The organism is Frateuria hangzhouensis (assembly GCF_026410505.1).
Classification (GTDB): Bacteria; Pseudomonadota; Gammaproteobacteria; order Xanthomonadales; family Rhodanobacteraceae; genus Frateuria_A; species Frateuria_A hangzhouensis.
Window position 1 is genome coordinate 1 of the sequence record NZ_JAPMIU010000005.1, and the last position, 224197, is coordinate 224197.

The 224197-nt window shown below is 68.1% G+C and carries 215 protein-coding genes, 2 tRNA genes, 1 pseudogene and 2 riboswitches (1 of these 220 cut by a window edge); of the genes and pseudogenes, 113 read left to right on the forward strand and 105 right to left on the reverse strand.

Annotation, left to right across the window (positions count from 1 at the left end):
• Positions 1-353: 353 nt before the first annotated feature.
• Positions 354-944 carry a hypothetical protein gene (locus tag OSC30_RS06620; protein ID WP_267171063.1) on the reverse strand — a complete coding sequence of 197 codons (591 nt, stop codon included), beginning with the start codon at positions 942-944 and terminating at the stop codon, positions 354-356.
• A gap of 694 nt (positions 945-1638) precedes the next feature.
• Here OSC30_RS06620 and OSC30_RS06625 point away from each other — a divergent pair.
• On the forward strand, positions 1639-2361 hold the full coding sequence (locus tag OSC30_RS06625; RefSeq protein WP_267171064.1) for an rRNA pseudouridine synthase: 723 nt from the start codon (positions 1639-1641) through the stop codon (positions 2359-2361).
• A 12-nt stretch (positions 2362-2373) separates the two neighbouring features.
• Here OSC30_RS06625 and OSC30_RS06630 read toward each other — a convergent pair whose 3' ends face one another.
• The gene (locus OSC30_RS06630) at positions 2374-2844 is read right to left on the reverse strand and encodes a YehS family protein (protein WP_267171065.1); all 471 of its coding nucleotides are present in this window, start codon (positions 2842-2844) and stop codon (positions 2374-2376) included.
• A 166-nt stretch (positions 2845-3010) separates the two neighbouring features.
• Positions 3011-4333: a glycosyltransferase gene (locus OSC30_RS06635; protein WP_267171066.1), complete on the reverse strand. Its 1323-nt coding sequence runs from the start codon at positions 4331-4333 to the stop codon at positions 3011-3013.
• 141 nt (positions 4334-4474) lie between these two features.
• Here OSC30_RS06635 and OSC30_RS06640 point away from each other — a divergent pair, with 141 nt between their 5' ends.
• Positions 4475-4957, forward strand: a complete 483-nt coding sequence (locus OSC30_RS06640; protein WP_267171067.1) for a pyridoxamine 5'-phosphate oxidase family protein — start codon at positions 4475-4477, stop codon at positions 4955-4957.
• Here the strand turns inward: OSC30_RS06640 and OSC30_RS06645 are convergent.
• The 4 genes from OSC30_RS06645 to OSC30_RS06660 form a co-directional block, all read right to left on the reverse strand.
• Positions 4890-5879 carry an IS110 family transposase gene (locus OSC30_RS06645; protein WP_267171068.1) on the reverse strand — a complete coding sequence of 330 codons (990 nt, stop codon included), beginning with the start codon at positions 5877-5879 and terminating at the stop codon, positions 4890-4892. The two genes, OSC30_RS06640 and OSC30_RS06645, sit on opposite strands and share 68 nt — an antisense overlap.
• 84 nt (positions 5880-5963) lie before the next feature.
• Entirely contained in the window at positions 5964-6665 is a 702-nt protein-coding gene (locus OSC30_RS06650; protein ID WP_267171069.1) for a transposase, read from the reverse strand.
• Positions 6666-6873: 208 nt separating this feature from the next.
• Complete coding sequence (locus OSC30_RS06655) at positions 6874-7776, reverse strand: hypothetical protein (protein ID WP_267171070.1); 903 nt, start codon at positions 7774-7776, stop codon at positions 6874-6876.
• A 741-nt stretch (positions 7777-8517) separates the two neighbouring features.
• Positions 8518-9219, reverse strand: coding sequence for a transposase (locus OSC30_RS06660; protein ID WP_267171071.1), 702 nt, complete (start codon positions 9217-9219; stop codon positions 8518-8520).
• Positions 9220-9469: 250 nt separating this feature from the next.
• Here OSC30_RS06660 and dcm point away from each other — a divergent pair, with 250 nt between their 5' ends.
• Positions 9470-10747, forward strand: coding sequence for a DNA (cytosine-5-)-methyltransferase (gene dcm, locus OSC30_RS06665; RefSeq protein ID WP_323374199.1), 1278 nt, complete (start codon positions 9470-9472; stop codon positions 10745-10747).
• 6 nt (positions 10748-10753) lie between these two features.
• Positions 10754-11158 carry a very short patch repair endonuclease gene (locus OSC30_RS06670; protein ID WP_267171072.1) on the forward strand — a complete coding sequence of 135 codons (405 nt, stop codon included), beginning with the start codon at positions 10754-10756 and terminating at the stop codon, positions 11156-11158.
• Between the two features lie 40 nt (positions 11159-11198).
• On the opposite strand, the gene OSC30_RS06675 is transcribed toward OSC30_RS06670, so the two are convergent.
• Complete coding sequence (locus OSC30_RS06675; protein WP_267171073.1) at positions 11199-11951, reverse strand: HNH endonuclease; 753 nt, start codon at positions 11949-11951, stop codon at positions 11199-11201.
• 422 nt (positions 11952-12373) lie between these two features.
• Here OSC30_RS06675 and OSC30_RS06680 point away from each other — a divergent pair, with 422 nt between their 5' ends.
• Positions 12374-13687, forward strand: coding sequence for an MvaI/BcnI family restriction endonuclease (locus tag OSC30_RS06680; protein ID WP_267171074.1), 1314 nt, complete (start codon positions 12374-12376; stop codon positions 13685-13687).
• Between the two features lie 847 nt (positions 13688-14534).
• Here OSC30_RS06680 and OSC30_RS06685 read toward each other — a convergent pair.
• From OSC30_RS06685 to OSC30_RS06710, 6 genes are all read right to left on the reverse strand, one after another.
• Entirely contained in the window at positions 14535-15392 is an 858-nt protein-coding gene (locus OSC30_RS06685) for a thymidylate synthase (RefSeq protein ID WP_267171075.1), read from the reverse strand.
• 8 nt (positions 15393-15400) lie between these two features.
• Positions 15401-16225: a dCTP deaminase domain-containing protein gene (locus tag OSC30_RS06690; RefSeq protein WP_267171076.1), complete on the reverse strand. Its 825-nt coding sequence runs from the start codon at positions 16223-16225 to the stop codon at positions 15401-15403.
• 47 nt (positions 16226-16272) lie between these two features.
• Positions 16273-19995 (reverse strand): methylmalonyl-CoA mutase family protein, encoded by a 3723-nt coding sequence (locus OSC30_RS06695; RefSeq protein ID WP_267171077.1) that lies wholly within the window; start codon positions 19993-19995, stop codon positions 16273-16275.
• 254 nt (positions 19996-20249) lie between these two features.
• Positions 20250-20558 (reverse strand): EF-hand domain-containing protein, encoded by a 309-nt coding sequence (locus tag OSC30_RS06700; protein WP_267171078.1) that lies wholly within the window; start codon positions 20556-20558, stop codon positions 20250-20252.
• A gap of 120 nt (positions 20559-20678) precedes the next feature.
• Positions 20679-21602 carry an alpha/beta hydrolase gene (locus tag OSC30_RS06705; protein WP_267171079.1) on the reverse strand — a complete coding sequence of 308 codons (924 nt, stop codon included), beginning with the start codon at positions 21600-21602 and terminating at the stop codon, positions 20679-20681.
• An 11-nt stretch (positions 21603-21613) separates the two neighbouring features.
• Positions 21614-22216: a TetR/AcrR family transcriptional regulator gene (locus tag OSC30_RS06710; protein WP_267171080.1), complete on the reverse strand. Its 603-nt coding sequence runs from the start codon at positions 22214-22216 to the stop codon at positions 21614-21616.
• 279 nt (positions 22217-22495) lie between these two features.
• Here OSC30_RS06710 and OSC30_RS06715 point away from each other — a divergent pair, with 279 nt between their 5' ends.
• The 4 genes from OSC30_RS06715 to OSC30_RS06730 all read left to right on the forward strand — a co-directional run bounded on the left by OSC30_RS06715 (position 22496) and on the right by OSC30_RS06730 (position 26629).
• Positions 22496-23293 carry a M48 family metallopeptidase gene (locus tag OSC30_RS06715; protein ID WP_267171081.1) on the forward strand — a complete coding sequence of 266 codons (798 nt, stop codon included), beginning with the start codon at positions 22496-22498 and terminating at the stop codon, positions 23291-23293.
• 279 nt (positions 23294-23572) lie between these two features.
• A complete protein-coding gene (locus OSC30_RS06720) occupies positions 23573-23905 on the forward strand; it encodes a hypothetical protein (RefSeq protein ID WP_267171082.1) in 333 nt (110 codons plus the stop codon).
• A gap of 228 nt (positions 23906-24133) precedes the next feature.
• Entirely contained in the window at positions 24134-25237 is a 1104-nt protein-coding gene (locus OSC30_RS06725) for a Glu/Leu/Phe/Val dehydrogenase dimerization domain-containing protein (protein ID WP_267171083.1), read from the forward strand.
• A 234-nt stretch (positions 25238-25471) separates the two neighbouring features.
• Entirely contained in the window at positions 25472-26629 is a 1158-nt protein-coding gene (locus tag OSC30_RS06730) for an isovaleryl-CoA dehydrogenase (RefSeq protein WP_267171084.1), read from the forward strand.
• 73 nt (positions 26630-26702) lie between these two features.
• Here OSC30_RS06730 and OSC30_RS06735 read toward each other — a convergent pair whose 3' ends face one another.
• The gene (locus OSC30_RS06735) at positions 26703-29537 is read right to left on the reverse strand and encodes a S8 family serine peptidase (protein WP_267171085.1); all 2835 of its coding nucleotides are present in this window, start codon (positions 29535-29537) and stop codon (positions 26703-26705) included.
• Positions 29538-29749: 212 nt separating this feature from the next.
• Here OSC30_RS06735 and OSC30_RS06740 point away from each other — a divergent pair, with 212 nt between their 5' ends.
• The 3 genes from OSC30_RS06740 to OSC30_RS06750 all read left to right on the forward strand — a co-directional run bounded on the left by OSC30_RS06740 (position 29750) and on the right by OSC30_RS06750 (position 33547).
• A complete protein-coding gene (locus tag OSC30_RS06740) occupies positions 29750-30928 on the forward strand; it encodes a thiolase family protein (RefSeq protein WP_267171086.1) in 1179 nt (392 codons plus the stop codon).
• A gap of 235 nt (positions 30929-31163) precedes the next feature.
• Positions 31164-31577, forward strand: a complete 414-nt coding sequence (locus tag OSC30_RS06745) for a hypothetical protein (protein ID WP_267171087.1) — start codon at positions 31164-31166, stop codon at positions 31575-31577.
• A 362-nt stretch (positions 31578-31939) separates the two neighbouring features.
• On the forward strand, positions 31940-33547 hold the full coding sequence (locus OSC30_RS06750) for a carboxyl transferase domain-containing protein (RefSeq protein WP_267171088.1): 1608 nt from the start codon (positions 31940-31942) through the stop codon (positions 33545-33547).
• A 144-nt stretch (positions 33548-33691) separates the two neighbouring features.
• On the opposite strand, the gene OSC30_RS06755 is transcribed toward OSC30_RS06750, so the two are convergent.
• The 3 genes from OSC30_RS06755 to OSC30_RS06765 are packed head-to-tail and all read right to left on the reverse strand — an operon-like array spanning position 33692 to position 36077.
• Entirely contained in the window at positions 33692-33991 is a 300-nt protein-coding gene (locus tag OSC30_RS06755; protein WP_267171089.1) for a DUF6587 family protein, read from the reverse strand.
• Positions 33988-35838: a ferrous iron transport protein B gene (feoB, locus tag OSC30_RS06760; RefSeq protein WP_267171090.1), complete on the reverse strand. Its 1851-nt coding sequence runs from the start codon at positions 35836-35838 to the stop codon at positions 33988-33990. Before feoB ends, OSC30_RS06755 begins: the two co-directional genes overlap by 4 nt.
• A complete protein-coding gene (locus tag OSC30_RS06765) occupies positions 35835-36077 on the reverse strand; it encodes a FeoA family protein (protein ID WP_267171091.1) in 243 nt (80 codons plus the stop codon). Before OSC30_RS06765 ends, feoB begins: the two co-directional genes overlap by 4 nt.
• Before the next feature lie 154 nt (positions 36078-36231).
• Between OSC30_RS06765 and OSC30_RS06770 the strand changes: the two genes are divergently transcribed.
• Complete coding sequence (locus OSC30_RS06770; RefSeq protein ID WP_267171092.1) at positions 36232-37020, forward strand: enoyl-CoA hydratase/isomerase family protein; 789 nt, start codon at positions 36232-36234, stop codon at positions 37018-37020.
• 212 nt (positions 37021-37232) lie between these two features.
• On the opposite strand, the gene OSC30_RS06775 is transcribed toward OSC30_RS06770, so the two are convergent.
• The 5 genes from OSC30_RS06775 to OSC30_RS06795 are packed head-to-tail and all read right to left on the reverse strand — an operon-like array spanning position 37233 to position 41953.
• Positions 37233-37835: a response regulator transcription factor gene (locus OSC30_RS06775; RefSeq protein WP_267171093.1), complete on the reverse strand. Its 603-nt coding sequence runs from the start codon at positions 37833-37835 to the stop codon at positions 37233-37235.
• Positions 37832-39013 carry a sensor histidine kinase gene (locus tag OSC30_RS06780; RefSeq protein ID WP_267171094.1) on the reverse strand — a complete coding sequence of 394 codons (1182 nt, stop codon included), beginning with the start codon at positions 39011-39013 and terminating at the stop codon, positions 37832-37834. The genes OSC30_RS06775 and OSC30_RS06780 overlap by 4 nt, the downstream gene beginning before the upstream one ends.
• The gene (locus OSC30_RS06785; protein ID WP_267171095.1) at positions 39013-40197 is read right to left on the reverse strand and encodes a sensor histidine kinase; all 1185 of its coding nucleotides are present in this window, start codon (positions 40195-40197) and stop codon (positions 39013-39015) included. Before OSC30_RS06785 ends, OSC30_RS06780 begins: the two co-directional genes overlap by 1 nt.
• 39 nt (positions 40198-40236) lie before the next feature.
• Positions 40237-41025: an ABC transporter permease gene (locus OSC30_RS06790; RefSeq protein WP_267171096.1), complete on the reverse strand. Its 789-nt coding sequence runs from the start codon at positions 41023-41025 to the stop codon at positions 40237-40239.
• Position 41026: 1 nt separating this feature from the next.
• Positions 41027-41953 (reverse strand): ABC transporter ATP-binding protein, encoded by a 927-nt coding sequence (locus OSC30_RS06795; protein ID WP_267171097.1) that lies wholly within the window; start codon positions 41951-41953, stop codon positions 41027-41029.
• A 265-nt stretch (positions 41954-42218) separates the two neighbouring features.
• Here OSC30_RS06795 and OSC30_RS06800 point away from each other — a divergent pair, with 265 nt between their 5' ends.
• Entirely contained in the window at positions 42219-43715 is a 1497-nt protein-coding gene (locus OSC30_RS06800; RefSeq protein WP_267171098.1) for an aminotransferase class III-fold pyridoxal phosphate-dependent enzyme, read from the forward strand.
• Between the two features lie 158 nt (positions 43716-43873).
• The gene (gene upp, locus OSC30_RS06805) at positions 43874-44512 is read left to right on the forward strand and encodes a uracil phosphoribosyltransferase (RefSeq protein ID WP_267171099.1); all 639 of its coding nucleotides are present in this window, start codon (positions 43874-43876) and stop codon (positions 44510-44512) included.
• A 214-nt stretch (positions 44513-44726) separates the two neighbouring features.
• Here the strand turns inward: upp and OSC30_RS06810 are convergent.
• From OSC30_RS06810 to OSC30_RS06820, 3 genes and pseudogenes are all read right to left on the reverse strand, one after another.
• Positions 44727-44869: pseudogene (locus OSC30_RS06810) on the reverse strand (prolyl aminopeptidase); the annotation flags it as partial.
• A 119-nt stretch (positions 44870-44988) separates the two neighbouring features.
• Positions 44989-45945 (reverse strand): prolyl aminopeptidase, encoded by a 957-nt coding sequence (pip, locus tag OSC30_RS06815; RefSeq protein WP_267171100.1) that lies wholly within the window; start codon positions 45943-45945, stop codon positions 44989-44991.
• Positions 45946-46011: 66 nt separating this feature from the next.
• Positions 46012-47397, reverse strand: a complete 1386-nt coding sequence (locus OSC30_RS06820) for an FAD-binding oxidoreductase (protein WP_267171101.1) — start codon at positions 47395-47397, stop codon at positions 46012-46014.
• Positions 47398-47518: 121 nt separating this feature from the next.
• Between OSC30_RS06820 and serA the strand changes: the two genes are divergently transcribed.
• Positions 47519-48751 (forward strand): phosphoglycerate dehydrogenase, encoded by a 1233-nt coding sequence (gene serA / locus OSC30_RS06825; protein WP_267171102.1) that lies wholly within the window; start codon positions 47519-47521, stop codon positions 48749-48751.
• A 211-nt stretch (positions 48752-48962) separates the two neighbouring features.
• On the opposite strand, the gene OSC30_RS06830 is transcribed toward serA, so the two are convergent.
• From OSC30_RS06830 to rpmI, 7 genes are all read right to left on the reverse strand, one after another.
• Positions 48963-49039 (reverse strand) — tRNA-Pro (locus OSC30_RS06830).
• A gap of 67 nt (positions 49040-49106) precedes the next feature.
• Entirely contained in the window at positions 49107-49463 is a 357-nt protein-coding gene (locus OSC30_RS06835; protein ID WP_231349364.1) for a MerR family transcriptional regulator, read from the reverse strand.
• Positions 49444-49743 carry an integration host factor subunit alpha gene (gene ihfA, locus OSC30_RS06840; RefSeq protein WP_091333672.1) on the reverse strand — a complete coding sequence of 100 codons (300 nt, stop codon included), beginning with the start codon at positions 49741-49743 and terminating at the stop codon, positions 49444-49446. The genes OSC30_RS06835 and ihfA overlap by 20 nt, the downstream gene beginning before the upstream one ends.
• Before the next feature lies 1 nt (position 49744).
• Positions 49745-52123, reverse strand: a complete 2379-nt coding sequence (pheT, locus tag OSC30_RS06845; RefSeq protein ID WP_267171103.1) for a phenylalanine--tRNA ligase subunit beta — start codon at positions 52121-52123, stop codon at positions 49745-49747.
• A 22-nt stretch (positions 52124-52145) separates the two neighbouring features.
• The gene (gene pheS / locus OSC30_RS06850; RefSeq protein ID WP_267171104.1) at positions 52146-53141 is read right to left on the reverse strand and encodes a phenylalanine--tRNA ligase subunit alpha; all 996 of its coding nucleotides are present in this window, start codon (positions 53139-53141) and stop codon (positions 52146-52148) included.
• A 264-nt stretch (positions 53142-53405) separates the two neighbouring features.
• Positions 53406-53765 (reverse strand): 50S ribosomal protein L20, encoded by a 360-nt coding sequence (gene rplT, locus OSC30_RS06855; RefSeq protein WP_091333679.1) that lies wholly within the window; start codon positions 53763-53765, stop codon positions 53406-53408.
• 15 nt (positions 53766-53780) lie between these two features.
• The gene (gene rpmI, locus OSC30_RS06860) at positions 53781-53978 is read right to left on the reverse strand and encodes a 50S ribosomal protein L35 (protein WP_026635107.1); all 198 of its coding nucleotides are present in this window, start codon (positions 53976-53978) and stop codon (positions 53781-53783) included.
• Between the two features lie 238 nt (positions 53979-54216).
• Between rpmI and OSC30_RS06865 the strand changes: the two genes are divergently transcribed.
• The 3 genes from OSC30_RS06865 to OSC30_RS06875 all read left to right on the forward strand — a co-directional run bounded on the left by OSC30_RS06865 (position 54217) and on the right by OSC30_RS06875 (position 56456).
• On the forward strand, positions 54217-55119 hold the full coding sequence (locus tag OSC30_RS06865; protein WP_267171105.1) for a hydroxymethylglutaryl-CoA lyase: 903 nt from the start codon (positions 54217-54219) through the stop codon (positions 55117-55119).
• A gap of 267 nt (positions 55120-55386) precedes the next feature.
• Positions 55387-55875: a GNAT family N-acetyltransferase gene (locus OSC30_RS06870; protein WP_267171106.1), complete on the forward strand. Its 489-nt coding sequence runs from the start codon at positions 55387-55389 to the stop codon at positions 55873-55875.
• A 2-nt stretch (positions 55876-55877) separates the two neighbouring features.
• Complete coding sequence (locus tag OSC30_RS06875; RefSeq protein WP_267171107.1) at positions 55878-56456, forward strand: GNAT family N-acetyltransferase; 579 nt, start codon at positions 55878-55880, stop codon at positions 56454-56456.
• 87 nt (positions 56457-56543) lie between these two features.
• Here OSC30_RS06875 and OSC30_RS06880 read toward each other — a convergent pair whose 3' ends face one another.
• Complete coding sequence (locus OSC30_RS06880; RefSeq protein WP_267171108.1) at positions 56544-57338, reverse strand: thymidylate synthase; 795 nt, start codon at positions 57336-57338, stop codon at positions 56544-56546.
• A gap of 121 nt (positions 57339-57459) precedes the next feature.
• On the opposite strand from OSC30_RS06880, the gene OSC30_RS06885 reads away from it, so the two are divergent.
• Positions 57460-58470: a TIGR00266 family protein gene (locus OSC30_RS06885; RefSeq protein ID WP_267171109.1), complete on the forward strand. Its 1011-nt coding sequence runs from the start codon at positions 57460-57462 to the stop codon at positions 58468-58470.
• Between the two features lie 81 nt (positions 58471-58551).
• Here the strand turns inward: OSC30_RS06885 and lgt are convergent, their stop codons facing one another.
• Positions 58552-59430, reverse strand: a complete 879-nt coding sequence (gene lgt / locus OSC30_RS06890; protein WP_267171110.1) for a prolipoprotein diacylglyceryl transferase — start codon at positions 59428-59430, stop codon at positions 58552-58554.
• 187 nt (positions 59431-59617) lie between these two features.
• On the opposite strand from lgt, the gene OSC30_RS06895 reads away from it, so the two are divergent.
• Positions 59618-61564, forward strand: coding sequence for an alpha/beta hydrolase family protein (locus OSC30_RS06895; RefSeq protein WP_267171111.1), 1947 nt, complete (start codon positions 59618-59620; stop codon positions 61562-61564).
• A 58-nt stretch (positions 61565-61622) separates the two neighbouring features.
• On the opposite strand, the gene OSC30_RS06900 is transcribed toward OSC30_RS06895, so the two are convergent.
• The 5 genes from OSC30_RS06900 to OSC30_RS06920 form a co-directional block, all read right to left on the reverse strand.
• Positions 61623-62126: a TPM domain-containing protein gene (locus tag OSC30_RS06900; protein ID WP_267171112.1), complete on the reverse strand. Its 504-nt coding sequence runs from the start codon at positions 62124-62126 to the stop codon at positions 61623-61625.
• Positions 62127-63026 carry a TPM domain-containing protein gene (locus OSC30_RS06905; protein ID WP_267171113.1) on the reverse strand — a complete coding sequence of 300 codons (900 nt, stop codon included), beginning with the start codon at positions 63024-63026 and terminating at the stop codon, positions 62127-62129.
• Between the two features lies 1 nt (position 63027).
• A complete protein-coding gene (locus tag OSC30_RS06910) occupies positions 63028-63651 on the reverse strand; it encodes a LemA family protein (RefSeq protein ID WP_267171114.1) in 624 nt (207 codons plus the stop codon).
• 132 nt (positions 63652-63783) lie between these two features.
• Positions 63784-64170, reverse strand: a complete 387-nt coding sequence (locus OSC30_RS06915) for a diacylglycerol kinase (RefSeq protein WP_267171115.1) — start codon at positions 64168-64170, stop codon at positions 63784-63786.
• A gap of 6 nt (positions 64171-64176) precedes the next feature.
• Complete coding sequence (locus OSC30_RS06920) at positions 64177-64308, reverse strand: hypothetical protein (RefSeq protein WP_267171116.1); 132 nt, start codon at positions 64306-64308, stop codon at positions 64177-64179.
• 118 nt (positions 64309-64426) lie between these two features.
• Between OSC30_RS06920 and OSC30_RS06925 the strand changes: the two genes are divergently transcribed.
• The 6 genes from OSC30_RS06925 to OSC30_RS06950 all read left to right on the forward strand — a co-directional run bounded on the left by OSC30_RS06925 (position 64427) and on the right by OSC30_RS06950 (position 72044).
• Positions 64427-65983 carry a peptide MFS transporter gene (locus tag OSC30_RS06925; protein WP_267171117.1) on the forward strand — a complete coding sequence of 519 codons (1557 nt, stop codon included), beginning with the start codon at positions 64427-64429 and terminating at the stop codon, positions 65981-65983.
• A 44-nt stretch (positions 65984-66027) separates the two neighbouring features.
• On the forward strand, positions 66028-67296 hold the full coding sequence (locus tag OSC30_RS06930; protein WP_267171118.1) for an ATP-binding protein: 1269 nt from the start codon (positions 66028-66030) through the stop codon (positions 67294-67296).
• Between the two features lie 94 nt (positions 67297-67390).
• Complete coding sequence (locus OSC30_RS06935) at positions 67391-67972, forward strand: response regulator transcription factor (RefSeq protein WP_267171119.1); 582 nt, start codon at positions 67391-67393, stop codon at positions 67970-67972.
• A gap of 179 nt (positions 67973-68151) precedes the next feature.
• Positions 68152-70407, forward strand: coding sequence for a TonB-dependent receptor (locus OSC30_RS06940; RefSeq protein WP_323374200.1), 2256 nt, complete (start codon positions 68152-68154; stop codon positions 70405-70407).
• Positions 70408-70416: 9 nt separating this feature from the next.
• Entirely contained in the window at positions 70417-71583 is a 1167-nt protein-coding gene (locus tag OSC30_RS06945) for a sialidase family protein (protein WP_267171120.1), read from the forward strand.
• On the forward strand, positions 71580-72044 hold the full coding sequence (locus OSC30_RS06950) for a thioredoxin domain-containing protein (protein WP_267171121.1): 465 nt from the start codon (positions 71580-71582) through the stop codon (positions 72042-72044). The genes OSC30_RS06945 and OSC30_RS06950 overlap by 4 nt, the downstream gene beginning before the upstream one ends.
• A gap of 99 nt (positions 72045-72143) precedes the next feature.
• Here the strand turns inward: OSC30_RS06950 and OSC30_RS06955 are convergent.
• The 6 genes from OSC30_RS06955 to OSC30_RS06980 form a co-directional block, all read right to left on the reverse strand.
• A tRNA-Ser gene (locus OSC30_RS06955) sits at positions 72144-72236 on the reverse strand.
• Between the two features lie 70 nt (positions 72237-72306).
• Entirely contained in the window at positions 72307-72513 is a 207-nt protein-coding gene (gene csrA / locus OSC30_RS06960) for a carbon storage regulator CsrA (RefSeq protein WP_267171122.1), read from the reverse strand.
• 270 nt (positions 72514-72783) lie between these two features.
• The gene (alaS, locus tag OSC30_RS06965) at positions 72784-75411 is read right to left on the reverse strand and encodes an alanine--tRNA ligase (RefSeq protein WP_267171123.1); all 2628 of its coding nucleotides are present in this window, start codon (positions 75409-75411) and stop codon (positions 72784-72786) included.
• 55 nt (positions 75412-75466) lie between these two features.
• Positions 75467-75985 (reverse strand): regulatory protein RecX, encoded by a 519-nt coding sequence (locus OSC30_RS06970; RefSeq protein ID WP_267171124.1) that lies wholly within the window; start codon positions 75983-75985, stop codon positions 75467-75469.
• 87 nt (positions 75986-76072) lie between these two features.
• Positions 76073-77104 (reverse strand): recombinase RecA, encoded by a 1032-nt coding sequence (gene recA / locus OSC30_RS06975; protein WP_267171125.1) that lies wholly within the window; start codon positions 77102-77104, stop codon positions 76073-76075.
• Positions 77105-77234: 130 nt separating this feature from the next.
• Positions 77235-77735 (reverse strand): CinA family protein, encoded by a 501-nt coding sequence (locus OSC30_RS06980; RefSeq protein ID WP_425474736.1) that lies wholly within the window; start codon positions 77733-77735, stop codon positions 77235-77237.
• A gap of 196 nt (positions 77736-77931) precedes the next feature.
• On the opposite strand from OSC30_RS06980, the gene mutS reads away from it, so the two are divergent.
• Positions 77932-80562 carry a DNA mismatch repair protein MutS gene (mutS, locus tag OSC30_RS06985; RefSeq protein WP_267171127.1) on the forward strand — a complete coding sequence of 877 codons (2631 nt, stop codon included), beginning with the start codon at positions 77932-77934 and terminating at the stop codon, positions 80560-80562.
• Between the two features lie 180 nt (positions 80563-80742).
• Here the strand turns inward: mutS and OSC30_RS06990 are convergent, their stop codons facing one another.
• Positions 80743-81939, reverse strand: coding sequence for a trans-sulfuration enzyme family protein (locus tag OSC30_RS06990; RefSeq protein ID WP_267171128.1), 1197 nt, complete (start codon positions 81937-81939; stop codon positions 80743-80745).
• 93 nt (positions 81940-82032) lie between these two features.
• On the opposite strand from OSC30_RS06990, the gene OSC30_RS06995 reads away from it, so the two are divergent.
• On the forward strand, positions 82033-82506 hold the full coding sequence (locus tag OSC30_RS06995; RefSeq protein WP_267171129.1) for an Lrp/AsnC family transcriptional regulator: 474 nt from the start codon (positions 82033-82035) through the stop codon (positions 82504-82506).
• Between the two features lie 4 nt (positions 82507-82510).
• Here OSC30_RS06995 and OSC30_RS07000 read toward each other — a convergent pair whose 3' ends face one another.
• The 4 genes from OSC30_RS07000 to OSC30_RS07015 all read right to left on the reverse strand — a co-directional run bounded on the left by OSC30_RS07000 (position 82511) and on the right by OSC30_RS07015 (position 88940).
• Entirely contained in the window at positions 82511-82918 is a 408-nt protein-coding gene (locus OSC30_RS07000; protein ID WP_267171130.1) for an RNA-binding S4 domain-containing protein, read from the reverse strand.
• 40 nt (positions 82919-82958) lie between these two features.
• Positions 82959-83861 carry an AEC family transporter gene (locus OSC30_RS07005; RefSeq protein ID WP_267171131.1) on the reverse strand — a complete coding sequence of 301 codons (903 nt, stop codon included), beginning with the start codon at positions 83859-83861 and terminating at the stop codon, positions 82959-82961.
• Between the two features lie 327 nt (positions 83862-84188).
• On the reverse strand, positions 84189-88034 hold the full coding sequence (locus OSC30_RS07010; protein ID WP_267171132.1) for an autotransporter domain-containing protein: 3846 nt from the start codon (positions 88032-88034) through the stop codon (positions 84189-84191).
• Positions 88035-88133: 99 nt separating this feature from the next.
• On the reverse strand, positions 88134-88940 hold the full coding sequence (locus tag OSC30_RS07015; RefSeq protein WP_267171133.1) for a sulfotransferase family protein: 807 nt from the start codon (positions 88938-88940) through the stop codon (positions 88134-88136).
• Between the two features lie 276 nt (positions 88941-89216).
• On the opposite strand from OSC30_RS07015, the gene OSC30_RS07020 reads away from it, so the two are divergent.
• The 4 genes from OSC30_RS07020 to OSC30_RS07035 all read left to right on the forward strand — a co-directional run bounded on the left by OSC30_RS07020 (position 89217) and on the right by OSC30_RS07035 (position 94039).
• Positions 89217-90344 (forward strand): phosphotransferase enzyme family protein, encoded by a 1128-nt coding sequence (locus OSC30_RS07020; RefSeq protein WP_267171314.1) that lies wholly within the window; start codon positions 89217-89219, stop codon positions 90342-90344.
• A gap of 303 nt (positions 90345-90647) precedes the next feature.
• Positions 90648-90745: riboswitch (TPP riboswitch) on the forward strand.
• A gap of 63 nt (positions 90746-90808) precedes the next feature.
• Positions 90809-92974: a TonB-dependent siderophore receptor gene (locus OSC30_RS07025; RefSeq protein ID WP_267171134.1), complete on the forward strand. Its 2166-nt coding sequence runs from the start codon at positions 90809-90811 to the stop codon at positions 92972-92974.
• On the forward strand, positions 92974-93558 hold the full coding sequence (gene pnuC / locus OSC30_RS07030) for a nicotinamide riboside transporter PnuC (RefSeq protein WP_267171135.1): 585 nt from the start codon (positions 92974-92976) through the stop codon (positions 93556-93558). Before OSC30_RS07025 ends, pnuC begins: the two co-directional genes overlap by 1 nt.
• A 40-nt stretch (positions 93559-93598) precedes the next feature.
• Positions 93599-94039: a nuclear transport factor 2 family protein gene (locus OSC30_RS07035; RefSeq protein WP_267171136.1), complete on the forward strand. Its 441-nt coding sequence runs from the start codon at positions 93599-93601 to the stop codon at positions 94037-94039.
• 28 nt (positions 94040-94067) lie between these two features.
• On the opposite strand, the gene OSC30_RS07040 is transcribed toward OSC30_RS07035, so the two are convergent.
• Together OSC30_RS07040 and OSC30_RS07045 are read right to left on the reverse strand one after the other, a co-directional pair.
• Complete coding sequence (locus tag OSC30_RS07040; protein ID WP_267171137.1) at positions 94068-94937, reverse strand: CPBP family intramembrane glutamic endopeptidase; 870 nt, start codon at positions 94935-94937, stop codon at positions 94068-94070.
• Positions 94938-95243: 306 nt separating this feature from the next.
• Positions 95244-95705: a metallophosphoesterase family protein gene (locus OSC30_RS07045; RefSeq protein ID WP_267171315.1), complete on the reverse strand. Its 462-nt coding sequence runs from the start codon at positions 95703-95705 to the stop codon at positions 95244-95246.
• A gap of 302 nt (positions 95706-96007) precedes the next feature.
• On the opposite strand from OSC30_RS07045, the gene OSC30_RS07050 reads away from it, so the two are divergent.
• The 3 genes from OSC30_RS07050 to OSC30_RS07060 all read left to right on the forward strand — a co-directional run bounded on the left by OSC30_RS07050 (position 96008) and on the right by OSC30_RS07060 (position 97709).
• The gene (locus OSC30_RS07050; protein ID WP_267171138.1) at positions 96008-96160 is read left to right on the forward strand and encodes a hypothetical protein; all 153 of its coding nucleotides are present in this window, start codon (positions 96008-96010) and stop codon (positions 96158-96160) included.
• A gap of 65 nt (positions 96161-96225) precedes the next feature.
• Entirely contained in the window at positions 96226-97164 is a 939-nt protein-coding gene (locus OSC30_RS07055; RefSeq protein WP_267171139.1) for an oxygenase MpaB family protein, read from the forward strand.
• A gap of 80 nt (positions 97165-97244) precedes the next feature.
• Positions 97245-97709 carry a hypothetical protein gene (locus OSC30_RS07060; RefSeq protein ID WP_267171140.1) on the forward strand — a complete coding sequence of 155 codons (465 nt, stop codon included), beginning with the start codon at positions 97245-97247 and terminating at the stop codon, positions 97707-97709.
• A gap of 210 nt (positions 97710-97919) precedes the next feature.
• Here the strand turns inward: OSC30_RS07060 and htpG are convergent, their stop codons facing one another.
• Together htpG and htpX are read right to left on the reverse strand one after the other, a co-directional pair.
• The gene (gene htpG, locus OSC30_RS07065) at positions 97920-99788 is read right to left on the reverse strand and encodes a molecular chaperone HtpG (protein ID WP_267171141.1); all 1869 of its coding nucleotides are present in this window, start codon (positions 99786-99788) and stop codon (positions 97920-97922) included.
• A 151-nt stretch (positions 99789-99939) separates the two neighbouring features.
• Complete coding sequence (gene htpX, locus OSC30_RS07070) at positions 99940-100833, reverse strand: protease HtpX (protein ID WP_267171142.1); 894 nt, start codon at positions 100831-100833, stop codon at positions 99940-99942.
• 163 nt (positions 100834-100996) lie between these two features.
• Between htpX and gluQRS the strand changes: the two genes are divergently transcribed.
• Complete coding sequence (gluQRS, locus tag OSC30_RS07075) at positions 100997-101857, forward strand: tRNA glutamyl-Q(34) synthetase GluQRS (RefSeq protein WP_267171143.1); 861 nt, start codon at positions 100997-100999, stop codon at positions 101855-101857.
• A gap of 163 nt (positions 101858-102020) precedes the next feature.
• Positions 102021-102761, forward strand: a complete 741-nt coding sequence (gene phbB, locus OSC30_RS07080; protein ID WP_267171144.1) for an acetoacetyl-CoA reductase — start codon at positions 102021-102023, stop codon at positions 102759-102761.
• A 102-nt stretch (positions 102762-102863) separates the two neighbouring features.
• On the opposite strand, the gene OSC30_RS07085 is transcribed toward phbB, so the two are convergent.
• Positions 102864-103649 carry a tRNA threonylcarbamoyladenosine dehydratase gene (locus OSC30_RS07085; RefSeq protein ID WP_267171145.1) on the reverse strand — a complete coding sequence of 262 codons (786 nt, stop codon included), beginning with the start codon at positions 103647-103649 and terminating at the stop codon, positions 102864-102866.
• A gap of 137 nt (positions 103650-103786) precedes the next feature.
• Here OSC30_RS07085 and OSC30_RS07090 point away from each other — a divergent pair, with 137 nt between their 5' ends.
• From OSC30_RS07090 to OSC30_RS07100, 3 genes are all read left to right on the forward strand, one after another.
• Positions 103787-104182, forward strand: coding sequence for a cytochrome c (locus OSC30_RS07090; RefSeq protein ID WP_267171146.1), 396 nt, complete (start codon positions 103787-103789; stop codon positions 104180-104182).
• 106 nt (positions 104183-104288) lie between these two features.
• Positions 104289-105572 carry a sensor histidine kinase gene (locus tag OSC30_RS07095; RefSeq protein ID WP_267171147.1) on the forward strand — a complete coding sequence of 428 codons (1284 nt, stop codon included), beginning with the start codon at positions 104289-104291 and terminating at the stop codon, positions 105570-105572.
• Positions 105569-106585 (forward strand): response regulator, encoded by a 1017-nt coding sequence (locus OSC30_RS07100; protein WP_267171148.1) that lies wholly within the window; start codon positions 105569-105571, stop codon positions 106583-106585. Before OSC30_RS07095 ends, OSC30_RS07100 begins: the two co-directional genes overlap by 4 nt.
• A gap of 92 nt (positions 106586-106677) precedes the next feature.
• On the opposite strand, the gene OSC30_RS07105 is transcribed toward OSC30_RS07100, so the two are convergent.
• The 7 genes from OSC30_RS07105 to OSC30_RS07135 all read right to left on the reverse strand — a co-directional run bounded on the left by OSC30_RS07105 (position 106678) and on the right by OSC30_RS07135 (position 111238).
• Entirely contained in the window at positions 106678-106980 is a 303-nt protein-coding gene (locus OSC30_RS07105) for an Mpo1-like protein (protein WP_267171149.1), read from the reverse strand.
• Between the two features lie 164 nt (positions 106981-107144).
• Complete coding sequence (locus OSC30_RS07110) at positions 107145-108020, reverse strand: pirin family protein (protein WP_267171150.1); 876 nt, start codon at positions 108018-108020, stop codon at positions 107145-107147.
• A 19-nt stretch (positions 108021-108039) separates the two neighbouring features.
• Entirely contained in the window at positions 108040-109113 is a 1074-nt protein-coding gene (locus tag OSC30_RS07115; protein WP_267171151.1) for an NADH:flavin oxidoreductase/NADH oxidase, read from the reverse strand.
• A gap of 177 nt (positions 109114-109290) precedes the next feature.
• Positions 109291-110148: an alpha/beta hydrolase family protein gene (locus OSC30_RS07120; protein WP_267171152.1), complete on the reverse strand. Its 858-nt coding sequence runs from the start codon at positions 110146-110148 to the stop codon at positions 109291-109293.
• A gap of 97 nt (positions 110149-110245) precedes the next feature.
• The gene (locus OSC30_RS07125; RefSeq protein WP_091333775.1) at positions 110246-110455 is read right to left on the reverse strand and encodes a cold-shock protein; all 210 of its coding nucleotides are present in this window, start codon (positions 110453-110455) and stop codon (positions 110246-110248) included.
• A 259-nt stretch (positions 110456-110714) separates the two neighbouring features.
• On the reverse strand, positions 110715-110924 hold the full coding sequence (locus OSC30_RS07130) for a cold-shock protein (protein WP_267171153.1): 210 nt from the start codon (positions 110922-110924) through the stop codon (positions 110715-110717).
• 11 nt (positions 110925-110935) lie between these two features.
• Positions 110936-111238 (reverse strand): hypothetical protein, encoded by a 303-nt coding sequence (locus OSC30_RS07135; RefSeq protein ID WP_267171154.1) that lies wholly within the window; start codon positions 111236-111238, stop codon positions 110936-110938.
• Here OSC30_RS07135 and OSC30_RS07140 point away from each other — a divergent pair.
• Positions 111237-111722 (forward strand): hypothetical protein, encoded by a 486-nt coding sequence (locus OSC30_RS07140; protein ID WP_267171155.1) that lies wholly within the window; start codon positions 111237-111239, stop codon positions 111720-111722. The genes OSC30_RS07135 and OSC30_RS07140 overlap by 2 nt on opposite strands.
• 24 nt (positions 111723-111746) lie before the next feature.
• On the opposite strand, the gene OSC30_RS07145 is transcribed toward OSC30_RS07140, so the two are convergent.
• The gene (locus OSC30_RS07145) at positions 111747-113030 is read right to left on the reverse strand and encodes a winged helix-turn-helix domain-containing protein (RefSeq protein ID WP_267171156.1); all 1284 of its coding nucleotides are present in this window, start codon (positions 113028-113030) and stop codon (positions 111747-111749) included.
• Between the two features lie 119 nt (positions 113031-113149).
• Between OSC30_RS07145 and OSC30_RS07150 the strand changes: the two genes are divergently transcribed.
• Entirely contained in the window at positions 113150-113737 is a 588-nt protein-coding gene (locus OSC30_RS07150) for a hypothetical protein (protein ID WP_267171157.1), read from the forward strand.
• Positions 113738-113856: 119 nt separating this feature from the next.
• Positions 113857-114945 carry a phospholipase A gene (locus OSC30_RS07155; RefSeq protein ID WP_267171158.1) on the forward strand — a complete coding sequence of 363 codons (1089 nt, stop codon included), beginning with the start codon at positions 113857-113859 and terminating at the stop codon, positions 114943-114945.
• A 55-nt stretch (positions 114946-115000) separates the two neighbouring features.
• On the opposite strand, the gene OSC30_RS07160 is transcribed toward OSC30_RS07155, so the two are convergent.
• A complete protein-coding gene (locus OSC30_RS07160; protein WP_267171159.1) occupies positions 115001-115483 on the reverse strand; it encodes an FKBP-type peptidyl-prolyl cis-trans isomerase in 483 nt (160 codons plus the stop codon).
• A 100-nt stretch (positions 115484-115583) separates the two neighbouring features.
• Between OSC30_RS07160 and dacB the strand changes: the two genes are divergently transcribed.
• Positions 115584-117110, forward strand: coding sequence for a D-alanyl-D-alanine carboxypeptidase/D-alanyl-D-alanine endopeptidase (dacB, locus tag OSC30_RS07165; RefSeq protein ID WP_267171160.1), 1527 nt, complete (start codon positions 115584-115586; stop codon positions 117108-117110).
• 99 nt (positions 117111-117209) lie between these two features.
• Here the strand turns inward: dacB and OSC30_RS07170 are convergent, their stop codons facing one another.
• Positions 117210-117701 (reverse strand): glutathione peroxidase, encoded by a 492-nt coding sequence (locus tag OSC30_RS07170; RefSeq protein WP_267171161.1) that lies wholly within the window; start codon positions 117699-117701, stop codon positions 117210-117212.
• Positions 117702-117803: 102 nt separating this feature from the next.
• Between OSC30_RS07170 and OSC30_RS07175 the strand changes: the two genes are divergently transcribed.
• On the forward strand, positions 117804-117926 hold the full coding sequence (locus OSC30_RS07175) for a hypothetical protein (protein ID WP_267171162.1): 123 nt from the start codon (positions 117804-117806) through the stop codon (positions 117924-117926).
• Positions 117927-118109: 183 nt separating this feature from the next.
• Here OSC30_RS07175 and pncB read toward each other — a convergent pair whose 3' ends face one another.
• The 7 genes from pncB to OSC30_RS07210 form a co-directional block, all read right to left on the reverse strand.
• A complete protein-coding gene (pncB, locus tag OSC30_RS07180) occupies positions 118110-119291 on the reverse strand; it encodes a nicotinate phosphoribosyltransferase (RefSeq protein ID WP_267171163.1) in 1182 nt (393 codons plus the stop codon).
• A gap of 108 nt (positions 119292-119399) precedes the next feature.
• Positions 119400-120476 (reverse strand): aminopeptidase, encoded by a 1077-nt coding sequence (locus tag OSC30_RS07185; RefSeq protein ID WP_267171164.1) that lies wholly within the window; start codon positions 120474-120476, stop codon positions 119400-119402.
• Positions 120477-120565: 89 nt separating this feature from the next.
• The gene (locus OSC30_RS07190) at positions 120566-120994 is read right to left on the reverse strand and encodes a hypothetical protein (protein ID WP_267171165.1); all 429 of its coding nucleotides are present in this window, start codon (positions 120992-120994) and stop codon (positions 120566-120568) included.
• A 115-nt stretch (positions 120995-121109) separates the two neighbouring features.
• Entirely contained in the window at positions 121110-121967 is an 858-nt protein-coding gene (locus tag OSC30_RS07195; RefSeq protein ID WP_267171166.1) for a histone H1-like repetitive region-containing protein, read from the reverse strand.
• A 142-nt stretch (positions 121968-122109) separates the two neighbouring features.
• The gene (locus OSC30_RS07200) at positions 122110-122910 is read right to left on the reverse strand and encodes a metallophosphoesterase family protein (protein WP_267171167.1); all 801 of its coding nucleotides are present in this window, start codon (positions 122908-122910) and stop codon (positions 122110-122112) included.
• Positions 122907-123842 carry a diacylglycerol/lipid kinase family protein gene (locus tag OSC30_RS07205; RefSeq protein ID WP_267171168.1) on the reverse strand — a complete coding sequence of 312 codons (936 nt, stop codon included), beginning with the start codon at positions 123840-123842 and terminating at the stop codon, positions 122907-122909. The genes OSC30_RS07200 and OSC30_RS07205 overlap by 4 nt, the downstream gene beginning before the upstream one ends.
• A gap of 7 nt (positions 123843-123849) precedes the next feature.
• Positions 123850-124455, reverse strand: a complete 606-nt coding sequence (locus OSC30_RS07210) for a rhomboid family intramembrane serine protease (RefSeq protein ID WP_267171316.1) — start codon at positions 124453-124455, stop codon at positions 123850-123852.
• Positions 124456-124588: 133 nt separating this feature from the next.
• Here OSC30_RS07210 and OSC30_RS07215 point away from each other — a divergent pair, with 133 nt between their 5' ends.
• Together OSC30_RS07215 and OSC30_RS07220 are read left to right on the forward strand one after the other, a co-directional pair.
• Positions 124589-125470, forward strand: a complete 882-nt coding sequence (locus OSC30_RS07215) for a PhzF family phenazine biosynthesis protein (RefSeq protein ID WP_267171169.1) — start codon at positions 124589-124591, stop codon at positions 125468-125470.
• Positions 125467-125934 (forward strand): YaiI/YqxD family protein, encoded by a 468-nt coding sequence (locus tag OSC30_RS07220; protein WP_267171170.1) that lies wholly within the window; start codon positions 125467-125469, stop codon positions 125932-125934. Before OSC30_RS07215 ends, OSC30_RS07220 begins: the two co-directional genes overlap by 4 nt.
• Positions 125935-126009: 75 nt before the next feature.
• Here the strand turns inward: OSC30_RS07220 and OSC30_RS07225 are convergent, their stop codons facing one another.
• Entirely contained in the window at positions 126010-126885 is an 876-nt protein-coding gene (locus OSC30_RS07225; protein WP_267171171.1) for an NAD(P)-dependent oxidoreductase, read from the reverse strand.
• A 148-nt stretch (positions 126886-127033) separates the two neighbouring features.
• Positions 127034-128209 (reverse strand): BaiN/RdsA family NAD(P)/FAD-dependent oxidoreductase, encoded by a 1176-nt coding sequence (locus OSC30_RS07230; protein ID WP_267171172.1) that lies wholly within the window; start codon positions 128207-128209, stop codon positions 127034-127036.
• Between the two features lie 186 nt (positions 128210-128395).
• On the opposite strand from OSC30_RS07230, the gene OSC30_RS07235 reads away from it, so the two are divergent.
• Complete coding sequence (locus tag OSC30_RS07235; protein ID WP_267171173.1) at positions 128396-128878, forward strand: YajQ family cyclic di-GMP-binding protein; 483 nt, start codon at positions 128396-128398, stop codon at positions 128876-128878.
• A gap of 99 nt (positions 128879-128977) precedes the next feature.
• On the opposite strand, the gene OSC30_RS07240 is transcribed toward OSC30_RS07235, so the two are convergent.
• Positions 128978-129253 (reverse strand): GNAT family N-acetyltransferase, encoded by a 276-nt coding sequence (locus OSC30_RS07240; protein WP_267171174.1) that lies wholly within the window; start codon positions 129251-129253, stop codon positions 128978-128980.
• A gap of 151 nt (positions 129254-129404) precedes the next feature.
• Between OSC30_RS07240 and OSC30_RS07245 the strand changes: the two genes are divergently transcribed.
• On the forward strand, positions 129405-129830 hold the full coding sequence (locus tag OSC30_RS07245) for an OsmC family protein (protein ID WP_267171175.1): 426 nt from the start codon (positions 129405-129407) through the stop codon (positions 129828-129830).
• Between the two features lie 92 nt (positions 129831-129922).
• On the opposite strand, the gene OSC30_RS07250 is transcribed toward OSC30_RS07245, so the two are convergent.
• Entirely contained in the window at positions 129923-131119 is a 1197-nt protein-coding gene (locus OSC30_RS07250; protein ID WP_267171176.1) for a GGDEF domain-containing protein, read from the reverse strand.
• A gap of 177 nt (positions 131120-131296) precedes the next feature.
• On the opposite strand from OSC30_RS07250, the gene OSC30_RS07255 reads away from it, so the two are divergent.
• The 4 genes from OSC30_RS07255 (at position 131297) to OSC30_RS07270 (ending at position 137507) form a co-directional block, all read left to right on the forward strand.
• Positions 131297-133171, forward strand: coding sequence for a 3'-5' exonuclease (locus OSC30_RS07255; protein WP_267171177.1), 1875 nt, complete (start codon positions 131297-131299; stop codon positions 133169-133171).
• Positions 133172-133481: 310 nt separating this feature from the next.
• Positions 133482-134972: a S10 family peptidase gene (locus OSC30_RS07260; RefSeq protein ID WP_267171178.1), complete on the forward strand. Its 1491-nt coding sequence runs from the start codon at positions 133482-133484 to the stop codon at positions 134970-134972.
• Between the two features lie 56 nt (positions 134973-135028).
• Positions 135029-136108 (forward strand): aromatic ring-hydroxylating oxygenase subunit alpha, encoded by a 1080-nt coding sequence (locus OSC30_RS07265; RefSeq protein WP_267171179.1) that lies wholly within the window; start codon positions 135029-135031, stop codon positions 136106-136108.
• Positions 136109-136226: 118 nt separating this feature from the next.
• A complete protein-coding gene (locus OSC30_RS07270) occupies positions 136227-137507 on the forward strand; it encodes an amino acid permease (protein ID WP_267171180.1) in 1281 nt (426 codons plus the stop codon).
• A gap of 11 nt (positions 137508-137518) precedes the next feature.
• Here OSC30_RS07270 and OSC30_RS07275 read toward each other — a convergent pair whose 3' ends face one another.
• Positions 137519-138409, reverse strand: a complete 891-nt coding sequence (locus tag OSC30_RS07275) for a LysR substrate-binding domain-containing protein (protein WP_267171181.1) — start codon at positions 138407-138409, stop codon at positions 137519-137521.
• A gap of 95 nt (positions 138410-138504) precedes the next feature.
• On the opposite strand from OSC30_RS07275, the gene OSC30_RS07280 reads away from it, so the two are divergent.
• The 3 genes from OSC30_RS07280 to OSC30_RS07290 all read left to right on the forward strand — a co-directional run bounded on the left by OSC30_RS07280 (position 138505) and on the right by OSC30_RS07290 (position 140861).
• Complete coding sequence (locus OSC30_RS07280) at positions 138505-139089, forward strand: LysE family transporter (RefSeq protein ID WP_267171182.1); 585 nt, start codon at positions 138505-138507, stop codon at positions 139087-139089.
• 15 nt (positions 139090-139104) lie between these two features.
• On the forward strand, positions 139105-139704 hold the full coding sequence (locus OSC30_RS07285) for an NADPH-dependent FMN reductase (protein WP_267171183.1): 600 nt from the start codon (positions 139105-139107) through the stop codon (positions 139702-139704).
• A 131-nt stretch (positions 139705-139835) separates the two neighbouring features.
• A complete protein-coding gene (locus tag OSC30_RS07290) occupies positions 139836-140861 on the forward strand; it encodes an acyltransferase family protein (protein ID WP_267171184.1) in 1026 nt (341 codons plus the stop codon).
• Here the strand turns inward: OSC30_RS07290 and OSC30_RS07295 are convergent.
• The 4 genes from OSC30_RS07295 to OSC30_RS07310 all read right to left on the reverse strand — a co-directional run bounded on the left by OSC30_RS07295 (position 140858) and on the right by OSC30_RS07310 (position 144656).
• Positions 140858-141355 (reverse strand): acyl-CoA thioesterase, encoded by a 498-nt coding sequence (locus OSC30_RS07295; RefSeq protein WP_267171185.1) that lies wholly within the window; start codon positions 141353-141355, stop codon positions 140858-140860. The two genes, OSC30_RS07290 and OSC30_RS07295, sit on opposite strands and share 4 nt — an antisense overlap.
• A 32-nt stretch (positions 141356-141387) precedes the next feature.
• Positions 141388-141882 carry a GNAT family N-acetyltransferase gene (locus tag OSC30_RS07300; protein ID WP_267171186.1) on the reverse strand — a complete coding sequence of 165 codons (495 nt, stop codon included), beginning with the start codon at positions 141880-141882 and terminating at the stop codon, positions 141388-141390.
• A gap of 75 nt (positions 141883-141957) precedes the next feature.
• Positions 141958-144141, reverse strand: coding sequence for a bifunctional 23S rRNA (guanine(2069)-N(7))-methyltransferase RlmK/23S rRNA (guanine(2445)-N(2))-methyltransferase RlmL (rlmKL, locus tag OSC30_RS07305; protein ID WP_267171187.1), 2184 nt, complete (start codon positions 144139-144141; stop codon positions 141958-141960).
• On the reverse strand, positions 144138-144656 hold the full coding sequence (locus OSC30_RS07310) for an alpha/beta fold hydrolase (RefSeq protein ID WP_267171188.1): 519 nt from the start codon (positions 144654-144656) through the stop codon (positions 144138-144140). Before OSC30_RS07310 ends, rlmKL begins: the two co-directional genes overlap by 4 nt.
• A gap of 67 nt (positions 144657-144723) precedes the next feature.
• On the opposite strand from OSC30_RS07310, the gene OSC30_RS07315 reads away from it, so the two are divergent.
• From OSC30_RS07315 to OSC30_RS07330, 4 genes are all read left to right on the forward strand, one after another.
• On the forward strand, positions 144724-145278 hold the full coding sequence (locus tag OSC30_RS07315) for an N-acetylmuramoyl-L-alanine amidase (protein ID WP_267171189.1): 555 nt from the start codon (positions 144724-144726) through the stop codon (positions 145276-145278).
• Between the two features lie 100 nt (positions 145279-145378).
• Positions 145379-146245 (forward strand): acyl-CoA thioesterase II, encoded by an 867-nt coding sequence (gene tesB, locus OSC30_RS07320; RefSeq protein WP_267171190.1) that lies wholly within the window; start codon positions 145379-145381, stop codon positions 146243-146245.
• Positions 146246-146359: 114 nt separating this feature from the next.
• Positions 146360-146752 (forward strand): hypothetical protein, encoded by a 393-nt coding sequence (locus OSC30_RS07325; RefSeq protein ID WP_267171191.1) that lies wholly within the window; start codon positions 146360-146362, stop codon positions 146750-146752.
• Positions 146753-146931: 179 nt separating this feature from the next.
• On the forward strand, positions 146932-147639 hold the full coding sequence (locus OSC30_RS07330) for an arginyltransferase (protein WP_267171192.1): 708 nt from the start codon (positions 146932-146934) through the stop codon (positions 147637-147639).
• A 69-nt stretch (positions 147640-147708) separates the two neighbouring features.
• On the opposite strand, the gene OSC30_RS07335 is transcribed toward OSC30_RS07330, so the two are convergent.
• Both OSC30_RS07335 and purT read right to left on the reverse strand, forming a co-directional pair.
• On the reverse strand, positions 147709-149244 hold the full coding sequence (locus OSC30_RS07335; RefSeq protein ID WP_267171193.1) for an FMN-binding glutamate synthase family protein: 1536 nt from the start codon (positions 149242-149244) through the stop codon (positions 147709-147711).
• A 184-nt stretch (positions 149245-149428) separates the two neighbouring features.
• Complete coding sequence (gene purT / locus OSC30_RS07340; RefSeq protein ID WP_267171194.1) at positions 149429-150610, reverse strand: formate-dependent phosphoribosylglycinamide formyltransferase; 1182 nt, start codon at positions 150608-150610, stop codon at positions 149429-149431.
• 178 nt (positions 150611-150788) lie between these two features.
• On the opposite strand from purT, the gene OSC30_RS07345 reads away from it, so the two are divergent.
• Both OSC30_RS07345 and OSC30_RS07350 read left to right on the forward strand, forming a co-directional pair.
• A complete protein-coding gene (locus tag OSC30_RS07345) occupies positions 150789-151655 on the forward strand; it encodes an SPFH domain-containing protein (protein ID WP_267171195.1) in 867 nt (288 codons plus the stop codon).
• A gap of 90 nt (positions 151656-151745) precedes the next feature.
• Positions 151746-151952 (forward strand): type II toxin-antitoxin system antitoxin, encoded by a 207-nt coding sequence (locus OSC30_RS07350; protein ID WP_267171196.1) that lies wholly within the window; start codon positions 151746-151748, stop codon positions 151950-151952.
• A gap of 58 nt (positions 151953-152010) precedes the next feature.
• Here the strand turns inward: OSC30_RS07350 and OSC30_RS07355 are convergent, their stop codons facing one another.
• Together OSC30_RS07355 and OSC30_RS07360 are read right to left on the reverse strand one after the other, a co-directional pair.
• Positions 152011-152415, reverse strand: a complete 405-nt coding sequence (locus tag OSC30_RS07355) for a hypothetical protein (protein ID WP_267171197.1) — start codon at positions 152413-152415, stop codon at positions 152011-152013.
• A 31-nt stretch (positions 152416-152446) separates the two neighbouring features.
• Complete coding sequence (locus OSC30_RS07360; RefSeq protein WP_267171198.1) at positions 152447-152842, reverse strand: DUF423 domain-containing protein; 396 nt, start codon at positions 152840-152842, stop codon at positions 152447-152449.
• Positions 152843-152912: 70 nt separating this feature from the next.
• Between OSC30_RS07360 and OSC30_RS07365 the strand changes: the two genes are divergently transcribed.
• Both OSC30_RS07365 and OSC30_RS07370 read left to right on the forward strand, forming a co-directional pair.
• The gene (locus OSC30_RS07365; RefSeq protein ID WP_267171199.1) at positions 152913-153512 is read left to right on the forward strand and encodes an SCO family protein; all 600 of its coding nucleotides are present in this window, start codon (positions 152913-152915) and stop codon (positions 153510-153512) included.
• Positions 153509-153952 carry a copper chaperone PCu(A)C gene (locus OSC30_RS07370; protein ID WP_267171200.1) on the forward strand — a complete coding sequence of 148 codons (444 nt, stop codon included), beginning with the start codon at positions 153509-153511 and terminating at the stop codon, positions 153950-153952. Before OSC30_RS07365 ends, OSC30_RS07370 begins: the two co-directional genes overlap by 4 nt.
• 87 nt (positions 153953-154039) lie before the next feature.
• Here the strand turns inward: OSC30_RS07370 and OSC30_RS07375 are convergent, their stop codons facing one another.
• The 7 genes from OSC30_RS07375 to OSC30_RS07405 all read right to left on the reverse strand — a co-directional run bounded on the left by OSC30_RS07375 (position 154040) and on the right by OSC30_RS07405 (position 162728).
• Positions 154040-154900: a cytochrome c oxidase assembly protein gene (locus tag OSC30_RS07375; protein WP_267171201.1), complete on the reverse strand. Its 861-nt coding sequence runs from the start codon at positions 154898-154900 to the stop codon at positions 154040-154042.
• A gap of 163 nt (positions 154901-155063) precedes the next feature.
• Positions 155064-156932, reverse strand: coding sequence for a Gldg family protein (locus tag OSC30_RS07380; protein WP_267171202.1), 1869 nt, complete (start codon positions 156930-156932; stop codon positions 155064-155066).
• 2 nt (positions 156933-156934) lie between these two features.
• Positions 156935-157669: an ABC transporter permease subunit gene (locus OSC30_RS07385; protein WP_267171203.1), complete on the reverse strand. Its 735-nt coding sequence runs from the start codon at positions 157667-157669 to the stop codon at positions 156935-156937.
• A 118-nt stretch (positions 157670-157787) separates the two neighbouring features.
• Positions 157788-158714: an ABC transporter ATP-binding protein gene (locus OSC30_RS07390; RefSeq protein WP_267171204.1), complete on the reverse strand. Its 927-nt coding sequence runs from the start codon at positions 158712-158714 to the stop codon at positions 157788-157790.
• 257 nt (positions 158715-158971) lie between these two features.
• Positions 158972-160375, reverse strand: coding sequence for an SRPBCC family protein (locus OSC30_RS07395; RefSeq protein WP_267171205.1), 1404 nt, complete (start codon positions 160373-160375; stop codon positions 158972-158974).
• Between the two features lie 381 nt (positions 160376-160756).
• A complete protein-coding gene (locus tag OSC30_RS07400) occupies positions 160757-161398 on the reverse strand; it encodes a response regulator (RefSeq protein WP_091333901.1) in 642 nt (213 codons plus the stop codon).
• A 100-nt stretch (positions 161399-161498) separates the two neighbouring features.
• Positions 161499-162728, reverse strand: coding sequence for a sensor histidine kinase (locus OSC30_RS07405; RefSeq protein ID WP_267171206.1), 1230 nt, complete (start codon positions 162726-162728; stop codon positions 161499-161501).
• Positions 162729-162929: 201 nt separating this feature from the next.
• Here OSC30_RS07405 and OSC30_RS07410 point away from each other — a divergent pair, with 201 nt between their 5' ends.
• From OSC30_RS07410 to OSC30_RS07430, 5 genes are all read left to right on the forward strand, one after another.
• The gene (locus OSC30_RS07410; RefSeq protein ID WP_267171207.1) at positions 162930-163565 is read left to right on the forward strand and encodes a GNAT family N-acetyltransferase; all 636 of its coding nucleotides are present in this window, start codon (positions 162930-162932) and stop codon (positions 163563-163565) included.
• Between the two features lie 20 nt (positions 163566-163585).
• On the forward strand, positions 163586-164347 hold the full coding sequence (minC, locus tag OSC30_RS07415) for a septum site-determining protein MinC (protein WP_425474735.1): 762 nt from the start codon (positions 163586-163588) through the stop codon (positions 164345-164347).
• 38 nt (positions 164348-164385) lie between these two features.
• Complete coding sequence (minD, locus tag OSC30_RS07420) at positions 164386-165201, forward strand: septum site-determining protein MinD (RefSeq protein ID WP_267171208.1); 816 nt, start codon at positions 164386-164388, stop codon at positions 165199-165201.
• 2 nt (positions 165202-165203) lie between these two features.
• Positions 165204-165470 carry a cell division topological specificity factor MinE gene (gene minE, locus OSC30_RS07425; RefSeq protein WP_267171209.1) on the forward strand — a complete coding sequence of 89 codons (267 nt, stop codon included), beginning with the start codon at positions 165204-165206 and terminating at the stop codon, positions 165468-165470.
• Positions 165471-165542: 72 nt separating this feature from the next.
• On the forward strand, positions 165543-166004 hold the full coding sequence (locus tag OSC30_RS07430; RefSeq protein WP_267171210.1) for a hypothetical protein: 462 nt from the start codon (positions 165543-165545) through the stop codon (positions 166002-166004).
• 122 nt (positions 166005-166126) lie between these two features.
• Here OSC30_RS07430 and chaB read toward each other — a convergent pair whose 3' ends face one another.
• The 4 genes from chaB to OSC30_RS07450 all read right to left on the reverse strand — a co-directional run bounded on the left by chaB (position 166127) and on the right by OSC30_RS07450 (position 170837).
• The gene (gene chaB / locus OSC30_RS07435; RefSeq protein WP_267171211.1) at positions 166127-166354 is read right to left on the reverse strand and encodes a putative cation transport regulator ChaB; all 228 of its coding nucleotides are present in this window, start codon (positions 166352-166354) and stop codon (positions 166127-166129) included.
• A gap of 84 nt (positions 166355-166438) precedes the next feature.
• Positions 166439-167053 (reverse strand): DNA-3-methyladenine glycosylase, encoded by a 615-nt coding sequence (locus OSC30_RS07440; protein ID WP_267171212.1) that lies wholly within the window; start codon positions 167051-167053, stop codon positions 166439-166441.
• A gap of 114 nt (positions 167054-167167) precedes the next feature.
• Entirely contained in the window at positions 167168-169414 is a 2247-nt protein-coding gene (locus OSC30_RS07445; protein ID WP_267171213.1) for a DUF5916 domain-containing protein, read from the reverse strand.
• 166 nt (positions 169415-169580) lie between these two features.
• Positions 169581-170837, reverse strand: a complete 1257-nt coding sequence (locus OSC30_RS07450; protein ID WP_267171214.1) for a multidrug effflux MFS transporter — start codon at positions 170835-170837, stop codon at positions 169581-169583.
• 266 nt (positions 170838-171103) lie between these two features.
• Positions 171104-171187, forward strand: a riboswitch (Fluoride riboswitch).
• Positions 171188-171257: 70 nt separating this feature from the next.
• Here OSC30_RS07450 and crcB point away from each other — a divergent pair.
• The 3 genes from crcB to cfa all read left to right on the forward strand — a co-directional run bounded on the left by crcB (position 171258) and on the right by cfa (position 173248).
• Positions 171258-171647, forward strand: a complete 390-nt coding sequence (gene crcB, locus OSC30_RS07455) for a fluoride efflux transporter CrcB (protein WP_267171215.1) — start codon at positions 171258-171260, stop codon at positions 171645-171647.
• Positions 171648-171744: 97 nt separating this feature from the next.
• Positions 171745-172080, forward strand: a complete 336-nt coding sequence (locus OSC30_RS07460) for a DUF190 domain-containing protein (RefSeq protein WP_267171216.1) — start codon at positions 171745-171747, stop codon at positions 172078-172080.
• Positions 172081-172114: 34 nt separating this feature from the next.
• Positions 172115-173248, forward strand: a complete 1134-nt coding sequence (gene cfa / locus OSC30_RS07465; RefSeq protein WP_267171318.1) for a cyclopropane fatty acyl phospholipid synthase — start codon at positions 172115-172117, stop codon at positions 173246-173248.
• Here the strand turns inward: cfa and OSC30_RS07470 are convergent.
• Positions 173245-174171 (reverse strand): LysR substrate-binding domain-containing protein, encoded by a 927-nt coding sequence (locus OSC30_RS07470; protein ID WP_267171217.1) that lies wholly within the window; start codon positions 174169-174171, stop codon positions 173245-173247. The genes cfa and OSC30_RS07470 overlap by 4 nt on opposite strands.
• A gap of 115 nt (positions 174172-174286) precedes the next feature.
• Here OSC30_RS07470 and OSC30_RS07475 point away from each other — a divergent pair, with 115 nt between their 5' ends.
• The 16 genes from OSC30_RS07475 (at position 174287) to OSC30_RS07550 (ending at position 190370) form a co-directional block, all read left to right on the forward strand.
• Complete coding sequence (locus OSC30_RS07475; RefSeq protein ID WP_267171218.1) at positions 174287-175039, forward strand: FMN-dependent NADH-azoreductase; 753 nt, start codon at positions 174287-174289, stop codon at positions 175037-175039.
• A gap of 154 nt (positions 175040-175193) precedes the next feature.
• The gene (locus OSC30_RS07480) at positions 175194-177551 is read left to right on the forward strand and encodes a winged helix-turn-helix domain-containing protein (protein ID WP_267171219.1); all 2358 of its coding nucleotides are present in this window, start codon (positions 175194-175196) and stop codon (positions 177549-177551) included.
• A 76-nt stretch (positions 177552-177627) separates the two neighbouring features.
• Positions 177628-178500 (forward strand): TraB/GumN family protein, encoded by an 873-nt coding sequence (locus OSC30_RS07485; protein WP_267171220.1) that lies wholly within the window; start codon positions 177628-177630, stop codon positions 178498-178500.
• A gap of 201 nt (positions 178501-178701) precedes the next feature.
• Positions 178702-179646 carry a hypothetical protein gene (locus tag OSC30_RS07490; RefSeq protein ID WP_267171221.1) on the forward strand — a complete coding sequence of 315 codons (945 nt, stop codon included), beginning with the start codon at positions 178702-178704 and terminating at the stop codon, positions 179644-179646.
• A gap of 143 nt (positions 179647-179789) precedes the next feature.
• Positions 179790-180431 carry a D-alanyl-D-alanine carboxypeptidase family protein gene (locus OSC30_RS07495; protein ID WP_267171222.1) on the forward strand — a complete coding sequence of 214 codons (642 nt, stop codon included), beginning with the start codon at positions 179790-179792 and terminating at the stop codon, positions 180429-180431.
• Positions 180432-180494: 63 nt separating this feature from the next.
• Positions 180495-180881 carry a hypothetical protein gene (locus tag OSC30_RS07500; RefSeq protein ID WP_267171223.1) on the forward strand — a complete coding sequence of 129 codons (387 nt, stop codon included), beginning with the start codon at positions 180495-180497 and terminating at the stop codon, positions 180879-180881.
• A gap of 49 nt (positions 180882-180930) precedes the next feature.
• Positions 180931-181320, forward strand: coding sequence for a hypothetical protein (locus OSC30_RS07505; protein WP_267171224.1), 390 nt, complete (start codon positions 180931-180933; stop codon positions 181318-181320).
• Between the two features lie 229 nt (positions 181321-181549).
• Entirely contained in the window at positions 181550-183790 is a 2241-nt protein-coding gene (gene parC / locus OSC30_RS07510) for a DNA topoisomerase IV subunit A (protein ID WP_267171225.1), read from the forward strand.
• Between the two features lie 268 nt (positions 183791-184058).
• Positions 184059-184475, forward strand: coding sequence for a hypothetical protein (locus tag OSC30_RS07515; protein WP_267171226.1), 417 nt, complete (start codon positions 184059-184061; stop codon positions 184473-184475).
• 138 nt (positions 184476-184613) lie between these two features.
• Positions 184614-185063, forward strand: a complete 450-nt coding sequence (locus tag OSC30_RS07520; protein ID WP_267171227.1) for a helix-turn-helix transcriptional regulator — start codon at positions 184614-184616, stop codon at positions 185061-185063.
• A 30-nt stretch (positions 185064-185093) separates the two neighbouring features.
• Positions 185094-185504, forward strand: a complete 411-nt coding sequence (locus tag OSC30_RS07525; protein ID WP_267171228.1) for a VOC family protein — start codon at positions 185094-185096, stop codon at positions 185502-185504.
• Positions 185505-185557: 53 nt separating this feature from the next.
• Entirely contained in the window at positions 185558-185968 is a 411-nt protein-coding gene (locus OSC30_RS07530; protein ID WP_267171229.1) for a DUF1801 domain-containing protein, read from the forward strand.
• A 391-nt stretch (positions 185969-186359) separates the two neighbouring features.
• Entirely contained in the window at positions 186360-186650 is a 291-nt protein-coding gene (gene lplB / locus OSC30_RS07535) for a lipoate-protein ligase small subunit (protein WP_267171230.1), read from the forward strand.
• Complete coding sequence (locus OSC30_RS07540; protein WP_267171231.1) at positions 186647-187423, forward strand: lipoate--protein ligase family protein; 777 nt, start codon at positions 186647-186649, stop codon at positions 187421-187423. The genes lplB and OSC30_RS07540 overlap by 4 nt, the downstream gene beginning before the upstream one ends.
• A gap of 146 nt (positions 187424-187569) precedes the next feature.
• Entirely contained in the window at positions 187570-188943 is a 1374-nt protein-coding gene (locus tag OSC30_RS07545; RefSeq protein ID WP_267171232.1) for a M16 family metallopeptidase, read from the forward strand.
• Between the two features lie 8 nt (positions 188944-188951).
• A complete protein-coding gene (locus OSC30_RS07550) occupies positions 188952-190370 on the forward strand; it encodes a M16 family metallopeptidase (protein ID WP_267171233.1) in 1419 nt (472 codons plus the stop codon).
• Between the two features lie 187 nt (positions 190371-190557).
• Here OSC30_RS07550 and OSC30_RS07555 read toward each other — a convergent pair whose 3' ends face one another.
• On the reverse strand, positions 190558-190713 hold the full coding sequence (locus tag OSC30_RS07555; protein WP_267171234.1) for an NUDIX hydrolase: 156 nt from the start codon (positions 190711-190713) through the stop codon (positions 190558-190560).
• Positions 190710-191204, reverse strand: a complete 495-nt coding sequence (locus OSC30_RS07560; RefSeq protein WP_267171235.1) for an NUDIX hydrolase — start codon at positions 191202-191204, stop codon at positions 190710-190712. The genes OSC30_RS07555 and OSC30_RS07560 overlap by 4 nt, the downstream gene beginning before the upstream one ends.
• A 100-nt stretch (positions 191205-191304) precedes the next feature.
• Between OSC30_RS07560 and OSC30_RS07565 the strand changes: the two genes are divergently transcribed.
• From OSC30_RS07565 to OSC30_RS07580, 4 genes are all read left to right on the forward strand, one after another.
• Positions 191305-192096: a phosphodiester glycosidase family protein gene (locus OSC30_RS07565; protein WP_267171236.1), complete on the forward strand. Its 792-nt coding sequence runs from the start codon at positions 191305-191307 to the stop codon at positions 192094-192096.
• The gene (locus OSC30_RS07570) at positions 192093-194510 is read left to right on the forward strand and encodes a penicillin acylase family protein (protein WP_267171237.1); all 2418 of its coding nucleotides are present in this window, start codon (positions 192093-192095) and stop codon (positions 194508-194510) included. The genes OSC30_RS07565 and OSC30_RS07570 overlap by 4 nt, the downstream gene beginning before the upstream one ends.
• 105 nt (positions 194511-194615) lie before the next feature.
• Positions 194616-195041, forward strand: coding sequence for a YciI family protein (locus tag OSC30_RS07575; protein ID WP_267171238.1), 426 nt, complete (start codon positions 194616-194618; stop codon positions 195039-195041).
• 120 nt (positions 195042-195161) lie between these two features.
• Positions 195162-196430 (forward strand): RNA polymerase sigma factor, encoded by a 1269-nt coding sequence (locus OSC30_RS07580; RefSeq protein WP_267171239.1) that lies wholly within the window; start codon positions 195162-195164, stop codon positions 196428-196430.
• Positions 196431-196508: 78 nt separating this feature from the next.
• Here the strand turns inward: OSC30_RS07580 and dapE are convergent, their stop codons facing one another.
• The 3 genes from dapE to dapD form a co-directional block, all read right to left on the reverse strand.
• A complete protein-coding gene (dapE, locus tag OSC30_RS07585) occupies positions 196509-197714 on the reverse strand; it encodes a succinyl-diaminopimelate desuccinylase (protein WP_267171240.1) in 1206 nt (401 codons plus the stop codon).
• Between the two features lie 111 nt (positions 197715-197825).
• Entirely contained in the window at positions 197826-198182 is a 357-nt protein-coding gene (locus tag OSC30_RS07590; protein WP_267171241.1) for a Spx/MgsR family RNA polymerase-binding regulatory protein, read from the reverse strand.
• A complete protein-coding gene (gene dapD / locus OSC30_RS07595) occupies positions 198179-199006 on the reverse strand; it encodes a 2,3,4,5-tetrahydropyridine-2,6-dicarboxylate N-succinyltransferase (RefSeq protein WP_267171242.1) in 828 nt (275 codons plus the stop codon). The genes OSC30_RS07590 and dapD overlap by 4 nt, the downstream gene beginning before the upstream one ends.
• Positions 199007-199159: 153 nt before the next feature.
• Here dapD and OSC30_RS07600 point away from each other — a divergent pair, with 153 nt between their 5' ends.
• Positions 199160-200275, forward strand: a complete 1116-nt coding sequence (locus OSC30_RS07600) for an HD-GYP domain-containing protein (RefSeq protein WP_267171243.1) — start codon at positions 199160-199162, stop codon at positions 200273-200275.
• Between the two features lie 237 nt (positions 200276-200512).
• On the opposite strand, the gene glnD is transcribed toward OSC30_RS07600, so the two are convergent.
• Positions 200513-203158, reverse strand: coding sequence for a [protein-PII] uridylyltransferase (glnD, locus tag OSC30_RS07605; RefSeq protein ID WP_267171244.1), 2646 nt, complete (start codon positions 203156-203158; stop codon positions 200513-200515).
• Between the two features lie 171 nt (positions 203159-203329).
• Positions 203330-204094 (reverse strand): type I methionyl aminopeptidase, encoded by a 765-nt coding sequence (gene map, locus OSC30_RS07610; RefSeq protein WP_267171245.1) that lies wholly within the window; start codon positions 204092-204094, stop codon positions 203330-203332.
• Positions 204095-204396: 302 nt separating this feature from the next.
• Here map and rpsB point away from each other — a divergent pair, with 302 nt between their 5' ends.
• From rpsB to dnaE, 19 genes are all read left to right on the forward strand, one after another.
• On the forward strand, positions 204397-205272 hold the full coding sequence (rpsB, locus tag OSC30_RS07615; protein ID WP_267171246.1) for a 30S ribosomal protein S2: 876 nt from the start codon (positions 204397-204399) through the stop codon (positions 205270-205272).
• Positions 205273-205335: 63 nt separating this feature from the next.
• Positions 205336-206220 (forward strand): translation elongation factor Ts, encoded by an 885-nt coding sequence (gene tsf, locus OSC30_RS07620; RefSeq protein ID WP_267171247.1) that lies wholly within the window; start codon positions 205336-205338, stop codon positions 206218-206220.
• A gap of 140 nt (positions 206221-206360) precedes the next feature.
• Positions 206361-206642: a PAS domain-containing protein gene (locus OSC30_RS07625; RefSeq protein WP_267171248.1), complete on the forward strand. Its 282-nt coding sequence runs from the start codon at positions 206361-206363 to the stop codon at positions 206640-206642.
• On the forward strand, positions 206639-207340 hold the full coding sequence (locus OSC30_RS07630) for a PAS domain-containing protein (protein ID WP_267171249.1): 702 nt from the start codon (positions 206639-206641) through the stop codon (positions 207338-207340). The genes OSC30_RS07625 and OSC30_RS07630 overlap by 4 nt, the downstream gene beginning before the upstream one ends.
• A complete protein-coding gene (locus OSC30_RS07635; RefSeq protein WP_267171250.1) occupies positions 207331-209502 on the forward strand; it encodes a hybrid sensor histidine kinase/response regulator in 2172 nt (723 codons plus the stop codon). The genes OSC30_RS07630 and OSC30_RS07635 overlap by 10 nt, the downstream gene beginning before the upstream one ends.
• Before the next feature lie 275 nt (positions 209503-209777).
• Positions 209778-210500 (forward strand): UMP kinase, encoded by a 723-nt coding sequence (pyrH, locus tag OSC30_RS07640; protein WP_267171251.1) that lies wholly within the window; start codon positions 209778-209780, stop codon positions 210498-210500.
• Between the two features lie 168 nt (positions 210501-210668).
• On the forward strand, positions 210669-211226 hold the full coding sequence (gene frr, locus OSC30_RS07645; protein WP_267171252.1) for a ribosome recycling factor: 558 nt from the start codon (positions 210669-210671) through the stop codon (positions 211224-211226).
• Between the two features lie 223 nt (positions 211227-211449).
• Complete coding sequence (gene uppS, locus OSC30_RS07650) at positions 211450-212166, forward strand: polyprenyl diphosphate synthase (protein ID WP_267171253.1); 717 nt, start codon at positions 211450-211452, stop codon at positions 212164-212166.
• Positions 212167-212191: 25 nt separating this feature from the next.
• A complete protein-coding gene (locus OSC30_RS07655) occupies positions 212192-213010 on the forward strand; it encodes a phosphatidate cytidylyltransferase (RefSeq protein ID WP_267171254.1) in 819 nt (272 codons plus the stop codon).
• A 145-nt stretch (positions 213011-213155) separates the two neighbouring features.
• Positions 213156-214331, forward strand: a complete 1176-nt coding sequence (locus OSC30_RS07660; protein ID WP_267171255.1) for a 1-deoxy-D-xylulose-5-phosphate reductoisomerase — start codon at positions 213156-213158, stop codon at positions 214329-214331.
• Positions 214332-214370: 39 nt separating this feature from the next.
• Positions 214371-215717 carry an RIP metalloprotease RseP gene (gene rseP, locus OSC30_RS07665; protein ID WP_267171256.1) on the forward strand — a complete coding sequence of 449 codons (1347 nt, stop codon included), beginning with the start codon at positions 214371-214373 and terminating at the stop codon, positions 215715-215717.
• Positions 215718-215870: 153 nt separating this feature from the next.
• Positions 215871-218267: an outer membrane protein assembly factor BamA gene (gene bamA, locus OSC30_RS07670; protein ID WP_267171257.1), complete on the forward strand. Its 2397-nt coding sequence runs from the start codon at positions 215871-215873 to the stop codon at positions 218265-218267.
• 213 nt (positions 218268-218480) lie between these two features.
• Positions 218481-219509 carry a UDP-3-O-(3-hydroxymyristoyl)glucosamine N-acyltransferase gene (gene lpxD, locus OSC30_RS07675; protein WP_267171258.1) on the forward strand — a complete coding sequence of 343 codons (1029 nt, stop codon included), beginning with the start codon at positions 218481-218483 and terminating at the stop codon, positions 219507-219509.
• Positions 219502-219975: a 3-hydroxyacyl-ACP dehydratase FabZ gene (gene fabZ, locus OSC30_RS07680; RefSeq protein WP_267171259.1), complete on the forward strand. Its 474-nt coding sequence runs from the start codon at positions 219502-219504 to the stop codon at positions 219973-219975. Before lpxD ends, fabZ begins: the two co-directional genes overlap by 8 nt.
• Positions 219972-220745 carry an acyl-ACP--UDP-N-acetylglucosamine O-acyltransferase gene (lpxA, locus tag OSC30_RS07685; RefSeq protein WP_267171260.1) on the forward strand — a complete coding sequence of 258 codons (774 nt, stop codon included), beginning with the start codon at positions 219972-219974 and terminating at the stop codon, positions 220743-220745. Before fabZ ends, lpxA begins: the two co-directional genes overlap by 4 nt.
• Positions 220746-220811: 66 nt before the next feature.
• Entirely contained in the window at positions 220812-222008 is a 1197-nt protein-coding gene (gene lpxB / locus OSC30_RS07690; protein WP_267171261.1) for a lipid-A-disaccharide synthase, read from the forward strand.
• Between the two features lie 253 nt (positions 222009-222261).
• A complete protein-coding gene (gene rnhB / locus OSC30_RS07695) occupies positions 222262-222846 on the forward strand; it encodes a ribonuclease HII (protein ID WP_267171319.1) in 585 nt (194 codons plus the stop codon).
• 185 nt (positions 222847-223031) lie between these two features.
• A complete protein-coding gene (locus tag OSC30_RS07700; protein WP_267171262.1) occupies positions 223032-223238 on the forward strand; it encodes a hypothetical protein in 207 nt (68 codons plus the stop codon).
• Between the two features lie 96 nt (positions 223239-223334).
• Positions 223335-224197, forward strand: the start of a protein-coding gene (gene dnaE / locus OSC30_RS07705; RefSeq protein ID WP_267171263.1) for a DNA polymerase III subunit alpha. Its footprint extends 2677 nt past the window's final position; only the first 863 of its 3540 coding nucleotides appear in the window; the start codon lies at positions 223335-223337; the stop codon falls past the right edge of the window.

The window sequence follows — 224197 nt, forward strand, 5'->3', positions numbered from 1 at the left end:
GGCGCATCGCCGCGATCAAACGCGGCGACGTGGAGCAGAAGATCCGACCCATAGCGCCCAGCAAACCGTGAATTGCATGCTGGACCGCTTGACTGCCGTGGGCGGCGGTTAATCAGACCATCCCTAGAGCACCCATCGCAATCACCAGGTCGCGCACCGATAACGCACAAGCGGAACCCCGCGAGGTTCCGCATCGACGTCCAGATCACAGCCCCGGCGCGCTACGGTGGTCAACCGGAGAAGGCCTGGGACGGGACGGCGTCCAGGACCCTTCGTCAACCTGCAAGCGGCCACTACATTCAGCGCGCAATCCGGGATCTGGCTCCGAAGGCGGCAACAGCCGCCTCACCTGTTCAGGCTTTATTCCGCAAGACCGCAACCTTCGCCATGAGTTCGCTTATGGCAACGATCGCCGTCGGCTTGCCGCCCAATGCATGGGCCCGGGTGAAATCGAAATCCTTGTACCCGTTGCTGGTTTGCACACGAATACGGCAGCTCCTGGCCGCCACCATCCGCTCCAGCACCGAGTACGGGATGACGACTTCGTTGGTGCCATACAGTCGATTGGAGCCTGCAGTTCCAGCAACCGATCCCGCGTGGCTCGCCGGCTGACCGGCCGAGTACTGTGAAATGTTGCCATCGATGTTTACGAAGAATGCGCGAGTGTCCAAGAAAACCAGGTTGCCGGCGGCACCGGCGTTCCAGCTCATGACAAGCGCGACATTGTCCGGCGTTGCGCTCGACCAACGGGCTCCGAGCTCCAGCGATTCCGTCCACATGCCATCCACATTGACAAGGGCGTTGGGTGACGCCTCGATGAGAGTGGCGTTGTCGAAGCCGGACGTACGTTCGGTGACGACGCCATGCCCTGTCAGGTGATCCAGCGTGCTACAGCCCGACATCGCCAACGCAACGGCCATCGCGAACAAAGGTTTCCTGGTCATACCCTGCATCTCCCTTTTTGATGATCAATGGCGACCCTGCGCAATGCCGACCGGTTCGCGCAGAAGTCGATCGTGCACAGCAGGATCACCCATTGCCGTGCCCGCAACGATCAGCGCGAATCCCGCCCTGCCGTCATCCCTTCAGCCGATCCACTGTCAGAGAATGTCCGTTGCTTTTTTCGGGTCGACCTATGAGAGGCTCCTGAACCGACGGCTTTGCTGTAGGAGCGCCCTTGGACGCGATCTGGATGGCGGGCGCGCCCGAGGGCGCTCCTGCAAGTGTGGGTATTCGAGGCTCCCTGTAGGAGCGCACCCAGTGCGCGACTGCCATGCGAATGGTCGCGCACAGGGTGCGCTGCTACAGAAAACTTCAAAACCAACGGCTGTAGAAGCGCCCTCGGGCGCGACCTGGATGGCGGTCGCGCCCAAGGGCGCTCCTACAAGTTCGGGTAATTCATGGCCGCACTGTGCAGCAAGGAAGTCCCGCCGCTGGAACCTGGGTCCTTGTGCTGCATGATGTCGAAATCGTCCTATCTGTCGGACGACGGTGGACGACATGGCGCACGTCAGGTTCTACGCTCGATCGACGATGGCGCCAATGGGGTGTCGGGAAGGTGCAACCTGGCTCGGGTTCTACTCCGTCCCCTTGCCTGCGATTGCTAGACTGGACGCCCTGATTTTCCGGCGCTGATCCATGTCCGATCCGGTTCGACTGTCGAGATACGTTGCCGACCTGGCCCGGTGTTCACGCATCGAGGCCGAGCAGTACATCAAAGGTGGCTATGTGTCGGTCGACGGGCGCGTGATCGAAGATCCGGCGCATCCGGTATCGACCGAAGTCGTTGCGCTCGATGCCGCGGCGCGCCTGGAAGCCGTGGAGCCGGCCACGATCCTGCTGCACAAGCCGGTCGGCTATGACGCGATCAAGGGCCGCAAGGCCGCGGCGGGACTGGTGCAGCCGGCAACACGATGGCCCGATGACTCTTCCGGCGTGCGCCTGCTCGAGCGCCACTTCCATCGCCTGGTGCCGCTGATGCCACTGGATACCGATGCCAGCGGCCTGATGGTGCTGACCCAGGACGGCCGCGTGCGGCGCCAGCTGACCGAAGACCGGGACGAGATCGAACAGGAGTTCGTGGTCGAGGTCAGCGGCCAGATCGTGCCCTACGGCCTGTTCAAGCTCAACCACGGCCTGCAATTCCGCGGCCGGCCGCTGCGGCCGTGCAAGGTCAGCTGGCAGAACGAGATCCGCCTGCGCTTCGCGCTCAAGGGCGTGCAGGAAGGGCAACTGCGTGACATGTGCTCGCAGGTTGGGCTGGACGTGGTGGCGATCCGGCGCATCCGCATCGGCAAGGTCCCGCTGGCCAAGATGCCTGTCGGCGCGTGGCGCTACCTGCCCGCCGGCGAACGCTTCTGAGTCGCCCGCGGCTCAGGAGCCGCGCACGCGCAACGTCAGGCCCTTGAGGAAATTGCGCAGCAGCTGATCGCCGCACGGGCGGTAGTTCTTGTGCCCGGGTTGCCGGAACAACGCCGACAGTTCCGGCTTGGACACCGGCAAGCCGGCCTCGGCGAACACCTCGTGCATGTCCACGTCCTTGAGCTCGAAGGCCACCCGCAGTTTCTTCAGCACCACGTTGTTGCTGACGCGCTTCTCCACCGGCCGCGGCGGCACGCTCTCGTCCCTGCCCCGTCGATGAACGATCAACCCGTCGAGGAAATGCGCGAGCACCTTGTCGTTGCAGGGCTTGTACCCAGGCTCGTCTTCCTTGAGCAGGAAGGCGCGTACGTCGTCCTTTTCGACCGCGAAGGACGAATCGGCCAGGCCGATGATGTCGGCCACCTTGTTGTCACTGAGGTCGAGCATGTAGCGGACGCTGCGCAGGATGTCGTTGTTGATCATTGATCGCCGGGCGGTTGGGGCAAGTTCGCAAGTTTACCGGTGACGAACAGCAAAGCAGGGTCACGCAAGCAGCACACCGGCTGGCGCGTGCAGGCCGGGCAAATGCACATGGGCTGCTTGCTGAGTCGCCACGGCACCCGATGAGCGTTCCTGCCCGCTCAACGAATCAGCCTTGCTTGCGCCCCAGCGCACAGAGGATGGTCGCGGCCGCCACGGTGGCGCCATCCTCGCGCGCTACCTGGCTGCCGATCTGTGCCGCCGCGCGCGCGTAGTCCGGCTGATCAAGCAGCGCACGCAGGTTGGCGGCGATCTCTTTGCCGCGCCAGCGCTGCCGCGACAGCTCCCGGCCGACCCCGAGCCGCACCACCCGTGCGGCGTTGTCGGGCTGGTCGACCAGATAAGGCGTGATCAGCTGCGGACGGCCGGCGCGCAAGGCCTGCGCGGTGGTGCCGATGCCACCGTGGTGGACGTTGACGGCCGCCCGCGGGAACAACGCCGAGTACGGCGCGTAGCCGGTGACGTGGATCGTCGCCGTGGCGTGCGCTGCCCAGCGGCGCGCCTGTTCGTCGTCCAGCACCAGCACCGCGCGCATCCCCAGCAGGTCGATGGCGGCGAGGCTTTCGCGAACGAAGTCTCCGGCGTCGTGGATGGCCGACGTGCCCTGTGTGAACACCACCGGCGCTGGCCCGGCTTCCAGGAACGCCTGCAAACCGGGCGACAGCCTGGCGGGACCGCCCTTTTCGCTGTCGTAGAAGGCAAAGCCGGCGATGGTCGTGTGCGGCGGATGGTCGGCCTGCGGCGGGCCCAGCAGCGGCGAATAGAGCCCGATCGCGCCGGCGCCGCCGAACTGGCCCTCGAACAACGGATGGGCGGCGGCTGGCGGCAGTCCGACCTGATGACGGAAGCGGTCGATCGGCCGCGCCCAGCCGCGCGAGACGCGCCGGCCCAGCCCGACGAATGCACGCGTCCAGGCCGGCCCCAACCGATAGATCCAGCGCGACAGTCGCGGCCAATCAGCCACCACCGGCGGGTCGGTCACCGAGGCGAAGAGCATCGGCTGCAGCACGATGCCGACCTGCGGCAGGCCGCGCTTTTCCGCGGCCAGCCGAGCGCCGTAGGCCACCGAATGGGTGACTACCAGGTCGGCGCCGGCGAGCGCGACCACGGCATCGTCATACGCCTCGCGCAGCGACGGCAGGATGATGCGCTGGAGCAGGAACTGCGGTCGCGCCGCCACCGCACGCGCCAGTTCCCGCGGCGCCATCGCCAACCGGTCGGCGACCGCCTCGACGTCCGGGCGCATCGGGAAAAAGCCAATGCCCTCGGCCTCCACCTTGTCGCGGTACACCTCGCCGGCAGCCAGCACGGGATCCGCGCCGCGCTCGCGCAAGGCCAGCGCGAGCGCCAGGAACGGATGGAGGTCACCGTGGGTGCCGAATGTCGCCAGCACGATCCGTGGTCGAGGCGTGTTCGAAGCGGGCGAATGCATCGGTCAAGTCTCCTGGATCGGTCTGCCGTCCGCGACTGGTTGCGGCGAATCCGCCGGCGTCATCGGCCAGGCGCGGCAGGCTCTACGCAGCGCTCATGGCCCGGAGACTACAAAGGCGTACCCACCCACGGAGCACCGATCATGGCCGACGCAGGCGAGCTGAAGCAGAAATTCTGGGACGCGATCAAGGACGATCGTACCGTGATGCTTGGGCTGGCCGGCGCCAGCACCCACCCGCGCCCGATGACCGCGATGATCGAGGGCGACGAGGGCGGCCCGATCTGGTTCTTCACCGGCACCGCGACCGAGCTGGGCGCAGCCGTCTCCGGACCGGCGCCTGCCCTGCTGACGCTCTCATCCAAGGGCCACGACGTCTTCGCGACGGTCCATGGCCAGCTCTCGCGCACCCACGACCGTGCCGTCATCGATCGCTTGTGGAACCCGTTTATCGCGGCTTGGTACGAAGGCGGCAAGGACGACCCCACGCTGGTGCTGCTGCGGTTCGACCCGGCCGATGCCGAGATCTGGCTGGAAGGCTCGAGCCTGGTCGCCGGCGTCAAGGCAGTGCTCGGCGTCGACCCGAAGCAGGACTACCAGGACAACGTCGGCCAGGTGCGACTCTAAAAGCAGCAAGCTCGCGGGCGGGGGCATCAGGTCCTCCGGGAACCTGACCTCCCGCCCTGCCCCAGCGCAACGCTTGTTGCGGTCGATGCGCGCAGGCATGCCGCCGGACAGCGCGGCAAGACAACCGCTTCAATCCCCGGCTTGCGCCCCAGGACGTCGCGCTCCGCGCAGCCGCTTGTTCGCCAACGCCAACAAGGTTGCGCCGCCGAGCGTGCGCCGGAAGGGGCTGTCTCCGTCGAGCAGCTCCCGCCTCGCCCACCAGGCAAGCGCCGCGTCCCGGGCCGTCCCCAGCAGAGGCTCGGCCGGCCCGGCGGATGCGCGCGCCGCCGCCGCAAACATGGCCCACGCCAGTATCGGCCCATTGGGTGGCTGGCCCCAGCACGCCATAGCGCGTGGTCGGGTCGGGAAAGAGCGCTTCAAGCTGAGGCCCGGTGATCTGCTTCAAGGCGTTGCCCGAGAGCACGCGGCCGGTGGCGCGGCTTACGCTGGATTGGATCGAAAGCATCAATCGCACCGCCTGTCGAACCAAGGCGAAGCGACGGCGCAGCAGGTCGCGGGCGGCCCGTTGCTCGCGTGGATAGATGTAGCCCGTGGGCAGGATGCCCAGGCGCATCAGCTCCGCCAGGTGCCTTGCATCGGATTGGTCGTTGCCGTGCTTGAGCCCGTCGTATTGAGGGACGGCCGCGGTGTTTACCAGGCAAGCGACGTGGCCATGATCCATCAGGCCGTCGACCAGCCAGTACCAGTTGTAGGTTGACTCCACTGCCACGCCCGCGAGTTCGTCCCTGAAGGGCGCCAGATCGGCCAGGATGGCAGCGAGGTCGTTGGGTCGCCGTCGATCAAGCAGATGCCGGCCGGACTGATCGATAACAGCAAGTACGCTGTTGGTGGAATGCAGATCGATAGCTGCGTAGAGTGACATCGCTGCCTCCTGCCGTTTGGCGACGCTCAGAACTGTGGTGGTCCCGAACGTACCGCCGAACGCGGGAGGCGGCGACATGAGTTTTCAGAGTGCACTTTCCGGATGCTTACGTGGCCGGCCGATCTTCGCCGGGCCGGCACGGCGCCCCAGCTGCGCTTCGATGGCTGCACGGAAACGGTCCGTGCCCAACGCGTGCTGCCGCTGCACGTGCAGGCGGATGGCGGCCAGGTCATCGTCGGCGATCGCCTGCCTGACCAGCTCACGGTAGGCCATGTGGCGGCAAGCTGCGTCGCGTCCCAGCGCAAGAAACATCGGGTGCGGCATAACCACCGGATCCGCCGTGCCGTGCGCATTGGCAGCGTAGCTCGACCAGCGGTAGCCACCGGGGTCGTCGACCATCCGGGCACGTACCGGGTTCAGCTCAATGTACCGGTAGCAATGCAACAGGTAGCTTTCGCGATCCACCAGGCAGGCCTTGTAGCTCCCTTCCCACAGCGTCCCGGTGCGATGATGTCGGTCGTTGACGTAACGCACGTACCGGCGCCCGAGCGCCTGCATGAGGGCTGCCACCTGCCCCGCCGCCGAAGGCGTCAGCAGCAGATGCACGTGGTTGGTCATCAGCACATAAGCATGCACGGCGCAATGCTGGCGCAGGGCAAGCTCCTTCAGCTCCTGCAGATAGCGCAGGAAGTCAGCCTCCTCGAAAAAACACGGCTGCCTGTCGTTGCCCCGCTGCACGACGTGCTGAGGGATACCTGGTAGATCGAGCCTTGGCTGGCGTGGCATGGGAGCGTCCCTGAGCGAGCACCCAAGGTTGCCTGATCGCTCCATGCCCCGGCTGTCAGCCAGGCCAGCCTCACCGTGTCGGGAAAGTGCACTCTGGCTCGGGTTTTGCGGCGGCGAAATGGTGACCCGGGTTTTCGACCCGGGTTTTCGGGTTTTCAGGCGGGAAAGCTTGGCGCCTATTGATCCCGGCGGCGAAATGGTGACCCACTTAGTTGGATGACGGTTGTGCTTCCGAATCGGTGTAATGTAACCCGATCTTGCGCAGTCCGTCCGCAAGTGCTTTTGTATTCCCGCCTTTTGGCCATCCGATAACGGTTTCAACCAATTGGCCGTCCTTAAGGAAATAAAAAGCAGGAGTCTCCCAGCTGGAGATCATAGGCCAATCTGATTGCGCAGATGCAAGTGCGATAGATTCAGAGGGATGATCTCTATTCCACGAGGAAATGGCGTCGACGTCCAGGCTGCGGCCTGGTGGTGCTATCCAAGTAGAGTGTTCGGCCAGAACCCGCGCTAGAGCCGGATGATCTTCGATATAGCGCACGGCATTCTGGGTGAAGTGGCATTCCGGGTGTGAGACAACCACAATTTGGCTGGAGCCGATTTTTACATTGTGCCAAGCTAGTGATTTACCATTCTCACTGACTAGCAAACTCGAAGGACGATCTTCAAGCTTGGCGCCGTCAATTTTCGGAATCTCCTCTAAAGAAAGGTCTGGGTGGGCGGCGCTAAATATTCTTGCCTTGTTAAATTGGCGAGTTTGCAAAAAAGCCTCATACAGGTCTCTACGATCGTGCGCAGTAGCCTTTCCTTCTCGTTCCAACGCAGAAACATCGGCTTCCATATCATCAACAAACTTTGGTTCGCCAGAGTAGTAGCCAACGAGGTCAGCTGCTTGAAATAGGGTGGCTACTTGCTCAGGGCTCAACTGGGACAATTTAGATTGCCAAGGTTTGATGAGCTCAGAATATTTATCTGAAAGTAACTGCACTCTTTCCATGGTTGTCGGGTAGTCTTTCAGGCTGATCGATTCTATTTGATGATATGAATTATCGAGCGTCGCATCTTTAGTAGTGTCCAAGTGAGCAAAAAAAATAAAAACGGCTAGCAGCATGACTATGCTCCAAAGGTGTGCCAGCAATGTCTCAGGGGCGAGCGGATGTACCGCTCGCCTCTTGGTCGTTAACTGATCAGCAATTACCGGTACAAATCCAGCTAAATCGTGGGGCGCAAGATGCTCTGTCCGCGCAGTAAAATCCGTCATAGTCTTTGATTAATGATGGGTATGCAGCATTTGAGGGCGACAGAATTAGCTTGTCAGCTTGATTGTACGCGCGTATACCCTTTAGCCTCGGAGTGAGACGCTCCACCCCAAACAAGCTAAGAATTGCATACGCTTGCGACGCGGACAGCCCCTCAAGAGGCGCGTAACTGAAGCCAGTAATGCCCTTTTTCGTTGAAGGTAAGGATGTCAATAAATGTACGCCGATTTACTGGTGAAAGAGCATCTAGTGCAGTAGATTTGCCCTGATTTGACGCCACAAAGTTATGCAGTTCCGCTAGAAAGCGGACTCGAGCCATTTGCAATGCGATCTCGCTGCGGACGCGAGCTTGGTCTTTGAGATGATTGGCATCTAACTGATGGGCTTGCTGAGCAGCCTGGGTTGGAGGTGGCAGCGGTGATGGCCATGGCCACGGCAAGCAAAAGCCTATTCATAATCTTCTCCTTTCAAAGAAAGTAGTCGGTAGCGCAGAGCAAATCCGCGCAGGTATCGACAGAAGTGTTCGTGCGTGAACTATACGTCTATGAAGCTGCCGAGGTGGCCTAGCCGGACAGGATTGTCCCAAAGCCGGATCAGAGTGCACTTTCCGCATTCTTCTTGGGGCGGCCGATCCTGGCCGGACCCGCACGGCGCCCCAGTTGCGCCTCGATGGCTGCACGGAAGCGGTCCGTACCCAACGCGTGCCGACGTTGCAGGTGCAGACGTATGGCCGTGAGATCGTCATCCGAAATGGCTTGCCTGACCAGTTCGCGATAGGCGTACTGCCGGGACTCCGCATCACGGCCCAGGGACAGAAAGTTCGGGTGCGGCGTGACCAGCGCGTCGTGCCTTCCATGCGCATTGGCGCCGTAGCTCGACCAGCGATAGCCATCGGGGTCCTCCACCATGCGGGCACGCACCGGGTTGAGCTCGATGTACCGGTAGCAATGCAACAGATAGCTCTCGCGGTCCACGGGACACGCCTTGTAGCGTCCCTCCCACAGCGTTCCGGTGCGATGGTGGCGATCGTTGATATAGCGCACGTACCTGCGCCCGAGCGCCTGCATCAGCGTCGCTACCTGGCCGGAACAGGTAGGCGTAAGCAGCAGATGCACGTGGTTGGTCATCAGCACGTAGGCATGCACGGCGCAATGCTTGCGCAAGGCGAGTTCCTTAAACTCCTGCAGGTAACGCAGGTAGTCGGCCTCCTCGAAGAAACAGGGTTGCCGATCGTTGCCTCGCTGCACGACGTGCTGAGGGATACCTGGCAGATCGAGCCTTGGCTGGCGTGGCATGGGGTAGTTCGCTAGGCGAGAGAGCCCAAAAGGCTGCGGCAACCCTTTGCGATTCGCTGTCGGCGCGGACAGCCGCTCATTGTCAGAAAAGTGCACTCTGGCTCGGGTTTTGTCGAAGAGCTATGCGCCTATTGACCCCGGCGGCGAAATGGTGACCCGGGTTTCCTTTGAGGCGCCCCCCCCCCCGGGCGGGTCATGTGGCGCGGCATGCTCGACTCCGTCGCACACTTTGAGAACGGAATAGGACACAATGTCCGCATTCCGTCCCGCCGAGCGCCTTGCCATGTCCGAAGACCGCAAGCTCCTTTCCGAAGTCCGCAGGCGCTACACACAGGAGCAACTCGCCCAGTTGCTGAACACCACGGCCCGAAACATCCGACGCTGGGAGGTAGGGGAAACCGACCCTCCGCCCTATCTGGCCGATGCCATCCGCCAGCGACTGCTGCCGCTAGCCGATCCCCATGAGCAGGAGGAGCATGACTTCCGGTTCATCGACCTGTTCGCCGGCATCGGCGGCATCCGCATGGCCTTCGAGGCCCACGGTGGCCGCTGCGTGTTCACCAGCGAATGGAACACTTACGCCCAGAAGACCTACCTGGCCAACTTCCCGGAGTCGGCCCACACCCTGGAAGGTGACATTACCAAGGTGGACGAGCGCGACATCCCCGACCATGACGTGCTGCTGGCGGGCTTCCCCTGCCAGCCCTTCAGTATTGCCGGGGTATCGAAGAAGAACGCCCTGGGTCGCGCCCACGGCTTTGCCGACGAAACCCAAGGCACCCTGTTCTTCGATGTGGCCCGCATTATTGCGGCCAAGCGGCCCGCGGCCTTCCTGCTCGAGAACGTCAAGAACCTCGTCAGCCACGACAAGGGCAACACTTTCCGGGTCATCAGGAAGGTGCTGGAGGAAGAGCTGGGCTACCACATTGCCTGTAAAGTGGTGGACGGCGCGCACTTCGTGCCCCAGCACCGCGAGCGCATTCTGATCGTGGGCTTCCGCGAGAAGACCGATTTCGGCTTTTCTGACCTTGTTCTGCCGGAACATAAGCCGACCATGAAGGAAATTCTGCATCCGCAGGACGGCAGCGAGAAACCAGAGGGACACTACACCACAGGCCCGAAGGCCAAGGTGGACGAGCGCTACACGCTCACACCCAAACTTTGGGCCTACCTGCAGGCCTATGCGGCAAAGCACCGCGCTGCAGGCAATGGCTTCGGCTTTGGCCTAGTCGGCCCGGACAGCGTGTCCCGCACGCTGTCGGCCCGCTACTACAAGGACGGCTCGGAGATCCTCGTGTCACAGGGGCCGCGTAAACGCCCGCGCCGGCTCACGCCGCGGGAGTGCGCCCGCCTGATGGGCTTCCCGGATGACTTCATTATTCCGGTCAGCGACACGCAGGCCTACAAGCAGTTCGGGAACAGTGTGGTCATGCCGGTGATGCGGGAAGTCGCCCGCGCCATGAAGCCGCGGATCATGGAGCTCATCGACCCGGAGCTGGCCAAGCAGAGATCCCTGCTGGTTGCCTGAGTACGCATGGACATCGTGGATCGGCCCACTCGCAGCCGGATGATGTCCGGCATCCGCGGCAAGAACACCATGCCGGAACTGACCGTGCGCAGCTTTCTGCACCGTGCAGGACTGCGCTTCCGCCTTCACGCCAAACTGCCCGGCAAACCCGACCTAGTGTTTCCCAAGTACCGCACGGTGGTCTTCGTGCACGGCTGCTTCTGGCACCGGCACGAGGATTGCCGATATGCCACGACACCAGCCAGCAATCCGGAATTTTGGCAGCACAAATTTGCGGCCAATGTCCGTCGCGACGCAAAGGTCAGGGAGCAACTGGCAGAGCTAGGCTGGCGCGCATTGGTAATCTGGGCTTGCCAGTTAAATGAGCCCCGCCTCCGAGCGCTCGCCATGGAAATCCGGCAGGGAAAGTAGCGACCCGATTCCTCCGAATGTGGCTACCCCGTTTTGACACTTAAACCGGAATCTTTGCAACGTGCTTTCTGAGCACTTGACGGAGTTCCAACCTGTTCTTAGCGAAGTGAAGTTCGCGGTGATGATGCGGACACAGTGCCGCAGCATTCACCAAACTGTCGTCTCCCTTCTCTGACAGCGGGGTTATGTGGTGCACTTCAAGGTACGAGGCTCCGTTGTCCTTAAGAAAGAGCACGCAGGTGCAGCCAGGCATCTCGCATTTTCCGCTTGCCCTGATCAAGGCACCCGCAGCCACAATTGGGCTTCGGATGAATTCGGTCCGATCAACCTTGCGGGTCTTCGGCTTCCCTTTCGCCTTTTTTGCCAGAGCCATAATCTTCTTGGCGGCCTCCTGCGCAGCTTTGGCTATGTCGGCTGCGGTGGGGGCTGACGGCTGCTTTCTGCCGGGGGCTATGGTGGAAACGACTTTCTCGATGAATAGACAAGCCCCAACGTTGCCAATCAAAACGTAATCGCCCTTCCTTAGCCACGACGCGATTTCATGGCCCATCCTTGGCTCCGGCGTTCGAGTCGCCCCCTTTCTGAGAGCATGATAGTAGGAGGCGCCGACTGATTTTTTGACCGGGTCCCCGAGCACCGTGATCTTGAATTCTTCGGCTGGCCGACTTTCCGACCCTGAAATACCCGAATCCTCGATCGCTGCCACCTGTTGCTTGTTCGGCACGTAGGCCTTCTTAGCGACGTCGGTCTTTGAAACCTTCTTTACACCGTAGTTATCGAAACTGATCGCCATACTTACCCCTTGGTCGTCCGCGAGGTACGCGGCGTAGGCGCGAGCCTCCCATGGCTGCGCCACGAACTCAAGATGGAGAACGGGGATGCGAACAATGGACGGAGCAATGGGGAGCTTTAATGGGTACGGAGGGAATTACAGACTCGCCCTCCAGACGGCCCCTGCCGCAGTCGTCTCGCTCCACCGGCTACGCGGGCGATCGCCTGGCAACACGCTCGCATGCATGCCACGTCGCCCACGCCTCCAGCTTGCAGGTGCCCCCCCCACGTCACCCAGCGCCGTGTCGATGGCTGCGCAATGGGACGGACGCAGCCATCAGCGACCTTGCTACCACGATAGCGACCCACACGCTACGCGCTGACGGCTTTGCAGTGATTCTTGCCGCAGGTAACCTCGTGCCAAGTGAGCACGCGAGCCTCCCTGTGGAATCTTTCCCCGACCTCTCCACACTTGTTTCCCGCTTCCGGCACCTCGGCGCGACCCGGGTCTTCTACAAATTGCTGAGCGAAAACGACAACAGCAAGCAACAGATTTACCTCGGCAGCAGCTTTGGCGTCCTGACGTATTTCCCGTACGGACCCGTTCGACCGGAGGCGGGGGCGAAGGACCCGACCTTCAAGGCGCCGCTCGAATTTTTCTGGGTTGGCCCAACGACCTCGGAAAGGGCTCCCAATGCACAGCTGATCCTCTACTCAGGCTATCCAGAAGTGAGGCTTTCCGGGTTCCTGCGTGGCTGTCGAACTGGCCCGAATGAGCACCTGCGCCCCATCCCGAAAGAACACCGACGCGGTGTCGATGGCCGCGTTCTCTTCTTCGGCATAACCACAAGCAATCAGACCCTTGCGTACTTGGCACCGACAGGATCGGCGCTCGCAGCCGAAGCCATTCTGGCTTCGCATTCCGAGACGGGGTTGTTCCAGGAACTCGCGATTGCCGGTCCAACAGCCGGGGACTCCAAGTCACTCCTGCTAGCGAGACTTCGCGAGATCCAGCAGCTCGGGGCGGTTCCATCTATGAGATTGAACAATGCAGGCGAGCGTATCCCGTACAAGGCGCGCAATGGTGGTGGCTACACGCTGGAAGCCCTGTTGGGCATCAAGCCCAACGGAGACGCCTCTCCTGACTATCTGGGATGGGAAGTAAAGGCGTTCGGCGGCAGTTACCTTACGCTCATCACACCGGAACCCGACGGGGGCTACTACGGTTCGGAAGGTGTCGGCGCGTTCGTGCGCCGGTATGGGCGCCACGTAGCTGAAAAGGACCAGATGTACTTCACGGGGCGTCACTATTACGACCGGCCCGATACGACGACGTCCATGACTCTAGGTCTCATAGGGTTTGACGCCGCCAAGGGCGTCATCACCGATGCGGGCGGCCGCATAGTACTCACTGATAGAAACGGCAGCGAGGCTGCAACATGGAGCTACAGCCAGTTACTTACCCACTGGAATCGCAAGCATGCGTCTGCTGCGTACGTGCCTTATACAAGCCAGCGCAGCAGCGAACCAACCTATCGCTACCAGAACCCGGTGCTGCTTGGCGAAAGGACCGACTTCGCCAAGTATCTCAGCGCCATAGCCAAAGGGTTCGTGGCCTTCGATCCTGGCTCGAAGGTCGATGGCCTCACAACCGCACGCCCGAAAGTGAAGGCACGGAGCCAGTTCAGGATTCCCCGGGAGCGTCTGCCGGTTCTATACGAGAGCTTCGAAGAGCTCGACCTGACCCAAGGGACCTAACGATATCGCGAGTGAACTAAATGCTGAGAGCTCTTGCGGGTAACGCGCCAGAAAAGTGCTCTGACCCGGGCGTTAGGAACTCCGGGGTATGGCTCCGAACCCCCGCTCTGAATGGTCGCGTTCCGCCGGCACCCGCGTTGCAAGGCAGGACCGCGCGCGCACCGAGCCACGAACGAGTGGGCCTTCGAGCCCGCGACTCTGTGCAGCGCCTCGCTCGCACCTGGACGGCCACCGTGAAAACCGACGAGTGTTTGGGCAGCAAAAGGGCCGCTACCGCGGCCCTAACCAGAACGGTGACTGGCGCGCTCCTGGCGCCGGATCGAACGCAACGGACAGCGGAGCCTCAAGCAACCGGGATACCCCTACCCCGCGCACGCGGGCGGGAGAACTCTGTGTCTATTGACCCCAGCGGCGAAATGGTGACCCCGTTCGTTCGGCCGGGCGTTTCTCGCTACTGGCTGCGCACCTGCACGTCTCGTGTCCTATTGGGCAACTACGCCTTTTTTCCTCCGTCGCCCAGCCAAGCGTTTCCGCTCACTGCAGCCAACGTACGGAGCCTTCTTAAGCCACACTCCGGCCTACGCAGCTGAAGCCAACACAGGTGGCTCTCTGGGTAATTCAAAGGCTACGGCTTTAACGACCAAAGCAGGAAAAAGCCACCGGCCACACACAAAAAACCAGCAAGCAAAGGTGCCAAAACAACAAGTCGCGAATCCGGCTTATGGCAAGCAACCTTCACGGAGAAAGCTAAACCACGCTTAATCATAAAAGCGCCAAGCCAAACAACGATCACGACTGCAGATAGATATGCAACCTTAAGTACAAGAGCTGCGTCCATAGCCTCTCTTTACGCCGCCAACCTAGGATTACGCGCCAAAAGGCGCAACGAATAAGCCTCGAAGTCCGTGATCTCTCCTTCTGACCACGAGCCACCGCGTCTCCATACGCGCTCAGCCTCAGCGAGCCGCAACAAGCTTTTTGCGTCTTGGATCGGCGGCATCTTTTCTTCAACCAATGCCAACGGGTCCAGCCGAGAGATCTTTCGGGCCATTTCGAAGTGGCGCTCGTAAATATGCATGGATGCCGCATAATGGTAGTAATTACCGAGCCGCAAACCAAGCTCGACCGCCATTAACTCTTGCAAAGTCGTAAACAAGAATACGTCGTAGGGGACACCCCAAATAACGTCGTTACTCCTCATGTTCACGAATGCATGCAGCGCCCCCTCTCTAGCAATGAATTGAATCGTATTCGTGCATGACAAGTCGCTTGTGGGTGCAGATACGTCTTTCTCCCGCCTCAACGAAAGAACCGCTCGACGCGTTGTCGGCTCACGCCGAAGGAGAGCCTTCACGTTCTCCCATTGAGAGGATTCCACATCCTGACCAAAGATCGTAGCACCGTAGCAACTTCCCCTTATTTGCCCTTCATCGGCGAAGTCTCTCCACTTAGGCGCATAAAACGCCAAAGGTTCAACGGAACGCTCACCCCGCAAGTTCCAAGCAAGCTCTGCGATGGCCAAGGAGGCACTCCATCGACGTCCTGGGATGATAGTTAGCCTTTGGCGGGGGTCTGTGACGACAAATGAGACACCCAATAACTCGCGTGTTAGAAGACCGCGAGGATCCACCTCAACGCCTTGAGTCATCACCGCGCGGCAAAGCTCAATTTGGACACGGCTGGAGGAACAGCAGCTGATGTTCATAGGCTCTCCTATTCCCGTGAGCGGGGATCGGCTTTCGGGCTCGATCCTATTGTTGCGGGGGTAGATCTCGCGGATTGAGATTTCAGCAGACCCTCGAGTGCGGACACCTTGGCTTCCAGGCGTCGCATCTCAGCCATGTCCACTGGTGGTTGTCCTTGGCTGCTGTGATCCGCCGCTGACAATACTCGAGTGACCACAGCACCACCAACCGTAACCAAGAGCGCGAAAAACGCCAGCGAAAAAGCGGCAATCGGTAAATACTTGAGGAAAGCATCACGGAGCCTTGCATTTTCCTTCTCCGATGCTCTTCCCACCAGCTGGTCGATGTTAAGGAAGTATTTCCCAAAATTATCCACCGCTCGCGAACAAACTTCACGCTGATACGAGCTATCTTCAAAGTTGAGCGAACGATTGTCTCGGACATACTCGCTTCGCTCCTCCATTGAGACTCGGTGGAACGTCAACCTGATAAATTTGTCTCCCTTGGAGAGGAGTCTTCGTTCGGCACTAAAATTCAAAATTGAGGTGGAAATCTTGCCTGACCACCCCGGATCAACCACGCCTATATTCAGCGTCAACAAGCCTTGATTGCATTTGCGAGTAAGCACATGCGCCAAGGCGCACACATCCAAAGGAAGTCGAACTTCTTCTTCTGAGACCAAGTGAGCAATACCCTGCGGCTCCAGCACAAGAGAGTCAACCTTCCTCCCTTTATGGTCCACTATCTCGCCAACTGTCATAACTTGGCCGACTTTCCAGAACTCTTTAACAGGAGTTGCCGGATGTCCTCCAAAGCAGGCGATTTTGGACCCATCGAAGCTTGGCTGAATCATAGCCTTACCTTCCCTGAGAAATTAGTTCGGTAACAAAAGCCGTCCGGCTACATATTCCTCCGATACTCCCCACCCACGTCGTACAACGCGTGACTGATCTGCCCCAGCGAGTTGTACTTCACCGCCTCGACCAACTGCTCGAACACATTCCGCCGCTCCCGAGCCGTCTGCTGCAACCGCTTCAAGCTCTCCGGCGCCAACCCATTCCGCGCCTCTCCGAACGCCCGCACGTTGGCAATCTGCTGCCCCTTCTCCTCCTCCGTGGAGCGAATGAGCTCGATCTCGGTGGCCACTTCTCCACCATGCTCCTTCGGCAGGAAGGTGTTCACGCCAATCAACGGCAGCGACCCATCGTGCTTCTTGTGCTCGTAGTACAGCGACTCTTCCTGGATCTTGCCGCGCTGGTACATGGTGTCCATCGCCCCAAGCACGCCACCACGCTCGCTGATCGCCTCGAACTCCTTGTACACCGCCTCTTCCACCAGGTCGGTCAGCTCCTCGACCACGTAGCTGCCCTGCCAGGGGTTCTCGTTGAAGTTGAGGCCCAGTTCCTTGTTGATGATCATCTGGATCGCCACGGCGCGGCGCACGCTTTCTTCGGTCGGCGTGGTGATGGCCTCGTCGTAGGCGTTGGTGTGCAGGCTGTTGCAGTTGTCGAACAGCGCGTAGAGCGCCTGCAGCGTGGTGCGGATGTCGTTGAACTGGATCTCCTGCGCGTGCAGTGAGCGGCCGGACGTCTGGATGTGGTACTTCATCATCTGGGAGCGGGGGCTGGCGCCGTAGCGCTCACGCATGGCGCGGGCCCAGATGCGGCGGGCGACGCGGCCGATGACGGTGTACTCCGGGTCCATGCCGTTGCTGAAGAAGAAGCTCAGGTTCGGCGCGAAGTCGTCGATGTGCATGCCCCGGGCGAGGTAGTACTCGACGATGGTGAAGCCGTTGGACAGGGTGAAGGCGAGCTGGCTGATCGGGTTCGCGCCGGCCTCGGCGATGTGGTAGCCGGAGATGGACACCGAGTAGAAGTTGCGGACCTTGTGCTCGACGAAGTACTGCTGGATGTCGCCCATCATGCGCAGGGCGAATTCGGTGGAAAAGATGCAGGTGTTCTGCGCCTGGTCTTCCTTGAGGATGTCGGCCTGCACGGTGCCGCGCACGGCCTGCAGGGTCTCCTGCTTGATGCGGGCGTAGGTCTCGGCGTCGACGAGCTGGTCGCCGGTGACGCCCAGCAGGCCTAGCCCTAAGCCATCATTGCCCTTGGGCAGCTCGCCGGAGTAGCGCGGGCGCTCGCGGCCTTCGTAGAGCTTGGCGATGGTCTTCTCGGCCTCGGCCCAGCGGGCGGCATCGGCCTTGAGATACTTCTCCACGTTCTGGTCGATCGCGGTGTTCATGAACATTGCGAGGATCATCGGCGCCGGGCCGTTGATGGTCATGGAGACCGAGGTGCTCGGCGCGGACAGGTCGAAGCCGGAGTAGAGCTTCTTCATGTCGTCCAGGGTGGCGATGTTGACGCCGGAGTTGCCGATCTTGCCGTAGATGTCCGGGCGCGGGGCCGGGTCTTCGCCGTACAGGGTGACTGAGTCGAACGCGGTGGACAGGCGCGTGGCGGCGCCGCCCTGGCTCAGGTAGTGGAAGCGGCGGTTGGTGCGCTCCGGGGTGCCCTCGCCGGCGAACATGCGGGTGGGGTCCTCGCCGGTGCGGCGGTACGGGTAGACGCCGCCGGTGTAGGGGTAGTGACCGGGGAGGTTTTCCTTGCCGAGGAAGAGGAGTTGGTCGCCCCAGTTGGTGGTTTTGGGTGGGGCGACTTTGGGGATCTTCTGGTGGCTGAGGGATTCGCGGTAGTTGTCGACGCGGATGGTCTTGCCGCGGACTTGGTATTCGTTGACGTCGGTGGTGACGGATTCGCGGAGCTTCGGCCAGTCGCGCAGGAGATGGGTCGACTCGGCGGAGAGTTCCTTGACGGCTTCGTTGTAGCGCTGGCGTAAGAGCAGCAGTGTGCGGTCTACGGCAGGCGCTTCGACTTCGCCCTGCGGGCTACGCTCAGCGCGAACGGTTCCATTGGAGGTTTGCGCAAGACCCGTACCCTCACCCTCGGTCCCTCTCCCGGAGGGAGAGGGATGCACAGCCTCGGCCTTGGAGGTTGAGGGAGGCAGAGCCTCGGCCTTGGGGGTTGAGGGGTGCAGGGCGTCGCGGGGGTAGAGGTCGAGCGGGCGCGGGAGCGCCTGGTCGCCCAGTTCCTTGAGCGATTCGTAGTAGTGCTGGGCTTTGCTGGCGGCTTCGGCCTGGCGGGCGATGGAGCTGTTGATGCCCCGGCCCTGCTCGGCGATTTCGGCGAGGTAGCGCACGCGGCTGCCGGGGATGAGGACGGTGGCGCGCGGTTCCTTGAGGCTGGTGTCGAGGTCGGGCTGGAAATTGCAGTTCGGGCTGCCGATGGCGTGGGGGGAAGAAATGGGGTCAGAGTCATTTTTCGACCCACGCCCCTCGCCTGTGCCACCGCCTTCGTTCGAAAAATGACTCTGACCCCATTTCTTCTCTCGCAGCAGGCGGCAGAGGTTCACGAACATCCAGGTCACGCCCGGGTCGTTGAACTGGCTGGCGATGGTCGGGTAGACCGGCACGTCCTCGTCCTTCAGGGCGAAGGCGGTGCGGTTGCGCTTCCACTGCTTGCGCACGTCGCGCAGGGCGTCTTCGGCGCCGCGCTTGTCGAACTTGTTGAGCACGATCAACTCGGCGAAGTCGATCATGTCGATCTTCTCGAGCTGGCTGGCCGCGCCGTAGTCGCTGGTCATCACGTAGAGCGGGAAGTCGACCAGGTCGACGATCTCCGAGTCGCTCTGGCCGATGCCGGCGGTTTCCACGATGACCAGGTCGTAGGGCTGGCTCTTCAGGAACGCGATGCAGTCCTTGAGCACCTCGTTGGTGGCCATGTGCTGGCGACGGGTGGCCATGGAGCGCATGTACACGCGGTGGGAGCGCAACGAGTTCATGCGGATGCGGTCGCCCAGCAGCGCGCCGCCGGAGCGGCGGCGGGTCGGGTCGACGGCGAGCACGGCGATGCGCATCTCGGGGAAGGCGTGCAGGAAGCGCAGCAGCAGTTCGTCCACCACGGACGACTTGCCGGCGCCGCCGGTGCCGGTGAGGCCCAGCACCGGGGTCTTGCGGCCGGCCAGGTCCCATTCCTTGCGCAGGTGGGCCAGGTCGGTCTCGCCGAGACGGGTTTCCTCGATGTCGGTGAGCATGTGGCCGACGGAGATTTCGTCGTCGATGTCGACGGTCGGCACGCCGGCGGGCTCGGCCTTCAGGCGCGCGGCCTGGGCGGCGCGGGTGCGGGTGATGACGTCCTCGATCATCTCGGTCAGGCCCATCTTCATCCCGTCGTTGGGGTGATAGATGCGCTCGACGCCGTAGGCCTGCAGTTCCTTGATTTCTTCCGGGGTGATGGTGCCGCCGCCACCGCCGAACACGCGGATGTGGCCGGCGCCGCGCTCGCGCAGCATGTCGACCATGTACTTGAAGTACTCGACGTGGCCACCCTGGTAGGAGGACAGCGCGATGGCGTCGGCGTCTTCCTGCAGCGCGGCGCGCACGACGTCTTCCACGGAGCGGTTGTGACCCAGGTGGACCACCTCGGCGCCCTGGCTCTGGATGATGCGGCGCATGATGTTGATCGCCGCGTCGTGGCCATCGAAGAGGCTGGCGGCAGTGACGAAACGCAGCGGGGCGGTTTCGGCCTGCGCGGCGGTGGCGGGGACGTGGCTGGCGGGGGAACTCATGGCGACTCCGACATCTCTTTGCTCTGAACCCTTCGATTCTAGTGGGTTCAGGGTTAAGCGTGCGGAGCGCGGGTGGCGGGGGTTCGACGGCAGTGCGTACCTACAGGGAGCCTCGAAAGTTTCCTGGAGACGCCGCATCACCCGACAGGCCACTGTGCGGAGAACCTGTAGGAGCCCAGTTGTGGGCGATCGGACGACCCAGAGCATCGCCCACAAGTGGGCTCCTACAAGGGTGCGGCGGGTCGGGTTGGTGACTACGAATCCTCGTCGTCACCGCCTGTACGGTCACTGCCGTGCAGGGAGGCCTGGGCCGCGGCGTACTCGCGCGAATCGAGCGTGCCGTCGTGGTTGGTGTCGTAGGTGGCCAGGCGGGTGCGCAGCAGCGACATGTCCGACGGGATCTCCGAACGTGTGAGGCGGCCGTCCTGGTTGGTGTCCAGGCTTTCGAACGAAGCGCCGGCATTGCCCTCGGTCTTGTCCTGCTGCGCGGTTGCCACGCCGGCGAGGCCGAACAGGGCAAACGCGAGTGCGAAGCCCTGGGATGTCGAGAGTCGGGTCTGCATGAGTGGTCTCCTTGCGCGAATGACGGAGTGGCGCGCCCGCGAACGCGCGCCGATCGACTCTGCACCGGACCGGGTGAAGCTCGACTAAAAAACCTCGGGAGGGTTCAGCAACCAGGCGGGTCAGGCCACGCCGAAGGGCAGGTTGGCCGATGCGACCACGCGCTCGCCAACGGTTTCGTCGCGGGCGAAGGCGAGCACGGCCTCGATGACGTGCGGCGCATCGAGCACGCGGTGGTGCCCGAGCCCCTGGGTGGTGAGCAGTCGCGCGCTGGGCCAGTGGCGGGCGTAGCGTTCGCCCTCCTCCCACGGCACGTCGGCGTCGTCCAGGTCGTGCACGATCAGGCCGGGCTGGCCCAGCGCGGGTACGTGGCGGTGCATCTGCAGGTCGTCGACGTTGAGGCCGGTGCGTTTGACCAGCCAGCCGTAGAACGGACGGCGCAGGTGTTCGCCCAGGCGCACGAAGCGGAAATAGCGGGTGGTGGCGGCGTCCATGTCGGCGGCCGGTGCGACCAGCACCAGTTTGCGGGCACGCCAGGCTTCGCCTTGGGCCAGAACGAGCGCGGCGCCGCCGAGCGAGTGGGCGATCGCCAGTTCGGCTTCACCGTAATGCCGCCCCACGGCGCGGACTGTGTCGGCGAACTCCGGCAGCGTGCAGTAATGGCCGCTGCTGAAACCATGGCCGGGCTGGTCGAAAGCCACTACCGCATAACCCAGCGCGCGCAGCCGCTCGATCCATGGCAAAAAGCGCAGGCCGAAGCTGGACCAGCCGTGCACCAGCAGCACGTAGGGTTGCGTGGCCGGATTGCCCCAGACGTAGGTGGCGATGAATTCACCGTTGAGGGCCAGCGTTTCCCGGCGCATCGACGGGTCGGGCGGGACGGCGCGCGCACGGGCACGGCTGCTGGCAAACGGCGTGGCGAACAGGCGCGCCGCGCGATCGGCGGTGCGCCGGGGCGCCAGCCGCCCGCCGAGGGCAAAGCTGGTGCGTACGGTGGCGAGCTTGAAGCGGGCGGCCAGCCCGGGGCGGCGCATCACGGTGGACATGGGCGGTTCCTCTACGATTGCCAGCTTCGCCACAGGCGCTCGAAGGCGGCCTGCGTGCGTTGGTGGGCCTGCTCGAAACCGAACAGGCCGGCGTCGTGGTGCAGGCCGAGCATCAGTGCGTAGATCTCGAACGCGAGCTGGCCGGCGTCCGCGCTCGCATTCAGGTGGCCTTCGGCGGCGGCCTGGGCGATCGCCTTTTCCAGCTCGTCGCGCCAGCCGCCCTGCTGCGCCACCACGGCGTCGTGCAGGGCGCCGTCGCGGCCGTCGTATTCGCCCGCGGCGGTCAGCAGAACGCAGCCGCTCTGGTGCTTGCGGCCCCATTCGCTCCACTGCGCGACGATCGCGCGCAAGCGCGGCAGCCCGCGCGGCACGGACAGCGCCGGCAGCAGCACGTTGGCCATGAAGCGGCGGCCGGCCGTCTCCAGCACGGCCAGTTGCAGGTCTTCGCGCGAGCCGAAGTGCGCGAACAGGCCGCTCTTGGACATGCCGACGTCGGCGGCGAGCGAGCCGATCGACAGGCTCTCCAGGCCGCCTACGCGGGCGCGTTCGTAGGCGTGGTCGAGGATGAGTTCGCGGGTGGCTTGGCCCTTGGCGGGTGCGGTGGCGGCGGTCATGAGCGGATAATAGCACGACCGTTCGTTCTTTTTGACAATCGTGGTGTGCCGTTGCCGGGCACGTTGTAGGAGCCCGCTTGCGGGCGATGCTCTTGTCGCGACGTGTGGAAAGAGCATCGCCCGCAAGCGGGCCCCTACAGGGGCGGTCGCGGGGCCGAGCGTGTTGTCGGGCCTACGAGTTTCTGCGGGACGTCGGGTGCGACACCGCTGGCGACTTCATCCGTCATAGCCGGGCGCTGCGGCTATGCTTGGCCGCTGCCCATTGCAAAGGAGATGTTCATGAAGTCCCGCATGCTGATCGCCGCAGCCCTTGTGTCGCTGCTCGCCGGGTGCACGACCTCGCCGACCGGCCGGTCGCAGTTGATGATGGTGTCCGATTCGCAGATGAGCGAGATGGGCCTGGCCTCGTTCAACCAGATGCGCCAGCAGGGCAAGTTCGCCAACGCGCCGAAGCAGCGCGCGTACGCCACCTGCGTATCCCATGCCCTGGTCTCGGTGCTGCCGCCGCCGTGGAACACGCAGCAATGGGAAGTGCAGATCATCGAGGACGACACGGCCAACGCCTTCGCCCTGCCCGGCGGGCGGATCGGCGTGAACCAGGGCATGTTCAAGGTGGCCAGCAACCAGGACCAGCTGGCCGTGGTGCTGGGCCATGAGCTGGCGCACGTAGTGGCACGCCATGGCGCCGAGCGCGTTTCGGACAACCTGGCCACGCAGGCGGCAGTGGCCGCCGGCACCATCTACGCCGGCACGCGCGGCGGCGACGCGGGTCAGGTTGCGGCGCTGCTGGGTGCGGGCGCGGAAGTGGGCATCCTGCTGCCGTTCTCGCGCACGCAGGAATCGGAAGCCGACACCCTGGGCCAGCGTTACATGGCCAAGGCGGGCTTCGATCCGCGCGCGGCGGTGACGCTGTGGGACAAGATGGAGAAGCAGGGCAGCGGCAGTACGCCGGCGTTCCTGTCCACCCATCCGGCGCCGGACAAGCGCTCGCAGGTGCTTGGCGGGCAGGCGAAGGAGTTGATGCCGACGTACCAGCAGGCACGGGCTGGCGGACAAACGCCGAACTGCAAACTCTGAGGCGCGCGCCCCGACAGGCAACCTGCTCGCTCCCCTGCTTGCAGGGGAGGGCCGGGGAGGGGCGCTTTTTCGCTCCGGACGAACAACCCCTCCCAACCTCCCCCTGCAAGCAGGGGGAGGAGCCAATCCGCGCGCCGTGGCGTGAGACAAGGCGGCTACTGGGCTAGCGTCATACGCCCCGTCCGCTGGCTGAACGCGCGTGAGCGGCCTGTCAACATACGGCCGCCCGCGCCGTTTTCCGGATGGCACGCCGCCGCTGCGGCGCTACCGGAGAAGCCGATGACCGCCATCACCCGTCCCCTTGCCCTGCTCGCCGGCCTTGGCCTGGCCGTGGGCGCCCTTGCCTATGCACCCCCCACGCAGGCCCGCACCCACGTGTCGCTGGGCGTGGTGGTCGGCGTGCCGCCTCCGCCGGTGCGCGTGGTCCACGTGCGGCCGCGACACGGCCATGTGTGGGCGCCGGGTTACTGGCGCTGGAGCCCGCGCGCCCATCGTCATGTATGGGTGGACGGCCACTGGATGCGCGCGCGCCGCGGCCACCACTACCGTCCGGCACGCTGGGTGCACGAGGGGCGGCATTGGCGTTTGCATCGCGGCCATTGGGACCGCTGAGCACGCCGGCCGGGCGCCGCGCGCGCCCGGCTTGCTGCGGCGCAGAAGCAGCCTGCCCCCCGAAGTACTAAACTAGCGGACTGAATCGACCGCCCCGGCCCTTGCCGGGGCTTTGACTTTCAAGCGTTTTCTGCCGCTTCCGGCGGTCCGCACTGGATCGGCCCGCCACACTTTCTGCGGGATGCCCCTCCCCCGGGCATCCGCCAAACTCGTGGAGTCATCGTTCCAATGATCTTTGAAACCATCGCCAAGACGGGTCACGAAGAAGTCGTCTTCTGCCACAACCAGGAAGCCGGCCTGAAGGCCATCATCGCGATCCACAACACGGTGCTGGGCCCTGCGCTCGGCGGCCTGCGCATGTGGCCGTACAAGACCGAGCAGGACGCGGTCAACGACGTGCTGCGCCTGTCGCGCGGCATGACCTACAAGAACGCCGTGGCCGGCCTGAACCTGGGCGGCGGCAAGGCGGTGATCATCGGTGACCCGTCGAAGGACAAGTCCGAGGCGCTGTTCCGTGCGTTCGGCCGCTTCGTCAATTCGCTCGGTGGGCGCTACATCACCGCCGAGGACGTCGGCATCGACGTCAACGACATGGAATACGTGTTCCGCGAGACCGAGTACGTGACCGGCGTGCACCAGGTGCACGGCGGTTCGGGCGATCCCTCGCCGTTCACTGCCTACGGCACGCTGCAGGGCCTGATGGCCGCGCTGAACTTCAAGCACGGCAACGAGGACGTGGGCAAGTACAGCTACGCCGTGCAGGGCGCCGGCCACGTGGGCTCGGAGTTCATCAAGCTGCTGCGCGAGCAGGGCGCCAAGGTGTTCGTCACCGACATCAACAAGGATGCGGTGCAGCGCTGCGTGGACGAGCTGGGTTGCGAGGCGGTGGGGCTGGACGAGATCTACGACGTCGACGCCGACGTGTACTCGCCGTGCGCGCTGGGCGGCACGGTCAACGAGCAGACCATCGACCGCATCAAGGCCAAGATCATCTGCGGCGCGGCCAACAACCAGCTGGCCACCGACGCGATCGGCGACGAGCTGAACAAGCGCGGCGTGCTGTACGCGCCGGACTACGCGGTCAACGCCGGCGGCGTGATGAACGTGTCGCTGGAGATCGACGGTTACAACCGTGAGCGCGCGATGCGCATGATGCGCACGATCTACTACAACCTGGGCCGGATCTTCGAGATCTCCAAGACGCAGAGCGTGCCGACCTACCGGGCGGCCGATCGCCTGGCCGAGGAGCGCATCGAGTCCATCGGCAAGATCAAGCTGCCGCACATGGGCAATGGCGGTACGCGCTTCCAGGGGCGCATGCGCGGGCAGTAAGCCTCCCGTTGCAGAACTGGAAAAAGCCGCCCTTGGGCGGCTTTTTCTTTGCTTTAGCCCCTCTCCCTCCGGGAGAGTGTTCGTTATCGCCGGAACATCCCGCTACGCCCGAACCCTCACCCGCCCTGCGGGCACCCTCTCCCGGAGGGAGAGGGATTCGGCGAGCTTGAGGCCTCATCGGCCGCCTCACATCTGTGCGCTAAAATCGAAATCCACACCCAAGGAGTCCCACGGATGCGCCCGTTCCCGCTCGGAGAAGACATCGACCTGCTGCGCGAAAGCGTTCACGCCTTCGCGGAGAAGGAGATCGCCCCGCGCGCCGACCGCATCGACCGCGAGAACGCCTTTCCGGAGGACCTCTGGCTGAAGTTCGGCGAGATGGGCCTGCTCGGCATGACCATCCCGACCGAGTACGGCGGCACCGGCATGGGCTTCCTGGCGCACATGGTGGCGATGGAGGAAATCTCCCGCGCCTCCGGTTCGGTCGGCCTCTCCTACGGCGCGCACTCCAACCTGTGCGTGCAGAACATCTTCCACAACGGCAACGAGGAGCAGCGCCGCAAGTACATCCCCAAGCTGTGCTCGGGCGAGTACGTGGGCGCGCTGGCGATGAGCGAGCCGGGCGCCGGCTCGGACGTGGTCGGCTCGATGAGCTGCAAGGCCGAGCTCAAGGGCGATGTGTGGGTGGCCAACGGCTCGAAGATGTGGATCACCAACGGCCCCGACGCCGACGTGCTGCTGGTCTACATGCGCACCGCGCCGCGCCCGGCCGGCAGCCGCTGCATGACCGCCTTCATCGTCGAGAAGGGCATGAAGGGTTTCTCCACGGCGCAGAAGCTGGACAAGCTCGGCATGCGTGGATCCAACACCTGCGAGCTGGTGTTCGACAACTGCGAGATCCCGGCCGAAAACATCGTCGGCGAGGTCAACGAAGGCGTGCGCGTGCTGATGAGCGGCCTGGACACCGAGCGCCTGGTGCTTTCCGGCGGCCCGCTGGGCCTGATGCAGGCGGCGCTGGATCTCACACTGCCCTACGTGCGCGAGCGCAAGCAGTTCAACGCGCCGATCGGCACCTTCGAGATCATGCAGGCCAAAGTCGCCGACATGTACACCGCGCTGCAGAGCTCGCGCGGCTTTGCCTACATGGTGGCGCAGCAGTTCGACAACGGGGTCAAGTCGCGCATCGATCCAGCCGCGTGCCTGCTCAATGCCTCGGTCAACGCGGTGCAGGTGGCGCTGGAGGCGATCCAGTCGCTCGGCGGCAACGGCTACATCAACGAGTTCCCGGCCGGCCGGTTGCTGCGCGACGCCAAGCTGTACGAGATCGGCGCCGGTACCAACGAGATCCGGCGCATGCTGATCGGGCGCGAGTTGTTCCACGGCAAGGCGTAAATGCCTTCGTAGGGTGGGCTTCAGCCCACCGCCACGCACCCGTAGGGTGGGCTGAAGCCCACCCTACGGTTCGCTAGAAGGACAAGCGGTACGCGAGCGTCGCCATGCTGCCTTGCTCGCGCTGGGCGAAGCGGTGGTCGACGCCGAACGACAAGCCCGCCCGCGGTGTCATCGCCCAGTCCAGCGTCATGCCGGCCACGCCGCCGTAGCGCGACAGGCCGATGCCGCCCAGCGGTGCCCACTGGTCGATGCCGGTGAAGCTCGCTTCGAACACCTCGCCGCGCACCGCAAACGCATGCTGCCAGGCCAGGTGGCCCTGCAGATCCAGGCTGCCGCCGCCGGCGAGGTTCCAGTGCCGTGCCGCGCGCAGGCCCAGCCCGGCTTGCCAGCGTTCGATCGTGCGCGCGTCGGTTTTCAGGCCGAAGCCCCAGGCGCCGGCCTCGTCGAACCCGCTGTTGCCGATGCGCGCGTATTGCAGGTTGGCGTAGGGCGTCAGCGTCAACCGCCCGAGCGTGGCGTGGTAGCCGCTCTCGCCGTAGGCGACCTCGTAGCGGCCGCGGCTGTCGCTGGCTACACCGGCGAACGCAGGGCCGAGTTGCAGATGACGGCGCATGGTTTCGCGGTAGTTGCCCATGCCCACGCGACCCATCAGGTAGCTGTTGCCGCGCACCAGGCCGCCGTAGAGCATGCCCTCGACCGCGTGGCTGCGACCCTGGTCGGCGCTTTCAGCCAGGCGGCCCAGGCCGCGCGACTGCGCCAGCGCGAAGCCGGCCACGCCGTTGCTGCCGATCCGCATGTCCTGCCCGACCAGCGTGCCGCTGAGATCCACGCCGACATCGGCGTAACCGTTGCGCACCATGCCGCCGTGGTAGCCCAGGTTCTGCGCCCAGCCGCCGGTCGCGTTGCTGTCGAGCAGGAGGTCGAAGCGGTCGGACAACGCGCGCGTGCCCGCGTCGATCGCCTCGAAGGTCATCGCCGCGCTGGCCGCGTGCAACTGGCCGGACAGGCTTTCCAGCGAACGCTCGGCGGCGGTCAGGGTCGGCGTGCGCTGCAGGCTGGCCGCGCCGGTCACGAAGCCGCTGGCCACCGCGGCGCTGCCGGCCGTCGCGCCGGTGCCGAGCCGCACGTTGAGCTGGTCGAACGCGCCCTGCACCCGCTCGGCCGCGCCGGATGAGGCGGCCGTGTAGCTCATGCCCGTCACCGCGGTGACGTTCACCTGCTGCACGTTCAACCAGGCGTTGTTGGCGTCGTACTCGAGCGTGGCGTCGAGAAATACATTGGCCGCCGTGTCCAGGCTGGCAAAGGTGCCGGTAAGGCCGCCGCCGGCGGTCAGCACGTCGGTGTGCGCGCTGATCACGTAGCCGTCCGTGACCCCGTTGACGTAGAGGCTGCCGCCGTTGAGCGTGGCGTGCCCGGTCACACCCAGGTGGGTGCCCAGTTCCACGCTGAGCCGGCCGGTGGCGCCTTGTACGTAGTCCCCCTGGATCAGGGTCATCTTCTTCTGGATGACCACGGTCCCGTTGTTTTCCAGGTAGCTGGGGCCAAAAACAAACGGAACGAGCGTGGCGCCAGCCGCGACCACCGCCGGCCCATCGATGCCATTGTCCGTTTTGAGCGTGCCTTCGGCGACGGTCGTCAGGCCGGTGTAGCGGGCGTGCCCGTGCAACACCAGCGTGCCGGTACCGGTCTTGGTAAGCCCGCCCGCGCCGCTGATCTCGTTGCCCCAGGTCGAGGTGATGTCGTCGAAATCGACCGTCACGTCGCCCCAGTCGAATTTCGCCGGGCCATTGACCGCCTTGCCGACGTTGAGCATGCCGTAGCCGAACACGCTATCGGGACCCGGCGTGCCCAGGTCGTCGGCAGTGCCCAGCAGCGTCTGGCGTACCAGGTCGTTGTTGAAATAGGGGTAGGCCTGCCACACCAGCGCCGCGGCGCCGGACACCTGCGGCGCGGCGAAGGAGGTGCCGCCGACGATCCAGTAGTCCTCTTTGGGGTTGCCGGTCGGGTAGTCCTTGTCCGTCACGATGACGTCGCCGGGCGCGGTCAGGCAATAGTCCTTCGCCTTGCCGCAAGCGTTGGAATAATCCGCCAGTTTGGTCTCGCCCGCATCGGCGCTGATGCTGTCGGCCGCCACCGCCACCAGCCAGCCGCGCTCCAGCTGCGGCGCCAGGTTGGGCAGTGCGGCGATGTCGCTGGGGTCGGCGGCCGCCTCGTTGCCGGCGGCGAAGACGACCAGCCCGTCGTGGTTGATCACGAAGTCGTCGTAGGCCTGGGCGAAGGCCTGGTTGATGCTGTCGTCGTCGGTATCCCAGTAGATGCCGCCCCAGGAATTGTTCTGGATGCGCACGCCGGCGGCGATCAGGTCCGGGTTGAGGTACTGGCCGAAGAAATCCGCGTCCGAAGCGCCCACTTCGTTGCCCTGGCCAGTGCCGTCGTCATCGGGTTCCTCGTCGGCGATGATCCGCGCGGAGACCAGCGTGGCGCCCGGCGCGATGCCGCCGGGGAAGTCCCCGACGGGCTCGCCCGCGGCGATCTGCGAGACCCAGGTGCCATGGCCGACCACGTCGTCGACGGCGGTGTCGTTCGCCTCGGGATCGAGGTAGATCAGTTCCTGGCTGACCCGGCCGGTGAGGCTGGGATGGTTGCGCATCACGCCGCTGTCGACGATGCCGATGGTGACGCCAGCGCCGGTGTAGCCCTGGTGGTGCGCCGCATAGGTGTGGGTCAGCGCCAGCTGCGAATCCAGCGGCGGTTGCGGGGTTGGCGCCGGCGGTGCCGTGGGCGTGCTCGGCGGCGGGCTGGGCCGCACGTTGCCGCCACCACCACCACCGCCACCGCAGGCGCTCAGGCCCAGCGCAACAAGAATCCCGAACGCCACGTCCCGACGGCGCAATACCTGCGTATGCATGCTCCTGCTCTCCCCACGCTGCCCCCGCGAGCCCCCCGCGCGATCGCGCGAACGCCTGCCCGCCACGGCAGCCAGTTTCCCACAACGACAAGCGCCTGAAGCGTGCACGATGCCGCGCGGGCCGCGGTTTGCCGCACTGCCGCATCGGCTGCGATAATGGGCAATCGTCCACGGCGCGCCGGGCGCGCCCCAAGCCTCGCGGAGAATTCCCCATGTCCGACGTCGTCATTGCCGGCGCCAAGCGCACCGCCATCGGCTCTTTCCTTGGCCAGTTCACCGGCGTGCCCACGCCCACGCTCGGCGCGGCCGCCATCCGTGCGGCGCTGGAGCAGTCCGGCGTGGCGCCGGCCGACGTCGGCGAGGTGATCATGGGCTGCGTGCTGCCGGCCAATCTCGGCCAGGCGCCGGCGCGCCAGGCCTCGCTCGCCGCCGGCCTGCCGGTCGCCACCGGTTGCACCACCATCAACAAGGTGTGCGGCTCGGGCATGAAGGCCATCATGCTGGCCCACGACCTGATCAAGGCCGGCTCGGCCGCCGTGGTCGTTGCCGGCGGCATGGAGTCGATGACCAATGCCCCGCACATGGTCGCCGCCCGCACCGGCATCCGCTACGGCGACGGCCAACTGGTCGACCACATGGCCCACGACGGCCTGACCAATCCCTATGACGGCAAGGCGATGGGCGTATTCGGCGAGCTGTGCGCCGACAAGTACCAGTTCAGCCGCGAGGAGCAGGACGCCTTTGCGATCGAGTCGGTCAAGCGCGCGCAGGCGGCGCAGGCCTCCGGCGCGTTCGCCGACGAGATCGTCCCGGTGACGGTCAAGGGTCGCAAGGGCGACACCGTGGTCGATACCGACGAGCAGCCCGGCCGCTCGGACATCAACAAGATCCCGACCCTGAAGCCCGCCTTCCGCAAGGAAAACGGCACCATCACCGCAGCCAGCTCTTCCAGCATTTCCGACGGCGCCGCCGCGGTGGTGCTGCTGTCGGCCGACGACGCCAAGGTGCGAGGGCTCACTCCGCTGGCGCGCATCGTGGCGCACGCGACCAACTCGCAGGAGCCGGAATGGTTCACCACCGCGCCGATCGGTGCGATCCAGAAGGTGCTGGACAAGGCCGGCTGGAAGGTCGACGACGTGGATCTGTTCGAGGTCAACGAGGCCTTCGCGGTGGTCGCCATGGCGCCGATGCGCGAGCTGGGCGTGCCGCACGACAAGCTCAACGTCAACGGCGGCGCGACCGCGCTCGGCCATCCGATCGGCGCCAGCGGCGCCCGCCTGGTGGTCACCCTGCTCAACGCCCTGAAGACCCGCGGCGGCAAGCGCGGCGTGGCGGCGCTGTGCATCGGTGGCGGCGAAGCGACCGCCATCGCGGTGGAACGACTCGATTAAACCGCACGGCGGGCTTCAGCCCGCCATGCGTGGCGAGAGTGGTGGGCTGAAGCCCACCCTACTCGCGAGGGATTGGCCGCCAATCGTCACCTTCTGTCGACGAAACGAATGAAAGCCTGTTAACTGCCTTTTTAATATGTACTGAAGGGCAGTTGGTAAAACATATGGCGCGTCTACGGCGAAAGCGCTATTAATACGCGGCCAAAACGGCATTCCACGGCAAAGGAGATCCACCATGAAGTTGACGCGTACCCTACTCGCCTCCGCGCTCGTCGCGCTGCTGGCGGCTTGCAGCAACGGCGCGCAGGATTCCGCGCAGGACGCCCAGCAGTCGGCCGACCAGGCTCAGCAGTCCGCTGACCAGGCTCAGCAGGCTGCGGCGCAGACCGGCACCCCGGCTGCCGACCAGGCCGCCCAGCAGGCCACCACCGCTGCCAACGCCGCCGGCATGGCTGCCGACCAGGCCCAGCAGGCCGCTACCGCGGCTTCGGCCGCCGCCCCGGCCAACAACGACATGTCCGACAACGCCATGTCGCAGGCCAAGGATGCCGCCGACAATGCGTCCGACCAGGCCGACAAGGCTGCCGACGCGGCCAAGGACGCTGCGGACAATGCCAAGGATGCCAACGACGACCAGAACGATCACTGATCCTTCAGTTCGTTCGATCGGAAAAACCGGCCGCTTGCGGCCGGTTTTTTTTAGCTTTCGGCTCGACGCCCATGGATCTTGGTCTCTAGGAGCGCACCTGTGCGCGACCGCCATGCCTGATCGGTACCACGCGGTCGCACAGGTGCGCCTCTACGAGCGAAACCGGCGAAAACCCTTTTCGACGATTGGCATACAGGGCAAAAACCCCGCCCGCTGGTACGCGCGTACAAGGGCGGTGAAAGCGCGAAGCGTGATCGGCGGTTATCATCCTTCGTTTGGCTGGCGCGGACATGGGTTCTGGCCGCGGCCACGGATGACAAACCGCCCGCGGGCGGCCAGACGCTGACGGTGAGTTTTCGCCCATGAGCATGATTGCCTCGCAGATCGATCCCCGTTCTCCCGATTTCCAGGCCTCCAGCGCCGCGTTGCGCGTGCAGGTCGACGACCTCAAGGCGCAACTTGCACGCACCGCCGAAGGCGGCGGCGCCAAGGCGCGCGACAAGCACGTCGCACGCGGCAAGTTGCTGCCGCGCGAGCGCATCCGCGCGCTGCTCGATCCCGGCTCGCCATTCCTGGAACTGTCGCCGCTGGCTGCGCACGGCATGTACGACGACGCCGCGCCGGCGGCCGGCATCATCACCGGCATCGGGCGCGTCAACGGCACCGAGGTGGTGGTGGTCGCCAACGATGCCACCGTCAAGGGCGGCACGTATTTCCCGATGACGGTGAAAAAGCACCTGCGCGCGCAGGAAGTGGCGCTGGAGAACCGCCTGCCCTGCATCTACCTGGTCGACTCCGGCGGCGCGTTCCTGCCGCTGCAGGACGAGGTGTTTCCGGACAAGGAGCATTTCGGCCGCATCTTCTACAACCAGGCGCGCATGTCGGCGCTCAACATCCCGCAGATCGCCGTGGTGATGGGTAGCTGCACCGCCGGCGGCGCCTACGTGCCGGCGATGAGCGACGAGACCATCATCGTGCGCGAGCAGGGCACCATCTTCCTGGGCGGCCCGCCGCTAGTGAAAGCGGCCACCGGCGAGGTGGTCGATGCCGAGACGCTGGGCGGCGCGGACGTCCATACGTCGATCTCCGGCGTGGCCGACCATTTCGCCGAGAACGACGCGCACGCGCTAGCCATCGCGCGCGACGTGGTGGCCAGCCTGAACCGTCGCAAGGACATGCCGCTGGCGCTCCAGCCTCCGGTCGAGCCCCGATACGCGGCCGAGGAACTGTACGGCGTGATCCCGCAGGACACGCGCCGGCCGTTCGACATCCGCGAGGTGATCGCGCGCATCGTCGACGGCTCGGAGTTCCACGAATTCAAGGCGCGCTACGGCAAGACCCTGGTAACCGGCTTCGCGCACATCCACGGCTACCCGGTGGGCATCATCGCCAACAACGGCATCCTGTTCGCCGAAAGCGCGCTCAAGGGCGCGCACTTCATCGAACTGTGCAACCAGCGCAACGTGCCGCTGGTGTTTTTGCAGAACATCACCGGCTTCATGGTCGGCAAGAAGTACGAGCAGGCCGGCATCGCCAAGGACGGCGCCAAGATGGTCACCGCCGTGGCCTGTTCGCACGTGCCCAAGTTCACCGTGGTGATCGGCGGCAGCTTCGGCGCCGGCAACTACGCCATGTGCGGTCGCGCCTACGGCGCGCGCTTCCTGTGGATGTGGCCCAACGCGCGCATCTCCGTGATGGGCGGCGAACAGGCCGCCAGCGTGCTCGCCACGGTCAAGCGCGACGGTCTGGAAGCCGCGGGCAAGGCGTGGAGCGCGGAGGACGAGGACGCCTTCAAGGCGCCGATCCGTGAGCAGTACGAACGCCAGGGCCATCCCTATTACGCCAGCGCGCGGCTGTGGGACGACGGCATCATCGATCCGGCCGACACCCGCCGCGTGCTGGGCCTGGCCATCTCCGCCTCGATGAACGCGCCGATCGAGCCGCAACGCTACGGCGTGTTCCGCATGTAACGTGGACAGCGGCGCTTAGGGAACATCGCCAGCAACCACGGTGCCCGGAGGGTGGGCTTCAGCCCACCAGCCCCTTCGCGGAGGTGCATGGTGGGCTGAAGCCCACCCTACGGCCCGCTAGGGACTGCTAGGCAATGGCGAGGCTCAGGGACGCGGACGGAATTTGAGCGGCACTGCGTCCGACATGGGCGACACCGGCGCGCAGCCGCCGCAGCTGTTGCAGCCATCGCCACTGCCGCAGCCCCCGCTCTTCGCCTCGGCCGGCTGCAGCCATCGCCCCAGGCGACGCACGATCGCGCCGCGGGCGGGACGATCCAGTGCGGCCGAGAGCCGCGACTGCATGCGCTTGGCCGTCTGCGGCAGCAGCTTGCGAAACGCCGCGAGCAGGCTCGCCAGCAACACCAGTGCAAGCACCACCGCCTGGATGATCGCGAACGTGGTCACGACAAGGCCCGCGCGATCTGGTAGGTGATCAGCGAGGCCAGGTAGGCCAGGCCGAACAGGTAGCCCGCGGTGATCGCCACGTTGCGCCAGGAGTTGGTCTCGCGGCGGATCACCGCCAGCGTGGACATGCACTGCGGCGCGAACACGTACCAGGCCAGCAGGCTGAGCGCGGTGGCCAGCGACCACTGGTCGGCGATCAGCGGCCCGAGCTGGCTGGCGACGGTATCGTCGCTGCCGGACATCGCGTACACGGTGCCCAGCGCCGACACGGCCACCTCGCGCGCCGCCAGCCCCGGCACCAGCGCGATGCAGATCTGCCAGTTGAAGCCGATCGGCGCGAACACGTAGTGCAGCGCGTGGCCCAGCCGCCCGGCCAGGCTGTAGTCGATCGCCGGCCCGGTGGCCCCCGGCGGCGGTCCCGGAAAGCTGGAAAGGAACCACAGCAGCACCGTGAGCGTCAGGATGATGCCGCCCACGCGCTTGAGGAAGATCTTGGTGCGTTCCCACAGGCCGAGCGCAATGTCGCGCACGTGTGGCATGCGGTACGAGGGCAGCTCCATCAGCAGCGCATGCTCGCTCTTGTCGCGGCGCATGCGCTTGATCACGAACGCCACGACGAGCGCACTGACGATGCCGGTCACGTACAGCGAGAACAGCACCACGCCCTGCAGGTTGAACAGTCCCCATACCGTGCGCTGCGGGATGAACGCCGCGATCAGCAGCGTGTACACCGGCAATCGTGCCGAGCAGGTCATCAGCGGCGCGACCAGGATCGTGGTCAGGCGATCGCGCGGGTCGGTGATGCTGCGCGTGGCCATGATGCCGGGGATCGCGCAGGCAAAGCTGGACAGCAGCGGGATGAAGGCGCGCCCGGTCAGGCCCGCCTTGAACATCAGTTTGTCCAGCAGGAACGCCGCGCGTGGCAGGTAGCCCGACTCCTCCAGGATCAGGATGAACAGGAACAGGATCAGGATCTGCGGCAGGAACACCAGCACGGCGCCGAGGCCCGCGAAGATGCCGTCATTGAGCAGGCTGTGCAGCGCGCTCTGTGGCGGCAGCGCGGAGGTCGCCCAGCCGCCCAGCGCGGTCACGCCCGCCTCGATCGCATCCATCATCGGCTGCGCCCAGGAGAACACCGCCTGGAAGATCAGGAACATCAGCACCGCCAGGATGCCGAGCCCGAACACCGGATGCAGCGCCCAGCGGTCGAGCGCGTCGTCCAGCGCGTCGGTGGCTCGGGGCATGCTCACCGTGGCGGCCATCAACGCGCGCACCTGCGCGTGCAGGTCGTTGCGGCTGTCCGCATCATCGGCCTGGGCGGGCGCGGCCAGCGGTATCTCGCCGTCGACGCGCTCGATCAGCGCCTTCGCGCCGCCGCGCCTGACCGCGATGGTTTCCACCACCGGCACGCCCAGCCGGCGCTGCAGCTCGGATACGTCGATCACGATGCCGCGGCGGCGCGCGGTATCCATCATGTTGAGCGCCAGCACCACCGGCCGGCCGAGGCGCTTGACCTCGAGCACGAAGCGCAGGTGCAGGCGCAGGTTGGTGGCGTCGGCCACGCAGACAATCAGGTCCGGCGCCGCCTCGCCGGGGTAGCGCCCTTCGCAGACGTCGCGGGTGATCTGCTCGTCCGGGCTGGCCGCATCGAAGCTGTAGGTACCGGGCAGGTCGAGCAATTGCAGCACGCGGCCGGACGGCGCCACGAAGCGGCCTTCCTTGCGCTCGACGGTGACGCCGGCGTAGTTGGCGACCTTCTGCCGCCCGCCGGTGAGCAGGTTGAACAGCGCCGTCTTGCCGCAGTTGGGATTGCCGACCAGCGCGATGCGCAGGCTGTCCGCGCTCATGCCGTCTCCGCCTTGACCGCTACCCGCGCCGCCTCGCTGCGCCGCAAGGCAAATCGCGTCGAGCCGATCTGGATCAGCAGCGGGTCGGCGCCCAGCGGCCCGCGGGCCACCACGCGCACCGGCTCGCCGTCGACGAAACCCAGGTCGCGCAGGCGTTGGGCGATCGGGTCGCCGGCGTGGGCATCGTCCACGCGGTCGACCACGGCGGGTGAACCCTTGGGCAAGTCGGAAAGGCGCACGGCTCGTCAAATCAAATAAGAATGGTTCGCATTATATAGGACCCGCCTGCCATGTAGGAGCCCACGGGTGGGCGATGCTTTTTGCACGGTTGGCGAAAGAGCATCGCCCACCAGTGGGCTCCTACAATGGGGGTCTTTCGCAAGGAGCCCGCGCATGTCCGCCATCCTCGTCACCGACCGCGGCGCCGTCCGCCAGATCGCGCTCAACCGCCCCGAGGTTCACAACGCCTTCGACGACGCGCTCATCGCCGAGCTCACCGCAGCGCTGGTCGAAGCCGGCCGCGACGACACGGTGCGTGCGCTGGTGCTCACCGGGACGGGTGCGAGCTTCTCAGCCGGCGCCGACCTCCACTGGATGCGTGGCATGACCGGCGCCAGTGAAGAGGAAAACCGCCAGGATTCCCTGCGCCTGGCCGCACTGGTGCGCACGCTGCAGTTCTGCCCCAAGCCGACCCTCGCGCGCGTCAACGGCGCGGCCTACGGCGGCGGCGTCGGCTTGATCGCCGCGTGCGACATCGCCATCGGCGCAGAGAACGCGAAGTTCGGGCTGACCGAAGTGAAGCTCGGCCTGGCGCCGGCGGTGATCTCCCCCTACGTGGTCGCGGCCATCGGCGTGCGCCAGGCGCGGCGGCTGTTTCTCACCGGCGAGATCTTCGATGCCGCCGAAGCGTGTCGCATCGGCCTGCTGCACCGGATCGTGCCGACCGATTCCTTGGACGAGGCGGTCGAATTCACCCTCAAGCTGCTGGCCAAGGCCGGCCCGCAGGCACAGCGCGAGGCCAAGCAACTGGCGCTGCGCATGGCGGGCATCGACGAGCAAGGCGCCGGGCGGATCGACAGCGAGAACGCCGAACTCATCGCGCGGTTGCGGGTATCGGCCGAAGGACAGGAAGGGCTGGGCGCATTCCTCGACAAACGCGCCCCGACCTGGATGCAGGCGTAGGGTGGGCTTCAGTCCACCTTCCAGATTTCCGGCAAGTGTGTTGGTGGGCTGAAGCCCACCCTACGTATCGCCGCCGGTTGTGGACTTGGCTAAGCCAGGATGGACCGGTGTGTTTCGAGAATCACACGATTGCCAGATGCCGGCGTAGGGTGGGCTTCAGCCCACCACCCACCTTTCCCGCATGTGCTGGTGCGCTGAAGCCCACCCTACGGTTACAGCCAGCCTTTTTGGCGGGCCAGGCGGAAGGCTTCGATGCGGTTGCCGGCGCCGAGTTTGCCGATGGCCTCGGACAGATAGTTGCGCACGGTGCCGTGGGAAAGGTTGAGCCGGGTGGCGATATCGCCGGCGGACATCCCCTCGCCGGCCAGGCGCAGTACCTGGCGCTCGCGGTCATTGAGCGGATCGGCCTCGGTCCAGGCTTCCAGCGCCAGTTGCGGATCGATCGCGCGGCCGCCGCGATGCACGGTGCGCAGCGCCTCGGCCAGGTTCTCGGCCGGCGCATCCTTGAGCAGGTAGCCGGACACGCCCGCGTCCAGCGCGCGGCGCAGGAAGCCGGGGCGGGCAAAGGTGGTCACGATGATCACCTTCATCGGCAGCTCGTGGCGCTGGATGCGCTGGGCCAGCTCCAGCCCGGTCAGCCCGGGCATCTCGATGTCGGTGACCAGCACGTCGGGCTTGAGCCGCTGCAGGTCGCGCCAGGCCGCCTCGCCGTCGGCGGAGGAACCGAGCACCTCGATGTCGCTTTCCAGGTTGAGCAGTGCGGACAGCGCGCCGCGCACCATCGCCTGGTCTTCGGCCAGCAGCACGCGGATCATGCGGCGCTCCCGACCGCCGGCAGCGCGGGCGCGGCGGTCGCCTCGACCGGCGCCTCGTCAGTGCGGGCCAGCGGCACGCGGATCGACAGCACCGTGCCGCGCCGCGGCGGCGACTCGATCGCCAGCGTGCCGCCGAGCGCACGCACGCGCTCGCGCATGCCGCTGACGCCGTTGCCGTGGGCGGACAGGCCGCCGCGTCCGTTGTCGCTGATATGCATCTGGAGCATGTCGTCCTCGATGGAAACGCTCACCGCGGCCCGGCTGGCACGCGCGTGGCGGTGGATGTTGGTGACCGCCTCGCGCAGCACCAGCGCGAGCGGTGCCTCGACGGCGCCGGGCAGTTCCGTTCCGGCGGGCACGTTGCCGTCGAGCGCCACGCCGCAGGCCTCCAGCATCAGCCGTGCCGAGGTCAGCTCCGCCACCAGGTCGCTGCGGCGCATGCCGGTCACCGCGGCGCGCACCTCGGTCAAGGCATGGCGGGCGACGCGCTCCACCTCTGCCATCTCGCACTGCGCGCGTGCCGGATCGTCCAGCGCCAGGCGTTTGGCCAGTTCGGACTTGAGCGCCACCAGCGATAGCGTGTGGCCGAGCAAGTCGTGCAGGTCGCGGCCGATCCGCTCGCGCTCGGCGAGGATGGCCAGCCGCCGCACCTCGGTCTGCGACAACCGCAGTTCGGCATCCTTGCGCGCGCTGTACATGTAGGCGACGTTGCCGAATCCGCCGAACAATCCCGACATGACCACCCACAGGGCGACGCTCGGTGGTTCGCCGGACAACCAGGCCTTGCCGAGCGCGAGCACGCCCATCAGCGCAACGCTTGCCAGCCAGCGCCGCCACGAAGCGGAGAACGCCGACACCACGGCGGCCAGCACTAGCAGGATGAAACCGAACGGGTTGTACACCCACGTCGCCAGTCCCACGGCGACCATGGCGGCGACGCACCACTCAACGCGCCGGCGCGGGCCCACGTAGACCCGCGAATACAGGTACACGAATACGGGCACCGCCAGCAGCGTGGGCAGCAGCCACGGCCCGACCTCGCGCTTCAGCGTCATCGGCCCCTGGAACAGGGCGACCAGCGCAAACAGCGACAGCCCGGCCTGCCAGCGCATGTACAGCGGCGAGCGCAGTTGCCCCAGCAGCGAATCGGGCCGCGGCGTGAACAGGCGCATCAGCATCACAGCCGCGCCTCCTGCGCCGACGCGGTCTGGTCAGGGTCGGGGCCCGCCACGGGCACGGCCCTGCGCCGATGCCCCGGCTCGGGCACTATTACCCGCAGGCGCGTGCCATGGCCATGCTGCGAATGGATCTGCAGGCGGCCGCCCAGGCCGCGCACACGCTCGCGGATGCCGGTCAGGCCGTTGCCTTCCTCGTCGATGCCGCCGCGGCCGTTGTCGGCCACGGTCAGACACACGCCGCCATCGATGGTCTCGAAGGTGATGCTGGCGCGACGGGCATGCGCATGCCTGGCGATGTTGGTGACCGCCTCGCGCAGCACCAGCGCCAGGTCACGCTCGATCTCGGCCGGCAGTGCAGGCGGCGGGCCATGATCGAGCCACACGCCCGAGGAGCCCAGCAACAGTTGCGCCGAGGCCAGCTCGGCGGCCAGGTCCGTGGCGCGGATGCCGGTGACCGCCGCGCGCACCTGCGCCAGCGCGTGGCGGGCCACGTTCTCGGCCTCGGCCACTTCGCGCCGCGCCGCCTCCGCGTCGCGGTCGAACAGCTTGCGCGACAGCTCCAGCTTGAGCGTGATCAGCGACAGGGTGTGGCCCAGCAGGTCGTGCAGGTCGCGGCCGATACGCTCGCGTTCGGCCGTGGCGGCCAGCCGGCGCACTTCGTCATGCGACAAACGCAGTTCGGTGTTCTTGCTCAGCGTGATGCGCCCGGCCAGCGCGCCGGCGCCGCTGCTGGAGCAGATCGCGACCATCAACAGGCTCACCCACCACGGCCAGCCGAGCGCGATCGTCTCGAGCACCAGCAACAGCTGGATCAGCGCGATCCGGCTGAGCGACGCGAGCAGCGAGCCGCGGTAAGGCACGTAGACGCAGGCGAATACGGCAAACGTCCAGGCGCTGGGGTTCCAGACCATCGACACGCCGGCCAGCAGCACCAGCAGCGCGACATAGGCGCCCATCTCCGCCGACGGCCGCACGTACACCAGCGCGAACAGCGCCAGGAAGATCGGGTAACCGACCAGCAGCGACCACCAGAAGCTCGGTTCCACATGCGTGAACACCGGCGCCAGGAACGCCCACCCCGACCACAGCACGTTGAGCGCCTGCAGCCGCGGGTTCTGCCCGGAACGGGCCATCATGCTGGCCATGGAATCGGGCGCGGGCTGCAGGAACAGCGGCAGTTTCATCGTTCCGTTCCGGAAGTCGCCGAGGCTCGCCATGCTACTTCACCCGTAGCGGCGCAACCGGCGCGTGGCCAGCACCAGGAAGGCCGCGGTGAAACCGAGCAGCACCAGCACGTGCGGCAGCAGGGCGTCCTGGCGCATGCCCACCGCGGCGAGTGCCAGGCGGTCCAGGTGGTAGCTCGGCCAGACCGGCGCGGCCTGCTGCAGCACCTTCGGCAGCATCGGCAGCGGGAACCACAGGCCGGAGAGGAACGACATCGGCAGATAGATCAGGTTGAGCAGGCCCGGCGCGCCCTGCCCCTTGATCAAGGTGCCGACGAACATGCCCAGAGCGCAGAACGGCAGCACGCCGAGCATGCCGGTGACCAGCAGCGCGCCGGCCTGGGCGGGCGTAAGCGTCACGTGCGCGATCTGCGACAGGCCGAGCAGCAGCAGCACGACGATGGCCGCGGCGGCCATCGCCATCAGCATCTTGCCAAGCAGATAGGCACCCGGCGGCATCGGCAGCGCGCGCTTGAGGGTAAGCAGGCCGCCATCGCGCTCGACCGCCAGCGAAACGCCGAAGCCGAACAGGCCCGGGCTCATCACGCCGAACGTGGCGTAGCTGGCCAGCAGGTAGCGTGTCGCGTCAGTGCCTTCGGCCCGTCCCATCAGCACGCCAAAGACCAGATAGAACATGCCGGGAAACAGCATGATCGGCAGCATGAAGCCCGGCGCACGCAGGTAGCGCAGACACTCGCTGCGCGCCTCGGCGAGATAGGCGCCGAACACGCGGCCCGGTGGCATGTCGCCGGTTCCGGCGGCCGCATCAAGGGAAAGCAGGGTATCCATGTCAGGCGGCCTCGCGCTGGTCGGTGGACGATGCCGCGGCATCGCGGGTGAGTTCGGTAAAGGCTTCGGCCAGTCCGGCGCGCTGTACTTCCAGTTCACGCAGCCAGGCGTCGCTCTGCAGCAGGCGCAGCACCACGACTTCGGCCTCGGCGGTGGTCAGCTGCAGGCGGCCGCCCTCGACGCGCACGTCCGCCACTTCGGGCCATTCGGCCACGGTTTCCGGCAGCAAGGTGCTGATGCAGCGGATGCGCCTGACGCCGACGCGGGCGCGCAGCTCGTCCACCGTGCCCTCGTGGATCGCGCGGCCGCGTGCCATCACGCAGACCCGCGTTGCCAGCGCTTCGGCTTCCTCCAGATAATGCGTGGTCAGCAGCACCGAGCAGCCCTCGCCGACCAGCTGGCGGATCGCCGTCCACAGCGCCTGGCGCGCCTCGATATCCATGCCCACGGTGGGCTCGTCCAGGAACAGCAGGCGCGGACGCCCGCACAGCGCCAGCGCGAACTGCACGCGCCGTTGCTGCCCGCCGGAAAGCTTGCCGTAGGGGCGGTCGAGCAGGTCGCTCACGGTGGCCAGCTCGGCGGTTTCCTGCAGCACGCGCGGGTTGGCGTAGTAGCTCGCCGTCAGCCGCAGCAATTCGCGCACGCGCAGGGTCGGCGGCAACGTCGCGTCCTGCAGCATCACCCCGATGTGGCGGCGCGCCTGGATGCGTTGCGGATCCTGGCCGAACAATTCGACCTGGCCGGCGTCGGCACGCTGCAGGCCCAGCAGCAGGCCGATCGCGGTGGACTTGCCCGCGCCGTTGGGACCGAGCAGGGCGAGCAGTTCGCCGGGGTGCAATGCAAGGTCCAGTCCATCGACCGCAGTCAACGCGCCGTAGCGCTTGACGGCGCCCTGCAGGCGCGCGACCGGGTTAGTTGACATCTCCATGGCTTGCCTCCTTGGTATGAATTAAACATTAGGCGCGGCAAGGCCTTGCGGACACTGGTCGACGTCAGCCGGCGGGCGTGACAGCCGTCATGCGGGGTTACGGCAAAGCCGGGGGCACGTTATCCTTGGGCTTATCCCCGGCCCGCCATACGCGCTTTTGACGTCATCAGACGGGCCGCACAACCGCATGCGCCGAAGCCGCGCGTGCCCGCAATCACCGCCAGCGGCGCCACCCCGGCGCCAGCCGGCTTCGAGGAGGACTGCCATGGGTGTGATCGATCAGCTGCGCGAGATGCGCGATTTCGGCGGCAAGCCGCGTACCGTTGGCCTGGACGACGCCAACATCGAGCGCATGGCAGCCAGCCAGCCCGAATTGGTGCAGGCGGTCGAGGAGGCGCTGGCGCGCCATCGCGAGTTGCGCGCGGAGCTTTCCGATTTCCTCAGGCTGGATGAGTCCGAGCAGTTGGCCCGGGCGCAGGCTGGCTACGTCAATTTCTACCCGGACGACGCGATCAACCCGTACCTCCCGGCCGCCGCGCGCGGCCCGTGGATCGTCACGCTGAAGGGCGCCGTGCTGCACGACAACGGCGGCTACGGCATGCTCGGCTTCGGCCACAACCAGCCGTCCATCCTCGAGGCGCTGTCGCGCCCGCAGGTGATGGCCAACGTGATGTCGCCGAGCGTTTCGCAGTTGCGCTTCACCCAGGCGATGGAGCAGGAGCTGGGCCGCAGCCGCGGCGGCAATCCGTACCATCACTACCTGTGCCTGAACTCCGGCTCCGAAGCGGTCGGCCTGGCCTGCCGCATCGCCGACGTCAACGCCAAGCTGATGACCGATACCGGCGCGCGCCACGCCAACCGCACGGTCAAGCGCCTGTCGGTCCGCGGCGCCTTCCACGGCCGCACCGACAAACCGGCGCTGTATTCCGATTCCACCCGCAAGGCCTACCAGCAGCACCTGGCCAGCTACCGCCACGAGGACACCCTGCTCACCGTCGCCCCGTACGACGTCGAGCAGCTCAAGGCCGCCTTTGCCGAGGCCGACAAGCACGGCTGGTTCATCGAGGCGATGTTCCTGGAGCCGGTGATGGGCGAAGGCGACCCGGGCCGCGCGGTGACGCCGGAGTTCTACAAGGCCGCCCGCGAGCTGACCGAGGCGCACGGCACGCTGCTGCTGGTCGATTCGATCCAGGCCGGCCTGCGCGCGCACGGCGTCCTGTCGATCATCGACTATCCCGGTTTCGAGAACCTGCCGGCGCCAGACATGGAGACCTTCTCCAAGGCGCTCAACGCGGGGCAGTACCCGCTGTCGGTGCTGGCCGTGAGCGACCGCACCGCCGCGCTGTACCGCAAGGGCATCTACGGCAACACCATGACCACCAACCCGCGCGCGCTGGACGTGGCGCTGGCCACGATGGCACTGCTCACCGACGAGGTGCGCACCAACATCCGCGCACGCGGCGAGGAGTTCGTGGCCAAGCTGGAGAAGCTCAAGGACGAACTGGGCGGCCTGATCACCAAGGTGCAGGGCACCGGCCTGCTGTTCTCCTGCGAGCTGGCACCGCAGTTCAAGTGCTACGGCGCCGATTCGACCGAGGAATACATGCGCGAGCACGGCGTAGGCGTGATCCACGGTGGCGCCAATTCGCTGCGCTTCACGCCGCACTTCAACGTGACCAGCGCGGAAGTGGACCTGGTCGTGGACAACGTGCGCCAGGCCCTGCTGAAGGGGCCGCGCAAGCAGACCGCCGAGGCGGCCTGAGCAAGCCCGGACCGAAGGGCGCGTCGGCAACGGCGCGCCCTTTTTCATGCCTGACGAACGCAGGCCCTTGTAGGAGCGCCCTTGGGCGCGACCGGGATGCGGATGGCTGCATTGCTCGCGCCCGCTCCGGCAAAAACGTTCAACTTGAGGAATCCGCCATGCCCGTCACCGAAGTCCGCCATCCGCTGATCCGCCACAAGCTCGGCCTGATGCGCCGAGCCGGCATCAGCACCAAGGAATTCCGCGAACTGGCCTCCGAAGTGGCCGCCCTGCTCACCTACGAGGCGACCAAGGATCTGCAGACGCTGGACGACACCATCGAGGGTTGGGCCGGCCCGGTGAAGGTCGAGCGCATCAAGGGCAAGAAGATCACCATCGTGCCGATCCTGCGCGCGGGCCTGGGGATGCTGCCGGGCGTGCTGGACCTGATCCCCTCGGCCAAGGTCAGCGTGGTCGGCGTGCAGCGCGACGAAGCCACGCTGGCGCCGGTGGCCTACTACGAGAAGCTGAGCGGCAGCCTGCACGCGCGCACGGCGCTGATCGTCGACCCGATGCTGGCCACCGCCGGCACTCTGGTGGCGACGGTGGACATGCTCAAGGCGGGCGGCTGCCGGCGGATCAAGGGGCTGTTCCTGGTCGCGGCGCCCGAGGGCCTGGCGCGCATCGAGGCGGCGCACCCTGACGTGGAGATCTACACCGCCTCGATCGATGAGCGGCTCAACGAGAAGGGCTACATCCTGCCGGGGCTCGGCGATGCCGGCGACAAGATCTTCGGCACCAGGCAACTGCCCGGTTGAGCATTTCGTAGGGTGGGCTTCAGCCCACCACCACGCTTGCCGGCGAAGTCCCCGGTGGGCTGAAGCCCACTCTACGTCGCTGCCGGCTGATTTCCGCCGGCCGCCTTTTGTAAGAGCCCACTCGTGGGCGATGCTTTTCGGCAGGCATCAGAACAGGAGCATCGCCCACAAGTGGGCTCCTACAGGGTCCGGTATTCGGCGTTAGCGCCTGGCTTTAACGCCTGAAGCGACCGGTGGCCTCGATGAGCTCGTGCGTTATCCCCGGCTCGAACGCCGAATGCCCGGCGTCCTGCACGATGCTTTCGGCCACGCACGGTGCAGATCCCACGCACTGCGCAGCTGGCAACGCATTTCGTAGGGTGGGCTTCAGCCCACCACCACGCTTGCCGGCGAAGTCCCCGGTGGGCTGAAGCCCACCCTACGTCGCTGCCGGCTGATTTCCGCCGGCCACCTTTTGTAGGAGCCGGGATTCGGCGTTAGCGCCTGAAGCGATCCGTCGCTTCGATCAGCTCGTGCGTGATCCCCGGCTCGAACGCCGAATGCCCGGCGTCCTGCACGATGTGCAGGTCTGCCTCCGGCCAGGCACGGTGTAGGTCCCACGCACTGCGCAGGGGGCAGACCACGTCGTAGCGGCCCTGCACGATCACGCTCGGGATCCTGCGGAGGCGATCGACGTTGCGCAGCAGTTGGTCGTCGTGCTCGAAAAAGCCGCCGTGGATGAAGTAGTGGCACTCGATCCGCGCGAAGGCCAGCGCGAACTCGTCCTCGCCGCTACTGGCGATGTAGCCCGGATCCTGATGCAGGAAGCTGGTGCCGGCCTCCCAGGTCGACCAGGCGCGCGCGGCGTCCACCCGCGTTTTCGGATCGGTGCTGGTGAGGCGGCGATGGTAGGCGCTCATCAGGTCGCCGCGCTCGGCTTCCGGAATCGCGGCAAGGTAGGTTTCCCAGGCGTCCGGGTACAGCGCGTCGCAGCCCTTCTGGTAGAACCACTCCAGCTCCCAGCGGCGCAGCATGAAGATGCCGCGCAGCACCAGTTCGGTGACCTTGTCCGGATGGGTCTGCGCATAGGCCAGCGCCAGGGTGGAGCCCCAGGAACCGCCGAACACCTGCCAGCTCGGGATGCCCAGGTGCTCGCGCAGCCGCTCGATGTCGGCGACCAGATCCCACGTGGTGTTGTCGGTAAGCTCGGCGTGCGGCGTGGAGCGCCCGCAGCCGCGCTGGTCAAACAGGATGATGCGGTAGGCCGCCGGGTCGAAGAAGCGACGGCAGCGGGGACTGGCGCCCGCGCCCGGCCCGCCGTGCAGGAACACCACCGGCTTGCCGTCGGGATTGCCGCTCTGTTCGTAGTAGATCGTGTGCAGCTCCGACACCGGCAGCATGCCGCTGTCGTAGGGCTCGATCTCCGGATACAGCTCGCGGCGTTCCTGGGTCATGCCTGGGTTCTCCATGCGGGGGAAGCGGCCAAGGCTAACATCCGCCGCGCCTACAGTGGACGTGCGCTAGTCGAACAGTTTGCCCGGGTTGAGGATGCCGTTGGGGTCGCACACCTGCCGCACCCCGCGCATCAGCGCGATCTCGGCCGCGCTGCGGGTGCTGCCCAGATAGGGCTTCTTGACCAGCCCGATGCCGTGCTCGGCCGAAATACTGCCGCCGTGGCGCTGCAACGCATCAGCGAGCAGGCGCGTGACCCGCTCGCAATGGGCGAGGAATTCGGCCTGCGCCATGTCCCCGGGCGGCAGCACGTTGATGTGCAGGTTGCCGTCGCCAATATGGCCGAACCAGACCACCTCCATGCGCGGGTACTCGCGCGCCAGCAGCGCCTGCATCTCGTGCAGGAACGCGGGCATCGCGCTGATCCGCAATGCGATGTCGTTCTTGTACGGCTTGCGCGGCGCCAGGCTCTCGGTGATGCCCTCGCGCAACCGCCACAACGCGGCCGCCTGCGCCTCGCTCTGGGCGATCACGCCGTCGCTGATCCAGCCCTCGCGCACGCCCTCCTCGAACGCCAGCAAGGCGGCCTGCTCGTCGCGGTCGTCCGGCGCGTCGTACTCGGCCACCACGTAGTACGGCTGGTTCGCGTCGAGCGCGCGCTTGGCCCCGTGCGCCAGCACGTGCCCGAGCGCCACGTCGGTGAAGAACTCGAAGGCCTGCAGTTTCAGTTGCGTGCGGAACAGCCCGAACACCTGCATCAGCGCGTCCATGTGCGGCAGCGCCAGCAACATCGTCTGCACCGGCGGCGGCGGGTCGGCCAGCTTCAGTTGCACACCGACCACCACGCCCAGCGTTCCTTCGGACCCGATCATCAACTGGCGCAGGTCGTAGCCGCTGGAGTTCTTGACCAGCCCGCGGTTGAGCTCCAGCAGCTCGCCGTTGCCGGCCACCACGGTCAGCCCGCCGATCCACTCGCGCGTGGTGCCGTAGCGGATCACCCGGATGCCGCCGGCATTGGTGGCGACGTTGCCGCCGATGGTGCAGGAGCCGCGCGCCGCAAAATCCACCGGATAAAGCAGCCCGTGCGAGCGCGCCGCCTCGTGCACCGCCTGCAGAGTGATGCCGGCCTCCACCTCGAGCAGGCGGTCGGTGGCGTCGAAGCCAAGCACGCGGTTCATCCGCTCCAGGCTGAGCACCAGCTCGCCACGCGCCGCCACCGCACCGCCGGACAGGCCGGTACGCCCCCCCGAGGGCACCAGCGAAACCTGGCGTTCGTTGGCCCAGCGCACGATGGTCTGCACCTCCGCGACGGTCGAGGGCAACGCCACCGCCAGCGGCGCCGGGCCCCAGCGGCGGGTCCAGTCGCGCCCGTAGTGGATCAGGTCGGCCAGTTCGGTGAGCAGGCGCAACCCGGGTGCGCGGGCGGTCAGGTCGTCGAGGCGGGATTCGGTCATGGCGGCTCCGGAAGAACGTGCAGCCTGCCAGAGGGTGGCCGGCACGGTCCAGTGTTGCAGCGCCGCAAAAGCCGGGGAGCTCTGGCATAGTTGGAGCCCGCTCCGCTTGGACTTGCGACCCATGAAGACCTCGTTCCCGAAGCAGGACATCCGCGTGCTCCTGCTCGAAGGCGTCAGCCGCAGCGCCGTGGAGACCTTCCGCCAAGCCGGTTACAGCCAGGTCGAGGCGCATCCCAAGGCGTTGCCGGAAGCCGAGCTGAAGGCGCGCCTGGCCGAGGCGCACATCGTCGGTATCCGTTCGCGCACGCAGCTCACGCCGGAGCTGCTGGAGCACGCGCGCCGGCTTATCGCGGTGGGGTGCTTCTGCATCGGCACCAACCAGGTGGACCTGGCTGCCGCGCGCCGGCTGGGCGTGCCGGTGTTCAACGCGCCCTACTCCAACACCCGCAGCGTGGCCGAACTGGTGGTGGCCGAGGCGATCATGCTGCTGCGCGGCATCCCGCAGAAGAACATGCAGTGCCACCGCGGCGGCTGGTCCAAGTCGGCCACGAGCAGCTACGAAGCGCGCGGCAAGGTGCTTGGCATCGTCGGCTATGGCCACATCGGCACGCAGGTCGGCGTGCTGGCCGAAAACCTCGGCATGCGCGTGCTGTTCCACGACATCGAGGCCAAGCTTTCGCTGGGCAACGCGCGCGCCGCGGCGAGCCTGGACGACCTGCTGGAAAGCGCCGACGTGGTGACCCTGCATGTGCCCGACACGCCCGCCACCCGATTGATGATCGGTGCGGAGCAGCTTTCGCGCATGCGGGAAGGATCGCTGCTGATCAACGCCTCGCGCGGCAGCGTGGTGGACATCGACGCGCTGGCCGCCGCGCTGTTCAAAGGCCACCTGGGCGGTGCCGCGGTAGACGTCTTTCCGTCCGAACCCAAAGGCAACGACGACGCCTTCGTCTCGCCGCTGGTCGGCATGGACAACGTGATCCTCACCCCGCACATCGGCGGCAGCACGCTGGAGGCGCAGGACAACATCGGCATCGAGGTGACCAGCAAGCTGGTGCGCTACAGCGACAACGGCTCGACGCTGTCGGCCGTCAACTTTCCCGAGGTGTCGCTGCCGGAGCATCCGCGCAGCCGCCGCCTGCTGCATATCCATCGCAACGTGCCGGGCACGCTCGCGCGCATCAACGAGCTGTTCTCCGCGGGGAACATCAACGTCGACGCGCAGTTCCTGCAGACGGATGCGGAGGTGGGTTACGTGGTGATCGACGTGGCCGCCGATGCGGCGCAGGCGCAGGCGTTGAAGGAACGGATGGCGGCGATTCCGGGGACGTTGCGGACGCGGGTGCTGTATTAGCTCGGCTTCCTGGATCGGGTAGGCATCCGCTCCGGAGGGAGAAGGATACGGGCGGCCGGCTCGCGGCAAGCGCTTCGACTTCCGCGCGTTGCACGCCTACGCTCAGCGCGAACGGTATGGGGGCTGCGACGCGGCGCCGGTGGCTACGCTTAGCGCGACGTTTGCCGCGGAAACAAAAACGGCGCCGAGGCGCCGTTTTCAGCTTCCGAATTGGTCGGGGCGGCCGGATTCGAACCGACGACCCTCTGCCCCCCAGGCAGATGCGCTACCAGGCTGCGCTACGCCCCGACGTGACTCGTGCGTTCGCCGCGTTCGCGGTGAACAGACGGCGAACTATAGCAGATACCTGGATGTTTCAGCGACGCAGCAGGGTCAGGATTTCCTCCAGTTCCATGCGCACCTGACGCACGATCTGGTGGGAAATGCTCGACTCCATGCGCGCCTGCGGGCCTTCCAGCCGCGCGCGGGCACCGGTGATGGTGAAACCTTCGTCGTACAACAGGCCGCGGATCTGGCGGATCATCAGCACGTCGTGGCGCTGGTAGTAACGACGGTTGCCGCGGCGCTTGACCGGATTGAGCGCGGGGAACTCCTGCTCCCAGTAACGCAGCACGTGCGGCTTCACCCCGCACAACTCGCTGACCTCACCGATGGTGAAGTAGCGCTTGGCCGGGATGGCGGGTAGCTCGGTGTTATTCCCTTGGTCCAGCATAGCTCTCGACTCGCACCTTGAGTTTCTGGCCCGGACGGAACGTCACCACGCGACGGGCGGAAATCGGAATCTCCTCGCCCGTCTTGGGGTTGCGACCCGGTCGCTGGTTCTTCTGACGCAGGTCGAAATTGCCGAAACCGGACAACTTCACCTGCTCGCCCCTTTCCAACGCTTCACGGACGACCTCGAAATAGGCATCCACGAATTCTTTCGCCTCACGCTTGTTGAGGCCTACCTCGAGGAACAGGCGCTCGGCCATCTCCGCCTTGGTCAGCGCCATCTCAACCTCGCAACCTTGCCTTGCATGTCGTTTCCAACGCAGCCACCGCATCACGCACGCAGCGGTCCGCGTCGTCGTCGGTAAGCGTGCGTGAAGCGTCCTGCAAAATCAAGCCCATAGCGAGACTCTTTCGGCCTGTCTCGACGCCCTTGCCGCTGTAGCGGTCAAACAGCTTGAGCTCCTTGAGCAGGTCGCCCAGGCTGCCGCGCACGGTCTGCTCGATCTGTGACCAGCGCACCTCTTCGGGCAGCTCGACAGCGATGTCGCGCCTTACGGAGGGGAAGCGGGGCACCGGCTTTGCGCGCGGCAGACGGCGCTCGAGCAGCGGCAGCAGGGCGATCTCCAGGACGTGCACGTCCGGCCCCAGGTCCAGCGCCTTGGCCAGCTGCGGGTGCAACGCGCCCAGGTAGCCAGCTGTCTCACCATCCCGCGCGACGCGAGCGCTGCGGCCCGGATGCAGCCACGAGGGCAGGCCGTCGGTGTGCAGCGACCAGTGTTCCGGCTCGCCACCCCAGGCCAGCAGTGCGTCCAGCTCGCCCTTGAGATCGAAGAAGTCGAACGGACGCGCGGGCTCGGCCCATTGCTCGGCACGCGCGCCACCGCAGGCAGCGATGGCCAGGCTGGGCGTCTCCTTCGGGGGATCGCCAGCCGCGAATACCCGGGCGACCTCGAACAGCCGCACCCGCTCCTGCTGGCGCGCGCGGTTGTGACGCAGCGCTTCGACCAGGCCGGGCAGCAGCGACGGGCGCATTACCGCCAGGTCGGCCGACAGCGGGTTGGCCAGCGGCACCAGGTTGTCCACATGGCCCCAGCGGGCGAGCAGTTCGGCGCTGACGAAGGACAGGTTCACGGCTTCGTAAAAATCGCGCGCGGCCAGCTGTTCACGCAGCGGCAGTTCGCCGATGCGCGCCTCCGGCTCGGCCGCCAGCGCCAGCGCGCCGGCGGGGGTGTGGGTCGGAATGCGGTCGTAGCCGTACACGCGGGCGACCTCTTCGATCAGGTCCTCCTCGCGCTCGATGTCGAAGCGACTGGACGGCGCGGTGACCTGCCAGCCATCGGCGTCGGTCTGCACGGTCATGCCCAGCGCGGTGAAGATGCGCGTGACCTCCTCGTCCGGCACGGCGATGCCCAGCACGCGAGCCAGGCGCGCGCGGCGCAGGGCGACCGTGGCGGGCCTGGGCAGGTCGGCCGGGTTTTCGGCGACCAGCACCGGACCGGCCTGGCCGCCGGCGATCGAGAGCAGCAGCTCGGTGGCACGCTCCAGTGCACGGCGCGGCAGTTCCGGGTCGACGCCACGCTCGAAGCGATGCGAGGCGTCGGTGTGCAGGCCGAGCTTGCGCGCGCGGCCCATGATGGCGGCCGGTGCAAAGTGCGCCGATTCCAGGAAGATGTTGCCGGTGGCGTCGGTCACGCGCGAGTCGTGGCCGCCCATGACGCCGGCCACGGCCAGGCCCCTGCGCTCGTCGGCGATCAGCACGAAGCCCTCGTCCAGCTTCGCCTCGGAACCGTCGAGCAGCTTCAGCGTCTCGCCGGCGCTCGCGTGGCGTACCACGATGTCGCCCTCGAGCGCGTCGTTGTCGAAGGCGTGCAGCGGCTGGCCAAGCTCCAGCATCACGTAGTTGGTGACGTCGACCACCGCGCTGATCGGGCGCAGGCCGGCGCGGCGCAGGCGCTCGGCCAGCCACAGCGGCGAGCGCGCCGACGCGTCGATGCCCTCGATGATGCGGCCGAGGTAGCGCGGTGCGTCCCTGCCCGCTTCCAGGCGGATGCCGCGGCGGGCGTCGGAAGTCACCGGCGCGGGGTCCTGCACCGGCACCAGCACGCGGCTGCCGAACAGCGCCGCCACGTCGTGCGCCAGGCCGACCAGGCCCAGGCAATCGGGGCGGTTCGGGGTGAGTTTCAGCTCGATGCTGGCATCGGGCAGGCCCAGGAACGCGGCCAGCGGCTGGCCGACCGGCGCGTCGGCCGGCAGTTCCATCAGGCCGGAAGCGTCGGCGTCGATGCCCAGTTCCCTGGCCGAGCACAACATGCCGGCCGATTCCACGCCGCGCAGCTTGGCCGCCTTGATCGTGATGCCACCCGGCAGGATGGCGCCGATCATCGCCAGTGGCGCCTTCAGGCCCACGCGCGCATTGGGCGCGCCGCAGACGATCTGCAGCGGCTCGCCCTGCCCGGCCGCGACCTTGCAGACCTGCAGCCGATCGGCCTCCGGATGCTTCTCGGCTGCCACGATCTCGCCCACCACCACACCGGCGAGGCCCTCGCCCAGCACGGTCAGCTCTTCCACTTCCAGTCCGGCCATGGTCAACGCATGGGCCAGTTCGGCGCGATCGGCCTGGATCTCGACCAGCTCGCGCAGCCAGTTCTCGGAGAATTTCATGGGTACTTGGTTCCTTGCCGGCTTACGCGAACTGCTTGAGGAAGCGCAGGTCGTTCTCGAAGAACGCGCGCAGGTCGGAAACGCCGTAGCGAAGCATGGCGAAGCGCTCGACGCCGAGGCCGAAGGCGAAGCCGGTGTAGCGCTCCGGGTCGATGCCGCAGTTCGCCAGCACGTTCGGGTGGACCATGCCGCAGCCGAGCACTTCCAGCCAGCGCGTGCTGCCGTCTTCGGCGTCCCAGCGGATGTCCACCTCGGCGGAGGGTTCGGTGAAGGGGAAATAGCTGGGGCGGAAGCGCATCTCGAAGTCGCGCTCGAAGAACGCGCGCACGAATTCGGCCAAGGTGCCCTTGAGGTCGGCGAAGCTGGAGGTCTCGTCGACCAGCAGGCCCTCGATCTGATGGAACATCGGCGAGTGGGTCTGGTCCGAATCGCTGCGGTAGACCTTGCCCGGCGCGATGATGCGGATCGGCGGCTGGCGGCCTTGCATCGAGCGGATCTGCACCGGCGAGGTGTGCGTGCGCAACAGGCGCCCGTCGCCGAAGTAGAAGGTGTCGTGCATGGCGCGCGCCGGATGGTGCGGCGGGAAGTTCAACGCCTCGAAGTTGTGCCAGTCGTCCTCGATCTCCGGGCCTTCGGCGCGCTGGTAGCCCAGGCGGGCGAAGATCGCGGCGATGCGCTCGAGCGCACGGGTGATCGGGTGTATGCCGCCGCGCTGGCCGTCGCGGCCCGGCAGGGTGATGTCGAGCTTCTCGGAGGCCAGGCGGCGGTCGAGCTCGGCCTGTTCCAGTGATTGCCTGCGGGAGGCAAGCGCATCAGCGAGGCGTTCCTTGACGCGGTTGACCTCGGCGCCGCGGGCTTTGCGTTCGTCGGGAGCGAGGGCGCCCAGCGACTTGAGCGCGGCGGTGACGATGCCGCTCTTGCCGAGCAGTCCCACGCGCAGGGTTTCGAGCGCGTCGAGCGAGGCGGCGGCATCTATGTCGGCCAGGGCCTGGGTTGCGCGGCTTTCCAGATCATCCATTGGTGCGAGTTCCTGGCTTCTAGCTCCCTCTCCCCTCCGGGGAGAGGGTTGGGGTGAGGGGCCGCCCTTGCGTTGGCGCCGCATCAAAGCGGCTTTGATGGAGTCCAAGGAAAGCCTTGTCCCTCACCTCAATCCTCTCCCCCGTCCTTAATTAAAGATGGGGGAGAGGAAGCGAACGCGAAAAGCAACGTTATTAAATAAAAACGGGGAGAAGGCGTCAGCCTTCTCCCCGCTTGATTTACAGCATAACGTCAGTAATGACGATCAAGCGGCCAGGCTGGCCTTCGCCTTTTCAGCGATGGCGCCAAACGCCTTGATGTCGTGCACGGCGATGTCCGCCAGCACCTTGCGGTCGATCGTGATGCCGGCCTTGGACAGGCCGTTGATCAGGCGGCTGTAGGACAGACCGAACTGACGCGCGGCGGCGTTGATACGCACGATCCACAGTGCGCGGAACTGGCGCTTGCGCTGCTTGCGACCGATGTACGCGTACTGGCCAGCCTTGATGACGGCCTGGTTCGCTACGCGGAAGACCTTGCGACGGGCGTTGTAGTAGCCCTTCGCGCGGCCAATGATCTTCTTGTGACGACGACGGGCAGTGACGCCACGCTTTACACGAGCCATGGTGTTCTCCTCGCCTTAGACGTACGGCAACATGCGCGCCACACCCTTGGTGTCGCACGCCTTGACGTGGTTGGTCGCGCGCAGGTTGCGCTTACGCTTGGTCGACTTCTTGGTCAGGATGTGCGACTTGAAGGCGTGACCGGCCTTGAACTTGCCCGACGCGGTCTTGCGAAAACGCTTCGCCGCCGCCCGGTTGGTCTTGATCTTGGGCATGGGAATGCTCCATGAGTGGGCTTGATTGCCCGGTTTCTGACTGATTCGGCGGTGGTCCCGAAGGCCACGCTTTCCATCCTGCCGACATCGGTTCACGACCCGTCCATGTGGGTCGAACCGGCGATTATACGGAGGAGTCCGGGGCAAAGCCAGCGTTGCCGACAGCCTTTCGTGCGAAGGGCCACCAGGGCTGCGGCCAACCGGCTAAAGTGACGGCCCCGCCCGATCCGGAGCCGCCATGGCCAACCCCGTCGATACCGTCCGCATCGTCGAAGTCGGCGCCCGCGACGGCCTGCAGAACGAGAAAACCCTGCTGCCGGCCGAGGTGAAGATCGCTCTGATCGACCGACTGTCCTCCACCGGCCTGACCACCATCGAGGCGACCAGCTTCGTCAGCCCCAGGTGGGTACCGCAGCTGGCCGACGCCTCCGAAGTGTTCGCCGGCATTCGCAAAGTGCCCGGCGTGCGCTACCCCGTGCTGGTACCCAACCTGCAGGGTTACGAGCGGGCGCGGGAGGCCGGCGCGAGCGAGATCGCCGTGTTCACCGCCGCCAGCGAAGCATTCAACCGCAAGAACATCAACGCGTCCATCGACGAATCGATCGAGCGCTTCGCGCCGGTGGTCGAGCGCGCCAAGGCCGACGGCGTGGCCGTGCGCGGCTACGTTTCCACCGTGCTCGGCTGTCCCTACCAGGGCGAAGTGCCGGTTGCGGACGTGGTGCGGGTCGCCGAGCGGCTGCATGCCCTGGGCTGCTACGAGATTTCGCTGGGCGACACCATCGGCGTGGGCACGCCGGCCAGGGCGCGCGCGATGCTGCGCGCGGTGGCGCAAGCCGTGCCGATGCAGGCGCTGGCGGTGCATTTCCATGACACCTACGGCCAGGCATTGGCGAACATACTGGCCTGCCTGGAGGAAGGCGTGCGCGTGGTCGACAGCGCGGTGTCCGGCACCGGCGGCTGCCCGTATGCCAAGGGTGCCACCGGCAACGTCGCCAGCGAGGACGTGGTGTACATGCTGCATGGCATGGGCATGCATACCGGCGTTGACCTGGATCTGCTGATCGCCACCGGCGCCTGGCTTTCGGCGCAGCTGCACAAAGAGACGGCCAGCCGCGTCACCCGCGCGCGCACCGCGGCCTGAAGAACTTGCAGGGGCCCACTCGTGGGCGGTTTTGTCGGCAACGGCAAAGGGCATCGCCCACGAGTACAGGGAACCTCGAAAAACCCCGAAAGCTTTCGACGCCCACTGTAGAGCCCACTTGTGGGCGATGCTTTTGGCGGTGGCGTAAGGGCATCGCCCACAACTGGGCTCCTGCAAAAAACGTCGCACGAATGGAGCTATTCGAGGCTCCCTACAGGGTCGCGGCTGGCTGGGTAGAATCGGCCGATCCCATTGACGATTACCCCCGTGACCACTTCCTACCTGATCCGCCCGATCCAGCTCGACGACAACGCGGCCATGGCCTCGGTCATCCGTACGGTCATGCCCGAATTCGGTGCCGACGGCCCCGGTTTCGCGATCCACGACGCCGAAGTCGACCACATGGCCGAAGCCTACGCGCGCCCGGGCTGCGCCTATTTCGTGATCGAGCGCGATGGCGTGGTGATCGGCGGCGCGGGCGTGGCGCCACTGGACGGCGGCGAGCCGGACGTGTGCGAGTTGCGCAAGATGTACTTCCTGCCGCAGTCGCGCGGCATCGGCGCGGGCGCCGCGATGATGCAGCGCTGCCTGGATACGGCACGCGTTCTGGGCTACCGCCGCTGCTACCTGGAAACTCTCACCGGCATGGAGGCGGCGCAGGCGCTCTACTTGCGCAGTGGCTTCCATCCCATCTGCGAGGCCATGGGCGGCACCGGCCACCACGGTTGCGACCGCTACTACCTGCGCGAGCTCTAGCCGTGATCCGCATCGCCGGCCCGGATGACGCCGCGGCGATCCATGCGATCTACGCCCCGTCGGTCACACACGGCGTAGCCACCTTCGAAACCACCCCGCCCGGCGTGGTGGCGATGCGCGATCGCATCGAGGCCCGCCTGGCGCACTACCCGTGGCTGGTGAGGGAAAGCGGCGGCGAGCTACTGGCTTACGCCTACGCCAGCCGCTTCCGCGAGCGCGCGGCCTACGACTGGATCGCCGAAACCTCGATCTACGTGCGCGAGGATGCGCAGCGCCGCGGCATCGCCCGGCACCTGTACGGCGTGCTGCTGGAGGCGATGCGGCTGCAGGGCATCAACCAGGCGGTTGGCGTGATCACCCTGCCCGGCGAGGCCAGCGTGCGGATACACGAGGCGATGGGCTTCGCGCCGGCCGGTGTGTGGCGGCAGAGCGGCTACAAGCTCGACCGCTGGTGGGACGTCGGGGTATGGCAGAAGACCTTGCAGACGCCAGCCGCGGTGCCGGCACGGGTGGTGCCGTTTGCGGCGTTACGCGAGTCCGACGAACTGCGGCGCCTGCTCGAAAACGCGCGCTCCTTGTAAGAGCCCACTTGTGGGCGATGCTTTTTCACGGCGCGGCCAAGAGCATCGCCCACAAGTGGGCTCCTACAAAAAGGCGTGGCGGGTTGGTTAGACGGCGACGGGCGCCTTGATCGCCGGGTGAGGCGCGTAGCCCTCCAGCGTGATGTCCTCGAAGCAAAAATCCTCCAGCGCCCGCACGTCCGGATTCAACACCACGCGCGGCGACGCTTTCGGCTCACGACCAAGCTGCAGCCGCGCCTGCTCCACATGGTTGTTGTACAGGTGCGCATCACCCAGCGTGTGCACGAAATCGCCTACGCCCAGGCCGCACACCTGCGCCACCATGTGGGTGAGCAGCGCGTAGCTGGCGATGTTGAAAGGCACGCCCAGGAAGATGTCGCCGGAACGCTGGTAGAGCTGGCAACTGAGCTTGCCGTCGGCGACGTAGAACTGGAACAGCGTGTGGCAGGGCATCAGCGCCATCTTCGGCAGCTCGCCCACGTTCCAGGCGCTGACGATCAGGCGCCTGGAATCGGGATTGCGGCGGATCTCCTCGACCACCCAGCGAAGCTGGTCGACGGCGCCGCCATCGGCCGTCGGCCAGGCGCGCCACTGCTTGCCGTAGACCGGGCCCAGGTTGCCCTCGGCGTCGGCCCACTCGTCCCAGATGCTGACGCCGTGTTCCTTCAGATAGGCGATGTTGGTGTCGCCGCGCAGGAACCAGATCAGCTCGTGCACGACCGACTTCCAGTGCACCTTCTTGGTGGTGACCAGCGGGAAGCCTTCGTTGAGATCGAAGCGCATCTGCCAGCCGAACACGCTTTTCGTGCCGGTGCCGGTGCGGTCGGTCTTTTCCGTGCCGTGGTGGAGGACGTGGTCGAGCAGGTCGAGGTAGGTGCGCATGGGGGGATTCTAGCGGGAGGGCGCGAGCCGGGGTCGCCTCGGCCAGCCGGTGACATCCGTCACTCCCCGCGCCACCCCGGACCGCCCTAGACTCGTGGCCTTTCCCCAAGGGATGGCCAACATGACGCAGTGGTATTTCAGCTACGGCAACAACGAACGCATCGGCCCGCTGGATGACGAGGCTGCCCGCGCGCAGGCGCGCAGCCGCCCCGATGGCTATTGCTGGAAGGAAGGCTTCGGCGAATGGCGGCCGATCCACAGCGTCTTCCAGCCGGCCAGCGACCTGGCGGTCGCGCCGCCGCCCGTCCCGGCCGGCCGCTACGGCAACGCCGACGAGGTCGACTACCGCATCGTCGGTGGCGACATGCAGTTCGTCGAGGTGGAACTCGATCCGGGCGAGAGCGCGATCGCCGAGGCCGGTTCGCTCATGTACAAAGAGTCGGCGGTGCAGATGGACACCGTGTTCGGCGACGGTTCCACCGCGGCCCAGGGCGGCAGCGGCCTGATGGGCAAGCTGCTCTCGGCGGGCAAGCGCGTGATCACCGGCGAAAGCCTGTTCACCACGGTGTTTACCCACACCGGCAACGGCAAGGCCAAGGTGGCCTTCGCCGCGCCCTACCCCGGCACGGTGATGGCGATGAAGCTGTCCGAGCACGGCGGGCGGCTGATCTGCCAGAAGGATTCGTTCCTGGCCGGCGCGCGCGGCGTGCAGTTGGGCATCTATTTCCAGCGCAAGATCCTCACCGGCCTGTTCGGCGGCGAGGGCTTCATCATGCAGAAGCTCGAGGGCGACGGCTGGGTGTTCGTGCACGCCGGCGGCACCGTGGTCGAGCGCGAGCTCAAGCCCGGCGAGCGGCTGGATGTGGACACCGGCTGCGTGGTTGCCTTCCACGACACGATAAACATGGACGTGCACACCGTCGGCGGCATCAAGAGCATGCTGTTCGGCGGCGAAGGCATGTTCCTGGCCTCGCTGACCGGCCCGGGCAAGGTGTGGTTGCAGTCGCTGCCGTTCTCGCGCATGGCTGGACGCATGCTGGCGGCGGCGCCGCAGGGCGGCGGCCAGCGCCGTGGCGAGGGTTCGGTGCTCGGTGGCCTGGGCGACCTGCTCGGCGGCGACCGCAACTTCTGATGGCTACGTAGGGTGGGCTTCAGTCCGCCGGCCGTCCGGCCGGAAAGCATGGTCGGCTGAAGCCCACCCTACGAGGCAGGTTCAATGCGCCGCCGGCACCAGCGTCGGTGCCCGGCGCGACAGCGCCACCAGCACCAGGCCAACCAGGATCAACGGCAGCGATTGCACCTGCCCCATCGTCAGCCAGCCCCAGGCCAGGTAACCGAGCTGCGGGTCGGGCACGCGCACGAATTCGATGGCGAAACGGAAGCAGCCGTACATCAGCGCGAACAGGCCCGATATCAGGTAGCGCGGGCGAGGCTTCATCGACACCAGCCATAGCACCGCGAACATCACCAGGCCTTCGAACGCCATCTCGTACAGCTGCGAGGGATGCCGCGGCAACCCACCGTACTGCGACAGCTGCTGCGCCAGCAGGGGCTGGTCGTGGGCCAGCTGCACGTCTTCCAGCTTCGCGTTGGGGAAGATCATCGCCCACGGCGCGTCGGTGGGCTTGCCCCACAGCTCGCCGTTGATGAAATTGCCCAGCCGCCCGAGCCCCAGGCCCAGCGGCACCAGCGGTGCCACGAAATCCATGGTGTCGAAGAAATGCAGCCGGTGGCGCCGCGACCACCACCAGGCCGCCGCCAGCACACCGAGCAGGCCGCCGTGGAAGCTCATGCCGCCGTCCCACACCTTGAACAGCGCCAGCGGCTCGGTCCAGATCCACTGCAGTCCGCCGGCGTAATAAAACAGCATGTACCAGATGCGCCCGCCCACGATGATGCCGAGCATGGCGTAGAAGGCCAGGTCGCTGAGCGCGTCGCGGCTCACCGGCAGCCGTCCCTGCTGGCGCCGCCGTTCGCCCAGCAGGCCCGCCGCCAGGAAACCCAGCAGGTACATCAGGCCGTACCAGTGCACCTGCACGGGACCGATGTGGAAGGCGACCGGGTCGAACTGGACGGTGAAAGGCTGGGTCATCGGTGGAAGACTGGCGGGCAAAGGCCAAGTGTAGCCGGCCACGACCGGAGCGGCGCGGAACCTTCCGGCGGGCGCCCCTCGCGACTAGAATCGGTGGCACGCGAAGCGGCATGGGGATGCCGCCTGGCCGGTCGCCGCGCTCCCGGCGGCCGGGTCCGTAACCAGGAGTTCAAGGGGGAAAGGGATGATGAATCGATACACGCGGGCCGCGCTGTGCGCGGCTGCGCTGCTGGCGCCCGCCATCGCCGCGGCGGTCGACCTGCTGCCGGTGGAAGACTTCGCGCGCCATCCGGCGCTGTCCATGCCGCGGCTCTCGCCGGACGGCAAGTACATCGCCATGCGCTGGGACGAGGGCAGTTCGCACGCGCTGGTGATCTACCGCGTCGAGGACATGTCCAAGCCCGCCAGCATGCTGCGGATGCCCAAGTACGAGTTGCCGGCGGGCATCACCTGGGTCAGCCCGACCCGGCTGGTGGTGGAAAAGGGCAAGGAAATGGGTTCGCTGGACATGCCGCAGCTCACCGGCGAGATCATCGCCACCGACGTGGACGGCAAGCACCAGGATTACCTGTACGGCTACGAGGTCAAGTACAGCTCGCGCGCCACCACGCGCGGCACCGACCGCGGCTGGGGTTTTGTCGACGGCCTGCCAGAGCGCGCCAACGGGCACTTCTACATGGCTGCGCGGCCGTGGGACAGCCCCGACCACAGCTATCTGTACGACGTCGACGCCAGCATCAACGCCCGCCACCTGGTCGGCGATATCAGCGAGGGCGACATGAGTTTCATGGTGGGCGCCGACGGCCAGGCGCATTACGCCTATGGCCGCAACGAGGACTACGACTACGTCGTCTACCACCGCCGGAACGATCGCTGGCAACGCCTGTCCCCGGATCAGATCGGCGGCTCGTTCGCCCCGATCTCCTCCGCCCCGGACCAGCAGCGCGTCTACGCCATGTACGACGCCAGCGGCGGCCCGCTGTCGCTGGTCGAGCAGGACGAACTGGGCAGCAACCGCAAAGTGCTCGCCGCCGCGGGTTTCGGCAGCATCGCCGGCATCGAATGGACGCCGCTGCCGCACCGGCCGTTCGCGACCATTCCCGATACCGGCCTGCCGCAGGTCAGCTACATCGACCCGAACCTGCCGGCCGCCAAGCTCCATCGCGCGCTCGCGATGAAGTTCCCCGGCCAGTACGTGCACTTCATCGACTACAGCGAAGACGGCGGGCAACTTTTGTTCAGCGTCTCGGGGGATCGCAACCCTGGCGAGTTCTTTTTGATCGACACGCACACCTTCAAGGTGCGCGGCCTGTTCAAGGCGGCGCCGTGGATCGACCCGTCGAAGATGGCCGAACGCCGCCCGCTGCGCTTCAAGGCCAGCGACGGTACCGAACTGGAAGCCATCCTTACCCTGCCCCCCGGCCGCGGCGAGACCAACCTGCCGATGGTGCTGCTGCCGCATGGCGGCCCGATCGGGGTGAGCGACGACTGGTTCTACGACGGCGACGCACAGTTCCTGGCCAATCGCGGCTACCTGGTGTTGCAGGTCAACTACCGCGGTTCGGGCGGGCGCGGTTCGGACTTCAAGGTAGCGGGCTACCTCAAGTGGGGTACGCGCATCCAGCAGGATCTGATCGACGGCGTCAAATGGGCCATCGACCAGCACTACGCCGACGCTTCCCGCGTGTGCGTCTACGGCGGCAGCTTCGGCGGCTACTCGGCGATGATGACGGTGATCCGCGCGCCGGGCATGTTCAAGTGCGCGGTGGGCTATGCCGGCGTTTACGACCTGAAGATGATGTACAAGAAGGGCGATATCCGCAGCCGCGAGAGCGGCCGCAGCTATCTCACCACGGTGATCGGCCGCAACGACGCGGAGCTGGACGCCAACTCGCCCGACAAGCTGGCCGGCCAGATCACCGTACCGGTGCTGCTGATCCACGGCGAGGACGACGAACGCGCGCCTTTTGCCCAGGCCAAGGCCATGCGCGCCGCGCTCGATGCCGCGCACAAGCCCTACGAATGGATGAGCAAGCCCGACGAAGGCCACGGCTTCTACGACGAGCAGAACCGTGTGGACCTCTACAACGCGCTGCAGGCGTTCCTGGAGAAGCACATCGGCAAGGGCGCCTGAAAACGCTCTGCGTCGCTCACTTCGTCATGGAAAAGGCCGCCCTTGGGCGGCCTTTTTTTCAGAGCAACACCGGCCGGTCGGGCAATTCGTCCGGGTTATCCCGATCGCCCGCCGGAAAATGCTCGCGCAACAGGCCGTGGATGGCGGCCAGGCCGGCCAGGCCGCCATCACGCCAGCGCCCGGCGGCGAAGTGGTCGCGCATGAGCGCACACACGGCGTCCCATTTCGCCTGATCCACGCGGTGCACGATGCCGCGGTCGGCCACGATCTCGATGCGCTGCTCCGACAGCAGCAGGTAGATCAGCACGCCGGAATTGTCTTCGGTATCCCACACGCGCAATTGCGCGAAGACCTCCTGTGCGCGTGTCCGGGCATCCACGCCGGCCAGCACGGCACGCACGGTCAGGCGCGATTCCACTGCAAAGCGCACTTCGCCCAGGTGATCGCGCTCGCCGGCCGTGACCGCGTCGGCCAACTCGTCAAGCAAGCCCGCGGGAAAGCGCTGGCGCAACTGGAACCAGCCGCCGAACACGTTGGCGAACAATCGCTGCATCGGCGTCATCTACCAGCTCCCCGAAGAACCGCCGCCGCCGAAGCTGCCGCCACCGCCGCTGAAGCCACCCCCGCCGCCGAACCCGCCGCCGCCGAAGCCACCACCTCCGAAACCGCCGCCACCGAAGCCACCCCAGCCACCCCAACCACCTCGGCCGATCGAGCGCCCGCCACCGCCGGGAAGCAGCATCAGCACGCCACCGATCACGCCGCCCACCACGGCCATACCCAGGCTGGCGGCAATCAGCCACAGCACGCCGCCGGTAATGCCGATGCCCAGCGGCGTGCGCACGAACAGATTGGCGCGTCCGAACAGGTTGCGCAGGAAAAAGGCGATGAACACGCCGACCAGCAGCGCCTGCTGGAAACCCAACCCACGGTGTTCTCGCGGCGCGCCCTGCACCGGCGGCGGCAGCGGCTCGCCGTCGATCAGCTGGGTCATGGCGCCGACCGCATCGAGGATGCCGCCGTAGTAGTCGCCCTCGCGGAACTTCGGCGCGATGTACTCCCGGATGATGCGCGCCGTGGCGGCATCGGGAATCGCGCCCTCCAGGCCATACCCGACCTCGATGCGCACGCGCCGGTCATCCTTGGCGACCAGCAGCAGCACACCATCGTCGGTGCCCTTGCGGCCGACCTTGTTCTGCTCGGCCACCGCCAGCGAGTAGCCCTCGATATCCTGCTCGCCGGTGCTGCCGACCATCAGCACCACCAGCTGCGCGCCCTTGCGCTTTTCCAGCGCGACCAGCTGGGCATCGAGCTGATCGACCTGCTGCGCGCTCATCGTGCCGGTCAGGTCGGTGACGTGGCGCTCGAGCGTGGGCACCCCGGCCGCCTGCGCGAAACACCCGGTCGCGACGAACAGCCATGCCAGCAGCAGCCACGCCAGCCGTGGCGGGCGATAGGTCATGTCAGTGCGCAGCCGAGGCGGACGGTGCCGGCGCCGCGGTGCCGAAGTCCACGGTCGGTGCGGTGGAAATCGCCTTCTCGTTCTCCACGCTGAAGTTCGGCTTCACGGTGTAGCCGAACATCTTGGCGGTGAGGTTGTTGGGGAAGGTGCGGATCATCGAGTTGTACTCCTGCACCGATTTGACGTAGCGGTTGCGCGCCACGGTGATGCGGTTCTCGGTGCCTTCCAGTTGCGCCTGCAGGTTCTGGAACAGGCCGTTGGCCTTGAGGTCCGGATACCGCTCGCTGACCACCATCAGTCGCGACAGCGCGCTGGACAGTTCGCCCTGCGCCTGCTGGAACTGCTTGAGCTTGGCCGCGTCGTCGATCATGTCGGGGGTGACCTGCACGCTGCCGACGCGGGCACGCGCCTTGGTGACCTCGGTCAGCACGCGCTCCTCGTGCTGGGCATAGCCCTTGACCGTGTTGACCAGGTTCGGCACCAGGTCGGCGCGACGCTGGTACTGGTTGAGCACTTCGGACCAGGACGCTTTTACCGCTTCGTCCTGGCGCTGGATGGCGTTGTAGCCGCAGCCGGTGAGCAGCACGGCCAGCAACGACAGCACGAACAGGCGAAGGGTCTTCATGGAGGCGCTCCGGAGGGGTGAGAACGCCAGCGTAGGGGCACGCTCCCGCCAGCGTCAACGACGCCCGATGCGTAGGGTGGGCTTCAGCCCACCGGTGTTCGGGCGGCAGGTGCCGGTGGGCTGAAGCCCACCCTACATGCCCAGGAGCGCCGGCAGGCGCGGGCCCACGATCAGCGCCCAGCTCAGCCCCATGAACACCAGCAGCACGAACACCGCCGCCGAACCCATGTCCTTGGCGCGGCCGGCCAATTCGTGGAACTCGGGGCTGACCTTGTCGACCACCGCCTCGATCGCCGAGTTGAGCAGTTCGGCCGACAGGATCAGGAACATCGGCAGCACCAGCGCCAGTTTCTCCAGCGTGCCATGCCCCAGGTACAGGCCCAGCGGGATCGCCACGAGCGCCAGGCAGACTTCGAAGCGGAACGAGGCCTCGTGCTTCCAGCCGGCGCGCAATCCCTTCATCGACCAGCGCAGGGCGTTCCAGAGCTGGCGCGGTCCGCGGAAACCCTCGGCAGCCATCGGCGCTCAGGCTTCCGTCTGCGGGAAAACCGCACTGGCGGGGCGCGGCGAAATCAGGGTCGTCGGCATGGCGGGTTCTGTGCGATCGATCGGCGGCAAGCGGGCCATGATGCCATAGCGGCCGTCGCGAAACGGCATGTCGCAGTGCAGCGTTACCCGTCAGTGGGATGGGTTACCCTCGACTGGTTGTAGCCCGGTTCAGGGTTGCAGAGCAGGCCGCGCCGCGGCAGTCAGTGTTCATCTGTTCGGAAATTTCATGGCAACCCAGAATCCAGCGGTATCGCAAACCCGGTCCTTCAGCACCGTCTTCCTGATCGAAATGTGGGAGCGCTTCGGCTTCTACGGCATGCAGGTGCTGATGGTCACCTACATGATGAAGAAGCTCGGCTTCGTCGATACCCACGCCAACCTGGTGTGGGGCGCCGCTGCCGCCCTGATCTATGCCACGCCGGCGATCGGCGGCTGGGTCGGCGACAAGCTCATCGGCACCCGCCGCACCATGCTCACCGGTGCGGTGGTCCTGGGCCTGGGCTATGCGCTGCTGTGGATTCCCACCAGCAACCCGTACCTGCTGTATTGCGCGCTGGGCGTGATCATCGTCGGCAACGGCTTCTTCAAGCCCAACGCCGGCAACCTGGTACGCAAGATCTACGAAGGCGACGACACCAAGATCGATAGCGCGTTCACCATCTACTACATGGCGGTGAACGTCGGCTCGATGATCTCCATGACGCTGACGCCGTGGGTGCGCGACTACGTGGGCGAGCGCTACGGCGACGCCTGGGGCTGGCACACCGCCTTCGGCATCTGCGCGATCGGCCTGCTGCTGGGCCTGGTCAATTACATGCTGATGAGCCGCACGCTGCGCCACATCGGCTCGGAGCCGGACCAGAAGCCGTTCAACCTCGCCCGCTTCGGCGCGGTGATGCTGGCGGCCACCGCGATGGTGTTCATCGCCGCCTTCATCCTGCAGAGCCAGACGGTGGCGCGCATCTGCGTGTATGCCGCGGGCGTGGTGATCCTGGGCATCTTCATCCACCTGATCCGTTCGAGCGAACGCAGCGAACGGGCCGGCCTGGTCGCCGCGCTGGTGCTGACGGTGCAGACGATCTTCTTCTTCATCTTCTACCAGCAGATGTCCACCTCGCTGAACCTGTTCGCGCAGAAGAACGTGAACCTGGACTTCAGCGTGTTTGGCATGCACCTGTTCACCTGGATTCCGGAGCAATACCAGAACCTCAACGCGATCTGGATCGTGCTGCTGAGCCCCGTGCTGGTGTTTGCCTACAACTCGCTGGGCCGTGCCGGCAAGGATCCGTCGGTCGCCGCCAAGTTCGCACTGGGCTTCGCCGCGGTCGCCGCCGGCTTCTTCGTCTACGGCATCGGCGCCCATTGGGCGGTGGCCGGCCAGGTGTCCTCGTGGACCATGGTCTGGGGTTATGGCCTGTACTCGCTGGGCGAGCTGCTGGTCTCGGGCCTGGGCCTGGCGATGATCGCCCGCTACGTGCCGGCGCGCATGGGCGGCTTCATGATGGGCGCCTACTACGTCGCCTCCGGCATCGCGCAGTACCTGGGCAGCGTGGTGGCCAACTTTGCGCACATCCCCGAAGGCCTGAACGATCCGCTGCAGTCGCTGCAGATCTACACCGGCCTGTTCACCAAGCTCGGCTGGGTCGGCCTGGGTTGCACGGCCATCGCCGTGGCAGTGCTGCCGCTGATGAAGAAGCTGTCCAACAGCCACGCCGAGCACGCCGCCAAGGCCGACCCGCTGCCGCCGGTACGCAGTGAGGAAGGCTGGGAACTGCCCGGCTGAGCCTCCATGGCGCCGCGGTAAACCGCGGCGCCATGGTTTTTGCCATGCCCCATAGGCACGCCAGCCGCCGGATAGGTCCTTTCGCGCTCACGCGCACGCTGGCCTGGCTGCGCCTGTGCGCGATTGCCGGACAAAGCGTGGCGGTGCTGGTCTGCGCGCTGTGGATGCACCTGGCCATCCCGCTGCTGCCGCTGCTGACCGGCATCGGCGCGCTGGCGGTGTTTGCCGTTTTCGCCGCCTGGCGGCTGGGCCAGCCGTGGCCGGTGCGCGAATGGGAAACCATCGGCCACGTGGCGGTCGACACGCTGGTGCTGGGCTACCTGCTCTACTTCACCGGCGGTGCCAGCAACCCGTTCGTCACCCTGCTGCTGGTACCCATCGCACTGACTGCCGCGGCCCTCTCGGTGCCGGCCGTGCTGGCGGTCGCCGCGCTGGCCGGCGTCGCCTACCTGCTGCTCCTCTACCACCACGTGCCCTTGCCGATGCCGATGCACGGTGGCGGCTTCCCGCTGCATGTGGCGGGCATGGGGGTGAACTTCCTGATCACCGCGGTCTTGCTGGGCTTTTTCATCAACCGGCTGGCGCGCGCGCTGCGCATGCAGCAGATGGAAGTGCAGCGGGTGCGCGAGCGCGCGTTGCGCGACGAGGGCATCCTGGCCATCGCCACCCAGGCCGCGGGTGCCGCGCACGAGCTCAACACGCCGCTGGCGACCATGCGCACGCTGCTGCCGGAACTGCGCCGCGAGCACGCGCAGGATGCGCTGCTGGAAGAGGACCTGGCGCTGCTGCAGGAGCAGGTGGACCGCTGCCGCACGATCCTGCGCGAGATGGTCGCCTTCGGCCAGGCGCAGCTGTCGCAGGAGGCCGAGCGGATGCCGTTGCAGGCGTTCGTCCACAGCTGCCTGGAGCGCTTCCAGTTGCTGCGCCCGGAAGCCGAACTGACACTCGACCTGCCCGACGCCACCGCACGGTTGGTGCTGCGCGTGCCGGCCGGCCTGCGCCATGCACTGATCAACCTGCTCAACAACGCCGCCGATGCGTCCGCATCGCGCGACTCGGACGTGGTTGAATTGCAGATCCGTTGCGGGCAGGGCTGGCTGGACCTGACCGTATGCGACCACGGCCCCGGTTTCGATGCCGCCGGCGAGCCGGGCACGCTGGGACGCAGCGGCAAACAGGGCGGCCTGGGTCTCGGCCTGGCGCTGGCCGAAGCCACCGCCGAGCGGCTCAACGGCGAGCTCACCACCGTCAACATCGGGCATGGTGCGCAGGTGCGCCTGCGCCTGCCGCTGGCCGTGATCGGCGCCGACTGAGCCCCCGTCCGCAGTCCATCGTCCGGCCGCGGAGCGTGCAAGCGCGGCGCGCTCGGGCAAGAATGTCCCTTCCGCCTTCGCCCCCACCACGCCCATGACCGATGCCAACGCTCCCCGCCCGCTGCTGATCGTCGACGACGACGCCACCTTCGTGCGCGTGCTTTCCCGCGCGTTGGGCTCGCGCGGCTTCGAGGCGATCGGCGCCACCCGTGCCGACGAGGCGCGCGTGCTCGCCCGCCGCCACCAGCCGCGCTACTGCGTGCTCGATCTCAAGCTGGGCGAGGAGAACGGCCTGAAGCTGATCTCCGAACTGCACGCGCTGGTGCCGGAGATGCGCATCCTGCTGCTGACCGGTTATGCCTCCATCGCCACTGCCGTCGAAGCGATCAAGCGCGGCGCGCACGACTACCTGGCCAAGCCGGTGGACGCCGATGCCGTGGTGCGCGCGCTGCTGGAAGGCGAAGGCCCCAGCGCCGGCGACGACGACGAGCCGCCGGAAGCCCCCGAAGCGCCGCTGGCCCTGCGCCGGCTGGAGTGGGAGCACATCCAGCGCGTGCTCACCGAGTGCGACGGCAACATTTCCGAAACCGCACGCCGGTTGGGCATGCACCGTCGCACCCTGCAGCGCAAGCTGAGCAAGCACCCGGTCCGCGAACGCCCCGACGCCGGCGAGTAACCGTAGGGAGGGCTTCAGCCCACCACCGGAACCGCGGGGCACGCCGATGGTGGGCTGAAGCCCTCCCTACGACAACCGCGCAACGGCGGGCTTTCCACACCCGCTGCGACAACGCGTCCTCTGGCCGTGCACATTGGCGCCGCTATGCTGCCAAGTCTCGACCCACGTCCAGAGTTACCGTGAAGCCCCGATCATCCGGCATCTGCGTACTCGTCCTGCTGGTCGGCCCCGGCCTGTTGCACGCCGCCGACGCGCCGCAGCAAACCACCACCCTGGCCCCGGTGACGGTGCACGCCAGCGACACCCACGTCACCGAGACGCCGGCGGTCACCGTCCATATCGACCGCGCGCAGCTGGGCCGGCAGAACGTGACCACCAGCGCCGACGCGTTGCGCTTCGCGCCCAACCTGCAGGTGCGCGCGCGCTACATCGGCGATCCCAACGCGATCATCAGCGGACGCAACGCCGGCACCCTGCAGAGCGCGCGCAGCCTGGTCTACTCCAACGGCCTGCTGCTCTCCAACCTGATGACCAACGGCTGGGACGGCGCGCCGCGCTGGGGCATGGTCACGCCCGAGGAGATCGGCGCGGTGGACGTGCTGTACGGCCCCTACTCCGCGCTCTACCCGGGCAACTCGATCGGCACCACGGTGCTCATTCACACGCGGTTGCCGCAGCGGCTCACCGCCGGCGCCAGCGTGCAGTTCATGCGCCAGGATTTCCGTGATGCCTACGGCGCCGGCGGCCACTACGAGGGGCGCCACGCGGCCGCCTCGCTGGGCAACCGGCAGGGCCGCTGGAGCTGGCTGCTCACGCTGGACCGGCTGGACAACCACGGCCAGCCGATGCAGTACGCCACGGCCAGGGCCGGCGGCGATGCCGATGCCGCGGTGTCGGTCGAAGGCGCCACCGCCGACCGTAATCCCGGCGGCACCCCGCGCCTTGTCTATGGCGCCAACAGCATCGAGCACACCGTACAGACCCAGGCCAAGCTCAAGCTCGGCGTGGATCTTACCGACCACGTCGCCGCGCTGTTCACCCTCGGCTGGTGGCACGACGACGCCGAGGACCGCACGCGCAGCTTCCTCCGCGACGGGGCCGGCCAGCCAGTTACCGCCGGCGCGATCAGCGCCGGCGGTACCATCTGGACGTTGCCGGCAAGTGGTCTGGCACCGACCGCGAGCGAGGACACCCATAGGCTCTATGGCGTGGAACTCAACGGCCACCTCGCCAACGCGTGGCGCTGGACCGCGGTCGCCAGCCACTACGAGTTCGCCCGTGCGCTGGCGCGCAGCGCCGATCTGCCACCGCCGGCCGGGTCGCTCGGCGGTGCGGGCAGCATCGCCGACAACGGCGGCTCCGGCTGGGACACGCTGGACCTGCGCAGTTCCGGCCCGCTGGGCGATACGCACATGCTCTATGCGGGCCTGCACGGCGATCGCTACGTACTCGACTCGCGCGTGCACGCCGCCGGCGACTGGCGCGGCAGCGCCGATGGCCCGCTCACCAGCGCCTTCGCCGGCCGCACGCAGACCCGCGCCGCCTATCTGCAGGATGTGTGGAGCTTTGCGCCGGAGTGGGCGCTGACCGTCGGCGCGCGCTGGGAGCAATGGCGCGCCTATGGCGGCCTTCGCACCGATGCCGCCACCACGCTGCGCTACGCCGATCGCCAGCGCAGCGACCTGTCGCCCAAGGCCGCGCTGGAGTGGGATTTCGCCCCCGACTGGCAGCTGCGCCTGGCCTACGGCAAGGCGGTGCGCTATCCCACCGTGGCCGAGCTGTTCCAGGGCTCGATCTCCGCCAACGCGATCGTCGGCAACGATCCCAACCTGCGGCCCGAGCGCGACAACTCGCTGGACCTCACCCTCAAGCGGCAGCTCGACCGCGGCCACTGGCGCATCTCGCTGTTCCAGGACCGCATTGCCGACGCGCTCTACACCCAGACCGACATCACCGTCACGCCCACCGTCACCAGCGTGCAAAACATCGACCTCACCCGCATCCGCGGCATCGAGGGCGAACTCGCGCTGACGGACCTGTGGACACCGGGCCTGGACCTCACCGCCAGCCTCGCGCTCAATGATGCAAAAACTCTGCGCGACCGCCGCTACCCCGCTGCCGAAGACAAGTGGTTCCCGCGCATTCCGCGCCTGCGCGCCAGCCTGTTCGTCGATTACCGCTTCGGTACGGGCTGGGACGCCTCGCTCGGCATCCGCCGCTCCGGCCGCCAGTACGGCGCGCTGGACAACAGCGACTTCGTCGACACCTACGGCGCCGTCAGTGCCTTCACGGTGGCCGATGCCAAACTGCGCTGGCGCTTCGCGCCGCAATGGACCGCGTCGCTGGGCGTGGACAACCTCACCAACGCGCGCTACTGGGTCTACCACCCCTACGCCGGCCGCACCTGGGTCGGCGAAGTGCGCTGGGATCTGTAAGGAACCGCCATGCGCCGATTGCTGCCCCTGCTGCTCTGCCTCGTCGCGCCGATGGCGCTGGCCCATCAGGGCATGGCGATGCCGACCGAAGCACCGCTCGGCGCCAGCGCGGCGTTCGACGCGCAGGGGCGGCTGTGGGTGGCGGATGCGGCCGACGGGCACGTGCGGCTGCGCCACTCGGATGACCTCGGCCACACGCTGAGCGCGCCGGTCGCGGTCAACCCGACGCCCGAGCCGATCTACGCCGAAGGCGAGAACCGGCCCAAGCTCGCCTTTGGCCCTCACGGGGAGCTCTACGTCAGCTGGTCGCAGCCGCGCGCCAAACCGTGGACCGGCTACGTGCGCTTCGCCCGCTCGCTCGACGGCGGTGCGCACTTCTCCGCGCCGGTCACCGTGCATCGCGACCGCGCGGAAATCACCCATCGTTTCGATGCCCTGGCCGTCGACGGCGAAGGGCGCGTGGTGCTGGCCTGGATCGACAAGCGCGACCAGGCGGCCGCCGAAGCCGCGGGCAAGCCCTACCTTGGCGCGGCCGTCTACTACACCTGGTCCGATGACCGCGGCGCGCACTTCCAGCCCGAACGGGCGCTGGCCCAGCACAGCTGCGAGTGCTGCCGCATTGCGCTGGCCGCCACGCCCGAAGGCCACGTCGCGGCGTTCTTCCGCGCCGTCTACGGCGACAACATCCGCGATCACGCCTACGCGCTGCTGCGCACCGACGGCGGCGCGGTGCAGGCGCAGCGCGCCACCTTCAGCGGCTGGCACATCGCCGGCTGCCCGCACCACGGTCCCGGCCTGGCGATCGCCGCCGACGGCACGCGCCACGCGGTCTGGTACGAGGCCAGCGGCAAACCGACGATCTGGTACGGCCAGCTTCAACCCGGCCACCGCGCCGCGCATGCACAGGCCATCGCCGGTCCGGGTGCAAGCCATGCCGACCTCGCCGTACACGGCGCCAAGGTGTGGGTCGCCTGGAATCAGGTCGACGCACGGGGCGAGGCGCTGATGCTGCGCCGCTCGGATGACGGCGGCCTGCATTTCGGTCCGGCGCGCAGGCTGGCCACGGCCAACGGCGCGGTCGCATCGCCCCAATTGCTGTTGCGCGAAGGCCGCGCCTACGTCGCCTGGAACACCGCGACGGGTTTCCGCCTGCTTGCCACCGAGGACACACCATGAAGCGCTGGCTCGCCATCCTCCTGCTGTTGCCGGCCATCGCCACCGCCGGCTCGCTGCAACCGCTGACCCCCACAGACGTCCCTGCCCTGCTCGCCCCGCCCGCGCACGGCGAGCGCCTGATCGCGCTGTGGGCGCTCGACTGCGCCTACTGCGAGCCCAACCTGCAGGCGCTCGCCCGGCTTCAGCAGGCGCATCCGCAGGCGATCGAGCTGGTCACCGTCGCCACCGACGACATGGGTCACCACGACGCCATCGAGAAGCGCCTGCGCGCCGCCGGCATGGCCGCCTGGCCTGCCCGTGCCTATGCCGAAGCGGCGCCCGAGCGGCTCAATTACCTGCTGGATCCTCAATGGGGCGGGGAAACGCCGCGCGTGCTGGTGATCCGCGCCGATAGCTCGCGGCAAGGCTTCAGTGGAGAGTTGACGGCGAAGCAGCTGCAAGCCCTCGCCCCGAAACCGTAGCCGTTCGTCGCGGGACGGCTCGGTGGGCTGAAGCCCACCCTGCGAGGAAAGCGCTGCCACAGATACGCAAAACGCCCCTCTCGGGGCGCTTTGCGTATCTGGCGGAGAGAGAGGGATTCGAACCCTCGATAAGGCTTTTGACCCTATACTCCCTTAGCAGGGGAGCCCCTTCAGCCTCTCGGGCATCTCTCCGGGAACATTCCGCACTTCTGCGGAGCCGGCAAGGATACCGACCGGCGCCGCAGAGGTAAAGCATTCGTGATCAGTGTTCGCCCGTTTCGCTGGTCGTGCCGCCACCGGACTCGTGCTCGCCCTTGATCCGCTGGTAGATCTCTTCGCGATGCACCGCCACGTTCTTCGGGGCGTTGATGCCGATGCGCACCTGATTGCCCTTCACGCCGAGAACGGTAACGGTCACCTCGTCACCGATCATCAGGGTTTCACCGACCCTGCGGGTCAGAATCAACATGTTGTATTACTCCATAAGCTGTTGGTCACAGGCCTGCTGCACGCTGGGCTTCACCCCTGAGCCCCGCTTGCAGACAGTTCGACGAAAGTCCGTCGAAGGCCCTACCGCCTTCCCCGGCTCACAGCCAAGGCACTCACCATGAATGCCCTTGCCTTGTGGCAACACTTGGGGTCAGTGCCGCCGACAGTCAACGGATACTAGCCGAGCGCGAGCGCCCGGCGCAACGCATTTGGCGGGCGATAAATGCCCGATTCACAAAGGCCCGCGGGCCTAAAGCTGCTCGCCGATCCAGGCCGGCAAAGCGTCCAGCAGTGCCGGCAATTGCGGGGTATCGAGACCACCGCCCTGGGCCATGTCGGGACGCCCGCCGCCCTTGCCTTCGATCTGCCTGGCAACGTGCGACACCACGTCACCGGCCTTGACCCGGCCGAGCGCCGCGCCATGTACACCGGCCACCAGTGACACGCGTCCGTCGGCCGCGCCGGCCAGCAGCACCACGCAGTCGCCCAGTTGCTGCTTGAGCTGGTCGATGCCCTCGCGCAGGGACTTGGCGTCGAAACCTTCCAGCCGCGCGGCCACGACCTTGATGCCGGCCACGTCGCGGGCCTGCCCGGCCAGGTCGGCGGTGGCGCTACCGGCGGCCTTGCTGCGCAGCGATTCCAGCTCGCGCTCGAGTTTCTTCTGGCGATCGAACAGCTGGCGCAGCTTCTCGACCACGTCCTCGCCGCTGCCGGAGAGCAGCTGGGATAGCTCGCCCAGGCGACGCTCCTCCTCGGCCACGTAGGCCAGCGCACCGGCGCCGCTCACCGCCTCGATGCGGCGCACGCCCGAGGCGACACCCGCTTCGCTGACGATCTTGAACAGGCCGATGTCGCCCGTGCGGCGCACGTGAGTGCCACCGCAGAGCTCGGTGGAGAACTCGCCCATCTTCAGCACGCGCACCTGGTCGCCGTATTTCTCGCCGAACAGGGCCATGGCGCCGAACGCGATCGCGTCGTCGTAGGCCATGTTGTGGATCTCGGCCGCGGTATTGCGGCGGACTTCCGCATTGACCAACGCCTCCACCGCGGCGAGCTCGTCGCGGCCGAGCGGCTTGAAGTGCGAGAAGTCGAAGCGCAGCCGTTCGGGTGCCACCAGCGAGCCCTTCTGCGCGACGTGTTGGCCCAGCACCTGGCGCAGTGCCGCGTGCAGCAAATGGGTGGCCGAGTGGTTGAGCACGGTGGCCTGGCGGCGCTCGACGTCGACCTTCGCCTCCAGCGTGTCGCCGCTGCGCAACGCCACGCCGTGCCAGCGGCCGGCATGACCGAAGAACACGCCACCCATCTTGAGCGTGTCGCTGACCTCGAAACGCCCGTCTGCGTGGCCGAGCACGCCGGTGTCGCCGACCTGGCCGCCGGACTCGGCGTAGAACGGCGTGCGGTCGAGGATCACCAGGCCTTGCTCGCCATCGTCCAGCGCGTCGACCTGCTTGCCCTCGCGCACGATACCGACGACCTTGCAGCCGGTCGCCTCGAGCGCGTCGTATCCGAGAAATACCGTCGGCGCCAGCCGGCTGGCCAGTTCCGCCGGCATCTGGCCCTTGGCCTCGAAACGGCCGGCCGCGCGGGCGCGCTCGCGCTGCTCGTTCATGGCCTGCTCGAAGCCGGCCATGTCGACCTCGAGGCCACGCTCGCGCGCGATGTCGGCGGTGAGGTCGACCGGGAAACCGTAGGTGTCGTACAGGCGGAACGCATCGACGCCGGGGATGGTGCCGCTGGCGCGGGTGGCCACCTCGTCGAACACGCGCATGCCGTGCTCGAGCGTTTCGCCGAAGCGCTGTTCCTCGGTACGCAGCGCATCCTCGATGAACGCCTGTTTGGCGGCCAGCTCGGGATAAGGCGCGCCCATTTCCTCGACCAGCGGCGCGACCATCTTCCAGAAAAAGTCGCCGCGCACGCCGAGCATCCAGCCATGGCGCAGCGCGCGGCGGATGATCCGGCGCAGCACGTAGCCACGACCTTCGTTGGAGGGCAGCACGCCATCGACGATCAGGAACGCGCACGCACGGATGTGGTCGGCGATCACGCGCAGTGATTTGTTGGAGAGATCCGCCGTGCCGGTCAGTTCGCCGGCCTTGCGGATCAGGTGCTCGAACAGGTCGATCTCGTAGTTCGAATGCGCGTGCTGCAGCACCGCGGCCAGGCGCTCCAGCCCCATGCCGGTGTCCACGCACGGCGCCGGCAGCGGCGAGAGCGTGCCGTCCGGCGCGCGGTCGAACTGCATGAACACCAGGTTCCAGATCTCGATGTAGCGGTCGCCGTCTTCGTCGGGCGAACCGGGCGGGCCGCCGGCCACGTCCGGGCCGTGATCGTAGAAGATTTCCGTGCACGGGCCGCAGGGGCCGGTGTCGGCCATTTGCCAGAAATTATCCGAGGCGAAGGGCGCGCCCTTGTTGTCGCCGATGCGCACGATGCGCTCGGCCGGCACCCCGATTTCCTTGTGCCAGATGCCGTAGGCCTCGTCGTCGGTCTGGTAGACGGTGACCCACAGCCGCTCGGCCGGCAGCTTGAACACGCCGGTCAGGAGCTCCCAGGCGTAGGCGATGGCGTCGCGCTTGAAGTAGTCGCCGAACGACCAGTTGCCGAGCATCTCGAAGAAGGTGTGGTGGCGCGCGGTATAGCCGACCTGGTCCAGGTCGTTGTGCTTGCCGCCGGCACGCAGGCAGCGCTGCACGTCGGCCGCGCGCGCGTACGGGAGCTTTTCGCTGCCCAGGAACACGTTCTTGAACTGCACCATGCCCGAGTTGGTGAACAGCAACGTCGGATCGTTGCCGGGCACCAGCGAGGCGGACGGCACGATGGCATGGTCCTTGGCGCGGAAGAATTCGAGGAAGGTCGAACGGATATCGGCGGTTTTCATGGGCGGCGGGGCAAGGCGGACAAAAAAGGCCACGCCGGCGGGCGCCGCCTTCGCATCAGTCGATGTCGTCGGCAGCGTCGTCCACTTCGGCGTGGGTAGCACGCCGTACTGTGGCGGCGGCAAAGCCGCGACGCAAGAGGAACTGCGCCCGGCGGGCGCGTTCGGCATGGTCGGCGGCACGCTTTGCGCCATAGCGGCGGCGCAGCTGGTCGACGGCGGAGGCCTCCCAATCGACCTCCGCCGCCTCCAGCAGTTCGCGGATGCGCTCGTCCGGCACGGCGTGGGTCTTCAGTTCTGCGCGGATGCGCTGCGGGCCGTAGCCCTGGGATGCACGGCTGCGCACGAGGACGCCGGCAAAACGGTCGTCGTCCTGGTAGTGCTGCTCGCCCAGACGATCGATGGCCGCGACGGATTCGTCGCCTTCGTAGCCGCTCTGGCGCAATTTGGTCTTGAGCTCGCGACGCGAGTGTTCGCGGCGGGCGAGCAGGCCCAGGGCCTTGTCGTAGGCGGTGCGCCTGGGTTTGTCGGGATTGTCCGGGCCGCGCTTCACGGCGCGCGATACCGCACGTTGCACGTAAAAGCCCTGTCCCTCCCCCCAACCCACTGCCCCGGCCGATGGCCAGGGCAGTGGACGCGGGAAGGTTCAGGCCTGGTCACGCGCTCAGGCTTCCTCGAGCGCCTCTTCGGCGGCGGCGGCCGGCTTGCTGCCGACCAGCAGGCGCGCGCGCAGTTGCTGGTCGATCTCGTTGGCGATGGCCGGGTTGTCGCGCAGGAACTGGCGCACGTTCTCCTTGCCCTGGCCGATGCGGTCGCCGTTGTAGCTGTACCAGGCGCCGGACTTGTCGATCAGGTTCTCCTTCACGCCCAGCTCGATGATCTCGCCCTCGCGCGAGGTGCCCTCGCCGTAGAGGATCTCGAACTCGGTCTGGCGGAACGGCGGGGCGACCTTGTTCTTGACCACCTTGACGCGGGTCTCCGAACCGATCACCTCGTCGCCCTTCTTGACCGCGCCGATACGGCGGATGTCCAGGCGCACCGAGGCGTAGAACTTCAGCGCGTTGCCGCCGGTGGTGGTTTCCGGGCTGCCGAACATCACGCCGATCTTCATGCGGATCTGGTTGATGAAGATCACCAGGCAGTTGGTCTTCTTGATGTTGGCGGTGAGCTTGCGCAGCGCCTGGCTCATCAGGCGCGCGTGCAGGCCGACGTGCGAATCGCCCATCTCGCCCTCGATTTCGGCCTTGGGCGTGAGTGCCGCCACCGAATCGACCACCACCATGTCCACCGCACCGGAGCGCACCAGCATGTCGGCGATTTCCAGCGCCTGCTCGCCGGTATCCGGCTGGCTGATCAGCAGGTCGGCCACGTTGACGCCGAGCTTCTCGGCGTAGGTCGGGTCGAGCGCGTGCTCGGCATCGACGAAGGCGGCGGTGCCGCCGCTCTTCTGGCAGCTGGCGATGGCCTGCAGGGTCAGCGTGGTCTTGCCCGAGGATTCCGGACCGTAGATCTCGACCACGCGGCCGCGCGGCAGGCCGCCGATGCCCAGCGCGATGTCCAGGCCCAGCGACCCGGTGGAAACCGTGTCGATGGCCTCGTTGCTGCGGTCGCCCAGGCGCATCACGGCACCCTTGCCGAACTGCTTTTCGATCTGGCCAAGGGCGGAGGCCAGCGCCTTGCGCTTGTTGTCGTCCATCGTGGGAATCCCGGGTGGTGTGGCTTGGAGTGAGCGCATCTTGCCCGGTCGGAATCTCACGGGCTGCGATGGTCTGCGGAGGCCCCAAGTATCCCACACCCGTCAAGTCCCGCCGCCGGGAAAAGGCGCGTCATTCCGTCAGCGCTTTCCGCACGCCGCTGAGCGCCGCGGCCACGCTGTGGCGGCGGATTGCCTCACGATCGCCGGCGAAATGGAACAATTGCGCGTGGGCATAGCCGCCGCGGCGCTTCCAGCCGATCCAGACCGTGCCGACCGGCTTGTCGGGCGTTCCGCCGCCGGGTCCGGCGATGCCGGTGACTGCCACGGCGACACCGGCGCCGTAGCGCGCCATGGCGCCGGAAACCATCTCCATCACGGTCTCCTCGCTGACCGCGCCAGCGTGCTCGAGCGTGCGCGGGTTGACGCCCAGCAGCGCCTCCTTGGCCTCGTAGCTGTAGACCACCACGCCGGCGTCGAACCACGCCGAACTGCCCGGCTGGTCGGTGAGCGCCTTGGCGATCCAGCCGCCGGTGCACGATTCGGCGGTGACCAGCATCAGGCGATGCTGCTGCAGGTCGGTGGCGACCTGGGCGGCCAGCGTGGAGAGCTCGGCATCGGTGGGAGCAGGCAGGGACACGGCGGACTTCCGGTAAGGCAAAGCGCCGTTCTACCGCCCGGAGGGCGCGGCGGCAAGAAACGTCCTGTGCTGCCGCGGGGAATGGGCGTGGCGACCTGTCGCAAACGTCCCGGTCGACGGATCGCCCCATGTAAACTCGGGCGCTTCCGGCGCGATCAACGCGGCCAGCGACGTCCGACGAATTTCCTGCATGAACCTCAACGATTCCGCCTCGCATACCCCCTTCATGCGCCAGTACCTGGCGCAAAAGGCCGAGCACCCGGACGTGCTGCTGTTCTTCCGGATGGGCGATTTCTACGAGCTGTTCTACGACGACGCCCGCAAGGCGGCGCGGCTACTCGACATCACCCTGACCCAGCGCGGCCAGTCGGCCGGCGCGCCGATCCCGATGGCCGGCGTGCCCTACCACGCGGCGGAGAATTACCTGGCGCGGCTGGTGAAACTCGGCGAGTCGGTCGCGATCTGCGAGCAGATCGGCGATCCGGCCACGTCCAAGGGGCCGGTCGAGCGCAAGGTGGTGCGCATCGTCACGCCCGGCACGGTGACCGATGCCGCGCTGCTGGAAGAGCGCCGCGACAACCTGCTGCTGTCGATCCACGCCGGCGCGCAGGGCGCGTTCGGCCTGGCCTGGGTGGACCTGAGTTCCGGCCGGTTCCTGCTCAGCGAGGTGGGCAGCGCCGAGGCGCTGGCCGCGGAGCTGGCGCGCCTGCAGCCGGCCGAGACGCTGATCGGCGAAGACGGCGCCTGGCCGAAGCTGGTCACCGCCCTGCCCGGGTTGCGCAAGCGGCCGCCGTGGCACTTCGATGCCGGTGCCGGCCGGCGCGAGCTCAACCGTTTCTTCGGCACGCGCGACCTTTCCGGCTTCGGCGTCGACGGCCTGCCGTTGGCGATCGCCGCGGCGGGCTGCCTGCTCGGCTACGTCGAGGAGACGCAGAAGAGCGCGCTGCCGCACCTGACCGGGATGGCGGTGGAGAACGCCGGCGAAACCATCGCGCTGGACGCGGCCACGCGGCGCAACCTGGAACTGGACACGCACCCCAGCGGCCGCATCGAACACACCCTGCTCGGCGTGCTGGACGAAACCGTGACACCGATGGGCGCGCGCCTGTTGCGCCGCTGGCTGAACCGCCCGCTGCGCGCGCGCGACACGCTGCGCCTGCGTCACCAGGCCATCGCCACGCTGATCGAGGCGCGCGCCTACGAGCCGCTGCGCGAGACGCTGCGCGGCATCGGCGACCTGGAGCGCATCCTGGCGCGCGTGGCGTTGTGCTCGGCGCGTCCCCGCGACCTTTCCACCCTGCGCGACGGCCTTGCCGCCGCGCCCGGTATTTGTGCGCTCATCCATGAGCGCGAGAATCAAAAAGCGGCCATCCATGGCCACACTCTTCAAATGGAGCCCGATCCGCTCCTTGCCCGCCTGGTCGAACGCATCGGCGACCATGCCGATACCGCCGCCCTGCTGCAGCGGGCGATCGTCGCGCAGCCGCCGGTGCTGCAGCGCGACGGCGGCGTCATCGCCGAAGGCTACGACGCCGAACTCGACGAACTGCGCCGCCTGTCCACCAACGCCGACCAGTTCCTGGTCGAGCTGGAGGAGCGCGAGAAAGCCGCCAGCGGCATCCCGACGCTGAAGGTCGGCTACAACCGCGTGCACGGCTACTACATCGAAATCACCAAGGCGCATGCGGAACGGGCGCCCACGCACTACACCCGCCGCCAGACCACCAAGAACGCCGAGCGCTACATCACCGAAGAGCTGAAGGCGTTCGAGGACAAGGTGCTCTCGGCGCGCGAGCGTTCGCTGATGCGCGAGCGTGCGCTCTACGACAGCCTGCTCGCCACGCTGATCGAGCGCCTGGCGCCGCTGAAGGACGCCGCCGCCGCCATCGCCGAGCTCGACGTGCTGGCGAACCTGGCCGGGCGCGCCGAGACGCTGGACTGGCGCGCGCCGGACCTTACCGACGCGCCGGGCATCTGCATCGAACGCGGCCGCCATCCGGTGGTGGAGAAAGTGCGCGAGGAGCCGTTCGAGCCCAACGACCTCGATCTGACCGACGCATCTCCCAACGGCAGCCGTCGCATGCTGGTGATCACCGGCCCGAACATGGGCGGCAAGAGCACCTACATGCGCCAGAACGCGCTGATCGTGCTGCTTGCCCATATCGGCAGCTACGTCCCCGCGGCGCGCGTCTGCATCGGCCCGGTCGACCGCATCTTCACCCGCATCGGCGCCGGCGACGACCTCTCGCGCGGCCAGTCCACCTTCATGGTGGAGATGAGCGAGACGGCCAACATCCTGCACAACGCCACCGAGCACAGCCTGGTCCTGATGGACGAGGTCGGCCGCGGCACCAGCACCTACGACGGCCTGGCGCTGGCCCGCGCCGCCGCTGTCCATCTGGCCACCGCCAGCCGTGCGTTCACGCTGTTCGCCACGCACTACTTCGAGTTGACCGAACTGGCCGGCGAATACGACGGTATCGCCAACGTGCACCTGGACGCGGTCGAATACGGCGAGCAACTGGTGTTCATGCACGCGGTCAAGGAAGGCCCCGCCAACCGCAGCTTCGGCCTGCAGGTGGCGGCGCTGGCCGGCCTGCCGCGCAGCGTGATCGCCGATGCGCGCCGCACGCTCGCCGAACTGGAGCGTGGCATGCACGGCCAGGCATCGCCCGGTCCCGCGCCCGCGCCCTCACCGCAGTTGGGGCTGTTCGCCGCGCAGCCCTCGGCGGTCGAGGAAGCGCTGCGAGCCATCGACCCCGATGCGATGACACCGCGCGAGGCGCTGGAGGCGCTCTACCGACTCAAGGCGATCGGATAACACGCTCCGCGCGCATCAGCCCACCGATAAACCTGTAGGAGCCCACTTGTGGGCGATGCTCTTGGCCAACCGATCGCCCACAAGTGGGCTCCACAAAGGACGGGCGCAGCCTGGCTTGAGTGTTGCGATACGCCAGCCCCAGTTCGCGATCAAGTCTCAGCAGGTGCGCCCATCCACACCTCAGGCCGCCTCCAACTCGCGCGCCACATCGAGCGCCCGGGCAAGATCTGCCCAGAGATCATCCACATGCTCGATGCCCACCGACAGCCGCAGCAGGCCCGGGGTGATGCCGCAGTCGGCCTGGGTGGCGGCGTCGACGACGCGGTGGGTGAGACCGGCCGGATGCTGGATCAGCGTATCGACCGAGCCCAGGCTCACCGCCGGCGTGGCCAGGCGCACCGACGCCATCACCGCCGCGGCCGCAGCGTGGCCGCCATGCACCTCGAAGGCCAGCAGGCTGCCAGGACCACGCATCTGTGTCCGGGCCAGATGTGCGTTGGCCACCGTACCCAGCCCCGGATAGCACGCCCGCGCCACCGCCGGATGCGCGGCCAGCTTTTCGGCGATCACCCGGGCATTGGCCTGCGCCTTGAGCACGCGCAGGCTCAGGGTCGGCAGGCCGCGGTGCAACAGGTAGGCGCCCAGCGGATGCAGCAACCCGCCGGTGGCCGCGCGCACCTGGCGCAGCGCGGCCGCCCACTCGCCGTCGCAGGCCACCACGCCGGCGATGACGTCGCCGTGGCCGCCGAGAAACTTGGTGGCGCTGTGCAGCACCAGCGCCGCGCCCAGCGAGGCCGGCTGTTGCAGCACCGGCGTGGCAAAGGTGGAGTCGACCAGCACTGGCACCTTGCCGGCGGCGCGTACCACGGCCGCGATGTCGACCAGGTCCAGTGTGGGGTTGGCCGGCGTCTCGATGATCACCAGCGCGGTATCCGCCTCGATCGATCCGGCCACGTCCTCCGGCCGCACCCAGCGCGTCGCGATGCCCAGCAAGCCCGAGGCCAGCAGATGGTCGGAGGTGCCGTACAACGGCCGCACCGCCAGCACGTGTTTGCCGCGCTGGCCGGCGGCGAGCAGGCAGGCCGACATCGCGGCCATGCCGGAGGCGAAGGCCACCGCATCGGTGGTGCCTTCCAGTTGCGCCAGGGCCTGCTCGAAGCGCGCCACGGTCGGGTTGTGCAGCCGCGCGTAGATCGGATTGGCCGCCCGCGCCGCCCCGCCGACCAGCGCGTCGAAGCTGGCGGTGCCTTCGGCCAGGTCGCGCACGGGATAAGTGGTGGAAAGATCCAGCGGCGGCGCGTGCACGCCCAGCTCGGCGAAGTCCTCGCGGCCGGCGTGGACGCCGAGCGTTTCCAGGTGCGCTTGCTTGTCGCTCACGGCCCTCTCCATTCGATGCATGGCGCGAAGGCTAGAATGACCATGGCACCGGCAACCGGCTTGCCGAATTCCGTTTCGCCAAAGGGCCTCTTCATGCAACTGGACCGAATCGACTTCGCCATCCTGCGCGAACTGCGGAAGAACGCCCGGCTGCCCAACAAGTCGCTCGCCGAGCGGGTCGGCGTGGCGCCCTCCACCGCATTGGAACGGGTACGCCGGCTGCGCGAGCAGGGCGCGATCTGTGGTTATCACGCCGAGGTGGCGCCGGCGGCGCTCGGCATCGGCCTGCAGGCGATGATCAGCGTGCGCCTGGCGCGCCACGCCCGCGCGGATCTCGACGCCTTCGGCAGCTACCTGTCGACGCTGCGCGAGGTACTCGCCTTCTACCACGTGGCCGGCGCCAACGATTACCTGCTGCACGTGGCCGTGCGCGACAGCGACCAACTGCGCGACTTCGCGCTGGACGCCTTCACCACCCGCACCGAGGTGGCGCACATCGAGACCAGCCTGATCTTCAGCTTCAGGCGCAACGTCGACCTGCCGGTCTATCGCGCGGCGGTGGAGTAATCCTTTAGCCCTGGTGCTCCTTGAACTGCTGGATCTGCCGCCGCGAGCGCTTGTCCGGCCGCGATGGCGGCCGCAACAACCCGGCCGCACCCAGCTTGCGCTGCGCCCGCGCAGCCTCGCGCGCGGCGAGGCTGGCCTCGGTCTCCTGGTAGAGCGCCTGCGCATCCGGCGCCGGACCACGGCGCTCGGACAACGCCAGCACGACCACTTCCAGGCGCTCCTCGCCGCGTCCGATCTGCAGCCGGTCGCCCACGTGCAGCGCCTTGGCCGGCTTGCAGCCGGTGCCGCTGACGTCGACCTTGCCGCCGTCGATCGCCTGCTTGGCCAGGCTGCGTGTCTTGAAGAAGCGCGCGGCCCACAGCCACACGTCGACACGCACGGCAGCGGCCTCGTTGTTCGGGGTGGAGGTCATGCCGCCATTGTAGAGGCCCGCCATCGCCGCCGGCGCCGATCTAAGGACCGAGCAGCACGCTGCCCAGCGGTATCGTGAGCAGCGACAGCACGATGCCGGCGCCGAGGATGGTGTTGGCCAGCGGCGGATCCAGCCCGTACTCGTCGGCCAGGATGGTCGCCGACACCATTGGTGCCATCGCCGCCTGCAGCACGCCCACGCTCAGCACCAACCCACCGACGCCCGTGGCGACGCCGAGCACCCAGCACGCCGCGGGCGCCAGCAACAGCTTCCAGCCCAGCCCCAGGCCGGCCGCCGCCAGCTGGCGCTCGCCCGGGTGGAACCTGAACTGCAATCCGACCGAGAAGAGCGCCAGCGGCGTCAGGGTCGCCCCCAACGGCGCGAACACAGCTTCGACGGCCGGCGGCCAGCCGCCCAGCACGCCCACGGCAATACCTACCAGCAGCGCCACGAACGCAGGGAAAGTGGCGATGCGCCGCACGATCATCGCCGGCTCCGGCTTGCGACCGGCGTAGAGGCAAGCGACCACGATGCCAAGCGATGCCAGTACCGGGAACGCGCCCAGCTGGTCCGCCACCACTGCCAGCGTCAGCCCCGGCTGACCGTACAGCGCCTGCATCAGCGGATAGCCCATGAACGAGGTATTGCCGAGCCCGCAGACCAGGATCAGCGCGCCGGTGCGCCCGCGCGACCAGCCCAGCCGGGGCCCCAGCCAGCCGAACACCAGCCACGCGCCGCCGAAAGTGAGCCACATCGCCGCGATCGGAAACCACAGTTTCGGATCGAAACGCAGCTTCGGGATCAACTCCAGCACCAGCGCCGGCAGCGCCACGTTGATCACCCACCAGTTCAATCCCGCGGCCAGCCCGGCCGGCGGGCGCGCCAGGCGCGCCACCAGCGCGCCCAACACCAGGCAGGTGAACAACAACAGCAGCGCGCTCATGCCAGGGCCGGTCAGGGAAAACGGAAGTCTAGCGGGCCGCAGTCACGACGGAGGTGGGGTTCCCCGCACGCGACCGCGCCCCATATGGCAGGAGCGCACCTGTCCGCGGCCGCGTGGCACCGATGGGACATGGCGGTCGCGTCCTGGTGCGCTCCTACAGGAGCCGGGATCATGGCTGCCGACGGGTCGAGCGCGACCCGCCCCGGTTCGTGGGCGACTGCGCATTGCCGGGGAGAATGACCGCCATGTTTCCGGTAGCGTGATCAACCAGAAAAAAAGCCCCGGATTGCTCCGGGGCTTTTTTCGTCCAGCACGTGCCTTGGTTTACTAGAACGTCACCTGGAAGCTGACCTTTACCGCGCTGTCGCGGCTGCCCGCGAGGACGCCGTCGTAGCCGGCACGCAGGCGGGTGTGGCGGGACAGGCCGAAGTCGAAGCCCGCCTGCACCACCGCCGCGTCGGTCGCCAGCGGCGCACCGCTGACCGTGAAGCGGCCACTGTCGGCGAAGCTCTGCTGCGCCACCGCCGTGCGGTCACCGTCCACGTGGCGCCATGCCAGCGTGCCGTAGATCACCGCCGCATCGCCGGAGAGCTGCCACTGCCCGTGCACGCCCGCCTTGGCGAAGGTCGCCTCGGTGGTTTCGCGTGCGCTGGTGAGCATTGCCGCACCGCCCTGCTCCTGCGCCTGGTCGGTCTGCACGGCCACGTGCGCCACGTTCACGAACGGCTGCACCTGGCCGCGCGTGAAGGCGATACGGTAGCCACCTTCCAGCCACGCCTGATGACTACGGCCGTGGTAATCGGCATGCAGCCTGGCCGGCAGTACGGCGGTAAGCTGGCGCGTGCTGGCGATATCGTGCCAGCTGCTGGCCAGGCCGCCCTCCGCGGTCCAGCCGCCCCACGCGGCGCCGGCGTACGCGCCCAGGTGCTTGCTGTGCACCGAGGTTTCGCTGCCCAGCGCATCCACGCGGGCCACATCCTGGCCCAGGCCGGCGCTGACGCCCACGCGCCACTGGTCGCCCAGCGGGGCGTCCACGCCCAGCAGCAGCCCGTGGCCGTCGCTGCGCACACGCGAGGCGTTGCCATCGCCCGGCACGTGGCCGGCGTGTTGCCAACCGGTGGCCCAGACCGCGCCCGCGCTCTCGCCGATCGCGCGCGCGTTGTCACGCGAGCCATCCGCGCGATGCAGGCGATCGCCCATCGCCTGGCGCACGAAGCGACTGTCGTCCAGCAACACCGTGCGCGTCGAGGCGAACGATTCGCCCGACCACTCCGCCATCGCCGCGCGCGCCGTGTCGGCGTCCTGCGTCAGCAGCGCGTCGTGCACCGTGCCGCTGCCGAGCGCGGTCAGCGCGCCGCCGACAGCGCACTGGTTGGTCGTGCTGGCCACCGCGCAGAAATCCACGTTGTTGCGCAGCAGCGTCATCGTGACGGTGCTGCCGAGGTAATCGACCGTCGGCGTGAGGAACGCCAGCGAGCTCTCGAACGCGGCGAACCGGCCCTCGATGCCACCCTTGGCCTTGATGATGGTGTAGGGCGAATCGAGGTTGTAGTGGCCGTCCTTCGCCAGGCTCAGCACCGTGCCGCCCTGCAGCACCAGTTTGCCGCCAACGACCAGCTGGTCGCTGTGGCCGGCTTCGTCGGTTTCCACCTCGTACACCGCGGTATCGCGGATCACCGCATCGCCGGTGGTGGTCAGCGTGCCGATCGAATGGCCCGGCGCCAGCGTGCCGGCCAGGTCCAGGCTGCCCAGCGTGCCGTTGCCGGACAGGCGCGCGGCCTGGTCCACCACCAACTGGCCGGCCAGCTTGCCGTCCACGGCCAGTTCGCCCGCGGCGACCGTCCAGCCTTGGGCGCCGGCGGCCGTGCCGCTCAAGGTCCAGGTGCCGCTGCCCGACTTGAGGAAACGGGCAAAGCCCTGGTATGGGGCCTTGCTGCCGACCGCACCGATCTGCCCTAGCGCGAAGCTGCCGCCGGTATCGCCGCCGAGGGCGAGCGTGTCGCCATCTTGGCCGGCGCCGCTGTGGCTGACCGCGTTGCCGACCAGCTTCGAGCCGGCCTGCACGACCAGCGTGTTGTGGCCACCGGAGAAATCCACCGCGTTGGCGCGTGCGCCGTAGCCGTCGTTGGCCAGGCCGCCGGCGATCGTGCCGGCATTGATCAACGTGGCACCGCCGGTAGCCACCACGCCCGCGCCGCCGGCGCCGGCCGGGCCGACAATAACTTCCTCGCCATCGGTCTCGCTGGCCGTTTCGCTGGCGGCCAGCAATAGCACCGGCGGCGCCGTGACGGTGGAGGCATAGCCGCCCGCACCACCGTCGCCACCGGTGATGGAGCCGGTGTTGGTCAAGGTGAACCCGGCGCCGCTGACGCCCGCGCCACCGGCGCCGCCGGCGGCCGCCGTCAGCACCGGCGCAGTGGTCGGGCCGTATTCGCCGTTGCCGCCACCGCCGTATTTGCCATACGCGGTCACGGTGCCGCCGTTGCCGCCATGGCCACCGGCGATGCTGCCGGCGTTGGTGAACGTGAAACCGGTGCCGCTGACGCCCGCGGCACCAGCGCCGCCAGCCGGGTTCGCCGGGCGGTAGTTCATATCCATTTCGTCGGCGTAGGGGCCGTAGCCGGCACCGCCCTTGCCGCCGTTGCCGCCATTGCCGCCGGCAACCGTGCCGCGGTTGTCGAAGGAGAACCCGGCGCCACTGACGCCCGCGCCCGCCGCACCGCCCATGCCCGCCGCGGTCGCGAGGGAGAAGCCTCCTTCGGGTATGCCCTCTTCGCTGCTGTACTTGCCGCCGTTGCCGCCGGCACCGCCGTTGCCGCCCGTGACGGTGCCGCGGTTGGATGCGCTGAAGCCGTTGCCCGATACGCCCGCCCCGCCGACGCCGCCATCGCCGCTGCCGCCGAAGTAACCAGCGGCACCCTGGCCACCGAAGCCGCCGCCGATGGTTCCACGATTGTCGAGCTGGAACTGGTTGCCGCTCACGCCGGCGCCGCCGGTTCCGGCCGTGCCGGCCAGCCAGCTTTCGGTCGAGGTGATGCCGCCGGTACCGCCGCGGATGGAGCCGGTGTTCGCCAGCGAGAACGCCTCGCCCGAGACGCCCGCGCCACCGACGCCACCAGCGCCGCCGTAGCCGCTCAGGCCGCCATAACCGCCGATGCCGCCCTGGAGGAAACCGCTGTTGGACACCGTGAAGCCGGCGCCGGTCACCGCCGCGCCGCCGGCACCGCCGGCGCCGCCGTAGTTGCCGATGATCGTGCCGCCCGATCCGCCATAGCCGCCCATGCCGCCATTGACCGTGCCGACGTTGTCCAGGGTGAAACCCTCGCCCTGGATGCCCGCGCCACCGATGCCGCCGCCCTGCGCGGCCCTACCCGTGACCTCGCCCTCGCTGCCCTCGATGCCCTCGACATCGAAACCGGCGCTGCCCTGGCTGCCGGCAATCACGCCGGCGTTGTCGATGGTGGCGGCGCCGGCGATCACGCCGGCGCCGCCACTGTAGGCACCCATCCAGCCGTAGCCCCCAACCACCTCGCTGCCGGCGTCCACGCTCAACGTGGTGCCGTCGCCCGCCGTCACGCCGGCGCCGCCGTCGGCCTCGACCCGGTTGGCGCCGTACACGAAGGCGGCCGCGCCATCGCCGCGGCCGAGCTGCAGCGTCCCGCTCACGAGATTCCAGGCCACGTCCTGCTGCGTGCCGGTCAGCGTCAGGATGCCGTCGCCGGCCCAGTTGAGCGTGCCCTCACCGTGGAAGTTGGCATTCAGCGTCACGTCCGACGGGGACGTGAACGTCACCTCGCAATCGAGCGAGGGAAGCGTGCCGGTTTCGGTGATGCTGCCGCCGCTGGCCAGTTGCAGGCTGATGACGCTCCCCGGCTGTGCGTTCGCCTGCGCGATCGCCCAGCTGAGGGAACCGGGCACGCCCGTGTCGCCGTTGTCGGTCGCCGACGTGACCACGAATGTCGGGCTGGCCGCCGATGCGGGCAGCGCCGCCACGCCCAGGCCCAGCGCGAGCGCGACCAGACAGGCGCGCGCCAGCGGGCTGCGGGCCGCCCCACGGGCCGCGCCGCTGGCCGGGGACGCGGACACACCGCCGCGCGGGCTGCTGGCAAGCTCGGTAGCGACCTGCAGGACGCCCAGCGCACGGTTCCAGACCAATCGGTACACCTTGTTCACTCGCTGCTCCTTGGATTTTCTTTGCCCGGAATCGCCGGTTCGGATGGGTCACGCGAGGACGACCGCCGCGGGGCGGCGTCCGTAAGAAAAAAGGGAAAATCAGACGATGCGCACGTCGCGCCGGTTCAGCTCGGGGTTGCGCCAGAACGCGTCGTTCTCGAAGCGCCGGAACACGTCCGGCGGCAGCACCGTGTCGCGCTGCACCGCGCCGACCCTGGGGCGTACGTCATGCAGGCCGGGCGTGCCGGCCTTGCGGTCGAATGCGCTGGCGTCATATTCGACGCGCTCGAAATCGTGTTCGAACACCGGCTCGCCGATGAAGTCGTACACCGCGGCCAGCGCCGCGCGCGGGTTGCCGACCAGGGTTTCGTACTGCAGCAGCATCAGGTTGCCCGCGTGCTCGCCGAAGAACGCCTCCTTCAGCGCGTTGTACGGATACCCGACCAGCCCCTCGCCGTTGGCCACGCCATCGGCGCGCGAGTAGACCGTGCCGCCGGTCGCGTAATGGAAGATCGACGACGGCTGGAACGCATTGCGCTGCACCAGCCGCTCGACACTGTCGATCACCCATGGCATGTCGCGCACGCAGGCGATCACCCGCGACTGCGGCAACATCGCGCGCAGTGCGCCCATGCGCGCGCACCAGGCCCGGTTGGTGTCGAACACCACCGGGTTCGACAGGTCGGCGTAGAAGTTCTCGACCACGCCGCGCAGCACGCGCTGGCGCTTGGCGTCGTCGATGAACACGGAGTACTCGTTGCGCCCGCTCATGTCCCCGAGCAACGCCGCGACCATGCCGGCGACCGGGCTGCTCATGCCCGCGTGGAAGCGCGGGTTCTGGCGCAGCAAAGCTGCAAGAAGGGTCGACCCCGAGCGCGGCAGGCCCGAGATGAAATGAAAACGCATGTTGTCCCCTGTCGCTAGACCGGCCCGGACGGCGGAGCCGCGGGGGACCGCGGAACGCCCGGACAGCCGTAAACTCACTGAGACGGGGCGTGCCGCTCCGACTCAGAAAATGTGATGTAGTTCACATTTCATTGACAGTGTAACGAGCCGGGCGAGCGCCTGCCAGAGGAATGCGTAGAAGACGGCAGATTCCGGTCATGTCCTCGCGGCGCCGCATGCCCGGGGGCGGCGACCGGGCCATAATGGATGGCTATCCGCATTGTGTTCCCGCCCTGGATGACCAGCTCTTGCCATCGTGTCCACGGCCTGGCCGACGAGGACGTATCGCCCGACTGGCCGCCGCTTGTGCCGCGGGAAGTGGGCGCCTTGCTGGCCGGCTATGCCCTGCGGCCGGGCGCGATCCGCTGGCACAGCCCGCGGCCGCTTTCGGCGGCCGCGCTCGTCGATACCGCGGGCGGCACCGTATTCGTCAAGCGCCACCATCGCAGCGTGCGCACGGCCGCCACGCTGGCCGAGGAGCATGCCTTCATGGCCTGGCTGCGCGAGGCGGGCCTTCCTGTTCCCGGCGTGCTTGCCGCCATTTCCGGCCACACCGCCATCGAGCGGGGCGAGTGGACCTACGAAGTGCATGCACCCGCCACCGGCATCGATCTCTATCGCGAGAGCGCTTCCTGGACACCGCTGCTCGATCGGGATCACGCGTACACGGCCGGCGCCATGCTCGCCCGCCTGCACGACGCGGCGGAAGGCTATGCCGCCGGCCAGCGCGGCACGCATCTGCTGGTGGCGCGCAGCGAGCTGATCGAGGCGGCCGATCCACTGGCGGCGATCGCGGCGCAATGCTCGCAGCGGCCGGGGCTGGCCCGCTACCTGGCGCAGCGCGACTGGCGCGCCGACATCGGCCCGATCCTGGCCCCCTTCCACGAGCGCGCGCAGGCGCGGCTGGCGGCACAGCCGGACTTGTGGACGCATGGCGACTGGCACGTCTCCAACCTGTGCTGGAGCGGCCGCGGGCCGCGGGCGGCCATCACCGCCGTGCTGGATTTCGGACTGGCGGCACGCACGTTCGCGCTGTTCGACCTGGCCACGGCGATCGAGCGCAACGCGGTGGCCTGGCTGGCGCTCGATGACGACGATGCCGCGCATCCGCAGGCCGCCCGTGCGCTGGTCGACGGCTATCGCAGTCAGCGCGCACTGACTGCAGCGGACGTCCATCTGCTGGCCGACCTGCTGCCGCTGGTGCACGTAGACTTCGCGTTGTCGGAAGTCGAGTACTTCACCGCGGTCACGCACTCGCCGGCCAACGCCGACGTGGCTTACCACACCTTCCTGCTCGGCCACGCCGCGTGGTTCGCCACGCCGCCGGGACGGATGCTGCTGGATGCCATCCGCGCGCTGGCCTGACGAAGGCCCTGCACGAGTGCTTCAGCTGGATGCCCGCGCCCCATGGGTGCGCGTCCACAACGGCGACTTGCGCATCGGTCGACTCCGCCCGCCGCCTGCGCTCACGGCGAACGGCTTGGGAACCTCGAAAAAAGCCCGAAAGCTTTCGACGCCCACTGTAGGAGCCCACTGGTGGGCGATGCCCTTACGCCTGATGGCACCGGCAGAAGCATCGCCCGCAAGTGAGCTCCTACGAAAACATCGCACGACGAGTCATTCGAGGTTCCCGCTTGGGCCGGACGTCCATTCCGTGTTTCAATAGTCGTCTTGAAGCGGGGGTGCCCGGCAAAACGCCGGGCTGAGAGAGTCCCTTGGAACCTGATCCGGTTTGTACCGGCGTAGGGAGCTTGATAAGCAGTCGCGCGTCCGTCCGGACGTGCGGCTGGCCGTCGCTTCGTTCGTGTCCCCTTGCCGACGAGTCGACGATGAATATTCCCCGCACGTCCCTGCTGCTCGCCCTTCTGTCCGCGCTGGCCCCCGCCACGCACGCCGCCGACCTGCCTGACGCCGGCCAGGCCAAGGAGCTCGCGCCCGTGCGCGTGGAGGGCCAGACCCATGACGACCGCCATGGCACCGCCCTCGACGCCTACGGCAATGCATCGCTGCACGACACGCCCGCGGCGGTCACGCTGGTCACGCGCAAGCAGCTGGACGACCGCCAGATCCGCACGCTGAGCGAGCTGGCGCGCGAGGACGCCTCGCTGGGCGACAATTACGCGCCGGTCGGCTACTACCAGAACATCGCCATCCGCGGCTATCCGCTGGACCTGGCCACCGGCCTGCGCCTGAACAACCTGGCCATCGCCGGCGAACAGCCGGTCGCGCTGGAGGACAAGCAGCGGGTGGAGGTGCTCAAGGGCTTGGCCGGGCTGCAGGCGGGCGTGATGGAGCCGGGCGGCGTGGTGAACTTCGTCAGCAAGCGCCCGGCCGACGTGCGCGAGGTGACGCTGGGCACCGATTCGCACGGCTCGCGCTACGGCGCGCTGGACCTCGGCGGCTGGCTCGGCCCGAACATCGGCTTGCGCGCCAACCTTGCCTGGGAGGACATCCATTCCTACGTCCGGCACGCCGACGGCCGGCGCAACTTCTACGCCCTGGCGGCCGACTGGCACATCACGCCGGATGCCACGCTGGAGCTGGACAGCGATTACCAGGCCAGCGCGCAGCGCTCGGTTTCCGGCTACCAGTTGCTCGGCGGCGACACGATTCCCAAACACGCCGATCCGACGCGCCTGCTCGGCTACCAGCCCTGGCAGCAGCCGGTTTCCATCCATGCGGCCAACACCGGCGCGCGCTTCAACTATGCGCTCAGCGAGGATTGGCGCCTGCGCCTGGCCGCCGGCCACAGCCGCAGCGTGATCGACGACAACGTCGCGTTCGCCTACGGCTGTTTCTACGCAACCGGGTGCGCCAGCGGCGAGGCGCCGGGCAATTTCTTCGCGCCCAACGGCGACTACGACATCTACGACTTCCGCAGCCCGGACGACACGCGCATCGACGACGAGGCGCGCGCCACGCTGGAAGGCCGCTTCGACACCGGCGCCGTCAGCCAGCAGCTGACCCTGGGCGCCAGCGCATTCCGCCGGCTCAACGACCAGCGCGCGGACGTCTACGACTACGTCGGCACCGGCAACATCGCCGACCTCGATCCGCCGCGGTTCGCCCCGTCGCCTAACCAGCCGGGTGCCTCGGTGCGCCGGCTCACCAGCTGGCAGCGATCGCTGTTCGCGCTCGACCGCCTGCATCTGGGAGAGCGGTGGCAGTTGCTGGCCGGCGCGCGCCTGGTGCGGCTGCACGAGCGCGCCTACGATGGCGACGGCACCCTCGAACGCGACACCCGCCTCAGCAGGACGCTGCCCCAGGCCGCCGTGTTGTGGCAGCCGGTCGATCCTCTCACTGCCTACATCAGCTACAGCGAGGGCCTCTCGCTGGGCAGGGAAGCGCCGTACTGGACCAGCAATGACAGCCAGATGCTGCCACCGCGCCTGTCGCGCCAGCTCGAGGCCGGCCTGAAGTACGCCACGGGCGGCGCGTTCGATCTGTCCGCCGCGCTGTTCCGCATCCGCCAGCCCTACCAGTTCGCGCGTCCGGACGACTCGGCCGCCGGCTTCACCTTCGTGCAGCAGGGCGAGCAGGTGCACACCGGGCTGGAGCTCGGCGCCCACGGCCGCGTCAGCGACAACCTCGGCATCACCGCCAGCGCTAGCCTGATCCGCGCCCGCGCGCAGGACACCGGCATCGACGCATACGAACGCCACCAGGTGGTCAACGTGCCGCGCCTGCGCGCCACCGTTCATGCCGAATACCGCCTGCCCTTCGCGCCGCAGCTCAGCCTGCTCGGCGGCTGGCGCTACGCCTCGGCCAACGCGGCCACGCCGGACGGCCGCGTGCGCGTCGATGCCTATCACGTGTTCGACGCCGGCCTGCGCTATGCCGCCACCGTCAACGGCCACGCACTCACCGCGCGCCTGTCGGTGGACAACCTGTTCGACCGCTTCTACTGGCGCGACACCGGCAGCGCGCTCGGCGACAGCTACCTGTTCCCCGGCGCGCCACGCCTGGCACGCCTGTCCGTGAGCATCGCCTTCTGATGGATGCGATCGAACTCTTCGGCGCCGTGCTGAGTGCGTGGGCGGTTTGGCTCACCGCGCGACGCCGACCGTGGTGCTGGCCGGTGGGCTTCGCCTCGGTGCTGGTCTACGGCTGGATCTTCGTGCACGCCCGGCTCTATTCGGACGCGCTGCTGCAGGGCGCTTTCGCCGTGCTGATCGTGTACGGCTGGCTGCGCTGGCTCAGGCACCTGGACAGCGACGGCCGCGTGCAGATCGCCCGGCTGCCCGTGCGCCTGCTCGCCGCGCACCTGCTGGTCGGCGCGACGGGCGCACTCGCGCTCGGCTACGCCATGCACCGCTTCACCGATGCCGCGCTGCCCTGGCTCGACGCCGGGCTCACCGCCTTCAGCCTGGTCGCGCAATGGTGGCAGGGGCGCCGCCACGTTGCCGCGTGGTGGCTGTGGATCGTGGTCGACGTAATCTACGTGGGCGAGTACGTCTACAAGGACCTGCTGATCACGGCCGTGCTCTATGCTGGCTTCGTGGTCCTGGCCGCCATCGGCCTGCGCGACTGGCGCCGGGCCGACCAGGCTCTGCCCGGCGCGCACCCGGCCACCGGGTGAGCGGGCCCTGTACCCCAAGGCTCACATTCAAGGACCGGTCATGACCCAACCCCTGCTGGCGATCCCCATGGCACTGGCGCTCACCCTGCTCCCCGCCCACGCCATGGCGGCCTGCGGCTCGACCACGCCCGCGAGCAGCCCGAGCGAGATCGTCCAGGCGCAGGTGGATGCCTACAACGCGCACGATGTGGAGGCCTTCGCCGCCTGCTACGCGGACGATGCCAGCATGACCGGCCTCTCCGGCAAGCGCCCGCCGGTCAAGGGCAAGGCCGCGATCAAGCAGGCTTATGCCGGCTTGATTGCCAGGCAGACCCAGGCGTTCCACGTTGAAATCCTCGATCGCACCGCGAGTGGCCCGATCGTGGTCGACCTGGAACGCCTGCACGGTCTTCCGCCCGGCAGGCAACTCCCCGACAGTTTCGCGATCTACGAAGTACGCGATGGCAAGATCGCCGCGGTGTGGTTCCCGCCGGCGAAGTGAATACCCGGTAACGCCGGGAGAGTTGAACTTACGCCCCCTGCGGTACGGTCACCGCCCCGCGCCGCAGCCAGAACGCCACGGCCACGACCACCATTACCAGTGGCAGCACGAATCCGAACTCGTCGATCGCGTATGGCGTGATGGCGCCACGCGCTGTGGTGATCGGGGTGAAAAAGGCCTGGATGAACAGGTTATGGCTTGCGTGCATCACCGCCGCGGTCCACAGGCTGCCCGAGCGCAACCGCAGCCAGGTCATGACCACGCTGCTGGAAAGCACCAGCACCACGAAGCACGGCATGGCGAACCACCAGGGCGTGCCGGCGTTGTAGTCGGCGAACAACAGGATCGGCAGGTGCCACGCCGCCCAGATCGCGCCCGTGACCAGCGCGCCGCCGGTGAAGCCCAGTCGCGCCACCAGCGCGGGCGCCAGGAAGCCGCGCCAGCCGATCTCCTCGCCCAGCGCGGTGGTCAGGCTGCGCGCCATCCCCACCGAGGCAAGTAGCACGAAGTACATCGTCGTGTTGAGCCAGGCCGGCGCATCACCCCAGCCGAGCGCCTTGCCGATGGCTTCCTCGAACTGCGTATTGCCGAAGCCGCCCAGACCCGTACTCCAGACGATCGCATACGCCACCGCGGCATAGCCCAGCGGCACCAGATACGCCACCCACTGCCAGCGCCAGGCCCCCCAGCGCCAGCCCAGCCTGCCCGGTCCCTCGCCGCGCAGGCGACAGGTCAGCAGTGCGGCGATGCCGGGGCACCACATCAGCCCGGTCACGTACATGCCTCTCGCCCCGCCAAGGTGGCCGGTGGCGATCACCAGTGCGTAGAACACGCTGCTCAGTCCGAACGCCAGCAACAGGAACAACCCGATGCCCGAGGATTTGCGTGTGTCGGCCATGGTCCCCTCCGCCCTGGTGGAAGGTCCATCCATAAGGCAGCCGCCGGACACGTGCAAGCCTGCCGGCGGCTTCATGAACAATGAGATCGCCAAGCCGTGCACCAAGGCAAACTTGCCGGGCCGCGACGCTGCGAAGCGGCCCGCACGCCGGGGACGGAATGCGGCGGCGAGGGTCTACCGCTTTCCCTGGCCGCGGGCCAGCGCTGCTGCAGGACTCTGGCCGCATGCAGCAACCTGATGACGTCGCGTGCCGCGACCGGAAAAAAAACTGTGCAAAAGGTCGGGGGTGCGCGACCGGGCAGTCACCTAGCCATCCAGCTCCACGATCCGCGGCATCACCTCGCGCCCATCGATGACCAGCTCGCCGACGCCGATCGGCAACTTGAACCTTCGCCGCCCGGCGCTGCCCGGGTTGACGTAGAGCACGCCCTCGCGCTCCTCCACCAGCGGTCTGTGCGAATGTCCCGAGACCACCACGTTCACGCCGGCCGCGGCCGGATCGATCGCCATCTCCTTGAGGTTGTGCAACACGTACAGCTGCACGTGGTCCAGTTCCAGTTGCGCCGTTTCAGGAAGGCCGGTCAACACCGCCTGGTGATCGTTGTTGCCGCGCACCGCGGTGACCGGTGCCAAGGTCGCCAGCGCTTCGAGGACCGCGACGTCACCAATGTCACCGGCGTGGATGATGCGTGCGCAGCCGCGCAGGAAATCCAGGGCAGCCGGCCGCAGCAGGCCATGGGTATCGGAGATCAGACCAACGCGAAGCATCGTGTTCGGCACCTCACGGATGGGCGGCCGCACGCCGACCGGCGAATGCAGGCCTGCACGGTAGCGCACCCGACGCGACCGTGCCGTCATGGCACTCCCGGCGGGAATGGAAGGCCAATCCGTCTTTTCGCGTCCGAATCTGTCCGCCGGATCTGTCCGGACATGGCGGCCGAGCGTCCGCGGACAGCCGTCCAAACCGGACCCGACCGGGGTGAAGCCGCATGGTATGGGGCTTTTAAACGTTGGCACGCGTTGTGCCATCCAATCCGCGAAAGCTTCCTTCAACCCCGCGGAGAACCACCATGAAACTCGAAACCGTCCTGCTGCACAGTCTCTTCGCCGCCTGCATGCTGCTTTGCCTCGCGGTGATGAGCGCCATGCTGATCCTGCCGACCCCCACGGCCGTGGCTGCCAGCCAGGCGCAAGCCGTCGCCAGCGCAAACACGGAAGGTTGAGTCGCTTCCACGCTTGCAACGAGCTTCCCCGTTCGATGGCGAACGGCGCAACCTATACTTGCGCCATGGCTTCGCCCCTGCAGCTGCTGCACCGTGCCACGCACGAACCGATCCGCCGCTGGGTACTGGGCGCCTTCCCGCGCGATCCCGGCGGCACGCTGGATTACGACCAGCCACACGCTGACCCGGGGCTGTTCGGGCCCGACAGCGTGACCTGGCGCATCCACGCCGACTTCCCCGGCATGCTCGCCGGCGGCCTGGCCGCGCTGATGATGCAAACGCTGCACCCGCTGGCCCTGGCCGGCGTCTGGGACCACTCCAACTTCCGCGGCGACCTGGTCGGCCGGCTGCGCCGCACCACCACCTTCGTCGGCGCCACCACCTACGCTCCGCGTGCAGCCGCCGAGGGCCTGATCGAACGCGTGCGCCGGATCCACGCGCATGTGCATGGCATGGGCGAAGACGGAACGCCCTACAGCGCGGACGACCCGGCGCTGCTGACCTGGGTGCACGTCACCGAGGCGCACAGCTTCCTTGCCGGCTACCGCCGCTTCGCCCACCGCGACGTGCCCCGCGCCATCGCCGACCGCTACTACGACGAAGTGCGCCGCATCGCAGAGGCGCTCGGCGCACGCGACGTGCCGGCCTCGGAAGCGGACGTGGCCGATTATTTCGCCCGCGTCCAGCCGCAACTGGCCTACACCGACCGCTCGCGCGAAGTGCTGCGCATCCTCGCCGGCGTGCGCCTGCCCGTCCCGCTCGCCGGCCTCTCCCGCGACGTCTTCCTCAACGCCGGCATCGCGTTGCTGCCGGGATGGGCGAGCGACCTGCTGCGTCAAACGCCGCGGCAACGCCAACAGGCGCGCCTGGCTGCGCGCGTGCTGTGGTCGATGGCACCGGCGTTCCGTGCGGCGCTGACCGATGGCGTGGTCAGCCGCGCGGGCCGGCGGGTCGGCATGGCGCCAGAGGCGATGCGACGCTGGCCAAGCGAGACGACACTCTGATCGCGAACCCCGGACTCATGTCGGCTCGGATACTCGGCGCGGTCCATTTGATGGCAGCCATTGCGCCCCGGTAGGATCGGTTGTTCGTCTTTCCACCTTCGACGCTGGGCACGTTTGGTCTTGGCCCACGCCTGGCCGGCGGAGGCAACGCCCGCATCTTCCATCACGCCGGAGCGAATGACAGCTACAAGGCCTACATCGAGGGACGCCTGGACAGCGGCGACGGCTTGGTCGTCATCACCAACGGCAGGAACGGCGACGTGCTGGGAGATGAAATCCGCAACGCCGTGTCCGATGCGCTCGGATGGACTGGCGACTGGTCGGTCAAAACCAGCGCGGTCGCAGCCGTGGAACTGTTTCGACCGGTTCGCCGGCAATTACAGCCGGCGAACCGACCAAAGTCCGCAGCTGTTGGGAATCCTCGATGCCGATCTGGAGATCCAGCACCTATCCGTGAAAGCAACGCCCCGCGGGCTGGAGTTGCACGCGAACGGAAAGCACAATTCGCTGGAACCCGTAAGCAGCAATCGATTCGTGGTACCTGACGCGTACGTTCCCGGCCGGGACTCTTCAGGTCGCATTCGATCGCGGAGCTACGTGCGAGGTAAACAGCCTGAGGATCATCGCAGGCAGCGGTGTTGCGATGTTCGACAAGCAGCGCACGCGCGACTGAAAAACGGTTGGCCAGCGCGGCGGTGAGGACGGGAAAAAGGCCGCCGGATCGCGATCTTTTTCCCGATTCACGGCGTGCGAGGCTAGCCCAGCAACACCCGATTCATGCGTTGCACGAAGGCGGCCGGGTCCGGCAGTTGTGCGCCGGCGGCGATTTCGGCCTGATCCAGCAGAAGCATCGCCACGTCCTTCGCCTTGCCCTCGTCGGCTTCCGTTTCCACGCGCTGCACCAGCGGGTGTTGCGGGTTGACCTCGAGCGTGGGCTTGGACTCGGGCATGTCGTGGCCGGCCTCGCGCAGCAGCCGGGCCAGGTGCGGGGCCATCTCGTAGTCGGAGAGGGCCAGGCAGGAGGGACTGTCAGTGAGGCGGGCGGAGACCTTGACGTCGCCGACGCGGTCGCCGAGCAGGTCCTTGAGCTTCTTGAGCAGGGGTTCGGCGGCCTTGGTGGCTTCTTCCTGTTTCTGCTTGTCGGCTTCGTCGAGCGGGACGTCGCCCTTGGCGACGCTCTTCAGCGGCTTGCCGTCGTACTCGTTAAGGCTGCCGAGCATCCATTCGTCGATGCGGTCGGACATCAGCAGAACTTCGAGGTCCTTGGCCTTGAACGCTTCCAGCTGCGGGCTGCCGGCGGCGGCTTTGTGGCTGTCCGCGGTGATGTACCAGATCGCGTCCTGGCCGGCTTTCATGCGGCCGATGTAGTCGTCGAAGCCAGTCATCTGGCCGGCGTCCTCGCCCCTGGTGGAGGCGAAGCGAAGCAGCTTGGCGATACGCTCGCGGTTGTTGGCGTCTTCGCTGATGCCTTCCTTGAGCGTGTTGCCGAAGGCCTTGTAGAAGGTGGCGAACTTCTCCGGTTCGTCGCGGGCCAGCTTCTCGATCAGGTCGAGCACGCGCTTGACGCAGGCGGCCTTGATCCGCTCGAGCTGGCGGTTGTGCTGCAGGATCTCGCGGCTGACGTTGAGTGGCAGGTCGTCGGCATCGACCACGCCGCGCACGAAGCGCAGGTAGTTGGGCAGCAGTTCCTCGGCCGCGTCCATGATGAAGACGCGCTTGATGTAGAGCTTCAGGCCCTTGCGCTCGTCGCGGCCGCCCATCATCAGGTCGAACGGCGGCTGCGAGGGGAGATAGAGCAGCGTGGTGAAGCTCTGGCTGCCTTCGACTCGATTGTGCGTCCAGGCCAGCGCGTCGTTGAAGTCATGGCCGAGGGATTTGTAGAAGCTCTGGTAGTCCTCGTCGCTGATCTCGCTCTTCGGCTTGGTCCACAGGGCGCCGGCGTCGTTGACGGTTTCCCACCCGTCGGTGGGCTTGCCCTCGGCTTCCTTGGGCATGCGGATCGGGAAGGCAACGTGGTCGGAGTACTTGCGGATCAGCGAAGCCAGTTGCCAGCGCTTGAGGAACTCGTCCTCGTCGGCTTTCAGGTGCAGGATCACGGTGGTGCCGCGCCCGCCGAGTTCGACCTGCTCGAGCGAGTACTCGCCCTTGCCGTCGCTTTCCCACTTGACGCCCTCTTCCCCCGCCGCGCCGGCGCGGCGGGTGAGCACGGTGACCTTGTCGGCCACCACGAAGGCAGAGTAGAAGCCCACGCCGAACTGGCCGATCAGGCGCGCGTCGGCCTTCTGCTCGCCGCTCATCGCTTCGAGGAAGCGCTTGGTGCCGGAGCTGGCGATGGTGCCGATGTTCGCCACCACCTCGTCGCGGTTCATGCCAATGCCGTTGTCACGCACGGTGACGGTGCGGGCCTGCTCGTCCCAGCTCACGTCGATGTGCAGCTCGCCTTCGCCGGCCAGCAGCTCGGGGTGGGCGATCGACTCGAAGCGCAGCTTGTCGCAGGCGTCGGAGGCATTGGAAACGAGCTCGCGCAGGAAGATTTCCTTGTGCGAGTAGAGCGAGTGGGTGACCAGGTTCAGGACCTGGGCGACTTCGGCTTCGAATTTGCGGGTTTCGGTGGATGCGGTCATTGCAGTGCTGCTTCCAGTAGGTCGTGTGTCGAATCCCTCTCCCGCCGGGAGAGGGTGCCCGAAGGGCGGGTGAGGGTCCGGGCGGAGCGCGACGTCCGGCACGCCCGAACCCTCTCCCCAACCCCTCTCCCGACGGGAGAGGGGCTAAAGATCAGGCGCGTGCCGCCTGCAGCGCGGCGATGCGCTCGTCCAGCGGCGGATGGCTCATGAACAGGCGCTGCAGGCCGGCGGCCATGTGGCCGGAGATGCCGAAGGCGGCCATCGTCTTGGGCAGCGTGGTTTCGCCATGGTCGCCCTTGAGCCGCTGCAGGGCGGAGATCATCGCGCCGCGGCCGGCGAACTTCGCACCCGCGCGGTCGGCGCGGAATTCGCGCCAGCGCGAGAAGGCGGCCACGATCATCGAGGCGAACAGGCCGAACACCACCTGCAGCACCATCACCGTGACGAAGTAGCCGATGCCGATGCCGCCACGGTTGTCGCGGCCGCCGGAGAGCCAGCTGTCCACCACGCTGCCGACCACGCGCGCGGCCAGGATCACCAGCGTGTTGAGCACGCCCTGGATCAACGTCAGGGTCACCATGTCGCCGTTGGCGATGTGGCCTACCTCGTGGCCGAGCACGGCCGAAACCTGCTCGCGGTCCATCTGTTGCAACAGGCCCGAGCTGACCGCCACCAGCGAGCTGTTTTTGGTCATGCCGGTGGCGAAGGCGTTCATCTCCGGACCGTCGTAGATCGCCACCTCGGGCATGCCGATGCCGGCGTTCTGGGCGTGGCGGCGCACGGTATCGACCAGCCAGCGCTCGGCTTCGGTGCCCGGCTGCTCGATCACGCGGGCGCCGGTGGAGTATTTGGCGATGGTCTTGGACATCGCCAGCGAAATGAACGCGCCGCCCATGCCGAACACGGCGGCGAACACCAGCATGCCGGTCATGCCGCCGTAGCCACGGGCGGCGGCCCACTGGTCGATGCCGAACAGCCGGCAGACGATGCTCAGCAGGAGGAGGACGGCAATGTTGGTGGCAAGGAAAAGGACGATTCGACGCACGGCTGTCTCGTATGGCAGTCATGAAGGGAAAAAGCGGCTCACGCCGCAGCCTCAGACTCGGGGCGGCACGCAATAGTTTCAAGAGGCGTGCCGATGGCCGGCCGGCGGCCCGTCGCTGTTGCGCACAGGTGAACCTGCGCCGCGTCGTCCTAGAATTGCCGACATGACCTACCGCGGCCGCTTCGCCCCCTCCCCCACCGGTCTGCTGCACTTCGGCTCGCTGGTGGCCGCGGTGGGCAGCTGGCTGTGCGCGCGCCATGCCGGCGGGCAGTGGTTGCTGCGGGTGGATGACATCGACCCGCCGCGCGAGGTACCGGGTTCGGCCGGGGCGATCCTTGCGGCATTGCCGGCGTTCGGGCTGGTGGCCGATGCGCCCGCCCTGTTCCAGTCCCAGCGGCAGGCGGCCTACGATGCCGCGTTCGAGCGACTGCGTGCGGCGGATCGGGTGTTCCCCTGCTGGTGCAGCCGCGCGCAACTGGTCGAGGCCGGCGGCATCCACCGCCAGGGGCACTGCATCACGCCGCCGGACCCGGCGCGGCCGCCGGCCTGGCGCCTGCGCGTGCCGGACGTCACCGTCGCCTTCGACGACGCCCTGCAGGGGCCGCAGCGACAGGACCTGGCCGAGGCGGGCGATTTCGTGGTCCGCCGCGTCGAGGGGCTCTATGCCTACCACCTCGCCTGCGTGGTCGACGATGCCTTCCAGGGCATCACCGAGGTCGTGCGCGGAAACGACCTGCTCGACGCCACCCCGCGGCAGATCTGGCTGCAGCGCTGCCTGGGCCTGTCCACGCCGGCATACCGCCACCTCCCGCTGGCGCTGGATGGGCACGGCCGCAAATTGTCCAAGTCCGGACAGGCCCATCCGGTGGATCCGGCCGACCCGATGACTGCGCTGCGCCGGGCGCTGGCGTTCCTGGACGTCCAGACGTCCGCGGTGGCGGACTCCCCGGCAGCACTGCTGGATGCCGCGCTCGAACGCTTCGACCCGGCTCGCCTCCCGCACCTGGCTGCCCGGACGCTCTAGGAACGCCCGCGGAGACCACGCCGCCGCCCCACGGCGACACGTACTCCACGCGTACATGCCGGTCGCGCTCGAACGCCCTGCTGCACGGCAGCAACCGTCACGAAGTTGGGGTATACATGGCAGGCGCGCCAGCATCGGCGCGATCCTCATCGGGAACCCGGCAATGAACCCACGCACCGCACTGGTCACCGGCGGCACGGGCGGCATCGGCAGCGCGATCGTCCGCAACCTGGCGCGCCAGGGACACAAGGTCGCCACCAACTACCGCGACGCGACCAAGGCCGAGGCCTGGCGGGCCTCGATGGCGGCCGAGGGCATCGAGGTATGCATGGTACCGGGCGACGTGGCCGACCCGGTTTCCGCCGAGGCGATGGTGCGGGCGGTGGAGCAGCAGTGCGGCACGGTGGAAATCCTTGTCAACAACGCCGGCATCACCCGCGACACCACCTTCCACAAGATGGATTACCAGCAGTGGACCGAGGTGGTGAACACCAATCTGAACGCCTGCTTCAACGTCACCCGCCCGGTGATCGAAGGCATGCGCACGCGCCGCTGGGGCCGCATCGTGCAGATCAGCTCGATCAACGGCCAGAAGGGCCAGTATGGCCAGGCCAACTACGCCGCGGCCAAGGCGGGCATGCACGGTTTCACCATTTCGCTGGCGCAGGAGAACGCGAAGTTCGGCGTCACCGTGAACACCGTCTCGCCCGGTTACGTGGCCACCGACATGGTGATGGCGGTGCCCGAGGAGGTGCGCGAGAAGATCGTGGCGCAGATCCCGATCGGGCGGCTGGGCAAGCCGGAGGAGATCGCGCATGCCGTGGCGTTCCTGACCGCCGACGAGGCGAGCTGGATCACCGGCGCGAACCTGGCGATCAACGGTGGGCATTACATGGGGTGGTAGCGCATCGGAATCCTGCTTTCGAGCAGGTTCCCACGAACCCCGACCCCTCACCTCGATCCTCTCCCCGGCGGGAAGAGGAAGACAAGCGGCCGATCGGCTGCATCACTTCTCCAGCAGCTTTTCCATCACCTTGCCCACCGCCGCGAACGCAAACGCGCCGGTGATGTGCGTGGCCGCGCCCAGTCCGCCGCCGCAGGCGAGGTTGAGCGAGTCGCCGTCGGGCGGGCGCAACCCGCACACGCTGCCGTCCGGCTGCGGGTACTGCACGTTCTGCAGCGAATAGACGGCCGACACGCCGAAATAGCGATCCGGGTTACGCGGAAAGTTGAAGTCCTGCCGGAGCTTCTTGCGGATCAGGCTGAACATCGCGTCGTGCTCGGTCCGCGAAAGGTCGCGCACGCGGACCTGCGTGGGGTCGGTGCGCCCACCGGCCGAACCCACGGTGACCATCGGCAGCTTGCGCCGGCGGCACCAGGCGATCGCCTCGAGCTTGACGCGAAACGCATCGCAAGCGTCCAGCACCACGTCGTAACCGCGGTCGAGCAGTTCGTCCAGCGTTTGGGGGGTGAGGAAGCGCTCGATCGCCTCCAGCCGGATGCGCGGGTTGATCGCGTGCGCGCGCTCGGCCATCACGCCGACCTTGGGCTTGCCCCAGTGGCCGTCCAGCGCATGTAACTGCCGGTTGGTATTGGATACGCACACTTCGTCCGCGTCGATCAGGGTCAGCCGGCCCACCCCGCTGCGCGCCAGCGCCTCGACCGCCCACGAACCGACCCCGCCGATGCCGATCACGCAGACGTGGCCATGCATCAACCGTTCGATGGTGCCGCGTCCGTACAGGCGCTCGACGCCCTCGAAGCGCTCGACCGGATAGTGCGGGCCGCTCATGCGGCCTGCCCGTTGACGGGATGAATGCTGCCTGCCATCGCGTGCCGAATCCTACGCGGAAAAGACCATTTTACGGCTACGAAAGCCGCGAGCGCTTCGGTATTCTGGCCTTCACTCTCCAGCAAGGGCGGTTTCCCATGAATGCACGCTCCGCACTCCTGATTCTGCTCGGCCTGGTCATCGGCATCCTCGGCACCGTGTTCGCAATGAAGGCGCTGGGCAACCGCAACCCGATGCCACACGCGGTGATGACCGTGATGGGTCACCACATGGGCGCGCTGGGCCAGGCGGTCAAGAGCGGGCAATGCGACGCCGCGCAGATCAACGATCACCTGCTGCGCCTGCAGTCGACCTCCGGGGACATCGCCGCGGCCTTCCCCAGCGCGGAGCAGGATTTCCTCGATCACGCCGGCCGTTTGCGCAACGCCCTGCAGGACGCCGTGCAGGCGCACCCGACCGATTGCGCCGCGCTGGCCAAGGTGACCAAGCCGGTGGGCGATTCCTGCAAGTCCTGTCACCAGCAATACCGCTGAGGCGCTACCCCAGCGGCCGGATGCCATGCTGACCTCAGGGACGAACCACGCGCCACGCAGCCGCCGATCGCGGATGGTACAGTGGCGCCGGCGGCTGGACAGCGCCATGTTCACCCGCGCCCGCTACTCGCAACCGATGATGCCGGTGATGTGCCTGCTCGGCGGATTGTTCATGCCGCTGTACTGGTACCTCTGGACCTACGCGCTGCCGCAGCCGTACAGCAACCTGGCGCTGCACGTAGCCGGCTGCGTGGTGCTGCTGCCGCTGGCGCTGCAGCGCTGGTGGCCGCGTCCCTGCAAGCCGTGGCTGCCGCTGTACTGGTACGCGGCCACCACCTTCGCGCTGCCGTTCTTCTTCGGCTACCTGATGCTGCGCAACGGCGCGACCATCGCCTGGATGGGCGCGCACCTGTTCTCGATCTTCATCACCATGATGCTGTTCGACCTGGCCAGCTTCGCGCTGATCTGCAGCCTGGGCAGCGGTCTGGCCGCGCTGGCCTTCCAGTTCGGGCCGCACGAGGCCTGGCCGTGGCAGGCCTTGCTGCAATACGCGCCGGTGCTGGCGCTGGCGCTGGTCCTGGGCCCGCTGGCCAGCCTGTCGCAGAAATTCGCCGACCAGGCCAAGGTCAAGGCGCTGATCGGCGCTTCCAACAACATCGCGCACGAGCTGCGCACGCCGCTGGGCTCGGTGCAACTGGCCGGGCGCGCGATCGGCCGCTACTTGCCCAACCTGCTGGAGAGCCACCGCCTGGCCGAACGCTCGGGGCTGCCGGTGGCGGCCCTGCGCGGTCCGCACCTGCAGGCGCTGCAGCGGGGAATCACCGTGATCGAGCATGAGGTCAGCCACGCGCACACGGTGATCGACATGCTGCTCATGGCCGCCAAGCCGATGGGCACGCTGCAACTGGAGCCGCTGCATGCGCGCGCCTGCGTGGCGCAGGCGCTGGCGCGCTATCCGTATGCCTCGCGCGCCGAACGCGAGCGCGTCCAGCTGTTGTGCGACCCCGTCGACTTCGTGGTGCGAGGATCGGAAACGCTGCTCACCCACGTGCTGTTCAACCTCTTGCGCAACGCGCTGTTCCACACCGGACGCGCCGGCAAGGGCATCATCCAGGTGAGCCTGCACAGCGACGCCGGCGGACACTGCATCCGCGTGCACGACACCGGCCCCGGCATTCCACCGGACGTGCTGCCGCGCATCTTCAATCGCTTCTACTCCCACAGCGAGGGCCGCGACGGCACCGGTTTGGGCATCGGCCTGGCCTTCTCGCAAAGCGCGATCGAGCGCATGGGCGGCCGGATCAGCTGCCGCTCGCAATGGGGCCAGTACACCGAGTTCCAGGTATCGTTTCCGCCACACGTGCCATCAGGACAGGGACTTTCGGCATGAGCATCGACTTCCACGGCGACATCCTGCCGTTCCATTTCCCCACCACCACGCTGCTGGTGGACGACCACGAGAAATACCTCGACAGCATGCCCCTGCTGCTCGATCCGACGCTGCGGCTGCGCAGCTACAGCTCGCCGCGCCAGGCGCTGGCCGAGCTGGGCAGCCACGGCATCCGCGCGGTGCCGGGCGGTGGCTGGATGTACCACTGGAAGGACCGTTCCTCGCAGACGCGCGAACTGGTCGCGCTGGACATCGACTCGATCCATCGGGTGATGTTCGACCCGGAACGCTTCGCCGAAGTGTCCGTGGTGGTGGTCGACCTGACCATGCCGGAAATGGACGGCATCGCCTTCTGCCGCGAGCTGGCCAACCCGCACATCGGCAAGATCCTGCTGACCGGCACCGCCGACGACTGCACCGCGATCGAGGCCTTCAACGCGGGCGTGATCGACCGCTTCATCCGCAAGAGCGATCCGCAGGCAGTGGACAAGCTGCAACAGGGCATCCGCGCGCTGCAGCGCCGCTACTTCGAGCGCGTCGGCGGGTTCGTCGCCGAGGCGCTGGCGCTGGGCAACGTGCGGTTCCTGCGCGACAAGGCGTTCCAGCAGGCATTCCGCGAGCTGGTCGGCGACTTTCCCGCGGTGGAATGCTACCTGCACGTCAATCCCACCGGCCTGCTGTTGCTGGACGAGCGCGGCCGCGGCCGCTTCGTGCTGGTGCAGACCGACGAAGACCTGCGCGCGCACTACGAGATCGCCAGCGACCTGGACGCGCCGCCGGCGCTGTTGGCCGCGCTGCGCAACGGCGACCGGCTGCCCTGGTTCGGCGAGGGCGATGGCTACTACCGCGAAGGCATCGACCAGCCGGAGGCCCTGTTGCACCCGGCCGTCACGGTACGCGGCGAGCAGTGGTACCACCTGGCGTTGATCGAGGACGTTACGCGCTTCCAGCTCGGCAAGCTGCGCAGCTACCACGACTGGCTGGGCGAACAGGACCAGGCGCTGGGTGCCTGATCGCGCGCCGTCGTAGGGTGGGTTTCAGCCCACCATCGACATCGAGGCCGGTGGGCTGAAGTCCACCCTGCGCCGCCGACCGGCGGCAACCGCTACATCCGCTGCCGCCCACGCAGGATCTGCCAGTACATCACCCAGTCGCCGGCAAGGCTGTAGAGCGGATGGCGAAAAGTGGCCGGGCGGTTCTTCTCGAACATGAGGTGGCCGACCCAGGCGAAGCCGTAGCCGGCCACCGGCGCCAGCCACAGCCATCGCGCGTCACGCGTGGCGATAGCTACCAGCACGATCAGCAGCACCAGGGTGCTGCCCGCGAAATGCAGCCGGCGGCAGACCGGATCGCGGTGTTCGCCGAGGTAATACGGATAGAACTCGCGGAAGCTGGCGAAACGGGACATGGCGGCTGGCCATCGAATGGTACGGCCAGCGTGCACCGGTGCAGACGCCCGGTAAAGCCCCTCGCCTCGCAAGAGGTCGGGTTCGCGAGTACCCGGAGACTGCGCTCGGCCCGATCCGCGTCCGCTTGGCGAATGGTCATTGGCCTGGCGACGGCTGGTGCCGTTCAGTGCTCGGGCAACGGGATGAATTCCTGGTCGTCGCCGGGCACCACTCCGAACCGTCCGGCCGTCCAATCCGCCTTGGCCTGCTCGATCCGTTCGCGCGAGCCGGCCACGAAGTTCCACCACAGGTGTCGCTCGCCATCCAGCGGTGCACCGCCGAACAGCATCACGCGGCTCGCGCCGCGCGCGCGCAAGGGCGCGGCCTTGCCACCGGCCTGCACGGCCATGTGGTCGGCGGTGATCGCCAGCTCGCCCCAGGCCAGCTCGCCATCGACCACGTACACCCCTCGCTCCGGATGCCCCGTCGGCCATTCCAGCGTGGCGCCATCGGCCAGGTGCGCCTCGATCAGAAACATCGGCGCGAACACCTTCACCGGCGAACGCTCGCCGTAGGCGGTGCCGGCGATCAGCAGCAGCTCGGCGCCATCGCGGTCGATCCGCGGCAGCTCGTCCGCGCTATGGTGGTGGAACTCCGGCGCGACCTCCGCGTCCTCGCGCGGCAGCGCCACCCACAGCTGGATGCCGTGCAGTCGCTGGCCACCGCGACGTTCGTCCGGCGGCGTGCGTTCGGAATGCACGATGCCACGGCCGGAAGTCATCCAGTTGACCTCGCCGGGGCGGATGTCGGCCAGGCTGCCGAGGCTGTCGCGATGGCGAATGCTGCCTTCGAACAGCCAGGTGATGGTGGCCAGGCCGATGTGCGGATGCGGCCGCACGTCCATGCCCTTGCCGGGCGCGAAATCGGCCGGACCCATGTGGTCGAAGAACACGAACGGGCCCACGTGCCGCGCCAGCAGCGCAGGCAGCAGGCGGCGCACGGTGAATCCATCGCCCAGATCATGCCGGCGGCCTTCGATCAATCGTGGCGTTTGATCCATACTGCTCTCCTTCCGTGCGCTACCAGGCGCGCTGGTACTGTACCGGCGCGGGCAACGATTGGCCCAGTTCCTGTGCGGCCCGGCGCGGGAAGTACGGATCGCGCAGGCTCTCGCGGGCGATCAGCACCAGGTCCGCTTCGCCGTTGTCCACGATCGCGGCGGCCTGCTCCGACTCGGTGATCAGCCCCACCGCGCCGGTGGCGATGCCGGCCTCGCGGCGGATGCACGCGGCGAACGGCACCTGGTAGCCCGGGGCGATCGGGATCTTCACGTGCGACACCACGCCGCCGCTGGAAACATCGATCAGATCCACGCCCAACGGCTCGACCTCGCGCGCCAACCGCACGCTTTGCTCGATGGTCCAGCCGTCCTTACCGTCTTTCTCCCCGGCCCAGTCGGTCGCGGAAATGCGCAACCAGAGCGGCAGTGTGTCCGGCCACACCTCGCGCACCGCCGCCAACACCTCGCGCAGCAACCGCGTACGATTCTCGAAGCTGCCGCCGTAGGCATCGGTGCGATGGTTGCTGAGCGGCGACAGGAACTGGTGCAGCAGGTAGCCGTGCGCCGCATGCACCTCGACCAGTTGGAAGCCGGCGGCGAGCGCGCGCTTCGCGGCCTCGCGAAAGTCGTCCACCACCTTGCGCAGGCCTGCCTCGTCCAATGCCTGCGGGATGTGCCAACCCTGGTCGAACGCGATCGCCGAAGGCGCCACCGTGGTCCACTCGCCATGCCCGGCCGGCAGCGGACCGCCACCCTCCCACGGCCGCTGTGCGCTGGCCTTGCGGCCGGCATGCGCCAGCTGCACGCCGGCGATGGCCTGCTGGCCGCGAATGAAGGCGGTTATTGGCTGCCACGCGGCCACCTGCGCGTCATTCCATATCCCGGTGTCGCCGGGCGAGATGCGGCCCTCCGGCGAAATCGCGGTCGCTTCGGCGATCACCGCCGCCGCACCGCCCACCGCACGGCTGCCCAGGTGCACCAGGTGCCAGTCGTCCGGCACGCCGTCGTTTGCCGAGTACTGGCACATCGGCGCGACCACGATGCGGTTGCGCAGCGCCAGGCTGCGTTGCGCGAAGGGGGTGAACAGATCCATGCGGTGGCCTTGCGGATGACAAGCCCCCCACATGACGCCGTGCGGGTCGGGCTTCAAGAGGTAGCGCCATGTCGCCCCCTTTCAGGAACCTCGAAAAGTCGGGCGATCTTCCGTAGGAGCGCTCCTGCGCGCGCGACCGTGGACTGATGCCCCGGACGGTCACGCACAGCGGCGCCCCTACACGTGCGCGTCCAGCCAGGCCGCGATGCGGGCGGCCACGGGCTCGGGCGTCTTCATCCAGCTGAAATGATCGGCCGGACCACGCAGCTCGTCCGGGCCGAATACCTCGCGCGTGATGCGCGCGCGCGGCAGCTTGCCCAGCAGCCAGTCCAGCGACGCGGCCGGACCCAGCCAGTCGTCGCGCAGGCGCACGGCGAGCACCGGGCCGGCGAAGGCCGCCATGCCCGGTTCCAGGTCCCCCACGCCCGCGGCGGCGTAGCGACCAGTACGGCCGCTGCGCGCCCAGTCGTCGATCACCCCGCGCGCCTCGTTGCCGCCGAAACCGATGCGGCGCCCCGGGAAATGGCCGAACAGCCGCGCCAGCACCGGCGCGGCCACGTACGACGCACCAATCAGCCAGTCGTGGCGAAAACGCTTCCAGTACGGCGAGCCGCTGGCCACCAGCACCAGGCCGGCAGCTTCCGCGGGGCGCGCTCCCGCGTAGATCGTCGCCAGTTGTCCGCCGAGGCTGTGCCCACCCAGGTAGCCGGTCGCGCCGGGCCACGCGGCACGCGCGACGGCCAGTCCGCCGGGCAGGTCGTCCTGCAGCAGGCTGCGGTAGCCCCAGTCGTTATCCCGGCCCGCGCGCCGATCGCTGGAACCGATGCCGCGCCACTCGTGCAGCGCCACGGCCACTCCGCAGCACGCCAATGCATGGGCCAGCGGCAGGTAATGCTTCGCCGGCACGCCCATCGCAGGCAGCCAGTAGAGCCAGCCGCCCGACGTCGGCTCGCCGACCAGCAGCAGCTCGCTGGTCGCGCCATCGGCGGCGATCACGCGCTCGATGCGCACCACGTCGTTGGAGGCGGCTTCCATGGATCTCGCGTCCAAAAACCACAGGCTAGCGAAGCGGCGGCACGCGCACAAAAAAAGGCCGGCTTGCGCCGGCCTTTGGCAAACGTTCGTCCGACCCTCAAGCCGGAGCGACTTCGTCGGCCTGCAGGCCCTTCTGCCCCTGCACTACCTTGAAGCTCACCTTCTGCCCTTCTTTCAGGCTCTTGAAGCCCGTTCCGCTGATGGCGCGGAAATGCACGAAGACGTCGGGGCCGCTTTCACGGCTGATGAAGCCGAAGCCCTTCGCGTCGTTGAACCACTTGACGGTGCCAATCTCACGATCCGACATGACTCACTCCGTTCTGCACGATGCTGAGACAAGTCGACCTCCCCTTTGGCCGACGGCTTACTGGGCATGCAGGGAGCGGTGGAGCGAGGCGCGATTCGGTGAATCCCGCTTCGGGCACGCACGTGGACCGAGCAGACACAGTGGCCCAAGCATAACGGAAATTTCCTAAAAGCAAGCCCTGTCGCAAAACCGGACTCGCGGGCATAAAAAAAAGCCGGGCATCGCTGCCCGGCTCTTTATCGCTTGTGCGGTAAACCGCTCAGGCGGCCATGACCTCGTCGGCCTGCAGGCCCTTCTGGCCCTGCACGACCTTGAAGCTCACCTTCTGGCCTTCCTGAAGGCTCTTGAAGCCGGTGCCGCTGATGGCGCGGAAATGCACGAACACATCCGGGCCATTGTCACGGCTGATGAAGCCGAAACCCTTGGCATCGTTGAACCACTTGACGGTACCGATCTGACGATCAGACATGAAACACTCCACTAGGTTTTATCAAAAAGAGACTCGACCGCCGCAACACGCGGGGCCGACTTACTGGTGTGCAAGGAAAACCCTAGGGGTGAGTCGATGAAGCGCAGATCATGATCAGCGGCATCGGGCCACAAAACTCTGGTGACCCCGGCAAACACAGTGGGCGAATCATAGCCGGTCCCTGTCGCGTGCGCGACTGTCAAGCTGAACGGCGGCAACCGTCCCGATTTCAGGTTTTCTTCACGGTGCCGTTTGTCTAGTGTCGAGGTCGCCGTCATGCTGGCGGCATCCGTCGCCAGAGGAACGCCTGCCATGAAGCTCACCCTCCCGCGTCCGACGCTCGCCCTGCTCGGCGCCGCCGTGCTGCTCGCCGGTTGCGCCGGCCACCCGGCCCGTTCCCCGACCGAAGCCAGCCAGCCGCAGGCAACGCCCGCGAGCCAGCCGGCTTCGGGCACGCGGTCGAGCGAAAGCAGCGCCCCCCGCGCCAAGCGGCCCGCCCCGACCAGCACGCCAGAACAGTCCGGCCAGTTGCCCCAGAGCACCGGCATCCCCGCTTGCGACGCCTATCTGGCCAGCTATGTCGCCTGCCATCGTGCGGCGGCGATCTATCGTCCCGACGAGATCCAGGGGCGGTACGAAGCCATGCGCACCAGCCTGCTGCGCGACTCGCAGGATCCGGCGATCCGCCCGAACCTGGCCACCCGCTGCAATTCGCTGGCCAGCCAGTTGCGTCAGGCGCTGCACGGAAAATCCTGCGAAGGCGGCCCGGCCACGGCGGACAGCCAGGCCGGCGACTGAGGCCGCCGACCAAGGGCATCACAACTAGCGCGCGACGCCGGCGGCCTTCCAACGGGCGCGCAGCGCGCGTCCCAGCGCCACCGGCTCGCTCCGCTTCAGCCGCACCGCCGGGGTGCCGTGCCAGGCCGCGGCGCGCGCGATCGCCGCAGCGATGTCATCGACCAACCGCGGCGTGGCCTCCTGGCCCGGCTCCAGGAACAGCGCCTTGACCTCGAACACGCCCTCGGCGCGATGCGCCTTGGCGTCCAGCCGCCCCACCAGCGCGCCGCGATGCAGGATCGGCAGCACGTAGTAGCCGTAGCGGCGCCTGGGCGCTGGCGTGTAGCACTCGATCACGTACTCGAAATCGAACATCGCCTGCGCGCGGGCGCGATCCCACACCAGCGGGTCGAACGGCGAGAGCAGCGCCGTATGGGTGGCCCGCAACTGGCCGGCCCGAGCCTTGGCCAGCCATGGCGCATGCTCCCGATGGAGGTAGCCGGGCGCGTTCCAGCCGCGCACCGACACCGCCAGCAGGTCGCCCGAAGCCACTAGCGGCGCCAGTTCGGCGTCGTCGACCGCGGGCTTGAGACGGTAGTAATCGGCGATCCAGCGCGCCTGGGTGATACCCAGCGCGCGCACGCTGTCGAGAATGAAGCGCCGGCGCAATCCGGTCGGGTCCAGCGTGCTGGGCACGAACGGCGGATCGAGGCCGGCCAGGACGCGCCCCGCCAGGTCGTACACGCGCTGGAAGCGCTCGCGCCGCGGAATCATCAGTTCGCCCAGGGCAAACCACGCTTCCAGCCAGCGCTTTTCCGGCTTCCATTCCCACCAGCCGCTGGCGCCGCGATCGGCACGCGGAAAATCAGCCGCGCGCACTGGGCCTTGCGTGCGGATGCGCTCGAGCAGGCCGTCCATCTCCGCACGATGCTCGCGATGCATGCGCGCGGCATGGCGGTGTGCCCAGTGCGCTCCGCGCTCGCGCCAGGCGCGATGCAGCGGCAGGTCGGCCGCGGGAACGAAGCAGGCTTCGTGCGCCCAGCATTCGGCAATGCGCCCCTGGGCCAGCGCCTCGTCCAGCCAGTTGGATGGGTAGTCGCCCAGGCGCGCATGCAGCACCAGGTAGGGGCTGCGCGCGACCACGTGGATGGAATCGATCTGCAGCAGGCGCATGCGCTCGATCGTCGTCACCAGGTCGGCTGCCCGCGCACGACGGCCAAGCGGCTGCAGCAGGCCCTGCGCGGCCAGGTGCAGTCGGCGCGCCTGTGCCAGGCTCAACGGTGCCGGGCGAACGGGGGAAGCGAGTGGCGGGAATGCCTGGGACTTCACGGAACCCTTTTGTTCAGGATGAGGCCGCGTTTACAAACGGTTTGCTAGCGTGCCTGGAGCGCGGCAGCCCCATCGATTGCCTGTGCCCGCGCCCCGCATTCTGGCATGGAGTATCGATGATGAAATTCCGCAAGCCATGGCTCTCCGCCGTCGTGGCCGGCTCGCTGCTGTTCTCCGGCGCGCTGCTGGCGCAGGACGTGCCGACCCCACCCCCCGTGCCACCGCCGCCGTCGGACCCTACCGCCCCGTCGCCGCCGGCCACGCCGATGCCGCCCGCTCCGCCGGGCTCGCCGCAATCGAACATGCCGCCAACGCCGCCTCCGCCGCCGAACCCGGCCGACACGCCGCCGGCCCCGCCGACCAGCTCGTCCATGCAGACGATGCCGCCGCCGGCATCCAGCGCGCCGCCGCCGATGGGCGACGACGCGGCCGGCATGAATGGCATGGACCACGGCATGGACGGCAACAGCATGAGCAACGGGGCGACCGGCGGCGGCAACGCCAACGTCGAGTTCAAGTCGTCCATGCCACCAGCTCCCTCTGCCGGGCCGGCACCGGATTTCGGCCAGCTCGCCAGCGGCAAGAAATCGATCACCCTGCAGCAAGCGGGCAGCTACCCGCCGCTGGCCAACGATTTCGACTACGCCGACAAGAACCGTGACGGCCGCGTCACCCAACGCGAATACGAGGCCTGGCAGGGCCACTGAGTTTCCGCTCGACACTCCCCTTGCCGGCCGCCCGCGGCCGGCATCTTTTTGCCCGTCACGCCCGGTTCGGCTGCCGCTGGCTAGACTCGCCCCTTTGCCGACAGGGAGCGAAGCCCTTGATGAAACGACTTCCGGCCGCGGCGTGCGCGCTGCTTGGTGGCACGTGGGCCTGCGTGTCGCACGCACAGAACCCCGACCCGATGGACATCCGCGCCTGCACGGCGATCGAGAGCGATGCCCAACGCCTGGCCTGCTACGACCACGCGACCGGCCGGGCCAACCTGCCGGTGGCCAGGAAGCACGCCGACGAGAGCACCGTCCTGCCCAGCGTGTTCGGCCACGACCGCAATCCGCGCCAGGTCGCCACCGCGGACAACCCGGAAGTGGCCATGCCGCTGTCGCTGCTGGACAGCCGCTGGGAGCTCGCGCCGGAGGCCAAGCTGGGGACCTTCAACGTGCGCGGCTACAAGCCGGTCTACCTGTTGCCGGTGTTCGCCACCAGCAACCAGAACGAGCGCCCGCACAGCCCCAATCCGCTCAACACGCCGACGCGGCCGGAACCGGTGGACAACGTCGAGGCGAAGTTCCAGATCAGCTTCAAGACCAAGCTCTGGCAGGGCGTGTTCGGCGACGCCGGCGACCTGTGGCTGGGCTACACCCAGTCCTCGCGCTGGCAGGTCTACAACGACCGCCTTTCGCGGCCGTTCCGCGAGACCAACTACGAACCCGAGGCGATGCTGGTGTTCAACACCCATTACCAGGTGTTCGGCTGGGACGGGCGACTGCTGGGCATCGGCATCAACCATCAGTCCAACGGGCGGTCCAATCCGCTCTCGCGCAGCTGGAACCGGGTCACCGCCAACCTCGGCTTCGAGCGCGGCGACTGGACCGTGATGCTGCGCCCGTGGTGGCGCATTCCCGAAGGCGGCCCGGACGACAACAACCCCGACATCAACGACTACATGGGCCGCGGCGAAGTGCAGATCGTGCGCGAGTGGAACGGGCAGGAATTCGGGCTGCTGCTGCGCCACTCCTTCCGCGGCGGCAGCCGCAGCCACGGCGCGGCGCGGTTCACCTGGAGCTTTCCGCTGGCCGGCAACCTGCGCGGCTACGTGGAGGCGTTCAAGGGATATGGCGAGAGCCTGATCGACTACAACCACAATGCCACGTACCTGGGGCTGGGTGTGTCGCTGCTCGACTGGTACTGAGCCTTCGAAAATGCAGGAGCCCGCCAGCGGGCTCCTTCAGAAGGCATGTCGGCGGTTAGTGATCGTGCCCGCCCGGGCCGTGCACATGGCCGTGCACCAGTTCCTCGGAGCTGGCCGGACGCACCCCGGTCACCTCGACGTTGAAATGCAGGGTCTGCCCGGCAAGCGGATGGTTGCCGTCGATGTGCACCTTGTCGTCGTCCACGCGCACCACGGTCACGTTGATCGCGCCCTGCGGGCCGCGGCCCTGGAACTGCATGCCCGGCTGGATGTCCTCCACGCCCTGGAATGCCTCGCGCGGCACTTCCTGCATCAGCTCGTCATGGCGCGGGCCGTAACCCTCCTCCGGCGAGACGTCGACCTTGAACTGGTCGCCCGCCTGGCGGCCGGCCATCTGCTTCTCCAGCCCCGGCACGATCTGGCCGGTGCCGTGCAGGTAGGACAACGGCTCGCGGCCTTCGGAACTGTCGATGACGCGACCTTCGTCGTCGGTCAGCGTGTAGTGGAACGAGGCGACGGTATTCTCTGCGATCTGCATGGCATTCTCGTTGACAGGGAATGGACCAGCTTAACAGGCGACCGTGGAAAGGCTGTCATGCCGGCCTGCGCGGTAGCGCCATGATTGCCATACTGCAGGCATGAAAATGTTGCGCCGGTTGTTCCGTCTCTTTCCTCTCTTCCCCCTGTTCGTCCTCGCCCTGTTTCCCCTGCGCACCGCGGCCATGGACCTGGCCGCCACGCGTGCGGCGATCGACGCGCACATCGCCCAACCACGCTTCGCCGCCGCGCGCTGGGGCGTCGCCGTGGTCTCGCTGGACAGCGGCCGGATGCTGTACGCGCACGATGCCGACAAGCTGTTCCAGCCCGCCTCGACTGCCAAGCTGTACACCGCGGCGCTGGTGCTGAACGGGCTGGATGCCGGTTATCGCATTCCCACCCGCGTGCTCGGGCCGCCACCGGGCCATCGGGGGCGCGTGAACGGCTCGTTGGTGCTCTACGGCATGGGCGACCCCTCGCTCGGGGCCGATCCGTCCACTGCCGGCTGGGCCGATTCGCTGGCCGACCAGCTTGCCGCGCGCGGCGTGCGCCGCGTGCGTGGCGACCTGGTGGCCGATGCCAACTACTTCGCCGGGCCGCCGATCGGCAACGGCTGGGAGGCGTTCGACCTGCTGGCCGGTTTCGCCGCGCCGGCCTTGGCGCTGAGCGTGGATGAAAACCAGGTGCGGCTGACCGTTACGCCCGCACCGCGCGCAGGCAGTCCGGCGCGGCTCGATCTCGATCCCGCGTTCGCCGCGATGCCGTTGCAGGGCCGGCTGTCGACCTCGCCCGCCGGCAGTCCCGGCGATATCAACATCTATCGTGCGCCCGGCAGCCGCCTGCTGCAGGTGTTCGGTTCGATCGCCGCGCAGGCAGCGCCGCGCAGCTTCCACCTGGCCATGGACGACCCCGCGCGCGCGGCGGGTAACGCGCTGCTGCAGGCGCTGCAGCGCCATGGCATCGAGCTGGACGGAAAGCTGCGCGTGCTGCACTGGCCGCAACAGGCCGCCGCGCCGCGCGCAGAATCCCAGGTGCTGGCGCGGGTGCTGTCGCCGCCGCTCTCGACGATCCTGCGCGAGGGCCTGAAGCGCTCGCAGAACCTTTACCTGCAGAACCTGCTGCAACTGGCCGGCACCCGCGCCCACGCCGCGGCGGCCGGCGATCCGGTCGCACCGACCGGCTTCCTGAGCGCCGCCGACTGGGGCATCCACGCACTGCGCCAGTTGCTCGACCGCATCGGCATCCCGCCCTCGGCCAGCCTGATCGGCGAAGGCACCGGGCTGTCACGGCGCGACCTCACCACCCCGCACGCGCTGGTGCGCCTGCTCGGCTTCCTTGCCGCCGGCCAGGACGCCGCCCTGCTGCGCGACATGCTGCCGGTGGCCGGCGTCGATGGCACCCTTGCCTGGCGCATGCGTGGCACGCCCGCCGCCGGCAACGTGCACGCCAAGACCGGCAGCATGACCTACGTGAACTGCCTGGCCGGCTATGTCACCAGCGCCGCGGGCGAGCATCTGGCCTTTGCGATCCTGCTCAACGACTACGAGCCGCCCGAGGGCATGCGGGTCAGCGCCGACGTCGATGCGATCGCCATCCAGTTAGCCCGGCTCGACGAGAAATCGCTGTAGGCCACCTGGGGGCGACCGGAGATTGGTGGCCTGCCGACTGCGGTTTCCTTGCAGGAGCCCGCTGGATCGCCTCGATCTGTCCGATCGGCCCCCAGCGGGCTACGCCTCGCCCGCACCTCGCCGGGCGAGATCCGCCCCGATCTTCTCCGGCGTATCGGTCGGCGCGTAGCGGCGGACCACCTGGCCTTCCGGGTCGACCAGGAACTTGGTGAAGTTCCACTTGATCGCCTCGCTGCCCAGCAGCCCCTTGCTCTCGTGCTTGAGCCAGCGATAGAGCGGATGGGCGCCCTCGCCGTTGACCTCGATCTTGGCGAACAGCGGGAAGCTCACGTCGCAGTTGAGACTGCAGAACTGACGGATCTCCGCCTCGCTGCCCGGCTCCTGGTGGCCGAACTGGTCGCAGGGAAACCCCAGCACGGTCAGGCCGCGCTCGCGCCATTGCCGCCACAACGCTTCCAGGCCCTGGTACTGCGGCGTGAAACCGCACCTGGAAGCGACGTTGACGACCAGCAGCCAGCGCCCGCGCCAGTCGGCGAGCGAGCGCTCCTGGCCATCGATATCGCGGGCGGAGAAATCGTAGACACTGGCCATGCAGGAAGCTCCGTTAGATTGCCGGCGAAGTCTACGCCGGCGGCGGCATATGCATATGAGCGACGACCATTTCCCGCGGCGCGGCCGGGCGGCGATGCTTCGATGATGTACCTGCTGACATCCGCCGTGATCGCACTGGCCACCCTCGTGCTGCTTGCCTACGCGGCCTGCCGGGAGGCGCCGCGCCGGCGCGTCCGCGTGCGCCATCGGCCGCCGAACCTGTAGGGAACCTCGAAAGATCCCGAAAGCTTTCGACGCCCGCTGTAGAGCCCACTTGTGGGCGATGCTCTTCGTCCAACTTGCGCAAAAAGCATCGCCCACAAGTGGGCTCCTACAAAAACGTCGCACGAAGGGAGTTATTCGAGACTCCCTGTAGGACGCGCTTGGGCGCGCACGCCCGGCTAAGCGTCACGCCTCCGACGGAATGTCGAACACCTGCCGCAGGTAGGCCACGTAGGCCGGGTCGTCGCACATGTTCTTGCCCGGCGAATCGCTCAGCTTGGCCACCGGCTGGCCGTTGCAGCGGACCATCTTGATGACGATCTGCAGCGGCGTGGGCCCGACGTCGTTGGTGAGGTTGGTGCCGACGCCGAAGGCCAGCTGGCAGCGGCCACGGAAGTGGCGGTAGAGCTGCATCACCTTGGGCATGTCCAGCGCATCGCTGAACACCAGGGTCTTGCTGCGCGGGTCCACGCGGTTGGCCTGGTAGTGCGCCAGCACCTTCTCGCCCCATTCGAACGGATCGCCCGAGTCGTGCCGGGTACCGTCGAACAGCTTGCAGAAGTACATGTCGAAATCGCGCAGGAAGGCATCCAGGCCGTAGACGTCCGACAGCGCGATGCCAAGGTCGCCACGGTATTCCTTTGCCCAGGTTTCCAGCGCCACGCGCTGCGAGTCGCGCAGGCGCGGACCCAGCGCCTGGTGCGCCTGCAGGTATTCGTGCGCCAGCGTGCCCAGCGGAGTGAGGCCGAACTTCCACGCCAGCCATACGTTGCTGGTGCCGGCCAGTTGCTCGCCCAGGCCGTCGCGCAGGGTGCGCACCACTTCGGCGTGCCAGTCGCGCGAGAAACGGCGGCGCGTTCCGTAGTCGGCGATGCGGCAGTGGGCGTACTCGGGGTCGGCGCGAAGCAGCTCGATCTTCGCCTGCAGGCGCTTGCGACCCGCCTCCAGGTCCAGGCCCGGCTGCGTGTTGCGGAAGTAGACCTGGTTGACGATCGCCAGCAGCGGTACCTCGAACAGGATCGTGTGCAGCCACGGGCCGATGATGCGGATCTCGATTTCGCCGTTGGCCGCCGGTGCAGGCGTGATCTGCACGTATTTGGCGTTGAGCTGGAACAGGCCCAGGAAATCGACGAAGTCGCTCTTGATGTAGCGCCAGGTGCGCAGGTAGTCCAGTTCCCCGGGGGTGAAGCGCAGGCTGCACAGCGCTTCGAGCTCGGCGCGGATCTCGTCGATATAGGGCACCAGGTCGATGCCAGGGGTGCGGCATTTGAAGCGGTACTCGACCTGGGCGGCCGGGTAGTGGTGCAGCACCACCTGCATCATGGAGAACTTGTACAGGTCGGTGTCGAGCAGGGACTGGACGATCATGCGCTGGCCTGGCGGGATCCGGAACGTGCCGGCATCGGGATACGCATTATCCCAGTGCTGGCGCGCGCACGGCGAATCAGGCGGGCGGGCGGAATGCTGGAGCCCCGGTCACGGAGCCACGCCCGCCCCGGCAGCCAGGCGCTCGAGCTGCCGCGTGCGCTCGTTCTGCGGTTCCTCCGCCAGGGCGCCGACCGCCGCATAGAAGGCGCCCCACTGCCGCTCGGCACGCGCGAACAGCACGGCAAAGGCGCCGGTCCAGCGATCGTACAGCCCGAACGGCAGCAACCTGGCATTGTTGATGGGCGCCGCTACCCATGCGTCGTAACGGTGATCACCGGGCCAGTGCGCATCGCGCCACTGCGCATAGCGGCGGCGGAAGGCTTCGATCTGCGCCTGTTTTGCATGCGCCAGCGCGACCTCGTCACCGCTGCCCGCGTACAGCCGCTTGAGCCGGTCGCGCAGATCCAGCACCAGCGTGGTGAAACCCTGCTCCATCGCCTGGCCGCGCAGATCAGGCGGCGGCAGGCCGCGGGCCCTGCGCCATTCGCGCAGGCCTTCGCGTTCGACGAAGCTGGCGAAGGATTCGTTGAACGCCGTGTCTCCCTTCAGATAGAGCTGCTGGTGCGCGAGCTCGTGGAAGATCGTGCCGGCCAGCTGGTCGTCGTCCCAGCGCAGCATGCTCGAGACGATCGGGTCGGCGAACCAGCCCAGCGTCGAATAGGCCGGCACCGGGCCGATCCACACGTCGTCGCCTTGCGCCTCGAGCTGCGCCGCGCGAGCCTGCGCGCGGGCGTGTTCGAAATAGCCGCGGTAGGCCACGCAGCCGGCGATGGGAAAACACTGCGGCAACGCCTCGACCGAGTACGGCGGCGTGGCGAACACGTTCCAGGCCACGTAGCGACGATGCAGATCGACGTAGCTGGTGTAGCTGCGGTTATCCGGCAGCGCCAATGCGGCGGACGCGAACTGCCGTGCCTGCGCAGCCAGGCGCAGGCGGCGGGCCAGCGCGGGGTCGGTGGCCGGGTCGCGTACCACCTTGGCGAGCGGTTGGCGGTGCATCAGCAACGACGCCTGGCCATGCGCCACGTGGGCGTAATAGCGCAGGCTGCCGCAGGCACCGAGCAGGAGACACAACACGACAGTGGCCAGCCGCATGGCGCGCCCGCGGAGCGAGAGATGCTGCATGCCGCGATTGTGCCAAGTGCCGGCGGCGCCGACGAGCCCTGCGGCCGGGCGACGCGCCGCGCTACCCGGCACGGCGCATGCCCGGATGATCAGTGGCGATCGCGGTGATCGCGTCCGCCGTGCCGATCGCCGCGATCGTTCCCCCGATCATGCCTGCGGCTGTCGTGGCCACGGTCATGGCCGCCGCGCCATGACCGGCGCTCGTGCCCGTCGCCGCGGCGGTCATGGCCCCGATGGTGCTCGCGACTCCAGTCGCGGCCACGGTGGTAGTGATGCGAATCGCGGTACCAGGTGCCGCTGATGCCCACGCTCACGCCCGGCGCGTAACCCCACCCTGGCCCGTAATAGCCGCCATAGCCGTAATAGTCCGGCCGGTAGATCACCGACGGGCCTTCGCCGTAGTAGGCGTCGCCCTGATAGCCGTTGCCGCGCACGTAGCTGTAGCCCGGGTCGTAGTAGCAACCCGACAGCGCGGCCGTGCCCAGCACCAGCGCCAGTCCTGCAAGCATGCGTTTCATGGCTCACCTCCGTGACTGCTGTCACGGAGAGCACGCTAGTGGCGGGGGTTTGAATGCGCCCTGAGCGCCGCGTCCATAACGCATTGGCGGACGCGACGCTCGGGCGGGGCCGGCGTCAGACCTTGGCGCCACGCTGGCCGGTGTGCACCGGAATGGTGTTTTTGGGCGCATCGCTGGGCAGCTGCGGGCTGGCTGTCGTGTGCACGGCCGAAACGCCATGCGGCTGCGCGTCGCCAGGGTGCGACGGCCCCTGGCGGTTGCGGTCGTGCTTGGCGTCGAGCAGGGCCTGGATGTGCGCGACGGCTTCTTCCGGACTGATGTGCCGGGTCGCCGCAGGCGACTTGCGCGACGCCCCGCTCTTGCGTGGCGCGGACTTCGCGGCCGGCCGGGCCAGCTTGCCCGCGGGCGCGGCCTTCTTCGCCGCGGGGCGGGGCATCGCCTTGGCGGTGGCGGACTTCTTCACGGGGGTCCTGCCGGCGGCTTTCCTGGCGGCGGTCGGCGTGGCCTTCTTCGCCGCCGGCCGCTTCGTGGCGGTTTTCTTCGCTGCCGCCTTCTTGGGTGCCACCTTCTTCATGGCGGCCTTCCCGGGCGTTCCCTTCTTCGCCGATGCCTTCTTCGCCGCTGCGCCACGGGGTACCGCCTTGCTGGCCGCGGTCTTCCGCGGTGCCGGCTTCTTCGTGGCGGCCTTCTTCGCCGTCACCTTCTTCACCGTCACCTTCTTCGCGGTCACCTTCTTGGTTGCTGCCTTCTTGGCCGTCACTTTACTGGCCAACTTTTTGGCGGGTGTCTTCTTCGAAGCCGCCGCGGAGCGGGATGCCGCGCTCTTGCCGGCTGCCTTTTTCGCCGCCGTACGGTTGACGGGGGTCTTGATGCCGGCCTTCTTGCTGGCGGCGGTCTTCTTGGTCGCGCCGGTGCCGGCGGCTGCCTTCTTTGCCGCGGATTTCTTCGCGGCCGACGTGCGGGTCGTTGCCATGCGTATTCACTCCTGCGGGTGGTCGATGCAGCCTTGCCCGCGTTGCCATGTTTCGCGCACGCGGCGGAAAGACCTGCGTGCCCAGTATTGCGCGAGCCGCTTCGACTGTCATGCGCGAGTGCCGCACGACGCGCCGCTCAATTCAGGATGCGTGCCGCCTGCGCAACTCCAGCGCATGCCGCTGATGGCAGGCGAAGGCGTCGAGTGCCGGGTCGTAGTCCCAGCGCTCGACGGTGCAGGCATCCGCCGTGGCGCGGCGCAGCAGGTTCACCGAATTGGGCACGTCGCCGCGGACGCGATGCGATACCGCGGTTCCCGCCTGCACCACCCACAGCGGCCGGTCGGGCGGATCGGGCAAGGGGCGCACGTAAGGCAGGTGGATATGGCCGCCCAGCACCAGTTGCGCACCGGCGTCGGACCAGGCGCGCGCCGCCTGCGCGTGGCCGCGCAGCAGATTGCCCACGTCCGATTCTCGGGTGACCGCCATCGGCTGGTGCACCACCACCACGCGCAGTTGCATGGGTGTGGCCAGTCGCAGGCTCGCCGACACCCGTTCGATCTGCGCGGGCGACACCTCGCCCTGCTTGTGCCGCCACCAGCGCGTGGTGTTGACCCCCAGCACGAGCCAGTCGGCGGATTGCCACGCCGGCTCAAGCTGCTCGCCGAATGCCCGTCGGTAGCGCGCGTACGGCGCCAGCAGGCGCTTGCCCAGGTCGAACAGCGGAATATCGTGGTTACCGGGAATGGCCAGGAACGGCACCTGCAGGCTCTGGACGAAATCATGCGCCGCGGCGAACTGCGCCACGCGCGCGCGCTGAGTCAGGTCGCCGGAGAGCACCACCAACGCAGGGCGGCTCGCCTGCACCAGCCGCCGTAACGCCGCCAGCACCGGCGCCCGCTCGGTGCCGAAGTGCGAATCGGACATGTGCAGCAGCACGCTCACGGGTCGCTCCGCGCTCGCGGCACCAGCAACCGCAACGGCTGCGGCGCCACCTGGAAATGCAACGGCAGCGGCAGATGCTGGATCTCGCCGTCCAGCGCCAGCTTGATGCGCCGCCGCCGCGGCAGTGACACGTCCAGCTCGGCGAACGCGAAGCTGTCGACCTTCTCCACATCGCCGAGATGGCCGGACAACCCGCGCACGGCCGCCAGGATCATCCGCCAACGGGCCAGCGGCGGCAGCACGATGCCGACCAATGCACCGCGCGTCACCGCATCGGCCTGGGGGATGCCGATGTGCTGAAGCTGCAACCGGTTGGCACCGACGACCAGGGTCGTGCTGCGGCGTACGTGCTCCAGACCGTCCTCGCGCAGCGACAGGCGCAGGTCCGGATAGCTGCCCAGCAGCGCGCGCAGGCCGGAAAACAGCGCCACCAGGCGATGGCGGCCGTAGCGGCGCTTGTCCTGCTCGCGCCGTTCCAGCAGTTCGGGATAAAGCCCCAGGCTGGCGTTCACCAGGAACACGCGGTCGTTGACCATGCCTACCGGCACCGCTGTTTCGCGCGCGTCCAGCAGGCCGTGCATGCCCTCGCCGGGGTCGCCTTCGGGCAGGCCGTGGCAGCGGCCGAAGAAATTGAAGGTGCCCTGCGGCAATGCACCCAGCGGCAGGCCCGCGGGCAGCACGGCCTGCACTACCGCATTGATGGTGCCGTCGCCGCCGACCACCACCACCGCGCCATCGCGTGCCTGCGCCGCCGCCACCGCCTGCCCCGCCAACTCGCCCAGCTCGCGCGGGTGTCGCGCGCAGAACAGGCGGTACGGATGCGCCGCCGCATCGAGCGCGGCGCGGATGGCCTGCTCCGTCGCGGCCGCGTCGCCGCTGCCCGAGCGGCGGTTGAGCACCACGAAAAACGGTCGTGGGTGGCCGTGCGGCATGGATCTCCTACAGGCGTGGGTGCGAAAGCTCCGCAAGGAAGTGAGTGAACACCCTCGGCTCTATCAGCAGGGTGAAGGCCACGCCGTAGGCCGCGCCCCAAAGGTGCGCACTGTGGTTGATGTTGTCCCGCCCGGCACGGTCCATGTAGATCGAGTAACCGATGTAGAGCACCGCATAGAGGATCGCGGGCATCGGCAATACGAACACGATGATGCGCGACCACGGCGCCAGCAGGATGAAGGCGAACAGCACCGCCGACACCGCGCCCGAGGCGCCCAGGCTGTGGTAATTCGGATTGCGGCGGTTCTTCAGGTAGGTCGGCAGGATCGAGACCACCAGCGCGCCGATGTAGAACAGCAGGAAGCCGAGCCGGCCCAGTTCGGCGCCATAGAACTGCTCCATCAGCCGGCCGAAGAAGAACAGCGTGATCATGTTGAACAGCAGGTGGCCGAAGTCCGCGTGGATCAGCCCGTAGGTCACCAGCCGGTGGTATTCGCGATGCCGCTGGATCGCCGGCGGCCACAGGATCAGGTCGTCCATCAGCTTGGGCTTGTTGAAGGCCAGGAACGAGACGACGCAGGTGACGGCGATGATGGCCAGGGTAAGCATGATCGCTGGGTTTCCCAGGAGACGGCGGACCCTCCATCTTGGCGTCCGTCCCGCGGATTGTCGACACGCGCGGCCACCCGCGCGGCGCCGCGGCGTATCATGCGCGGCCTTCTCCGCCCGCTCCCCACGGACACGCATGGAACCGATCCGCTACCTGCATCTGGACGTCTTTGCCGCCAACTGTGGCGGCGGCAACCATCTGGGCGTGGTCACCGACGCGCGCGGCTGGAGCGACCAGCAGATGCAACGCTTCGCACGCTGGACCGCACTGGTGGAAACCACCTTCCTGCTGCCGCCATCCACGCCGCAGGCCAGCTATCGCGTGCGCATCTTCACCCCGCATCACGAGATCCCGTTTGCCGGCCACCCCAGTGTCGGCAGCGCGCACGCCGCGCTGCTCTGCGGGATGGCGCGGCCGGTCGATGGCGTGCTTTGGCAGGAATGCGCCGCCGGCGTGCTGCCGATCCGCGTCGAGGGCGAGGGCGAGGCGCGCGACCTGCTGCTGAAGTCGCCCGGCGAGCGCGTGCTCGCCACCGGCCGCGACGCGCACCCGCTGCTGGAGGCCACGCTGGCCGGCATCGAACTGGGCGCACTGGTGCCGGCGCTGGTCGACGGCGGGCGGCGCTGGTGGCTGGCCGAAGTCGCCGACGAAGCAGGCCTGCGCGGCTGGCAGCCCGACCACAGCGCGATCGGCGCGCTGGCCCGCGCCACCGGCAGCATGGGCCTGTGTGCCTTCGCGCGCAGCGCATCGGACGATTACCAACTGGTCGTGCGCGCCTTTCCCGCCGGCGTCGGCATCGTCGAGGACCCGGCCTCGGGCGCCGCCAATGGACTGATCGCGGCCTACATCGCCCAGGCCGAGCCGCACGGCCTGCTGGCACGCGGCTACGCGATCAGCCAGGGCCGCGAGATGGGCCACGACGCGCGCCTGCTCGCGCGCATCGAGGCAGACGCGATCTGGGTCGGCGGCCGTGCGCGCACGGTGGTCGATGGCGTGCTGCATTGGACCGACGCATGAGCGGGCCCGCGCAGATCTGGGTCGACGCGGACGCCTGTCCCGGCCCGATCAAGGAAATCCTGTTCCGCGCCGCCGAGCGAGCGCAGGTGCAGGTGACCCTGGTCGCCAATCAGATGCTGCGCACGCCGACCACGCGGTGGGTGCGTGCGATCCAGGTGGCCGGCGGCTTCGACGTGGCCGACAACGAGATCGTCCAGCGCCTGGCCGCGGGCGACCTGGTGGTGACGCAGGACATCCCGCTGGCCGCGCAGGCGATCGACAAGGGCGCGCTCGCCCTGCACCCACGCGGCGAGCTGTACACCCGCGAGACCATCGCGCAGCGGTTGTCGATGCGCAATTTCATGGACGAGCTGCGCGGCGCCGGCGTCGATACCGGCGGACCTGCCACTTTCCACGCGCGCGACCGCCAGGCCTTCGCCAACCAGCTCGACCGCTGGCTGCAGCAACGCCCGAAGATTGCGTAGAGTGGGCGCAGGGTGGGGCTTCAGCCCACCAGCTCCGATGGTGATCGAAGCGGTGGGCTGAAACCCACCCTACGCCTACTCGAGGTGGGCGCGGCGGGCGGCCACCTGCGCCAGCGCCGCCCAGTCCAGACCCTCGCCGCCAGCGCCCAGCGCCTCGATCAGCGCATCGCGCACCACCCCGGCGAACGGCAGCGGCACCCGCGCGGCCTCACCCGCGGCCAACGCCAGGTTGACGTCCTTCAGTCCCAGCGGCATGGCGAAACCGGGTGGTGCGTAGCGCTCCTCGGCGATCAACTTGCCATAACCCTGGTAGGCCGGCGCCGCGAACAGCGTGCCGGTCATGATTTCCAGGAAGTCGGCGGCGGACACGCCGTGCGCGCGGGCCAGCGCGCTGGCCTCGGCCATGCTCTCGATGGCCGTGGCCAGCATGAAGTTGCCGGCCAGCTTGACCACGTTGGCGCGTTCGGGCGCCTCGCCCACCGGCCACAACCGGCAACCCAGCACCTCCAGTAACGGACGCACGGTCTCGACCGTGCCGGGCTGGCCGGCGACCACGATGTTGAGCTTGGCCGCGGCCGCCATGTCCGGCCGGCCGAACACCGGCGCGGCGACATAACCTAGGCCACGTTGCGCATGCGCCTGGGCCAGCTCGCGCGCCAGCGCTACCGAGATGGTGGCGTGGTTGACGTGCACGGTGCCGCGGTCCATCTCCTCCAGCAGGCCGCTTTCGAGGAACACCGCGCGCACCGCCTGGTCGTTGGCCAGCATGCTGTGCACGACCTGGCCCTGCACTGCCCGCCCGGGCGTACGTGCGACCTTGGCGCCGAGCGAGGCGAGCGGCTCGGTGGGGCCTTCTGAGCGGTTCCACACGGTCAGCGCGTGGCCCGCGACGAGCAGGTTGCTGGCCATGGCGCTGCCCATGGCGCCCAGGCCGAGGAATCCGACGTTCACGGGAATTCTCCCTGTTGGAGCGACCGGTTAATGGAACACCGGCAGCGTCGAAGGCGTGCAAAGGCCGCCCCGTAGGGTGGGCTTCAGCCCACCGGCTTTTTGTGGTGCCCGGAGCGGTGGGCTGAAGCCCACCCTAGGGTTGCGAGGCTCACGCCACCTCGCCGGCGGCATGGCCGGAGGCCCATGCCCACTGGAAGTTGTAGCCGCCCAGCCAGCCGGTGACGTCCACGACCTCGCCGATGAAATACAACCCCGGCACGAGCTTCGACTGCAAGGTGCTGGAGGACAACCCGTCGGTGTCCACGCCGCCCAGCGTCACCTCCGCGGTTCGGTAGCCTTCGGTACCGCTGGCGACCAGCGGCCAGTCATGCAGCCGCGTACCGATCGCGGCCAGTTCGCCCTCGCGGTACTGGCGCATCGGACGGTTGCCGAAATCGAGGTCACACAGGCGCTGGGCCAGCCGCTTCGGCAGCAGGTCGGACAGCACCGTCTTCAGTTCGGCCGCTGGCCGCGCTGCACGCTGCTCGGGCAGCCAGCCAGCCGCGTCGCCGTCGGGCAACAAATCCAGCCGCAACTCCTCGCCCGGCTGCCAGTACGAGGAAATCTGCAGGATCGAAGGCCCGCTGACGCCGCGATGGGTAAACAGCAGCCCCGCGCGGAACGACTGCCGCCCGCAGCGGGCTTCGGCCGGCAGTGCCACGCCGGCCAGGTCCGCGTAGCGCTCCTGGTGCTTGCCGCTCAGGGTCAGCGGCACCAGGCCGGCGCGGGTCGGCCGCACGGCGTGGCCAAACTGCCGTGCCAGCTCGTAGCCGAAACCGGTGGCGCCCATGCTCGGAATCGACAGCCCGCCACTGGCGATCACCAGCGACTCGGCATGCACCTCGCCGTGCGCGGTAGTGACGCTGAAGCCCGCCTCGCCGTGGCGCACGCGCGCTACCGCACAGCTCGTCTGCACCAGCACGCCGGCGGCCGTGCACTCGTCCAGCAGCATGCGCACGATCTGTTTGGAGGAGTCATCGCAGAACAGCTGGCCGAGCTCCTTCTCGTGGAAGGCGATGCGGTGCTTTTCCACCAGTGCGATGAAGTCGGCCGGGGTGTAACGCGCCAACGCCGATTTGGCGAAATGCGGGTTGGCCGACAGGTAGTTGGCCGGCGTCACGCCCAGGTTGGTGAAATTGCAGCGCCCGCCACCGGACATCAGGATTTTCTTGCCGGGCTTGTTGGCATGGTCGAGCACCAGCACGCGCCGGCCGCGCTGACCGGCGGTGATCGCGCACATGAGGCCGGCGGCGCCTGCGCCGATGATGAGGACGTCGGTTTTCATTCGCTCGTTCGTGGTGTTGGCCATTCCCTGGGCGCAATGCCTTTTGCAGGCCACTCCTGGCGGTGCCTCGAAGAGCATCGCCCACGAGTGGGCTCCTGCAGGGGTGCGGTGCGGAGGAAGGGCCCGGGAGCGGCATTATCGCGCGTGCGCTTACACTTTCCCCTTTCGATCCCACAGGCCCGCACCATGCCCTCTTTCGACGTCGTCTCCGAAGTGGACAAGCACGAACTCACCAACGCGATCGACCAGGCCAATCGCGAGCTGGCCGCGCGCTTCGATTTCAAGGGCACCGACGCGGTGTTCGAGCTGGACGGCTACGTGATCACCCAGCGCGCACCCAGCGACTTCCAATTGCAGCAGATGCTGGACATCCTGCGCGGCCGGCTGACCAGCCGGAAGATCGACATCCGCGCGCTGGACGTGGCCGAGCCGGAGGTGAACCTGGCCGGCGCGCGGCAGAAGGTCACGGTCAAGCAGGGCATCGAGCAGCCGGTGGCGAAGAAGCTGGTGGCGGAGCTGAAGGCAGCCAAGCTGAAGGTCGAGGCACAGATCAACGGCGACAAGCTGCGCGTGACCGGCAAGAAGCGCGACGACCTGCAGCTGGCAATGGCCGTGCTGCGCAAATCCCCGAGCGACCTGCCGCTGCAGTTCGACAACTTCCGCGACTAGCCGCGCCGCGCAGGGTGGGCTTCCGCCGACTGTGAGGAGAGCCGGTGGGCTGAAGCCCACCCTAGCCGCGCGACAACTCCGCGCAGCGGACACAACGGATCAGGCGCGCAGGTCGTCGAACTCGGGATGCCGGCGCATCCAGGCGGCGGCGTAGGAGCAGGCCGGCACCACCCTCCAGCCCTCGGCACGCGCGGTCTCCATCGCCACCCGGGTCAGCGCCGAGGCGATGCCGCGACCTTCCACTGCCACCGGCACGCCGGTGTGGGTGATGGTCATGACGTTGCCGGCCAGACGGTAGTCCAGCTCGCACGACTGGCCGTCGACGCGCGTTTCGAAGCGGCCGGCGGCCGTATCGTGGTGGATATCGAAGCTCATGGCCGCTACTCGCCGGAAAAGCCGCGAGCATACGGCGAACGCCGGCAAAACGTGTGTGAAGCGCCCGGCGGCGTGCGTTCGCGCGGGCTGAATGGCGGCGCCACCACACTGGCCCGTCCACGCGATGACGCGCGCCAACGGGAGACCCGCCATGAAGAAATCCGCCTCCGCTACCTGGTCCGGCGGCCTGAAGGACGGCCAGGGCACCATCTCCACTGAAACCGGAGTGCTGCGCGAAGCGCCGTTCGGCTTCAAGTCCCGCTTCGAGGACGGCCCGGGCACCAACCCGGAAGAACTGATCGGCGCCGCGCTCGCCGGGTGTTTCTCGATGGCGCTCTCGCTGGGCCTGGGCAACGCCGGGCTGACGCCCGAACAGATCGAGACCAAGACCCAGGTCACGCTGGACAAGCAGGGCGAGGGCTTCGCCATCACCACGATCGCGCTTACCTGCCGTGCACGCGTACCCGGCGCCGACGCCGACACGTTCCAGCGCATCGCCCGGGAGACCAAGCAGGGCTGCCCGGTGTCCAAGGTGCTCAACGCCGAGATCTCGCTCGACGCTGCACTGGAAGGCTGACCCTGCCACCGCCCCCATCCCGTTGGGGTGGGCCTCAGCCCACTTCTCCGGAGTCGCTCGAAACGGCGCCGCATGGTGGGCTGAAGCCCACCCTACGAGGGAGACAGCTCGCGCGCGGCGACCTCCGGATCGGCGGCCATCACGCGGTTCCGGCCGGCGCGCTTGGCCGCGTACAAGGCGGCATCCGCCCGGTCGAGCAGCGCCTGCAGCTCGTAGTCGCCGGGCAGCGTGGCGGTTGCGCCGATCGAGACGGTCAACTGCAACAGGTGCCCGTCGACCAGCAGCGGCGTGGTCTCGACCCTGGCGCGGATGCGCTCGGCCAGCACCAGCACCTGGGTCAGATCCGCGTCTGGCGCCAGCACGACGAATTCCTCGCCGCCGATGCGGCCGATCACATTGCCCGCGCGCAGCGTCGTGCGGATGCTGTCGACCAGCGCCAGCAGCACCTTGTCTCCGCCGCCGTGGCCGAAGCGGTCGTTGACACTCTTGAAATGGTCGGCGTCGATCATCAGCACGCCCACGGACCGGCGCGTGCGGCTGGCCTGCGACAGCACCCGGGTGCCTTCCTCGGTCAGCGCCAGGCGGTTCTTGACGCCGGTGAGCGAATCGACCCGCGCGAGCGAATGCAGCTCGCGCTGTAGGGTCTCGCTGTAGAGCAGCAGGAATCCGATGCTCAGGAACAGCGGCTGCATGCCCGAGAGCAGCACGTAGAGGTAATTGACCGTGTCCGGCTGGATGATGTTCGCCGGCGGGTTCAGATCGAACCACAACTGACCGTTGCGCCACATCAGCAGCAGCGCCGACAGCGAGCACAGCACCAGCAGCGCCACGCGCGCCCGCGAGCTGCGCCGCCGGCCGCCGTGCAGCAGCGCCTGCATGCGCAGCCCGATGTCGGCCAGGATCGCGGCCGAGCCCCACAGCACGCGCAGGCGGTAGTCCGGTTCGACCACGCCAAACCAGCCCACGCCCAGCCAGCCGATCACGCCGATCGCCAGTGCCGTGCGCCAGCGCAGCGGCTCGCCCAGCAACATGCGCAGCGCGACCACCGCCATGCCCTGGGCCAGCAGGTTGAGCGCGTTGCCGACCAGCAGCAGTTGCGCCGGATGCAGCCAGGCCTGCGCCGCCAGCATCGCCCAGCCGGCCGCCTCCACCCCCAGCGCGCCGGCGCGCAGTTTGAGGCTGGTGCGCGCCACGCCCGGGCCACCCTGGGTGCCGCCCCACAGCAACACGGCCAGCGCCAGCGACTGGATCGCACTGATCAGCGACAGGGTTTCGATATGCATGGGCATGCTGGGCTCTCCCCGCGCCCGACGGTGACGATGGCCTCCGCCGTGGATATCGCGCGTGTGCGATGGCGTCCCAGGCCCGGTCGTCGCCCGTCGTATCGGCGCCAGCCGGCGGGACTTTAGCGTTGACAGCGCACCCCAGTCCGTTACTTTCCACGCAAAATACCCGACGGACGCCGCATGGCCACGCTCATCCCGACCCGCAACAGCTGCCTGCCGCGCATGACCGCGGGCGAGAAGCGTTTCTCCGAGCGGCTGGAACAGAAGCTGGAGGACGACTACCTGCTCTGGTACGACGTGCCGGTAGGACTGAAACAGCGCCACCCGGATTTCGTGGTGTTCCACCCGCGCCGCGGCCTGCTGGTGCTGGAGGTCAAGGACTGGAAGGCCGAAACCATCCGGCACGCCGACAGCACCCAGTTCACCCTGGTCACCGAGCGCGGCCTGGTGAAGGAAAACCACCCGCTGCTGCAGGCGCGCGCCTATGCGCTGGAGATCGGCGTGGTGCTCGAGCGCGACAGCGCGCTGCGCTTTCCGGCCGGCCATCGCCATGCCGGCAAGATCATCATGCCGTGGGCCTGGGGCGTGGTACTGGCCAACATCAGCCGCAAGCAGTTCGAGGAGGGCGGCCTGGACGCGGTGATCCCGCCGCACCTGGCGATCTGCCGCGACGAGTTCTACGAGTCGGTGGAACCGGAGGAGTTCCAGCAACGGCTGTGGGCGATGTTCCCGCAGGTGTTCCCGGTGGCGCTGACCCTGCCGCAGATCGACCGCGTACGCTGGCACCTGTTCCCCGAGCTGCGGGTGGAAGCCGGCAGCGGGCAGTTCGGTCTGTTCGGGCCCACCGACGCCGCGGTGCGCCCGCTGGAGATCCCCGAACTGGTCAAGGTGATGGACGCCCAGCAGGAACAACTGGCCCGTTCGCTCGGCGAGGAGCACCGGATCATCCACGGCGTAGCCGGCTCCGGCAAGACCATGATCCTGGGCTTCCGCGCCATGCAGCTGGCGCGCGCGATGAATCGGCCGATCCTGGTGCTCTGCTACAACAAGACGCTGGCCGCACGGCTGGAGCAGCTGATCGGCGAGCGCGGCCTGGCCGAGAAGGTGCAGGTCTACAACTTCCACAAGTGGTGCCGGAAGATGCTCACGGCCTATCACGTGGAGCTGCCCCCGAAGGGCGCGGACGGCTTCTTCGAGCAGATGGTCGAACGGGTGATCGACGGCGTCGACCGCGGCCAGATCCCGCGCTTCCAGTACGGCGCGGTGCTGGTCGACGAAGGCCACGACTTCGAGCCGGACTGGTACAAGCTGATCGTGCAGATGATCGACCCGGCCACCAACTCGCTGCTGGTGCTCTACGACGACGCGCAGAACATCTACGGCAAGGCCGACCGCCGCAAGGTCAGCTGGAAGAGCCTGGGCGTGCAGGCGCAGGGCCGCACCACCATCCTCAAGCTCAACTACCGCAACACGCTGGAGATCCTGGCGGTGGCGCGCGGCTTCGCCAACGAGCTGCTCGCCGAGCGCGCCGACGATGACGACGGCGTGCCGCTGATCGCTCCGGAAAGCGCCGGCCGCCGCGGCCCGCTGCCGGAGCTGATTCGGGTAGAGAGTGCGCCGGCGCAGCTCACCGTGCTGGTCGCCCAGTTGCGTGACGAACACGCGCACGGCCGGCCGTGGTCGGACATGGCGGTCATCTTCCGCAACCAGTGGGAAGGCGAAAAACTCGCCGAGGCCCTGGCGCGCCAGGACATCCCCAGCCGGCTTGCCGAAGGCCGCGGCAAGGGCACGCTGTTCGCCGTCGGCGAGACGGTCAAGCTGGTCACCATGCATTCGAGCAAGGGGCTGGAGTTCCCGTTCGTGATCATCCCGGGGCTGGGCTCGCTGCCGAAGGAAGGCAAGGACGAGGCCGAGGAGGCCCGCCTGCTCTACGTGGCGATGACCCGCGCCACCGAGCGGCTGGTGCTGATCCACCACGACGATTCGGTATTCAGCAAGCGCATCCGCGATTCGATCAATCAGGTGCAGGACCAGCTGGTCGCACTGCCGGCCTGACGCACCATCACCTGTAGGAGCCCACCCTGTGCGCGACCACCATGTATCCGGTCGCGCACAGGGTGCGCTCCTACAGGGGACCTCGAAAAACCCCGAAAGCTTCCGACGCCCACTGTAGGAGCCCACTTGTGGGCGATGCTTTTGGCGGTGCAATCAGGCGTAAGGGCATCGCCCACAAGTGGGCTCCTACAAAAAATGTCGCACGAAGGGAGTTATTCGAGATTCCCTGCAAGGTCCCCATGCCTTTGGGCACAGTACCGCCCATCCGCCAACCGCTAGGCTGTGGCCTTTCGTCCCAGGGGAACCCACCGTGCGCAAGTCCCTCCAGGCCGCCTTGCTGGCCGCCTCGCTGCTGGCCAGCCTCGCCGCGCCCGCCTTCGCCGCCGACAAGCCCGCCGCCGAGGCCAGCCACGGCGACTATCACCTGCCACCCTTCCCCGCCGACGCGCATGCGCAGCAGACCGCGCGGATCGACGGCCGCACGCTCAAATACACCGCCACCGTGGGTTCGTTGCCTGTGCGCGACGAGAAAGGCAACAAGGTCGCCGAAGTGGTGTTCACCGCCTACACCATGGACGGCCCCGGCCGTCCCGTGACGTTCGCGCTCAACGGCGGCCCGGGCGCCGCCTCGGTCTACCTCAACCTCGGCGCGATCGGTCCCAAGCGCGTGAGCTTCGGGGAGGAAGGCGACAACCCCTCCGACCCGGCCACCCTGCACGACAATCCGGGCAGCTGGCTGCCGTTCACCGACCTGGTGTTCATCGACCCGGTCGGCACCGGCTTCAGCCGTGCGCTGGTGGACGACAAGAAGGCGACCAAGCTTTTCTACAGCACCGATGCGGACATCAAGTACCTCTCGCGCATCGTCTACGACTGGCTGGTCGAACACGGCCGCCTGCAGTCGCCGAAATATCTGGTCGGCGAAAGCTACGGCGGCTTCCGCGGCCCACGCATCACCGACTACCTGCAGACCCGGCTCGGCGTGGCGATGAAGGGCGTGGTGCTGGTATCGCCCTACCTTGACCCGGCCGCGTTCAGCGACGAAAACGTCTCGCCGCTGCCCTGGATGCTGACCCTGCCCTCGATCGCCGCGGCGCACCTGGAGCGCGAGCACAAGCTCACGCCCGAGGCGATGGCACAGGTGATCGAGTACACCCGCGGACAGTACGCGGTCGACCTGATGCGCGGCCGCTCCGACCCGCAGGCGACCGCGCGGGTGGTCGAGAAGGTGACCGAACTGACCGGGCTGGACCCGCTGTTCGTGCGCCGCTCGGGCGGCCGCATCGAGACCCAGGCCTATCTGCGCGAGGTCTACCGCGCCGAGGGCAAGCTGGGCAGCCGCTACGATTCCAACGTCACCGCGTGGGATCCGTTCCCCTACGCGCCGCACCAGCGCACCGGCGACCCGATCCTGAACGGCATCATCGCCCCGACCACCACCGCGATGGTCGACTTCGTCACCCGTACCGTGGGCTGGAAGTACTCCGGCCGCTACAACGCGCTCAGCTACGAGGTGAACAAGCTGTGGCACGAGGACGACGACGCGATCGAGGGCTCGGTCTCGCAGCTGCGCGAATCGGTCGCCAACGATCCGGGCCTGCGTGTGCTGATCGCGCACGGCTGGGACGACCTGTCCTGCCCGTTCATGGCCTCTGTGCTGATCGTGGACCAGATGCCGCCGATGGGTGACCCGACCCGCGTGCAGGTGAAGAACTACCCCGGCGGGCACATGTTCTACGCCCGCCCGGACAGCCAGGCGGCGCTGCTGAAGGACGTCAAGGCGCTCTACGGCGTTCACTGATGTTGTAGGTTGGGGTGCGCTTGCAAGCGCACCCCGGCCTCGCATCGGTGCCTGCCATGACTGAGCTGTTCACGCCACAGATCCTCGCCGCCCAGCCGCTCGACCACGCGCTGGCGCTCTCGGCGCGCTGCTACACCGACCCGCGCATGCCGGCGCTCGACGCCGGCGCGGTCTTCGCGAAAAGCTGGCAACTGGTCTGCCATCAGTCGCAACTGGCCGGCGTGGGCGACCATCTGGTCACCACCATCGCCGGCCTGCCGCTGGTGGTCGTGCGCAGCGACGCGGCGACGCTTCGCGCGTTCCACAACGTCTGCCGCCATCGCGCCGGCCCGGTCGCCAGCTGCGACGGCAAGGGCGCCACCGCGCTGCGCTGCCGCTACCACGGCTGGACCTACGGCCTGGACGGCGTGCTCCGCGGCGCGCCGGAGATGGGCCGCACGCCGGATTTCGATCCATCCTCGATCCGTCTGCCGGAAGCGCGCGTGCAGGTGTGGCAGGGCCTGGTGTTCGTCGCCACCGGCGAGGCGCCGCCGTTCGATCAGTTCGTCGAGGGCATCGACGCACGGCTGGGCGAAGGCCGCGCGCTTCCCGGCTTCGAGTTCCACCATCGCGCGAGCTGGGAAGTGGCCTGCAACTGGAAGGTGTACGTGGACAACTACCTGGAGGGCTACCACGTGCCACACATCCATCCCGGCCTCAACGGCGTGCTGGACTACCGCAGCTACGTCACCGAGACGGCGCGGTGGTACTCCTATCAGTTCAGCCCGCTGGAGAGCGCAGACGAGCTCTACGGCAGCGGCGAGGCGCTGTACTACTTCCTCTACCCCAACACCATGCTCAACATTCTGCCCGGCCGGCTGCAAACCAACCGCGTGCTGCCGCTGGGCGTGGACCGCTGCCGCGTGGAGTTCGATTTCTACTACGCGCCAGATGCCAGCGACGCGGCGCGCGCCCGCCGCGAGCGCGACATCGCCTTCAGCGACGAAGTGCAGGACGAGGACGTGACCATCTGCGAGGACGTGCAGCGCGGGCTCGCCTCGGGCTCGTACGAGGCCGGCCGCCTCAACCCGCTGCGCGAGAACGCCGTCCACCATTTCCACGAACTTCTGCGCCGCGCCTACCGCGAGCACGCATGATCCCCGTCGATTCCCCTGTAGGAGCGCACCCGGTGCGCGACCGCGGGCTGGCACGATTCCATGCAAATGGCAGGCCCGCGGTTGCGCACAGGGTGCGCTCCTGCAGGGGCTGCGCACGATGAACTCGCGCCCCCTCGGCCAACTGGCCCTGACCGCGCTGGTCGTGGGCAACATGATCGGCTCGGGCGTGTTCCTGCTGCCCGCGGCGCTGGCCCCGTACGGCGCGGCGAGCCTGCTGGGCTGGGCGCCGACCCTGGCCGGCGCGCTGCTGCTGGCGCTGGTGTATGCCTGGCTGGCGCGCACGATCCGCAATCATGGCGGCGCCTACGGCTACGCGCGGTGCGCGTTCGGCGACGGCATCGGCTTCGTGGTGGCCTGGAGCTACTGGGTCTGCACCTGGAGCGCCAATGCGGCGATCGCGGTGGCCTTCGCCGGTAGCCTCGGTGCGCTGTGGCCGGCGGCGACTGCCACGCCACTGCGTGCTGCCACCTGCGCGCTGGGCGCGCTCTGGCTCTGTACCGCGGTGAACCTGGCCGGCGTGCGCGAGGCGGCCCGCGTGCAGTTGCTGACCACCCTGCTCAAGCTGGTCCCGCTGGTGCTGTTCGGCCTGGCTGGTCTGGCCTGGGTGCACGCCGCCGCCTACCGGCCGTTCAATCCCAGCGGCTTGCCACTGCCTGGCGTCGCCAGCAGCGTCGCGGCGCTCACGCTGTGGGCGATGCTCGGCTTCGAGGCGGCCACCGTGCCGACTGGCGTCGTGCGCGACCCGGAGCGCACGGTACCGCGCGCCACGGTGATCGGCATGCTGCTGGCCGGACTGGCCACCATGCTCGCCTGCACGGTGGTGATCGGCCTGCTGCCGGGAGACGAGCTGCAGCGCTCGGCCGCGCCGATGGTCGTCGCGGCGGCCCGCACCTGGGGACCGGCCGCGGGCGTCGCGCTGGCCATGGTCGCGACCATTTCCTGCTTCGGCGCGCTCAACGGCTGGGTGCTGCTGCAGGCGCAGACACCGCTGGCGGCGGCGCAGGATGGCTTGTTTCCCGCGCGGTTCGGCCGCCTGGACGGCCGTGGCACGCCGGCCTTCGGCCTGCTGTCGAGCAGCGTCCTGGCCAGTGCCCTGATCGCCGCGAACTACAGCCGCACGTTGGTGGGCCTGTTCACTTTTTCGATCCTGCTTTCGACCGCCACCACGCTGCTTCCCTACGTGGTGAGCGTGCTGGCCTGGTGGCGCATCGAGCCGGGCGCGGCCCGCTGGCGGCGGCTGGTGGCCATAGGCGCGCTGGGCTACGCGCTGTGGGCGCTGGTGGGCACCGGCATCGAATCGCTGCTGTGGGCCGCGGTGCTGGTGGCAGCGGGATTGCCGGTGTTGCTGTGGCAACGGCGGAAAGCCATCGCCCGCTGATCCGCGCGCCGTTACGGCGCCGCGGCCTGCCAGCGCAACCAGTCGATGACCGCGGCCACCGCGGCCCGCGGCCGCACCGCCGGGGCACGCACCAGCCAGTAGGCATCCCCAATGGCCACCTCCAGCGCACCCATGGGCCGCAGCAAGGTACCCGACGCCAGTTCCCCCGCCACCAGGCGATGGCGCGCCAGGGCCACGCCCTGCCCCTGCTGCGCGGCGCGCAGGACCAGATCGGAGGACGCGTAGCGCGCGCCACCTTGCAAGGCCAGGCCGGCCGGACCGTGCGCGCGGCGCCATGATTCCCACGCGGCCTGCGGGTCGCGATCGTGCAGCAGCCGCAGCCCGGCCAACTGCGCCGATGTCGATGGGCGGCCATGCTCCCGCCAGTATGCCGGGCTCATCACCGGATACAGGACGTCGCCCATCAGCGGCTCGCAGTGCAGTCCGGGCCACGGACCCCGGCCCATGCGCACGGCCAGGTCGACGCGCCCGTCGGCGAAACCTTCCAGTTTCTGCTCGACCAGCACCGACAGCTCGATCTTCGGCTGCGCCTTTTCGAACGCCGGCAACCGCGGCAGCAACCAGTGGAGGGCGAACGAGGGCGTGGTCGACAGCGCGACCGCGTGCGCCGGCCGTGTCTCGCGCACCGCGGCGACCGCCTGCTCGATGTCGCGCAAGCCCGCGCAGACGGCCTTGGCCAATGCCTCGCCCTGTGGCGTGAAAGCCAACCCGGCCCGTCCCGCACCGGATTGCAGCAGCGGCACGCCCAGCCAGCGGGCCAGCTCGCCCAGGTGGCGGCTCACCGACGAATGAGCCATGCCCAGCTCGCGCGCGGCGGCTCGCACGCCGCCGTGCCGGTAGACCAGCGCGAATGCGCGCAAGGCATTGAGGGGCAGTTCCATGGTCGAAATTCTAGACCATTCATGCGCCCGCACCGACCACCGGCGCGAACCATGCTGTAGCCGCTGCCGACGTGGCAGCGAGGCATCGGACACGCATGAACGATCTGCTCGCCCCCGTCGGATTGCTGCTCGCCGCGGCCATCACGCCCGGACCGAACAATCTCGTCATCCTGCGCGCGGCCGGCCGCCACGGCGCGCGCGGCGCGGCCGCCGCGATCGCCGGAATCGTGCTCGGCGGGCTGGCGCTGTTTGTCGCCATCGCGGCCGGCGCCGGCGCGATGCTGGCCGGGCACGCCACACTGCGCCTGATGCTGGCGGCGGCCGGCGCGGCCTACATGGCCTGGCTGGGGCTGCGCCTGCTCGGCGGCGGCGCTTCGGGCAGCGTCGAAGCCGCACTGCCAGCCGGCCTGCCGGGCCTGTTCGGCTTCCAGTTCCTCAATCCCAAGGGCTGGGCGATGGTGCTGACGGTCGTCGCCGCCTGGCCGGCCGCGCGGCTGTCCGACTACCTGCCGCTGGCTGTGCTGTTCACCGTCATCCCGCTGGCCTGCCTGCTGCTGTGGAGCCTGGCCGGCCGCCTGCTGGCCGCGCACCTGGCGCGACCTCGCTTCCGCCGTGGTGCCGATGCCGCCATGGGCCTGTTGTTGCTGGCCAGCGCGGCATTGCTGCTCGTCGACTTCTGATCCCCGGAGAATCCCATGACCGCCCGCCCCCTTCGCATCCTGTGCCTGCCCGGCAGCCTTCGCCGCGATTCCTGGAACCGCCGCCTGCTGGAGGTGGCCGCGACGCTCGCCCCTGCCGGCGCCCGCGCCGAGGTCTACGACGCGTTGGCCGCCGTGCCGCTGTTCGACGAGGACCTGGAGCAGGCCCAGGCGGACGGTCCGCCCGGCGTCCGCGCGCTGCGCGCCGCGATCGCGGCGGCCGATGGCCTGGTGATCGCCACGCCGGAGTACAACCATGCCCTGCCCGGCGTGCTGAAGAACGCGCTGGACTGGCTCTCGCGCGGGAGCCCCGAAGGCGAGGTGCTGGCCGATCGCCCGGTGGCGGTGCTCGGCGCCAGCGCCGGCCCGTGGGGCACGCGGCTGGCGCAAGCCTCGCTGCGACAGGTGCTGCATACCTGCGGCGCGCTGGTGATGCCTTCGCCGACGCTGTTCGTCGCCCTGGCCGCGGAACGTTTCGATACGCGGGGCGCGCTCGCCGATCCCGCGCTGCGGGCGTCCCTGGAGCGGTTCATGCACGCGTTCGCCGCATGGATCGAACGCGTCGCGCCGCACTGTCCCGCCACCGCCGTCGCTTGATCGGCATCCGCACCAAGGCAACGCGAGGTGAACCGGTCGTGCACCGGGCGGTTGATGCGGCGCCGCAGGGACGTCCCCTGCACCCCGCCACTGCTAGCTTGCGGGCGATGACTTACTGGTTTCGCCCCGCTTTGAAACCCCTTCCCGCGCGCGCACCGCCGGTGCGTGATCCGTGGAAGGACAACGCCCGCCTAGCCCTGATCACGCTGGTGGTGTTCGGCCATTGCCTGGAGCCGCTGCGCGGGGTGGCCTCGATCGACGCGCTGTACCGGTTTCTCTACCTGTTCCACATGCCGGCATTCGTATTCCTCTCCGGCGCGGTGGCGCGCGCCGACGTGGACCTGAAGCTGCTCAAGCGGATCGCCTTCCAACTGCTGTTGCCGTACCTGTTGTTCCAGGGGCTGTATGCCCTGGCGGCGCACGCGCCGGGCTGGCCCGATGACGGGCCGGCGGGCATCACCACGCCATACTGGCTGCTTTGGTATCTGCCCAGCCTGGCCGCGTGGCGCCTGCTGCTGCCGGTGTTCATGCGCCTGCGCCACCCACTTGCGCTGGCGGTGCTGCTGGCGCTCGCGGCCGGCTGGGCGGACGACGTGGGCTACCGGATGTCGCTGTCGCGGACGGTCGCGTTCTTTCCGTTCTTCGTGATCGGCCACCTGTACGCGCCAGCGTGGCGCGAGCGCCTGCGTGGCCCGCTCGCCTGCGTGCTGGCGCTGGCGAGCCTGTTCGCGCTGGGCTGGGCAGCCACCACGGTGCCGGATTCGCGCTGGCTCTATGGCAGCAACGGCTATACGGCGCTGGGCGTGGATGATGCGGCCGGCACGCTGTGGCGGCTGCTGCGGCTGGGCGCGGGCGTGGCCGGCACCGCTGCCTTCCTGGTGTTGGTGCCGCAGCGCGCGTACGCCGTTACCGCGGCGGGCGCGCGCAGCCTGCAGGCCTACCTGGCGCATGGCTTCGTGGTGAAGTTCGCCGTCGTGGCGGGGGTGTTCGGGTGGCTCGAGGCAAGCGAGCCGCCGCTGGTGAACGCACTGGCGCTGCTGCTGGCCGCGTGGGTCCTGGTGCGGCTGCTTGCCAGCGTGCCGGCGGCGCGCCTGCTGAGCCCGCTGACCAGCCCGCAATGGCTGGAACGGCACCTGTGGCGGGCGCCGGGCGCCTAGGCCTCCGGCGATGCCCCGGGGCGAAGCGCGACCACCTGCTGCTCCATCGCCTTGGACAGCTGCATCAGCCGCAGGGCGTAGTCCTGCAGGCGGCGGTCCTCGTCGGTCTGCGGCTCCCAGCGGGCCACGGGCGTGGGCTTGCCGTCGGGGCTGTCCAGCGCCACGAAGACCATGACGCAACTGGTCGCCAGGCGCTGCTCGCCCTTGCGCAGGTCCTGCGCCAGCACGTCCACCGCCAGGTGCATGCTGCTGGTGCCGGTGTGGATCAGCCGCGCACGCACGGTGACCAGGTCGCCAATCAGGATCGGCGCGATGAACTGGATACCGCTGACCGAGACGGTCACGCAGTACGCACCGCTCCAGCCCACCGCGCAGGCGTAACCGGCCTGGTCGATCCATTTCATCGCCATGCCGCCGTGCACCTTGCCGCCGAAGTTGACGTCGGTGGGCTGGGCGAGGAAACGGAAAGTCACTTCGTTCTGCTGGCCGGGCATGGCGGTCCTGTCGTGGCGATGGCAGCGGTTGATTATGCCCGGGCGCGCGCCGCCGATGGCGCCACCAGCGCCATCGGCGTGCTCAGGATGCCGTGGGGCGAGGGCCGTTCGGGGCCGGTCGCGATGAAGCCCAGGCGCCGGTAAGCCGGCAGGGCGCACCGGGTGGCATTGAGGGTGAACCGTCGCGTGCCGGCGCGGCGCACCGCGTCCCGCATCGCCCGCTGCCACAGCCGGCGGCCGATGCCGCGGCCCTGGTGGCGGGTGCCGACGAAGAAGTGGACCAAGTGGGAGTCGTCACGCATGGCCGCGATACCGACCAGCACCTCGCCCGTCCACGCCAGGTGGAAGCGCTGTCCGGCGAGCATGCGCTCGCGCAGGGAGCGCGTGCCGAGCCGGGCCAGCAGCGCCTGGCCGGCCTCCGGCGGCTGGTCGGGCAGGATCCAGCGGCGCACCACGCGATGCGCCAACAGGCCGATGGCTGGGGCATCCCCGGGATGCCCCAGCCGCAATTGCACGGTTTGCAACAACGTCCCTCCGCTCGGTGGAGAACCAGTTTCATCAGGAGGCCGGCCTCCGGCAAGCCGGGGCGACCGGACGACCTCTCAGCGGCGCAGGCGGGTGACGCTGTGTTCCCATGGCGAGGGCTGCGCATGCGGGCGCAGCAGCCAGCAACCGTGGATGTCCGCGCGCCGCGCGAAGTCGAACGGGATGCTGGCCGCGCTCCAGTCCTCGATCGTAAAGCGCTCCTCCAGCGCCGCGGCGTCGAGCTTGAAGCGGCGGAAGTTGTTGGAGAAGACAATCACGCCATCGCTCGCCAACCGGTCGGCGCAGGCCAGCAGCAACGCGGCGTGGTCGCGCTGCACGTCGAAGTCCTCGGCGCGCTTGGAGTTGGAGAAGGTCGGCGGGTCGACGTAGATCAGCCCGTAGTGGCCGCGGTCCTGGCGCAGGAACGTGGTGGCGTCGGCCTGCATGAGCCGGTGCGCCTCGCCGGTGAAGCCGTTGCGCGCCAGGTTGCGCGATGCCCATTCCAGATAGGTGCCGGACAGGTCCACGCTGGTGGTGTCCCGCGCGCCGCCGGCGGCCGCGTACACGCTGGCGCTGGCGGTGTAGGCGAACAGGTTGAGGAAGCGCTTGCCGTGCGCCAGCTCGCGCAGCTTCGCGCGCACCAGGCGGTGGTCCAGGAACAGCCCGGTGTCGAGATAGTCGGTAAGGTTGACCAGGAAGGTCAGGCCGCCCTCCTCCACTTCGTGGAACTCGCCGCGCTGGTCGAAGCGGCCGTACTTGGCGCCGCCCTTGCCGCGCTCGCGGGTCTTCAGCGCGATGCGCTCGCGCGGCACGCCGAGCACCTCGCCGGCCACGCGCACGATCTCGCGCAGGCGCGTGCGGGCGACGTCCACCGGCACGTCGGCGGGCGCCCGGTATTCCTGCACGTGCAGCCACGGTTCGTCACCCTCGCGGCCGTAGACGTCGATGGCAGCGGCGTATTCGGGCAGGTCCTGGTCGTAGGCGCGCCAGCAGAAGATGCCTTCGCGCGCCAGCCGCTTGCGCTGGTGGCGGACGGTTTTCTCCAGGCGGTTCTTCAGCATCTGGGCGCCGGGCGAGAGCGGCTTGCGTTCGCGCGGCGCCGTGTCCCTCGGAGTGATGTCGAAAGTCAGCAGCACGGTTTCCAGCGCGCCGTTGTAGAGCGCATAGCGCTTGTCCGCGTGCAGGCCGAGTGCGCGGCCCAGTTCCGCGTCGCCCGCCAGCACGGCCGCGCGCCAGCCGGTGAAGCGCTCGCGCAACGTGTCGCCCAGCGCGCGGTAGAGCTTCGGCATCTGCTCGCGATCGCCCAGCCGCTCGCCGTAGGGCGGATTGGTGATGGCCAGGCCAGTCGGCTGGCCGGGCGGCGGCGCGGCATGCGCCACGTCGTGCTTCTCCAGCGTGAGGAAGCCGGCCACGCCCGCGGCCTGCGCGTTGCGCTTGGCGGTCTGCACCATGCGCGGATCGGCATCGGAGCCGAAGAATACGGCACGCAGGTTGCGCAGGCCGGCTTCGGCACGCTCGCGTGCCTCCTCCAGCAGGCGCCTCCACAGCGCGATGTCGTGCTGCTTCCAGCCGAGCAGGCCGAAATAGTCGCGGCGCAGGCCCGGCGCCACGTCGGCGGCCATCAGCGCGCCTTCGATCAGCAGCGTGCCGGAGCCGCACATCGGATCGAGCAGCGCGCCGCCGTCGGCGTAGACCTGCGGCCAGCGCGCGCGCAGCAGCATCGCGGCGGCGAGGTTCTCCTTCAGCGGCGCCTCGCCCTGCTGCTCGCGCCAGCCGCGGCGGTGCAGCGGCGAACCGGCCAGGTCCAGCGAAAGCGTGGCGCGGTCGCGCTTCAGGCGAAGGTTGAGGCGCAGGTCCGGCTCTTCGGTGTCGACGGCCGGACGCGCGCCCTGGCGCTGGCGGAACTGATCGACCACCGCGTCCTTCACCCGCTGCGCGAGGAACTGGCTGTGCGTGAGTTTGCTCTGCGCGGTGTTCGCATCGACCGCCAGCGTGCCGTGCGGGGCCAGGTGCGACGACCAGTCGATCGACTGCACGCCGGCATACAGCGCCTCGTCGTCCGCGGCGTCGAACTCGGCCAGCGGCAGCAGGATGCGGCTGGCAAGGCGCGACCACAGGCAGGCGCGATAGGCGGTTTCCAGCGTGCCGGTGAAACGCACGCCGGCCAGCGCCTCATGCGCCTCGCCGGCGCCGAGCGCGAGCAGTTCGTCGCGCAGCAGGTATTCGAGGCCCTTGGGGCAGGTGGCGAAAAAGCCGTTCATGCGAGCGTGTCGAGGAACAGCGCGAACTGGCGTTCGATCGCGGGCAGGCTGCCGCCCAGCCGGTGATCGTCGTCCAGCACGAGCAAGGGCAACTGACGACGGCCGGCGAACGTGTAGATGTCGTCCAGCGGGCAGATCTCGTCGCGCCAGCCGTGGATCAGCAGCGTGGGCACGTCCTGGCGCAGGTCCAGCGCCGTGTCGACGCCGGGAATCGCCTCTGGCGTGGCGAGCAGGAACAGGCCGGCGACCGGGTATTCCAGCGAGGCCAGCGCCGAGACGAAGGCGCCCATGCTGGAACCGACCAGCAACGGCGGCGCCTCGCAGCCGGCGATCGCCGCGTGCAGGCGCGCCAGCCGCGGCGCCACCGAGGCGGCGTGGCCGCGGGCGTCGTCCTGGCGGTAGTCCGGCCGCTGCGTGCGCCAGCCACGTGCCTCGGCCAACGCCGCCAGGGCGCTGACCTTGGTGGCTTCCGGGCTGGAATCGGAGCCGTGCGAAAGAAGGATCGTGCCGCGCATCGCTCGGGTCTCCGGACCATCGTGGGACCGCGCATGATAGCCGGTGGCGTGCGAGACTTCCCTCATCATGCCCGCCATCGCCGACCAGCCGCTGCCCTACGTCGACCGCCTGCCCGAGCGGCCCGCCGCCACGGTGACGCTGGCAGTGATCCATTGCACCGAGCTGCCGGATCTGGCGATGGCGCGCGAGTACGGCGAGAAGGTGCTGTACGAGAGCGGGGCCGGCAACAGCGGGCATTACTACATCGACCGCGACGGCACGACCCTGCGTTACGTGCCCGGCACGCGCATCGCGCACCACGTGCGCGGGCGCAACGCCGATTCCATCGGCATCGAGCTGGTCAACCGCGGGCGCTATCCGGACTGGTTCGCTGCGGGCAACCAGGCAATGGGCGAGCCTTACCCGGACGTGCAGGTCGTGGCGTTGCGCCAGTTGCTTGCGCGGCTTCGCGAGGAGTTCCCGAACCTGCGCGCGATCGCGGGTCATGAGGATCTGGACACGGCGCGCGTGCCGGCCAGCGATGATCCGGCCGTCCTGGTGCCGCGCAAGCTCGATCCCGGCCCGTTGTTTCCGTGGGATGCGATCGTTCCTGCGTGCGGGCTGGAGCGGGTCCGGGCCTGACCGGGCTTCCCACGAGCCCGGTCAGGCCCGGGTCCTCTCCCCGGAGGGGCGAGGGAGCAAAGCTATAATCGCCGTCCCTCCACGCACCCACGGACACCCCATGCGGGAAGAACACGTCAAGGAACTGGTCGACCTGCTCCAGCTCGAGCGACTGGAAGACAACCTGTTCCGCGGCCAGAGCCGCGACATCGGCACCCGCTTCGTGTTCGGTGGCCAGGTACTGGGCCAGGCACTGTCGGCCGCGCAGGAGACCGTCGACCCGAAGCGCGAGGCGCATTCGCTGCACGCCTACTTCCTGCGCGCGGGCGACATCGAGGCGCCGATCGTCTACTCCGTCGAGCGCGCCCGCGACGGCGGCAGCTTCTCGGTGCGGCGGGTGGTGGCGATCCAGCACGGCCAGCCGATCCTGAACGGGGCGATTTCCTTCCAGCGGCCGGAAAAGGGCTTCGAGCACCAGAGCGCCATGCCGGAAGTGCCTTCGCCCGAAGACCTCGAGCCCATGCGCCACCTGCCGCCGGACGAACTGGCCAAGCTGCCGGTGAAGCTGCAGCGCTGGCTGGGCATCGACGGCCCCTTCGAGTTCCGCCAGGTGTGGCCGCGCGACGAACTGCACCCGGCCAAGCGCCCGCCGATCCAGCACATCTGGTTCCGCCTGACCGCGCCGATCGGCGACTCGCCGGTACTGCATCGCGCTTTGCTCGCCTACGCCTCGGACTTCCACCTGATCGGCACGGCCACGCTGCCGCACGGCATCTCCTACCTCACCCACAACGTGCAGATGGCCAGCCTCGACCACGCGATGTGGTTCCATCGCCCGTTCCGCGTGGACGAGTGGCTGCTGTATTCGTTCGACAGCCCCACCGCGCAGGGCGGCCGCGGGCTCGCGCGCGGGCAGATCTACAGCCGCGACGGCCGGCTGGTCGCCTCCACCGCGCAGGAAGGCCTGATCCGGCTGCGCAACGGCTAGCCTTTTTGCAGGAGCCCACGGGTGGGCGATGCTCTTGTCCTGGTGCATCGAAGCAAAAGCATCACCCAAACGTGGGCTCCTACAGGGAAACCGCCGAGCAGCTAAACTCGCTCCATGCGTCCGCTCTATACCTCTCCCCGCCAGGACAACATCGACCGCGTGGTCTCTCTGCTTGCCGAACACGGCATCGAGACGACCGTCACCGGCCGTTCGAACTGGAATCGCCCCAGCTACCAGCGTTTCAGCTACTCCCAGCGGATCGACAGCCGCGAGAGCTGGCCGCAGGTGTGGGTCAACCGCGCCGACGACTACACCCAGGCGCGCACGCTGATGCGCGGGCTCGGGATCGAGCCGCTGGTGCGCCACGGCGAGGAACTGGCGGCGGCCCGCAGTCCGACGCCCGAGACGCGCCGCACCGGAGTGGCCACGCGCGTGCGGCGCATCGTGCTGCTGGCGCTGGCGGCGGCCTTCGTGGTGTTGATGCTGCGCTACATGGGCAAGATCTAGCGATGTGACGCGAAGCGTCTGACGCTCCATCGGCAGCGTTGGCCCGAACCGGCGTCGGGCGCCGTCTTCTTGTTTCGATGATCCGCAGCTGTTCACAGGCGGCATGCCTGTGCGCCACCGCGATGGACTCTTCTCGGAATATTTGCATCCGCTCGCGCGCTCGGTCATAGAATCGACCCATGCGCTCCGAACGCGTCCGCCTGTTCCAGACCCTGCCGCACCCGTGCGGCTACTACGCCGAGCGCACGGCGCAGAACCTGGTGATCGATCCGGCCGCGCCGCGGCTGGACCAGCTCTACGGCCCTGCGCTGGAACGCGGCTTCCGCCGCGCCGGTGGCCACCTGTATTACCCCAACTGCCCGCAGTGCCGCGCCTGCACGCCCTGCCGCATCGACGTCGAAGGGTTCACTCCCGACCGCGCGCAGCGGCGTTGCCTCAAGCGCAACGCGGACCTGGAGGTGGTCGAATGCATGGCCGGCTACAACACCGAGCGCCACGCGCTGTACGAACGCTACCTGCGCACCCGCCACTCGGGCGGTGGCATGGACGAGGCCGATGCCAGCGATTTCCGTCGCTTCCTTACCGCGCCGTGGAGTCCCACGCTGTTCCTGGAATTCCGCCAGGGCGCGCGGTTGCTGGCCGTGGCGGTCACCGACGTGTGCCTCAACGGGCTGTCGGCGGTGTACACCTTCTTCGACCCGGACGAGAGCGCCCGCAGCCTCGGTACCTACGCGATCCTGCAACAGGTGCAACTGGCGCGCCGCCGCGGGCTGCCGTGGTTGTACCTCGGTTTCTGGATCGAGGGCCACGCCAAGATGGATTACAAGCGGCGCTTCCGCCCGTTGCAGGTGCGCACGCGCGACGGCTGGGCTGCGCTCGAGCCGTAGGGTGGGCTTCCGTCCACCGTATCCGATGCGATCTAAAGCGGTGGGCTGAAGCCCACCCTATGGCCCGCGTCAGATCGTGGGCCGCGGGTCCGGGCTGTGTGTCGAACCGACTTCCGGATACGGAAACAGCTCGACCAGCGGCACCGACAGGCCGTCGTCGCCGACCACGCGGCAATGGGTGCGGTCGAGCTGGCGCGGATCGTCCACGCCGCAGCTGTGGGCGATGATGCCCACCTCGTACATCAGGTTGCGCGCGTAGCTGGCAACCTTCTCGGTCTTGTCGGTGACCACCAGCCCGCGTTGCAGCTTGGGGTTCTGTGTGGTGATGCCGGTCGGGCAGGTGTTGCGGTTGCACTGCAGCGACTGGATGCAGCCCAGCGCCAGCATGAAGCCACGCGCGGAGTTGACGAAATCCGCCCCCATCGACAGCGCCCACGCCACGTCGTAGGCGGTGATCCGCTTGCCCGAGCAGATCACCTTGATGCGCGTGCGCAGGCCCTTGGCGATCAGCGTGTCGACCAGCATCGGCAGCGCTTCATGCAGCGGCAGGCCCATGCCCTCCATCAGCGTCTGCGGCGCCGCGCCGGTGCCGCCTTCGGAACCGTCGACGATGATGAAATCCGGCGCGCTCTCGATGCCGCGCCTCCACACTTCGTCGCACAAGAGCTCGATCCAGTCCGAATTGCCCAGTACCGCCTTGAAGCCGGTCGGCTTGCCGCCGACCTCGCGCACGTGCGCGATGGCGTCGAGCAGCTCGGGCACGTTGGCGATGTCCAGGTGGCGGTTGGGGCTTTGCGAATCCTCGCCCACCGGGATGCCGCGGATGGCGGCGATCTCCGGCGTCACTTTCACGCCCGGCAACAGGCCGCCCATGCCCGGCTTGGCACCCTGGCCGAGCTTGATGCTGACCATCTTCACCTGCTTGTGCACGCAGATCGCGCGCAGCCGGTCGTCGTCGAGCCGGCCGTCGGCGGTGCGTACGCCGTACTTGGCGGTGCCGATCTCGAACACCAGGTCGCAGCCGCCTTCCAGGTGATACGGCGCCAGCCCGCCCTCGCCGGTGTCCAGCCAGATGCCGGCCTTGGCCGCACCCCGCGACAACGCGCGCACCGCCGGGGCCGACAACGCGCCGAAACTCATCGCGGAAATGTTGAAGAACGCGGCGTGGTCGTAGGGCTCGCGCGCGTAGGGACCGATCCGCACCGGCTTCGGGGGAACGTGGTGGCCTTCCAGTCGCGGAAACGGCGCGTTGACGAAGAACGGGATGCCCTCGGCCGAGAGGTCGCGCGTGGTACCGAAGCCGATGGTGGTGTCGGCGTCCTTGGCCGCGCGGTAGACCCACACGCGCTGGGCGCGGTTGAACGGCAGCTCCTCGCGGTCGCTGGCGAACAGGTACTGGCGGAAGAACTCGCCCAGGCGCAGGAAGCCGTAGCGGAAATGGCCGATGACCGGGAAGTTGCGCAACACCGCGTTGCCGGTCTGGTTGCGGTCGGCCACCCAGACGGCCAACACGACCACCACCGCCAGGGCCAGCAACAACACGAAGAACGCCGCCAGTGTTTCGACCAGCACGATCAGCCAGTGCGCGAAGCCGTCCGATGCCATGGTTGCCCTCCTGAATATCCAGCGGACAGCCTAGCCGAACTTCCCTCTGGGCTCAGGTCAGAGCCCCTCTTCCTCAGGGAGACGGATTGGGCAAAGGGTACGGGCGAACCCCGCCATCACGCTCCGCCCGTACCCTCCGCCCTACCGGCACCCTCTCCGAGGGAACGCGGATGAAGACGCCGGCTCAGAGTTCCACCTTCAAGCATTCCGCCGCCCGCACGGCCCTGGCCCGCGCCGCCTCGATGTCCGCATCGCGCGCCAGCGTCACCGCCATGCGCCGGCGGCCCTTCACCTCCGGCTTGCCGAAGAGGCGCAATTGCGTGTCCGGCTCGGCCAGTGCTTCGGCTACGCCGTGGTAGCGCGGGTGGCGGCCTTCGCCCTCGACCAGCACCGCGCAGGACGCTGATGGCCCCCAATGCCGGATCACCGGGATCGGCAGGCCCAGGATCGCCCGCGCGTGCAGCGCGAACTCCGACAACTCCTGCGAGATCAGCGTCACCAGGCCGGTGTCGTGCGGGCGCGGGCTGACCTCGGAAAAGATCACGCTGTCGCCCTTGACGAAGAATTCCATGCCGAACACGCCCCAGCCGCCCAGCGCCGCCGACACCGCGCCGGCCTGGCGCTGCGCTTCGGCCAGCGCGGCGTCGCTCATCGGTTGCGGCTGCCAGGATTCGCGATAGTCGCCGTGTTCCTGCCGATGGCCGATCGGCAGGCAGAAGCTGGTGCCGTCGCGGTGGCGCACGGTTAGCAGGGTGATCTCGTAATCGAAATCGACGAAACCTTCGACGATCACCCGCCCCTGCCCGGCGCGACCGCCCGATTGCGCGTATGTCCAGGCCGCGTCGAGCGCGGACGCATCGCGCACCGTGCTCTGCCCCTTGCCCGAGGAACTCATCACCGGCTTGATCACGAACGGATAGCCGATCGCCTGCGCCGCCGCGCGGTACTCCGCCTCGGTGTCGCAGAAGCGATAGGGCGAGGTGGGCAGGCCGAGCTCCTCGGCGGCGAGGCGGCGGATGCCCTCGCGATCCATGGTCAGCCAGGCGGCACGCGCGGTCGGGATCACGCGCACCCCTTCCTTCTCCAGCGCGACCAGGGTGGGCGTATGGATCGCCTCGATCTCCGGCACCACCAGGTCCGGCCGTTCGCGTGCGATCACCGCGCGCAGCGCCGCGCCGTCGAGCATGTCGATGACGTGGCTGCGATGGGCCACCTGCATCGCCGGTGCATCGGCATAGCGGTCCACCGCGATCACCTCCACGCCGAAGCGCTGCAGCTCGATGGCCACTTCCTTGCCCAATTCGCCCGAACCGAGCAGCAGCACGCGCACGGCATGGTCGGAAAGCGGTGTGCCGAACGGTTTCATGCACATCTCCACAGGTTGCCCGGTCGTCCGGTCCGGCAATTGTAGGGGGCCCGGCCCGGCAGTCTGCGCAATCGCGGCCCGACATGACCGAGCTGTCTTTCCCGCGAGCACGGGCCGGGCACTTGCAGAGTGATATGCTTTTGATATCTACTTCTCGCACACTCAGGGAGGTAGCGTCATGAACGAACGCAAGGGTTTCTCGCTCGCCGGCATCCCGTTCATCGGGTTTTGCCTGGTGCTGGCGGCGATCGCTGCATGGCTGCTGGTCAGTGCCGACGGCGCCGATCCGGCACCGCACGTGATCCCGGGCATGCTGCTGCTGGCGCTGACCGCCTTCCTGCTCAAGGGTTTCTTCCAGGTCGCGCCGAACGAAGCGCAGGTAATGCAGTTGTTCGGCAAGTACGCCGGCAGCGTGCGCGAGGAAGGCCTGCGCTGGACCAACCCGTTCTACGCCAAGCGCCGGCTCTCGCTGCGCGTGCGCAACTTCGAGAGCGGGCGGCTGAAGGTCAACGACAACGACGGCAACCCGATCGAGATCGCCGCGGTAATCGTCTGGCAGGTCGTCGATACCGCCGAGGCGGTGTTCCGCGTGGACGACTACGAGAACTTCGTGCACATCCAGAGCGAATCGGCGCTGCGCCAGATGGCGCAGAGCTATCCCTACGACGCGCACGAGGACGGACAGCCGTCATTGCGCAGCCATGGCGAGGTGATCAACAACCACCTGCGCGATGAAATCCAGGCGCGGCTGGAGCAGGCCGGCGTGCAGGTGATCGAGGCGCGCATCAGCCACCTGGCCTACGCGCAGGAGATCGCCCAGGCGATGCTGCAGCGCCAGCAGGCCGGCGCCATCATCGCCGCGCGCACGCGCATCGTCGAAGGCGCGGTGAGCATGGTCGAGATGGCGCTGGACCAGTTGAGCCGCCGCGGCGTGGTCGAGCTGGACGAAGAGCGCAAGGCGGCGATGGTCAGCAACCTGCTGGTGGTGCTGTGCGGCGAGCGCGGCACCCAGGCAGTGGTCAACACCGGCACGCTGTACGGCTGAGGGAGCGCACCATGGGCTACGCCATTCCCGTCATCGTGGTGATCCTGGTGATCGTCGTCGCCATCGCCAGTCGCCGCCGCCGCTGACCCGATGCCTGCGGAGAAGAAAGCCTATCCGTTGCGGATCAGCGCCACCGTGCTCGAAGCCATGCAGCGCTGGTCCGACGACGAGCTGCGCAGCGTCAATGCACAGATCGAGTACGTGCTGCGCGAGGCGCTGCGCAAGTCGGGGCGGTTGAAGGCAGGTGCCATCCGTCCAGCGGAAGACGATGACGCCGGTCCGGACAACCGGCGTTGAATCCCTGCAAGGAGCGCACTGTGCGCGACCGGCGGCATCGCGGTCGCGCACAAGTGCGCTACCGGGGCTCGCTTTCCGCCTCGGGCGTCACTGCGGCGGCCAACGGCTGCGGCCGGAATCCGGGCAGGCGCACGACCTTCGGTCCATCGTTCCCCAACACCACCAGCCAACGTCCCTCGATCACCACCCGGTCGACATCAGCCAGCCCGGCGGAGCTGTCGATCGTGCCCAGCGGCCGCCCATCGCGGGCGTCGTACGCCTGGATGCGGTCGTGCTGCCGATCGGCCACCAGCAGCCAGTCATGGCCCTCGGCGGTCCAGCGCACCAACTGCTCTTGCGGCCGCTCAGGCGTCGGTGGCGCCATGACCCCGGCCAGCATCGCCGCGGTCAGAAAGGTCACGGCGAACCCGACCCTGCCATCGAGCCGGCGCAACGATTGCTGGAAGACTGGGTATCGGCGCATGCACGCAGCATCGCGCCGGGCCATGACGCGGTTATGACGCGGGCTTGTCCGGGCGATGAAACGCCAGACCCAGCGCAATCCAGCCGACGATGAAGGCCAGCCCGCCCAGCGGGGTGATCGCACCGCACCAGCGCGGCGCGCCCAGCGCCAGCGCGTAGAGGCTGACGCTGAACAACACGATGCCGATCGCGAAGGCGGCCAGCGCGCACCGTCGCGCCCTGCCCGGCCCCGCCACGCAGGCGACCGCCAGTGCCAGCGCGTGCCAGAAGTGGTACTGCGAGGCGGTGTGCCAGAGCTCGCGCCCGCCGGCATCGAGCACGCCACGAAGCGCATGCGCGCCGAAGGCACCCAGCAGCACGGCACTGGCGCCGGCCGCACCGGTCAGCCATGGCATCCAGAGTGTGCTGGCGGGGACAGGTTGTCGCATAAGCTCCTCGTCGGTTCGCCCGGATCGCCACGTGGCGTATGCTGATGCGATGCATCGCAACGATTCTTGCATGAAGCCACTGCGCCTGGGCCGTTTCCTGTTGCTGCTCGCCGCCTTGCTGCTGGCCGCCTGCCATCGCGGGGACGACCTGCCCTGGCGGCTGACCAACATCAGCGGCCACATGCCCGACCTCGGCTTCCAGCTCACCGACGACCACGGCAAGCCGGTCACCGGCGAGGACTACCGCGGCAAGGTGGTGCTGCTGTACTTCGGCTACACGCATTGCCCGGACGTCTGCCCGCTGACGCTGGCGAACCTGCATGCGGTACTGCAACGCGTGGGCGCCAAGGCGGACGATGCGCGCATCCTGTTCGTCAGCGTGGATCCGGCGCGCGACACGCCGCGGATCATGCACGCCTACGTCAACGCCTTCGACAAGCGCGCGGTCGGCCTGACCGGCACGCCGCGCGAACTGGAGGCGCTCGCCAAGCGCTATCGCTCGGCGTTTACCCGCGAGCCGTCCGCGGCCGACGGCCAGTACGAGGTGAGCCACAGCTCGGCGATCTACCTGTTCGATCGCCAGGGCCAGGCACGCCTGCTGGCGACGCCCGCCGCCAGCCAGGACGACCTCGTCCACGACCTTTACCTGCTGCTGGAAACCGGAAAGTGACCCTCTCGCGCTCCCTGCCCCTGCTGCTCGCCGGCCTGCTCTGCGTGGGCGCGGCGCACGCCACCCAGGCCGACCACGTCCGCGCGAGCGACGCCTGGATCCGGGTGCTGCCCGGCGGCCTGCCCGCCGGTGGCTACGTGATCCTCGCCAACGAGGGCGACCAGCCGGCCGTGCTCGACGGCGCCAGCAGCGCCGCTTACGGCAGCGTGATGCTGCACCTGAGTTCCACCGACACCGGCATGGGCCGCATGCGCATGGTCGACCACCTGGACGTGCCGGCGCACGGCCGGGCTGCGCTGGCGCCGGGCGGCTACCACTTCATGCTGATGCATGCGCGCAAGCCGGTGCAGCCCGGCCAGACCGTACAGGTCGTCCTGCACTTCGCCGATGGCAGCACGCTGGCGACGGAATTCCTGGCCAAGCCCGCCAACGCGCTCTGATTCCGGGGGACATGCCGGACGCGGGTGGGTTTCCGTCCGCTATCGGGTATGCGGCAACGGCTGGTGGGCTGAAGCCCACCCTACGGGTCAGGTGTTGCGGATGGCCGGGCGCCGCGGCATGCGATGCTCGCGCAGGATCCGCCCGCGGCGCGATAGCGCCAGCCACTGGCGCAGCGCCAGCAAGGCCCCGACCGATTCGATCATCGCCGCCGGTACCCACGTGATCACGCCGCCCATCAGCTGCCCGGTCATCACGTTGAAGGTGAACGCCCGGCCGCAGATCTCGAAGATCGGGTAGAGGTCGGTCTTGGAGAAGGTGATGATCGCGCCGGCCAGGATCTGCGGCGTCATGGTGATCGCCGGCGACAGCACGCGCAGCCCGGGCGTCATCCGGCCCGGCGGCCGCGGCCGATGGTCCAGCACCAGCGCCCAGTAGACGAAGCCGCTGATCAGCATCGTCCAGTTCATGAAGCGGTAGATGCGCCAGTCCAGCATCGCCAGCGTCTGCATCGACGGGATCAGCCACACCAGGATGAAGGCGATGAACAGGAACGTCGCCAGCGCTGGATTGAACAGCACCGCGCTCACCGTCCGCCATGGCATGGAGGCCTGCACAGGCCGCAGCCAACGCACTCGCCACGACAGCGGCAGGCCCGCGCGCAGCACCGACGCGGGGTAGGACGCCACGATCAGCAGCGGCGCCAGGTGATGCAGCAGCACCTGCTGGATGCGGTGCACGAAGAACTCGTGTTCCGCGTAGTAATCCAGGTAGGTGTGCAGCGACAGGTAGATGATCGCCATGCCGGCCCAGAACGACAGGCGCCGGCCGAAACTCACGCGCAGCTCGCGCGCGCCGCGCCAGTACAGCACCGCGGCCAACAGGAAGCTCGCGAGGAACACCCACGAGAACTCCCACGGCACGATCCATTTGAGCAACAACGCCATCACCGGCCCGCACAACCACCAGCCTGCAAGGATAGACCTCGCCAGCCGCTACCGGGGCGCTTGCGGCAGATTGCCGCCTTGGCCGATGCGTCGCGCGCTTGCGTTGCGGCCTCTCCCTGCCGATCGCGCGAGCTTGCCGCCGCGCTATCTCGTCGAGTGCCGCCGGTCAGCGCCGCGAGCGGCTCCGGCGCACGCGGCGCCAGCCGTAAAGCAGGCCGATCAGGGTCACCAGCGCCGGCACCAGCACGATGTTGATCACCTTCAGGCGAAGTCCGAGCGCATCGATCTCGGCATTGAGTTGGTGCTGGACGTCGCGCAGCTCCTTGTTGATCGCCAGCCGCCGCTGCTGGAATTGCTCGATCTCGCTCTTCTGCTGTGCGCTGACCGCATTGGAGCGCCCGCCCTTGGCCGGCTGCAGCTCGTCCAGCCGCTGCCGGGTCTCGGCCAGTTCGCGCTCCAGTTCCTGCTTCTTCAGCAGGAACTTCTGGTCGGCCGCCGCCTGCAGCGCGCGCACGCGCGTGAACGGCCGTTGCGAGGCGGAACGTCCGCGGATCGAAAGCAGCGCCGACGAACCGCTCAGGTTGTCGGCCAGGTTGGTGACGAAATCGCCATTGTTGGCGAATACCGAAAGCATCGGCTGGCCCAGGAAGCTCTGTGTCTCCACCCACAGGCGGTCGCTGAGCAGGTCGGTGTCGGCCACCAGCACCACCTCCGAATCGGGCTTCGACCGGGCCAGGTGACCGGGCGTGCCGGCGCGTTGCGGGAACGCGCTGTCGAAGGTGCCGCGCAGGCGCGCGGCGATCACGTAGTGCTGGTTTTCCGGCTGGTAGCCCTGCAGCAGCGTGGTCGGATCGCTGGCGGCCTCCAGCACGCGCTGTACCGGCACTTTCTCGGCTTCGGCGCTGCTCTGGATCAGCGGCAGCAGGCGGGTGGTGGCTTGCGGCGTGAGATCGAAGCTGCCGGCGGTGGAGACGTTGATGCGCTGCAGGCTGGCGGTCACCACGTCGCTGTGGTTGAGCTCTTGCGGCCCCACGCCGAGCATCGCCGGGTGGTTGAGGCTGCTGCCGGCCAGTTCGATCTGCAACGCGCGCGAACGATCCAGCACCACCGAGGTCGGGTCGAACGCCACGCCCCAGGCGGCGAACAGCCGCGGCAGGTTGGAGTTGTGGTCGTCGGTGATGCCGTTGCTGTCCACGTACGGGGCGGTGTCCAGATCCGCGGAGGGATCGACGAACACCACCAGGTGGCCGCCGCGCAACACGTACTGGTCGAGCGCATAGACCGCCGCGTCCGGCAACCGCTTGGGATGGACCAGCAGCAGCACCTGGATGTCGTCGCCGACGCGGGTGAGGTTGTCCGGATCGATCGTCCTGACCTCGAACAGTTGCTCCAGTTGCTGCACCACCGCCCACGACGGCGCGCCGATCGCCGGGTTGCCGGCCAGCGGCAGCGAGCTGAGCAGGCCGATGTGCGGCTTGCTCGGCTGGTCCAGTTCGTAGAGCAGCTTGGCGATGTCGTACTCGAGGAAGGTCTCGCGCGCCGGATCGAAGAACGCGATCGACAGGTTCCTCTCCCCGCCCTCGCCCTCGCTGCCCGGCAAGGTATTGCCGACCAGGCCGAAGAACACCCGCTCGCCGTTGCTGCCGCCGTTGATCGGCGTCAGCCCGCCACCCTCGGCGCTGGCCTCGTCATCGGAATACGGCACCGGATCGATCACCGCCAGCCGGATGCGCCCACGCGAGCGGGCGACCATCTCCTGCAGCATTTCGCGCACGCGCTGCTCGTAGCTGCGCAGTTGCGGCAGGTCGCGCGTGGCGTGCTCGGAAAAGTACAGGGTCAGCTTCAGCGGACGGTGCAGGCCATCGATGATGTGCTGGGTGCCGGGCGTGAGCGTGTACAGGTGATCGGCGGTCAGGTCGATGCGCGCCGCACGCAAGCCGCGGCTGCTGGCCAGGGTGATGCCGATGAAGGCCAGGGTCAGCGCGACGAGCGCGGCGACCAGCAAGGCGCGGCGGCTGATGTGCAGGCGGCGCATCGTCAGCGGCTCCGCTTCAGGTCGAGCACCAGCACGCCGGCGGTGAGCCAGGCGAGGATGGTGAACAGGAAATACATCAGGTCGCGCACGTCCAGCACGCCGCGGGCGATCGCCTCGAAGTGCCGCAGGATCGACAGATGCGCCACGCCATTGACCAGCTTGCGCGGCAGCGCGCCCTGGAAGAAGTCGAGCACCTGCGGCTGGCCGACCAGGATCAGCAGCACGCACACCAGTGCGGTGAGGATGAAGGCCACCACCTGGCTGCGGGTGAGCGTGGACAGGCACGCGCCGATCGCCAGGAACGCCCCGGCCATCAGCCAGCTGCCCAGGTAGCCGGCGAAGATCACGCCGTTGTCCGGATCGCCCAGATAGTTGACGGTCACCCAGATCGGAAAGGTCAGTGCCAGCGCCAGGCCCAGGAACAGCCAGGCCGCAAGGAACTTGCCCAGCATCGCCTGCACCAGCGTCACCGGCAGGGTGAGCAGCAGCTCCAGTGTGCCGGCCTTGGATTCCTCGGCCCACATGCGCATCGACAGCGCCGGCGCCAGGATCAGGTACAACCACGGATGCATCGCGAAGAACGGCTGCAGATCCGCCAGCCCGCGCTCGTAGAAATCGCCCGCGTAGAAGGTGAGCAGCCCGGCCAGCACCAGGAAGATCACCAGGAACACGTAGGCCACCGCGGTGACGAAATAGCTGCGCAGCTCGCGGCGCATGATGGCGATGACGGGGGTCATGGGACTCGGGACTCGGGAGTCGGGAGCCGGGATTCGCAAAACCAGGCCGCGGTCGGGGAATGCTTGGGGTGCAGGAACGTCCAGTCCCGGCATGCGACACCCTGCCGAATCCCGACCCTCACGCCCCCTCCCCCATCGTGATCTGCCGGAACACCTCGTCTAGCCGGCCGCGCTCGAGCTGGATCTCCGATACCTCCAGGCCCTGCTCGCGCAGCAGATTCTCGACCGGCTCGAGGATGCGTGCGCCGGGCCTGGGGAACGCGGTAATGCGCCCATCCAGCGGATCCACCTCGATCGCCGCCACCTGCGGCAGGCGGCCAAGCATTTCCTGCGAGACGCCGCTGCCCGGCGCGCTGAAGGACACCGCGCCGTGGTAGCGCGAGCGCGCCTCCAGCTCGGCCGGGGTGGCGTCGGCCAGCAGCTTGCCGCGCGCGATGATCACCACGCGGTTGCACAGGGCATGGACTTCTTCCAGCAAATGGGTGGAGATGAGGATGGTGCGCTCGCGCGCCATCGAATCGATCAGCTGGCGCACCGCGTGTTTCTGGTTGGGGTCCAGGCCATCGGTCGGCTCATCCAGCATCAGCACCGGCGGGTCGTGCAAGATTGCCTGCGCCAGGCCCACGCGGCGGCGCAGGCCCTTGGACAGCGTGTCGATGCACTGCTCCAACACCTCCTCCAGTTGCAGATGCGCCACCACTTCCTCGAAGCGGCGCCGGCCGGTCTCGGCCGGCAGTGCGCGCACGCGCAGGATGAAGGTGAGGAACTCGCGCACGGTCATCTCGCCGTAACTGGGCGCACCCTCGGGCAGGTAGCCCAGCGCGCGCTTGGCCGCGAGCGGTTCGCGCTGCACGTCATGACCGCAGACCCGCGCGGTACCGGAGGTCGGCGCCAGGAACCCGGCGATCATGCGCATGGCGGTGGACTTGCCCGCGCCATTGGGGCCGAGCAACCCCAGCACCTGGCCAGGCTCGGCGCGGATGGACAACGCATCCACCGCCGTGAGGCGGCCATAGCAGCGGGTCAGTCGGTCGGCTTCGATCATGCGGCGTGGTGGGGTGGCTGGCCTGTCACTGTATCGCACCGGCGCGGGACTGCGGCGGGGTTGTCCCAACCACCGTCGGCCCCTTCCCCGGCAAGCGGACAAGCATTAATCGCGCGCCGCCGCCTGTCGGGCCTTCCTCCGCTTTCGGGGAGGGCTCCCGAAGAAGGATGGGGCGACATTGCCGGAAACCCGCCGCCAAAAAAAATCCTGCCCGCACGAGGCGGGCAGGATTTGATGGAGCGCAACCGCGTCGGGCGTTACTCGCCGGCGCTGGCGGCCTCGGCCGGCGCCTCGGAGGAGGAGGCGGCGGCAGCGGAGCCGGCGGCGGCGGGCGCCGAGGCGCTGCTGGCCGGGGCCGGCTCCAGGGTCGGCTGCGGAATGCCGGCGGCCTGCTCCGGGGTCTGCTCCGGCACGTTGTCGCCGATCAGCGGCAGAAAGACCTCGAACTTGGCGTACGTGGTGACGTTGCCGTCCTTGTCCTTGGTTTCCGGCTGGACTTCGATGTCGTACAGGCGGTTGGTGACTTCGTCGAACTTGTAACCGTGGGTCTGAGCGTAGGCCTTGAGCATGTCGCGCGTCAGCGGGACGCCGGCACCCGTGCCATTCCACACGCCCACCAGCGAGGGTTCGCCGAAGGCCAGCGTGGCGCGGACGTTGCCACCAACGATCAGCCGGCCGAAGCGGTCATGGTCGCCCGGCTGCGGGCCAGCCGGCTTGGCGTCGGCTGCGGTGCTGCTGGCGCTGGCCGGCGCACTGGAGGCCTCGGCCGGGGCTTCTTCGCCGAGCTTGGGCGGCTGCGGCGCGGTCAGCTCCTGGCTCTGGCCGGCGACGGTCAGGCTGGTGGCGTCGATCGGCATCCCCACGTCGAAGGCGTAGGTCTGGTCGCCGTAGCTGGTAGTGAAGATGACGCGCGGACCGACCACGTTCACGCCCAGCTTCTTGGCCGTGTCCTGGATCTGCTTGACCGCCGCGGCGGTGGTTTCGTCGAGGGCGGCCAGGCCGCCGCTGCGCTGGATCGAGGTCGGCACCAGCAGCATCGGCGTGGGCTGGGTCGGCCGGATGTACGGGACCAGCGTGCCGTAATCGATGTTCGGCACCGCCGCCAGCACGTTCTGCAGGTTGCCCAGGCTGGACTGGATGAGCGAGTCCGGCGCGCCATGGATGTACAGGTTGGAGTAGCGGTTGACCAGGTTGAAGCCGTAGGCCACGTCATACGACCAGGTGACCTTGGTCAGCTGGTGACGGCTGCCCTGGCGCTCCAGGTCGAGCGTGAAGTGCTTGTCCTGACCGCGCCAGCCGTTGTCCAGGTTCCAGATGATCTTGGCGCTGTTGACGGTGTTGTCGATCTTGTAGAAATCGGGCTCGGCGCTGGCGATGGTCAACGTGCCGTCGCCGATCTTGTCGCTGTTCCAGCTGATCTGCGCGCCAGGGCCATAGGCGTTGCCGGACAGCTTGTACTGGATCTGCGGATCGTCCTGGCGCAGCGAGGAGTAATCCTCGAAGCGTCGGTAGTTGTCGAGGATGTCGTAGACCTGGCGCATGTCTTTGCCAAAGACCAGCGATCGCTCCACATGGCCACTGCCGGGCATGATCACGCCTACCACGACACCGACCACGGCGACGATGATCAGGGCCACAATGAATTCAAGAACACGCATCATTACCAGGGTTCTCCGAGCGTTTTCCGCGCAGCGCTAAAGGTTCCCGTCGGATCCCGCGCCACGGGGGCGAACCCCGGAGGAAGGCACAGGCGAGGGTCGGCGAATACCGAAGCTTGGGATGGTACTTGCTCGCGGGCTGGAACGCTATCGGGCAGCCAGGGGCCTGTCTGGGGGCCGTGAAAACGGTGCCTGGAGCGCCTGCTGGCGGCTCTGCCACTGCCCTCCACGATGGCCGAGATTTCTTCGCCCGCGGCGCTACGCGCCAGCGCCCAGCGCAAGCGGGGCTGTGTGACACCCACGGGCTTGCCCGCCTTCGCCTCGCCCGTACCCCTCCTGCAAAGGCGGCACCGTTCGTTGATCGGCCCGCTTCGCAACCGCCCATCAGACGATGCCGAGCTCCAGCGCCTTGAGTACCGCGCGGGTACGGTCGCGCACGCCGAGCTTGGAAAGAATGTTCGAGACGTGGTTCTTCACCGTGCCCTCGGCCACCTTCAGCGAGTTGGCGATCTCCTTGTTTGAATAACCGCCGGAGAGCAGGCGCAGGATTTCCGTCTCGCGCTCGGTGAGCGGATCGGGCTGTTCCAGGCTGGTGAACTGGTTCTGCATGCGCCCCACCCCGGCGAGCAGCCGCTGGGTGACCATCGGCGCCACCAGCGAACCGCCGGCGGCGACGGTGCGCACGGCCTCGACCAGCTGTTCCAGCGAGACGTCCTTCAGCAGATAACCGCGCGCGCCGGCTTTCAGCCCCTGCAGCACCAGTTGGTCGTCGTCGAAGGTGGTCAGGATGATGGTCGGCGGCAGCTCACCGCGCGCCGAGAGCGCCTGCAGCACCTCCAGCCCGCTCATGTTGGGCATGCGCAGGTCCAGCAGCACCACGTCGGGCTTGATCCGCGGGATATCCGCCACTGCCTGCGCGCCGTCGGCGCATTCGGCCACCACGCGGATGTCTTCGGCCAGGTCCAGCAGCGAACGGACACCCTGGCGCACCAGGTTCTGGTCATCGACGAGACAGACGGAAATCATCGCGGTTCCTCGATTGCGGTGATGGCCCGCGCCTTCCACGCGGGAAATGTGGCGGCCGGGCACTGCCGGCCATTTTGGCATGAGCCGTGCCCGGCTGCCGTCATGGCACGCTCAACGCCGGCGGCTCCAGCCGCGAGGGCGTGTGGGCCAGTTCCAGCGCCTCGCCCAGCGGCAGGCGCACGGTCAGCGCGAACCCCTCGCTGACGGCGGTGTCCACGGCCACGCTGCCGCCGAACTCGGCCAGCCGTTCGCGCATGCCGGAGAGCCCGTTGCCGGGTTTGAAATGTGCCGCGCCGCGGCCGTCGTCGCGCGCGTGCAGCCCCATCTGGTTGGCGTCGGCGTAGGCGAAGGTGAGCCAGAGCTGGCGTGCACCGGCATGTTTGGCGCAGTTGGTGATGATCTCCTGCGCGCAACGCAGCAGTACCTGCGCGCGCCGCGGGTCCTCCACGCTGAAGCGTGGCGGCATGTCCACGTGCACGCTCAGCCCCGGCACGCCTTCGATCAGGCTGCGCAGCGCCTGGGTGAGGTCGATGGCGTCGTCCTGGCGCAGCTCGCTGACCGCCTCGCGCACGTCCGACAGCAGGTGCCGCGCGGTGGCCTGCGCCTTGCGCACATGCTCGGCCGCCGAATCGTTGGCCAGGTGGCTGGCCACCTCCAGGTTGAGGCTGAGCGCGGTCAGGTGGTGCCCGATCAGGTCGTGCAGCTCGCGCGCGATGCGCATGCGCTCGGCAATGCGGGTCGATTCGGCCAGCAACGCACGGGTGGCGCGCAGTTCGGAATTGAGCCGTCGCTGCGCCTCGCGCGCCTCGGTCTGCTGGCTGGCCACCATCGAGGTGAAGAACGCCAGCGCGGAAATGCCCAGGTACATGCAGACCTGCAGGAACGCCGTGACGATGGTCCAGCCCATGTAACTGGCGATGATCGGGATCAGCATCAGGTTCTGCGCCAGCATCCACACCAGCCCGGCCACCACCGGCAACTGCCAGGGCAGCACCACGGCGATCACCAGCATCAGCATGGCCGACAGGCCGCTCTGGCTGAACCAGCCCATCGCCACCGCCGAGCCGGTCAGCGCCACCAGGCCGAACAGCTTGAGTACCTGCGCGCGGCCGCTCTGGCGGCTCATGCCCGAGCGTCCGGTCAGCAGCAGGTAGGTCAGCCCGAACACGATGTAGGAAAGGATCCACCCCGAAATGTTGGGGTTGCTCCACCACGCATTGACCTGGGCCAGGCTCCAGCTGCCCGGCAGCAGCGGCAGCGCCACGCAGAGGTAGGTGAACAGCCCGGTCAGCCGCAGCAGCCGGATGTGGTTGAAGTTGGTCCAGGACATGGCGGCATCATAGGCCCCCGCCAGCCGCGTGCAATGCGCGAAAAGTCACCCTGTCGCAAGTGGCGCAGGCTCGCGTTTTACAAAGGTTTTACAGCCGCCCACAGGATGTGCGCCCCGCCCCCGCATGCCATAATGCGCACATTGCGGGACGCCTTCGGGGGCGTCCACCGGTATCACCTGCCTTATTCTGCGGAGCAACGAATGGCCTTAGCCATCCGCGACGTGCGCGAGCACGATCTGGATGCCGTGCTGGCGCTCAACAACGCCGCCGGCCGCTCCATCCTCGCCCTGGACGCCGCGCAGCTGCGCTACTTCTACGAGCGTGCCGAGTATTTCCGCGTGGCCGAGATCGACGGCCACCTGGCCGGCTTCCTGATCGCCCTGCGCGACGGTGGCAACTACGACAGCTCCAACTACCGCTGGTTTTCCGAGCACTACGAGTCGTTCGTCTACATCGACCGCATCGTGATCGCCAATGCCTATCGCCGGCACGGCCTGGGCAAGGTGTTCTATTGCGACGTCACCAGCTACGCCGAAGTGCGCGTGCCGCTGCTCACCTGCGAGGTATTCCTGGAGCCGCGCGACGACGTGGTGGTGCTGTTCCACGGCACCTATGGCTTCCAGGAAGTGGGACAGCAACGCATGGCCGAACGCGGGCCGCAGGTCAGCCTGCTGGCCAAGGACCTGCCCAGCTACGCCTTCGTTCGCGAGACCTGGCTCGAACACGGCGGCCTGCCCGACGTGCCGTGGCTGGCCGAGCGCCAGTTACCGGTGTCCGCCGCCGCCCTTTCCCCCGCTTCCCAGCCGCGCCGCCTCGCCGGAGAGCGGCGCCCGTGACTGAGGCCCTGCATTCCAAGATGGATACATCCGACGCCTGCGATCTGCGCTTCGGCCAGGTCGGCATTGCCTGCGTGCGCGTGCGCCGCGTCGACGCCGCCGCTTTGTGCGAGGAGCTGGAGCGCCGCGTGCGCTCGGCCCCGCAGCTGTTCTCCCGCGCCGCCGTGGTGCTGGACCTGTCGCACCTGCTCGACCTGCCCGACGACGGCACCGTCGACGCACTGCTCGAAGCGGTGCGCAGCGCCGGCATGCTGCCGGTGGGGCTGGCCTACGGCACCAGCGCCACCGAGGCGCTGGCCCAGCGCATGGGGCTGCCGCTGATCGCCAAGTTCCGCGCCGCCTACGAGCCGGCCGAGGGCGGCAGCATCGCGCCGCCCGCCCCGGCGCCGGCCGCCGCGCCCGCGCCCGCTCCGGTACGCGAACCGATCCACGCCGCCCCGCCGGCCGGTCCGGCGCTGGGCGCGCAACATCACGAGGGCACCGTGCGCTCCGGCCAGCAGGTCTACGCGCGCGACCGCGACCTGGTGGTCACCGGCGCCATCGCCAACGGCGCCGAAGTGATCGCCGACGGCTCCATCCACGTCTACGGCGGCCTGCGCGGCCGCGCCATGGCCGGCGCGCAGGGCGACGAGAAGGCACGCATCTTCGTGTCCGACTTCCGCGCCGAGCTGGTGGCCATCGCCGGCCACTACCGCGTGTTTGAACAGATCCCCAAGGACCTCGAAGGCCAGGCTGTGCAATGCTGGCTCGATGGTGAAAAATTGATGATCGCCCGGCTGTGACCGGCGATTCCCACCCAAGTCACTCCGGAGAAGAACCCTTGACCGCTGAGATTATCGTCGTCACGTCCGGCAAAGGCGGCGTCGGCAAGACCACCACCAGCGCCTCGCTGGCCACCGGCCTTGCGATGGCCGGCAAGAAGGTTGCCGTGATCGACTTCGACGTCGGCCTGCGCAACCTCGACCTGATCATGGGCTGCGAGCGACGGGTGGTCTACGACTTCGTCAACGTGGTCAACGGCGAAGCCACGATCAAGCAGGCCCTGATCAAGGACAAGCGCCACGACAACCTGTTCGTGCTGGCCGCCAGCCAGACCCGCGACAAGGATGCGCTGACCCAGGAAGGCGTGGAGAAGGTGCTCGACGACCTCTCCAACGACGGCTTCGACTACGTCGTCTGCGACTCGCCCGCCGGCATCGAAAAGGGCGCGCACCTGGCGATGTACTTCGCCGACCACGCGGTGGTGGTGGTCAATCCGGAGGTTTCCTCGGTACGCGACTCGGACCGCATCCTGGGCCTGCTCTCCAGCAAGACCCGTCGCGCCGAACGCGGCGAGGGCGCGATCACCCAGCACCTGCTTCTTACCCGCTACAACCCCGGGCGCGTGGCACTGGGCGAGATGCTCAGCGTCAAGGACGTGGAGGAAATCCTCGGCATCAGCGTGGTCGGCGTGATCCCCGAATCGGAGAACGTACTGGCCGCCTCCAACGCCGGCGTGCCGGTGATCCTGGACGACAACTCCCATGCCGGGCAGGCCTACCGCGACACGGTCGCGCGCATCCTCGGCGAAGAGCGTCCGTTGCGTTTCACTGAAGTGGCCAGGAAGGGCTTTCTCCAGCGCGTGTTCGGAGGTTGAACGTGGGCATTCTCGATTTCCTGAAGCGCAAGCCGGAACCCACCGCCACGGTCGCCAAGGAACGCCTGCGCATCATCGTGGCGCAGGAGCGCTCCACCCGCGGTGCGCCGGACTACCTGCCGCTGATGCGCAACGAACTGCTCGAGGTGATCAAGAAGTACGTCAACGTCGACCTCGACGCGATCAACATCAACGTCGAGCGCGACAGCGGACATGAGGTGCTGGAGCTCTCCGTCGCCCTGCCCGAGGGCAAGAGCGCCACGCCGTAATCCCCGTAGGGTGGGCTTCAGCCCACCTTGCTCCAAATCAGAGCGGTGGGCTGAAGCCCACCCTACGCGTCCATGAACATTCCTGCCGTCCTGCGCCTGGCCGACATCGGTTTCCAGGCGCCCGCCGCCCTGCTCGCAGGCCACGGCCTTTCCCTGAAACGCGTTGCGGCCGGCGAGGCGATCCCCGGCAGCTACTGGGGCGATGAGGAGGCCGGCATCATCGGCACGACCGTCTATGCGCGGGACGACACGCCGGTGCACTCGCTGCTGCACGAGGCCTGCCACCTGCTGGTGCTGCCGGTCGAACGCCGGCCCCAGGTGCACACCGACGCCACCGATTCGGTGGAAGAGGAAGACGCCACCTGCTACCTGCAGATTCTGCTGGCCGATGAGTTGCCGGGCGTCGGCCGCGCGCGGTTGATGTCCGACATGGATGCCTGGGGCTACAGCTTCCGGTTGGGCTCGACGCGGGCGTGGTTCGAGCAGGACGCCAGCGAGGCGCTGGCGTTCCTGCAGGCGCGCAAGCTCGCCTGATGGCACTCTTGCGATTGTAGGAGCGCACCCTGTGCGCGACCGCGATGTATGGCGGCGCTTCGCGGTCGCGCACAGGGTGCGCTCCTACAAGAGACATCTTGCCTCCGGCCAGGAGGCGGTCGCTACTTCCTGTGCCACCTGTCGTCATCGCCCTTCTCGTACTCGTTCTTCACCGCCGACCAGGCGACCTTGAACGACACTTCTTCCTGCGATTCGTTGCCGCGGCGCTTGTCCGGGTCCGCGTACTCGTCCCAGGCGCTGTTGAACGCCTCCTTGAAGATGTCCTGCGCGTGGTCGGGCAGGTTGTCGCGCACGGATTCGGGCAGGTCGCTGGTGGATTTGTAGGGCATGGCCGGATCTCCCTCGAAGGAATCACGCCACCGTCCGCCGTTGCGCATCAAGCGAGCGTCAAGCGCTGGCGGACACCACCGCATTCAGCGCGACACGTGGCGATCGCCCGCCACATGCCAGCGCCAGGGCGACTCGGCCGCGCGCGTGATGCCGATGCGCGTCGATATCGCGGGCTCGGTCGGCGGCGGCGTGCCGTCGTCCACGATCGTGAAACCGCCCGCACCTTCGACCAGGTCGATGCCGTCCTGCGCGCCGGCGATGCCCAGCGCCTGGCACAGCCGCGCCGGACCGCGGCACAGATCGCGGTCGTGCCGGCAGCGTGGCCGGGCCGCGCGCATCGCCGCCAGCCCGGTCAACGGCGTCAGCGCCCGCAGCAGCACGGCCACGCCCTCGCCCTCCGCGCAGCACACCGGGTTGCAGCACCAGTGCATGCCGTAGGTGAAGTACACGTACAGTCGCCCCGGTGGGCCGAACATGGTGGCGTTGCGCGCGGTACGCCCGCGCCAGGAATGCGCTGCCGGATCGATCGCACCGCAGTAGGCCTCGGTCTCGACGATGCGTCCGCTGCGCCCGTCGGCGCCCAGCAACACCTTGTTGAGCAGATCCGGCGCCACCACGCGCGGGTCGCGGGCGTAGAACGCCCGCGACAGCACGGTGGCCGAATGGCCGAGCAGCGAGGCGATGAAGTCCGGGGTCATGCGCACAGCATGCCGCGCGCGGCGTCAACGGCACACCGATGTCCCTAGGGTGGGCTTCAGCCCACCATGCCAGGTCGCGGCAAGGTCGACGGTGGGCTGAAGCCCACCCTGCGGCTACAGCTCGAAGCGATACGCCAGCTTGATCAGCAGCTGCTCGCTGTCGCGCAGGTCGAAGGCACGACCGAACTGGCTGCCGGCGCGGTCGAAGCGCGAGTCCAGTGCGTAGCCGCCACGCCCGTACACCACATACAGGTCCGACAGCGGCGCCAGCTCGTAACGGTAGCGGATCTGGAAGCCCAGATTGCGCACGCTGAAGTCGGCCACTGGGTCGTCCACCGCCACCGCGCGCATGTCGCCGTTGACGCGGTAGGCCTGCAGCATGCGTGCATCCAGCCCCAGCGCCTGCAGCTTCACGCGCAGTTCCTGGCGGTTGCCGATGTTCCAGTTCACGCCGGCGTCGAGCATGAGCTGGTGGCTGTCGAAGCTGCCGACGAGGTTGTCGTGCTGCCACACCAGCCAGTCCGGATCGAACTCGTAGGTCACCCCGGCGAACACGCTGAAGGCGTCGTTGAGGAAGAAGGTCGGCTCGAACTCGGCCGCATAGCCGATGCGGTCCAGGCCCACGCGGTCGCTGCCCATCACGTCGACCTCCACGCCCCAGGCCCAGTCGCCCTTGCGCGGGCTGGAGCGCTCCCACGCCAGCATCGCGTTCGAGGGCGTGCGCAGGGCACCGTGGCCGCGGGTCAGCAGGTCGTCGTGGGCGGCCGCATCGATGTTGAGCTGCCAGTCTTCTTCGCCGCCATCGCGCCGCTGGCTCTCGCGGATCACGCGGAACTGGCGCTGCAGCGACAGGCCGTGGTCGTTGTCCATGCCGATGACGCGCCAGTGCCACACATGCGAGGCGTAGCTCGAGGACGCCGGCAGGTCGGCGAAGCGGCGGCGCACCTCGTAGTGCAGGTAGTTGAGGCTGTTGCGCGGCAGGTAGCCGAAATCGTTGAGGTCGAGCTTGTCGTCGAAATGCATGCCCAGCCATTCCTGGGTCCAGCGCTCGTTCATCTCGTACTCGACCACCGTGGTGGCGCCGGTGCCCCGCACGGCGCGGCCCTGCTCATCGATCGCGCTGCCCACCACGTTGCTGGTGACGGTGAGCTTGTCGTTGGGCTGCCAGCGGTGGTCGATGCCCAGCACGTCGGCGTCGCGGTCCAGCCACGGCCGCTCCACGCGGGTAGCGAGCATGCCCAGACTCTGGCTGCCGAAGTCGTGCAGCAGCCGCACCGCCGAAAAGCTGCGCCCGGCGTCGCCGTTCTCCTCGGCCGCCAATACGCCGTAGCGGGTCGCACCCACGCTGCCGTTGAGCTTGATCGCGCCGGCCACGTCGCCCGCGCCGCTGCCGTCGTCCGCGGCACCACCCACGCGCCGGGTGTAGATCAGCTGGCTGTTGTCGATCAGCAGGCCGAAATCGAAGATGCCCTGGTTCTCGGTAAAGAACGGGCGCTTGTCGGTGAAGAAGGTTTCCTCGGCGCCGAAATTGACCACCAGGTCGTCGCTCTCGACCTGGCCGAAGTCGGGATTGATCGTGGCGGTGAGCTGGGTCTGCCCGTTGGGTTTCCAGAAGATGTCGGCGCCGCCGTCGAAGCTGTTGTCGCCGTTGACTTGGTCGCGCATGCCCAGCACGTACGGCGTGATCGCGAACAGCGACTGGGAGTAGGCAGGCATGGTCACCGGCATGAAGTCGGAGACGAAGCGCGGCTTGTTGAAGCTGGCCACTGGCCAGGCGTCGCGCTCGCCGGTAGAGCCGATCACGCGGTCCAGGTACAAGCCGATGGTGCGCTCGCCGCCGACCGCCTTGCGCATCGGCGCGATGTACCAGGGGATCAGCATCTCGGCCGTCCAGCCCTGCGCATCCTCGCTGGAGGCATGCTTCCAGTTGCCGTCCCAGTCGGTGTTGAACTGGGTCTCGTTGGTCAGCACCGCATCGTTGATGTCGTCGGCGAGCGTCACCATGAAGTTGTAGCCGGTGCGCCCGTCGCCGTCGAAATCGACCATCAGGTTCACCCGGTCGACCTGCGCCTGTTCGTCGCGGCGGATGCGCTGATGCGTGCGCGGCACGCCCGGCGGCTGGATGCAGCGGAAGGCGATCGCCAGGCCTTCGGGCGTGGACAGCACCCAGGCCTCGGTCGGCAGGCTGCCCGGCTCGCCGTTGAGCGGCTGTACCTTGCGGAAATCGGTGATGTGCCTGGCGCCCTGCCATTCGACCGGGTCGATGTGGCCGTCGACCTCCACCGCCATGGCGGGCAAGGCCAACAGGGCGAGCGGAGCGATCAGGGCGCGCGCGGCGCGGTGGCGTGCGGAAGAGCGCATCGGAGACTTGGGAAGCAGGGACGCCGCGCAGCATAGGGCCGGTGGCCGCCAGTGCCGACTGGCGAAAGTCATGCCAACCCTGCACCGCCCGCGCGCATCGGTCCCGGATGATTGCGGGAGCGCACCAGGGCGCCCCATGATGCTCGCGCCCTGGGCGCTCCTGGACCTAACGGGGTTCGGCGATCTGCGCCTGCAACTCGATATCGCGCGGTGGCGGCACTCGCGGCACCCGCGTGACGCGTTGGTACCAGCCCCACGACAGCACGCCGGCCACCGTCATCACGCTCGCCCCCAGCGCCAACTGCAGCAGACTGCCCGAGAGCAATGGCGACAGCACCCCCGCCACCGCGCCATTGAGCAGCAGGCTGGCGAAGGCCTGCACCGAGGAAATCCCGCCGCGCTTGTGCGGGAAACGGTCCAGCAGCAGCAGTGTCAGCGTGGGGAAGGCCAACTGCACGCCGACACCATGCAGCACCAGTGGCAGCATCGACCAGGGCAGCCGCGGCTGTGGGAAGACGAGCGCCAGCCCCACGTGCAGCACGCAGGCCAGCACCATCACCGCGTAGCCCAGGTTCACCGTGAAACCCACGCCGCGGCGTCCAGCCAGCCGTCCGGACAGCCAGGCGCCGCTGACCAGGCCGATCACCACCGGCACGAACAACCAGGGGAAACCCTGCGCCGACAGGTGCAGCAACTCGCGCACGATCTGCGGCGCCGAGGCGATGAACAGGAACAGGCCGGCGAAGTTGACCGAACTGGAAATCAGCAGAGGCCAGAACGGCCGGTCGCGCCCGAACGCGATGTAGCCGGCCAGCAACGGCTTCACCGCGAAGCGGCTGCGCCGCGCCGGCGGGTGGGTCTCGTCCAGCTTCCACACCAGCCATGCCGCCAGCAACAGCGTGAAGCCGGTCAGCAACCAGAAGATGCCATGCCAGCCGCCCAGCCCGAGCAACTGCGCGCCGACCATCGGCGCGATCACCGGCGCCACGCCGAAGATCATCATCACCTGCGACATCAACCGCTGCGCCGCTTCGCCCTCGAGGCTGTCGCGGATCACCGCGCGGCCGACCACCAGGCCCGCACCCGCGCAGGCACCCTGGATGCCACGGCACACCAGCAGCATGCCGTAGGAGGTCGACAGGGCCGCGCCGGCCGACGCCAGCGCGTAGCCCAGCATGCCCGCCACGATCACCGGCTTGCGCCCGGCCGCATCGGAGATCGCGCCATGGAACAGGCTCATCACCGCGTAGGTCAGCAGGTACACGCTGATCATTTGCTGCAACGCCACCTCGTCCACGTCGAAGCGGGCGGCGATCAAGGGGAACGCCGGGAACACCGCATCGATCGAGAACGGCCCGATCATCGACAGCCCGGCCAGCAGCCAGGGCAGGCTGCGCCGGATGGGGGCATGCTTGGGGGTCATGGGATGGCCGCCGGGGAGCGATCGCGAGTATGCCACGCGCGCCCGGTGCCCTCTTGCAGGAGCCCACTACATGCTCGCTCCCCTGCTTGCAGGGGAGAGTGGGGAGCGGTGCTCTTTCGCTCCGGACGGCCCCCCTCCCAACCTCCCCCTGCAAGCAGGGGGAGGAGTTCCACGCGCACTGGCATGCATGCGGTTGCGTGGGGAGAGGCAAGGCGGTATCCACAGATGCGGGTCGGTGGCCTGGCGCTCACCCATCGGCTAGCATCCGGCGCATGGGAGATGGCATGCCTCCCGTTCCTCACGGAACGAACCGCCCCACGCCAGATGGGGTTGATGATGCCTGCACACCGGTCGATCCCGGGTGCGGGCGCGTGCCCGTAGCGCGGACGTCCGAACGACTCGATCCTCAGGAGCGCTCTCTTGGGCTACACCGGATTTCTCGCGATCGGCTTCGGCGGCGCCGTCGGCTGCTGGCTGCGCTGGCTGCTCGGCCACCTGCTCAACCACCTCTTTCCCACGCTGCCGCCGGGCACGCTGCTGGCCAATCTGCTCGGCGGCCTGCTGATGGGCTGCGCGATGGGCGTGTGGGACCACTTTCAGGCGCTGCCGCCGGAACTGCGCCTGTTCGTGTTCACCGGCTTGCTCGGCGGGCTGACCACCTTCTCCACCTTCTCGGCCGAGTCCTCCACCCTGCTGCTGCGCCAGCAGTACCTGTGGTTCGGCGGCCACTTGCTGCTGCACCTGGCCGGCTCGGTCGGACTGACCCTGCTGGGCATCGCGCTCACGCGCGGCCTGCTGCGCACCTTGTAGGAGCCCACTCGTGGGCGATGCTTTTCCGCGCCATCTGGACCAAGGCATCACCCGCGATGGAGCTACCGCAGGAAATCTCGCCGAGAGAGGACGTGCCGTGACCGAAATCACCACCGAAGGCGTCTGCCTTTGCTTCTACGCCCACCTGCGCGCGCGCCACGAGGGCATGCTGCTGTCCGAATGGCTGCTCGCGGAAGCCCGCCGCGCCGGCATCGGCGGCGGTTCCGTATTCCGCGCCACGACCGGCTTCGGCCGCCATGGCGTGCTGCACGAAGAGACCTTTTTCGAACTGGCCGACAACCTGCCGGTCAAGATCGAGTTCCTGCTGCGGCCGGAGCAGGCGGAAGCGTTTCTCGCGCGGGTACGTGACGCCGGCGTCGACGTCGTGTATGCAACCTCAGCCATACGCTTTGGAGTTCTGGGCGCGCAGTGACGCGTGCCGCCAACAGAAGGAGCGCGGTATGCCCATGCGCCAGCAGTCCCTGAAACGCCGTGCCACCGAACTGCTGGCACTGGCCGGCATCCGCGCCGGCGACAAGCCGCCCTGTGATCTCTGTGTCCACGACGAGCGCCTGTATGCACGCGTCTTCGCGCACGGCTCGCTGGGGCTGGGCGAGGCCTACATGGATGGCTGGTGGGACAGCGACGACCTGCCCGGCCTGTTCACCCGCCTGCTGCGCGCCCAGCTGGACGAGGAGCTGCGAACCCTCGACACCCTGATCGCGCACCTGAAGGCCCGCTTCATCAACCTGCAACGGGGCGAGCACGCCTTCGAGATCGGCAAGGCCCACTACGACCTGGGCAATGACCTGTTCCAGGCCATGCTCGGCGAGCGGCTGGTGTACTCCTGCGGCTACTGGGCGCAGGCGACCAACCTCGACGACGCGCAGGTCGCCAAGCTCGACCTGATCTGCCGCAAACTGCGCCTCAAACCCGGCCAGCGCGTGCTCGACATCGGCTGCGGCTGGGGCGAGGCGCTGAAGTACGCGGCCGAGAAATACGGCGTCGAAGGGGTGGGCATCACCGTCTCGCAGGAACAGGCTGCCTACGCCCAGGCCTTGTGCGCCGGGCTGCCGGTGGAAATCCGCCTGCAGGACTACCACGAGCTGGACGAGCCGTTCGACGCGATCATGTCGATCGGCATGTTCGAGCACGTCGGCGCACTCAATTACCGCAGCTACTTCGAAATGGCGCGGCGCTGCCTGCGCGAGGACGGCCCCGACGGCGGCGGGCTGTTCCTGCTCCACTGCATCGGCAGCAACGGCGCGCCCTCGCGGCCGGACCCGTGGATCGAGAAGTACATCTTCCCCAACTCGATGATCCCGGCGACCAGCCAGGCAGCCACCGCGCTGGAGGGCCTGTTCGTGGTCGAGGACTGGCACAACTTCGGCGCCGACTACGACCGCACCCTCACCGCGTGGCGCGCCAACTTCGATGCCGCCTGGCCGGCCTTGTCGCACCACTACGACGAACGCTTCCGCCGCATGTGGCATTACTACCTGGCCGTTTCCGCCGCGGTGTTCCGTAGCCGTCGCGACCAGCTCTGGCAACTCACCCTGAGCCCACGCGGCGTGCCCGGCGGCTACCGCGTGCCGCGCTAGGGTCGGACGCGGCGGCCGCGGCCGGCACGGGGGCCAGGGGCATCGGCTTCCATCCCGGCCTGCAACCAGGCGCCCAGCGCGCGCAGTTCCTCCTGCCGCGGCGAGTCGGGCGCGTACACCAGGTGATAGGGATGGCCCTGGAGTACGGGGCCGAACGGTTGCACCAGCGTGCCCGCGCGCAGGTCCGGCTCACACAGCAACAGGCTGAACAGTGCGACGCCCTGCCCGGCCAGTGCCGCCTGGATGGCATGGTTCTCGTCGCTGAACACGATGCCGGCGCCGGCATCCAGGCCGGCGACGTTCGCCTGCTCCTGCCAACGCCGCCACGTCGGATTGTCCGCCCGTCGGTTGTGCCATTCGAAATGCAACAGCGGATGTCGACGCAGGTCCGCTCGCCGGCACAACCGCAGGGCGGGGCTGCATACCGGCGCAAAGCGGTTGACGGCAAGCGGTAGCGCGACCAGGCCGGGCCAGGGCCCGCGGCCGTAGCGGATCGCCGCATCGATATCGCTGCCTTCCAGCCGCACCGGCGCATCCGAGGCGTGCAGGCGCAACTCCATGCCGGCGTGCTCCTGTCGGAAGGAGGCGATGTGCGGCACCAGCCAGCGTGCCACGAACGCACTGGTCGCCGACAGCGTGAGACTGCGGCGCGCGCGCTGTCCGGCCAGCCCTTCCAGCGCGCGGACGAAGGCATCGAAGCCGTCGCGCAACACCGGATAAAGCGCCTGCGCCGGTGCCGTGGCAACCACCCGGCGCGTCTGCCGTTCGAACAGGCGCAGGCCCAGGCGTTGCTCGAGCTGGTGCACCTGGTGGCTGATCGCCGCGGGAGTCACGCCGAGCTCGTCGGCGGCCCGTTTGAAGCTCGAATGCCGCGCCGCCGCCTCGAAGGCGCGCAGCGAGGCCAGCGGCGGAAGCTTGCGCATGGTCGTGGTCCGAAGTGAATACAACTAAACCATAAGCTGAAAAACGATCGTTTGTCGCAGGCAATGGCGGGAGGCAACCTGGCGAGAAAGAGCAACGGATGAATCGATCTCAACCATGCGAGGCACCATCATGACCACCCTGCTGCACATCGACACCAGCGCCCGGCCGGGCCGCTCCGACCTCCAGGCCCACGGCTCCCACACGCGCCGGCTCAGTGCGCGCTTTGTCGAGCGCTGGCACGCGGCGCGCCCGGCCGATGCCATCGTGCGCCGCGATGTCGGCCAGCACCCGCCAGCCCCGGTCAGCGGCGCGTGGATCCATGCGGCCTTTACCCCGCCGGCGCGGCGCGAACCCTGGATGCAAGAGGCGCTGGCCGCCAGCGACGTACTGGTGGACGAACTAATCAGCGCGGACCTCATCGTGGCCGGCGTGCCCATGTACAACTTCAGCATGCCGGCGGCTTTCAAGGCCTACATCGACCAGGTGGTGCGGGTAGGCCGCACCTTCGGCTTCGACCGCGCGCGCGACGGCGCACCGTACTGGCCGCTGCTGGACGACCGGCCGCGGCGACTGGTGATCCTGAGTTCGCGCGGAGATTTCGGCTACGCCGACCGGCTGCGGTCGCTCGACCACGTGGAAGCGTCCGTGCGCAGCGCGTTCGCCTACGTCGGCATTACCGAGGTGCATGCATTGGCCGTCGAGTACGACGAGTTCGGAGGCGAGCGCCTGCTGCGCTCGCTCGCGGAAGCGGAGACGGCCACCGATGCGCTGGTCGACCGGCTGCTGCAGATGCCGTCCGTCGCCACGCCCATGCCCGATCCTTCCGTGCGCCCAGTTCAGCGCGCACCATCGATCTGCACGGAATGACGCGGGCGCGGGACGCCGGAATGAGTCCCGGACTCGACGACCACGGCAACGCACGGCGGACATCGACGCCTTCGCGCCCGGGGGCGGGCCGCCGCTGCGCTAGACTCGCGGGGCGGGGCCGCGCGGGGAGCGGCGCGACGCGGGGATCGGGAACATGCAGGGACAGGAGCAAACCACCGGCTATCGCTGCGGGTGTTATTTCATCGATCCGGCGCAGCGGAGGCTGCGGCGCGACGGCGAAGACGTGCCGCTGGAAGCGAAAGTGTTCGACCTCATCCTGCTGTTGGTCGAGCGCCGCGAGCGTGCGCTGGGCAAGCAGGAAGTGGTCGAGGCGCTTTGGGGCCAGCGTCCGATCAGCGACGCCGCGCTCAGCCAACTGGTCTACAAGGCGCGTCGCGCCTTCGACGATGACGGCAAACGCGGCAACGTGATCCGCACCGTCTATGGCCGCGGCCTGCAGTGGGTGGCGCCGGTCGAGCCGATCGCCGATGCCGGGGACAGCCTGCCCGCGCCGGCCATCGGCTCCATCCCGGTCTCGTCCGCGAAGCCTGCGCGCCGCAGGCCGCGACTGGCGCTCGGCCTGGTCGCACTGCTGGCCTTGGCCGCGGCAGGACTGTGGCTGATCCCGACCAGCAAGGCGCCGCCCGTACCGGCGCCGCCGCGCCTGGCGCTGCTGCCGACGGAAAACGCCACCGGCGAGAAGGCGCTCGACTGGGTCGGGCATGGCCTGCCCGGCCTGATGACCAGCCTGCTGGGCGAAAGTCGCGACGTGGACGCCATCGACGCGCTGCAAGTCGCGCGGATATGGGATTACACGCCGCCGCCCGGACGCAGCCGCGCCGAGCACGCGCGCTTCGCCGCGCATGCCGACATCCTGGTCGGCAGCCGCCTGCGCAAGCTGGCTGACCATCTCTACGAATTGGACGTGCATGTCGACGCCGGCGGGCTGGCGCCGCCTGCCGACATCGCGGTCACCGGCGAACAGCCGGCCACGCTCGGCATGCAGGCGGTCGAGCGCATCCGCCACGCGCTGAAGCTGGAGCCGGCGGCGCGCGCGCCGGGCGCGCGGCCGGCGGACGCCTACCTGGCCGAAACCTTCGCCCGCGGACTGGACGAGGCCATGCGCGGGCGCTGGGTGAAGGCCAAGCCTTATTTCCGGCTGTGCGCGCAGAACGCGGCCGGCTTCCTGCCGGCGCGGTTCCGGCTGGGCCAGGCACAGGTCAACACCGACGAGTCGGACGCGGGCGAGCAGACCCTGCAGCAGGCGCTGGCCGGCGCCCGCGCACAGGGCGACGACGCGCTTGCCGCCAACAGCCTGCTTCAACTCGCTGCGCTGGCACTCACCCGCCACCGGCATGCCGACGCGCTGGCATTGCTGGATCGCGCCGCGCCGCTGGCCGAGCGCGCACGCGACCCGGCCCTGGGCGCGGCGATCGCGCTCAAGGCCGTCAACGCGGCGGCGCGCCTGCACCAACTGGCGCTCGCCCGCCGGCACCTGTCGCAGGCACGCGGCCTGATCGAGCGCCACCAGTTGCGCCAGCTCGAGGGCGACCTGCACAACAGCGAAGGCTTCATCGCCGAGGCGCAGGGCGACCTCGCCGCCTCCGAGACGGCCAACCGCGCCGCGCTGGCCGCCAGCGAGGCCGTCGGCAACGAACGCAACGCGCGTGGCGATGCCTATAACCTGGCGCTGGTGCTCGCCCGCGAGGGCAAGAACGCGGAGGCGATGAAGCTGTTCGCGCACACCTACCGCCGCGCGCGCGGCATCGATCCCTGGCTGACGTTCGCCAGTGGCGACAACCTGGCCATCGCGTTGCTCAACGCCGGCCTGGGCGACCGCGTCGAACCCATCGCCGCGCAACTGCTGGCGACCGCCAAAGAACAGCACAACCGGGTGTGGCAGTCGCTGGCGTGGATGTTGCGCGCAGGCAGCCGCTGGTACCAGGGTGATGCCGCCGCGTCGCTCGCGCATTGCCGCACCGCCGGCGCGCTGATCGACCCAGCGCAGGATCCCGCGCTGCGGCTGGCCATCCAACTGAGCGAGGCTTCCGCCGCACTGGTGGCTGAACCGCAGGCCCTTGCGGCCATCGCGCACGACGCCGACCGTTTGATCGATGCCCAGCAACAGCCGAACGACTACGCCTACGAACGCCAGCTCATCCACGCCATGGCGGCGTCTGCCGCCAGGCAACCGGCACAGGCGCGCGATGCCCTGAAGGCTGCCGCCGCCGGTCCGCACCCCAGCGACGCGACCGCCGACAACCTGCATTACATCGGCCTGACCATCGCCCTGCGCGATGCCGACAAGGACGCCGCGGCCCTCGCCCTCGCCGGCTTCGATCCGGGCGCTTCGTCCAACGCCGACGTGCTGCGCCTCTACGCGCAATGGGCCGAGCGCCAGGGCGATCGCGACGGCCATGCCCGCGCCACCGCGCGCCTGGCGTCGCTGCGCACGGAAGCCCAGGCCGCACTGGCGGCCGAGCCGTTCGACGAAGCACTGGCTTCGCCATAAGGTTGGGGAATACTGCCGTCCAGGCCGCTCCCGCCGGGCCGTCTTGCCATCTGCACCGAGGAACGGGCCTGATTCCATGAAGTTTCATCTGCACAGTCTGCTTGCCTGCTTCATCGCGCTGGTCGTCGCCCTTCCCGTCCGGGCGGCCCATCCCGCGCTGTGGGCGGTCAAGGACGCCGACACCACGATCTACCTGTTTGGCACCGTGCACCTGCTGCCGCAGGACACCGACTGGCGTTTCCCCGCGCTGGACAAGGCGCTGGCCGACAGCGACCTGCTGTACGTGGAAATCGTCGACGACGATCAGGCCAACATGACCGCGCTGGTGTTGCGCTACGGCATGGACTTCGCACACCCACTCGCCGACCTGCTCAACCCGTTCGACCGCGGCCGGCTGGAGCGCGCCGCGCGGCTGGCGCACGTGCGTGGCGGGATGGCGGCGCTCAACCTGATGCGCCCATGGCTGGCCGCGCTGACCCTCGCCGTGGCCCCGCTCACCCAGGCCGGGCTGGACCCCGCCGCCGGGGTGGACAAGAAGCTGCGCGCCACCATGGAGAAGGCGGGCAAGCCGGTACGGGGGCTGGAAACCGCCGAAGAGCAGATCCGCTTCCTCGCCGACATGCCGCAGTCCCTGCAACTGGCGCTGCTGCGTTCGACCCTGCGCGATACCGATCGTGCCAAGGTGGATCTGAAAGCGATCATCGAGGCCTGGAAAACCGGCGACGACGAGGCCCTGGCCCGGCTCGAGAACGATCTGATGCGCCGCGAGGAACCGCGGCTCTACCAGCGCCTTCTGGTCGATCGCAACAAGGCCTGGGCCAAGCGTATCGCCGGGATGCTGCACGAGCCCGGCACCGTGCTCATCGCCGTCGGCGCCGCCCACCTGGCCGGACCGGACAGCGTGCAAGCGCAGCTGGCAGGGGACGGGATCGCCGCCGAGCGGCAATAGTCTCCATCCCGCCCGCTTCCGACGCCCGGACGAGGCCGCCGGACCGGCCCGTGTCACCCGCTGCAAGTGGTTGATCCAGAAGCAAGTAAGAATCCGTAATGAACACCTAAGGCGCCCCTCAAGCGCGCCCGGGTGCAGCCGGCTTCGATAGGGCCGCCGCGAAAGACACGGGCGGCCCACCCTCGGAACCAGGCTACGGATATGACCCGCAACCCGCTGCTGCCGCACCTCTCCGCACCTGCCCTTCGCCGCCTGGCGGCCGGCCTGGCCGCGATGCTCGGCCTGGCGTCCACGGCGGCCGGTGCGGCCGGTTCGGACCCGTCGCCGTTCGATTACCGCAACGTCGGCGCCACGCTGACCTACAGCATCGAGATCAGCGGGCAGGCGCACGACAGCAGGTCGAATGGCGACCTGTGGTCGAAGGCGGACGTGAACCGGCGTGTGGAAGGGACGCTCCACCTTGCCGGCCAACAGGAGCACATGACCGCCGTGGACAACCCGCAGGAACTTATCGCCCACACGGCGCGCGCACGGCAGGCGATGGCGGCCGACCTGCCGACCATCCAGCGCATCGTCGAGGAATGCGGCGACGACGAGGCCTGCATGAACACCCGCATGATGGCGTACGTCAAAGGCATGTCGTCCGACAAGCGCGCCGCGCTGGCCAGCGCCACCGGCGGGCCGGCTGCAAAGCTCAGCCGGCATGCCATCGGTGCATGGGGCGTGGATGGCAAAACCGCGTGCTCCATCCACGCCACCTCCAAGGGCGCCTCCAGCTACCGCTCTTTGGCCCAGGGCGAGGGATATGCCGAATATGTCACCGGTGCGGAGCAGCGCCACGGACAAGGCAGCAGCGATTGCCGGCATGACCCGTATCCCGATGGCAGCGCCAAATGGGACGGCGACAAGAACCTGCTGGAACTCAGGCTGCCCGGCCTTGCCTTGACCGAGCAGTGGAAAAGCGCCGACGGCAAGCACGGGGCGCGCAAGATCGTCATACCCGACATCGAACTCGAGCACCTGACCTGGTCCGGCAAGGGCCCGCAGAGCGGCCAGCAGGTGCGGCACGTCTCTGTCCCGGCAGGAGACGCCAGCGTGCCCGCGACCATGACCATCCGCTGGACCTTCACCCCGAACCGGGCCTGACCATGTCGCGGCCGGCTTTTTCCAGACGCTGCGCGCCAGCCGCGGCGGCCGGGCTGACCGCCCTGGCGATGCTTTGCGCTTCGTCGGCCGGCGCATCCTGCGCCCATCCGCGCGCCGCATCGCCAGGTTATCGCCAACGTGCCATGCGCGCTGCCGCCAACCTGGGCGCGCCGCGCGACTACGCGCAAAGCCATCAGTGGACCCTGCAGCCGGAAGCGCCCGTCCTGGCGAACGCCGGCACCGACGTCTACGGCCGCGGGCTGCGGCTGGCGCCGAAGGCGGCGGATGCGTTGCACGCGATGGTGGCGGCGGCCGCACGCGACGGCGTGACGGTGCAGGTGGTTTCCGGCTTCCGCAGCTTCGGCTACCAGCGCCGGTTGCTGCACCGCAAGCTCGACCGCGGCGTGCCGCTGGCGGCCGTGCTCGAGGTCAACGCCCTGCCCGGCTTCAGCGAGCACCACAGTGGCTGCGCGCTGGACCTGACTACCCCGGGCCTGCCCGCGACGGACGCCGCCTTCGCCACCACGCCGGCGTTCGCGTGGCTGCTGGCGCATGCGCGCCGGTTCGGCTTCGCCCTGTCCTATCCGCCGGGCAACGCGCAGGGCGTCGACTTCGAACCCTGGCACTGGCGCTACGCCGGTATCCCGCCGGCCGCCGGTCGCGCGTCCGTGGCGGCAGCTCCGGCCACCTCCAGCGCCCGCGCCGTTGCCCGCGGCGAAGCGGCAGCACCTGCGCATAGCGCCGCGACCCTCGCCGGCCTGTCCATCCAGACCTATCCGCGCTGAGGCCGTAGCCGCACGCCCGACGCCGCGATCCACCACCCGCCCCGCCATCCACGGAGAACACCCATGCCAACCCGCCGCCTGCTGCTCGCCGCCATCGCCCTGCTCGCCGCCACGCCCTGCCTCGCCGCCAACGACCCCGACGGGTGCGCCTACGTGGCCGGCCGGATGTTCGACTCGCTCGGCCACCGGGATTACTCGGGGGCGGCCTTCATGATGGACGGGCAGCTGCAGGCCCATTCCTTCCCCAAGGCGCTGCCCTCGATGTGGGACGCGCTGCTGAAAGACAACTTCGGCGCCTATCGCGGCCACGGCCAGGCCACCGTTACGCACAACGCCGACGGCACCACCACGTTGTCGATGCCGCTGCACTTCGAGCGGATGGAACCGACCTTCGTGGTCACCTGCGATCCGGCGCCCAGCAACACCGTCCGCGAATTCGCCATGCAATGACCGCGGGTACACCGCGGCGCATCCGCGCACCTTTCGACCGGAGATTCGCATGACCACGCCCCGCCTTTTTGCCTTCACCCTTGCCCTCGCCTGCGGCACCGTCGGCGCCAGCCACGCGTCTGCGCTGGCCGAGCAGTGCCTTGGCCGCGCGCCGCGGCTGGCCGACAGCCTCGCGGCGCACGACTACGACGGCGCCAACAAGCAACTGGGCACACTGATGCAGTTCATGTTCTCGGCCGACACGCTGCGCGGGAACTGGGAAGGCATGATCCACGAGGACGGCGCCTACCAGTCGCACGGCAAGCCCTGGGTGGCCGACGACGATGGCAAGGACGCCTTCATCCGCATCGACATCACCTTCGCGCGCAAGGCCAACGCCATGCAGATCGTGTGCAGCCGCGATGCGCACGGGCAGATCAGCAGCCTCGCCTTCCTCTGAACCGGCCACGAGCGCCAGACCCCGCCCGCGCTGGAGCCGGTTTTGACTGCGCGCGGGACGTGGCCGGCGCTGTCTGACCGGCGTCCGGTCGCGGCGGCCGGAGAGCAGGATCGCCAAAGCCCGCACGTTTGCCGCGGCGAGACAACGCAAGCCGTCCCGAGCCCTCGGCTGTCGCCTCCGCGGCCAATCTGGCACCATCGGCCGGTTACCCGTGCCAGAAACTCCCCGCATGAACCTGCAAGCCAATTTCGAACAGATCCCGCTCAAGGAATACGCCGAGCGGGCCTACCTCGACTACTCGATGTACGTGGTGCTCGACCGCGCGCTGCCGTTCGTGGGCGACGGATTGAAGCCGGTGCAGCGGCGCATCATCTACGCGATGAGCGAACTGGGCCTGGCCGCCACCGCCAAGCCGAAGAAATCCGCGCGCACCATCGGCGACGTGATCGGCAAGTTCCATCCGCACGGCGATTCGTCCTGCTACGAAGCGATGGTGCTGATGGCGCAGCCGTTCTCGTACCGCTACCCGCTGGTCGACGGCCAGGGCAACTTCGGTTCGCCGGACGACCCCAAGAGCTTCGCGGCGATGCGCTACACCGAATCCAAGCTCAGCCCGATCGCCGAGGCACTGCTGGGTGAACTGGCGCACGGCACGGTCGACTGGGTACCGAACTTCGACGGCACGCTGGAGGAACCGAGCTGGCTGCCCGCGCGCGTGCCGCACGTACTGCTCAACGGTTCCATGGGCATCGCCGTGGGCATGGCCACCGACATCCCACCGCACAACCTGCGCGAAGTGATCGCCGCCTGCATCCACCTGCTGGACAACCCGGACGCCACCGTCGCCGACCTGGCCGGGCACATCCCCGGGCCTGACTACCCGACCGCGGCGGAGATCATCACCCCGCGCAAAGACCTGCTGTCGATCTACCAGACCGGCAACGGCTCGCTGCGCGCCCGCGCGGTGTACCAGGTGGAGGACGGCCACATCGTCATCACCGCGCTGCCGCACCAGGTCAGCCCATCGAAGATCCTCGAGCAGATCGCTGCGCAGATGCGCGCCAAGAAGCTGCCGATGGTGGAGGACCTGCGCGACGAGTCCGACCACGAGAACCCGATCCGCCTGGTGGTGGTGCCGCGCTCCAACCGCGTCGATGCGGCCGAGGTGATGCAGCACCTGTTCGCCACCACGGACCTCGAGAGGAGCTACCGCGTCAACCTCAACATGATCGGCCTGGACGGCCGCCCGCAGGTGAAGGACCTGAAGAAGATCCTCACCGAGTGGCTGACCTTCCGCACCGACACGGTCACCCGCCGCCTCACCCATCGCCTGGGCAAGGTCGAGCGTCGCCTGCACCTGCTCGAAGGCCTGCACATCGCCTATCTCAACCTGGACGAGGTGATCCGCATCGTGCGCTCGGAGGACGAGCCCAAGCCGGTGCTGATGAGCCGCTTCAAGCTGTCCGAGGAACAGGCCGACTACATCCTCGAAACCAGGCTGCGCCAGCTCGCGCGCCTGGAAGAGATGAAGATCGAGGCCGAGCGCAACCAGCTTGAGGAGGAGCGCGCGCGCATCAACGTGCTGCTCAAGTCGCCGGCCAAGCTCAAGACCCTGATCAAGGGTGAGTTGCAGGCCGACGCCGCCAAGTACGGCGACGACCGCCGCTCGCCGCTGGTCGAGCGCGAGGTCGCGCAGGCACTGGACGAAAGCGCGCTGGTCGCCAGCGAGCCGGTCACCGTGGTGCTGAGCCAGAAGGGGTGGATCCGTGCCGCCAAGGGCCACGACGTCGAACCCGAAGGCATGAACTACCGCGAAGGCGACGCCCTGCTCGCCGCCGTGCGGGCCCGCACCACGCAACAGATCGCGGTGATCGACTCCACCGGCCGCAGCTATTCCACCGCCGCGCACTCCCTGCCCTCCGCGCGCGGCAACGGCGAGCCGCTGACCGGCCGCTTCAGCCCACCCTCCGGCGCCAGCTTCGACGCGCTCTCCGCCGGCGACAACGACACGCGGCTGATCCTCGCCAGCGACTTCGGCTACGGCTTCGTCACCCGCTTCGAGGCGCTCACCGGCCGCAACAAGGCCGGCAAGCAGATCATCAGCCTCAGCGAGGGCTCGAAGATCCTCGCGCCCCAGACCAGTGCCGACCCCGCACGCGACCGCATCGTGGTGGTCACCACCGAAGGCCACCTGTTGATGTTCTCCGTCGCCGAACTTCCCGAACTGGACAAGGGCAAGGGCAACAAGCTGATCGAAGTGCCCAAGGCCAAGCTCGTCAGCGGCGAAGAACGCGTCGCCGGCATCGCGGTGGTCGCCGAAGGCAAGGGCGAGGTCACCCTCTACGCCGGCCAGCGAAAACTCACCCTGCGCTGGAGCGACCTGGTCGAATACGGCGGCAACCGTGCCACCCGCGGCGGCCTGCTGCCCCGCGGCCTGCGCCGCGTGGAGCGTATCGAGACCACCGGCTGACGCGCGATCGAAGCTCCCTCTCCCCTATGGGAGAGGGTTGGGGTGAGAGGCCACTCTTGCGGCGGCCCCGCATCAGAGCGCTGCCCTGATCATCTTCCCCCCGCCTCACCTCGTCCTTTCTCGGAGGGAAAGGAAGCAAAGCCGCTCGCGCGACATCACCGCGCGCTCCGGCCGCCCAAGAACTTTTCCCATCCGCTCCACTCCAACTCCAGGTACACGCCCTTCCGCTACACGCGTTGAAATACGGTAGCCCCACCCGGACCCCGCTATGCGCCCGCTCCCCTTGAGCCTCCTCCTCGCCAGCCTGCTGACCCTCCCCGCGTGGGCGCAGGACGCCGGCAAGCCGCTCAATCTCAAGCTGCCCCCAAGCGAGCTCCCCGCGTCGTCAGCCACCTCCGCCGAACCTCCCTCCAGCGCCCCCGGCGTCTACTACGGCGACCACAGCGGTCGCACCGCCGCCGACGATGAAGCGATCCTGCCCGACTGCGACGACGCCACCTACAACCAGCCGCAGGTCCACGGCAGCGTCGGCATGGGCGTGATCAGCGGCAACCATGTCGACGGCAGCTACCAGCGCGGCACGGTCAACCTCAGCAAAGCTTTCGGCAGCTGCGAGCACCCCACCGGCGGCGTCAGCGTCTCGATCGGCGCCGACAGCGGGCACTTCCACGGCCGCGGCCACTGAGGGAGCCGCAGCAAAGCCGCGCAGGGTGGGCTTCCGCCCACCGCTCTTGGTGATGGCTGGCAAGGTGGGCTGAAGCCCCACCTGAAGTGGCATCCCGCGCCACGCTTGTGTTCCACTCCGCTGCGAGGTGACCCGACCATGCAGCCACCCGACTCACCCGCCATCACGCCGCACCTGCGCGACCTCGCGCGCCTGCGCCGCGTGCGCGACCGCATCGATCGCGAATACGCGCAGCCGCTGGACGTCGAAGCGCTCGCCCGCGGTATCGGCATGTCCGCCGGGCACCTCAGCCGCCAGTTCAAGCTCGCCTACGGCGAATCCCCCTACGCCTATTTGATGACCCGCCGCATCGAGCGCGCCATGGCACTGTTGCGCCGCGGCGACTCAAGCGTCACCGACGTCTGCTTCGCGGTCGGCTGCGCCTCGCTGGGCACCTTCAGTACCCGCTTCACCGAACTGGTCGGCATGTCGCCCAGTGCCTACCGCAACCGGGAGGCGCAAGCCACCGCGGGCATGCCCCCGTGCGTGGCCAAGCAGGTAACCCGACCGATCAGGAATCGAGAAGCGCTGCCGGCGAACCGCACCTAGACTGATCGCACCCCAACCGGAGCGACCACCATGGACCTCACCATCCATTCCACCTTCCTCCCGCACACCGACCCGGCTGCCTCGCTCGCCTTCTACTGCGACACCCTCGGCTTCGAAGTGCGCAAGGACGTCGAATACAACGGCCTGCACTGGATCACCGTCGGCCCGCCAGGGCAGCCCGGCACTTCCATCGTCCTGCATCCGCCGGCCGCCACCCCGGGCCTCACCGACGACGAACGCCGCACCATCGGCGAAATGATGGCCAAAGGCACCTTTGCCATGATCATCCTGGCCAGCCCCGACCTCGACGGCACCTTCGCGCGGCTGGAAGGCAGCGGCGCCGAAGTCATCCAGGAGCCGACCGAGCAACCCTACGGCGTGCGCGATTGCGCCTTCCGCGACCCCGCCGGCAACCACGTGCGCATCAACGAACAGCAATGATCCACCCGCGCCAGCCGTTCCCAGCCAACCACGACCAAGAAGCGAGCACGCCGATGACCAAGAGCAAGAGCGCCCCGAAGGAAGCCACAGCCACCGACGCTCCCTCCCGGCTGATCGACGCGAGGATCGAGGAGCTGGGCGACTGGCGCGGCGGAATGCTCGCCCGCATCCGGGCACTCATCAAACAGGCCGACCCCGACGTGGTCGAGGAGTGGAAGTGGCGAGGCGTCCCGGTGTGGTACCACGCCGGCATGATCTGCACCGGCGAGACCTACAAGGCCGTCGTGAAGGTGACCTTTGCCAAGGGCGCCAGGCTGGATGATCCGACTGGGCTCTTCAACTCAAGCCTGGAAGGCAACACTCGCCGCGCCATCGATTTTCATGAAGGCGATCAGGTCGACGAGAAGGCATTGAAGGCGCTCATCCGCGCTGCCGTCGCATTGAACACGTCCTTGGCCCGATAAGGCCGAGAACGGGATGCAACTAGGCGCAAGCACGATGTTTGACGCGTGCGCGAGAGGGCAAGCCTCTGCTTTCGACGGCGGTTTCATACGATCGATGCAACACACAGTTGGCTGCCTTGGGTGGTCGCGGTGATCCAGCTGGCCATCGCCCTCCGCTCTACAGTGGCCGGATCGCTGTCGACGGCAGCGGCTAAGACCGCCTTCGCGTTGAGCGCAGCCTCACTGCTGCTTGCGGCAGTCCTGGCGTTTCTGACCTCACCCGCGCAAGAGGCATAGGCCGACGGGGCCGCGCCGCAGTTCGGGAACGCGGTACGGCGCCACGCTCCGCCCGCCCGCCCGCACAAAAAGCATTACCCTTCCCCGCCAGCAGGCGAAGGACGCGGAGCGGCGGATGCACGGCGAATACAAGATGCCCGGCGGCAAGCTGATCGTGGTCGACCTGGCGGTGCGGGACGGCTGCCTGGACCGGGTGCAGGTGAGCGGGGATTTCTTCCTGGAACCTGACGACGCCCTGCACGCGATCGATGCCGCGCTGGAAGGCCAGCGCGCGGATGCGGACGAACACATGCTCGCGGCGGCCGTCCGCGCGCAGCTCGCTCCCGGCGTGATGATGTACGGCATTTCGCCGCAAGCCATTGCGGTAGCCGTGCGTCGCGCCATCGATCAAGGAACGGACGCATGACCCGCACGCTGTGGCGCGACCACGACTGGCAGCTGATCCACACCGACCCGCAAGCGCCCGCGCTGCACATGGCGCTGGACGAGGTACTCACCCACGAAGTCGGCGCTGGCCATCGCCCGCCCACGCTGCGCGTCTGGGAGTGGGCGTCCTCCGCGGTGGTGATCGGCCGCTTCCAGTCACTGCGCAATGAGGTCGATGGCGAAGCGGCACGTCGCCATGACATCGAGGTGGTGCGGAGGGTTTCCGGTGGCGGCGCGATGTTCATCGAGCCGGGCAACACCATCACCTGGTCGATCTGTGCACCGCTTTCGCTGATCAAGGGTATGAGCTTCCAGGAGGCTTACGCGCACATGGATGCCTGGACGCTGCAGGCGCTGGGCGAGTTGGGCATCAAGGCCTGGTACCAGCCGCTCAACGACATCACGTCCGAAGGCGGCAAGATCGCCGGTGCTGCACAGGCCCATCGCGGCGGCGCCGTACTGCACCACGTGACCATGGCTTACGACATCGACGCGTCCAAGATGCTTCAGGTGCTGCGCATCGGCCGCGAGAAGCTCTCGGACAAGGGCACGCAGAGCGCCGCCAAGCGCGTCGATCCGCTGCGCAGCCAGACCGGCCTGCCGCGTGCCGCGATCATCGAGCACATGATCGCCACGTTCCGGCGTTTGCACGGGCTGACGGACGACTCTATTCGGCCCGATGAACTGGCCCAGGCCGAAACTCTCGCCCAGGACAAATTCGCCAGCCTCGCCTGGACTGCCGACGTCGCCTGACCCGTAGGGTGGGCTTCAGCCCACCATTCCAAACCGGTGGGCTGAAGCCCACCCTACGACGTTCGGCACCCTCCCAAACGTCACTTGTGCCCCCTCGCCCCTCGCCGCAGGATCGGCTCTCCGTTCGCGTGGACAAGGAGAAGCAGATGCGCGCTTTACGCATGGCCGCCCTGGTGGCGGGATTGGGCCTGGCGCTGGGGGCACAGGCCGCCGACAGCGACACCTGGACGTTGCCGGTCGCGGTCAAGAAGCTGGACAACGGCATGACCGTGGTGGTCTCCGAGGATCACAGCTCGCCCACCGTGGGCATCAGCATGGTCTACCACGTGGGCATGCGGCTGGAGCCGCAGAACCGCACCGGCTTCGCGCACCTGTTCGAGCACCTGATGTTCGAAGGCACGCCGGATGCGCCCAAGGGCACGTTCGAGCGCGTGATCCAGGGCGGCGGCGGCATCTTCAACGGCTCGACCCGCGCCGACTACACCAACTACATCGCCTCGGCGCCCTCTTCCGCGCTGGCGCCGATCCTGTGGCTCGAGGCCGATCGCATGAAGGCGCTCGACTTCAGCGCCGAAAACCTGGCCAACCAGCAGAACGTCGTGAAAGAGGAGATCCGCGTCAACGTGAAGAACCAGCCCTACGGCCTGTTCTTCTGGACCGACCTGAACGCGCTGGCGTTCGACAAGTGGGCCAACAAGCACGACGGCTACGGCTCGTTCAAGGACCTGGACCACGCCAGCATCGCCGACGTGAAGACCTTCCACGACACCTTCTACCAGCCGGCCAACGCGGTGCTGGGCATCGCCGGCGACGTCACGCCGGAACAGGCTTTCAAGCTGGCGCAACAGTACTTCGGCAACATCCCCGCGCGCGCGCTGCCCGAACGCCCGGACGTCTCCGAACCGCTCAACACCAAGCCGCGCCACGCGGAGGAAACCGACGCGCTGGCCAAAGTGCCGGCGCTGGCCGTGGGCTGGAAGATGCCCCCGCGCGGCAGCGCCGACCAGGTGCCGATGATGGTGCTTTCGCAATTGCTGGTGGGCGACGATGCCTCGCGCTTCTACCAGGGCCTGGTCAAGGGCCGCCAGTTGCTGCTCAACATCGAGGGCGGCATGAACTTCCCGCTGGGCGACGGCAGCGATTACGCGGGCCCCTCGCTGCTGGGTCTGTTCGCCATCTACAAACCCAACGCCACGCCCGACCAGGTGCTGGCCGCGTTCAACCAGGAGATCGCCAAGGTTGCCAGCGATGGCGTGGACGAGACCACGCTGGCGGGCGTGAAGACCAAGATGCTGTCGGACTGGTACGGCGGGCTGGAGGCCTTCATCAACCGCGCCGACACGCTGGCCAAGCTGCAGACCCTCTGGGGCGACGCCGACGTCGCCAACAAGATGCCCGGCTGGATCGAGGCGGTGAGCGCCGATGACATCAAGCGCGTGGCCCGCACCTATCTCACCGACGCCAACCGCAGCGTGGTCGTGCGCCGCCCCGTGGCCGCCGCCAAAGCCCCCGCCAAGTGAGGACCGCCATGAAGACGAACAAGACGTTCAAACTGCTCGCACTGGCCGTGGGCCTTTCGCTGGCCGGTTTCGCCCAGGCCTCCACCGCGCCGCTGCCGAAGGACCTGCCTGCGTACGGGCCGGAGAAACCGCTGCCCACCCCGCAGATCCAGCAGCGCACATTGCCCAACGGCCTCACCGTCTGGGTGGTGCCGCGCGAGGGTCTGCCCAAGGTCGACGTGGAACTGGCGGTGCTGGGCGGCTCCGCGGCCGACGACGCGGCCACGCCGGCGATGTCGGAAATGATGGCGCGCCTGCTCGACGAGGGCACCGCCACGCGCAGTTCGCTGCAGATCGCCGAGACCCTGCGCTCGATCGGCGGCGACTACCGCACCGGCGCCGCCGCCGATGCCGTGGTCATCCGCGCCAGCGCGCTGGCCTCGCACGCGCCCGAGCTGCTGGCACTGGTGGCCGACACGGCCCTGCACCCGAGCTTTCCGGCCAAGGAGGTAGCGCTGGCCCAGGCCAACGCCATGCAGGAGCTGAAGGTGCAGGAATCGAGCCCGGCCTGGCAGGCGCAGCGCGCGTTCGACCATGCCGCCTTCGGCGCGCATCCCTACGCCCGCGACTCCCTCAGCGAGGCCACCGTCAAGGCCAGCGATCCGGCGGCGTTGCGCGCGCTGCACGAGGCACGCTTCCAGCCCGACCGCAGCCTGCTGGTGATCGTCGGGCGGATCGGCGCCGACCAGGCGTTCCGGCTGGCCAGCCAGCAATTCGGTGGCTGGAAGTCCGATAGCGACGCGCTTGCGAAAACCCCGCCGGCCCCGCGGGAAGCCTCGATCGAGCGCCTCATCGTGCCGCGCGAGGGCGCGGTGCAGACCAACATCCGCTATGGCCGCCCGGCGATTCCCGCCAGCAACCCGGACTTCATCCCGCTGACCGTGGCCGACACCATCCTCGGCGGCTCCTTCACCAGCCGTATCGTGCAGGACATCCGCGAGGAGAAGGGTTATTCCTACAGCCCGCGATCGCTGTTCGATGCCCAGCGCGCCGGCGGCAGCACGCTGGCCCGGGTCGACGTGCGCAACGACGTCACCGGCGCAACCCTGAAGGAGCTGGCCAAGCTGTACGACGGCATGGCCACGCGGGCACCCAGCGAGGAGGAACTGACCGGCGCCAAGCGGTTTGTCGGTGGCATCTACCTGCTGCGCAACCAGATCCAGGGTGCGCTCACCGCGACGCTCGCCGGCTACTGGGTCGACGGCCTGCCGCCGGACTTCCTGAGCGGCTACGTCGCCGATGCCAACAAGGTCACCGCCGAACAGGTGCAGGCCATGGGGCGCAAGTACTTCGCCTCCAAAGACCAGAGCATCGTGGTGGTCGGCGATCCCAAGGCGATCGACGCGCAGTTGAAACCGTTCGGCGCGTTCAAGGTCTACAAGCCCTGACCCGGCCGTGCGGCCACCCACCGGTGGCCGCACCCAAGGGCCTCCTGCAAAATCTCCGAACTCCGTAGGGTGGGCTTCAGCCCACCTTCTGCCCGCCGGAGAGCGGTGGGTTGAAGCCCACCCTACGAAAGCTGCGCGAGCTTGGCCCATCTTCTGCCCGTCGAAGAGCGGTGGGCTGAAGCCCACCCTACGGGAGCAGCGCGAGCAGCGGCAGGATGTGCTCGCGGCTCAGCGTGGCGATCGGCTGCCGGAACACGCCCGCGCCCCGTTTGCGCACCAGCAGCGTGCGGCCGTCCTCGCCACGGATCACCGCCGCGACGATGCGGATGACCGGCTCGCTCACAAGCGCGTCACCGACCACGACTGCATCCGCCCGCCCTTGTAGGGCATCACGCCGTGGAACGGCCGCGGGTCCTCGTCGAACACCAGCGGCAGGAAATGCCGGTCGCCCTCCCACATCGGCAGCTCCATCAATCGCGCGCGCGGCACCCATTCCAGCGTGCCTTCGTGGTTGCCCGTGTGGCAGCTGCCTTCGAAGCCGTCGATCAGGAAGATGAAGCCCAACCAGTCCTCGCCCTGCTTGCCGAAACCGGGCCAGTTGAGCGTGCCGCGCAGGCGCATCGAAGTGCACTCGATGCCGGCCTCCTCGCGGATCTCGCGGCGCATGCAGGCGGCGATGTCCTCGCCCGGCTCCATCTTGCCGCCCAGACCGTTGTACTTGCCCAGGTGCTGGTCGTCCGGCCGCGCGTTGCGGTGGATCATCAGTACCTGTTGGCGGTCGGGAGAAAGCACGTAGCCGAGCGTGGCGACGATGGGGCAGTAGGCGGTCGACATCGGCGGGAGAAGGCGGCAAAACGGCAAGTGTAGCGCCGGGACTGAACGCGCGCCGCGCGCACACTTGCGCCTGCCGCGCCGGGGCAGCCACCATCGGGGAATGATTCGTCCCGCTTTCCGCTTGCCGCTGGCGCCGCTCGTTTTCCTTTCACTGGCCGTCCTGGCCGGCTGCGCGCCGAAGGCGCGTGCGCTGGACAGCGAAGAGCGTGCGTTCGACGGACAGAACTATCGCGTGGTGAGCATCGACCTCAGGCGCGAGCCGCTGACCCTGCATTGGCGCGATCCCGATAGCGGCCAGCCGTTCGGCACCATCGACAATCTGCGCCAGTGGGGTGAGGCGCGCGGCCGGCGACTGCTGTTCGCGGCCAACGCCGGCATCTATGACGCCGCCTTCGCGCCGCTGGGCCTCCACGTGGAGGATGGCAAGGCGCTGGAGCCGCTGAACATGGCTCACGGCAATCCGGCCTCGGGCAATTTCTCGCTGCTGCCCAACGGCGTGTTCGCGATCTATCCGGACGGGCAGGCGGCGGTGGAGACCAGCGCGCGGTTCAAAGCGGACGGGCGCAAGACCCGCTGGGCGACGCAGTCCGGGCCGATGCTGGTGATCGACGGCAAGCTCAACCCTGCCTTCGTGCACGATTCGGACAGCCTCAAATGGCGCAGCGGCGTGTGTGCGCGCACGCCGCACGAGGTCGTCTTTGCGGTAAGCGAGGCGCCGGTGAATTTCCATAGCTTCGCGCGGCTGTTCCGCGACGGGCTGGGTTGCCGCGACGCATTGTTCCTTGACGGCACGATCTCTCAGATCTACCTGGACGGCGAGGGCTATGCCGGCGCCCCGGCCTTCATGGTCAAGCCCTACGCCGGCATGTTCGCCGTGTTCGCGCCCGAATGAGGCGCCATCGTTTCCATCCGTGGCGCTGGCTGTTGCTGGTCGTGTGCGTATTGCTGGTGGTGGCCTTCGCATCCGGCTGGTACCTGCTGTCCGGCAGCCGCGCACGGCTGGATGGCCAGTTGCAGGTCGCGGGCCTGGCCGCGCCGGTCAAGGTGACGCGCGATGCCGGCGGCAACGTCACCATCGACGCGCGCAGTCGCGCCGACGCCACCTTCGCGCTCGGCTTCGTGCATGCGCAGGAGCGCTGGTTCGAGATGGACCTGATGCGCCGCGCCGCCGCCGGCGAACTGGCCGAACTGGTCGGCAAGGCAGCGCTGGAGAGCGACCTGGACGTTCGCCGCCATCGCCTGCGCGCGGTGGCGCAGGCGGCCTATGCGGCGATGACACGGGCGCGGAAGCAGGTGCTGGACCGCTATCGCGACGGCGTCAACGCGGGCCTGGCCCACCTGCGCGAGAAGCCGTGGGAATACTTCCTGCTCGGCAACGAACCCAGGCCCTGGCGCTCGGAGGATGGCCTGCTGGTGATCGGTGCCATGTACCTGGACCTCAACGGCCATGGCCACAACACGCGCGAACTCGACATCGCGCGGATGCGCGCGGCACTGCCCGGGCCGTTGGTGGATTTCCTGCTGGCGCCCGATCCGGACTGGGAAGCGCCGCTTGCCGGCGCGCTGTCGCGGCCACCGGTGATGCCCGGGGCTGCGGTGTTCGACCTGCGCAACCAGCCCGTCCCGACAACGACGGCGGCAGCCGTGTCCGCCGCGCTCGCACCGTCGCTGCAAGACCGCTACCCGGGCAGCAACAACTTCGCCGTCGACGGCACGCTCACCGATACCGGCGCGGCGATGCTGGCCAACGACATGCACCTGGGCCTGCGCGTGCCGAACATCTGGTTCCGCGCGCGCCTGCGCTACCCCGACGCCCTCGCGCCGGGCGGGCAGCGCGACGCGGTGGGCGTCACCCTGCCCGGCACGCCGGCGCTCATTGCCGGATCCAACGGGCAGATCGCCTGGGGCTTCACCAACAGCTACGGCGACTGGATGGACTGGGTGCGGGTCACCCGCGACCCGGCCGATCCGTCGCGCTACAAGGTGCCCGGCGGCTGGGCGAAGATCGAGCATCACGCCGAGCGCATCCACGTCAAGGACGCGCCGGACCGCGTGCTGGACGTACAGGAAACGCGTTGGGGCCCGATACTTGCCAGCGGCACCGACGGCACGCCGCTGGCGCTGGCCTGGATCGCGCACCGCCCGCACGCCTACAACCTGGGCCTGATGCAACTGGAGCGCGCGCCCAGCGTGGCTGCCGCGCTGGACCTGGCGCCGAGCATGGGCATGCCGCCACAGAACCTGTTGGTGGCCGACCGCGAGGGCCACATCGGCTGGACCATCGCCGGCAACGCGATTCCGCTGCGCCCGTTGTTCGCCGACCCGCAACGGCCGGCGGACGGGTCGCTGGCCGGCAGCGGCTGGCAGGGCTGGGCTGCGCCCACGCAGTACCCGCGCGTCGTCGACCCGGGCGACAGCCGGTTGTGGACCGCCAACAACCGTACCGTCGACGGCCCGGCGCTGGCGCTGCTCGGCAACGGCGGGCACGACCTGGGCGCGCGGGCGCAGCAGATCCGCGACGACCTGCGCATGCACAGCGTCTTCACCACCGGCAACCTGCTCGACATCCAGCTCGACAATCGCGCGGTGTTCCTCACGCCCTGGCAGCGCCTGCTGCAGGACACCCTGGCCGGCGTGCCCGATCCGGCGCTCGGCCAGCTGCGCGAGCTGACTGCCAACTGGCGCAACCGCGCCGCGCCGGACAGCGTGGACTACCGGCTGGTGCGCACCTTCCGCGAGCAAGTGCATCAGCTGGCGCTGCGGCCGTTCGTGGCGCGGGTGAAGGCGCGCTACCCGGATTTCGCCTGGCCCTCCGGCGGCGGCAACGCCGAGGCGGCCGTGTGGTCGCTGCTGCGCGACCAGCCGGCCTGGTTGCTCGATCCGCGTTACGACAGCTGGAAGGCCTTGTTGCGCGAGGCCGCGCGCCGCGTCGTGGCCGAGCTGGGCGGGCAATCCGGTGGACTGCCGGCGCGCACCTGGGGCGAGGTCAACCCGGCCGGCATCCGCCACGCGCTCTCGCCCGCCTTGCCCGGCTTCATTGCGCATTTCCTGGACATGCCCGACGAGCCGTTGCCGGGCGACGCCAACATGCCGCGCGTGGCGGCACCGGGCTACGGCGCATCCGAGCGGCTGGCCGTGTCGCCCGGGCACGAGGCGCAAGGCATCCTGGAGATGCCCGGCGGGCAGAGCGACAATCCGCTTTCGCCCTACTACGGCGCGGGGCACACCGAGTGGGTCGACGGCCGGCCCACGCCGCTGTTGCCGGGGCCGGCGAAGTGGACGTTGGTGCTCCGGCCGGCCAAGTAGGAGGCCGTCCGCTCGCGCTGCGTTCGCAAGCGATGTCGAAATCCCGCCCGGCCGCCCGTCGTGCCATGGAGCAGCCGGCATCCGCCGGCGGACGGGAGAGCGACGATGCGATGCATGGTGATGGTTCGCGCCACGGCTGATTCGGAAGCCGGCGTGATGCCCAGCGAAAAGCTGCTGCGCGAGATGACCGCGTTCAACGAGCAACTGGTCAAAGCCGGTGTGATGCTGGCCGGCGAGGGCCTGCAGCCCAGCTCGCAGGGCAAGCGGGTGTACTTCGCCGGTGGCGGCCGCAGTGTGGTCGACGGCCCGTTCGCCGAAGCCAAGGAATTGATCGCCGGCTTCTGGTTGTGGCAGGTGCGTTCGATGGACGAGGCGCTGGAATGGGCGCGCCGCTGCCCCGCGCCGTTCGAGGGCGAGTGCGCCATCGAGATCCGGCCACTGTTCGAGGCGGACGACTTCGGCGAGGCGATGACGCCGGAACTGCGCGCGGCCGAAGAGCGCATGCGCGCGGAACTGGCCGGCAAGGCGTAACGCCGAGGGGTGGGCTTCAGCCCGCCTTCCCCGCGACCTCCCCGGGGCTGGTGGGCTGAAGCCCACCCTACAGGCCTCGCGGGCTTGCCGGTCCACGCCAGCGGTGGTCTGATCGGCCGCATGAGCCAAGCCGACACCCACCGCGCGATCGAAACCGTCTGGCGCCTGGAGGCGCCCAAGCTGGTCGCCGCGCTGATCCGCGTCGTGCGCGACATCGACCTGGCGGAGGAACTGGCGCAGGACGCGCTGGTCGCCGCGCTGGAGCGCTGGCCGTCTGCCGGCGTGCCGGACAACCCCGGCGCCTGGCTGATGACGGCGGCCAAGCGGCGCGGCATCGACCTGCTGCGGCACCGCCAGCTGGTCGAGCGCAAGCATGCGGCGCTGGACGGCGACCCGGAGCACGAGGCGTTCACCATGCCCAACCTGGAGGCGCTCGACGACGACATCGGCGACGATCTGCTGCGGCTGATCTTCACCGCCTGCCATCCGGCGCTCTCGACCGAGGCACAGGTCGCGCTCACCCTGCGCCTGCTCGGCGGCCTGACCACCGCGGAGATCGCGCGCGCATTCCTCGCCTCCGAGCCCACCATCGCCCAACGCATCGTGCGCGCCAAGCGCACCCTGGCCGACCAGCGCGTGCCCTTCGAGGTGCCGCGCGGCGATGAGCGCGAGGTGCGGCTGGCCGCGGTGCTGGGCGTGATCTACCTGATCTTCAACGAGGGTTATACCGCCACCGCCGGCGAGGACTGGATGCGCCCGGCGCTGTGCGAGGAGGCGCTGCGCCTGGGCCGCACGCTGGCCGGCCTGATGCCGCGCGAGCCGGAGGTGCTGGGGCTGATGGCGCTGATGGAGATCCAGGCGTCGCGCAGCCACGCCCGCGTGGCGCCCGACGGCCGCCCGGTATTGCTGCTGGAGCAGAATCGCGCTCTGTGGGACCAGTTGCTGATCCACCGCGGCCTGGACGCGCTGGAACGCGTCGGCCGGTTGGGCGGGGCGCACGGTCCCTACGCGCTGCAGGCCGCCATCGCCGCCTGCCATGCACGCGCGGCCACGGCGGAGGCGACCGACTGGTCCCGCATCGCCTCGCTCTACGCCCGGCTGGGGCGCGTGGCACCCTCGCCGGTGGTGGAGCTCAATCGAGCCGTGGCGGTGGCGATGGCCGACGGGCCCGCGGCCGGGCTGGCGCTGGTCGATGGCTTGCGCGAGCTACCCGAGCTGGCCGGCTACCACCTGCTGCCCGCGGTGCGGGGGGATCTGCTGGCGAAGCTGGGACGCGGCGACGAGGCCCGCGCGGAGTTCGAGCGCGCGGCCGGGATGACACGGAATGCGCAGGAGCGGGCGATGATGCTGGAGCGCGCGGCAGGGTGTGGAGCGACTGCCGCGTCGTAGGTAGGGCTTGTCACAAAAGGTGACCGCTCACCCCTCTCCCCTCCCCGGAGGTGAGAGGGAGCCAAGCGCCACCGTGCCTCAGCCTCCTTGCTCCCTCTCCCGCGGTCCCGCCGGAGGACGGGATTGTGGAGAGGGAGAGGCCCCTCGCCCTTGCACCAGCAACCTTTCGCAGATCGCCTGGTAAAGCCCCGGCAACCGTTCCAGATCGGCCACGGCCACGCACTCGTCCACCTTGTGGATCGTCGCGTTGACCGGACCCAGCTCGATCACCTCGGCCCCGAGCGGCGCGACGAAGCGCCCGTCGGACGTACCGCCACCGGTGCTCTGCTCCGGTTCGACGCCACACAGTTCCCGGCAGGCGTCCAGCACGGCTTCGCGCAGGCGCCCGCCCTCGGGGCTCAGGAAGGGTTCGCCAGACAGGTTCCAGTCCACTTGCCAGTCCAGCCCATGGCGGTCGAGGGCCGCCTCGGTGCGCTCGCGCAGCTCGGCGGCCGTGCTGGCGGTCGAATATCGGAAGTTGACCTGCGCGACCAGCTCGCCCGGGATCACGTTGGTCGCCCCGGTTCCGGCATTGAGGTTGGACACCTGGAACGAGGTGGGCGGGAAGCCGGCATTGCCCTCGTCCCAGCGCGTCGCGGCCAGTTCCGCCAGCGCCGGCGCGAAGGCATGGATGGGATTGTTGGCCTTCTCCGGGTAGGCCACGTGGCCCTGGACGCCGCGCACGGTGAGCGTGCCCGAGAGCGATCCGCGGCGGCCGACGCGGACCAGGTCACCCAGCCGGCACTTCGACGAAGGCTCGCCCACCACGCACCAGTCCAGCCGCTCGCCGCGCACACGGAACGCCTCGGCTACGCGGCGCACGCCATCGAGGTTGGTGGGGCCTTCCTCGTCACTGGTCAGCAGCAGCGCGACGCGGCCGGCGTGTTGCGGGTGGCTGGCCACGAAATGCTCGAGTGCCAGCACCATCGCCGCGACCGCGCCCTTCATGTCCGCAGCGCCGCGGCCGTAAAGATGGCCATCGCGCACGGTCGGCTCGAATGGCGGGCTCTGCCAGGCGTCCGCGGGGCCGCTGGGCACCACGTCGGTGTGGCCGAGGAACACCAGCGTGGCTCCGTCGCTACCGTGCGTAGCCCAGAGGTTGTCGACCTCGCCGAAACGCAGGTGCTCGACGGCGAAGCCCGCCCGCGCAAGCCGTTCGGCAATCAGCGCCTGGCAGCCGGCATCCTCGGGCGTCACCGAGCGACGGGCGATCAGGTCACGGGTCAAGTCCAGTACTTCGCTCAAGCGAACCTCCGACTGCTTGGGAAATCCCTGTAGGAGCGCACCAGTGCGCGACCGCCATGCATCCCGGTCGCGCACAGGTGCGCTCCCACCGGAACTTTCGACGGCAGAACTCTATTTGCCGAACAGCTTCTTGAAGCTGTTGTCGCTGAAACCCACGCCCACCGAGCCGTCGTCCTGCACCACCACCGGCCGGCGCACCAGCGCCGGGTATTCCTTCAGCAGCAAGGTCCACTCCGGATCGGAGCCTGGGTTCTTACGCTGCGGCAGCAGGTTGCGCCAGGTGGTGGACGACTTGTTCACCAGCTTCTCCCAGCCGCCCAGCTGCTGCGCCCAGTCCTTGAGCGTGGCCGCCGGCACCGGCTGGGCGCGGTAGTCGACGAACTCGTGCGGCACCTCGAAGCGCGCAAGCCAGTTGCGGGCCTTCCTGCAGGTATCGCAGTTGGACAGGCCGTACACGATCACGCTCATTCGACGCTCCTCAGCAGTTCGTTGATGCCGGTTTTGGCGCGCGTCTTCTCATCCACCTGTTTGACGATCACCGCCGCGTACAGGCTGTGGCTGCCGTCCTTCGCCGGCAGGCTGCCGGCCACCACCACGCTGCCGGCGGGGATGCGGCCGTAGCTGACCTCGCCGGTGGCGCGGTCGTAGATGCGCGTGGACTGGCCCAGGAACACGCCCATGCCGATCACGCTGCCCTTCTCCACCACCACGCCCTCGACAACTTCGGAGCGCGCGCCGATGAAGCAGTCGTCCTCGATGATGGTCGGGTTGGCCTGCAGGGGCTCCAGCACGCCACCGATGCCGACGCCCCCGGACAGGTGCACGCGCGCGCCGATCTGCGCGCAGGAGCCGACCGTAGCCCAGGTATCGACCATCGTGCCCGAACCGACGTAGGCACCGATGTTGACGTAGCTGGGCATCAGCACCGCATCCCTGGCCACGTGGGCGCCACGGCGCACCAGCGCACCGGGCACCACGCGCGCGCCGAGGTTCTCCAGTTCCATGTCGTTGCCGTGGCCGAAACGCAGCGGCACCTTGTCGAAGGCCAGCGCCGGGCCACCGTCGACCACCCGGTTGCCGTTGATGCGGAAGTACAGCAGCACCGCCTTTTTCAGCCAGGCGTTGACCTTCCAGCCGCCTTGGCCATCGGGCTCGGCCACGCGTTGTTCGCCCGATTCGAGCAGCTCCATCACCTGCGCGAGCGCCGGGCGCAGGCGGCTTTCGATCTCGCTCTGGCTGAGGTCGTTGCGGCGCTCGAAGGCGTCGTCGATCAGGATGTCGATGGAAGGCATGGAGAGCTCGCTGGGAAAGTGGCCGCAGGGAAGCGCCCCAGTATACGGAGCCGGCAAACACGCGCGTCCGACGGCTCAAGTTTCGGCCGGCGTTGCCGATTCCCACTGGCTCCCCGACGGCTCAAGCGATCCGGGGGACGGAGAAGCACAGCCATGCCACGGCGCCCGATCGACCCGGCCGAACTCACGGTCGGCCAACCCCTGCGATTCAATGCCTATGACGCCAGGGGCAAGCTGTTGATGCGCCTGGGCCAGGTGATCGGCAACGAGGTGCAGTTGGAAAAGTTGCTCGAGCACGGCCTGTTCTACGGCAGCGAGGAGGAGTGCCGCGGGCCCTTCCTGCCGCCGACGCCGTCGCCGCTGGCGCTGGTGCTGGATGCGCGCGAGCGGTTGCAGGCGCTGCTCGGCGATCGGCTGCCGGCGGATTTTCCCGACTCGGTGGCGGGCATTGTCGAGCTGGTACGCGAGGCCTGCCGGCGCAACCCCGACGTGGCGCTGGCGAGCATCCTGCTGCGTAGCGATGGACCCTATGGCGCGCGACACGCGGTGAATGCGGCGATCGCCTGCCAGCTGACCGGCACCGCGATGGCGCTGGATCCGGGCGAGCTGGCCGCTACCGTGTCCGCTGCGCTGACCATGAACATCGGCATGTTCGAACTGCACGACCAGCTGGTCGCGCTGGAAGGCCCGCTGTCGAACGAGCAACAGGCCGCGGTGCGCGCCCATTGCCGACTAGGCGTGGCGCGGCTGCGCGATCACGGCATCGCCAGCGCCGCCTGGCTCAACGCCGTGCGCGACCACCACGAGCGCGCCGACGGCAGCGGCTACCCGGGCGGCAAGCGCGGCACCGAGATCGGTCGCCCCGCGCGGCTGCTGGCGCTGGCGGACGTGTACTGTGCGCGCGTGTCGGGCCGCGATTACCGCCCGCCCCTGCAACCCACGCTGGCGTTGCGCTGGCTGTTCCTCAACGAAGGCGCCGCCCTCGACGAGCAATTGGCGCGCATGTTCATCAAGACCCTGGGGATCTACCCGCCCGGCACCGGCGTGCGCCTGCGCAACGGCTCGATCGCGGTGGTGACCCAGCGCGGCCCGGCCAGCCACCAGCCCGTGGTCGCCTCGCTCACCACCCATGACGGCCTGCGCGTGGGCGCGCCGATCCGTCGCCGCGGCGATGTCGAAGCGCATGCCGTGAGCGAGGTGGTGAACCTGGCCGCGCTGGACATCGAGGTGGACATGGAAGCGCTGTGGGGCGACGACGCGGTGGCATGACGGATTGGGATCCCCTGTAGGGAATCCCGAAAAGCCCGACGCTTCCGAAGCCCACTTGTGGCCGATGCTTCTGCCGGTGCACTCAGGCGCAAGGGCATCGCCCACAAGCGGGCTCCTACAAAAGCGTCGCGCGAAAGGGAGTTGTTCGAAGTCCCCTGTAGGAGCGCACCTGTGCGCGACCGGCATGCACGGCGGCCGTGCACAGGTGCGCTCCCGCCGAGGCCAGCACCTCATCGCTCAGCCGCCCTGCCCCAGCCGCGCCAGCAAGGCCTGCCGCAAGCGCTCCTGCTGACCCTCGCCCAGCGGCGCATCGTGGCGGTCGGTAAGCTGGAAAAAATCTTCCACCCGCTCGCCGAACGTGGCAATGCGCGCGTCGTGCACGCGCACCTGTGCCTCGACCATTGCCTGCGACACGGCGGCCAGCAGACCCGGGCGATCGGTACACACCAGCGCCAGCTGGGTGCGTTCGCCGGCGGCGTGGAAGGCGATGCGCGGCGCCATCTGGAAATGCCTGAGTTGCCGCGAGGCGTTGCGGCGTGCCGGATGCACCGGCACGGTCTGCGCCAGCGCGCGGGCCAGGCGCTGCTGCAGTTCCTCGGCGCGCGCCGGCGTGGCCGGCTGCTGGGTCTCGGTATCCAGCAGCAGGAAGGTGTCCTGCGCCATGCCGCGCGGCGAAACCAGTACGCGCGCTTCCAGCACCGACAGGCGCAGGCGGTCGAGCATCGCCGTGACCGTGGCGAACAAGCCGTCGCGGTCGGGCGTGTAGACGAACAGCTCGGTGGTGCCGCGCACCGACAGAGGATGCACCGCGATCAGCGGCAGCGTACCGCCGGCGCGCAGGATCGCGGCCGTCTGCCAGGCGATCTGCTCTGGCCGGTGGCGCAGGAAGCTGGCCTGCGGGAAGTCGGCCCACACGCGCGTCACCGTCGGCACATCGAAACCATCGGCTTGCAGCAGCGGCAGCGCGTAGCCCTGGCATTCGCGCACGCGGGTGGCCGCATCGCGCGGCAGCTCGACGTCGCTGCGCAGGGCGTAGCGGGTGGCGCTGTAGAGGTCGGCCAGCAGGCGGTCCTTCCAGCCGTTCCACAGCTTGGGGCTGGTGCCGATGATGTCGGCGATGGTGAGCAGATACAGCTGGCCGAGCTGCTCGCGGTTTTCCACGACTTCCGCAAAGCGCGCGACCACCTCGGGGTCGGTGATGTCCTGGCGCTGCGCGGTGACGCTCATCAACAGATGGTGGCGCACCAGCCAGGCGACGCGCTCGACGTCGTTGGGCGGCAGGCCGAGCTTGCTGCAGAACGCGCGCGCCTCCTCCTCGCCCAGCACCGAATGGTCGCCGCCGCGGCCCTTGGCGATGTCGTGGAACAGCGCCGCCAGCAGCATTACTTCCGGTGCGGGCAGCGTCGGCCAGATCTCGCGCGCCAGCGGGAATTCCGCCTGCGCCGCCGGATCGGCGAAGCGCGCCACGTTGTGCAGCACGCGCAAAGTGTGCTCGTCGACGGTGTAGACATGGAACAGGTCGTACTGCATGCGCCCGAACACGCGGCCGAACGCGGGCAGGATCGCCGCCAGCAGCCCATGGCGGTTCATTCGCCACAACGCATCCACCGAACGCGCGCCCTGGCGCAGCAGGCGCAGGAAGGTCGCGAGTACGGAAGGGTCGTCGGCCAGCGCCCCGTCGTGCTGCGCGGTGGCCTGGTGGATGCGGCGCATGGTGTCGGCGGTGAAGCCGACGATGCCCGGTTCGTCCAGGCGCGCGATGAAGGCCTCCGCCAGCGCGGCGGGGCGGCGCACGAACACGTCCGGGTCGCGCGCGGCCAGGCGCGAGCCGTAGCGCAGGAAATCCTCGCCCACCGGGATCGCCTCCTGGGCCGGCTCGAGCATCTCCTCGAAGCGCTCGAAGATCTGCACGCCGAGCCGCTCGATCTGGCTGGCGGCGCGGTAGTAGCCCTGCATGAACTGCTCCACGCCCAGATTGGTGGCGTGCTCGTCGACGAAACCCAGCCGCGCGGCCAATGCGCGCTGGTAGTCGAACAGCAGCCGCTCCTCGGCGCGGCCGGCCTCCAGGTGCAGCGCGAAGCGGTAGCGGCGCAGTGTCGCCTCCGATTCCTCCAGCGTGGCCTGCTCGGCCGGGTCGAGCAGGCCCTCGCCGACCATCGCGCCGAAACCGTCGGCGTGGGCCAGGCGCAATCCCAGCCAGCGCAGCGAATCGAGCGTGCGCAGGCCGCCGGGGCCTTCCTTGAGATTGGGCTCCAGGTTGTAGGCGGTGTCGTCGTAACGGGCGTGGCGGGCGCCGCGCTCGGCCAGGCGCACGGCCAGGTAGGCCGCCGGCGGCCACAGCGCCGGGTCGTCGACGATGGCGCGCAGCTCGGTATCCATCGCCGCGTCGCCGGCCAGCCGGCGCGCGTCGAGCAGGCTGGTGAACACGCTCGCTTCCTGCGCGGCCAGCGCGCGGCATTGCAGTGGATCGCGCACCGCGTGGCCGACTTTCAGGCCGACATCCCACAAAGTGGCAAAGCATTGTTCCAGCGCGCGCAGGCGGGTGGGCTGGGCTTCGCGCACCAGTGCCAGCAGGTCCACGTCCGAATGGGGAAACAGCAGACCGCGGCCGAAACCGCCGACGGCGAACAGCGCCGCGCCCTCGGCTTCGCCCAGGCAGGCGGTCCAGACGTGGGCGACCACGCGGGCGACCACTTCGCCGCGACGGCGGGCCAGCGCCCCGGCATCGACTCCTTCGCTGAAGGCGGTCGTCAGTGCACGATCGACATCCTCCAGCAGCTGGCGCAGGGCGCGACGGGCCTCCACCGAGACGCCCGAACGCGGGACGGCCGGCGGCAGGCGCGGCAATGGGGGAAGCGCGGGGCGGGCGGGTTCGGCGGTCACGGCGGGCACATCCGGAGGAGTGCCCAGCTTACATGCGGCTCCCCATCGACGACCCCTCTCCCGCCGGGAGAGAAACCCCGCAGGGCGGGTGAGGGTTCGGGCGGAGCGTCGCGCCACGGCGATGCCGAACCCTCTCCCCAGCCCCTCTCCCGGAGGGAGAGGGGCAATCCATCACGCATCCGGCCAGGGCGTGAGAATCTCGAAGCCGTCATCGGTCACCGCCACCGTGTGCTCCCACTGCGCCGACAGCGAATGATCCTTGGTGACCACCGTCCAGCCGTCGGGCAACTGCCGGGTCTGCGGCTTGCCGGCGTTGATCATCGGCTCGACGGTGAACGTCATGCCCTTCTTCAGCTCCACGCCGGTATCGGGCTTGCCGTAATGCAGCACCTGCGGCTCGTCGTGGTAGATCTTGCCGATGCCGTGGCCGCAGTACTCGCGCACCACCGAGAAGCCGGCCGCCTCGGCGTGCTTCTGGATCGCGTGGCCGATGTCGCCCAGGTGGGCGCCGGGGCGCACCTGCTCGATGCCGCGCATCATCGCCTCATAGGTGGTGTCCACCAGGCGCCTGGCCAGTACCGAGGGCGTGCCCACGAAATACATGCGGCTGGTGTCGCCATGCCAGCCGTCCTTGATGACGGTGACGTCCATGTTGATGATGTCGCCGTCCTTGAGCACCTTGCCCGGCGTCGGGATGCCGTGGCAGATCACGTGGTTGACCGAGGTGCACAGCGTCTTGGGAAAACCGTTGTAGCCCACGTTGGCGGGCACGGCCTTCTGCACGTTGACGATGTGCTCGTAGGCGATCCGGTCCAGCTCCTCGGTGGTGATACCGGGCTTGACGTGCTCCTTGAGCAGCGCCAGCACTTCGGCCGCCAGTTGGCCGGCGACGCGCATGCCTTCGAGGTCCTGGGGAGATTTGAGGGTAATGGCCATGGAATCCGCTTCGGAGAGGCGGCAGCGCCGGCGCCCGGCCGCTTGCCGCGAGGCCGGCATGCCGGCTACAATTGCACGGTTTTGCAGCCGCTGAAGGCCTCCGATCGAGGTCCACGGCGCAAGACGAAACGGGATTGTAGCGCCCAGGCGCCGTCAAGCCCAACCAACGCCACACACGCATCGGCACCGTCTTCGGGGTGCCGCGGTTCGTTCTTGAAGACGACCGCGGTCGAGGCCGGGGATGCGTGGAGGTCCCAACCCCCGGGCTGTTCGTTTACGGCCCAACAATCAGGAATACCACCATGGCACAAGTCACCATGCGCCAGATGCTCGAAGCCGGCGTGCATTTCGGTCACCAGACCCGTTACTGGAACCCGAAGATGGCCCCGTACATCTTCGGCGCGCGCGGCAAGATCCACATCATCAACCTCGAGAAGACCCTGCCGCTGTTCACCGACGCGATGAACTTCCTGTCGGGCCTGGCGCAGAAGCGCGGCACCATCCTGTTCGTCGGCACCAAGCGTTCGGCCCGCGAGCCGTTGGCCGAAGAGGCAGCCCGCGCCGGCATGCCGTTCGTCACCGCCCGCTGGCTCGGTGGCATGCTGACCAACTTCCGCACCGTCAAGCAGTCGGTGGCGCGCCTGAAGGAGCTGGAAGCGGCCGAGACCGACGGCACCTTCGACAAGCTGGTCAAGCACGAAGTGCTGTCGCTGCGCCGCGAGCGCGACAAGCTGGAGAATTCGCTGGGCGGCATCAAGAACATGAACCGCCTGCCCGACGCGCTGTTCGTGATCGACATCGGCCACGAAGACATCGCCGTGCAGGAAGCCAAGAAGCTCGGCATCCCGGTGATCGCGGTCGTTGACACCAACTACAACCCCGACCTGGTCGACTACGCCATCCCGGGCAACGACGACGCCATCCGCGCGATCCAGCTGTACGCTCGCGCCGCCGCCGACTCGATCCTGGAAGGCAAGGCCGCCGCGCCGGACGCCGCCCAGGGTGACGCCAACGAATTCGTCGAGCTGGACGAGGAAGGCAACCCGATGGCCAAGGACGAGCGCAAGGCCGCGCCGCGCCGCGACAACCGCGGTCCGGCCAAGAAGGGCGCCGGCGCGCCGCGTCGTGACGGCGGCCGCGGCCGCGGCGGTCGCGAGCAGACCGAAACCGCCGAGTAAGCCTTTCACTCGCGCCGTGGCGGCCCCGGCCGCCACGGCGCACCAAGATTTCGAGGATTTCAGATGAGCAATATCTCCGCACAACTGGTCAAGGAGCTGCGCGAGCGTTCCGGCGCCGGCATGATGGAATGCAAGAAGGCGCTGGTCGAGAACAACGGTGACATCGACGTCGCCATGGAGTGGCTGCGCAAGTCGGGCCTGGCCAAGGCCGACAAGAAGGCCAGCCGCGTGGCCGCCGAAGGTCGCATCGTCTCGGCGCAGAAGGACGGCAAGGCCGTGCTGGTCGAGGTCAACTGCGAGACCGACTTCGTCGCCAAGGACGCCAGCTTCCTGAAGTTCACCGACACCGTCGCCGACGTGGCGCTGGAATCGGGCGCCACTGACGCCGCCGCGTTGAATGCCGCCGCCTACCCGGGCGCGACCAACGTGGCGGAGGCCGCCAAGGCCCTGATCGCCACCATCGGCGAGAAGATCGACGTGCGCCGCGAGGTTCGCGTCGAAACGGCTGACGGCAAGATCGGCAGCTACATCCACGGCGGCCGCATTGGTGTGCTGGTGGCGCTCAAGGGCGGTTCCGAGGAACTGGCCAAGGGCGTCGCCATGCACGTCGCCGCGATGAACCCGGCCCACGTCCGCGCCGAGGACGTGCCGGCCGACTTCATCGCCAAGGAAAAGGAGATCGCGCTGAGCCAGATGTCCGACAAGGACAAGGCCAAGCCGGCCGAGATCCTGGAGAAGATCATCTCCGGCAAGATCAACAAGATCGTCTCGGAAGTGACCCTGCTCGGCCAAGCCTACGTGCTGGACACCAACATGACCGTGGCCGAGGCGTTGAAGAAGGAAGGCGCCGACGTACAGACGGTGGTGCGCCTGGCCGTCGGCGAAGGCATCGAGAAGGTGGAAGAGGATTTCCACGCCGAAGTGATGAAGCAGGCGGGCCTGGCGTAAGCGCCAGGTTCCGGTTGTTCGAAGAAGGCCGCGGGAAACCGCGGCCTTTTTTTGTGAAAGTGCGGTTCTGGCGCTATTGTCGAGGGTCGCGCCGGCCGGAAGCCCTGTCGTGCCGCCCTCGACTCCCGGGAGGTTCTTCGATGCCCCGCATCGATTTTGCGCAGATGCCGACGCAAGTATCGGGTCCGCTGGACCTGCACGCCCATCCGCAGCTGTTCGACGCTCTGCCCCTTGCGGTGCTTGTCTGCGACCGGGAGGGCCGCCTGGTCACCGGCAATGCCGGAGCCCGGGAGCTCTGGGGCGACGCGCTCGAACCAGGCGTGCACGCGGATGACCTGCTTTCCCCGCCGCCGGACGGAAACGGCCTCACGACCACGCGACCACGCGCGTGCTTGCCAGTGGTGACACGCTGCACGGCGTGAACCTTCGCGTCACCGGACGCGCGGGATCGACGCATGTATCAGCCACGATTGCGCCACTCAGGGATGGCGGCGGCGAAATCGTCGGTGCGATATGCAGCCTGCTGCGGCAGCCCGACCAGCAACTGCAGTCCGACTTCGAGGATTTCTTCACCCACGCGTCGGTTCCCATGCACCTGGTTGGCGCGGACGGGCGCATCCTGCGTGCCAACAGGGCCGAACTCGAGCTGCTCGGGTATTCGCCCGAGGAGTACATCGGTCGGCACATCGCGACTTTTCACGCCGACCAGGCCGCGCTGGACGAGATCCTGTGCCGCCTGCATGCCGGCGAGCGGCTGGAACAGTTCCCCGCCCGCCTCAGGGCGCGCGACGGGACCGTCAAGGAAGTTCTGATCAGCTCCAGCCCGCGCTTCGTGGCCGGCCGCTTCAGCAACACCCGCTGCGTAACCACCGACGTGACCGAGCAGCGTCGGCTCGATCGTGAGGCGCGCGAAAGCGAGCGCCTGCTGCACGAACTGATGAACGCCCTTCCGGTGGCGATCTACACCACCGACGCGGACGGCCGCATCACCTTTTTCAATGAAGCATCGGCACAATTCGCGGGACGACGCCCGGCGCTGGGCGACATGTGGTGCGTCACCTGGAAGTTGTTCCATCCGGACGGGCGACCGCTGCCGCATGACCAGTGCCGATGGCGGTAGCGCTGCGCGAGCAGCGCAGCGTACGCGGCGAGGAAGCCGTTGCCGAGCGCCCGGATGGCAGCCGCATCACCTTCGTACCCTACCCTACCCCCCTGTTCGACAGGCAGGGCACGCTTGTCGGCGCCATCAACACGCTGGTCGACGTCACCGACCGCAAGCAGGGCGAGCAGGCAATGCGCGACCTCAACGAAGCGCTCGAGGAACACGTACGCGAACGCACGCAGCAGGCGCAGGACGCATTCCTGCGCCTGCACCGCAGTGAACGGAGCCTTGCGCTGCTCGTCGACAGCGTGGTCGATTACGCGATCTACATGCTCGACCTGGACGGCCACGTGATCAGCTGGAATGCCGGGGCGGAGCGCATCAAGGGCTACCGCGCCGGCGAAATCACGGGGCGCAGTTTCGGCTGCTTCTATACCCACGAGGATCGGCGCGCCGGCATGCCGCACCGAGCGCTGCAACGGGCCCGGCAGGACGGCCGCTATGCGGCGGAGGGCTGGCGCGTCCGCAAGGACGGAAGCCGGTTCTGGGCCAGCGTGATCATCGATCCGGTGTACGACGCGGGCGAACTGGTCGGCTATGCCAAGGTCACCCGCGACGTTACCGAAAAGAGGAAAACCGAGCGCGCCCTGACCGAAAGCGAGCGGCGGGCACGGGGCGTCATCGACACCGCACTGGACGCGTTTGCCCAGCTGGATGACAAAGGCACGATCCTGGAATGGAACCCGTGTGCCGAATCCATGTACGGCTGGCGCCGCGATGACGTGCTCGGCCGCGAACTGGCAACATTGATCTTCGCGCCCCCGGAACAGCTGCTCTTCCGGCAATGCCTGCCCGATCGGCTTTCGTTGCCCCCGGGTGGCAAACAGCCGCGCCAGATCAAGTCGCGGCGGCGCGACGGTACGGAACTGATCGTCGAGGTGACTTCCAGCGTGCTGCGCCTGGACCAGGGCCGCCTGTTCAATGTTTTCCTGCGTGACCTCACCGAAAAAATCCAGATCGAAAGCCAGCTTCGCCAGGCGCAGAAGATGGAGGCCGTAGGCAAGTTGACCGGAGGCATCGCACACGACTTCAACAACCTGCTGCAGGGCATCATCGGCTCGCTCGAACTGGTCCATCTGCGCGTGCAGTCCGGCCGCAACGACCAGGTGGAAAAGCTGCTGGAAGGTGCCGGCGAATCTGCCAGCCGCGCCGCCGCCCTCACTCACCGCCTGCTGGCGTTTTCCAGGCGGCAGCCGCTCGATCCGCGTCCGGTGGACATCAACCCGCTGGTCGCATCGATGGAGGAGCTGCTCCGGCGGACCCTCGGCGAACAAATCGGGCTCGATTTGGTGGTAGAAGCCGATGCCCTGCATGTGCTGTGCGATCCGAACCAGCTGGAAAACGCGCTTCTCAACCTCTGCATCAACGCGCGCGACGCCATGTCCGCGGGCGGTCGCCTGACCATCCGCACGGGCGAGACGATCCTCGCGCCGGGCGATCCGCGGTTGGCGGCCTCGGCGGACCTTGCACCGGGCCGGTACGTGCATCTCGAGGTTGCCGACACCGGCATCGGCATGACGGCGGACATCATCGAGCACGTGTTCGAACCGTTCTTCACGACCAAACCAGCCGGACAGGGAACGGGACTGGGCCTGTCGATGGTGTACGGATTCACCCGGCAATCGAAGGGGCACTGCGAAATACATAGCGCGCCGGACAAGGGCACGCGCGTCCGGTTGCTGCTGCCTTGCCATGTGAGGGCCGAGCCCATCGGCGATGGACCGGCCCCGCTTCGTGCGTCACCCCGCCTCGGCAATGGCGAGGCCGTGCTGGTCGTCGAGGACGACGCGGTGGTGCGGCAGGTGGTGGTGCAGGTACTCCAGACACTTGGCTATGTCGCCATCGAGGCGGCGGACGCCGAGCGGGCCACGGACCTGCTTGCCTCCCATCCAATAGACCTGCTCATCTCGGACATCGGCCTGCCCGGGCTTGGCGGCCGCCAGCTGGCAGATGCAGCGCGCCAGGCCCAGCCCGGCATCAAGGTCATGCTGATGACCGGTTACGCCGCGGACGCGGCCTCGCCCGCTGGCTTCCTGGGCCCCGACATGGAATTGATCACCAAGCCGTTCACTACCGAAGCCTTCGGCAACCGCGTTCGCGACATGCTGTCCCCGGCTTAGCCGGCCGAGGGGCGGGTCCAGCGCGGTCGGTGCGCCGACCTTCCACCAGCTGCCAGCGGTGATCTGCAGATCCCCGGACACCGCAACGGTGCCGCGGGGTTCGCCCATGGCGGCGGAATCGCACCAACAGCGTTGGCGAACCGGGACGCATGCCAAGCCCAAGGTCGCGGAAGGGCCAAGCATGAACGATCCCAGGCCACCGCGTGCCGCACGCCTGACGCGCGCTCGCCGCGCCGCTACAATGCGCCGGTTTGCCCACACAATCCGGAGACCCCATGAGCGACCAGCCAACGTACCGCCGCATCCTGCTCAAGCTCTCCGGTGAAGCGTTGATGGGCGAGGCCGACTATGGCATCGATCCGAAGGTGATCGGCCGGCTGGCCAACGAGATCATCGAAGTGCGCAATGCCGGCGTGGAAGTGGGAGTGGTGATCGGCGGCGGCAACATCTTCCGCGGCGCCGGCCTGGCCGCGGCCGGCATGGACCGGGTCACCGGCGACCACATGGGCATGCTCGCCACCGTGATGAACGCGCTGGCCATGGCCGATGCGATCGAGAAGCGCGGCGGCTACGCCCGCGTGATGAGCGCGATCCAGATCCATGACGTGGCCGAGGACTTCATTCGCCGCCGCGCCATCCGCCACATCGAGAAAGGCCGCATCGCGCTGTTCGCCGCCGGCACCGGCAACCCGTTCTTCACCACCGACTCGGCCGCCGCCCTGCGCGCGGTGGAGATTGGCGCCAACCTCGTGCTCAAGGCCACCAAGGTCGACGGCGTCTACACCGCCGACCCGGCCCGCGACGCCAACGCCACCCGCTATGAGCAGCTCACCTACGACGACGTCATCCACCGCAACCTGCAGGTGATGGACACCGCCGCCATCGCGCTGTGCCGCGACCACGGCATGCCGCTGCGGATCTACGACATGACCGTACCGGGCAACCTGATGCGGATCATGCAGGGCGAGCAGATCGGCACGCTGGTCACCGCAAGCTGACCCCGGTTCCCCTGTAGGAGCCCGCTTGCGGGCGATGCTCCGGCCTCTGATGATGGGTCAGGCAAGAGCATCGCCCGCACGCGGGCTCCTACAGAGGAGGCGCTGGACGAATCGCCGGCGGTCCGCGCTGGTATACTTCCGCGCTTCACGCAACGCCGGGTGACCCGCATGCTCAACGACATCAAGAACGATGCCCAGACCCGCATGGGCAAGAGCATCGACGCGCTCAAGCACGACCTGACCCGCCTGCGCACCGGTCGCGCCAGCATCGCGCTGGTCGACCACATCAAGGTGCCCTACTACGGCTCGGACATGCCGTTGAACCAGGTCGCCTCGGTGTCGCTGGCCGACGCCCGCTCGATCCTGATCACGCCCTTCGAGAAGACCATGGTCGCGCCGATCGAGAAGGCGATCATGGCCTCGGACATCGGCGTCACGCCGAACACCGCCGGCACCGCGATCCGCCTGAACATGCCGCCGCTCACCGAAGAGCGCCGCAAGGAGCTGGCCAAACACGTGTCGCACGAGGGCGAGAACGCCAAGATCGCGATCCGCAACATCCGCCGCGACGCGATGCAGAAGGCCAAGGACCTGCTCAAGGACAAGCAGATCAGCGAGGACGACGAGCGCCGCGCCGACGACGAGATCCAGAAGCTGACCGACCGCTTCGTCAAGGAAGTCGATGCCGTGGTCAAGGCCAAGGAAGACGAGCTGATGGCGATTTGAGCGGTCATTCGCTCATTGCCATGAATGCCGCACGTCGCCCCTGCTCTGCTCCCTCTCCTCTCCAGGGAGAGGGCTGGGTTGAGAGGCCGCTCTTGCGGAAGGCCTGGAAGCTCTGCACACCCAGCCTTCCCCGCGAGCCCCGGCCCCTTATCCGAACCTTCGGGCCACCTTCTTCCCCATCTTTGATGAGAAATGAGGGAGAAGGAACAGAGCGCGCACACCCATGACCACCCCCCGCCACATCGCCATCGTGATGGACGGCAACGGCCGCTGGGCCAAGGCCCGCCTGCGTCCGCGCAGCTTCGGCCACAACGCCGGCCGCAAGGCGGTGCGCGAGGTGGTCGAAGGCTGCCTGCGCCAGGGCGTCGAAGCGTTGACGCTGTTCGCCTTCTCCAGCGAAAACTGGCGCCGGCCGGACGAAGAAGTGGGTGCGCTGATGGAGCTGTTCCTGCGCGCGCTGGACAAGGAAGTGGAGGAACTGCACGAGCAGGGGGTGCGGCTGCGCTTTATCGGCGACCTCACCGCCTTCAACGCCGAACTGCGCAAGCGCATGGAACTGGCGATGGCGCGTACCGCGGGCAACCTCAAGCTGGCGCTCAACGTGGCGGTCAACTACGGCGGCCGCTGGGACATCGTCCACGCCGCGCGCCAGGTCGCCATCGCGGTGGCCCAGGGCGATCTTCGCGTCGAGGCCATCGACGAGGCGCGCCTGGGTGCCGGCACCTGCCTGGCCGAACTGCCGCCGCTGGACCTGTTCATCCGCACCGGCGGCGAGATACGCATCAGCAATTTCCTGCTCTGGCAGATCGCTTACGCCGAGCTCTACTTCACCGATACCTTGTGGCCGGATTTCGACCAGGCTTGCCTGGCCCGCGCCATCGAGGATTTTGCCCGCCGCGAACGCCGCTACGGCCGTACCGGCGAGCAGATCGCGCGATGACCGGGCGATAACCCAAGGACCCTCGATGCTGCTCCAACGCACCCTCACCGCCCTGTTGCTCGCGCCCCTGGCGATCCTGGCGATCCTGCTGCCGCCCACCTGGCTGTTCGCGCCGGTGGCGGCCGTGGTGTTCCTCGCCGCGCTGTGGGAATGGACGCGCCTGTCGGGCCTGCGCGACCGCCCCGTGCGCAGCGGGCTGCTCGGCGTCGCGCTGCTGGTGTTCGCGCTGCTCTGGTGGCTGCGCGCGACCGTGCTGTGGCCGGTGCTGCTGATCGCCGGCGTGGCCTGGTGGGTGCTGGCGTGCGTGTGGCTCAAGCATTTCGCGTTCGCCGCCGCGCCCACGACGGAAAACCGCAACCTCAAGCTCGCCGCCGGTGCGTTCGTGCTGTTTCCGGCTTTCGTCGGCCTGTTGACTATCCATGGCAGCGAGCCGTACGGCCATTGGTGGACGCTGCTGGCGCTGCTGATCGTGTGGGCCGCCGACATCGGCGCCTATTTCAGCGGCCGTTTCCTGGGCAAGCGCAAGCTGGCGCCCAACATCAGCCCCGGCAAGACCTGGGCCGGCGTGTATGGCGCCTTCGTGGCGGGCGCGCTGGTCGCGGTCGTGGGAGGCTGGCTGCTTGGCGCCCAGGGCGTGCACCTGGTCGGGCTGGCGGTGCTCGCGGTGCTGACCGTGGCGGCTTCCGTCGTCGGCGACCTGATCGAGAGCCTGATGAAGCGCCACGCCCAGGTGAAGGACTCCGGCCGCATGTTCCCCGGCCACGGCGGCCTGCTGGACCGCATGGACAGCGTGTTCGCGGCCGTGCCGGTGTTCGCGCTGGGCAAGCTGCTGCTCGGACTATGAACATGCTGCCGCACAACGTTGCCTCCCTTGCAGGAGCCCGCTTGTGGACGATGCTTTTTCTCCCGGGCTCCACGGGGCAAGAGCATCGCCCACAAGTGGGCTCCTACAGGGGTGCGCGCCAGGTTCCGACCAGAGGCTGCAAGCCATGAGGCGCGTCGCCGTACTCGGCGCCACCGGCTCGATCGGCGGCAGCACGCTGGACGTGATCGCCCGCCATCCGGAGCGCTTCCGCGCCAGCGTGCTGGTCGCCCACCGCAACGTCGAGGCGCTGGTGGCGCTGTGCGTCGCGCACCGGCCGGAACTGGCGATCGTGGCCGACCCGGCGATGGAAGGCGCGCTGGCCCGCCAGCTCGCCGCCGCCGGCGTGTCGTGCGAGGTGGCCAGCGGCCCCGACGCGATCACCATCGCCGCGGCCGGTCCGCTGTGCGACACCGTCGTCGCCGCCATCGTCGGCGCCGCGGGCCTGGCCTCGACCCTGGCCGCCGCCCGCGCGGGCAAGCGCCTGTTGCTGGCCAACAAGGAATCGATCGTGATGGCCGGCCCGCTGTTGCTGGCCGCGCTGCGCGAAGGGGGCGGCGAGCTGGTACCGGTCGATTCGGAACACAACGCAATCTTCCAGTGCCTGCCCGGTGGCCGGCCGGATCTCGATGCACGCGGCGTGCGCCGGTTGATCCTGACCGCCTCCGGCGGCCCGTTCCGTGGCCGGACCCGCGCCGAGCTGGCCGCCGTCACGCCGGAGCAGGCCTGCAAGCATCCCAACTGGGTGATGGGCCGCAAGATCTCGGTCGATTCGGCCACCTTGATGAACAAGGGCCTGGAGGTGATCGAGGCGCACCACCTGTTCGGCGCGGCGCCCGATCGCATCGAGGTGGTGGTGCATCCGCAGAGCATGATCCACTCGATGGTCGAGTACGCCGACGGCTCGGTGCTCGCCCAGCTCGGCAACCCGGACATGCGTACGGCGATCGCCCACGCGCTGGCCTGGCCGGAACGCATCGAGGCCGGCGTGGCGCCGCTGGACCTGGCCGCCTGCGCGCCGCTGGCGTTCGAGCAGCCGGACCTGGAGACCTTCCGTTGCCTGGCGCTGGCTTTCGCGGCGCTGCGCGAAGGTGGCGACGCCCCGGCCATCCTGAACGCGGCCAACGAAGTGGCGGTGGAGGCTTTCCTGGCCGGCGCGCTGCCGTTCCTGGCCATCGCCGACCTGGTCGAGGGCGTGCTTGCGGAACTGCCGGCGCAGCCTGTGGTCGATGTCCAGTCGCTGCATGAACGCGACGCGCAGGCGCGGGCCGCGGCGCGGCGGAAGTTGCGCGCGGCTTGCTGATAAGCTCGCACGATACAAGTATTTTCCCCAGGTTTCTTGATGAATCCCTTTTTCGGCTCGGTGTTCTGGTTGCTGGTCACGCTCGGCGTGCTGGTGACTTTCCATGAGTTCGGCCACTACTGGGTCGCGCGCCGCTGCGGCGTCAAGGTGCTGCGTTTCTCGGTCGGCTTCGGTCGCGCGATCTGGAAGCGGATCGGCCGCGACGGCACCGAATACCAGGTCGCGATGATCCCACTGGGCGGCTACGTGAAGATGCTCGACGCCCGCGAGGGCGACGTCGACCCGGCGCTGCGCGAGGTGGAGTTCACCAGCAAGAGCGTGTGGAAGCGCATCGCCATCGTGGCGGCGGGGCCGGGCTTCAACCTGATCTTCACCATTGCGGCGCTGTGGCTGATGTTCCTGCTCGGCCGGCCCGATGCAGTGCCGTTGGTCACCGCCACGCCCGGCAGCATGGCCGCCACCGCCGGCATCCAGCCGGGCGACCGCCTGCTGCGCGTGGACGGCGAGCCGGTGGCCACCATGAGCGACGCGATGGACGACATCGCCACCGCCCTGCTCGGCCGCGAGCCGTTGCCGCTGGTGGTGCGCGGGCGCGACGGCAGCCAGCGCGACGTGGTGCTGCCGCTGCAACAGTTGCCGGCCGGCCGCAGCATCGACAAGTACTTCGGCACGCTGGGCCTGAAAATGGCGCCGCCGCCGGCGATCGCCGCCACCGTGATGCCCGGCCAGCCGGCCGCGCAGGCCGGCATGCAGGGCGGCGACGTGCTCGTGGCGGTCAACGGCAAGCCGGTGGCCGATTTCGCCGCTTTCGGCGAGACCGTCCGGGACGCCGCCGCGCAGTCGCCCAGGCTCGATGTCACCGTGCGCCGCGGCGAGCAGGTCCTGCATCTGCCGGTGGTCGCCCGTCACGAGTCGCTGCAGGGCCAGCCGTCGCGCTGGGTGGTCGGTGTCGGCGCACCCCAGCCGGAAAGCGCGATCCGCCGCTACGGTCCGGTCAAGGCGCTGGGCGCCGCGCTGGACTCGACCTGGGATTTCACCCGCCAGACCTTCACCATGATCGGCATGATGGTGTCGGGAAAGGCCTCCACCAGCAATCTCTCCGGCGTCATCGGCATCGCGCAGGTCGCCAACCAGTCGGCCCAGGCAGGCCTGACCTACTTCCTCCGGTTCCTGGCGCTGGTGTCGCTGAGCCTGGCGATCCTCAACCTGCTGCCGATTCCCGTCTTGGACGGCGGACACCTGCTGTATTACCTTATCGAGTTGGTCAAAGGCAGCCCGGTAAGCGAGCGGACCCAGATGATCGGCCAATACATCGGCCTGGTCCTGCTGTTCACTCTGATGGGGCTGGCGTTCTACAACGACATACACCGCACCCTGCTTTCGTGACGCGCGCGTCCCTCCCCGCGGCTATCGGCCTGACGGCGGCGACGCCCGCGACGGGCGCGGATGCGTTTCGGGACGGGGTCGTGCCCTTCCCTCAAGGCTCATGCTCGGAACGGCCTCGCGGCCGACCGTCGGAATAACCCACCGGAATCGACGATGAAGCGTATCGCCGCCCTGCTCCTGCTTGCCTCCTTCTCCGCGAACGCCCTGGCGTCCGAGCCGTTCGTCGTCTCCGACATCCGCATCGATGGCCTCAATCGCATCTCCGCCGGCACGGTCTACAACTACCTGCCGGTCGCCAAGGGCGACCGCCTGACCGGCGACGAGGCCGCGCGCGCCATCCGCGCGCTCTACGACACCAAGTTCTTCAGCGACGTGGAGCTCTCCCGCGAGGGCAACATCCTGGTGATCAAGGTGATCGAGCGACCGTCCATCGCCAAGCTCACCCTGCGCGGCAACAAGGACATCAAGGAAGAGGACCTGCGCAAGGGCCTGAAGGAGATCGGCCTGTCCGAGGGCGAGACCTTCGACCGGCTGTCGCTGGACCGCGTGCAGCAGGAACTGATCCGGCAGTACTACAACCGCGGCAAGTACAACGTCTCGGTCGACCCGCACGTAACCCGGCTGGACCGCAACCGCGTGGCGATCGACATCGAGATCCGCGAGGGCAAGGCCGCCAAGATCAAGCAGATCAACGTGGTCGGCAACACCGTCTTCACCGACAAGCAGATCCGCGACGACTTCGAGTCCGGCACCACCAACTGGATGTCCTGGTATTCCAAGAACGACCAGTATTCGCGTGAGAAGCTCTCCGGTGACCTGGAAAAACTGCAGTCCTACTACATGGACCGCGGCTACGCCGATTTCGGCGTCGATTCCACCCAGGTCACCATCGCGCCGGACAAGCGCGCCATGTACATCGCGGCCAGCATCAAGGAAGGCGAGGTCTACACCGTTTCGGACGTGCACCTGCTGGGCGAGCTGATCCTGGGCGAGGACACGCTGCGCAAGCTGGTCTTCGTCAAGAAGGGCGACACCTTCAACCGCCGTGCGGTGGAGGCGACCTCCGACTCGATCAAGGCGATCCTGTCCAACATCGGCTACGCGTACGCCAAGGTCACCCCGGTGCCCAAGCTGGACAAGGACAAGCGCACGGTCGACATGACCTTCTTCATCGAACCGGGCCAGCGCGTGTACGTGCGCCGGGTGGTGTTCCAGGGCAACACCCGCACCGAGGACGACGTGCTGCGCCGCGAGATGCGTCAGCTCGAAGGCACCATCTACAACCAGGCGGCGGTGGACCGCTCCAAGATCCGCCTGCAGCGCCTGGGCTATTTCAAGACGGTCGAGATCGACAAGAAGCGCGTACCCGGCACGCAGGACGAAGTCGACGTGACGGTAAAGGTGGAGGAGCAATCGGCCGGCAGCCTGATGTTCGGCGTGGGCTATTCGCAGTACTCGGGCATGATCCTCAACGCCTCGGTATCGCAGAACAACTTCCTGGGCACGGGCGACAGCTTCAGCGTGGGCGCCGAGCACAGTTCCTACTACTCCCGCATCACCGCCAGCTACTACAACCCCTACCTGACCGACAACAACATCGGCATCGGCTACAGCGCCACGTATTCGAAGACCGACTACGGCAACACCGACTTCGCCAACTACGAAAACAGCACCAAGTCGTTCTCCACCTATCTCGGCATCCCGATCAGCGAGACCGACGGCCTGCGCGTGGGTATGGGCCTGTCCAGCAACAAGATCAACACCTACCCGGGCATCACCCCGCAGGTGCTGGTGGACTACCAGAACGCGATCGGCAACAAGACCATCCATACCTGGACCGGCACGCTGGGCTGGAGCCACGACACCCGCAACGGCTACTGGGCGCCCACCCGCGGCGGCCTGCTCTCGGCCAGCACCGAAGTCGCCCTGCCCGGTTCCACGGTGCAGTACTACAAGTTCATGGGCGAGGCCAACCATTACTGGCCCATCGGCGGCGGCTTCGTGCTGTACCTGGATGGCCAGGTCGGCTACGGCGACAGCTACGGCAACCAGACCTACGACCGCACCTTCGGCGATTTCGCGGCCGACCAGCCGTATGACTTCCCGTTCTGGGAGAACTTCTACTCCGGCGGCGTGCGCGACGTGCGCGGCTTCCAGGACAACACGCTGGGCCCGCGCGTGTGCATCGGCGCGAACGGCACCTCCAGCGAGCCTGACGAGAAGGGTTCCTGCGCCAACGGCTACTACCGCTACGCCCAGCCGATCGGCGGCGCGTTCAAGGTGTTGGGTACCGCGCAGATGTTCATCCCGCTGCCGTTCCTGAAGGACATCAACACGGCGCGCGTGTCCGCGTTCCTGGACGTGGGCAACGCGTTCCGCAACTACCAGGCGTTCGACGCCAGCGAGCTGCGCGCCTCGGCCGGTATCGCGCTGCAGTGGCAGGCCCCGATCGGTCCGCTGATCATCAACCTGGCCGTGCCGATCCGCTCCAAGGAGGAGGATCGCCACTACGAGGAACGCATCCAGTTCACCTTCGGCAGCCAGTTCTGACCGAAGCGGAACCCACGGGACGCGGCCTTCGGGCCGCGTCCTTGTTTGAGATACCTGTAGGAGCGCCCTTGGGCGCGACCGCGATCCCCAACGACCTCGTGACGTGCGTCACTGCGGTCGCGCCCAGGGGCACTCCTATGATGTTGCCCCGTCAGGTTGGCATCGCGAGACCGGGTGCCCTCGCCTACAATGCCCTGCCCCAAAGGAGCGCGCATGAGCGAGCACAACTACACGGTGGCCGAGCTGGCCGAGCGGTTCGGGCTCGCCTTCCATGGCGACGGCGCGCGACCGATCGTCGGCGTGGGCACGCTGGCTTCGGCGCAGCCGGACCAGCTGAGCTTCCTCTCCAACAGCAAGTACGCCGCACAGCTGAAGGCCACCGGGGCGGGCGTGGTCGTGCTGCGCGAGGAAAACGTGGCCGACTGCCCCACCGCAGCGCTTGTCGCCGCCGATCCCTATGTCGCCTACGCGAAGATCGCCGCATTGTTCGAGCGCCTGCCGGCGGCGCCCCGTGGTGTCCATCCCAGCGCGGTGGTCGCCACCAGCGCCCGGGTCAGTGCCAGCGCCAGCGTCGGTCCGCACTGCGTGATCGACGATGGCGCGGTGGTCGAGGATGGCGCCGTGCTGGGCCCGCATTGCATCGTGGGTCCGGACTGCACGGTCGGCGCGCAATCGCGGCTGGTCGCGCGCGTGACCCTGGTCACGCGGGTCACGCTGGGCCGGCGCGTGCTGGTGCATCCGGGCGCCGTGATCGGCTCGGACGGCTTCGGCCTGGCGTTCGAGCGGGACCACTGGGTCAAGATCCCGCAACTGGGCGGCGTGCGCATCGGCGACGACTGCGAGATCGGCGCCAACACCACGATCGACCGCGGCGCGCTGGAGGACACCGTGCTGGAAGAGGACGTGCGGCTGGATAACCAGATCCAGATCGCCCACAACGTCCACATCGGCGCGCATACCGCCATGGCCGGCTGCGCCGCCGTGGCCGGCAGCGCGAAAATCGGCCGCTACTGCCAGATCGGCGGCAACGCCGGCGTGCTGGGGCATCTGGAACTGGTCGACCGGGTTACCATTACCGCCAAGAGCCTGGTCACGCATTCGATCCGCGAGGCGGGCGAGTATTCCTCGGGCGCGCCGTTGCAGGACAACCGGCAGTGGCGCAAGAACGCCGCCCGCTTCAAACACCTGGACGAGTACGCGCGCCGCCTGTCGGCGCTGGAGAAGGACAGTAACGATGAGTAATACCCCCGCGACGTGGGACATGCCGGTGAACGTGGAGCAGATCCAGCATCTGCTGCCGCACCGCTACCCGTTCCTGCTGGTCGACCGCGTGATCGAGCTGGTGCCGGACAAGAGCGTGGTTGCGCTCAAGAACGTGACCATCAACGAACACTTCTTCCTCGGCCACTTCCCCGGTCATCCGGTGATGCCGGGCGTGCTGATCGTCGAGGCGATGGCACAGGCCGCGGGCCTGCTGACGCAGATTTCCAGCCGCATGAAGGGCGACCAGGGCAGCCCGCTGTTCTATCTGGCCAAGGTCGACAACGCGCGCTTCAACGCGCCGGTGGTGCCGGGCGACCAGTTGCGGCTGGAAGTCTCGCTCAAGCGCCTGATGCGCGGCATGGGCCTGTTCGTCGCCCGTTCGCTGGTCGATGGCAAGGAAGTGGCCAGTTGCGAGCTGATGTGTGCCGCGAGGGCGGACAAATGATCCATGCCACCGCGCAGATCGATCCGGGTGCCGTGATCGGACGCAACGTCACGATCGGGGCCTACAGCGTGATCGGCGCGGAAGTAGAGGTCGGCGAAGGCACGGTGATCGGCCCGCACGTGGTGGTCGAAGGCCCGACCCGGATCGGGCGCGACAATCGCATCAGCCAGTTCGCCTCCATCGGCGGTGCGGCGCAGGACAAGAAATTCTCCGGCGAACGCACCGAGCTGGTGATCGGCGACCGCAACCTGATCCGCGAATTCGTCACCATCAACCGCGGCACCGGCGAGGGCGGCAGCGTCACCCGCATCGGCGACGACAACTGGTTGCTGGCCTACGTGCACATCGCGCACGACTGCCAGGTCGGCAACCACGTGGTTTTCTCCAACTACTCGGCGCTGGCCGGGCACGTGGAGATCGGCGACTGGGTGATCGTCTCCGGCTACGCCGGCGTGCACCAGTTCTGCAAGGTCGGCGCGCACGCATTCATCGGCATGGGTTGCCTGGTCGGCTCGGACGTGCCGCCGTTCGTGATGATGGCCAACGAGCAGCACGGCCGCCCGCGCGGCATCAACAGCGAGGGCCTCAAGCGCCGCGGCTTCGATGCACCCCGTATCTCGGCGATCAAGCGCGCCTACCGCACACTGTACATGGCCGGCCTGTCGCTCCCCGAAGCACGCGCGCAACTGGTCACGCAGGCGCAGGACAGCGAGGACGTGCGCGACATGCTGGCATTCCTCGATCGCAGCGAGCGTTCACTGGCGCGGTAGGCGCGCCACATCGCCGCGGCCATCCGCCGGCTCGTCCGCGGGCAAGCCACGCTACACTCCCGCCCCATGAGCTCCTCCCCCGTAATCGCCCTCATCGCTGGCGAAGATTCCGGCGACCAGCTCGGCGCCGAGCTGATCGCCGCGCTGCGCAAGCACTACCCGGCCGCCCGCTTCGTCGGCATCGGCGGCGCGCGCATGCAGCGCGAGGGCTTCGAGTCCTGGTACGACATCCGCGAGCTGTCGGTGATGGGTTTTGCCGAGGTGATCCGACACCTGCCGCGCCTGCTGCGCCTGCGCAAGGCGCTGGTCGCCCGTTTGCTGGAAGTCCGCCCCGACGTGGTGGTCGGCATCGACGCGCCGGATTTCAACCTGGGCGTGGAGCGTCGGTTGAAAGAGGCCGGCCTGCGCACCGTGCACTACGTAAGCCCGTCGGTCTGGGCCTGGCGCGAGCAGCGCGCGGAGAAGATCGGCCACAGCGCCGATCGGGTGCTGTGCCTGTTCCCGATGGAACCGGCGATCTACCAGCGCCACGGCGTCGACGCCCGCTTCGTCGGCCATCCGCTGGCCGACCGTTTCGCGCTGGTATCGGACCGCAGCGGCGCGCGCGAGGTGCTGCAATTGCCGCAGGACGCACCCGTGCTGGCGGTGCTGCCGGGCAGCCGTCCCTCGGAGATCGAGCGCCTGGGCGCCATCTTCGTCGACGCCGCGCAGCGCGTCAGCGCCGCCCTGCCGGGCCTGCGGATCGTGGTGCCTGCCGCCAACCCGCAGGTGCACGCGCGCCTGAAGGCGCTGCTGGCCAAGGGCCCGCGCGACGAGAGCGCGCCGTTGCTGCTCGACGGCCACGCACACGAGGCCATGCTGGCCGCCGACGTGGTGCTGCTGGCCTCCGGCACCGCCACGCTGGAAGCGATGCTGGCCAAGCGGCCGATGGTGGTGGGCTACCGCGTCTCGCCGTGGAGCTACCGCATCGCCCGCGCCTTCAACATGCTCAAGACCGACGTCTACGCGCTGCCCAACATCCTGGCGCGCGCCTGCGGGCTGGGCGAGGAGAAGCTGGTGCCGGAGCTGATGCAGGATGATTGCACCGCGGCGAACCTGGCCGAGGCGACCCTCGCGCTGTTCGCCGACAGCGAGCGGCGCGGGCATGTCGTCGCGGCGTTCGAACAGTTGCACCGCACCTTGCGCGGAGGCGAGGAAGGCGGCGCCGGCGAGCGCGCGGCCGCCGCCGTGGCAGCGTTGCTGGAGGCTCCCCGTGCGGCCTGACGATCTCGACGAAGCCACCGCTGTGCTCCCTCTGCCCTCCGGGGAGAGGGCTGGGGTGGAAGGCCGCTCTAGCGACGGTGTGTCTACAGAGCCCGCTTTGGTGAACTCCGCCGCGAGCCTTGCCCCCTCACCCCTTCGACAGGCTCAGGGCGGCGCTCAATCCTCTCCCCGGAAGGGAGAGGAGGCAAACGTGCTATGCAATGTCGCCCGGCCGAACCTTCAGGCGCCTGAGCGCACCCGGCCCTCGCCGAAGATCGCGCGCCTCATTGCCGGCGTCGACGAGGCCGGCCGCGGCCCCCTCGCCGGCCCGCTGGCGGTAGCCGCCGTGATCCTCAATCCGCGCCGCCGCATCCGCGGCCTGGACGACTCCAAGAAGCTCACCCCCGCTCGCCGCGAAGCGCTCTACACACAAATCGTCGAACGCGCGCTGGCATGGCATGTCGTGCTGGTCGACGTGGACGAAATCGACCGCATCAACATCTACCAGGCGACCATGGCCGGCATGTGCCGCGCCGTGGCCGGGCTGTCGATGATCGCGCACGAGGCGCTGGTGGATGGCAACCAATTGCCCAAGGCAATGCCCTGCCCCGGCCGCGCCATCGTCGGAGGCGATGCGCTGGAACCGGCGATCAGCGCGGCGTCGATCATCGCCAAGGTCACCCGCGACCGTCTGATGTGCGTCATGGACGGACATCATCCCGGTTACGGCTTCGCCAGTCACAAGGGCTATTCCACGCCCGAGCACCTGGCCGCACTGAAACAGTTGGGCCCCTGCCCGCTGCACCGGCGCAGCTTCGCCCCGGTGAGGCTGCTGTTCGATCAGGGCACGCTGTTCTGAAGGTTTGCGCCGCAGGCTGCGACGTACCGGACCGGACCGGAAAATAGGCCACAAGTCTATGCAACTTTCCGCCGGAAAGGCGCATCCTAATCATGCAGGGGAAAGCGGTTGCAACGACCCGTTTTCCAGCGTTCGCACGGACGCGCCGTTCTCCACCGCGGAAGCCCTTCCGCAGGAGTCGTGCCATGTTATCCCGCTTCTTCCACGTGCGCTCCGCGCTCAAGCCGTTCGCCGCGCCCGCGGCCAGCCCGACCGTATCCGAGCCGACCGAAAACCCGGGCGAACCCCTCGTCCGCTCCCACGCCGATTACGACCGGCATCCGCTGGAAACCGCCGGCTTCGACCACTACGTCGAGTGGAACGAGGACAACGAGCGGTTCCTCGTCCACTGAGTCCGCCAGCGCGGTATCCGGCCCTGTCAAGCTTGTGGGAAACGGGCGCCACAGCGTAGCCTTCACGGACTCACCGGGCATGCTCCCGAGTCCTTGATGTCCGCACGCTTCGTCCATTTCCACCTGCACAGCGAATACTCGCTGGTCGACTCGACCATCCGCATCAAGGCGCTGGTCGAAGCCTGCGTGCGCGAAGGCATGCCGGCGGTGGCGCTCACCGACGACAGCAACATGTTCGCGCTGGTGAAGTTCTACAAGGCCTGCCAAGCGGCCGGCATCAAGCCGATCGGCGGTTGCGACTTGTGGATCGGCTCGCCCGACGACCCGCGCCCGTGGCGGCTGACCGTGGTGTGCCAGGACCGTGAGGGCTACCTCAATCTTTCGCGGCTGGTCTCGCGCGCCTGGCGCGATGGCCAGCACGGCGGCAAGGCGCTGGTCGAGGCCGGCTGGCTGACGCCCGCATCGACCGGCGGCCTGATCGCCCTGCTCGGCCGTGAAAGCGAAGTCGGCCGCGTCGCGCTGAGCCAGGGCGTGGATGCGGGCATCGCGAAACTGCAGACGCTGTCGGGGCTGTTCCCCGACCGCCTGTACCTGGAGCTGACCCGCTGCGGCCGCGAGGGCGAAGAGACCTGGAACACCGCCGCGGTGGCGCTGGGCGACGCGCTGAACCTGCCGCTGCTGGCCAGCAACGACGTGCGCTTCCTCAAGCAGGACGACTTCGAGTCGCACGAGGCGCGCGTGTGCATCAACCAGGGCCGCGTGCTGGCCGACCCGAAACGCCCGCGCCATTACGCCGACCAGCAGTACCTTAAATCCCCCGCGCAGATGGCCGAGCTCTTCGCCGACCTGCCCGAGGCGCTCGAGAACACGGTCGAGCTGGCCAAGCGCTGCAACCTGGAACTCGAGTTCGGCACCTACTACCTGCCCGATTTCCCGGTGCCCGAGGGCTACGACCTCGA

Bases quoted from the DNA above. Each gene is read 5' to 3' on its own strand.
- OSC30_RS06620 (WP_267171063.1), bottom strand. From the start codon at position 944: ATGACCAGGAAACCTTTGTTCGCGATGGCCGTTGCGTTGGCGATGTCG.
- OSC30_RS06625 (WP_267171064.1), top strand. From the start codon at position 1,639: ATGTCCGATCCGGTTCGACTGTCGAGATACGTTGCCGACCTGGCCCGG.
- OSC30_RS06630 (WP_267171065.1), bottom strand. From the start codon at position 2,844: ATGATCAACAACGACATCCTGCGCAGCGTCCGCTACATGCTCGACCTC.
- OSC30_RS06635 (WP_267171066.1), bottom strand. From the start codon at position 4,333: ATGCATTCGCCCGCTTCGAACACGCCTCGACCACGGATCGTGCTGGCG.
- OSC30_RS06640 (WP_267171067.1), top strand. From the start codon at position 4,475: ATGGCCGACGCAGGCGAGCTGAAGCAGAAATTCTGGGACGCGATCAAG.
- OSC30_RS06645 (WP_267171068.1), bottom strand. From the start codon at position 5,879: ATGTCACTCTACGCAGCTATCGATCTGCATTCCACCAACAGCGTACTT.
- OSC30_RS06650 (WP_267171069.1), bottom strand. From the start codon at position 6,665: ATGCCACGCCAGCCAAGGCTCGATCTACCAGGTATCCCTCAGCACGTC.
- OSC30_RS06655 (WP_267171070.1), bottom strand. From the start codon at position 7,776: ATGCTGCTAGCCGTTTTTATTTTTTTTGCTCACTTGGACACTACTAAA.
- OSC30_RS06660 (WP_267171071.1), bottom strand. From the start codon at position 9,219: ATGCCACGCCAGCCAAGGCTCGATCTGCCAGGTATCCCTCAGCACGTC.
- dcm (WP_323374199.1), top strand. From the start codon at position 9,470: ATGTCCGCATTCCGTCCCGCCGAGCGCCTTGCCATGTCCGAAGACCGC.
- OSC30_RS06670 (WP_267171072.1), top strand. From the start codon at position 10,754: ATGGACATCGTGGATCGGCCCACTCGCAGCCGGATGATGTCCGGCATC.
- OSC30_RS06675 (WP_267171073.1), bottom strand. From the start codon at position 11,951: ATGGCGATCAGTTTCGATAACTACGGTGTAAAGAAGGTTTCAAAGACC.
- OSC30_RS06685 (WP_267171075.1), bottom strand. From the start codon at position 15,392: ATGAACATCAGCTGCTGTTCCTCCAGCCGTGTCCAAATTGAGCTTTGC.
- OSC30_RS06690 (WP_267171076.1), bottom strand. From the start codon at position 16,225: ATGATTCAGCCAAGCTTCGATGGGTCCAAAATCGCCTGCTTTGGAGGA.
- OSC30_RS06695 (WP_267171077.1), bottom strand. From the start codon at position 19,995: ATGAGTTCCCCCGCCAGCCACGTCCCCGCCACCGCCGCGCAGGCCGAA.
- OSC30_RS06700 (WP_267171078.1), bottom strand. From the start codon at position 20,558: ATGCAGACCCGACTCTCGACATCCCAGGGCTTCGCACTCGCGTTTGCC.
- OSC30_RS06705 (WP_267171079.1), bottom strand. From the start codon at position 21,602: ATGTCCACCGTGATGCGCCGCCCCGGGCTGGCCGCCCGCTTCAAGCTC.
- OSC30_RS06710 (WP_267171080.1), bottom strand. From the start codon at position 22,216: ATGACCGCCGCCACCGCACCCGCCAAGGGCCAAGCCACCCGCGAACTC.
- OSC30_RS06715 (WP_267171081.1), top strand. From the start codon at position 22,496: ATGAAGTCCCGCATGCTGATCGCCGCAGCCCTTGTGTCGCTGCTCGCC.
- OSC30_RS06720 (WP_267171082.1), top strand. From the start codon at position 23,573: ATGACCGCCATCACCCGTCCCCTTGCCCTGCTCGCCGGCCTTGGCCTG.
- OSC30_RS06725 (WP_267171083.1), top strand. From the start codon at position 24,134: ATGATCTTTGAAACCATCGCCAAGACGGGTCACGAAGAAGTCGTCTTC.
- OSC30_RS06730 (WP_267171084.1), top strand. From the start codon at position 25,472: ATGCGCCCGTTCCCGCTCGGAGAAGACATCGACCTGCTGCGCGAAAGC.
- OSC30_RS06735 (WP_267171085.1), bottom strand. From the start codon at position 29,537: ATGCATACGCAGGTATTGCGCCGTCGGGACGTGGCGTTCGGGATTCTT.
- OSC30_RS06740 (WP_267171086.1), top strand. From the start codon at position 29,750: ATGTCCGACGTCGTCATTGCCGGCGCCAAGCGCACCGCCATCGGCTCT.
- OSC30_RS06745 (WP_267171087.1), top strand. From the start codon at position 31,164: ATGAAGTTGACGCGTACCCTACTCGCCTCCGCGCTCGTCGCGCTGCTG.
- OSC30_RS06750 (WP_267171088.1), top strand. From the start codon at position 31,940: ATGAGCATGATTGCCTCGCAGATCGATCCCCGTTCTCCCGATTTCCAG.
- feoB (WP_267171090.1), bottom strand. From the start codon at position 35,838: ATGAGCGCGGACAGCCTGCGCATCGCGCTGGTCGGCAATCCCAACTGC.
- OSC30_RS06770 (WP_267171092.1), top strand. From the start codon at position 36,232: ATGTCCGCCATCCTCGTCACCGACCGCGGCGCCGTCCGCCAGATCGCG.
- OSC30_RS06775 (WP_267171093.1), bottom strand. From the start codon at position 37,835: ATGATCCGCGTGCTGCTGGCCGAAGACCAGGCGATGGTGCGCGGCGCG.
- OSC30_RS06780 (WP_267171094.1), bottom strand. From the start codon at position 39,013: ATGCTGATGCGCCTGTTCACGCCGCGGCCCGATTCGCTGCTGGGGCAA.
- OSC30_RS06785 (WP_267171095.1), bottom strand. From the start codon at position 40,197: ATGAAACTGCCGCTGTTCCTGCAGCCCGCGCCCGATTCCATGGCCAGC.
- OSC30_RS06790 (WP_267171096.1), bottom strand. From the start codon at position 41,025: ATGGATACCCTGCTTTCCCTTGATGCGGCCGCCGGAACCGGCGACATG.
- OSC30_RS06795 (WP_267171097.1), bottom strand. From the start codon at position 41,953: ATGGAGATGTCAACTAACCCGGTCGCGCGCCTGCAGGGCGCCGTCAAG.
- OSC30_RS06800 (WP_267171098.1), top strand. From the start codon at position 42,219: ATGGGTGTGATCGATCAGCTGCGCGAGATGCGCGATTTCGGCGGCAAG.
- upp (WP_267171099.1), top strand. From the start codon at position 43,874: ATGCCCGTCACCGAAGTCCGCCATCCGCTGATCCGCCACAAGCTCGGC.
- pip (WP_267171100.1), bottom strand. From the start codon at position 45,945: ATGACCCAGGAACGCCGCGAGCTGTATCCGGAGATCGAGCCCTACGAC.
- OSC30_RS06820 (WP_267171101.1), bottom strand. From the start codon at position 47,397: ATGACCGAATCCCGCCTCGACGACCTGACCGCCCGCGCACCCGGGTTG.
- serA (WP_267171102.1), top strand. From the start codon at position 47,519: ATGAAGACCTCGTTCCCGAAGCAGGACATCCGCGTGCTCCTGCTCGAA.
- OSC30_RS06835 (WP_231349364.1), bottom strand. From the start codon at position 49,463: ATGCTGGACCAAGGGAATAACACCGAGCTACCCGCCATCCCGGCCAAG.
- ihfA (WP_091333672.1), bottom strand. From the start codon at position 49,743: ATGGCGCTGACCAAGGCGGAGATGGCCGAGCGCCTGTTCCTCGAGGTA.
- pheT (WP_267171103.1), bottom strand. From the start codon at position 52,123: ATGAAATTCTCCGAGAACTGGCTGCGCGAGCTGGTCGAGATCCAGGCC.
- pheS (WP_267171104.1), bottom strand. From the start codon at position 53,141: ATGGATGATCTGGAAAGCCGCGCAACCCAGGCCCTGGCCGACATAGAT.
- rplT (WP_091333679.1), bottom strand. From the start codon at position 53,765: ATGGCTCGTGTAAAGCGTGGCGTCACTGCCCGTCGTCGTCACAAGAAG.
- rpmI (WP_026635107.1), bottom strand. From the start codon at position 53,978: ATGCCCAAGATCAAGACCAACCGGGCGGCGGCGAAGCGTTTTCGCAAG.
- OSC30_RS06865 (WP_267171105.1), top strand. From the start codon at position 54,217: ATGGCCAACCCCGTCGATACCGTCCGCATCGTCGAAGTCGGCGCCCGC.
- OSC30_RS06880 (WP_267171108.1), bottom strand. From the start codon at position 57,338: ATGCGCACCTACCTCGACCTGCTCGACCACGTCCTCCACCACGGCACG.
- OSC30_RS06885 (WP_267171109.1), top strand. From the start codon at position 57,460: ATGACGCAGTGGTATTTCAGCTACGGCAACAACGAACGCATCGGCCCG.
- lgt (WP_267171110.1), bottom strand. From the start codon at position 59,430: ATGACCCAGCCTTTCACCGTCCAGTTCGACCCGGTCGCCTTCCACATC.
- OSC30_RS06895 (WP_267171111.1), top strand. From the start codon at position 59,618: ATGAATCGATACACGCGGGCCGCGCTGTGCGCGGCTGCGCTGCTGGCG.
- OSC30_RS06900 (WP_267171112.1), bottom strand. From the start codon at position 62,126: ATGACGCCGATGCAGCGATTGTTCGCCAACGTGTTCGGCGGCTGGTTC.
- OSC30_RS06905 (WP_267171113.1), bottom strand. From the start codon at position 63,026: ATGACCTATCGCCCGCCACGGCTGGCGTGGCTGCTGCTGGCATGGCTG.
- OSC30_RS06910 (WP_267171114.1), bottom strand. From the start codon at position 63,651: ATGAAGACCCTTCGCCTGTTCGTGCTGTCGTTGCTGGCCGTGCTGCTC.
- OSC30_RS06915 (WP_267171115.1), bottom strand. From the start codon at position 64,170: ATGGCTGCCGAGGGTTTCCGCGGACCGCGCCAGCTCTGGAACGCCCTG.
- OSC30_RS06920 (WP_267171116.1), bottom strand. From the start codon at position 64,308: ATGCCGTTTCGCGACGGCCGCTATGGCATCATGGCCCGCTTGCCGCCG.
- OSC30_RS06925 (WP_267171117.1), top strand. From the start codon at position 64,427: ATGGCAACCCAGAATCCAGCGGTATCGCAAACCCGGTCCTTCAGCACC.
- OSC30_RS06930 (WP_267171118.1), top strand. From the start codon at position 66,028: ATGCCCCATAGGCACGCCAGCCGCCGGATAGGTCCTTTCGCGCTCACG.
- OSC30_RS06935 (WP_267171119.1), top strand. From the start codon at position 67,391: ATGACCGATGCCAACGCTCCCCGCCCGCTGCTGATCGTCGACGACGAC.
- OSC30_RS06945 (WP_267171120.1), top strand. From the start codon at position 70,417: ATGCGCCGATTGCTGCCCCTGCTGCTCTGCCTCGTCGCGCCGATGGCG.
- OSC30_RS06950 (WP_267171121.1), top strand. From the start codon at position 71,580: ATGAAGCGCTGGCTCGCCATCCTCCTGCTGTTGCCGGCCATCGCCACC.
- csrA (WP_267171122.1), bottom strand. From the start codon at position 72,513: ATGTTGATTCTGACCCGCAGGGTCGGTGAAACCCTGATGATCGGTGAC.
- alaS (WP_267171123.1), bottom strand. From the start codon at position 75,411: ATGAAAACCGCCGATATCCGTTCGACCTTCCTCGAATTCTTCCGCGCC.
- recA (WP_267171125.1), bottom strand. From the start codon at position 77,104: ATGGACGACAACAAGCGCAAGGCGCTGGCCTCCGCCCTTGGCCAGATC.
- mutS (WP_267171127.1), top strand. From the start codon at position 77,932: ATGAACCTCAACGATTCCGCCTCGCATACCCCCTTCATGCGCCAGTAC.
- OSC30_RS06995 (WP_267171129.1), top strand. From the start codon at position 82,033: ATGCAACTGGACCGAATCGACTTCGCCATCCTGCGCGAACTGCGGAAG.
- OSC30_RS07000 (WP_267171130.1), bottom strand. From the start codon at position 82,918: ATGACCTCCACCCCGAACAACGAGGCCGCTGCCGTGCGTGTCGACGTG.
- OSC30_RS07005 (WP_267171131.1), bottom strand. From the start codon at position 83,861: ATGAGCGCGCTGCTGTTGTTGTTCACCTGCCTGGTGTTGGGCGCGCTG.
- OSC30_RS07015 (WP_267171133.1), bottom strand. From the start codon at position 88,940: ATGCGTTTTCATTTCATCTCGGGCCTGCCGCGCTCGGGGTCGACCCTT.
- OSC30_RS07020 (WP_267171314.1), top strand. From the start codon at position 89,217: ATGACCAGCTCTTGCCATCGTGTCCACGGCCTGGCCGACGAGGACGTA.
- OSC30_RS07025 (WP_267171134.1), top strand. From the start codon at position 90,809: ATGAATATTCCCCGCACGTCCCTGCTGCTCGCCCTTCTGTCCGCGCTG.
- pnuC (WP_267171135.1), top strand. From the start codon at position 92,974: ATGGATGCGATCGAACTCTTCGGCGCCGTGCTGAGTGCGTGGGCGGTT.
- OSC30_RS07035 (WP_267171136.1), top strand. From the start codon at position 93,599: ATGACCCAACCCCTGCTGGCGATCCCCATGGCACTGGCGCTCACCCTG.
- OSC30_RS07040 (WP_267171137.1), bottom strand. From the start codon at position 94,937: ATGGCCGACACACGCAAATCCTCGGGCATCGGGTTGTTCCTGTTGCTG.
- OSC30_RS07045 (WP_267171315.1), bottom strand. From the start codon at position 95,705: ATGCTTCGCGTTGGTCTGATCTCCGATACCCATGGCCTGCTGCGGCCG.
- OSC30_RS07050 (WP_267171138.1), top strand. From the start codon at position 96,008: ATGAAACTCGAAACCGTCCTGCTGCACAGTCTCTTCGCCGCCTGCATG.
- OSC30_RS07055 (WP_267171139.1), top strand. From the start codon at position 96,226: ATGGCTTCGCCCCTGCAGCTGCTGCACCGTGCCACGCACGAACCGATC.
- htpG (WP_267171141.1), bottom strand. From the start codon at position 99,788: ATGACCGCATCCACCGAAACCCGCAAATTCGAAGCCGAAGTCGCCCAG.
- gluQRS (WP_267171143.1), top strand. From the start codon at position 100,997: ATGACCTACCGCGGCCGCTTCGCCCCCTCCCCCACCGGTCTGCTGCAC.
- phbB (WP_267171144.1), top strand. From the start codon at position 102,021: ATGAACCCACGCACCGCACTGGTCACCGGCGGCACGGGCGGCATCGGC.
- OSC30_RS07085 (WP_267171145.1), bottom strand. From the start codon at position 103,649: ATGAGCGGCCCGCACTATCCGGTCGAGCGCTTCGAGGGCGTCGAGCGC.
- OSC30_RS07090 (WP_267171146.1), top strand. From the start codon at position 103,787: ATGAATGCACGCTCCGCACTCCTGATTCTGCTCGGCCTGGTCATCGGC.
- OSC30_RS07095 (WP_267171147.1), top strand. From the start codon at position 104,289: ATGTTCACCCGCGCCCGCTACTCGCAACCGATGATGCCGGTGATGTGC.
- OSC30_RS07100 (WP_267171148.1), top strand. From the start codon at position 105,569: ATGAGCATCGACTTCCACGGCGACATCCTGCCGTTCCATTTCCCCACC.
- OSC30_RS07105 (WP_267171149.1), bottom strand. From the start codon at position 106,980: ATGTCCCGTTTCGCCAGCTTCCGCGAGTTCTATCCGTATTACCTCGGC.
- OSC30_RS07110 (WP_267171150.1), bottom strand. From the start codon at position 108,020: ATGGATCAAACGCCACGATTGATCGAAGGCCGCCGGCATGATCTGGGC.
- OSC30_RS07115 (WP_267171151.1), bottom strand. From the start codon at position 109,113: ATGGATCTGTTCACCCCCTTCGCGCAACGCAGCCTGGCGCTGCGCAAC.
- OSC30_RS07120 (WP_267171152.1), bottom strand. From the start codon at position 110,148: ATGGAAGCCGCCTCCAACGACGTGGTGCGCATCGAGCGCGTGATCGCC.
- OSC30_RS07125 (WP_091333775.1), bottom strand. From the start codon at position 110,455: ATGTCGGATCGTGAGATTGGCACCGTCAAGTGGTTCAACGACGCGAAG.
- OSC30_RS07130 (WP_267171153.1), bottom strand. From the start codon at position 110,924: ATGTCTGATCGTCAGATCGGTACCGTCAAGTGGTTCAACGATGCCAAG.
- OSC30_RS07140 (WP_267171155.1), top strand. From the start codon at position 111,237: ATGAAGCTCACCCTCCCGCGTCCGACGCTCGCCCTGCTCGGCGCCGCC.
- OSC30_RS07135 (WP_267171154.1), bottom strand. From the start codon at position 111,238: ATGGCAGGCGTTCCTCTGGCGACGGATGCCGCCAGCATGACGGCGACC.
- OSC30_RS07150 (WP_267171157.1), top strand. From the start codon at position 113,150: ATGAAATTCCGCAAGCCATGGCTCTCCGCCGTCGTGGCCGGCTCGCTG.
- OSC30_RS07155 (WP_267171158.1), top strand. From the start codon at position 113,857: ATGAAACGACTTCCGGCCGCGGCGTGCGCGCTGCTTGGTGGCACGTGG.
- OSC30_RS07160 (WP_267171159.1), bottom strand. From the start codon at position 115,483: ATGCAGATCGCAGAGAATACCGTCGCCTCGTTCCACTACACGCTGACC.
- dacB (WP_267171160.1), top strand. From the start codon at position 115,584: ATGAAAATGTTGCGCCGGTTGTTCCGTCTCTTTCCTCTCTTCCCCCTG.
- OSC30_RS07170 (WP_267171161.1), bottom strand. From the start codon at position 117,701: ATGGCCAGTGTCTACGATTTCTCCGCCCGCGATATCGATGGCCAGGAG.
- OSC30_RS07175 (WP_267171162.1), top strand. From the start codon at position 117,804: ATGATGTACCTGCTGACATCCGCCGTGATCGCACTGGCCACCCTCGTG.
- pncB (WP_267171163.1), bottom strand. From the start codon at position 119,291: ATGATCGTCCAGTCCCTGCTCGACACCGACCTGTACAAGTTCTCCATG.
- OSC30_RS07185 (WP_267171164.1), bottom strand. From the start codon at position 120,476: ATGCAGCATCTCTCGCTCCGCGGGCGCGCCATGCGGCTGGCCACTGTC.
- OSC30_RS07190 (WP_267171165.1), bottom strand. From the start codon at position 120,994: ATGAAACGCATGCTTGCAGGACTGGCGCTGGTGCTGGGCACGGCCGCG.
- OSC30_RS07195 (WP_267171166.1), bottom strand. From the start codon at position 121,967: ATGGCAACGACCCGCACGTCGGCCGCGAAGAAATCCGCGGCAAAGAAG.
- OSC30_RS07205 (WP_267171168.1), bottom strand. From the start codon at position 123,842: ATGCCGCACGGCCACCCACGACCGTTTTTCGTGGTGCTCAACCGCCGC.
- OSC30_RS07215 (WP_267171169.1), top strand. From the start codon at position 124,589: ATGGAACCGATCCGCTACCTGCATCTGGACGTCTTTGCCGCCAACTGT.
- OSC30_RS07220 (WP_267171170.1), top strand. From the start codon at position 125,467: ATGAGCGGGCCCGCGCAGATCTGGGTCGACGCGGACGCCTGTCCCGGC.
- OSC30_RS07230 (WP_267171172.1), bottom strand. From the start codon at position 128,209: ATGAAAACCGACGTCCTCATCATCGGCGCAGGCGCCGCCGGCCTCATG.
- OSC30_RS07235 (WP_267171173.1), top strand. From the start codon at position 128,396: ATGCCCTCTTTCGACGTCGTCTCCGAAGTGGACAAGCACGAACTCACC.
- OSC30_RS07240 (WP_267171174.1), bottom strand. From the start codon at position 129,253: ATGAGCTTCGATATCCACCACGATACGGCCGCCGGCCGCTTCGAAACG.
- OSC30_RS07245 (WP_267171175.1), top strand. From the start codon at position 129,405: ATGAAGAAATCCGCCTCCGCTACCTGGTCCGGCGGCCTGAAGGACGGC.
- OSC30_RS07250 (WP_267171176.1), bottom strand. From the start codon at position 131,119: ATGCCCATGCATATCGAAACCCTGTCGCTGATCAGTGCGATCCAGTCG.
- OSC30_RS07255 (WP_267171177.1), top strand. From the start codon at position 131,297: ATGGCCACGCTCATCCCGACCCGCAACAGCTGCCTGCCGCGCATGACC.
- OSC30_RS07265 (WP_267171179.1), top strand. From the start codon at position 135,029: ATGACTGAGCTGTTCACGCCACAGATCCTCGCCGCCCAGCCGCTCGAC.
- OSC30_RS07270 (WP_267171180.1), top strand. From the start codon at position 136,227: ATGAACTCGCGCCCCCTCGGCCAACTGGCCCTGACCGCGCTGGTCGTG.
- OSC30_RS07275 (WP_267171181.1), bottom strand. From the start codon at position 138,409: ATGGAACTGCCCCTCAATGCCTTGCGCGCATTCGCGCTGGTCTACCGG.
- OSC30_RS07280 (WP_267171182.1), top strand. From the start codon at position 138,505: ATGAACGATCTGCTCGCCCCCGTCGGATTGCTGCTCGCCGCGGCCATC.
- OSC30_RS07285 (WP_267171183.1), top strand. From the start codon at position 139,105: ATGACCGCCCGCCCCCTTCGCATCCTGTGCCTGCCCGGCAGCCTTCGC.
- OSC30_RS07295 (WP_267171185.1), bottom strand. From the start codon at position 141,355: ATGCCCGGCCAGCAGAACGAAGTGACTTTCCGTTTCCTCGCCCAGCCC.
- rlmKL (WP_267171187.1), bottom strand. From the start codon at position 144,141: ATGAACGGCTTTTTCGCCACCTGCCCCAAGGGCCTCGAATACCTGCTG.
- OSC30_RS07310 (WP_267171188.1), bottom strand. From the start codon at position 144,656: ATGCGCGGCACGATCCTTCTTTCGCACGGCTCCGATTCCAGCCCGGAA.
- OSC30_RS07315 (WP_267171189.1), top strand. From the start codon at position 144,724: ATGCCCGCCATCGCCGACCAGCCGCTGCCCTACGTCGACCGCCTGCCC.
- tesB (WP_267171190.1), top strand. From the start codon at position 145,379: ATGCGGGAAGAACACGTCAAGGAACTGGTCGACCTGCTCCAGCTCGAG.
- OSC30_RS07325 (WP_267171191.1), top strand. From the start codon at position 146,360: ATGCGTCCGCTCTATACCTCTCCCCGCCAGGACAACATCGACCGCGTG.
- OSC30_RS07330 (WP_267171192.1), top strand. From the start codon at position 146,932: ATGCGCTCCGAACGCGTCCGCCTGTTCCAGACCCTGCCGCACCCGTGC.
- OSC30_RS07335 (WP_267171193.1), bottom strand. From the start codon at position 149,244: ATGGCATCGGACGGCTTCGCGCACTGGCTGATCGTGCTGGTCGAAACA.
- purT (WP_267171194.1), bottom strand. From the start codon at position 150,610: ATGAAACCGTTCGGCACACCGCTTTCCGACCATGCCGTGCGCGTGCTG.
- OSC30_RS07345 (WP_267171195.1), top strand. From the start codon at position 150,789: ATGAACGAACGCAAGGGTTTCTCGCTCGCCGGCATCCCGTTCATCGGG.
- OSC30_RS07350 (WP_267171196.1), top strand. From the start codon at position 151,746: ATGCCTGCGGAGAAGAAAGCCTATCCGTTGCGGATCAGCGCCACCGTG.
- OSC30_RS07355 (WP_267171197.1), bottom strand. From the start codon at position 152,415: ATGCGCCGATACCCAGTCTTCCAGCAATCGTTGCGCCGGCTCGATGGC.
- OSC30_RS07360 (WP_267171198.1), bottom strand. From the start codon at position 152,842: ATGCGACAACCTGTCCCCGCCAGCACACTCTGGATGCCATGGCTGACC.
- OSC30_RS07365 (WP_267171199.1), top strand. From the start codon at position 152,913: ATGAAGCCACTGCGCCTGGGCCGTTTCCTGTTGCTGCTCGCCGCCTTG.
- OSC30_RS07380 (WP_267171202.1), bottom strand. From the start codon at position 156,932: ATGCGCCGCCTGCACATCAGCCGCCGCGCCTTGCTGGTCGCCGCGCTC.
- OSC30_RS07385 (WP_267171203.1), bottom strand. From the start codon at position 157,669: ATGACCCCCGTCATCGCCATCATGCGCCGCGAGCTGCGCAGCTATTTC.
- OSC30_RS07390 (WP_267171204.1), bottom strand. From the start codon at position 158,714: ATGATCGAAGCCGACCGACTGACCCGCTGCTATGGCCGCCTCACGGCG.
- OSC30_RS07395 (WP_267171205.1), bottom strand. From the start codon at position 160,375: ATGATGCGTGTTCTTGAATTCATTGTGGCCCTGATCATCGTCGCCGTG.
- OSC30_RS07400 (WP_091333901.1), bottom strand. From the start codon at position 161,398: ATGATTTCCGTCTGTCTCGTCGATGACCAGAACCTGGTGCGCCAGGGT.
- OSC30_RS07405 (WP_267171206.1), bottom strand. From the start codon at position 162,728: ATGTCCTGGACCAACTTCAACCACATCCGGCTGCTGCGGCTGACCGGG.
- OSC30_RS07410 (WP_267171207.1), top strand. From the start codon at position 162,930: ATGGCCTTAGCCATCCGCGACGTGCGCGAGCACGATCTGGATGCCGTG.
- minC (WP_425474735.1), top strand. From the start codon at position 163,586: ATGGATACATCCGACGCCTGCGATCTGCGCTTCGGCCAGGTCGGCATT.
- OSC30_RS07430 (WP_267171210.1), top strand. From the start codon at position 165,543: ATGAACATTCCTGCCGTCCTGCGCCTGGCCGACATCGGTTTCCAGGCG.
- chaB (WP_267171211.1), bottom strand. From the start codon at position 166,354: ATGCCCTACAAATCCACCAGCGACCTGCCCGAATCCGTGCGCGACAAC.
- OSC30_RS07440 (WP_267171212.1), bottom strand. From the start codon at position 167,053: ATGACCCCGGACTTCATCGCCTCGCTGCTCGGCCATTCGGCCACCGTG.
- OSC30_RS07445 (WP_267171213.1), bottom strand. From the start codon at position 169,414: ATGCGCTCTTCCGCACGCCACCGCGCCGCGCGCGCCCTGATCGCTCCG.
- OSC30_RS07450 (WP_267171214.1), bottom strand. From the start codon at position 170,837: ATGACCCCCAAGCATGCCCCCATCCGGCGCAGCCTGCCCTGGCTGCTG.
- cfa (WP_267171318.1), top strand. From the start codon at position 172,115: ATGCGCCAGCAGTCCCTGAAACGCCGTGCCACCGAACTGCTGGCACTG.
- OSC30_RS07470 (WP_267171217.1), bottom strand. From the start codon at position 174,171: ATGCGCAAGCTTCCGCCGCTGGCCTCGCTGCGCGCCTTCGAGGCGGCG.
- OSC30_RS07475 (WP_267171218.1), top strand. From the start codon at position 174,287: ATGCGAGGCACCATCATGACCACCCTGCTGCACATCGACACCAGCGCC.
- OSC30_RS07480 (WP_267171219.1), top strand. From the start codon at position 175,194: ATGCAGGGACAGGAGCAAACCACCGGCTATCGCTGCGGGTGTTATTTC.
- OSC30_RS07485 (WP_267171220.1), top strand. From the start codon at position 177,628: ATGAAGTTTCATCTGCACAGTCTGCTTGCCTGCTTCATCGCGCTGGTC.
- OSC30_RS07490 (WP_267171221.1), top strand. From the start codon at position 178,702: ATGACCCGCAACCCGCTGCTGCCGCACCTCTCCGCACCTGCCCTTCGC.
- OSC30_RS07495 (WP_267171222.1), top strand. From the start codon at position 179,790: ATGCGCGCTGCCGCCAACCTGGGCGCGCCGCGCGACTACGCGCAAAGC.
- OSC30_RS07500 (WP_267171223.1), top strand. From the start codon at position 180,495: ATGCCAACCCGCCGCCTGCTGCTCGCCGCCATCGCCCTGCTCGCCGCC.
- OSC30_RS07505 (WP_267171224.1), top strand. From the start codon at position 180,931: ATGACCACGCCCCGCCTTTTTGCCTTCACCCTTGCCCTCGCCTGCGGC.
- parC (WP_267171225.1), top strand. From the start codon at position 181,550: ATGAACCTGCAAGCCAATTTCGAACAGATCCCGCTCAAGGAATACGCC.
- OSC30_RS07515 (WP_267171226.1), top strand. From the start codon at position 184,059: ATGCGCCCGCTCCCCTTGAGCCTCCTCCTCGCCAGCCTGCTGACCCTC.
- OSC30_RS07520 (WP_267171227.1), top strand. From the start codon at position 184,614: ATGCAGCCACCCGACTCACCCGCCATCACGCCGCACCTGCGCGACCTC.
- OSC30_RS07525 (WP_267171228.1), top strand. From the start codon at position 185,094: ATGGACCTCACCATCCATTCCACCTTCCTCCCGCACACCGACCCGGCT.
- OSC30_RS07530 (WP_267171229.1), top strand. From the start codon at position 185,558: ATGACCAAGAGCAAGAGCGCCCCGAAGGAAGCCACAGCCACCGACGCT.
- lplB (WP_267171230.1), top strand. From the start codon at position 186,360: ATGCACGGCGAATACAAGATGCCCGGCGGCAAGCTGATCGTGGTCGAC.
- OSC30_RS07540 (WP_267171231.1), top strand. From the start codon at position 186,647: ATGACCCGCACGCTGTGGCGCGACCACGACTGGCAGCTGATCCACACC.
- OSC30_RS07545 (WP_267171232.1), top strand. From the start codon at position 187,570: ATGCGCGCTTTACGCATGGCCGCCCTGGTGGCGGGATTGGGCCTGGCG.
- OSC30_RS07550 (WP_267171233.1), top strand. From the start codon at position 188,952: ATGAAGACGAACAAGACGTTCAAACTGCTCGCACTGGCCGTGGGCCTT.
- OSC30_RS07560 (WP_267171235.1), bottom strand. From the start codon at position 191,204: ATGTCGACCGCCTACTGCCCCATCGTCGCCACGCTCGGCTACGTGCTT.
- OSC30_RS07565 (WP_267171236.1), top strand. From the start codon at position 191,305: ATGATTCGTCCCGCTTTCCGCTTGCCGCTGGCGCCGCTCGTTTTCCTT.
- OSC30_RS07570 (WP_267171237.1), top strand. From the start codon at position 192,093: ATGAGGCGCCATCGTTTCCATCCGTGGCGCTGGCTGTTGCTGGTCGTG.
- OSC30_RS07575 (WP_267171238.1), top strand. From the start codon at position 194,616: ATGCGATGCATGGTGATGGTTCGCGCCACGGCTGATTCGGAAGCCGGC.
- OSC30_RS07580 (WP_267171239.1), top strand. From the start codon at position 195,162: ATGAGCCAAGCCGACACCCACCGCGCGATCGAAACCGTCTGGCGCCTG.
- OSC30_RS07590 (WP_267171241.1), bottom strand. From the start codon at position 198,182: ATGAGCGTGATCGTGTACGGCCTGTCCAACTGCGATACCTGCAGGAAG.
- dapD (WP_267171242.1), bottom strand. From the start codon at position 199,006: ATGCCTTCCATCGACATCCTGATCGACGACGCCTTCGAGCGCCGCAAC.
- OSC30_RS07600 (WP_267171243.1), top strand. From the start codon at position 199,160: ATGCCACGGCGCCCGATCGACCCGGCCGAACTCACGGTCGGCCAACCC.
- map (WP_267171245.1), bottom strand. From the start codon at position 204,094: ATGGCCATTACCCTCAAATCTCCCCAGGACCTCGAAGGCATGCGCGTC.
- rpsB (WP_267171246.1), top strand. From the start codon at position 204,397: ATGGCACAAGTCACCATGCGCCAGATGCTCGAAGCCGGCGTGCATTTC.
- tsf (WP_267171247.1), top strand. From the start codon at position 205,336: ATGAGCAATATCTCCGCACAACTGGTCAAGGAGCTGCGCGAGCGTTCC.
- OSC30_RS07625 (WP_267171248.1), top strand. From the start codon at position 206,361: ATGCCCCGCATCGATTTTGCGCAGATGCCGACGCAAGTATCGGGTCCG.
- OSC30_RS07635 (WP_267171250.1), top strand. From the start codon at position 207,331: ATGGCGGTAGCGCTGCGCGAGCAGCGCAGCGTACGCGGCGAGGAAGCC.
- pyrH (WP_267171251.1), top strand. From the start codon at position 209,778: ATGAGCGACCAGCCAACGTACCGCCGCATCCTGCTCAAGCTCTCCGGT.
- frr (WP_267171252.1), top strand. From the start codon at position 210,669: ATGCTCAACGACATCAAGAACGATGCCCAGACCCGCATGGGCAAGAGC.
- uppS (WP_267171253.1), top strand. From the start codon at position 211,450: ATGACCACCCCCCGCCACATCGCCATCGTGATGGACGGCAACGGCCGC.
- OSC30_RS07655 (WP_267171254.1), top strand. From the start codon at position 212,192: ATGCTGCTCCAACGCACCCTCACCGCCCTGTTGCTCGCGCCCCTGGCG.
- OSC30_RS07660 (WP_267171255.1), top strand. From the start codon at position 213,156: ATGAGGCGCGTCGCCGTACTCGGCGCCACCGGCTCGATCGGCGGCAGC.
- rseP (WP_267171256.1), top strand. From the start codon at position 214,371: ATGAATCCCTTTTTCGGCTCGGTGTTCTGGTTGCTGGTCACGCTCGGC.
- bamA (WP_267171257.1), top strand. From the start codon at position 215,871: ATGAAGCGTATCGCCGCCCTGCTCCTGCTTGCCTCCTTCTCCGCGAAC.
- lpxD (WP_267171258.1), top strand. From the start codon at position 218,481: ATGAGCGAGCACAACTACACGGTGGCCGAGCTGGCCGAGCGGTTCGGG.
- fabZ (WP_267171259.1), top strand. From the start codon at position 219,502: ATGAGTAATACCCCCGCGACGTGGGACATGCCGGTGAACGTGGAGCAG.
- lpxA (WP_267171260.1), top strand. From the start codon at position 219,972: ATGATCCATGCCACCGCGCAGATCGATCCGGGTGCCGTGATCGGACGC.
- lpxB (WP_267171261.1), top strand. From the start codon at position 220,812: ATGAGCTCCTCCCCCGTAATCGCCCTCATCGCTGGCGAAGATTCCGGC.
- OSC30_RS07700 (WP_267171262.1), top strand. From the start codon at position 223,032: ATGTTATCCCGCTTCTTCCACGTGCGCTCCGCGCTCAAGCCGTTCGCC.